The organism is Bacillus sp. GW823-FHT06A11, from assembly GCF_058795355.1.
This window is the reverse complement of the sequence record NZ_JBXAHS010000004.1, coordinates 381,723-558,795: the sequence shown is the minus strand read 5'-3', so window position 1 is coordinate 558,795 and position 177,073 is coordinate 381,723. Positions and strand designations below refer to the sequence as shown.

Below are 177,073 nucleotides of genomic sequence, written 5' to 3'. Positions count from 1 at the left end.
TAGTCCGGTTTCACTTCTGGTTCTTTCGGTTCTTTCGGATCCTCCGGTTTCACTTCTGGTTCTTTCGGTTCTTTCGGATCCTCCGGTTTCACTTCTGGCTCCTTCGGTTCTTTCGGATCCTCTGGTTTCACTTCTGGGTCCTTCGGTTCTTTCGGATCCTCTGGTTTCACTTCTGGCTCCTTCGGTTCTTTCGGATCCTCCGGTTTCACTTCTGGTTCCTTCGGTTCTTTCGGTTCTTCCGGTTTCACTTCTGGTTCCTTCGGTTCTTTCGGTTCTTCCGGTTTCACTTCTGGTTCTTTCGGTTCTTTCGGATCCTCCGGTTTCACTTCTGGTTCTTTCGGTTCTTTCGGATCTTCTGGTTTTGCTTCTGGTTCTTTCGGTTCTTTCAGATCCTCCGGTTTCACTTCTGGCTCCTTCGGTTCTTTCGGATCTTCCGGTTTCACTTCTGGTTCTTTCGGATCTTCCGGTTTCACTTCTGGTTCTTTCGGATCTTCCGGTATCTTAAAATCTTCTTTTGTTTTCGGTAAAATTGTAACTGTAGGCTCAAGTGGTGGATTTATTCTATCGTCCACTATCGCTCTATTTGTTATCCCTTTACTTGGTGCTGCTTTTACCTTCGCTTTAAAAATAATACTACGTTCTTTTGTATCTGTAATTTCTAAATACTTCGCTATTACTTTTCCAAACTCCATTTTTAACTCTACTGGATTTGGTTCAGCCCCTTCAAATCGAATACTATCTTGCACGTACTCTAAACCGGCTGGAATTTCATCTTCTATCTTTACCTCTGCTATTTTTCCGTTTTCTACCGTATTTTCAAAGCTAATTCGGTATTCGATTTCTTCTCCTAGCTTCGGTTCTTTATTACTTACTGTCTTCGTTGCTTTTACCTTACCATCTTTATATTCTGGCTTTATTGTCGCTGTCGGTTCCATAACTGGATGATTTGGATCATCTACGTGAATAATCGCTTTATTTGTTATTTCCTCTCCAACTTTTACTGATTCTTTTACCTTTACTTTAAAGATGATACTTCTTTCTTTCGTATCTGTAATTTCTGGATACTTCACTGTTACTTTTCCATTCTCAACTTTAAGTTCTGTTGGTACAGGCTTATCACCTACGGCCTTCAGACTATCTTTCACATACTCTAAAACAGACGGAATTTCATCTTCAATCTTTACATCAACTAACTTCCCGCCATCTACTATGCCGTTAAAAGTAATTCGATATTCGATTTCTTCCCCTAGCTTTGGTTCATGATTACTTACTTCTTTCCTTGCCTCTAGTTTCCCATCTTTATATTGCGGTGTAATTGGTACAAGTGACTCAACCGGTGGATTTGTCGGATTATTATCATCCACAACCGCCTTGTTTATAATTTCTTTTCCTACTTGTACCGTTTCTTGTACTTTCGCTTTAAAGATGATACTTCTTTTTTTCGTATCCGTAATTTCTGGATACTTTGCTGTTACTTTTCCATTCTCAACTTTAAGTTCTACTGGATTTGGTTCCGGCCCATCAGACTTTATACTATCCTGTACGTATTCTAAACCGGCTGGAATTTTATCTTCTACTTTTACCTCAGTTAGTTTTCCGTTTTCTACCGTATTTTCAAAGCTAATTCGATATTCTACTTCTTCTCCTAACTTCGGTTCATGATTGCTTACTGTTTTTTCTGCTTGTAATGCACCATCTTTATGTTGAGGCTGTATAGCGACATTTGGTTTCTCTGGTGGATTTATAGTATCTTCCACAACCGCCGTATTCACAATCGCTTCGCCAATTTTAGCTTTTTCTTTCACTTTTCCTTTAAAGACGATGCTTCTTTCTTTCGTATCCGTAATTTCTGGATATTCTGCGAGTACTGTGCCGTTTTTCACTTTCACATGCAACGGTTTTGGACTATCCCCCTCAGCTCTTTCGCTACCTTCTACAAACTCTAAACTGTTTGGTAATTCATCCTTAATTTTCACCTTCGCTACTTTTCCGTGCTCAACTACGTTACGGAACGTAATTCGATACTCTACTTCTTCTCCTAATTTTGGAGCTGGGTTATTTACTGTTTTCTCAGCTTTTATTTTTCCATTCTTATACTCCGGTGTAATAATCGCTTCTGGTTTTTGCGGAGGATTCTTCGGATTATCATCATCCACAATTGCCGTATTCACGATTTTCTTCCCGACTTTTACTGCTTCTGTTACTTTTACCTTAAAGATAATGCTACGCTCAGCTGTATCAGTAATATTTTCATACTTCGCTGTGATTTTTCCAGCTTCTTCTTTTAGCTCTACTGGATTTGGTTCATTACCTTCTGCTTTTAAACTATCCTTCACATACTCTAATCCATTTGGTAGTTGATCCTCAATTTTCACTTCTGCTAGTTTTCCGTTTTCTACCGTATTATTAAAACTAATTCGGTACTCTACTTCTTCTCCTAGCTTTGGATCTTTTTTACTTACCTTTTTATTAGCTTTAAATTTACCATCTTTATGCTGCGGTGTAATATCTACTTCCGGTCGCTCTGGTGGATTTTTTGTATCATCAACAATTGCTTTATTTACAATTGCCTTGTCCACTTCAACGGAATCTTTCACCTTCACTTTAAAGATAATGCTTCTTTCTTTCATGTCAGTGATATTTTCATACTTCGCACTAACCTTACCAGCTTCTTCTTTCAACTCTACTGGGGCCGGCTTATCACCTTCTGCTTTTAGACTATCTTTCACATACTCTAAACCAAACGGAATTTCATCCTCAATTTTGACCTCTGCCAGTTTTCCATCTTTCACCGTATTATTAAATGAAATTCGATATTCGATTTCTTCACCTAGCTTCGGTTTATGATTATTCACCTTTTTATGAGCAGCAATTTTACCGTCTTTATATTGCGGTGTAATTTTTGCTGTTGGATCAATTACTGGATGGTTCGGATCATCAACATGGATAATCGCTTTATTTGTAATGTCCTTACCTATTGTAACCGAATCTTTCACCTTCACTTTAAAGACGATACTTCTTTCTTTCGTATCCATAATCTCTGAATACTTTGCCATTACCTTACCATTTTCTACTTTCAACTCCACTGGTTTTGGCTCTTCACCTTCAGCCTTTTCGCTTCCTTCTACAAACTCTAATCCAGCTGGAATTTTATCTTCTATCTTTACCTCTACTAGTTTTCCATCTTTCACCGTATTATTAAAAATAATTCGATATTCGATTTCCTCACCTAACTTCGGTTCACGATTACTTACTTCTTTTCTTGCCTCAATTTTTCCATCTTTATATTGTGGTGTAATCGGTACATAAGGCTCTTCTGGTAGATTCTTTGTATCATCTACAATTGCCTCATTTACGATTTCTTCTCCCACTTTTGCGCTTTCTTTTACCTTCGCTTTAAAGACAATACTTCTTTCCTCTGTATCTGTAATTTCTGGATACTTTGCCATTACTTTATTATTTTTCACCTGTAGCTCTATTGGTTTCGGTTTAGAACCTTCTGCTGTGATGCTGCCTTCTACATACTCTAAACCATTTGGTAAGGCATCCTTTATATTTACCTCTGCTAGTTTCCCGTTTTCTATCGTATTTTTAAAACTAATTCGATATTCTACTTCTTCTCCTAGTTTCGGTTTATGATTATTGGCTACTTTCTGCGCAGCAATTTTACCATCTTTATATTGCGGAGTAATTTCCACACGAGGCTCTTCTGGCTCATTTTTTGTATCTACTACGATTGCTTTATTAACAATCTCCTTGCCTATTTCTGCCTCTTCTTTTACTTTCACTTTAAAAATAATACTTCTTTCTTTTGTATCCGCAATTTCTAGATACTTTGCCATTACCTTGCCGTTTTCAAATTTTAATTCTACCGGACTAGGCTTAAATCCTTCTGCTTGTAAACTGTTCTCTACAAACTCTAATCCAGCTGGAATTTCATCTTCTACTTTAACCTCTACTAGTTTTCCGTTTTCTACCGTGTTTTTAAAACTAATTCGGTATTCTACTTCTTCTCCTAATTTCGGTTTTTTATTGTTTACAAATTTCTCTGCTTTAAGCTTACCGTCTTTATATTCTGGCGTAATTGTTACTTCTGAAGTTGTTGGATCTTTTGTATCATCAACAACTACTTTATTGACAATGCCTTCACCAACCTTAAATTCTTCTTTTACTTTCGCTTTAAAGACGATACTTCTTTCTTCTATATCCGTAATTTCTGGATATTTTGCGATTACTTTTCCATCTTTCACTTTCAGTTCTACCGGATCTGGCTTAGAACCTTCTGCTCGTAAACTATCTTTCACATACTCTAATCCATTTGGTAAATCGTCTTCTATTTTTAACTCTGCTAGCTTTCCGTTTTCTACCGTATTTTTAAAGCTAATTCGGTATTCCACTTCTTCTCCTAACTTCGGCGTTTCATTATTTACCGTCTTCTTCGCTTCCACTTTTCCGTCTTTATGCTGTGGAGTAATTTCTGCCGTCGGTGTTTCTGGCTCATTTTTCGTATCATCAATAATTGCTTTATTGACGATTTTTTTACCGACTTTCACTTCTTCTTTTACTTTCACTTTAAAAGTGATACTTCTTTCTTCTGTATCCGTAATCTCTGGATACTTCGCCATTACCTTACCATTTTCCACTTTCAATTCTACTGGATCCGGCTTAGAACCTTCTGCTTTCACACTGTTTTCTACGTACTCTAAACCTTCGGGTAAAGTATCTTCTATTTTCACCTCTGCTAGTTTTCCGTCTTCTACCGTGTTTTTAAAACTAATTCGGTATTCTACTTCTTCTCCTAACTTCGGCGTTTCATTATTTACCGTCTTCTTCGCTTTCACTTTTCCGTCTTTATGTTGCGGAATAATTTCTGCTGTCGGTGTTTCTGGCGGATGTTTCGTATCGCTCACAATCGCTTCATTAACAATCCAATCGCTCACTTTACCTTTTACTTTCACTTTAAAGGTAATACTTCTCTCTTTTGTATCTGTAATCTCAGGATACTTCGCCATTACCTTACCGTTTTCAAATTTCAATTCCACTGGAGCTGGCTTAGCACCTACTGCTTTTACACTATCTTTCACATACTCTAATCCATTTGGTAAATCATCTTCTATCTTTACCTCTGTTAGCTTTCCATGTTCTACCGTATTTTTAAAGCTGATTCGGTATTCCACTTCTTCTCCTAACTTCAGCGTTTCATTATTTACCATCTTTTTCGCTTCAAGTTTTCCATCTTTATACTGAGGAATAATTTCCGCAGTCGGATTAACTGGCTTATTTTGCGAATCATCAATAGTTGCTTTATTAATGATTTTTTTACCGACTGTTACTTCTTCTTTTACTTTCACTTTAAAAACGATACTTCTTTCTTCTGTATCCATAATTTCTGGATATTTTGCCATTACCTTACCATTTTCAAATTTCAGCTCTACTGAATCTGTTCCGGCACCTTCTGCTTTCAAACTATTTTCTACATACTCTAAACCTTCTGGTAGAGTATCCTCTATTATCACGTCTGTTAGCTTTCCGTACTTAACCGTATTTTTCATACTAATTCGGTATTCTACTTCTTCTCCTAACTTCGGTGTTTCATTATTTACGATTTTCTTCGCTTTAATTTTTCCATCTTTGTGTAATGGTGTGATTTTTGCTTCTGGTTCTTTCGGATGTTTCATATCATCAACAATTGCCTTATTAATGATTTCCTTACCTACTTCCGCTTCTTCCTTCACCTTTACCTTAAAGACAATACTTCTTTCTTTCATATCTGTAATATTTTCGTATTCAGCAATGACTTTTCCATCTTTCACACTTAACTTTAATGGAGCTGGTTTTTCACCTTCAGCCTTTTCACTGCCTTTTACATACTCTAAACCGTTAGGAATTATATCCTCTATCGTTACCTTTTCTAGTTTTCCGTTTTCTACCGTATTTTTAAAGCTAATTCGGTATTCTACTTCTTCTCCTAGTTTTGGTGATGGATTATCTACTGTCTTCTTCGAATCAATTATTCCATCCTTATATTGCGGAGTAATTCTTTCTTCCGGCTCAATCGGTGGATTTTTCGTATCATCAACAATTGCTTTATTGACAATCTCTTTATCTACTTTTGCTTCTTCCTTCACCTTTACTTTAAAGACGATACTTCTTTCTTTCATATCCATAATATCGATATACTTAGCTTTGACTATTCCATTTTCAACAGCTAATTCTACTGGTCCAGGTGCTTCTCCTTCGGCCTTGATACTATTTTCTACATATTCAAGACCTTTTGGAATTGTATCTTCCACTCGCACCTCTTCTAGTTTTCCGTTCTCAACCGTATTATGAAAACTAATGCGGTACTCGATTTCCTCGCCTAGCTTCGGTTTCTTATTATTAACTACCTTTGTAGCAGCAATTTCACCTTTTTTACTTTGTGGTGTAATAACAACCTTCGATTCAGCAGGCTCATTTTTCGGATCTTTTGCAATTGCTTTATTTACAATTGCCTCCCCTACTTTTGCCGAATCTTTTACTTTCACTTTAAATACAATACTTCTTTTTTCTGTATCCGTAATTTCTGGATACTTTGCCATTACTTTGCCGTCTTCCACTTTTAGTTCTACTGGCTCTGGTTTTATACCTTCAGCTTTCAAACTATCTTTCACGTATTCAACACCTTTAGGTAGTGTATCTTCTACTAGCACCTTTTCTAGTTTTCCGTTTTCTACCGTATTATAAAATGTAATTCGGTATTCCACTTCTTCTCCTAGTTTTGGTGTTTGATTCGTTACGCTTTTTTCAACATCCACTTTACCGTATTTATAATCCGGCGTAATCTTTTCTTCTGGATGCTCAGACTGTCCATTTGGCTCACTCACAACCGCTTTATTAACAATCGTTTCTCCGGCTTTTGCCTCTTCTTTTACTTTCACTTTAAAGGAAATGCTTCGCTCTTTTGTATCCGTAATCTCTGGATATTTTGCGATTACCTTACCATTTTCTACTTTTAACTCTACTGGATTTGGTTCAGCACCTTCAGCTCTCTCACTACCTTGAACAAATTCTAAGTTAGCTGGAATTTCATCTTCTATTGTAACTGCATCTAGCTTTCCGTTTTCCACCGTATTTTTGAAGCTAATTTGATATTCAACTTCTTCTCCTAGCTTCGGCTTTTTATTTGTTGCTTTTTTCTTTGCAGCAATTTTACCGGCCTTATGCTGTGGTGTAATCTTCTCCTCTAAATCCTTTGGTGGATTTGTTTTATCACTAACGGTTGCTTTATTAACAATTTCTTCACCAATTTTTGCAGTTTCTTTTACTTTTGTTTTAAAGACGATACTTCTTTCTTCCATATCCATAATTTCTGGATACTTTGCCATTACTTTGCCATTTTCAAACTTCAGCTCTACTGGCTCTGGTTTTGCACCTTCTGCTTTCAAGCTATCTTTCACGTATTCAAGATTACTTGGTAATTCGTCTTCAATTGTCAATACATCTAGACGTCCATCTTTTGTCTTATTTTTAAATGTAATACGATACTCTACCTCGTCACCTAGCTTCGGTGTTTTATTAGAAGCTATTTTTCTTGCTTCTATTTCTCCCGGAACTTCTTTCGGAAGCGTAACCGTAACATTTGCATCATCTGTAGTTTCATAATTTACCTCGGTACTATCTTTTCCCTTTACAGCAACGATATTTTTTATTGTTGTATCTGATTGTACAGAAGCTTTCACTTTTACTTTGAATGTAATAATGGCACTTTCACCAGGCTTTAAAACACCGCCGTCTTTAGCATTAGCACCTTCACCAACACGGAAATCAATTTGATTATTTACAAACTCCGCTTCATCATCGCTTGCATTATCTGTTTTATTTCCTTTATTACTTCCAGAAATATATTGTATAGATCCCGGAACATACTCTAAACGATTATCTAATTTATCAAAACCTTTTACATTAGATACAGGTGCTTGGTTATTTTTCGTATCATTCTTCACTTCAATTTGATACGTAAACTCTTCACCAGCTTTAATTTCCTTAACTTCTTTACCGGCACTATCTAATGCCTTTTTATCAACTTGTAAGTTTGGAGCATTATGTTCTGTAACGAATGTAGCGTTATTTAATACGTAAATATCACCACCGCCACCATTTGCTCTAAAACGCATTTTTGCTTCTTTTAAATCATTTTTTACTTGAGTAGGTCCTTCAAGATGATACGTATGAATGTCAGTACTGAATGAATTTGTCCAATCCGGGTTATATCCTGGATATTTTTTTGTAACAAACTCGTTAGTACCGTCTACTTGTACTTCTGTCATAGACGAATCATTCGCATCATTGTCTTTACCGTTAATATTTTTTATCTTTATATATCCAGCACCAAAATCATATTCTCCATAATCATATGCATATCCATCTTTCTCAGCTGGGTCACCTTGCGATGAAAAATAACTAAATTTCGCCTTAAAAGCACCTTCTTTTGGTGTGTTTATTTTATTAACACTAATATCTGTCCAGGCTGTACTTTTTTGAGAGACTAGCCCTTCCCAAATCTTCATGTCTTTTACTGTTTCTTTATAGTTTTCATAAACTAATATAAGATTCCAGTTACCCCAGTAATAGCCGCCACCTGTTACATCTTTAATTTGTGGCACATTTGCAACTGTCAACGTTTGTGAAATCCCTTGCTGTGCAATTACATTTGTTACATCTGCATACGCAACATATCCTGCGCCACTACCTGAGTAATTAGAAATATAAGGTAGGTAATCCGCTTTTCGTATGCTATCAGCAGTTACATCTGCATATTCTTTATTTCCCATTTTCATTTTGACTGGTTGCCTTACTTGATCCTCGGTAACCTTTCTATCAGCAATATTTCCTGGTAACCCCATTGCTGCTGTCCAGAATAAGTAAGCCTTTTTCACTTTACTTCCGGCAGGAATGTTAGGAAATGCACCTGTTGACGAATTAAAAGTACTATCATCGTTATCAACGTCCACAGTCATTTTATTCGTTTTATAACCCATACTTTGTCTGCCATAATGATCAGTCGTCAAACCAAGTGTTACATTACCAGTCTGTACTAAATTACCAGCAGTAATTGTAGAATACAGTGGATCTCCAAATCCTTGCTTATCCCCTGTTTGCATTTGAACCTTCGAAGCATTCTCTGATGCAGCTTGTACTTTTGCATCGCTCTGATTTTCCGCTTCTTTTTCTAGTTTCTTCTCATCTTTATCTACTGGCTGCTTCACTAGTTCCGTGTTCGCTGTAGGTTTATTTTTATCTCCTGCAGATACTTTTAATTTTCCATCCACTTCTTTTGATTTAGCATCAGCTGGTGATCCGATTTCTTTCTTACTACTGTCAGCCTCATCATCGGTATTAGCTTCAACCTTGTCTTCAGAAGGAATCCCTTCAACATCTACAGACATGTTTCCTATTTGTAGTTGATCCTTTTGCACACTAATTTTTTGCTTATACTCTTTATTAAAATGTTGTGCACGACGAGCTTTTATTAACACAGTCATTTTTTCATGTGATTTTAAATCTTTAATTTTAAGATTAGAAGAAAGAACCTTTCCTCCCTTATCTTTTTCCTCTACATAGAAATCCGCTACCTTATTTTCAGGTAACTTCTCTCCGTTTACTTTCACAGATTGCGAAGGGAACGTAATTTCATTTTCATTATTTTGTTTAAGCACCAATTCTTGAATTGGTGTAGCTCCCGTATTTTCAATCGTATATTGAAATACGTGCTCCCTCTCCGCTACTTCTCCCTTATATATTTCAGCATTTACTTGCTCTGCCTTAATTTTCACATCATTTCCTTGTAACTCATCCCAGCTTTTTTTATTTATCTCTGTAGCAAAAGCACTGGGTGAAGGCAATATGATGGATAGGAGAAGTGTGATCATCGTTACGACATTAAAACACTTCAATACTTGCTTCATATTTTCTACCTTTCTCCTTTCTATATACTTGCTATCCGTCTACTTAATTTCGTAGCCGTATACATAGCAATATATATCCACTCGCAACAATCCGACCTATGAAAATGTATCGTTGAAATCCCAATTTCAACAATATAAATCTCATAGAATATTACTATTTTAATTTATCAAAAATAGCGTATATATCGGACACTTATACAAACCTTTACCATTTTTAATATAGTAAAAACGTTCTACTGTATAGGCTTATATAACAGTTAAAGGATACATAAAAATCTTAACATACTCCCTAACCTATTCATACATACAATAGAATTTTTACCATTTTTTAGTTATTTCAGTTTGTTGTTTATGATTAAAATTTTCAAAAAACAATAACCGTTACATGTAAAAATATGTTATATTATTAAAGAACGTATGTTCTTATTTTAAAGGAGGAATTTGTAATGATAAACGAACCCATTATCGTAAAAAAAGAAGCTTTCCAAGCAATCGGCGTTTCGGTTACGACAACTAATGAAATAGAGGCATCTCCTGAAGGAAAAATCCCCGGGCTTTGGAACAAATACTTTCAAGAACAAATGATGCATCACATCCCAAATCAACAAACGAAAGAAACATTCGCTTTCTACTCCAACTACGAATCAGATGAAACTGGTACATATACATTTACAATCGGTATGCCCGTTTCTTCATTAGAAGATGTTCCTGAAAATATGACAACTTTAACAATACCTGCCGCTACGTATGCGGTATTTACAACGAGAAAGGGACCAGTTGCTGAAGTCGTTTGCGAAGCTTGGGAATATATTTGGAAATGGTCGAAAGAAAATAAACGTGCCTTCACAACAGACTTTGAACTTTACGCCGAAAGAGCATTAGACCCAAATCATGCACAATTGGATATTTATATTGCGTTAGCCTAAAAAAAGATGCCCATTCGGCATCTTTTTTTGTCGTTAAATAGCTACTGGGCAAATCCATTATTATTGTCTACAATGAGAAAGTGCAGTATAGAAATATTAGAAACTGTATAAAGTGAAACTATACTCAGCGGAGGGCATCTCCCATTGAGTATTAGCCCTCACCAATCGGGCGTTTACTGGTTTTTTAGTTTAAATTTGTCACATAGAAAGGAAGCAATATGGAGGAACTACAACAAAATAAAACTGCTTTAGAAGGAAGCGGAAAACCGTTATTAAAAAATACGAATTTCCTTTTTCTTTGGGCAGCTACTCTTTTTTCAAGCTTTGCTTTAGCCTTTTTTACTTTTTCACAAACGTGGTACATAGCAAAAACATTAAACCTTGAAGCTTCACTCGGTGTTGTTTTCGTAGCTCTTAGTGTTCCAAGGCTTATTTTTATGATTATCGGCGGCGCTGTAGCTGATAAATTCCCGAAAAAAAACATTATGTTTTACTCCAATATTATTCGAGCGATTCTTGTCGCAACCATTCTCACATGGTTTATCGTTGGTGATGTAACACTATATACATTTGCTTTATTCGCTTTATTCTTTGGACTTGCTGATGCTTTCTTCTGGTCAGCAGATGGATCTATCTTACCTGAATTGGTAGAAAAAAGCCGGTTAACACAAGCGAATTCACTTACACAAATGACGAACCAAGCATCGGTCATCTTAGGCCCTGTACTTGGCGGAATTCTGATCAAATTTACAAACTACGAGACAATATTTTCTATTACAATTTTATTACTGATTGTCGCAGCCATACTCGTTCAAAAAATACAATTTACGATGCCAGAACTAAAAGATACAGATAAAGGTATGTTCACTTCCATTAAAGAAGGAATCTTATATGTAAAGGAATCGCCATTCCTTTCAACTTTCCTTCTTTGTAGCGCCTTTTTAAATTTATTTTTAATTGGTCCGATGCAAGTCGGTTTCCCGCTTTTCGTTAAAAATGTTCTGCACGGTGACTCGCTCCATTTCAGTTACTTAGAAGCATCTGTAGGCGGCGGAATGGCAATAGGCGCTGTCATTGTCGGTTTAAAAAATATTAATCGTAGACGCGGACTATTTTGCATTATCATGATGCTACTGTCTGGTGTATTCTTCTTATCCATCAACTTTAGCACCGTACTTTGGCAAGCATTATTAGCCGGCATGTTTTATGGTATTACAATTGCAATGGCTATCGTTCCGCTTATGGCGATGATTCAATCGACAGTAAAAGAGGAAATGATGGGACGCGTAATGAGCTTACTTATGCTATCATCAATGGGCTTTATCCCGCTCTCTTATGCATTCACATCAATCGCACTTGCAATGGGAATTCCAATCGTAACCGTTATGAAAAGCGGTGCAATTGCTGTTATCGTCTTCGTACTATTTGTAGCGATTCGTGTTCCAGTTGTAAGAAAGTTCGACTAGCTACTTGGAGTCATGTATTATACGCATGGCTCCTTTTTAAATGGATCAAATAACGCTATCCCCTTACTTCTTCTCACAGCTGCTCCCCATTCTAATCCAACCTCTAAAAATAAATCTCGCACTGTACTATATAAAAGTGCCTTCACATTTTTACGGATTTCCCCATATTTATAAGCTCTCACAACACTCTTCACTCGCCAAATGAAATTTCCATACACTTCTTCATCAGCTAATATCTGCTCTAGTAAAACACCTTGCTCTAGTAACCCGCTCTTTTTATACGCAAGCTCGACCTTACTCCAAAATATATTAATTTTCTTCGGATTACTCGTCATCGGTACCAGTGCGTATATAAAAGGCTTCGGTATATCATGACGGCAATACGTCTCATCAAGCTCGTACGTTATTTTTCTTTTCTCTTTTATTTGTGGAATGTTTTTAGAAAGAGTTGTTTCCCTCTCGCTTTTTTGCTCCTTTCCGCTACAGCCAGCTGTATAATCCTCACTTTCACATGCGGACATTTTCATACGGTCATCCATGCGGTCAATTGCAGATATAAGAAAAATATATAAGTTCGCACTATACCCGCCGCGCTTATGTCTTTCTTTTGTTGCAACACGCTTTATAATTCCTAGTTCCTCTAACTTTGCAATTGAACGGCGTACTGTACGAATACTCTTTCCAACATTCTTCGCAATCGTCTCCATTAACGGACAGGCGACTCCTACTGTTTTTTGTTTCTCATTCACCGCATACTTTCCTAAAAAAATGAATAATGGTAGCATCCGTTTTATTCAATTGAAATCGATAGCACTTCAAAACTTGTTTTTGATATGCATTAAACTCTTCTTTACTTCGAAATTCACTGTATGGTTTCATTAAATTATATAAGCTTCCCATTTATATCACCTCATTTATAAGTAAGAGGCAGGAAGAGAATTTGGCGTGGAATTTAATATTTTTTTAATGGAGATGAAAATATGATCGTAATTAGCGCTTGTTTAGGTGGTATAGCTTGTCGATATGACGGAAATGACAATCTCGTTTCAAAAATAGAGAAGCTACTACAAAAAGAAGATACAGTCCTCATTTGTCCTGAAGTATTAGGAGGACTGCCAACACCTCGTCCTTCTGCTGAAATTATTGGCGGGAATGGCGACGACGTTTTGGACGGAAAAGCGAAAGTGATGACAAAAGATGGTGAAGATGTCACAGAAGCTTTCGTAAATGGTGCTTATAAAGCATTAGAACAAATTAAAAATTTACATCCAGAATATATTATTTTAAAGGAACGTAGTCCATCTTGTGGCAGTTCTACGATTTACACTGGTGAATTTAATGGCAATAAGCAAACTGGTTACGGGGTAACTACTGCTTTATTTAAAAGACACGGATTTAAAGTCATTTCAGAAGAAGAATTTGAAAGCAAAAAAAGGAATTGACCCTGTTCGTCAATTCCTTTTCTATCTGTCTTATTTCACGCCTAATTTTTCTTTCACTTTCGCTGGAAGCTCGTCTTTCTTCACTTCTTCCCAAGCTGTTACACCTTTTTTATCTGAGTGGTATACGCGTAGGAATGCTTCTTTACGAAGATTTTTTTGAGCTATGAATTCTAATTCTTTCTCTTTACCGTCTTTATCAAAGCCAGTCAGCTTATATTCATAATCTTTAAATTTCTGCCCATCACTAGCTTTACTATCAAATTCTTTTCCATCTACTGTAATTTGAACATAATACTCATCTTTACCCATACGGTTTAAATCACAACCAACTAACAAACTTGCAAATACAACTAAAATACTAAATAGTGCAATGTATCTTTTCATTTCCTTCACCTCATATGTTTTTTCTTATATTCTTATCTTAAAGCCCGGAGCTTAAAGAAGAAATTCAAAAACATGACATGAACATTACATTTTTGTAAGATAATAATTATTTCTTCACTTTAGAAATTGTCATTCCATCACCAATTGGAACGAGTACAGATTCTAAATGCGGATGGTTTGCTATCATTTCATTAAACTTCTTCATAACTTCTGTATAACGTTTTTGTTTTGCACTCTCATCAACTACACTACCGCCAATAACGTCTTTCACGCCAATTTCGCCACTTATCACGTAATTTCCTTATACCGTTTATTACGCCTTCTATTATCCCCTCAATTATAATCTCTATTACAAGATATCTCACTAAACTAATAATAGGTTTAATTACGTATCTCCCTATGAATTCAAGAATATCCTCCATCATATTTTCCTCCTTCTTTTAAAAGGAAGCTGCTACTCCTCCGCTTCCTTTTACGTCCAGTTACAATTGCTGCCATACTGCGGTATATACCAACAAGAATAATACGACAACAACATGCACAATAACGCTATTGAATTGGGAAGAAACTTCGGTAAATACTAATACTATAATCAACATGGCTAATAGAATTATTTTTCCACCTATATTCGGGGATGCTCCAAAAACTTTATAAAATCAAAGACAACTTTACTACAACTCTTCCCGTAACTAATTTATTATCGTGGTAAACCGTCTTCCACTACATCCGTAACAGTTCCATTCGGTTCAAAGATTACACGTAATGATCCTTCTCCACCATAACCAGTATAGTCATATACTGAATAAGATTTATATTTCTCAATCACATGTGGCTGTCCAATTGCAGCTTTTACTTGATTCGCAGGCATACCTTTTTTGATTTTCAAATAGTGATTGTAACTTACTGCTGCCGAATTGTTATTTACATCTTTATACCACGGTACACGATCGTTTTTTTCTTCATATTCCTTTACAGGCTCTTCAATACGTTTCGTAGATACCCGATTCTCCTTACCTTTATCTTTATCTGTATCCTTTATAGCAGTACGTTCAATATTCACAACGTAACCATATGTATTTAATTCAACCATAATTTCATATGTACCATCCGTATCTTTTTCAGTATAAAATACGCGTTTTTCATTGTTATTATAATATTTTATGGTCTCACCACCGTAGTCAATCGTATTAAGAATATCCGTATACGTCATACCTTCCTCAATTTTTTGAGATTCATCATGAGAAATATAACGCTTCTGTGATGATGAAGCGTCCTCATTTTTAATACTTTCACGTTTACTCGTAGTCATAGGTGTTTTCTTCTGATCTTTTAGTACGTCACCTTCCGCCTTCGCTGGTTGCTTTGCTCCTACTTTTGTTAATACGTCTGTATCGCTAGAACAAGCTCCCAAAATCGATACTGTAGTCAACGCCATCCCTACTATAAGTACTTTCTTAAATGACTTCACTCTAATCCCCCCGGTATTTTTTAATATTTAGTAATCAACGTATTTAAATTAATACGGAACTATTCAGTTCTATACAATTTGCTATAGCCTTCTCCCTCATGCACCTTTTTTATATAAAATGAAACTTTAATCAGCCCTCACCAATCATCTTCGTTACAAATATTAACATTAAATATAACTAATAAATAGTATATTTCTGCTATTCATTTACATTTCTGTTGCATAATCTTGTCTTAAACGAACAATATGAAAGTCGAATTCACAATAATTATCATATATTCTATATATAATAACATTCAAATTAAATTCTAAAGTAACTTTACATGCATTTTCTGTTTTAACGCCAAAAGAAAAGACCTTTCTAACGATTTTATTCTATCGCTAAAAAGGTCTTTTCTATTTTGGCTAAAAACTTAGCACTCTTCTGGCTTACCAGCATTCGTCGCTGTACGGAAAAATGATCCAAATCTGCATGATGCGATTGCGTTTAGATAATCAATCGTGAATTATGCGTTCAATTTAAAGCAGGTTAAAAAATAATAACTCCTTATTCAATTAACATATGCATTAGTTTAACAACCTAATGCTGCTGTACCAACTGATAGTTTAGTTTTCAATATGTGAAAAGGGATTTCTAAATGATGAATTGAATATATATTTATTGTTTACTCGTTTTTGAGAGGTTCCTTTATGGGAGATAAGCTTTACTATATTCCTGTACTTCGCACAGTTCTATAATAACTAATAGTGATGCTGTGACGTGATTTTCTATTAGTGAGATAAAGTATTTTTCAATTCATTTATTATAAATTGCAACTCTCGTCCTCCAGAATTATTTCTTTTGGGTGAAAGTTTTTTTATGATATAAGTTTCATTCTGTCCTAATTTAAAGGTTTCGAGAGGAGAAATGATATGAACCCTATTTTATTAGATGTTCCGTTACAAATAGAAACAGACAGACTCATTCTTCGAGCACCACTTCAAGCTGGTGAAGGGGATATAGTACAACAAGCTATTAAAGATTCCATTAATGAATTAAAGCAATGGTTGTCTTTATTTCAGTCCATTCCTACTGTTGAAGAAACGGAAATTCTTCTGAGAAATGCACATATAGATTTTTTGAAAAGAGAAAGCTTTCGCTATCTTATCTATCATAAAGAGACGAATGATTTTGTTGGAACAGCTAGCCTTCATCGAATTGATTGGAAGGTTTCTAAATGTGAAATTGGATACTGGATTAACACGCAATTTAGTGGCAGTGGATATATGACAGAAACAGTAAGTGCGTTAACAAACCTTGGATTTCAGTTATTCAAATTTAGAAGGATTGAAATACGATGTGAATGTAATAACACGAAAAGTCGTGCACTCCCTGAAAAACTAGGCTTTGAACTTGAAGGGATATTACGTAATGAAGATTTTTCAGCTGACGGCAAACAACTAACTGATACTTGCATCTATGCAAAAATAAAGTGAAATATTGATTAGCCTTGGTAATCGGGCTTTTACGGCAAAAGAAAAGACCTCCTTAACGATTTTATTCCATCGCTAAAAAGGTCTTTTTCTATTTCGGCTAAAAACTTAGCACTCTTCTGGCTTACCAGCATTCGTCGCTGTACGGAAAGATGATCCGCATCCGCATGATGCGATTGCGTTTGGATTGTCGATTGTGAATCCGCCGCCAAGCATAGATTGTTTATAATCAATTTTTACTCCTTTAACAATTGGAGCACTTTCTGTATCGATAACAAATTCAACACCGAAAAACTCAAGAACTGTGTCGTCTTCTTTTGGTTCTACTTCAAATCCTAAGCCGTAAGAAAGGCCAGTACATCCGCCGCCATGTACAGCAAGGCGCACGTACTTCTCTCCATCTTCAGCATCTTTTAACATATCTTTAATTTGAAAAGCTGCTTGTTCTGTTACTTCAATCATGAAATACACCATCCTTTCTGTTCTCATTCTATTATACATCTTTACGCTTCTATCTTGTACTCATACACTCCGCGGCAAATTGCTTCCGCAGGTCCTTTCATTAACACGTTTCCTTCTTCTGTCCACGCAATCATTAAATCGCCGCCAGCTAAATGGACTGTAATTTCTTTACCACGTTCCATCTTGCCATTCAAAATAGCAGCTACAACGGCAGCACATGCCCCTGTTCCGCAAGCTTGCGTTACACCAGAACCACGTTCCCAAACGCGGAAATTCATTTCTTCATCGTTTAAAATCTCGATAAATTCAACATTCACTCGCTCTGGGAACATTTCATGTGTCTCAAGAACTGGACCAAGTGTTGTAAGAGGTGCCTTCTCTACATCCTCAACAAAAATAACCGCGTGCGGGTTCCCCATTGAAACAGCCGTAAATGCATAACGATGATTATTGTATAAGAAGTTTTCACGAATAAATGGTGTTTCACCTTCACCGAGCATCGGTATCTCTTCGCGTGTTAAGCGTGGTGCACCCATATCAATTTTCGCTAATATAACTTTTCCATCTTCTACCGTTACTTCTGCCGTTACAATGCCAGCTAACGTTTCAATTGTGAAAACTGTTTCCTCTACTAGTTTATGCTCATACGCATATTTCGCTACGCAGCGCAAACCATTACCACAGCTCTTTCCTTCTGATCCATCATTATTAAACATACGCATTTTCACCGGAGCTACATCAGACGGACAAATTAAAATCATTCCGTCTGCTCCAATACCAGTATTAATATTTGAAACCTTTTCCGCCACAAGAGCTAAATCTTCTTCAGGAATTTGCTCTTCAAACATATTTACATATATATAACTATTGCCAAGACCATGCATTTTTGTAAAAGAAAATTGGCTCATTTGTATTCACTCCAAAAATAATTTGTTATTTTAAGTATAGAATGCATGCTTTTAGAACACAATATGAATGTCCCCCGTTTCTCATATTTGACAACGTTTGGCGATGAGCCACTCTTACACACATTGTGTAAGAAAAAAGCCCTTCTAAAAAGGGCCTTTTTTTATTTATCTATAGTATTAAACTACCCTCCAAAATAACGTTTTATCTAAAATAAAATGAAAAAGGCGTTGCTCATTCGCAACACCTTAAAACATTGGATTTTCATCCAAATACTCATATACATTATTAACAAGCTCTTCTACTGTTGCACCTTGTACAACTTCACCATTTACAAGTGCAAACGGTCCTTCAAAACAAATACCACAATACCCTAGACAACCATACTCCATTACATCTAAATTTGGATCTTTTTCTAATTTTTCTAGAGCTGCTTGTGAACCACTTGCAAGGTTACCTACACAAAATTCAATTAATGGTTTAATCAAAATTCTCCCCCCTGTACTACAAAACAAATTACCTTCTGACTTCATCTATAAGAAGAAAACTAAGCTGTCTCTTGTTGTTTTCGTTATACATCCTAAACTATTTAGTTACTTCACTATTTCACTTCAAAGTAGATGATTTTATTTTATATAACATGCTACTTGCAATGAAATAGTAACTAAAAAGGCAAAACAGTTTACTTTACTTTTCTTCTTATTGTACAACAGAGTATTCATTCATGCATTGTTATTTGTTCACAAATTCGATATAATTTGATTGAGTAAAGTCAAAATATTTTATTAATATAAAATTTTATGATTAGGGGATATTTCAACAGAAAAGGGGTAATCCATCATGAAACACCTCGTAATACTAGGTGGCGGCTACGGTGGAATGAGAATTCTACAAAGGCTACTTCCAAGCAACCAACTTCCAGATGATGTACAAGTGACATTAATCGACAAAGTACCATATCATTGCTTCAAAACTGAATATTATGCATTAGTTGCGGGTACTATTTCAGAAACGCATATTCGTATACCGTTTCCTGAGCACCCACGCCTCAATATTCAATACGGCACAATAACAAATATTGACCTCGAAGAAAAAGCGGTTCATCTCGATGGCGGCGAAGCAATCCAATATGATGATTTAATTATCGGACTTGGCTGTGAAGATAAATATCATAACGTTCCTGGGGCGAAGGAATATACACATAGTCTACAATCAATTGAACAAACACGTAAAACATATGAACAATTAAATAGTCTAGAACCAAATGCAACAGTAGCTGTCGTTGGTGCTGGCTTAAGTGGTGTGGAAGTTGCAAGTGAACTTCGCGAAAGCCGTTCTGATTTAAAAATCTATTTATTTGATCGAAAAGATAGAATTTTATTCCCGTATCCAGAGAAATTAAGTAGATACGTAGAAGAATGGTTCGTAAAACATAAAGTTAATATTATAAGAAACTCTAACATTACAAAAGTGGAACCAAATATTGTGTATAATCACGATGAACCACTTGAATGTGATGCAATTGTCTGGACAGCTGGTATTCAAGCAAATGAAGTTGTTCGAAACCTTCCAGTTGAACAAGACGGTAGCGGACGGGTTGTCTTAACGAAATATCACAATATTCCAAACAACGAGCACGTTTACGTTGTAGGAGATTGCGCAGCACTTCCACATGCACCATCTGCCCAACTTGCTGAAGGTCAAGGAGAACAAATTGTCCAAATATTATTAAAACGTTGGAATAATGAACCACTCCCTGATGAACTACCTGTTATTAAATTAAAAGGTGTTCTAGGATCTCTTGGTAAGAAGCATGGATTCGGTTTACTCGCAAATCAACCGTTAATGGGACGTGTACCAAGATTATTAAAATCCGGCCTTCTTTGGATGTACAAATATCATAAAGGTTAATACTTTACAGGCTGTCTACTATGTAGGCAGCTTCTTTGCATCAGTTTTTAAAAATTATCAGACACATCTTTCTCAATATGTATAATGATTTATTTTTCATTTTTATATTAAAAACTATTGATAAACAGTGTATGCTATTTGTAAGTTGTTTTATTATTTCCTTGAAGACCGAATTCATTCGGTCTTATTTTTTATGTTATAAATACTTTTGTAGGAGGCATTACATTCCACTTATGAACTTATCGAAACTAAACAATCGAATAGAAGCGAAAAAGAAAGAGTTAATCTATCTCGTTGAACGATACGGATTCACTCATGATAAAGTGATTTCTTTCAGCCAAGAATTAGATCGTTTACTTAACTTATTAATAAAACTCAAGACGCAGAAAAAACGTTGTTCGTTATAACCATTTCCCCCTCTTTTTTGATACGATATAACTAGAATCAGAAAGGAGCGATTTATGTTTATATTAAAAGACGTTATATATAAAGATATACTACACATTCCTTATTTACAGATTCAAAAAGAAAAGATCACTTGCATTATCGGTGAAAGCGGAAGCGGAAAAAGCACATTGCTTCGCATGTTAAACGATTTACAATCTCCAACATCCGGCACAATTGAATATAACGGAAAGTTAATTTCTGATTATCCGCCTATTCAATTACGTCGTGACGTAGTTATGCTTGGGCAAACTCCACCTCTTTTTGATGGAACCGTTAAAGAAAATCTATTAATGGGACTTCGTCTTTCTGAAAAACCATTTCCAAATGATGATGCCCTGCGGAGCGCACTACAAACCGTTAGCTTAGACAAGCAATTAGAAGATAGCGCCTCCTCATTATCCGGCGGTGAAAAACAAAGACTTGCCTTTGCACGTATCGTACTTATGGATCCGCCTGTCTATTTATTAGATGAACCAACTTCAGCATTAGACAGTGATACAGAACGCCGCGTTATGAAACAATTTACTGAACTAGCACGAAAAAAGAAAAAAACAATTATCTTCATCACACACTCACAACAACTTCCAGAAGAAATTGCAGACGACATTATTGAGATTAGTAAAGCAAACGGTGCAACTAGAAAGGAAGTGCTCTCTGTTGAAGGGCGTTATTGAACTCCAAATTTGGCAACTTGCAGCTGCCTATATTTTTATTCTTATTTTAATTGGACTTGTAAAATTAAAAGGAATACCTCGCGAAAAACAAATCGCGCTCGCAACATTCCGTATGACCATTCAGCTCGTACTTGTTGCATATGTCCTTACATACGTATTTGAAAACAGTAATCCATTTTATACAATTGCTCTTATTACTTCTATTACTACCTTTGCAATTTTTAATATTTATAAACGAGTTAACATCCCGATGTCTAAAGAATTAAAACGAGTAGCCGCCCTTTCCATGGTCGCCGGATCAATTGGGCCACTTCTACTATTTATCTTCGTTATTATCGGTCATGACCCTTGGTATGCTCCGCAATATATCGTCCCTATTACAGGAATGTTAGTTGGGAATGCCATGACTGGTGTTTCTCTCGGCGCAAATACGTTCTTAAACAATATGAAGTCGCAAAGAGGTCAAATTGAAGGTGCACTTATGCTCGGAGCAACACCGAAAGAAGCAGCTGCTCCGCTCATTCGAGACGCTTTTGATTCTGCTATTTTACCGACAATCAATTCTATGGTCGGAATGGGGATTATAAGCTTACCAGGCATGATGACTGGTCAAATATTATCCGGTGTATCACCGTTCACAGCCATTCAATATCAAATCGCCATTATACTCGGTATTTCTGGAAGCACTGCCTTTGCTGTCATTATCTTTTTACAGCTTGGATATAAAACGTTCTTTAATAAGCGATGTCAATTGAAAGAGGTTGACTATGATGCGAGGTAAACCGTAACTTTCGCTCAGTAAATGATGCATCGTTCTCGGTGAGTGAAATTATATTAACGATTTTTTCAATATATCTATCATAACTTGCAATATATCAACGATTTTTCAAATATATCTATCATAACTCAGAATATATCAACGATTTTGTACGAAATATCGATTTACCGACAAAAAGTGACATAATAAAAAGAGGAGGCTATTCGCCTCCTCTTTTATTTACTTACGCCTTCTTAACGAACTGTGATTTTAACTTCATAGCTCCGAAACCGTCGATTTTGCAATCGATATCGTGATCGCCATCAACTAGACGGATACTTTTTACTTTCGTACCGATCTTCACAACTGAAGAAGTTCCTTTTACTTTTAAGTCTTTAATAACAGTAACTGCATCGCCATCTTGAAGAACGTTTCCGTTCGCATCTTTTACAACTTTTGCACCATCATTATTTTCAGCTTCTGCGTCTTGGCCCCACTCATGAGCACATTCTGGACATACGAAAAGAACGCCATCCTCATACGTATATTCTGAATTACATTTTGGACAATTTGGTAAAGTAGCCATAAATTCATTTCCTCCGTTCATTATTTATACGTAAAAATCAAAATTGATGTTTACATCTCGATAAATAAAATTTGTATAGCATTTCTTTATAGTGCCATAGTCTCACGTTATTGACAAGCCTACCTCAAATTCTCATTTTTTATTGTATTTTACAAAATTTCAATTCGTATGCCTTTTTTCTATTTGTTCTTCTACTAATTTTAAAAATCTTCGTTGTGCATTTTTATTTTTTACGAGCAATCGAACTCTTAACTTACTTTGTAAATATGAGCGAACTTTGTAGTTCGTAATAAATAACTTTCGATACTTCTCGTCTTCATATATGATTCGAAACCATTCATACTGCTGCAAGTAAAGTATGTTAGCATCAATCTTTTTCGTGTGTAAACCCGTACTTAAACTAATAGATCCTATTAGAGCTTCTATTAATGCTGAAATTATTTCTCTCCCCCTAATAAATAAAAGAAGAACCTTCACAAGATTCTTCTTTTCAAAATGAACGAGTTCCCTCTAGAAACCCCAATTATTTTCTTCAATATAAATTTGATATTCTTCTACTTCTTCTTCACTTAACTTCTTATTATTTTCATATACCTCTTGCCACTCGAAATAATCTTCATCGAAATAAACAGCAAATTTAATTTTCACGTTTTTCTTCTCTGTATAATCATAGCCAGTAAACTCTACTACATCATAATCTTTTTCTTTCTTCACAAACTTCCAGGTTGGATTATCAGTCATAATCTCTAAAGTAACCCCTTCACCAGTTGAACGAACAACGTTTTTAATATTCGGCTCAGTTGGTAAAAGAGAAAGTCCGAGCATAGCTCCGCCAAACACAATCCCGACTATAACTTGTAAACCAATCATACCAGCTACACTAGCGCCACCCTTAGATTGTAAGAAATACGCCTTCTCATGATCAGACGCATCTTCTCCCTTACGAAAAACACGAACAGCCTGCTTATAATATAAACGGTTTCCTTGCCATCCAGTAAATATCATCATTCCTAATTGAAGAGCTAAACTAAATGTTACATAAATCCCCTCTGGAATATCTATAAAAGGGGTTATAACTATACTAGGTATAGCCAATAACGCAAATATAATAAATAACTTATACATTTTGCGATAAGCTAACCAAAAGGTTGGGAAGAAAAAGGCTACCCAATTCCATGTATTCCCTTGCGCAGGGTTTTCTACTTTACCCCACTTAAAATCATAATAAGCTGTATTCTTTTGAACAACTTTATGTAATTCTTGTGGAGAAATCGTTTCTTGTAAAACAGTGTCCTTCACGTACATCATCCTTTTCTTATTTCTATATACATTTATTGTATATGGACAAAATGAAGGAATCTAACAAAAAGTACACATATTTCATAAAAATGAACGGAAATCGAATATATTCCGACAATTATCCGTTTCTTATTTCATTTTACTTTTAAATATATTAGAATACTTATGAATGATACGTTTAATACACTAAGTTAATCATTTTGTATATTTGATAATAAAAATGTTTCACATGAAACTATTTATATTTTGTATTACCTTGCCTCTACACAATGCGTATAAAGCCCTTTCTACTTACTACAAAATACGAAAGACGCCCTTTTCAAAAAGGCGCCTTTTTATGGTTGAAAATTCAATAATAAATAAAACGAATTATTTAATAAATGAATCCCAATTGGAACGAGTAAATTCTTCGTTTTCTTATATGTGTATGCTAAACATATACCCATACCAAAAATATATAAAATACTACCTACTGTAAGGGGATGGCCAAAAGTAAATATGAAAGCACTTATAACGGCACTAGTAAGTGCAGAAAAGCGCTGGGATAATTTCGTAAAAAACATCCCCCGAAATAAAAGTTCTTCCCAAATCGGTGCAAAAATGGTGAGCACAACTACATATAAAATGATTTCACTTTTAGTAGGCTTTATTACTATACTAGACTCGTCCACACCAATCCCATGTGGTAAAACTAAATTTAATATTGCAAGATATATAAGCATTACAATCGCTGTCATTACTATCGTTACATAGTGTTTAAAATTATTGAATTGTAATGATTTTATTAAATGTAAGCAGCAATTTCTTGCCGGTGCATACATTACGATAATCATACAAAACGTGAAAGGTGGAATAAGATGATCTACATACCATGGATATAAGGAAGAATCATATAAAAGGTTCAAAAAACCAATTCCATGCATGACCCCAAAAATAATTAATAGAATGCTAATTACTTGGCGCATACTCATTTGTTCATTCTTTTCTTCATATGTAGCTAATTCTATATTCATCCTATCCCCTCCAGTATAATTAAACCTTTTAAACCATTATATACCAAATTAAACATAAAAAAAAAAGACAATACACCCCACTGTATTGTCCATTTTCTTCCCTACCATTTCTCTCTACACGTCTCAATTAAATGCAGTAAGTACCTCTTCGTCATATCTGCTCTTCTCCACCTTGAGAGCATTCGCTTTTCTTTTGGATTGTGCCGTATTCTCGCTACTTCTTTTAATAAGAGCTCCCATTCTTCCGCTGAACGTTCTGACAAGTATTGCAATCCTCTATCTTTTGAAACGATTGTTTTATAATCTAGTGTATATAAAATACGTCCCATCGTAACGACAGCTGATTCTACCCACTCTTCTATAAAAAATAAATATGGCTTCTTCGCCTTTTCACTCCAGTACTGTTCTACGTTGTATTTCATCGTATTTACTACATCATTCCATTGTATTTGCAGCGGAAGATCTTCTGCTTCTTTTCCTGTAACTGTAATGCCTTGATTTTTCAACGTCCACCATGTGACCGCATTAATGTCCCAATGACCAACATTAGCTTTACCATCTGCACAATACACGTACTCGTTCATTTCATCATTGTATTTCCCTAAGTCAGCAAGCGGAATATACATACCGTCCATTCTTTTACCTAGCGTATTATCACTAAGTTTATTATGTAGTTCCACAAGCTGCTGTTTTTCAGCTTCATTCACGGAATCATTTATCACTGTAACAAAATCAACATCGCTCGTTTCTGCATAAAATGCACCAAGTGCGATGGAGCCGTAAATATATACCCCGACTATTTTTTCATCCAAAAAAATTTCTTTTAATTCTACTGTATACCGCTCCATTAACTGTTGTACTTCCGTTGGTAACGCATGCTTCACTCCATTTTTCATATCTATCCCTCCAATAAAAAAAGCCTTTGCAAATTCGCAAAGACTTCTTGTTTTATAAATATTTCTCGATTTCTTCGTAAACATCCTTCAAACGAGGATTTCCTTCTCCAACAATTTCTCCATTTACAAGAACGACCGGATAAAATAAATCTTCTTCCACTACGCGCTCTGCGAATGCTTTTTTATCTGCATCTTCTTGTTCTTCTTGGAAATCGATATACTCGAAATTAAATTTATTTTCTTGTCCTTCATATTTACGACCAATTGCCGCTTGTAACCATTCAAACGTTTCTGTTGAAGATGGCATTCCGACGCAGCTCGCACAAATTACTTTCGTCCCATACACTTGAACATTAACCATTTCTTCTCCCCCACTTCTTGTTCCAACAGTATATTCAGATGTCTTATTACATAAGCACATCATTTTACAATCTTATCCCATACCCCTATACTGAAAAAACACGATACAATATTTCGACAATAAAACAAGAAGAGAAAAAATAGATTTTCCCCTCTATCTTGATTATAATAAAACTGATGAAAGGAGTCGATAAAAATGGAAAACCCACATATGCAAGAACAAGTATTAGAAGTATTAGATAAATTACGTCCATTCTTACTTCGCGATGGCGGAGACGTTGAATTAGTAGACATTGAAGAAGGTATCGTAAAACTACGCCTTATGGGTGCATGCGGAAGCTGCCCAAGTTCTACAATCACACTAAAAGCTGGTATCGAGCGCGCGTTACTTGAAGAAGTACCAGGCGTTATCGAAGTAGAACAAGTATTTTAATCTAAAAGCGGAAGCGGCTCGTTCAGAATCGCCTTCTAAAAGGAGACCAAATTTGGTCTCCTTTTTTTATTCAAATCACATTTATCCGTTAACATCATAAAACAAAATTGGAAATCCTTCTCAAAAAATGCGATAATTAATACTATATAGTGAATCGTTCACACATATACAGTAAAAAAACATAGGGGGACGACAGATGCCAAAAATGGGGAACACTTTTGTAACAATTCAAGAACTAGAAAAGAAAAAAGAGTATTTATTAGGCCTTTCATCCGTTATACCAACATGGAATACAAGCTATCAATTTTTATTTAAAGAAATCCAGCAAGAATTATTGGGTAAAGTAAATGAAAAGCTCGAAAGGCATCAATTCGTTTTAAATATATGTACAGATCAGCAGGTAGGGGCATAATGTATTACATAAAATTGTGGTATATAAAAAAGAGACCTCACTCGGTCTCTTTTTTATATTTTTAAGATAACCAATCTAATTTTCTAATCCCAAGCTTATCTACTGGTAAACGAAGTGAACCATAAAAATGCTTCATAAATTGCTCTGAGCGGTTCACATCGTGTAAAATGGCTTCTAAGCGATCTCTATATATGCTTTTTTGTTCTTCGTTTCCAGTTTGGTAATATCGTTCGACCGTTTCAAAATAGTGAAGCGGGAACAGGAGCCTTGCAAATAATAAGCGCCAACCAAATGAGGACAGCGAGTAATTTCGTTCATAATCTGTAACAAATTGAACGATTGTTTGATCCCAGTCTTTCTTTTTTTCAATCATCATATAGCGAATCCATTCTGCTATATCTCGAGTTGGGTGATCATACACCCAATCAAAAGGGAGTTTGAGACGCTTCGTTTGATGCCATAATAAAGGTGTGAATCTTTCTTGGCAAATTGTCGCTGCATCCGTTAGTTGCGGCGTATCATCCATTTCTGTATCAACAACATATTGAATGGCATTTTCTGCAACTCCTAAGTAATACGGGAAGGATTCAATAAACAATTGATCGAATACGTCTGTAGGGTGGTTCATCACTTGCGATTGCCAAAACTTTTCTAACTGATCGAGTCTCTTTTCCCATAACGCTTTCCATTCACCAATGCGGCTTAATTGCTCGATTTCTTCTGGAAAGAATGCACCTCGTTTATGGAATATAGAAAGTTCATTTCCTAATGACATAGCATGTCGTTCTAACGTGCGCATACCTTTTAATAAGCAATAATTTTGTTCTTCTATCTCACTTACATAGTAGCCGTGTATAGTCGGAACGAAAGTCGCTACAGTTATATCCCCTTGCTGGTTCATATAATCACTGAGCTTTTTCATCTCTACAAGTACTTCTTCCTCCATTTCTCCAATTGGAACAAGTACATAAATTTTGTTGCGAATCCAAAAGCTTTTATAGGGGCCAAGGGGGATTAATTCTTTAACATGCATGTGATAATGCTCATAAATATGCTGAATCATCGCAGTCGCCACCTATGGTTTTTCTTTATATATATGAGCTTGTGCTCGCCTTTCATTCCTATGCACATGATAAAGCAACGAAACGTATACAAATACTAAAAAGAAAAAAAGGTGATAAACATGAAAGAATCAAATCAACTACAAGAAAGAGCATTACAACTATTACAAGAACGCGGTGTAACAATTGACGATATTGCTGAACTTGTTCATTTTCTTCAAAAAAAATACCATCCAAATTTAGAGATGTCAGAATGCCGTTACAATGTAGAACGTGTACTATCAAAACGTGAAGTACAAAACGCACTGATTACAGGTATCGAACTTGATGTCCTTGCTGAAAAGGGAATGCTAAGTGAACCGTTACAAGATATTGTAAAACGTGATGAAGGCTTATACGGAATTGATGAAGTTATCGCACTTTCTATCGTGAACGTGTACGGCTCTATCGGTTTCACAAACTTTGGATATATTGATAAATTAAAACCTGGTATTTTAGAATACTTAAATGATAAATCAACTGGAAAGGTGCACACGTTCCTTGATGATATCGTTGGCGGAATCGCTGCCGCTGCATCAAGTCGTTTAGCGCACCGAGCTGAGCACTCAGAATAATAATGTTTTCTAGGCCGTCAGTTTCATGCTGACGGTCTTTCGTATTCCATAAGCATAAATTCTCTTCCGCGGCTCAAAAAAATAAGCCCTTGCTTAAATCCGATATTTTTATATAACGTAATCGCTCTTGTATTAAATGTTGCTACACTTAATCGAAACATTTTCGAATTAAATTCCTTAGCAGCAAACGCTATTCCAGCTTGGAAAAATTCTTTCCCCATTCCTTTCCCAGTTAACGCCGGCTTCATACCAAGTCCGATATCAATCACATCTTCTCCACCATATAAATTAGCATCTCTTCCACCTGGTACTTGTGCATTTTCTCCAAAACAAAAATAGCCGATGAACTCTCCTTGATCGTCACAACAGCCATAATAAGTTCCATCTAATAATTCTTTTATTACTTCTTTCTCGCCTGAAAAACTATATAAATTATATGGTTCCTCGTACGCCCACATATTTATCTCATTTGCTTCTTCCTCTGTTAACTTATGTATATCCACTTTCTCTTTCCCCCTATTATATTTCTATTAACAATATTCGATATTCATCTTATAATTCATCTTTCTCAATATGTTTTTTTAATTTATCGCTTCATTTTAATGGAAGATTTTTCTTATTATGTTACGATTAAACAGAATCATTATAAATAAGGTGGTGACAATTTGAATTACTTTTCTTATCTCTCCTCAGAAGAACGGCAAAATTTTTTCTATAAAGAACCTCTTAGTTTTTCAAAAAATATAGAAAAAGAACAACTAGCTTACGCACTAGGCGCTACACTATATACTCCTGGCACGAAAGAAACGATTGCGGAAGATATAATTAGAAGGAAACATGTGGATGCTATCTCAATTATTCTTTGTCTAGAGGATGCTATCAGCGATGAGGAAGTAAAACTTGCAGAGCAAAACATCGTCGTTCAAATACAGCAAATCGCTAACTTAGTCAGTGCCAAAATACTAAATCAAGCAGACATCCCACTTCTTTTTATTAGAGTTCGACAACCAAGTCAAATGAAGACAATTGTTACTGAATTAGGTAGTGCTGTTCATTGTTTATGTGGTTTTGTCTTTCCAAAATTCACACCGATTAACGGAAAGACTTATATCGATCAGCTTGCATATATAAACGAGTTATACTCATTATCGCTATATGGCATGCCGATTTTAGAATCACCCGAAATTATGTATAAGGAAACACGGGCAGAATCATTATTACAAATAAAGGATTTACTAGATTCTTATCACGATTACATCTTAAATGTACGTATTGGTGCTACTGATTTTTCAAGTATATTTAGTATTCGGCGCAATAAATACACACCTATCTATCATATTACTGTTGTCCGTGATTGTATTTCAGACATTATTAACGTTTTCTCAAGGGCAACAAATGAATATATTATTTCAGGATGTGTATGGGAATATTTTTCTAATGATCATGAAGAAGGGCTTATTCAAGAGGTATCACTTGACCATGCAAATGGCTTAATCGGAAAGACAGTTATTCACCCATCTCATATTAAAGTTGTACAGGCAATGCATATCGTCACAATGGAAGATTATTTAGATGCGAGATTAATTTTACAAAATGCAGATACGTATAATGGAGTGCTAAAAAGCAGTTTTTCTAACAAAATGAATGAAGTAAAACCTCATTATGGCTGGGCTCGCAAAACCATTTTAAAATCTAATATTTACGGGGTGCTACATGAAAACAAACAATTCACCGATCTCCTTATTGCAAAAGCAAAGCAACACGTATAACGTTTTAAATAATATACAAGTTCATGTAGAAGTACGTGATAATCCATATAATTTAGCGCTAGACAATCTTTTTCAAATGGCTGCGAGAATAAATAAGAAACGTAGTTTTTTATTTGTGAGTACAATCCTTGGAAAGCATCTTCCTATTAAACCTGCAGTCTCTCTATCAAGTGGAGTTGCTCTCGCTGCAAGATATATGGAAATACTACATAATATTTCTCATCCATTTCAAAAAGAAATTTTAAATCTCATTTCATTAGAAATTGATGAAATCCCAGAGGAAGTATTTCGTTATCAATATCCTCTGCAAGAAGAAGTTTTGTTCATCGGATTCGCTGAAACAGCGACATCACTTGGTCATTCTATGTTTCAATGCTTTCAAAATGCAAAGTATGTACATACAACTAGGGAATCGATACCCCACCTAGAATCTGTCATTACATTTGAGGAAGAACATTCTCATGCAACATCGCACCGTTGTTATGTAGATGAAAGCTTTTTTCAAAACAACAATCCAATTGTTCTCGTAGATGATGAGATGACAACAGGAAAAACAGCATTAAATATTATTAGATCTATTCAAAATAAATTCCCACGAGAAGAATATATAATTGCTTCTTTATTAGACTGGCGTTCTCATACTAATAGAAAACAATTTAAACAATTAGAAGAAGAACTTCAAATTAAGATTCATGTTATTTCTTTATTAAAAGGCAGTATTCATACAACTGGCCAACCATTAAATATTACAAAAACAGAGATTCAAATTGAAGAAACAAAACCTGATTTCAAAAAACATACCCTTACCTGCCCAAAATCACCCTATACATCAAATTATATAAAATATACTGGGCGATTTGGCATTTCAGCATATGAACAAAAGCACATTCATTCTTTCGCCCAAGAAGCAGGAAAAACTTTAAAAAGAGAAAGAATGGGAAAACGAACACTCTGTCTCGGAACGGGTGAATTTATGTATATCCCAATGAAAATTGCTGCTGAAATGGGTGAAAATATTTTATATCAATCTACAACAAGAAGCCCTATCCATCCTGTTTCAAATGATGTGAACTATGCCATTCATAATCATTTCTCATATCCAAGTCCTGAAGATTCTACTATTACAAATTACTTTTATAATATTTCACCTCATGATTACGATGAAGTATTTGTTTTTATTGAGCGTGATTTAGGAGAAGAAGCCCTGTTTCCTCTTCTACAGCAGTTACAAACAGTTATTCCTTTTATTCATATCGTCTCATTTTCAAATAGCATAGAAAAGGAAGGTTGATAATTATGGTAAAAGTAAATTCTCATATTAGTAGTTATGATCCAAATGATGCTATTTTTCTATTAAAAGATATTAGTAATTTAATGAAAGAAAGTTCCACAGAAACTAGAGAACAAGCAATTCAAGCTGGCACACATTATTCTGAAATGTTACCAATGGAATATAAACCATCTAAAGCGTATATGGATTTATTCTTTTCTTCCCTGCAACAATACAAACACAAACTAGCCATCGCTGTTGGAGTTGTCGCCGAACAAATTATACGGACTAAAGGAACTAACCTTGTCCTCGTTTCATTAGCTCGTGCTGGTACACCTATTGGCATTCTTATTAAACGCTACATACGCTATCAATACAACCTTGATGTACCTCACTATTGTATTTCTATTGTTCGCGGACGCGGTATTGATGAAAATGCACTCCATTATATTTTGGAACATCACCCTAAAGAAACAATTCAATTCATTGATGGATGGACTGGGAAAGGTGCAATAAAAAAAGAATTAGAATATGCCGTACACACATTTAACGAACGAAATAATACACACATTTCTCATTGTATGGCTGTGCTTGCTGATCCCGGTTACTGTACTTCAATTTACGGTACACGTGAAGATTTTCTTATTCCTAGCGCTTGCTTAAATGCAACTGTCTCTGGACTAATTAGCCGCACTGTACTAAATGATACCTATATCGGTCCAAATGATTTTCATGGTGTTAAATATTATAAAGAGCTAGAGCAAGAAGACTTATCAAATTTCTTCGTTGATGAGGTAACAAATTTATTCCCTTCTGTTCATTCTCATATAGATAATCAATTACGTTATATTACTTCAACTTACACTGATCCCTCTTGGCAAGGATTAAAAGATATACAGTCTATCCAAAATCACTTTGAAATTGACGATATTAACTTAATTAAACCAGGAGTCGGTGAAACAACTCGCGTATTACTCCGGAGAATACCGTGGAAAATTTTAATACGTAAGCAAAACAATCCCGATTTAAAGCATATTTTACTTCTTGCTAAAGAAAAGAATGTCCCTATTGAAATCTATGAGAATATGGCTTATTCATGTTGCGGGCTCATTAAGCCTCTTAGGAAGGAAACAATATGATTTTCGCCAGTGATCTTGATCAAACGCTTATTTATTCCCGGAAATCGTTTCGTGCCCCTATAGAAGATGAATCAATTCAACTCATTGAAACTTTAGATGGAAAAGAAATTTCTTTCATATCACATAAAACCATTTCACTACTAAAAAAATTACAACTGCACTCACATTTCATCCCAGTTACAACAAGAACTATTGAGCAGTTTCAGCGTATTGCTTTATTCCAAAACGAAATCATTCCCGAATACGCCATTACAAGTAACGGCGGTAATATCCTTCATAACGGGAAACAAGATGGGACTTGGAACAGGACAGTAAAAGAAAGACTATCGGTTGAATGTATAGAGAGAAACGACATACTAAAGGAATTTGGACAAATAGCTCATAAAGATTGGGTTATATCACAAAAAACAGCTGATGATCTATTCCATTATTGCATTATTAAACGGGAGAACATTCCTTATGATGAATTATCATCCTTCACTTCCTGGTTAGACAAACACGGCTGGAATCATTCACTTCAAGGTAGAAAGCTATACTTTGTACCAAAACCAATTAATAAATGGGACGCCGTGCAATATATAAAAGAAATTTTGCAAATAGATACGATTATTACAGCTGGGGATTCTTTACTTGATTTATGTATGCTTGAAAAGGCGAACCATGCCTTCGCACCACTTCATGGTGAGTTAGGGGCAATGCATGATAACTTACAACCCCATATTTTAAAAACAGACGCAATCGGCATATATGCCGCAGAAGAAATCGTAAATAAATCACTTCAAATTATTCACAGTTCATTACCTACCTCATGATCATAATATGCACAATTGCATACGCACCGCGATTAAACAGATGGTACAATTTATTTGAATCGCTGTTGCTACACTTCTTGATTAAAGAAAAGGCGTTAACACGGAAATTAGCGTCTTATCAACCTCAAGCAATTGGCACATTTTGTCATCTTAAAAGACACTCGAACGAGTGTCTTTTTTCTATATCTAACAAGGACTTACTCATTTCAAAGTATAAATACATAAAATAATGTAAATCATTACACGCATGAATCACTCTCTAAAAGTTATAAAGTAGATTCAAAATAAAAAAAGCACTCTTAACTAGAGTGCTTTTTACTTTCAAACAAGGAGGCTACATATATGGATAGTACTCTCGTATTTAACTTTGGCATTGGTATTGTTATCATTTTATTCGTCTTCTTTGTACTTTGTATGAGCGGGGTATAAAAAGGCGATTTTCGAGCGTCTTTTTATACATATGTATTACTTGACTTCTATAAAAGTAGTAACCATAATAGTTACAGATATACAAATAGCTATTCACATATCCACAAATAGGAGGAAGAACAATGAAACATGTAATCGTTTATGCACACCCAAATACAGAAAGCTTCAACCATGCGATTTTAGAAACGGTAAAACGTGAATTAGAAGAAAAAGGTCATGAAGTACGCGTTCGCGATCTATACGAATTAAACTTCAATCCAGTATTAGGCGCTTCCGATTTCATCTCATTTTCTCAAGGAAATACACCCGAAGATATTAAAGAAGAACAAGAGCATATCTCTTGGGCTGATAGCATTACATTTATTTATCCAGTTTGGTGGGCGGGACTTCCTGCTATTTTAAAAGGATACGTTGACCGTGTGTTTAGCCATGGATTTGCTTATGCTTACGGTGAAAACGGCATTGAAAAGTTATTAAGCGGTAAAAAAGGATTGTTATTATCTACAATGGGTAATACGAAAGAGGCATACACAGCAGGCGGCATGTTTGATGCAATGAAGAAAACAGCGGATGTTGGTATTTTTGAATTCACAGGTATTGAAACACTTGAGCATACATTCTATACAAGTGTCCCTTCTGTGGATAATGATGTGCGTAAACAATATCTTGAAGAAGTAAAAGACGTTGTGAATCGTGCATTCTAATAAAATTATATCAGCGATTTTTTTAATATATCAGCGCAACTCAGATTATATCAGCGATTTTCTAAATATATCGGCGTAACTCAGATTATATCGGCGATTTTTCAAATATATCGACTTACCGACAAAAATCGACACTAGTCACAACGAAATAAAAAAAGCTGTTCCAAAGTTTGGAACAGCTTTTTTCATTACATCTTCTCAATCCACTCCGTCAAGTTATGCACAACTTGCGTCGGTTGAACTTCGTATTCTGTTAACTTCTCCACAGTTGTGACTCCAGTGTGGACAAGAAGCGTATGCATACCAGCATTTACTCCTGCTAAAATGTCTGTATCATAGTTATCCCCAACCATTAATGCTTCATCTTTTCCTATACCAAGAACTTTTAACGCTTGTTCCATAATGATTGATTCTGGTTTGCCGATAAAGATTGGATCCACACCTGTTGATACTGCTACAACCGATGTTAATGAACCGTTACCTGGTAATAATCCTCGCTCAGTTGGGATGGCAATGTCCCCATTTGTGGAAATAAACGTTGCGCCATTACGCACAGCAAGACACGCTTTTGCTAACTTTTCATATGTGATGTCACGATCTAAACCAACAACAACGAAATCAGGATTTTCATCCACAAGTTCAAATCCTTTTTCCACAAGTGCATCGTGTAAGCCTTCTTCACCAATCATATATACAGTTGCATCTTGTTTACGTTCATAAATGAAGTTCGCAGTCGCCATACTCGTTGTGAATACTTGCTCTGCTTTCGCTGGAATATCGAAACGAACAAGTTTTTCTGCCACTTGTTCTGGTTTACGCGTTGAGTTATTCGTAACGAATAAATAAGGAATGCCGCGCTCTCCTAAAGCTTTTACGAAGTCGCTCGCTTCTTCAATTTGTTCTTCTCCGCGATACATCGTACCGTCTAAGTCAATTAAGTAACCTTTATACATCATTATGTCTCTCCTTCTATGCTAACGTTCTCACCTATCATACCACTCTTATATTACCCGCTTTTTCCAAAGAAAAAAACGCTTTACCTTAAAGCGCCCCATAACGTTCATTTTTTCTCTTTTATTTGGTAAGAACAACTACAATCGCCCTCGCACATGTTTGCTAGTGTTTTCACTTCTGCGTTCGTAAATAAACGATTATACATCTCTTTTTCATCTTCACATACTTGCGGGAATCTCTCTGCAATTTCTTTTAATGGACAGTTTTGTTTTTCAATTACGAAAGAGTTCTCTCCATCTCTCTTTATTTGAACCATATAACCATTTTTCTCTTGCATAGCTGCTATCTCTTGCACTTTATATGCTAAATTCTTTTGATTACTTACTCTCTTTTGCAACTGTTCTTCCATTCGCTTCGTTCTCTCTTTTAAAACGTAACGAAGTATTTTTTCATCGCCCATTCGAGCTAAATCTTCTAACATATCAATCGCAAATTGCTTATACTCTTTCGGGAATGTATCTTCTCCCTTTTCACTTAATCCATACAAATAAGTTGGTCTTCCGACATGTTGCCTTACCATCTTAGAATAAATGAGTCCGTCTTTCTCAAGATTACTTAAATGTCTTCTGATTGCCATTTCTGTAATCTCTAAAACGTCAGCTAGTTCAGCTACTGTGTGCTCTCCCTTTACTTTCAACAATTGTACAATCTCGTCTTTCGTAGTACGTGCTTCCCCCATACTTCACCCTTCTCCCTTTTCTTTCTCACATACAATATAAGATCCCCAAAAGGCATTCTCTGGGGATCTTATAAGCATAATTATTCTGGTACAAATGCAGATACAGGTCCTAATTCCTTTTCTAAATAACTGCGAATATTTGCTGGGTATTTTTCTACCACTGCAATATGTTTTTGAATCGTCTTATATAATTCGTCATGATTCATTTGAATATAATCTTGCGTAAGCATCTTTCGAAGAAGGATAATTTCTTTCATCCCTTGTCCATCTTCTTCACTTATCACTCGCTCGTCCATTAAAATATCAATAATATCTTCATAGCTTCCTGGATCGCGCATAATAAATCCATCAATCATCGCATTTCCTACATCTAATACAGTATCAATAATCAGATGGGCTATGCGCTCTAATGCGTAAAATTCAAACTCGGTTTCATATATCTTTTTCTCTTGAAATGTACTTGTTGCTCGTTCTAAACATACTAGCATTTGTTCTATTTTCTTTCTGTCTACAAAATACATGAATGTCACCTACCTGGAAATTAAAGCATTTACATTTTAATTGTAACGCTTTCTTCTGAAAAAATCGACAATTTTTCGAATTCACCTTTTCTCCGTTATTTGTTATAGTTATATTTGTATGATTTTTGAAATTGGAGGAATGGAATCTTGGAACGTGAACTCGCACTAGAAATTGTCCGTGTAACAGAAGCAGCAGCCTTAGCATCCGCACAGTGGATGGGCCGCGGAAAGAAAAATGAAGCAGATGATGCAGCAACTACAGCAATGCGTGATATGTTCGATTCAGTAAACATGGCAGGTACAGTTGTAATTGGTGAGGGAGAACTTGATGAAGCACCGATGTTGTATATTGGTGAAGAACTAGGAACAGGTAACGGTCCGGAAGTAGACATCGCCGTTGATCCATTAGAAGGTACAAACATCGTTGCAAAAGGTCTTGCAAATGCAATGGCAGTTATTGCAATCGCAGACAAAGGGAACCTTCTTCATGCTCCTGATATGTACATGGAAAAAATCGCGGTTGGTCCAAAAGCAGCTGGTAAAATTAGCTTAGATGATCCAATTGAAAAAACAATTGAAATTGTAGCAGAAGCTAACAATAAAAAGATTCGTGACCTAACGGTTATCGTTCAAGAACGTGAACGTCATCAAGATATTATTGACCGTGTTCGTGCAAAAGGTGCACGCGTAAAATTATTTGGTGACGGTGATGTTGGTGCGTCAATCGCAACAGCACTACCTGGAACGGGTATCGACTTATTCGTAGGTATTGGCGGAGCTCCAGAAGGTGTTATTTCTGCAGCAGCATTAAAGTGCCTTGAAGGTGAAATGCAAGCTCGCTTAGTTCCAATGAACGAAGAAGAAGAAGCTCGTTGTCGTGAAATGGGATTAGAAGACCCTCGTCAACTTCTTATGTTAGATGACTTAGTATCTGGGGATGATGCAATCTTCTCAGCAACTGGTGTATCTGCTGGTGAGTTATTAGACGGTGTTAAATTCCTTGGCGGAGATTTAGCTGAAACATACTCTATCGTAATGCGTTACAAAACAAGAACAGTACGATTCATTAAAACACATCACCATTTAGATCATAAACCACACTTAAACTTAGATATTTAATAAAGGAGCCATGTGTATGGAAGAACGTTTCTTTCTGTACGACGACACTGTCGCTACAAAAACTCGTTTCGTTAGCTTTATGGGAGAAAATGAGCGTCACGATTTAGCGCTTTTATACTCCGATCGTCATTACGGTAAAACAATTGTACTTGATATGCAAAGTAATAAATTTGCAATTATCGGTGCTGACGATTTAAACGAACCAGGCTACTTAGAGCACGCATTTTCTATGACTGAAGAAATTGCAGAAGAATTACGCTCATTTTTATTTGAACTTATATAATTTATCGTATGCACCAGCTATTTTAGCTGGTGTTTTTCCGCCTTCATTATTTCGAATTTTCAGTATTATATGTTATAATGAAGAATAAATCTATTTGGATAGAAAGGACGTTATCTACGTATGCCAACATTTACTTTGTAATGGACCAGCAATTGGATAGCATTACTCTCAAAAAAGCACCACGCTTTTTCAAGGGAGTAGTCTGCCCATTCCCATTACAAAGGAACGTATTGCATCTGTAGTATGATGTTTACGGAGGTTCCTCTTTTGGGAACCTCCTTTTATTTTTGTCTTTTTCTCATGTCTTCATACTACAAGACATCCAAATAGCTGTATTACGTTTCTTTGCCACTACTATAAGAGGTGAAGGAAAATGCAGAAAGTACAACTTTCTTGGAGTTTATATGAAAATCAGCAACACACAATCGAAAAATATTGTAAAAATTGCGGACGTACTACCCTATTTACTGATACGAATATTCGTAGGCATAACGCTAATGGAAAAAACATATACCGCTTTGCCATTTATAAATGTTCGAAAGATCATACGTGGAATCAAAAACTGCGTATTTATAAATCATTTACTGATCACGTTGAAACGATTGATATGACTCAGCAAGATCAAACAGAAACAAGTACTACTATTTCTATTACGCAACATAAAGAAAGTGGCGTAGCTGAAATCACGATCGTATTAGATATCGTTTTCGGTTCCCACCGCATTGATAAAGCCTTATCCACATATATTTCCGACTGGAGCCGTACACGCATTGTGGATAAAATTAAAAATGGGGATATTCAATTAAATGGACAACAAATGAAACCAAATGCAATACTTTCTGAAGGCGATCATATCTCGATTTGTTTATAAGCGAGAATATGTAAAAAATCCTCTTACAATTGTAAGAGGATTTTTTTATTTCTTCACTTTTCGTAATACGAAGTGTGCACAACCGAAGTTACAGTACTCGTATAAATACTCCGTTAACGTACTAATTTTCGTATCATATGTCGCACGTTGGTTACTATCATCAAAGAATCCTCGCAGTCTAAGTTGCTCATATCCCCAGTCTCCAACGATATAATCATATTTATTTAAAATTTCTGCATAGCGCTCTTTAAATGCTTCTTCACTAAAACCGTCACGAAAGTTTTTAATTACTTCGTACTGAACATTATTAATGCTCACCGTAGCATGAATCTCTTGCTCTTGCTTTTGCTCCATCATTAACTTCCTCTCTAAGCATTCTTCTTTTTATCGTATCACAAAGCATAACAACCAACAATTTCAAATACAAAAAATTGCAAATTAGTACATGCTATGGAGAAGGAGGTGATACATCGTGAAAAAACAAATTTTACTTTCCCTTCTCACTCTTTCCTTATTTGCAGGCTGCCAATCAGCGAACAAAGCTGAAATGGAACGTGAAGAAGGAAGCCGTGTTCTTGTTTCCAATAAAAACGACATGTATCATACGGAAAATACAAATACAAGACTCACAAGAGTCGGTTATTCTTCTAAACAAAAGCATGAAGTATCTAACAAACAAGTAGGGGCCATTAATCGCGAGAAAGTCGCTGAAATGATTACAAGCATGACAGTCAAACTTCCTGACGTTACAAACGCTGCTACACTCGTTACCGATGATGAAGTATTTGTTGTATACCGTGCAAACACAACGGATCCAAAACTCGTAGCAGATCAAGTATATAAAACCGCTTTGTCCATCGTCCCTCGCTATTATAAAGCATATGTATCAACAGACCAAAAGTTGATTTCTCAAATTCAAGGGCTTCAATCTGGCGCATTAAATGATACAGAATATACGCAAAGCCTCGATATGCTAAAACGTGAAATGAGTAAAAATCCTCATTTGAACAATACGGGGGATCAGACTTTAAATAATATGATTAAAAAGTAAAACAGGTGGAGAGAACCTCCACCTGTTTTACTTTTTATTTTTTATTACGATCCGCATAAATCTCCATCGCATCACACATAAACTGCGCTAACCCCTCGCCAAACTTATCGATATTTTTCGTAAAGCGCTCATCAGCGACGTACATTTGACCGAGTCCCTTAAAAGCGTCTAATGAATAGTGACTAAAGTTTTGCAAGTAATCGTACCATACTTTGATAGCTGCCTGCGCCTCTTTAGAATCTGGTGCATCGTGTCTAAGCGTTGCTAAATTTCTATAAATAGCATTAAACTCCTCTTGGTTCTCTTTTGACATACCTTTTGCATATTCGTTCGCTTTATCTACAGCTGCATCTCCCCATTTTTCACGTGCTTCTTCTTCATATGGGTTATGGCTGAAATCGAATCCTTCAAATTTCTCTTTATTCGTCATTTCAATCTCTCCTTTTGTATGCTGAATTGTTTTATCAATCGTCGCAATCACCTTATCTAATCTGGCACGCTTTTCAAGAAGCATCTTCTTATGAAGCTGTAGTGCCTCTTCGCGATCAAATGATGGACTCATGATAATCTCTTTAATTTTCTTCAAAGGGAAGCCAAGCTCTTTAAAAAACAAAATTTGCTGCAATGTCTCTAAATTTTCATTGGAATACAGACGATATCCAGACTCTGTCGTCTCGTCTGGGGTTAACAACCCAATTTCATCGTAATGATGCAGTGTGCGCACACTAATTCCAACTAAATCAGCTACTTCTTTTACTCTCATTGTCATTTGTATCTCCCCCTTAGTACATACGATAAAGTATGACGCAACGTTAGAGTCAATAAGTAAATTCATTTTCTTTCTAAAAGTTTCATCTCTCCCCTATTTCATGCATAATAGATATGTACATATATTAGAAAGCGGTGAAAGTATGGTTTCAAATACTGTAATTGCCAGCATCATTTTTCAACTCATTGTCTCGATTCTGGTCCCAATTATCGTACTCGTTTATTTCCGTAAAAAATATAATATTAATTGGAAAGTAGTCGGCGTTGGTGTTCTTATCTTTATCGGATTCACCCAAATTCTTGAAACACCATTCCACCTATTTATGCGCGGTAATCCAACAATCGCTCCATTTTTAGAAAATCCGTTTGTCTTCGCAATTTATGGCGGATTGACTGCTGGTATTTTTGAAGAATTAGGACGCTTCGTTGCCTTCTTCTTCTTACTAAAAAAATATCTAGAATATAAAGATGGCTTCGCTTATGGAATTGGTCACGGCGGAATTGAATCTATTTTAATTGGCGGTTTTTCTGCATTACAAGCATTAATTTTTGCTAATTCTATTAACGATGGTAGCTTCTCTCGACTGATTGAACAAAAACCCGAGCTCAGTATTTTACAGGACATGTTAATTCAGCAACCTGCCTACTTATACTTCCTTGGTAGCTTAGAAAGAATTATGGCACTCGTGCTTCAAATCGCCTTTACAATGCTTGTTTTATACGCAGTAAAACAGAAGAAATACATCTTCCTAGTATACGCTATACTATTCCACGCATTTGTAGACTTTTTCGCGGCACTTTACCAAACAAAAACAATCAACATCTTCGTTGCCGAAGGAATTACACTTCTGTGTACAATTGGCGCTGTCGTTCTTATTCGCAAAATGAAAGAGAAATTAATGAGTGTACCGGAGTAAAAAATAAACCACCAAAATTGGTGGTTTATTTTTTATATGGATGATAACTTTTGCCCTCTTGCAGCTCCCTCTTTGTTTCTGCATCTATAACGATGTACTTATGAAACGCTTCTACTTCATTTTGAGTAAAAGAAGCGAAAAAATAAACTTGGCGATCAGGGTGAACAAAAAAATCTTGAAGCACCACTCTACTTCGACAACCGACAGCTGTTTTTTGCAGGAAAGAAAATTCCTCATCAGCCACTTCTTTAAATGAAATTTTTTTACGAACACTATATGCTGCATTTTTGTACTCTTTATAAATTTTCTTATCTAACTGTTTATAAAAAACATCCCCACTCACAAATGACTTATTTTGATTGCTTGGATAATTTAGTTTTCGGTTGGATTCTGCATATGTTGTGGACAATTGCGCAAGAAAACAAATAATGAATACGATACATATCATTTTTTTCATCATTGCACCTCAATTTTTTATTATCCACATTACTTTTCCACATATTTAAATCCATATGCTGTTTCCAATAAAAAGGAATTATTTCCACATTTGTCGAAGTATATAGCGTCAACTTGAAAGATGGGGATGAATTATGAAGAAAATTATTTTAATACGACATTGTTCAGCAACTGGGCAAGAATGTGATGCTGAATTAACGACCGATGGAAAAGACCAAGCAAATACCCTTGCTACATTCCTCTTAGAAAATACTCTACAAATCGATCATATTATTTCAAGCCCATTTGTCCGAGCTATCGATTCCATTCGGCCCTATGCACTCCAAGCTAACTTATCTATCCAAGAAGATGAACGATTAACTGAACGCATATTGAGCAACGTTCCAATGGATGATTGGATGCAAAAACTAGAATCCACTTTTACGAATATAGATATTGCCTTTTCAGGCGGAGAGTCAACAAAACAAGCAACAGACCGTGCCATATCGCTTATTCAAGACGTTTTACAATTAAACCATACGACAACACTGCTTGTTACACATGGCAATTTACTTACGCTCATTTTAAAGCATTTTGATCATACGATTGGCTTTAATGAATGGAGAACTTTAACGAATCCTGATATTTACGAAATTACAATCGACGAACAATGTATCATAACACGCTTATGGGAAGCATCGTCCAAGTAATATCCCTTTCCAAAACATTCAGTTGACGCCACGAGAAGAGACTGTTCTAACAATAGAAAGGGGTATCATTTCATATGTACGAAGACGTACTTGCTTTACTACATAAAACAAATGTTTCTTATGAAAAATTCGAACACGAACCAGTACTCGATTATGAGACGGATCGGATTGTACGTGAAAGACTTGGCTTACAAGGTACTCCAAGTAAAAGCTTATTTTTAAAATCAACATCTGGAAATTTTTATGTGTTTTTTACGTTAGAAGGAAATCGGCTTAACCGCGGAGAGATGAAAGAAATAACGGGAGAACGCTTATCGCTCTGTTCTCCTGATGAACTAAGAATGGAAACTGGCTGTACTCCAGGATGTGTAGCTCCTTTTGGTTATTCACAAGAAGTAACAATTATTGTGGACAGTTCCGTTTATACGTACGATAAAATTTTAATTACACCTGGTGTACCTGAATTTACAATTGAATTATCCACAGAAGAATTAAAAAAGATTTTATTAACATGTACAAATACCGTTTTAGAGTACAAACAAAAAGAGAGCTGATCGTTAGCTCTCTTTTTTCATTATTTAGCTTCTGCTGTTTTTTCTTTTGCAGAACGTACTTGCTCGTCCGCATGGTAAGAAGAACGCACAAGTGGGCCAGCTTCACAGTGGCTAAATCCTTTGCTAAGTGCAATTTCTTTAAGCTCTGCAAATTCTGCTGGTGGATAATATTTAATAACTGGTAAATGCTTCTTAGATGGTTGTAGATATTGTCCAAGAGTTAAAATATCCACATTGTTTGCACGTAAGTCATCCATTGCTTCAATTAAATCTTCTCTTGTTTCACCTAAGCCGACCATAATGCTCGATTTAGTTGGAATATCAGGCTGCATTTCTTTTGCTCGACGTAAAAACTCTAATGAACGGTCATACTTTGCTCTAGCGCGAACTCGGTTAGATAATCGACGTACTGTTTCAATGTTATGGTTTAAAATATCTGGTTTTGCATCCATTAACATTTTTAAGTTTTCTTCTACCCCAGCCATATCAGATGGTAATACTTCGATAGACGTGAATGGGTTTTTACGACGTACTGCTCGTACTGTTTCAGCAAAAACAGCTGCTCCGCCGTCCTTTAAATCATCACGTGCAACCGCTGTTATAACAACGTGCTTTAAGCCCATTTGTACTACTGAATCTGCTACGCGTTCTGGTTCTTGTAAATCAAGCTCAGTTGGTAAGCCTGTTTTAACCGCACAAAAACGACAAGCACGTGTACAAACCGCACCTAAAATCATAAATGTTGCTGTTTTTCTTACAGCCCAGCATTCATGAATATTCGGACATTTTGCCTCTTCACAAACGGTATGAAGATTCTTAGAACGCATCATTTTCTTTAAGCCTGTATAGTTTTCATTCGTGTTTAACTTAATTTTCAACCATTCGGGCTTGCGCTTATATTCTGTTTGTTTTGTCATGGTTATCAACTCCGCACAATATGAAATAGTTTACCGTGTTCGCTTCTTTCAATGTAACATATCTATTCTAACGTATGAAAGCGATTTGCTCAAATGAAGATTCTAAGATTTTTTCCAATCGTTCCCTATAATGAAATACTCCGTATATCCCACACTAAAAAGAGTGATGTTGTGAAAGGAGTCTATTTCATGCTTCGAAAAATTTCTCTTTTGCTTTCTATTTGTTTTCTTCTCCACCAAAACATCGCTTACGGTGAAGATAATCAGCAAAGCATATACGAAAAGCGCATGGCACTATATAAAGAAACCGAGCAGTCTTCAGGCATTCCATGGTATTACTTAGCTGCAATGGATCAATATGAAAGAAATATACGGAGCGTAAGAAAAGATATTCCAAAAAAACCAGATGCCATCATTTCCCTTTATTTCAAACCAGAAATATGGGCTGGACCTGTTAATAGTAACGATACTCTCCCCCATACAATTTCTCTATTTGGCGGAATAGGTTTAGATGGTGACAAAGATGGATTTGCAAATGCAAATAGCGACCGTGATCTTCTGCATACCGCAGCGACTATTTTAAGGAAACAAGGAACGTCAGAAGACCGTATTAAAATTATGCTTTGGGAATATTATAGACGTGCAAAAACAGTTGATTTAATTAGCGAGTACGCCCAAATTTATAAACATTATGGACGTATTAATTTAGAAGGAAATGCTTTTCCTCTTCCGATTCGTAGTGACCATAGCTACCGTAGTACTTTCGGCGCTGGAAGAAGTTTTGGCGGAAGACGAATTCATGAAGGCACCGATATTTTCGCTGGATATGGCGTGCCAGTAAGATCGACTTGCTATGGCATTATTGAAACAAAAGGCTGGAACCGCCTTGGTGGATGGCGCATTGGTATTCGAGACCTTCATAACAATTACCATTATTACGCTCATTTAGGCGGGTTCTCAAAAGAAATACAGCTTGGACAAATTGTTGAGCCAGGAAAAGTAATTGGATTTGTTGGTAGCACTGGTTATGGACCTCCTGGTACAGCCGGAAAATTCCCACCCCACTTACATTTTGGCATATATAAAGACAATGGCTATACAGAATGGGCCTTCGATCCATACATGCATTTAAGCCTTTGGGAACGCAAAGAACGAGCAAATACAAAAAGATAACCGTAGCTGCATTGCTACGGTTATTTTTTATCCAGTAAAAGCCCGGCTCAGCCGAGTATCACTTTATATGCAACTAACTATCTGTTTTCTTTTTATCAGGTACAGCAACACTTCCGCTTCCATAATACGTAGGCACTTCCCCTTGAACGATACGCGTCGCAATCGGAACATTTTGTTTCACAGTTATCTCTTTCGTATGAAATGGAATAATTACTTGCAATGTTACTTCCATTTCCATAACAATTTGAATCGCTGTAGTATTAATTCCATGCGGCTCAATTTTTTGTTTAATATCTGTATTCACATGCCCAATTGGCGTGAAATGAATCGGAATATCTGGTCCTATATTACCAAGGAGTGCATTATCAGTTACACGTCCAAAAGGAACTGCCATAGTCGCCCCGTTTTTTTCAGAAATACCTAGCTCCTTCAACTTCCCTTGTTCTACTTGTTGCAAATATTTTTCTATGTACGTGGTCGTTGACGTTACGATTTCATTTACTTGCTTCGTATTTAAATTAATTGTGGATACTTTTCCGTTTTTATCATTCTGTACTTTCATTAATGAATCGACATCAAATCCTTCATTAATTCTATCCTTTACCGCCTTCGTCATAATTGCTGTCGCCATTTTATGTGTCTCTACTTCCCCATATTTAATTAAGGTCGGCTGAATACTATTATTCACAATCCACAACCCTTGCGTAAGTAATATAACAAAAAGAATAAACGACATAAGCAGTATATACCGAAAGGCAATAGGTCCCCTTCGAAACCGCGAGTTTTTCGAGCGAAATATACTCATAAAAAAACCTCCTTCTTATATCATTTCTATGCAAGAAGGAGGGACGATATATGCTTATCTCATTTTTAATAATGCTTCTTTTCCAATCGTTCCTACTGGAATTCCTAACGCTTCAGCTCCAGTCGTTACCGATTCTAGTGGCGCTTCAAGAAGTTGTTCAATCGTTCTTACACCAACCGCACGGCCAGCAATAATTCCTCGATCACCTAATTTCTCATTTAAAAGACCTACATCTAATGCACCACACATAATATATCCTTTATCGCTCATTACAGCTAGCAAATTCGTCTTTGGAAGTTTCACGCTAACCGCAATAAACGTATAATTATCAATTATAATTGGCTCCACATTAACCATAGTTCACACTCCTCTCTTTCTTATCTGTATGACAAGAGAAAAATGAGTGTTACAAGTTAACTAGCCTATAGTTTAACGGAAGTTGTATGAGTTATTAACATATCCGTTAACACATCTCTAAGGAGTTCTGGCATATAATATTGTTTGCCAGAAAGTGTGGATAGCTCTGGGTATAAGTATCCAAACGTAAACATATCGATTGTTCCTACCGTATATATACGGTCTAACTCCAGCGATTCGCCGTTAATCAATACATCTTCTAATAAAATTTTATTGCCAGGAATCGTATCTGGAATGACTTCTACACCAGCGTAAATCATTTTCCCCATCACTTTCCCCCGAAATCCGAATCCTTTCACCTCAAGATTCTCCATGTTCGGTTTACGTGCTTTCAAAATAACTTCTCTTAATATCTTTCCTGGAACTTTCAAAGCACACGGATTAATTGGATGTGGACAAATTCTGTGAATATCTCCGCGCGTTACAACACCCTCTTCTAGCCCTTCAAGAAGTACACCGGCGTTCACCATGCCAATCTCTGCATCGCACCATGTTTTCAGCGCACTTGCTAACATATGAGAAAACGGCGTCTCCTGAAACCAATCAACCGGTAATGACTCTTTTAAATGAACGACAGGCTCTGCCATTATATGCTTACTTTCTTCCTGCAGTATTTCAATTGTGGATAACGGCTCGCTATAAGCACCTAACCGTTCCGTCTTAATCGCTCTACCGTCTTTTTTCAACAGCTTCTTCGTCTCTTTATCCACAGTAAGCTGAACGTGGCCAACGTAACGTCCCCACTTTTCACAACAGCAAAGTAAAGTATTGTTCAGTAGAACACCACGCTCAAATAAATGATGCGTATGTGCACCTAAAATAACATCTATATCATAATGCTCTGCCATATACTCATCCATACTTTTTCCAAGGTGAGATAGGACAACGGTAATATGCGCCTCATCTTTCACTTCTTCTAAAATAGACTCTAAATGGATAAGCGGATCTTCAATATGCCAATCGAGCATATGATAAAACTCTGGATAAGCTACCGTTAATCCGATAAAAGCAATGATAATCCCATCTGTCGTCGTATGTAATTTATAAGGCTTCGCCCACGCTGGACGTACCCCTTCTTTTTTAAATAAATTCGCAACGAGCACCTCAAATCCAGCATCATCATATAGACGATTCAAATGCTCCTTCGCTAACGTAATGCCTTCATTATTTCCGATCGTTACATAATCATATAACGCCTCATTTAAAAGCTTCGTATTCCCAAGGCCATTTGTCGCTTCCGAAATACTATGAAAACGATCCACATGATCACCAATATCAACCGTCAAAACAGTCTCTCCCGCTTCCTGTCTTCGCTTTTTCTCCCCTAGAACAAACCGAGAAATTTGCGGCCAATTTTCAAAATGACTATGTATATCGTTTGTATGATAAAGGTGGATGATTGTTTCTTTATTTGTATTCAGAGAAAAAACCTCCTCTCAGTTCCTTACTGCCATTTACGCTATGCGCACACAATAATCCTGTAAATACTTTTCGTCTTTTCTTGCTATTTTACATTGTACTCGCATTGTGAGAAAAAGCAAAAGATTGTCCTTTTCATATGAGAAACTTTTGCTAATGCAGGAAAGAATTCCAGATAGTGGAGGGAGGGGTGGATTTGTCAAAAAGTTTAATAGAGAATTCAGTGGGTGGTTGTTCAAGTGGATTTGTCAGTATCTTTGTCTTAAACCTAGTCGTTCTCTGTTCTTATAAAATGTTTAGGGTATGTGAGGATTTTCTTTTGTCTTATCTTGTCGACAAATCGATATTCCTTGTCGAAACGTTGATATATTGAAATAATCGTTGATATATTCCCGTTTATGATCGATATATTTGAAAAATCGTTGATATATTTAACTGAACACCCACCCGGGTATCATCTCCCAAGCCAAGACAAATCCGCAAAACAAAAAAGCGCCCTGCACAGCAGGGCGCTTCTACTTTATCTATTAACCAATAGAACCTTCCATCTCAAACTTGATTAGGCGGTTCATTTCAACTGCGTATTCCATTGGAAGTTCGCGAGTGAATGGCTCGATGAAGCCCATTACGATCATTTCTGTAGCTTCTTGCTCAGAAATACCACGGCTCATTAGGTAGAATAATTGTTCTTCTGATACTTTCGATACTTTCGCTTCGTGCTCAAGTGAAACGTAATCGTTTTTGATTTCGTTGTAAGGAATTGTATCAGATGTAGATTGGTTATCCATGATTAACGTGTCACACTCGATGTTAGAGCGAGAGTTTTTCGCTTTTGGTCCGAAGTGTACGATACCACGGTAAGTTACTTTACCACCATGCTTCGCAATCGATTTAGAAACGATTGTTGAAGACGTGTTTGGTGCTAAGTGAATCATTTTCGCACCAGCATCTTGGTGTTGGCCTTTACCAGCAATCGCGATTGATAATGTTAAACCGCGAGCGCCTTCGCCTTTTAAGATAACTGCTGGGTATTTCATCGTTAATTTAGAACCGATGTTACCATCAATCCATTCCATCGTTGCGTTTTCTTCACAAACCGCACGTTTTGTAACTAGGTTGTATACGTTGTTCGCCCAGTTTTGGATTGTTGTATAACGGCAATACGCATCTTTTTTAATGATGATTTCTACTACCGCACTGTGAAGTGAGTTAGTAGTGTAAACAGGTGCTGTACAACCTTCTACGTAGTGTACGTGTGCGCCTTCGTCTACGATGATAAGCGTACGCTCGAATTGTCCCATATTTTCAGAGTTAATACGGAAATACGCTTGAAGTGGTGTATCAACTTTAATACCTTTTGGAACGTAGATGAATGATCCACCAGACCAAACTGCAGAGTTTAATGCAGAGAATTTGTTGTCTGTTGGTGGAATTACTTTTCCGAAATGCTCACGGAAAATATCTTCGTTCTCTTTTAATGCGCTATCTGTATCTTTGAAGACGATTCCTAGAGCTTCTAGGTCTTCTTTCATGTTGTGGTATACAACTTCAGATTCGTACTGTGCAGATACACCAGCTAAATATTTTTGCTCAGCTTCTGGAATACCTAATTTATCAAATGTTGCTTTAATTTCATCAGGTACTTCATCCCAAGACTTCTCAGATTTCTCAGATGGTTTTACGTAGTACGTAATTTCATCGAAATCTAAGTCGTTTAAGTCGCCGCCCCATTGTGGCATTGGCATTTCATAGAACTTATCCAGTGATTTTAAACGGAAGTCTAACATCCACTGTGGTTCTTCTTTCATACGTGAAATCTCTTCAACGATCTCTTTTGTTAAACCGCGTCCAGCACGGAAAATCGAAACGTCTTTGTCTTTGAAACCATATTTGTAATCGCCGATATCTGGCAGTTGCTTCGCCATGTTGGTGTGTCCCTCCTTAGATAACCTCATTTTTAGGAACCTTTAACATTACTTATCTTCGTTTAAGCCCTTTTCTAACGCTTTCCACGCTAATGTTGCACATTTAATACGTGCAGGGAACTTGCATACGCCTTGTAATGCTTCAATATCTCCTAAATCGATGCTGTCATCGTACTCTTTTCCTAGCATCATGTCAGAGAAAATTTTCGAAAGCTGAAGTGCTTCTTCAATTTTCTTACCTTTTACTGCTTGTGTCATCATTGAAGCTGAAGACATTGAGATTGAACATCCTTCGCCTTCAAACTTCGCCTCTTGCACAATACCTTCTTCTACTTTCATCGTAAGTTGAATACGATCGCCGCAAGTTGGATTGTTCAAGTTAACGGTAACACTATCTTCTAACACGCCATGGTTACGAGGATTTTTGTAATGATCCATAATAACTTGACGATATAACGTATCTAAATTATTAAATGACATTTGTGAAATACTCCTTTGTCTTGATTAGCGATTCAACAAATGTATCAATTTCTTCTTTTGTATTATATAAATAGAAGCTCGCACGTGCTGTTGAAGAAGCTTTTAGCCACTTCATAAGCGGTTGTGCACAGTGATGTCCTGCGCGAACTGCAATGCCTTCTACATCTAATACAGTCGCTACATCGTGAGGATGTACGTCTTCAATATTAAATGTAACAAGACCAGCGCGATGCTTTGGACCATAAATTGTAACGCCATCTACTTCTGATAGTCTTTCTAAAGCGTATTGCGCTAATTCATGCTCATGCTTTTCAATATTATCAAGACCGATTTCTTCTAGGAAATCAATTGCCGCACCAAGTCCGATTGCATTACCGATAATCGGTGTACCCGCTTCAAACTTCCACGGAAGCTCTTTCCAAGTAGATTCTTGTAAATCTACGAAATCAATCATTTCACCACCAAATTCAATTGGCTCCATATTGTTTAGCAATTCTTTCTTACCATATAATACGCCGATACCTGTAGGTCCGCACATCTTATGAGCAGATAATGCGTAGAAATCACAGTTTAAATCTTGCACATCCACTTTCATGTGAGGTGTACTTTGTGCACCATCAACGACCATAATTGCTCCGTTTTCGTGTGCGATTGCTCCGATTTCTTTTACAGGGTTAATCGTTCCAAGTACGTTTGATACTTGCATAATAGAAACGATTTTTGTATTCGGTGTAACAGTTTGACGAACATCTTCTAAAGAAATTGTACCGTCTGGTTGAAGCGGAAGGTATTTCAAAGTTGCGCCAGTTTTCTTCGCAACTTGTTGCCACGGAATGATGTTACTATGGTGTTCCATGTAAGAAATAACGATTTCATCGCCTTCTTTTACATTTTCAAGGCCATAGCTAGCCGCTACTGTATTTAATGCAGTTGTCGTTCCGCGCGTGAAAATAATCTCTTCCATTGATTTCGCGTTAATAAACTTGCGAACTTTCTCACGTGCACCTTCATACGCGTCGGTAGCTTTCGTACCGAGCGTATGAACACCGCGATGCACGTTAGAATTATATTCTTTATAGTAACGTTCTAACGTTTCAATGACTTGAATTGGTTTTTGAGAAGTTGCTGCACTATCGAAATAAACAAGTTGTTTGCCGTTCACTTTTTGATCAAGAATTGGAAACTGTTTGCGTATTTCATGAATATTCATTAGCGAACTTTCCTTTCAATTACCTCAACAAGCTGTGCTTTTACTCCTTCAATTGGAAGCTCATTTACTACAGGTGCTAAGAATCCATGGATGACTAAACGTTCTGCTTCGCGTTTTGGAATACCACGGCTCATCAAGTAGTATAATTGGTACGGATCTACGCGGCCTACTGAAGCTGCGTGACCTGCCATAACATCATCTTCATCAATTAAAAGAATTGGGTTCGCATCACCGCGAGCTTTTTCGTCTAGCATAAGAACGCGAGAAGATTGTTGTGCATTTGATTTAGATGCACCGTGTTCAATCTTACCAATTCCATTAAAGATAGATGTTGCACTATCTTTTTGTACACCGTGTTTTAAAATCCAACCTTCAGAGTGTTTACCGAAGTGAACAACTTTAGTTGTAAAGTTTTGTGTTTGGTTACCACGGCCAATTGTTACTGTTTTCGTATCAGCATATGAACCGTCGCCCATTAAGTTCGTAACGTTCTCTGAAATTGTGTTTCCATCATTCATAAGGCCTAGAGCCCAATCAATGCGGCCGTCGCGTCCAACAACACCGCGGCGGTTAACGTAAGTTGTTACGTCTTTTGCTAATAGATCAACCGCACCGAATTTCACTTGTGCGCCTTGTTCCACAATTACTTCTGCTACGATATTTGCAATACCTTTAGCATTTTCATTTGCAACATAGTTTTCTACATAAGTTGCAGTACTGTTCGCATCAGCTACGAATAATACGTGGTTATATACGTTAGCTTCTTCGCCGTCTACTAAGAATACAGCTTGAAGTGGAGTTTCAAGAACAACGTTTTTCGGAACATATACGAATGCACCGCCGTTGATTAATGCAGCATGAAGTGCAGTTAGACGATGCTCGTCTACTTTCACTCCGTCTTTCATTAAATACTTTTGTAGTAATTCAGCATGCTCTGTTGCAGCTGTTACGATATCTGTGAAAATAACACCTTTGTCTTTTGCTTCGTCTGCTAAAGAAACGAACGCAGTTGTACCAGTACGTTGCACTAATACGCTGTTATTTTCATCGATTAAGTTTTTCACTGCTTCTGGAAGCTCTGTTAAAGAACTTACAGGCTCTTGCTTAGCAGCGTCGCCTTTTCCGATAAAGTCCCATTTTTCAATTTTCGTTTTATCAGGCGTTGGCATTGGAAGTTCTGTTGCTTGTGCAAGAGCTTGTAAGCGGAACTCAGTCAACCAAGCAGCTTCGTTTACTTCGCTTGCGCGTTGACGGATTGTTTCTTGATCGAAAGGTAATGTACCGATTGTCATGTTTATGCTCCTCTCTTACGCTTCTTGCTCTGTTGTTTCGTCTTCAATACCTAATTCTTTTTTAATCCAGTCGTAACCTTCAGCTTCTAGACGTTGTGCAAGCTCAGGGCCACCAGATTTAACGATACGACCGTTCATCATAACGTGAACGAAGTCTGGAGTGATGTAGTTTAATAAGCGTTGGTAATGCGTAATCATTAGGCAACCGAACTCTTCGCCGCGCATTTGGTTAATACCTTTAGATACAACTTTTAATGCATCGATATCAAGACCTGAGTCGATTTCATCTAAGATTGCGATTTTTGGCTCAATCATCATTAATTGAAGAATTTCGTTACGCTTTTTCTCTCCACCAGAGAAACCTTCGTTTAAGTAACGTTGTGCCATTTCTGGATCCATTTCTAGGAATTCCATGTTTTTATCTAATGTACGGATAAATTTCATAAGAGAAATTTCATCGCCTTCTTCACGACGTGCGTTAATTGCAGAACGTAAGAAGTCAGCGTTTGTTACTCCGCTAATTTCACTTGGATATTGCATTGCTAGGAATAGACCCGCTTGTGCGCGCTCGTCTACTTCCATTTCTAATACATCTTCACCGTCAATGATGATGCTACCTTCTGTTACTTCATACTTTGGGTGACCCATAATTGCAGAAGATAAAGTTGATTTACCTGTTCCGTTAGGTCCCATAATTGCGTGGATTTCTCCACCTTTTACTTCAAGGTTTACACCCTTTAAAATTTCTTTGCCGTCAATTGATACGTGTAAGTCTTTAACCGTTAATGTAGAACCAGCCATCTCAATACCTCCATTAATCCTATATATACATTTTAAAAATTCCTAAAACGTTCATATTCTCATTTTATTCTCATTCTAATTTTATATCAAATAAAATGATATCGCAAACGACGAAAAAAAGTAACCGTTTTTTCACAAATGTATATAAGTATTTCCTTTACATCTTTCTATGATACACCTTTCTTCTTATTTATATAAAGAAAAAAGGACTGGTAATTTCCCAGTCCTTTCCTTATATTTATTCACTTACCGGAAGTACAGCACCTTTATATTCTTTATTAATAAAATCTTGAATTTCTTTTGAATGTAACACTTCTACTAGCTCTTTAATTTCTTTTTTCTTCTCATCACCTTTACGAACTGCAATGATGTTTGCATACGGAGAGTCTGCTCCTTCAATCGCAATTGCATCCTTCGTTGGATTTAATTTTGCATCAATTGCGTAGTTCGAATTAATGAATAAAGCATCTCCCTCATTATTTTCATACAACTTCGGTGAAAGTCCAGGTTCAACATCTGTTTTAAATTTTAAGTTTTTCGGATTTTCGACTACATCTTTTACTGTCGCCTTAACCACATCTACACCATCTTTAAGCTTAATCACGCCGCCTTTTTGTAACAATGCTAACATACGGCCTCGCTCCGCTACGTTATTACTCATAATCACTGTCCCGCCATCTGGTAAGTCTTTTAAGCTTTTATATTTCTTAGAATAAATACCCATTGGCTCTAAATGAATTTTTCCTGCGTTTACAATTTTATATCCCTTTTCTTGGATCTCCTTATCTAAATACGGAATATGCTGGAAGTAGTTCGCATCAATCTCTTTATCCGCTAACGCTTTATTTGGCAGTACATAATCCTGGAACTTTTTAATCTCTAACTTAATGCCTTTTTTCTCTAAGATTGGCTGTGCTTTCTCTAAAATAACAGCATGCGGCACGTTAGAAGCTCCAACAACAAGCTTATTCTCTTCTTTTCCTCCGCAAGCAGCTAATGTAAATACAGACAGCGCTGTAACAACTGACAATAGAATCTTTTTCATATGATGTCCCCTTCTCCCCTATAGTTATGTAGTTATAAAAAAGGCTGGCATACACCAGCCTTTTCAGCAATTATTCTTTTACAGGAACAACCGCTCCTTTATATTCTTTATTAATAAAGTCTTCGATTTCTTTAGAATGCAATACTTCTACAAGCTCTTTAATCTCTTTTTTATCTTTATCACCTTTACGAACAGCTACTATGTTTGCGTACGGTGAATCATCACCTTCAATTGCAATTGCATCTTTTTCTGGGTTTAATTTCGCATCAATTGCATAGTTAGAGTTAATTAAAACAGCATCGCCTTCCTTATTGTTATACACTTGTGGTAGTAAACCCGGCTCGATATCTGTTTTAAATTTTAAGTTTTTCGGATTATCTGCAATATCTTTTGGAGTTGCATTAACTGGCTCTACTCCGTCTTTAATTTTTAAAATGCCTTCTTTTTGTAAAATTGCTAAACCACGTCCATGGTCAGTAACGGAATTACTCATAATGATTGTCGCCCCGTCTGGAAGTTCTTTTAGGCTCTTATACTTTTGAGAGTATACACCAATTGGTTCTAAATGAATTTTCCCCGCTATTTCAAAATCATATTTTTTATCTTTAATTTCTTTTTCTAAATACGGAATGTGCTGAAAGTAGTTTGCATCTAAATCTTTATCCGCTAACGATTTATTTGGTAATACGTAGTCTTGGAATTTTTTAATTTCTAACTCGATTCCTTTTTTCTCAAGTAACGGTTTTGCCTTTTCTAAAATTTCAGCGTGCGGTACGTTAGAAGCACCAACAACGAGTTTCTTTTCATCTTTATCTTTCCCGCCACAAGCAGCTAAACCAAAAATTGAAGTTGAAATAAGTGCCGTAAGTAATAATTTTTTCATTTGAAACATCCTCCCGTTTTTATTATCGTTTATCTATTCGAGTCGTTAAACTATCACCAATCCACTGAATTAAAAATACAACTAGTAATACACAAATTGTCGCAACGATTGTTACATCGTTATTTCCCCTTTGGAATCCTTCTAAGTAAGCAAGTGTTCCAAGGCCACCAGCACCAACAACTCCCGCCATTGCTGTATAGCCTACTAAAGCAATTGTCGTAACCGTAATACCAGATACTAATGCTGGTAACGATTCTGGAATCAATACTTTTAAAATAATTGTGCTTGTTTTTGCTCCCATTGCTTTGGAAGCTTCAATTACACCTTTATCAATTTCGCGAAGTGCGATTTCAACCATTCTCGCGTAGAATGGTGCCGCCCCAATAATTAAAGCTGGCAGCGCTGCACTTGCTCCAAGAATTGTTCCAAGAAGAATCTTTGTGAATGGGATTAATAAAATAATTAAAATGATGAACGGTATAGAACGGAATATATTTACGAATGCTCCAATCACCGTATTAATTGATTTGTTTTCCCATAAATTATCTTTCGCTGTCATGAAGAGTAACAATCCTAAAATTAATCCTAAAACAAATGTCGCAAGAGCTGCGATTGCCGTCATATATAACGTTTCACCAGTTGCTTCTAACATTTGATTCCAATCAACATTTGCGAGTAACTTATCCATGTGCAATCACCTCCAGCTCTACTTGATCTTGATGAATTCCTTCTATCGCTTGCTGGATCGCTGTTTCCTCACCATTTAAATGAACAACTAAACTACCGTAAGAACCGTTATTCGTTTGTGCGATATTTCCTTGCAAAATGCTAACTTCTATATCACTGCGTTGCATCAATCGTTGAAGGACTGGTCTTTCTACAGCCTCACCAATAAACTGCAAACGAATTACTTTTCCATCTGGATATTTTTCAATTAAACTTTCAATCGTTTCATTTGTATCTTCAGAATCTGTTAACTGCTGTACAAATCGTTTCGTAATATCTTGCTTCGGATTACGGAATACATCAAGTACTGGACCCGTTTCCACAATCTTTCCTCTCTCCATTACCGCCACTCGATTACAAATCTTTCGAATTACGTGCATCTCATGTGTAATGAGTACAATTGTTAAACCAAGGCGCTTATTAATGTCTAATAGTAAATCCAAAATTTGATCTGTCGTTTCTGGATCAAGAGCCGACGTTGCTTCATCACATAAAAGTACTTGTGGGTTGTTAGCTAATGCTCTTGCAATCCCAACGCGTTGTTTTTGTCCCCCGCTCAGCTGAGATGGGTACGCGTCTCCTCTTCCTTCTAATCCAACAAGATGAATTAATTCATCAACACGTTTTCTTCTCTTCGTTTTATCAACACCTGCAATTTCAAGTGGAAACTCTATATTTTCACGTACAGTTCGTGACCAAAGTAAGTTAAAGTGCTGAAAAATCATTCCGATTTCTTGCCTTGCCTTACGAAGTTCACTTCCTGTAATTGCTGATATGACACGATTCGCAATTGTAATTTGGCCAGAAGTCGGTTTCTCTAACTGATTAAACAATCTGATTAAAGAACTTTTCCCAGCGCCGCTATATCCGATAACACCAAATATTTCGCCTTTTTCTATTTTTAAATTGGCGTTATCTACAGCAGTGACATCACCGCTTTTCGCCTTATATATTTTCCTTACATTCTCTAATAGAATCATGATGTTCACCCCTTTTTTGTTTAGGTCGACTCCGCAATTTTTTATTTTTAATGCGTGTAGTCCACTGTTATCATTACTTTTATTATTTGAATGTCCTCCACATTCAAACAATAAAAAAACCTTTCTGCTTTAGAGAAGCAGAAAGGTTTATATGCGTATATAACAACATTATCCCTCTCTCTCATCTCTCAAAGCATTCGCTTTGCAGGAATTGGCACCATTTCAACATAAGTTGACGGTTGCCGGGCTTCACAGGGCACAGTCCCTCCACCTCTCTTGATAAGAGAAATCAGATTCAATTTTCGTCTGATTTGAAATTTATGAAATTGTCTATATTTTATGACTTGAATTGTATCAATATACGCTCACCATGTCAACAGAAATTTTCGCAAAAAATGAAACTTCAGAATTTTAAGCACCTACTGACATCGGTTTACATATATGAAACATCGATTCCACTAATAACATCGTTCGGTACGTTCCTGAATATTGTACACGTCCATCATTCATTAACATTTGCAATCGTACATTTCCATTCACCAATTGTTCTATATCCTTTTCGTCTAAGCAAATGATTTGTTCCGTTCCTCTTTCCTCATGTACCAGCTCTATATAATCTCTTGAAATTTGTAACGAACAACTTTCATCTCTAAAGCGGAAATTAACAGTTTTTTCTTCTTGTCTTAAAAGTGGTTCTAAATGATATTGACCATTAGCGTAATTTACAAATGATTGAAGCAAAGAATATAATCTCACCCTAAATCACATCCTTCATATCACTTTCTATTACATACCATTCCCTCTCACTAAAGAGCAATCCTGTTATTTTCGCTCGACAAATACTGTATCCACCCTGCATCTCGACATATTTCCCAAGAAATATGTCGAGGCGGCAAAAATTTTGCCGCCTACTTTAATTCCGTATATAAATATTCAACCGAATGAAATGCGTATATCTTCTTCATCAGTGTCCCATTTTCAAAAACAAGTAAACAAGGTACACTTTCAATCCCATACTCTTTCGCTAAATGCGGAGCATAATTTAAATCTAACATCCCAATTTTGAGGCCTTCAATTGTCATCTCAACGACTGTTAACATCTTTTTTGCTAATTGGCATGTTCCACACATTGGAGTATATACATATAACACTGTTTTTTCTTCATTCTCTATTAGGGCTGTAGCTTCGGCTCCTGTCCAATCGATCACTTCTATCATTCCTTACCGTAAATATTCTGTATAAACGTCAATATCGGCTCCCCATAATACATTTGCTAAGTGTGTAGATGGCGCAGTTGCCACTTCTCGGTACGAGCGATCAATATAGATATGCTCGGCTTGCGGAAATTCTTTTCGAAATTGTTTCCTTAACTTTTCTCCAGCATCATCAGCATCCACTAGCACATACACTTCCTTATCAAAAAACTGATCAACGAGCTCATCCATTTTCGACAAACCAATTGTACCATTTGTACAAACAATTTCCACCGGTTCACGAATAATAGATTCAATCTTTCTTCTATCTGATGTACCTTCTACAATAATGACTTTTTCTACATAAATCATATGTCATCACCCGATCACCATATACTATACAACCTTTAACTTAGTATATAGTATATTCGTTATTTTCATGTTGTTTCCTGTTTATTTTTGCAAAAGAAAAGCGGAAGCGGCTCGTTTAGAACAAGAATGTACCCGAACTCCTTCACTCAAGGCTCTTTTCGCCTCAAGTAAAGGAGTGAAATGCCCAACTTTTTAGTTCTTTTGGCTAAAGTTCTTTCGCACAGAAAACGCTTTTTTGTCTTCTTGTGCAGAAAATTCTTAGACGTGAAAAGCTAGACAACGAAAAGCAAAAGCGGCTAGACCTGCATAAAGGTTATACGAAAAAGTTTTTTTCAAAAAACGTTCTCCTACACGATAATTAGTATATGATTCTACATTCATTATTTTACACAAAATAAAAAAGGACAGCACAAAGGCTGTCCTTTAGTCGACTATAATTAGTCTTGGTTTGTCATTTCTGCATATTTTTCTGCAGTTAATAACTTCTCAACTTGGCTTGCATCAGAAAGTTCAACTTTAACCATCCATGCACCCTCGTATGGAGATTCGTTAACAAGTTCTGGTTGGTCACTTAATTCTTCGTTTACTGCTACAACTTTACCACTTACAGGTGCGTATAGCTCAGAAACTGTTTTAACAGATTCTACGCTTCCGAATGGCTCGTCAGCTTCGATTGTTGCACCTACTTCAGGAAGTTCAACGAATACGATATCGCCTAGCTCACCTTGTGCAAAGTGAGTGATACCGATAACAACTTCATTACCTTCAGTTTTTACCCATTCGTGTTCTTCAGAGTAACGTAAATTATTTGGAATGCTCATGACTGTACCTCCAGTGAATGTATTAATTATGTAAAAATACCTTATTGGTACTTTTTCCACACACTTTCAAACTGCTCTTCGTTAAAACCAAGTGTTACATTCGTTCCATCTGTTACAATTGGACGTTTGATCAACATGCCATCAGATGCTAAAAGCTCATACATTTCGTCTTCGCTTGCATCTTTCAACTTATCTTTCAGACCAAGTTCACGGTAACGCATTCCACTTGTATTAAAGAATTTTTTTAATGGTAATTCACTTTTTTCATGTAAATTACGTAAATCTTCTTTTGATGGTGGATTTTCAACAATATGAATCATCTCATATGCTACATCGTTTGCCTCAAACCATTTCTTTGCCTTTTGACATGTGCCACACTTTGGATATGAATAAAATGTTACTGTCATAAATTCACCTACTTTTTTACTAACCTTTACCTTTATCATATAGAAAACGTTTTATTATTTCAAACCATTATTCGCTAAACTTTTACTTATTTCGTGATAATTTTTAATAATCCTGCGAATTTTTCTTATTTTTCCGCCATTTGTTAAGAAAAAAATAAATATATAAATTTTTTTAGATTCTGCACCAAACATATATCTTAAACAAGCGTTTGATTAATTTCTTATTTTTCTTTGTTAGCCTTTGAACTACATGAGTTTCTTTCTACCGAACATACAGCTTAAACAAACGTTTGATTAATTCTCCATTTTTCTTTCTTAACCTTTGAGCTGCATCGGTTTCTTCCTACCGAACATACAGCTTAAACAAACGTTTGATTAACTCCCTATTTTTCTTTACTAACCCTTGGGCTGCATCGGTTTCTTCCTATAGTCACAAAACCTGGAAACAATTCACATGACAAAGGCGTACAGATAAAAGGAACTAACGATTTTGGCCGTAATAGTGAGAGAATTCCATGATGATTAAGAAATTACTACAAAGAAAAAGCCATGCATACACATGACTTTCATAGCATACTCACTTCTATATTCAATAGAAATTAAAGTGAATTATATTTCTTTACTTTTAAAGGAATATAATTCACATATAAATCTATAGCATAAGTAATAATCAAAATTCCTTTTCCTTCATCAGCAAATTTCGCTTACAGAAACTGTTCTGAAATTTTCCTTTTTCCCCATCTCTTTGGAAGCCATTCAACTCCTAAGAACATAATAATAATCCTCTACTTATTAACTAGCTACTTTTCTTTTTTCCATGATATTTCAAATTCCCCACCATGTTCTTCTGTTATAATTTTAACTTTATATGTATCATCTTTAGACACTTTAATATTATTTTCGCCTTTTCCACTATTAACTTCCAGTATTGTATTATCATTTGAATCTAAAACATAAGCTTTTATGGTTCCTTGCTTAGTTTTATCATCAAAGGAGAATATCCAGCTTTCACCTTTTTTCACATCCATATCTTGAGTTGCAAAACCTGTGAAACTTTTATACTTCCCAGATATACTATCTGAAGCACCATGAACTTTACCACCAACAATCGTTCCCTCTCTTGTAAAACAACCACTAAGAACTACCAAACATAGAACAAATAATAATGTGTTTTTAATAGTTTTCAATATCATTCCCCCTTATCCCCACAATAAATATCCTTCTATTTACATTCAAAAAAACTATAATAATTATAATATACCCTAGTGAATATATTATAGTTATTATAGTTGTAAAATCAATAATGCTAGTTTAAATCTTCACGCAACTTTATTTCATCTTCATTTACATATCCAGTAAAAATAACTTCTGATATATGTTCATGATTAAAAAACATATTATATTCAGTTGAAATATTTCCGATAGGATAATAACAAGCTACATAATCCCAAGTTTTCTTAGTTTTTGAATCTTCTTGTTTTCTACCATATATCATCAATGGTTGTTCCCATGTTTTAAATCTCACAACTGAACCAATCGGAAGTAATGTATCTTTCTCTACCTTCTCCATTTTAATTCACCTCTTTATTTAATGAAAAATTTACCTATTTTATATAAAATTAAAAAACTAATAGGAACTGTAATTAAATATATCAATGAAAAAATTATTTTTTCTTTTAAATTATATGTAGCATCGAACATTGTAAAAATAATAGTACCAAAAAAACAAATAACAAAAAGAATTGTTAAAATTTTTTTCAAACTTTCTAAAGTCATAAAAGATACCCCTTTTTACTTTATCTCTACTTCAACACCTGTACCCACAGGACTAGCTCCAGGTCCCCAAGGGAAATTTACTTTAAATCCACTTGAACTTACCTTAAAAGAACCACCCGTTTGTCCAAGTGAGGGTGAACCCCGATATGTAAATCATGATTTGTAAATGGTATAGGTATATCTATACCCACTTCATATTTTGCTAAAGAGGCCTCCTCCCCAAGTTCAAAACCATTTTTATCTATTTTATCAGCAACTTCTGTATTCCCCATACTTAAACTAGCTTCTACATAAAAAAATAAGAAGCCTCGTTTACAGGCTCCTTCATCATCGACTTAAGTAATCCGAAATGGTTTGAAATACTACTATATACATATTATGAATATTTCGATCGGAAACAGTATCATTATATAATCCCATACCCCAATATTGCCCTTCAGGGTTCCCCATATTTACAAACCCTTGCGTATAAGTCATCGTTTTATCCTTTGGGGTATTATCATAATCTAAATCCTTGTTAGTAAAAATTAAATACGGTCTATCTTGCAAACCAATAAAAAATACCGGCTTCTTTAACGATAAAAATAAGTCCGTATACTGCTCCTTTGATGCCTCTTTAAAGTATTCTTTCATAACGAAAAAACCATCAACTTTTGCTGATTTCTCCTGCATTTCTTCTAACTTTATACTTTCAAACTTTACATTCCTAAACGTATCTTTCGGCTTTTCTCCAACAACTCCAATTACGAGTGCTCTTCCGTTATATTCTAATTTTTCTCCTTCGTTATTCTTTGCACACCCAGCACCTACTAGGCATAACAATATAAAAACTAAAAAATATGATAAACGCTTCATTTAGCACCCTCCCCCTTCTTTTTAGTCAAGTGACAAAAACGTAAGGTTAATTCAAGAAAATGTAAGTAAAATCGATAGCCCAATTCACGTTTCTATATTATAATCAATTGAATTTACTTACATTACTAAACATAGGAGATCAACATGAAGAAATTTAAACTTTCATCTTTTCTTCCGTTAAGTTATATACTTCTACTCGTACTCGTAAGTCCCCTTTACGACGTATTAAATAAATCGACTGTTCACGCAGTAGACGTTACAACTGTAGTAGATGATTGGATTCCATTTGTAAAAGCATTTATTATTCCTTATTTACTTTGGTTTCCATACTTATACGGCGCACTTATTTATTACTGCTTCGCTGACCGAAAGCAATATTATGTCACTTTAAGTAGTGTTATTTTTGGAAAGCTTGCTTGTTTTTCTATTTATTATTTTTGGCAAACAACTGTACCGCGTCCGACTGTCGTTGGAACAGATGTATTTTCTGAACTAGTTCGCTATATTTATAGTATCGACCAGCCAGTAAACTGTTTCCCTAGCATTCACGTTCTTACTACATTTGTAATTATGTTAGCTGCCTTTAAGCGTAGAGAACAACATGCTTTTGAATATTACATCCTTACTTTCTTCGGTACACTTATTATTTTATCAACGCTATTTACGAAGCAACATGCCTTTGTAGATGCCGTTTCTGGAATGACACTTGCAAGCATACTTTACTTCGGCGTTCAACTCTTATTGGCCAAAGAACCAATAAGAGTTCCAGTAAAACAAAATCATAGAATGTAACATGACAAAAAAGCAGACTGTGGCTTCTCAGTCTGCTTTTATCTATTATTAAGGAGATTTTCAATTTAAGATTGCGGTACAGTCATATCACCAGAATGAATACGACCTGCTTTTTTAAGAGCAATGTAAAGTATATAAGAAACAGCTACTGGAATGACGATATAAGTAATTACCATCGCCGGGAGAACTTCCCATCCTTCGCTGGAAATTAAATTAATTGGTGCGATAAGAGAACTTAATCCAAGACCTGCAATTTCTTTTCCTGCTTCCAGTTGGAAAATTAATGCGGATACCGGACCGACTATAGCACTGGCGACGACAGTTGGGACGAGAATCATTGGATTTTTAGTGATATTTGGCAACTGTACTTTCGGAGTACAAAGAGCTTGAGCTAATATGCCACCTAAATTGTTTTCTTTTGCTGAGATGACAGAGAATCCGATAAACTGAGCGACGCATCCGGCAAGAGCTGCACCACCTGCAACACCGTCTAAGCTAAGTGCGATCGCTAACGCAGCTGATGAAGCTGGAGAGATAAGTAATAGTCCCCAAACTACTGCAATGACGATAGAAGCGATAAACGGGCTACCAGCTGAGCTATCTTTAATGAACGCTCCAACTGCATTTAAAACAGGAGTAATATTATGAGATAACCAAATACCAACTAAACCAGAACCTAATATGGCCGCAAATGGAACGAGCATCATATCTAAAGCAGTTTTTCCGCTTAAACGTTTACCAATATATACAGCTAAAGTTGCTGTTAATAAAGCACCGATTGGCTCACCTGTTTTAATAATTAGACCAGCTTCAGTAATTGAAATGGATCCGGCACCAATTGCTCCAGCCACCATAGCCGAGAAGATTACAAGACCATTTGCACCGATCATAAAAGCAATTCCAGCACCAATGGCTGGTGCCATAAGTGATTTTGCAACAACTCCAATTGTAATAAGCAACGGAATATCAACAATTCTTCCTATATTTTCGATTAGTAAACCAATTCCGAGGGATACGAAAATACCTTGTGCGATTCCAGCAGATGCTTTAAATACACGAGACATTATATATTCCTTCATTTGTTTCACCTTCTTCTATAAGTTAGTAACCAATTGTTTTCATATAATCACGTAAAATATCGTTTGATTTTGCGAATCGAGATTCTTCATCCTCTGTTAAATTGAGTTCTACAACTTCTCTTATACCGTCTCTAGTAATAATAGCTGGTACTCCTGTACAAATATCGTATTCACCGTACTCACCATCTAAAATGGCTGATACAGCAATGACACGGTGATCATCGTTAAAGATTGAACTCGCAATATACGCTAGAGAGTTTCCGATTCCGTAATAAGTAGTTCCTTTACGTTTATAAATTTCCCAGCCAGCTTTTGCAGTTTTCTCAACAATTTCATCTAAATTTATTTCTCCAAATCGTTCTTTTTGTTCTTCTAAAATTTGCAGAATTGGCTTTCCACCAACAGTTACATGAGACCAAGCAACCATTTGAGAATCACCATGTTCTCCTAATGAATACCCATGAATACTACGAGGGTCTACATGTAGCATTTCAGATAAAATTGTTCTTAAGCGAGAAGAATCTAGTGATGTACCAGTACCGATTACGCGATTTCTAGGTAATCCAGATAATTTCCAAACTTGATATGTAATAATATCAACTGGGTTCGATGCAAGTAAGAAAATACCATCAAATCCACTTTCCATTACGCCACCAACAACACTTTCCATAATCTTCGCACTCGCTCCTAAAGTATCTAAGCGACTTTGCCCTGGTTTTGGTGCTGGTCCTGCTGTAATAATGACAATGTCCATATCTATGCAGTCTTCATAGTTTCCTGCATATACTTTTGTTCTTGTATTTGTAAAGTTAATGCAATGTGATAAATCCATTGCTTCCCCAACTGCACGTTCATGATTTATATCAATTAATAATAGCTCTTCGCAAATACCTTGATTCACAATAGAATACGCACAACTTGATCCAACTAATCCAGTACCGATAATTGCAATTTTTCTTGTATGTCTTTTCATAGCAATCTCTCCTAATTGATCATATAATCTATTTCTTTTGCTCTTTACACTCCTAATTATAGAGGTTCTCACGATAGAAACCATGGATACTTTGTGAAATATTGAACAAAGTTTTTGTCCTTTTTGTGAATTGTTATATTCCATTTTCGTCATATTTGTTACAACTGGAAAAATATTTATTATGTATTTATTGACATATACAAAAAGAAAACGAGCGAATAAATTCGCTCGTTTTCTTTTCACTATTGTTCCGCACTTAATTGACTTTTTAATTGCTGTACAATCATTGGATTAGCAGGTGCTGCCGGTTTGTAATAACTCTTTTGCTTTGCGTACTCATACATATTACGTTGGCGCGCCTCGTCTTGATTACGAATTTGAATTAACGTTTGATGTAACTGTTCATTATCAGACTGAGCAATATAATTTGCATAGCTCGTTAAACTTGCATTCAATCCTGCTAAATAATCATTTACCATATCTTTTTCATTCATCTTTCTCTTCCTCCTATCCTAGGAAAGTCAGTAATTGCTGTTTTGTATTTCGTGCATCTTGCGCATCTTTTTGTAGCATTTGTTTCAGTTGTGGATCTGTACACGTCTGTGCATACTGCTCCAACTTGTTAATAATTGTTGCGTGTCCACCAATTAAATGACGTAAGTTTTCTACTTCAAGCTCTGTTAAGTTTTGCATATAACATACCCGCCTTTCTTTGTTCATTCATCATTAGTATTTGGTTCTTTTTGGATTGTATTCATCAACTTTTCGCACATATAAACAAAATAAAAGATGAATAGCTAGGCCATTCATCTTTTATGCTAAATATTCATTCAATTTTATAAAGAAACAATCATACTTATACTCACAAGTAGGTTCCATACAATATGTAAAATAATGCTAGGTAAAATAGATTGTGTTTTCTTATATAACATAGCAAATACAATCCCCATAATCATTGCCGTAACTGGAAAACCACCATGAAGAATCCCAAAGATAAAGGAAGAAATAATGATACCAACTAGAAAACTATATTTCTTTTCAAAAAATCGATACAAAATACCTCTATATAAAATTTCTTCTTTAATTGGTGTAATTATAGCAACACTTAACACATATATAATACTTTGTAGACTATTTTGAAGTCCTAAGCTCCCTAATTGATCTCGTTGCTGCTCTGCACTTTCAAAGCTAAACAACTCTAACATTACATACTGAGTTAATGCAATGATGATAAAACCTATTAATAAATACAAGTAGGTTTTCCCATTTTTTAAAATAGATACATCCCATATGTTCTTAATAAAATGAAGCACTGGTTTATACGCAAATAAAACAATAGTAACAACAGCTGCATCAAATAGAAGTAAATAATATCCCTCTAAATTAGCACGTAATACCTCTTCTCCAAAAATCCCAAGGGCTAAAGCAAGGAATAATCCCCCTAAGAGTGAGAACCCTAGAATGCTTGCAATCGTCACAACTAGATTTTTATATGTTATGTTATCTACTTCTCTTTCTGCATTATACGCGTCTAATACTGTTTTTCTCATACTATTCCTCCATTTGTTTTCATTACCTTAACAAAAACCCTTTAATACAAATATATAGATAATATAACAAATTTTTCAAAAAGAATAATATGCAATTTTACATATCATGAAAGCTTTGTATTATATAGTTTTTGGAATTAGATTACTATAGAATAATTATTAGATGAAATTCCAAAAATTTCTTATCTATCCACCATAACCCTCGCATCATATAAAACTTATTAGTTAAAGGAGCAATGAACATGAAAACACATGACTTCCTTACAGAAATCCAGAAGGGCTCTGAGCCTAGTCCATATCAAGATCCTATTGCTTTTATTTTCGTTTGCCTTTCCGTAGCTATATACACATTTTTCAAACCTGCTAAATAATATCATGTAATGAGAAAAAGCCTACCGCTCTTTTCGAATTATATGCACTAAAAAACCTTAGAATCACTTCTAAGGTTTTTGTTTGCCTCGCTTCTTATTCACGTAACCCTTTAATAAACGTTTCCAACAATACATGTAAACTTATATCTAAATCTAACGGCAAACCAAATCCGCCCTGCTGTTCAATCGAAGCAAATCCATGACAAATACTTCTGAATCCGCGTGTCGCATGAAGTGCATTCTCTCCTTCTAAGCCATACTGTTGTAAAACCTGAAGACAAAGCTTTACAATTCCGTCACCTGCTTTTCTTACTTCTTCATCTCGTAAAAAAGTTGCTTCATATAGTCCAGGATGTTTTCGGACAAATGCTACATATGCTTCTCCTAATGCATGAATTGCTTCATCCATCTGTTTATCCTCGGCTACTTCTTCCAGTTTGTTATGCAGCTGTTGTATTCCGTAAATACCAAGATTTTTCCGTACATCTTGTAACCCTTTTACATGATTATATAGTGAGGGCGAACGTATCCCTAATCTTTGCGCTAATGAAGCTAACGTTACTTCTTGTATTCCATTTGTATCTGCAATTTCTGCAGCTGTTTCTACAATTTTCTGTAATGTAAGTCCGATTCTAGGTGACATAAATTAACCCTCTTTCTTACTTTCTATATTCCGCTTCGCTTCCTGAATAGCAAGCTCTATGACAGCCCCTGGATCCTTTATCATTTTTCCGTGCCCTGCCGCAAGCAAGGAAGGTTCATATTCGCTTAGCTTCTGTGCACTTTGTAATGATATTTCTTTGCTCCACGTTGCCATCGCTGGAAACGGAAACCAAAATTTCATTTGTCCCGAAACAGCCATACCTCCTCTTGTTTGAAATGCATCCCCAACAATAAGAGCTTTATTTCGTACATCAAGAAACGACATGGAGCCCGGCGTATGTCCCGGTGTCATAATCGCAAGAAGCGATCCAACTCGGTCGCCATCTTCCAATAAAACATCAGGTACCGTTTTTATCTTTTTAGGTACACCGCCTTTTATTGGCGTATTTGGTTCATCCTTTTGTAACGTCGTATCTCCTTCTAACAGCTTTGCGTCCCGCTTAGAAATGTAGACTGGAACATGAGGAAGTACTTCCTTTAATGCGTCTAATGCACCGATGTGATCATCATGCGCATGTGTTAATACAATATTCGTAATTGGTTTTCCTATTTTCTCAGCCGCCTGTAAAATTCCTTTTGCGCTATATGGCAAAGCAGCATCAATTAAAGTTAAACCATCCTCTTCCTCCACAAAGTAACAATTCACAGGAAACGCTCTTGGCAAAAATGACAATTGATATACCGTTTTTTCATGCATCATTCTCATATTCCCATCTCCCTCTCCACGAAAACTAATACCATTAGTTTTATTATACTAATGGTATTAGTTTTATACCACTAAAAATTTCATTTTTTCAGAAAAAAGAACAGTAGCCGTATAAACGACTACTGTTCTTTAAAGATATTAAACTGTGTAACGCTCATCTTCTAAAATTTTCGCAGCGATTTCACGTTTCTTCGGAATTACGTTAAGTGGTGTGTGGCGAGTTAATTTACGTAATGATGATAACATCATGCGCAGCATGTCGCCGTTTTCAACTGCGATAAGTGTTTCTTTCGCATCTGCTTCGATTTCGTTAAATGCTTCTTGGCAGAATACTTCAGTGTATAACACTTTTTGTTTATTCTTTTCAAGACCAGTTGTTTTGATTGCTTTTTCTGTACGAAGAACAGCTGATTCCATTGCGTATAGATTGCTTACAATGTCAGCGATATTCACAAGAATTTCTTGCTCTTTATCTAATGCTTTACCGTATTTTTGAGCAGCTAATCCAGCTACCATTAAGCCGATTTTCTTCGCGTTAGTTACTAAATATTTTTGAAGTGCTAATGGCTCATCGCCTACTTCTTCTGGCATCATCATCATTAACTCTTCTTGTAATTTTTGTGCTTTTTGAAGAAGTGGTAATTCACCTTTCATCGCTTTACGTAAGAACGTACCTGGTACGATTAGGCGATTAATTTCGTTCGTTCCTTCGAAAATACGGTTAATACGAGAATCACGGTACATTCTTTCAATCTCGTACTCTGCCATAAACCCGTAACCACCGTGAATTTGAACACCTTCATCTACTGTATAGTCTAATACTTCAGAACCGAATACTTTGTTTAAAGAGCACTCGATTGCATATTCAGCGATAGAAGCTGCTACTGCTTTACCGTCTTTTACTTCTTCTTCAGATAATGTGCTCATGCGGCTTTCGAATAAACCTACTGTACGATATACAGAACTTTCAGCTGCATATGTTTTTGCTGCCATATTCGCAAGTTTCTCTTGAATTAATGGGAAGCGAGCGATTGGTTGCTTGAACTGTTGACGTTGGTTTGCATATTGTGCTGAAATTTCTACTGCACGTTTTGCAGATCCAACTGTACCAACACCTAATTTATAACGACCGATATTTAAAATGTTGAATGCGATAATATGACCTTTACCGATTTCACCAAGTAGGTTTTCTTTCGGTACTAACGCATCTTCTAAAATTAACGTACGAGTTGAAGAACATTTAATACCCATTTTCTTCTCTTCAGGGCTTGTAGATACACCAGCGTATTCTTTCTCTACGATAAATGCTGAGAAATGCTCTCCATCAATTTTTGCATATACAACGAATACGTCAGCGAATGCAGAGTTTGTAATCCACTGTTTTTCACCGTTTAATACATAATGTGTACCTTCTGCATTTAAACGTGCAGTTGTTTTTGCGCCTAATGCGTCAGATCCTGAACCTGGCTCAGTTAATGCGTATGCAGCTAATTTTTCACCAGTTGCAAGTAATGGTAAATACTTTTTCTTTTGCTCTTCGTTACCGAATAATACGATTGGTAAAGATCCGATACCTACGTGAGCACCGTGAGTGATTGCAAAGCCGCCAGCGCGAGAGAATTTCTCTGCGATTAACGCTGAGCTTACTTTATCAAGACCAATCCCACCGTACTCTTCTGGTACGTCAGCGCCTAATAAACCAAGCTCCCCAGCTTCTTTTAAAAGACGAACTGAACGATCAAATTCATGTTGCTCTAAATATTCAAGCTCTGGAAGAACTTCATTTACGATAAAGTCCTCTGTCGTTTTTGCAATCATTTTATGCTCAGATGAAAAATCTTCTGGCGTAAACACTTGATCAATCGTAATCTCATCAACTAAAAAGCTACCGCCTTTAACCGCATTTCCTACTGTTTTTTCCATGAAAATTTCCTCCTTCATATTTTCATGAGCAGCTTCTCTCTTTTTGAAAGAAGCTGGCTCTCCCGTTTATTTTTTATAAACCTTTGTTGCTTCCATTCTTTGCTTTAGCGTCGTCTCGTTCTGAGCGAACTGCTTGCACTTTTTTTATAATCCAGTTCCAGCGGCTAGAATGTTCGGTGGCTTCGCTTCTTCCTACGAGGTAAAGAGCGCCTCTACGTCTGAAGCTCCATCCCCCTCACATTCTGAACAAGCCGCTTCCACTTTTTTTATAGTAATTCAAACACTCCCGCTGCTCCCATTCCGCCGCCAATACACATTGTTACGATACCGAATTGTTCGTTGCGGCGTTTCATTTCGTGAATAAGAGATAGTGTTAGTTTTGCTCCTGTACAGCCAAGTGGATGTCCAAGTGCGATTGCACCACCGTTTACGTTTACTTTTTCTTCATCTAAACCAAGTTCACGAATAACTTGGATCGATTGAGAAGCAAATGCTTCGTTTAGTTCGAATAAGCCAATATCAGATAGCTCTAAGCCAGCTAGTTTTAACGCTTTTGGAATTGCAGCGATTGGGCCGATTCCCATTACTTCTGGTGGTACGCCAGCTACTGCAAATGAACGGAATTTCGCAAGTGGCTTCATGCCATCGCTCACTGCTTTTTCACGATCCATTAATAGTACAGATGCTGCACCGTCACTCATTTGTGAAGAGTTACCAGCTGTTACAGAACCGCGAACGTTAAATGCTGGACGTAATTTCCCTAAAATGTCTAGCGTCGTCTCTGCTCTTACACCTTCATCTTGTGCGAAAATGATTGTTTCTTCTTGCAGTTTATTGTTTGAGCCAACCGAGCGTAACGTCACATCTACAGATACTGTTTCATCAGCAAAGTTTCCTGCCGCTAATGCTTTGGCAGCACGTTGATGACTTCTTACTGCAAATGCATCTTGCTCTTCACGAGAAATTCCATATTTCACAGCAACTTGCTCTGCTGTATGTCCCATACCCATATAATATTCCGGAGCCGCTTCTACAAGGCGACTATTCGGACGAACAACGTGTCCCATCATTGGAACTAAACTCATTGATTCCGCTCCGCCTGATAATACAGCTTCAGAGTGACCAAGCATAATGCGCTCTGCTCCGTAAGCGATACTTTGTAAACCAGAAGAACAGTAACGGTTAATTGTAATAGCTGGAACATCGTAAGAAAGTCCTGCTAGTCCGCCGATATTACGAGCCATATTTAAACCTTGTTCTGCTTCTGGCATCGCACAACCGAAAATTAAATCATCGATTGGTCCTTCATAATTTGCACGCTTTAACGTTTCCTTTACTACTAACGCCCCTAGATCGTCAGGACGAACTGTTTTTAATGAACCCCTCTTTGCTTTTCCAATTGGTGTTCTTGCTCCCGCAACAATGACAGCTTCTCTCATGAACGATATCTCCCCTCGTTATTAGTTACGTAATGGCTTTCCTTTTACAAGCATGTGCTGCATTCTTGCTTGTGATTTCATCTCACTTACTAAGCTAATAAATGCTTCACGTTCTACATCTAATAAATACTGCTCATCAACTTCTGTTCCGTACGGCACTTTTCCGCCCGCAATGACATATGCAAGTTTCTTCGCAATGTGAAGATCATGTTCAGAAATGTAACCTGATAAATGCATTGCTTCTGCACCAAGTACAAGAGTTGCATATCCTGTTTCACCAACAACTGGTATCTTTTTACGAATCGGTGCTTTATAGCCCGCTTCATATAAAGCAAGTGCTTTCTGTTTCGCATCATATAGTAAGTGATCACCATTCACACTAATACCGTCTTTATCGCCTAAGAAGTTGTTCGATACAGCTTCTTGTGCTGATGTAGAAACTTTCGCCATCGCTACAGATTCAAACACTTTATTCGCAACTTTTTGCAGATCAAACTCTACACCGTTTGGCATTTTATTTAAGTGTTTAATGTATAGCTCTTTATTACCGCCTCCGCCAGGGATTAAGCCAACACCAACTTCTACTAAGCCCATATACGTTTCACTAGAAGCTTGAATGCTAGCTGCTGGTAAGCAAACTTCTGTACCTCCGCCAAGCGTCATACCGTATGGTGCTGCTACAACTGGCTTAGAAGAGTACTTAATTTTCGTCATTGCATCTTGGAAGTTTTTCACAACCAACTCAATTTCAAAGTAATTGTCGTCTTGTGCTTCCATTAAGATCATTGCTAGGTTCGCACCAACGCAGAAGTTCTTCGATTGGTTACCGATAACAAGACCTTTATAATTCTTTTCTACTTCATCAACAGCGTAGTTAATCATTTGCGTAATATCCATACCGATTGCATTGCTCTTCGAATGGAACTCTAAGCAAAGGATGCCGTCGCCTAAATCAATTAAGCTCGCTCCGCTATTTTTCTTTAATACACCATTTTTCGCTTTTAATTGCTTAAGAGAAATTGCTTTTTTATTACGCTCGATTAGCTTATATTCGCCATTATCGTAATAGTAGCTATCGCCGTTATCATGTTTATAGAAAGTAGTGAAACCTTTCTCTAACATTTCTTTCACCCAAGTAGGAACGACTACGCCGTTTTCTTCCATCTTTTGAACAGATTTTTCAACGCCGATTGCATCCCAAACTTCAAACGGTCCTTGCTCCCAGCCGAAGCCCCACTTCATCGCTTGGTCAATTGCAACGATATCGTCAGCAATTTCTTTATGAAGTTTTGCAGAGTATAAAAGAGTTGGTGTAATGATGTTCCATAATAACTCTCCTGCGCGGTCTTTTGCGTATACAAGCGCTTTCAATTTATTCGCTAATCCTTTTTCTTGTTTACTTAACTCTACGGATGCAGCTTTTAATTTTTTACGCGCTTCATATTCCATCGTTTCAGGATTTAGTTCTAAAATTTCTTTTCCTTGTTTTAAGAAGAAGCCTTGACCTGTTTTGCTTCCAAGCCATTTTTTATCAAGCATGTCATGCATGAAAGCTGGTACTTTAAATACATCACGCTCTTCTTCTTGTACGTTTTCATATACGTTATTTGCAACGTGTACGAATGTATCTAAACCAACAACATCTAATGTACGGAACGTTGCACTCTTCGGACGACCAATTAATGGACCTGTTACAGAATCAACTTCCCCAATGCTGTAGCCCCGTTTTATCATCTCTTGAAGAGTTACTAATAAACCGTACGTACCGATGCGGTTTCCAATAAAGTTTGGTGTGTCTTTTGCGATAACAACGCCTTTTCCAAGAACGTCTTCGCCAAATAGTTTCATGAAGCTTAATACTTGTGGATCTGTTTCTTTCGTCGGTATTACCTCTAGAAGTTTTAAATATCGTGGTGGGTTAAAAAAGTGTGTGCCTAAGAAGTGTTTCTGGAAGTCGTCTGAACGACCTTCTGCCATTTTTTCAACTGAAATACCTGACGTATTCGAGCTTACAATAGAACCTGGTTTACGAACAGCGTCTACTTTTTCAAATAATTTCTTTTTAATATCTAAGTTTTCAACTACTACTTCAATAATCCAATCTACATCAGCAAGAAGCTCAAGATCATCTTCTAAGTTACCTGCTTCAATCAGTGCTAGATTTCCTTTCACTGTCAGAGGAGCTGGTTTTTGCTTCAATAGTTTCTGTACAGCCGTATTACTAAAACGATTTCTCACACTTTTATGTTCTAATGTAAGTCCCTTCGCTTCCTCTTCTTTCGTAAGCGCAGGTGGTACAATATCAAGCAATAATGTCGGAATACCAATATTAGCTAAGTGTGCCGCAATTCCCGAACCCATTACGCCTGAACCTAGAACAGCAGCCTTTTTAATTTGGAACATCCAATTCTCCCCCTATTCTTGAATGAATGCTCATTCAATTTTTCGACATAAGTCGCAATCAATGAGTGAGCCTCTACTAATAAATATATGATACTGTTTAAATTTTCGCAATATATTTATTGATAAAATTTTCTGAAATAAATATTTTTCTTTCATTTGGCTATGCTATACATGTGTATTTTCTTTGTTTAAATGCACTTTTCCTTTTTATAATCTGACGAAACTGGAGGAATATATATGGCAAAACTTAAGAAGAACCCTTCAAAGGCTGGAATTAGTGCAGCTAGTGTAACTGGAAACGCAGGTCCACATAATCACGGTGTTGAAAAAGGACGCCAAGGTAATAACCAACAATATAAGAAGCATAATATGGGCGAAAAATAACGCTATATTTTTGGGCAGAGAACGTGGCATAATGATTAATGGCTGCTTTTTCTGCCCAATTTATTTGTACATATGGAAAACAAAAGAGGGAACGATGATGAAACGAACAATAGTTATGATTGTAATGATTGCTACACTATTTACAGGGATGATTTTCTTCTCTTATGCACAAAGGCAACAAGCTGTAAGAGCTGATCAACCTAACATTACTGGGCAATATGGGGTTACAATCGATGCAAACACAGGTGAAATTTTATATGGGAAACGCGAAGACGAACGTTCTTATCCGGCTAGTATAGCCAAAATGATGACAACCCTTCTTTTACTAGAGAATGTAAAAGAAGATGAAGAAATTACGGTTACAGAAAATGCAATTAAAACAGAAAGTCAAAGCAAGAAAATTAAACTTCGTGCTGGAGAAAAATTAAAGCGTGATGAGGCATTAAAACTTATGCTTATCATTAGTGCAGATCCAATAGCTGAATCAATTGCAGAACATATCGCAGGATCAAAAAATGAATTTGTGAAAATGATGAATGCTAGAGCAAAGGAACTTGGTACAAAGCATGCAACTTTCAAGAACGCAAGTGGTGCTGATGCAATTGGGAATAAAGTATCACCATATGACATTGCTATTATTACGAAAGAAGCATTAAAGTATCCAGTTGTTTTAGAATATATGAATTCAACACGTACAACTCTACATACTTCAGAACGCTCTCCAAACATCGCAAACTATGGACGAGAAGAACTATATGACGATCCATATGCGATTGGAAGTAAAAGCGGTCTATCAGCACTTGGCAAATATACAGTCGTAACAGTGGATGAAAAAGACGGTAAACGCGTCATTAATGTTGTATTATCTTCTACCCGCAAGCAACTGTATCCTGATACGAAGAAAATGGCACATTACGCATTTCAGCAATTAAAATAACCAAGGAGTATTTACTCCTTGGTTATTTTTTAACCATACCTTTTAATACGAACGCAACGTTTGCTGGACGCTCTGCTAGACGACGCATGAAGTAGCCATACCAGTCGTTTCCATAAGGTACGTAAACACGCATTTTGTAACCTTCTTTTACTAGCTCAAGTTGACGCTCATTACGAATACCATATAACATTTGGAATTCAAATTGATCCCTTGGAATGTTGTGTTCTTCGGCAAGTTTTTTTGTATATTCAATAATCGCTTCGTCATGTGAAGCAATTGCAGTATAATTCCCATTTAATAAGTGCATTTTAATAATTTTTTTATAATTGTCATCTACATCTTTCTTGTCTGGGAATGCCACTTCTTCAGGTTCTTTATAAGCACCTTTTACAAGACGTAAATTAGGATTATAAGCATTTAAATCTTCAATATCTTTTTCTGTACGATATAGGTAAGCTTGAATAACAGTACCAATATTATCGTATTCAGATTTTAATTGTTTAAAGATATCAATTGTTTTCCCGCAGCGTGTATAGTCTTCCATATCAATTGTAACGAACACACCATTTTCTTTTGCCGCTTCTAAAATACGGCGCATATTGTTCATTACGATTTCATCAGAGATATCTAATCCCATAGAAGTCATCTTTAAAGAAAGCTGCGAATCAAGACCTTCTCTTCCAATTGCACGGATCGCTTCAATCGATTGGTTAGCCATTTCATTTGCTTCCGCTTCATTATCAACGAATTCACCTAAATAATCGATTGTTACACAAAGTCCTTGCTTATTTAATGCCTGAATGGCAGCTGTCGCTAATTCAATCGTCTCCCCTGCGACGAAGCGACCTGCACCAAAGCGTAAACCGTACTTTTTAGCCAGTTTTGTTAGCGCTTTATTTTTAGATAAGAAAAGAAACGAATTTCGCATTAATTGTTCCATGTAATTCACCCCTATGACTGTAATTTATCTGTTTTTTACCCCTCTTCAAAATTATATCATTGTTTAAAATTATTGGATACAAATAATTATTTAGATAATTTATAAAATACTATAAAAACATTTAAAAACCTATATTCTCGCATGTAAATATGAAGGGAATATTTTTCGACATTTAGAAAAAACGGGTTTACTAGGGCAAAAATAGGCATACCGAAAATATTCGACATGCCTATAAAACCCTTAATATTCCATGTAAATTATATAAGGATATTAATAAAGAAAACTTGAGGTAACATTCACCTCAAGTTTTCTCACTGCTCATTTCGCTTCTCTTCATTCAGCCTTTTAATATCCGTAATTAACTGCACCATCTCTTCTTTCGCATCTGGATATGTCTCATTCCAATGCTTCACTAAAGCTGGCATCGTCTTCGCTATGTAAGAATAAAGTGCCCACTTCTGCACCTGTTCTTTTCGCTCTTCACTACTCTCTCCAAGTAACAGCTCAGTGTATTTCTCTAGTAACCCGTCAAACTGCTCGTTAAACTTTTCACTCATTTCATTTACCTCCTATATGAAAAAAGCAGCGAAGATCGCTGCTTTTTCTTATAATTTTGATCGAACAGAGTTTAATTTCTTCTCCATTGTGCTTACTTTATCACGACGATCATCAATACGAATTGTTGTTGCAACACGCTGTGCACCTTTCGTATAAGGCACTTCATGCATTTGTTGAATTACTTCTAGAATGACAGGAAGATCTCCTTCAATAATTGTATTCATCGGTGTTAATTGATACTTCACGCGATCCGCATTTTTCTCTAGCACCTTTTGTACTTCTGCTACATATTCACTAACACTTGGATTACCTGTTCCTACTGGAATAATCGATACATCAACAATTGCCATAGTAGTCTTCCTCCTATAATCGTTTCTTATATATCCATTGTCTATTTTACCGAAATCCTCATCATTTTACTAATATGTTACTCTTCCACTTTAAACTGCTCGACTAATCTTTCTAAATCTCTCATATGTTCTGTCAAACTTTCCATCGTGTGAGCTACCTTTTCTAAATGATTCACCTGTGATTCCGTTGCAGCATGTACCTCTTCGGAAACAGCTGCACTTTCTTGACTCGTACCAGCAATTGTGTGCATTACCGCTGTAATCTCTCCTTGCTCGTAACCTATGTTATGTACCTCTTCTACAATTTTTTCAACTGAAGTACTAATCGTATTTACAACTGACATAATTGTGCGGAACTCCATTTCTGCCTCTGTCGTCACTTTATTTTGCACATCTGCAATGTCTTTCAATTTACTTACAACTTCTACAACTCTTTTTACTTCTACTTGCACATCACCAATCATCGTTGTAATTTCTCCTGTTGCCTCTTTTGATTGTTCCGCTAATTTCCGAACCTCTTCAGCAACAACCGCAAATCCCTTACCTTGCTCACCTGCACGGGCAGCTTCAATCGAAGCATTTAAAGCAAGTAAATTTGTTTGATCCGAAATACCTTTTATAAGCTCAACAACATTTTGAATCGATCCAACTCTTTGTTCTAACTTATCCGATGCTTCTTCTGTATGAACAACAATCGAAGATGATTGTCCCCTCGTACGGATTAAATTCCTCATTGTATTTAATCCTTGCTTAGATGCCTCTTCCGCTTTGCCAGCCACTCCTTTTATTTCACCAACGGAGCTATTCATTTGTTCCACTGACTCCGCCATATTCTCGAGCTGAGCTGAAACTTCATCCACACTATTCGCAAGAGTAGAAGCTCCTCCGCTCACATCATCCATCGCTCCTGAAACTTCTCTACTAGCCGCTACTGTTTCGTTCGTTAAATAATGTAAACTATTCGTTGATTGTTGCACCGTTGATACGCTGTTTTTAATTTTACTTACCATTTCATTCATTTGTTCAACCATATCATTAAAGTGCTTAGTCAACTCTCCAACTTCATCTTTACTTGTCACTTTCATTCGCAGCGTTAAATCGCCTTCTGCTACTTTTTGCACGTGATTCTTTAATAGTTGCAGTGGTCTTGCTAATCTTCTTGAGAACAAGTAGGAAGCTACGATTCCAACTAATAAACTAATACATGCCATTATAATAACTGTATTCCTCGTACTATTTAATAACCCATCGATCGTTTCTTTCGGATAAAAGATTCCTATCGTCCATTTCATCGTATCAAATGATTGACTATAAACTACTACATCTTCACCTTTTATTGTACTGCCCGCATATTTTGTTACCTCTTTATTCAAGCTCTTTATAAGTGGCTCTTTAGAAACATCTTTTCCTATCTTTTCTGGATAAACAAGAGCCATATTTTTATCATTTATAATAAACATTTCTCCGTCATTATTGTATTGAATATTGTGAAGCAACTTCTGAATCGTCCCAAGCGATACATCCATCGCAACAACGCCTAATACAGATCCATCTTGAGCTGTAATTGCTTTAGAAACACCTACACTTAACTTTCCTGTTGCAATTTCATAAGAAGGTTGTCCCCAATGGACCTTTTTTACATCAGCCTCTGAATCTTTATACCATGGTCTTGTCGTTGGATCATATCCTTCTGGCACTTGCCCACCTTCAGCAAGATTGGCACTTAATGTTTTTTTATCTTTCGTACCAATATATAAATCTAAAATACCAGGATGATTCTTTTTATACTCTGCAAACTCTTTCGTTAAAAACGCTTCCTCTTCCGGAGTAACCCCACCTTGAAGCATATTACGAATCATCTCACTGTTCGCGTAATACCCCATATCTTCATCCGTTCTTTGAACAAATGTCATAAGTTGCTCTGTCACAAGATCCATCGCATTTTGAGAATACTCGTCTAAGGAACGCACTTCCTTTTCTTTCTGTAATTGATACACAGCTGTACCCAATATTACGAACATCATAGAAATAAGTACTGAAAACACTACCGCAATTTTTAAACGTAGACTTCTTAACATCTTCCCCCCAGCATCCCCTTCGCATTAAATTGAAATCTTATTAATCATTATATTAAGTATAATAGATAAAATTAAAAAATTGAAATTAATTCTCACCTTAATACAATTAGAAAACGGACTACCACTTGTGCAAAAACAAATAGTTCATTATCCTTAAAATATAATCTCATTCGTTCGGAGGGAACTATGTTACAAAAATTCGGTTTCTCACAATATGAAAGCCAAGCTTATGAAGTTGTCGTATCAAGCAATGAACCATTAGATGCTACAACAATTGTGAAGCATTCAGGTGTTCCAAAAGCAAAAATATATGAAGTACTAGCACGCCTAATCGATAAAGGAATGGTAATGGATTCTGTTTCAGAAAAGAAAAAATTGTATACAGCATTACCACTAAAACTAGCAATTGAAAAATTAACGACAGAATTCCAATCAAATATTAAAGAACTGGAAACAAACATATCAAAAAAATCATTTACAGATGACCGTGTGTGGAGCTTAAAAATGCAATCTTCTATTCGAGTTCAAAGTAAAGAACTCATTGAAAGTGCACAAGAATCAATCCGTATTTCAGCTTGGAATGATACTCTTTTAGAATATCTCCCTTTACTAGAACAAAAAGCAAAACAAGGTGTTCAAATTGAATCTCTTATTGTTGGAGAAGTAGAAACAGACTTAGAAAACATGCATTTTCTAATCCCAGCTGAAGAGCCTAATGCATTAGAGCGCTACTTGCTACTCATCGTTGACGATCGTGAAATTTTATTTGCTGGCGTAGAACAAGAATCATGGCAAGCGATGAAAACAATGTCACAACCTTTCGTAAAGTTCTTTACAGAATTTTTCTATCACGACGTTGCACTTGCAAAGATTACTCAGAAACATCATGATCTCTTTATGGAAGATGAGGAAATTAAGAGTTTGTTAATGAAATTAAGATACTAATTAAATAATAAAAAGGAGTCTAGTTTTTCACTTAGACTCCTTTTTATTTTGTTCCTTTATCTCCATCAACAGCTCAATGATTTTCTCATTTTGCTCTATCTGTTTCTCTGAATTTTTATAGATGAAACGAACCCATCTAAGTGCAAGAATAATAAGAAACAACGGGATCACTGAAATTAGAAAACCAATAATTGAAAAATTCGTATACATATATCTCACCTCGCTATATACCCTTTTCTCCATTTACCTACTAAAACCTGCAATATTTTACAAATAAAAAAGAACCTATCAAACGATAGATTCTTCTTTCACGAACTGAGTAGAGCGTCCTCTCGTAATCGAGAAAATCGCGCAAAGCAGTGCTAATATAATAAAGCCACCACCTACCCAAGCATTATATATAACAGATGATTTTTCAATAACAACTCCACCTACTGTTGAACCAAGTGCAATTCCTAAATGAAGCGCAGAGTTATTTAAACCTTGTTGAATACCAGCTGATTCCGGTGCAATTTCAATTAAATAATTTTGCTGCGCTGGTGAAATCGCCCAGCTCAGCATACTCCAAAGTCCCATCATAATGATGAAGAGCGGGAATGAGAATGTCATTAATGGCAACATGAAGATTGCACATGCAAATACGATAATAATCGAGATAATACTTTTCTTCGATCCCCATTTATCAGCAAGCCATCCACCGAATCCGCCGCCAATTACTGCTGCGATTCCGAAAATGAAGTAAAACACACTAATCCAATTTGCTTCAACATGCATGACATCTTTTAAAAACGGTGTTAAATATGCATACAATGTTAAATGCCCCGTTAAAAACAAAAATGATGTTAACTGTGCACTTACAATTTTTTTATCTTTTAAAGTAGCAAGTTGTTCTTTTATTGATAATACCGATGTCGGTGGTACTTTCGTTAAGAACAATGAAATACAAGCTATTGCCATAACTGTTAATACAGAAATTAATACAAATGGTGCACGCCATCCGTATGCATTTCCGAGTACAAGACCAAGCGGTACTCCAAGTACAAGTGATCCACTAATTCCCATAAAAATGATTCCAATTGCACGCGCACGAAAATGCGGTTCTACTACACTAGAAGCAAGTGTTACCGATAGTGCAATAATTAATGAACCACTGGCCGCACAAATAACCCTTGAGAACATCAGCATTCCGTAATTCACACTAAATGCCGAAATAATATTTCCGATTAAGAAAATCGATAATGCTCCAACATACAATGTTTTTCTTTCAAACTTCCCTGTCAAAGCTAATAAAACTGGACCTGACAAAGCAAATACTACCGAAAATATTGTTATAAGCTGACCAGCTGCACTAATAGATACTCCTAAATCATTGGCAACTAAATCGAGCGTTCCTCCTATAATTAGCTCAACCGTTCCGACTACAAAAGCCGCGATAGCTAAAATATAAACACGAAAATTCAAGTCTTTCCCCACGCTTTCTATTTTGGTTACTACCATCATAGTAACCAAAATAGAAAGTGGAAGCAAGTACAATTTTTTTACAGTAAAAAAGGTAGGCGTATAATACGCCTACCTTTTCATCATTCTGTTTCTTTCTTCTTATTCAAGTACCAATACACCGGCAGCCCCGTAAATACAATTCCAATCGATAAGAAACAACTTACTGGATTGTTAATAATCGCACTACCAATTACAAATAACGAACCTAAAATCGCTACGATTGGTACGATTGGGAATAACGGTACACTATATGCACGCTCTTTATTCTTATTACGTTTTCTTAAAATGAAGACACCAATAAACGTCATTACATAGAAAATATAAATAATGAATACGGAAATCTCAGATAGCTTATTTGGATCACTAATAATCATTAAAATAATTCCTAAAATGATTTCAACAGTAATCGCATTTGCTGGTGTTTTAAATCTCGGACTTTCCTTTGCAATAAACTTAGAAAATGGAAGTTGTCCACGCTCTGCCATAGACATTGGGATACGTGGAAACGTTAAAATCTTTCCATTTAAACAGCCGAAAATAGAAACGATAATACCGATACTAATAATTTTCCCGCCATATTCTCCAAGTAACATACCCGCAGCTGTCGCTGTCGCATTTTCTCCAAGGTCTACAATTTTCGCTGCTGGTAATACATTTAATAACGCCAAGTTAATTAATACGTAAGCAGCAGTTACGATTAAAATCCCCACTGTCATTGCTTTCGGTAATAACTTTGTTGGATTCTTCATTTCTCCGCCAATCGAAGCAAGTAAAATCCATCCGTCATAAGCAAATAACGTTGCTAAAATTGCCATACCGATACTTTGATTTTCTGATATCGGCACTACTACGTTAAAGATATCGCTATTCCCTTTCCAAAAACCTAGCACGACAATTAATATGATCGGAATCATCTTCCCGATTGTCGTGATTGTTTGGACGATACCTCCGTATTTTGTTCCCATACTATTTATAACGCCAAGGAACAAAACCGTTCCAATTGCAATTGGTAAATTCCACACTTTATCTAAATAGAAAAAATTAATCATTAAAGAACTAAAGTATAAACCTAATGTTCCGATAATAGCAGGTCCATAAACAATTGTTTGCATCCAACCTGATAAATATCCCCAAAAACTCCCGTAAATCTCCTCTAAATACGTATACAACCCACCATTTTTCGGGATTTGCGCTCCAATTTCAGCTACTGTTAAACCACTTGCTAGCGTCAACAGACCACCAATTACCCAAGCAAGAATGGCCATATTAGAACTCCCCGAGTAATCTAATACGCTCCCTGGTTTCATAAACACACCAGATCCAATAATCGTTCCTACTACGATAGAAAGTGCTACTGTTAAACCAATTTTGTTCTTCTCATCATGATGCATGCTGCGTATCCTCCTTCCAATCCTAGTGTGATGCAAAAATGAAATAAAAAAACACTCCTCCCTAAAAAAGGGACGAGTGTTGTATTCGTGGTTCCACCCTTGTTTCAATTCGTAAAGTAACACACTTCACCAATTTCTCAAGTCTAAATAACGGTTTTTGCCGGCAAGCAATTACTAGATGTCCGTTCACTGCTGCAGTTCAGAGGTGGTAATCCATTTTTCCGTATTAGGAAGCTCACAGCCAAAGGCTTCCCTCTCTGAGAATCGTAAAAAATTGATCGTGTCCTCATCATCACTTCTTGATGTCGAATTTTGTAGTTATTGTTCATTATATTGAATTGTTAGAAAAAATCAATATATTTTTTTATATAACATAGGAAATATTTCTCTTCTTATATTATAACAGAAGGTACGACACTTCTCCATTTCCCTAAAAATGGTATAATCTATTTAGGAGGTGCACCAATAATGATTGCTGTCTTTTGTATCATCGCTACGTTTCTCTCTGTTCTATTCGCTATCATGCATCGGCACAAGTATCCTGGTTATAGCATTTTAGCGGTAGCTATTATACCAGCTGTTTCCTTCTACGTATTGGGTAAATATCAATATACGGAAGTGTTTATCGGTTTTGCAATCTTCTACTGCATCTTCGGATACATACTAACAATGAAAAGAATTTTATTGAATCATTAAAAGGGACCGATTTCTGCTGACAGAAATCGGTCCTCGCACGTACCTTCCGGTTGCCCGCACGAAAGATACGACTTCATTCAATTATTTATCTTCTTTTTTCATAAAAAACTTATGGTGCGGTAAATCAACATTCAATGCCTCTAATTGTTTCTTTTCATTGTCTAAAATCGCTTTTGCTTTTATTTTTGTTGCTTCATCTAATCCCGCAAAGATATCTTCACGCTTCTCTTTCTCTGGAAGTTTCACACCTAATTTTGTTAATTCTTCTTTTGCTTGCTCATGCGTTAATTTTCCAGATTTCTTTTGCTCTAAAATTGACTTTGCTTTCTCTTTTGCCTGTTCATCTAAGTTAGCAAACATGTCTCCATGTTTATCTTTCTCCGGCATTTTCACGCCTAGCTTTGTTAATTCCTCTTTTGCTTGCTCATGCGTTAATTTTCCAGATTTCTTTTGCTCTAAAATCGCCTTCGCTTTCTCCTTCGCCTGTTCATCTAAGTTAGCAAACATGTCTCCACGCTTACCTTTCTCCGGCATTTTCACGCCTAGCTTTGTTAATTCCTCTTTTGCTTGTTCACGTGTTAGTTTTCCGGATTTCTCTTGCTCTAAAATGGACTTCGCTTTTTCTTTCGCCTGTTCATCTAATCCTGCAAACATATCTTTACGCTTCTCTTTCTCTGGAAGCTTTACACCTAGTTCCTCTAACTGTTTCTTTGTATCGTCCATAATTGTTTTTAATTTTTGTTTTGTAGCGTCATCCAAATCCTTTTTCGCCGTTTTTGCAGGCTGATCCACTGCTGGAGTATTCGTTGCCGCGAATGCCGGAATGCCGACTCCTCCAATGATTCCGAATGATAACGCACCTGCAATCGCTAAATACCCAACTGTTTTCTTCTTCATAGGAAATTTCCTCCTTCATATTTCTAATGCATGTACACTTTCGTATACAATGCCTATAGTAATGCCGGTTTCTTAACATTTCCTTAACGACTTAACAAAAAAACACCGCTCGTAATGAGCGGTGTTTCTCTATGCTTTTTGTAATTGTAACTCTTCACGTTCCATTATTTTTCTTAATACAATTGTTTGTGTCATTGTAAATAAGTTACCTGTTATCCAGTACAACACAAGTCCTGATGGCGCCGCAAACCCCATAAATAGAATCATTGCCGGCATCATAATTTGCTGCATCTTTAGCATCTGTACTTGTTCTCCAGATGTAATATTCGATTGGAAAACTTTCATCTGAATAAATGTCGTTAACGCTGCAATAATCGGTAATATATGATATGGATCTGCATGTCCTAGGTTCACCCATAAAAACGAAGATGTGCGAATCTCTTCCGTTCTGCTAATCGCATAATACAAAGCAGAGAAAATCGGCATTTGTATTAATAATGGCCAGCAACCAGCAAGTGGATTCCAACCGCCTGATTTCATTAGTTCTGACATTTCTTTTTGATACTGCTTTTGTTTTTCAAGGTCTTTGCTTACATCACCGTACTTTTTCTTTAGCTTCTGCAGTTCAGGTTGCATTTTCTTCATTTTCGCTTGACTGCGATATTGCGAAACAGCTAATGGAATCATTGCTGAACGAATAACGAGCGTCATAATAATGATGGCAATCCCAAAGCTAGCTCCAGGTATATGATGAGCGACAAATTGAATCATAAACGAGATTGGATATACAAAATAATGATCCCAAATCCCAGTACTATGTGCATCAATTGGGGCTGCATTACTGCAACCAGATAAAACAAAAACAAATAATAATGATAAACTAACGAGCACAGCTCGGTATGATTTTAACATGTTCATTCCTCCAATGTTTCGTAATTATTTAGCGAAACATTGGTGTATACGGACCGACCTCGTCATTCTCTTCACTTGATTCTTGTCTGCGTACAGAACGAATCATTCCATATTTATAAAAAATAGAAAATAGCGGTACATTTCCCGCACTATCTTCACATGTATCAACTAGCGCAAAAGCTCTTTGTCTACCGCTTGATGCTTGTTGACGCACAAAGCGAGAAACATTAGCAAGGAAGAAAACTTCTAATAAACAAAGTGCCGTCGTTACAAACGATATATATAGAATTGCATCCTGCAATAAAAATTCCATCGCTTCACATCCTTAATAAGGTCATTTTAGCACATTAGGCAAACATTCTCTATTTCCTTTTATTTTCAAAAAAAGTATTTTGCATATTTTCTCAAGAAAATAATAATTAAGAAACGTTGTATTCGCTTTCTTTAGTATATTCACGCACCTCAATGAATAGGCTTGATTTATTAGAAATTTATAAAATTTTTGCATTATAATAAAACTATTGCCAGTTTTTGAAAAAACCTTTATTCTCTTCTTGTAATCAAAAATGAATATGGAGATGAAACATACTATGGGTCAACTAGGAGACGCCGATTACGTTCCCGACACCGCCTTTTTATCCTTCCCAGCAGCTAAAACATTTCACTTAGAATTTATGATACAGTTGGTTGTTATTTTTATAGCTTCTATTTTGTATGCAATTTCTATGAATATGTTTTTTATCCCGCATAACATGATTAGCGGTGGATTCGCTGGTGTAGGGATGATTATCGGTTATTTAATGCACTACAATATCGGTGCACTTATCTTTTTACTAAACATTCCTCTTCTTATTTTAAGTCACTTTTACTTAGGCAAGAAGACAACCTTTTTAACAGCTTACTTTGTAGCTGTATCATCGTTAGCGATGAACATTATCCCTGTACACCAGGTTTCAGACGATATTTTACTATCTTCTGTATTCGGTGGTGTAATCTGCGGAGCAGCTTCCGGAATCATATTCCGATTTGCTTCTTCAACAGGTGGCTTTGATGTTGTTGGATTGATTGTAGCGAAACATCGAGATATTTCAATTGGAGCAATCATCTTTGTATTCAACTTAGTCTTACTTGTTGCAGCAGGTTTTATTTTCGGATGGGATATTACACTTTATACGTTAATTAGCCGGTTTGTAGTCAGCAAAGTTATCGATGCTGTGCATACGAAACATATTAAATTAACGATAATGACAGTTACAGAAAAAGGTGAGGAAATAAAAAGCGCACTACTACATCACGGCATACGCGGGGTGACAATGGTAGACGCTGTCGGCGGCTATACAAACCATAAGAAAAAAATGATTTACACTGTCGTGACTCGCTATGAGTTAGGCGAAATGAAACGTATTATCCGTCAAGTGGATAACAAAGCATTTATGAACATTACTGAAACAGTTGAAATTGTCGGCCGTTTCAAACGCATATAAAAAAGGTTAATAAATTAAAGGGCATAACATATTAGTCATATATAATATGTTATGCCCTTTGTTATTCAACTCACGTACCTTTTAGCATAATAAAATCACTAAGTTTATTACTACAAATCGGAGGATAGCATCCCATATACAATACTATCTGTCCATTCATCTTTATTCCAAAAATCTTGTATGAAATGGGCTTCCTTTCTCATGCCTATTCGTTCACACAATTTTTGTGAAGCTGTATTACGTGCATCAAGATTAGCCTGTATACGATGTACATTAAATTCATTAAATAATTTCAATACCAAACTACTTACTGCTTCTGTCGCCAAACCTTTCCCAGCTACTTCATTTGAAAAACTATAACCAATCTCAACAGTGTCTTTCATATTTGTGTACCATACGGATAAATCACCAACTACTTTAGTTTTGTATATAACTGCCAAACTTAATATTGATTCTTTAGTAAGTACATTATTTGCTAACTTCTTATTAAATCTTTTCTGCATGTCTTCATGAGTCCACTTATTATGTAATAGGAACTTACATGTATCATCACTATTATAAATAACAAATACATCCTGTAAATCAGTACTCTTAAAAGGTCTAATTATTAATCTTTCTGTTGTGAACTCCAAGTTAGCTCTCCTCCCTTACATTCATACTATAAAACATTTTTTATAGTATTTAAGCCTCCTTCTTAGATCTCACCTTTATTACATATTTCATCATAATAAATTAAAATCCTTCTTCCACTAAACTGCACCGCTAATGGTATTTCCTTGCGCTTTTTATTTTTTACACTTATTACAAAATCAGATAATTCTATTATTATGTCTCTAAATGTGTTATAATGAAAGCAGACTCACAAAAAAAGAGTATATAGACTTGGAAGTTTCTCTTATTTTACAAGCAAAAAGAAACGAGCAGTCGGGTATATTTCAGACACCATACACGTAACGGTTTAAACAACCGATCATCTTAGTTACTCTTCAATGATCTTTTTATAAAAAGATACGTACAATTAAAACTCACTTCAATATACTATACCTACCTTTTTGACTTCCAAATCATCTTATTACATAAGGAGATGAACATATGAATCAATATATACGATATACAATAGCTGTCCTGTTTGCTATTATCGGCGGAACAATCTGCTTCTGGACAAACACACAGCTTGGAGAGAATATCATTTTTAATGGAATCGAAACACTTGTAAGCGCTTCAATTTTAGGTGGATACATTTACTTCCTCTTCAATCCAGAAGAAAATGCTCAAAAAACAATGTTATTAACAATGATCGGAATCGTTGGTGGATGTATTTCCTACTCAATGACAAACTATACATTACCACTTCAATTAAGCTCAGCTTTCTTCCACGGTCTATGGACTTGGTTCATTGCATTCTGCCTAGCAGACGTATTCAACCTATTACAAGACAATGAAGAAGATAGCGGTCGCCAAATCGAAAGTAACTCTTAAGCTGGAAGATACTCTTCCAGCTTTTTTATGTTGGTTTGCATATCCCCGCATCACGATAAAAAGAAGTTACCCTCACGGCAACTTCTTTTCCATATACCCCACTTCGTATTCACTAAAATATATCAACGATTTTTCAAATATATCGATCGTTTCTCCACTTATATCAACGATTTTTTCATTATATCGACGCTTCGACACAAGATATCGATTTACCGACAACCTTCGACACTCAAAACGCACAACATACCCTATCCCCCAAGCAACTTACTGCCGAACTCTACGATTAAAAAGATAATTAATAGGATCGCGAGTATCTTTAATGCTACATATGCTACTTTAAAAACAACATAAATGAGCAAGACTATCAAAATAATTGATAAGATTTCCATATTTACTTCCTCCAAGCTTTGCTCTTCTTATCTCATTTTACTCGCCCTAGGCTGTTTATGGAACGGCATAAGATGACATATAAAAAAGAGGATACCTCACCCATCGTAAGATACCCTCTCTTTCAGCTGCTTAAACCATTCTCTTTCTAATTGTAAATATCCCATCTCACTCTTCTCGGCGCTCTTTAATTCTTGATCAGCTTTCTTCATATAAGTACGGGACGCTTCCATATTGCCCTCTACATATTTAATAATTCCTTGTGTACGGTAATATCCACTTAGGTCCATTTTTGTAATAGCCTTTGCATGTTCCTTTGCTTCTTGCAAAGAAAGACTATCCATCTGATAAAGGGCTTTATATAAAAGATACCAACTATGAAAACTACTAACGAAAAACTTATTTTCTTTCGTTACAGGTAGTTGAACAATTCGTTCTATATACGGTATCGCTCTTTCCATTCCCTCTTGATCTGCACGAGCAAAAAAGACGAGCATAAGTCTACTCATTATCTCTCTTATCCCTTTATTCTCTTTTATTTTCTCCTCACTCAATTCTACTAATCTTTCATCCCAATCTTTCGGTCTTTTATAACTAAATAACTCACTCGATATTTGAATCTCATATAAGTGATTTCTAGCTCTTTCATCATCTTTAATTAAAATAAGAAATTGCATCCCATCACTCATAAGCATTCCTTTTATTGGCACAATTGTAACCGCAAAGATTGCAAAATGGAAAAAGGAAAAATATAAAAGATATTGATAATAACTCACCATGTATATGTAACCGGAAGTAATACCAAATAGTAAACTCGTAATCGGTCCACCTAAAGTGAGCCACGCCCACTTTTTCGAAAGATTCGGTGTCTCTATAGAAGGTGGTACTAATGTTGCAACACCTCCAAAGTACGCCCATAATTTATTTTCTCGAATGCGTAATTTTCCCTTTTCTTTTTGAATAGTAATGGGTCCTACTGTCATAAATTTAAATGTTAAACCACCTATTACACCAAATACTACATGTCCTAGCTCATGAATGGCTAACACTAACAATGAAATTCCAACTATTGCCCATAGGTTCAAAATTACTTCTAATTTCCCAGTTCGGATTACTCCGTATAAAATGGACAGAATTAGCGCCACTGTCATTGAGCCAGCTGGCCTTCTTAAAATATCCACCTTTTTCTCCCCTTAATAAATCATTTTTCTCTGCATTTCGTACATGAACTTCCCGAGATGCAATATCCAAATAAATGAGATTAAGCCAATTAATACAAAATCGATATCACTAGCAGCTGTATATATAACGGCAGCCCACCATACATATGCCAATATTGTATTCGTAAATTCATACGCTTTATATCCAGCCTCATGCACAATGTGCTTTAATCCTTCATCTGCATTTTTCGTCCACATTTTCATAGATTCCATATACGTTACACCTTGTTCAGGATATAGCTTATTATAACGATTTTTTGTTATGAGTCCGATAGTTACTACAGTAGTTAAACAAACAATAGAAGCTACTAAATTCCACACCGCAAATGAAACATTTGTATCCTGCAACAGTGCACGTCTACATGTAATAACTGCATATACAAACCATGCCTGCGTAACTATATCACCTACACGTAAATATATACTTATAATGCCTAATTTTCTGCCTTGTACGCTCTCTTCTTCATCGCGTGCCTCTGCTAACATACGTGTATTCTTCCAAGTATAGTACATCATTAAGATTCCAAAAATAGTACATATACCTATAAATGTATTAGATGATAATTTTCTCGGTTCATCCGAGAGTAAATTTAAAGCTATATAAGACGTTAAAAAGCCACCCATCATACTTACTGCTATTTTCCCCACAGAATCAAATTGTTTTTTTCGCTTACTCTTCATCGTCCTCTTCCCCCTCTACTAACGTAAATATTTCCTCCACTGGTACATTGAAAATTTGCGCGATTTTTAAAGACAATACAATAGATGGTGCATAATCCCCACGTTCAATTAAACTAATCGTTTGCCGTGATGATCCAATCACTTTTCCTAAATCCCCTTGTGATAAACGATGCTTTGCTCGCAATTCCCTCACTCGATTTTGAAGCTTCATGTCTTCCCTCTTTTTCATTTATTTAATTAAAATTGTAAATAATATCCTTATTTTTGTCAATTATAATTGTCATTACGACTATAATAATTGACAAGATACTTATTTCTTATCCTGTATCAAATTCCTATAAAGAATGTAAAATGTGCATTAAACATAGTCTTAACAATAAAATAAAAAAGGCAGTGCTTTTGCACTGCCTTCCTAAATTCTGACATAGAATGGATTTCATATTAGCTTGCGTTTTGTAGTAATACTCGTTTTAGCTGCTTACGGAAACGAATACCTAACGTAACCGCTACAATCACAATAACTCCAAAAATGATTTTACCGATATGACCTTCTAGCACTCCAAATATATCATGTAAATTTCCACCTAGCCAGTAACCACCGATTAAGAAGAATGATACCCAAAATAGAGCACCTGAATAAATTGTAATGGCAAAACGACGGAATGGTAAATTAATAATTCCTGCAAAGTATCCTGTGAAATGACGTACACCAGGAATAAAGAAACCAATAAAAATTAAGAAGTACCCATACTTATCAAACCACATTCTCGTTAAGTCAATTTTTCTTTGTGTTAAAAATACGTATTTCCCATACTTTTGAATGAAAGGCATACCTAATTTATTTCCTAAAAAGTATTGAATCGTCATTCCTACACTTGTCCCAATAAAGGATAGAATAATTAAAATTGGTAAACTTAAATCACCCTTATGTGCTAAAAATCCCGCATATGCTAACGTTGGCTCTCCCGGAAACGGAAGTGCAATATATTCTAACAGCAAACCTACAAGTACAACATAGTACCCGTATTGCTGAAATAATTCATGAATCCATTCCATGTCATCTCTCCTTTCAATCACGTACAACTTCTTACTATTATTGTATAAAAAAATTGTCGAAATAACTATCACAATAGCTTACATTTTTATTACATTTTTGTAAGGGTCACACTAATGATTTCCGTTATTTATTAAGTAGCTAAAAGCATTTTTCAAGTCGAAATAACAAAAAGACGCATTAATAATATGCAAATTTTATCCATTTTTTAACACTGAAAAACCTTTCTTATTTTGTTCTCAATAAAAAACCACCACAAACTCATGCTAACTTCATATTAGCTTCATATACGTATTGTAAGATTATATCGGAATTTGTTGAAAAATTTAACTAATATATGACTAAGCATTAATTTGAATAAATATAAGTCGTTTTTCGAAATTGAAAAAAGGGTGAATACGAAATGGAAGCATATAAAATGCACGATTTTATTAATACAAATGTTGAATCTCATCAAAATGAAACCGTTTTTAATTTACACATATGTGAAACAAGTGAATTTGACGTAAGTTTAACAAAATCTACAACACTATCTTTTATCGTTTCAAAAAAGAATATTAAAATTGTCACGAAAAAATGGACTAACTCAAACCAAGAAAGCATGATTGGCAAAAGCTACATCATTCCAACGAAAGCTTTTCACTATTTCTTACCAATTATTTCTGAAAATGAAGATGAGCTAAATATTCAAGTTCAAAGTTTTGGACTACGTGGTGAGCTTTTATTGAACGAAAGATTACTTATTGATAAAAACAACAAACACAACAGCAAAATCACTACATTCTTTGAAACATTAGATGAAAATGTAAATAAAGCATTACGAGGATTACAACTTCATTGTATGTAAGACTATTACGATAGTAAAAGGAGAATAACAATGAAAAAATTATTATTAAGCGCACTATTATCATTAGGATTTTTAACTCTTCCATTCGCTAGCGCAGAGGCCGCTACAACGAAAGATCAATTAATTGTAGACACTCAGTTAAATAAAATGGATTATTATCAGGATGGAAAATTTATAAAAAGTTTTACTGTCGCTACTGGAAAAGCTGCAACGCCTACACCTAAAGGCACTTTTCAAATCGTAAATAAAATTAAAAACCGCCCTTATTATACAGGCAAAATTAAAGGCGGGGATCCACGTAATCCACTTGGTGACCGTTGGCTTGGATTAAATATGGCAGGAACTTACGGAACAACTTATGCGATTCACGGAACTAACAATAATCAAGCAATCGGCAAATGGACAACACTTGGTTGTATTCGTATGTATAATAATGATATACACTGGTTATTTGAGCGCGTTCAGCAGCAAGCTACTGTCACTGTCAAATAGCCTAAAAACAAGATTTATGTGTAGCCAAGAATTTTATGTCTTGGCTTATTTTATTTATTCATTTACAGTAGCAAAACAACTGTATTTACATATATAATAGGAATAGATTTGATTAGCTAATATCTAAACATTGATAAACGTAGATATTAAAATTATACAGTTATAATGTTTTATAAATTTTATAATACATACTATAATAGAACTACTGTAATTCTGAACTATTCAGTAACACTAAACTATTCCCCTTGCTACCTTCATGATTATTTTATAGCGGGGGCTTATTATATGTATAAACAATCTGAGTCACTCGAAAAATGATGAATTCGAATATTGCAGTAAAAAGCGTTATTTAGGAGGTGTTACTATGACGCATATACTGGTGATTGAAGACAACCCAGATATACAAGAACTTATTCGTGAATTTCTAATGGCACAAAACTTTACCGTTGATGTAGTTGGTGCTGGAACAGAAGGTATTCTTCTTTTCCAAAAAAATTCATATGACCTTGTCCTCCTCGATGTAATGTTACCAGATATAGATGGCTATAGTATTTGTAAAATTATGCGAGGACAATCTGATGTACCAATCATTATGTTAACAGGCTTACATAATGAAGAAAGTGAAATTAAAGGATTTGAGTTAGGTATTGATGACTATATTACGAAACCGTTCCATTACACTGTATTTATTAAGCGTGTAGAGGCTGTATTAAGAAGGGCAGCAACGAAGGAAGCAGAAGCTGCAACTATACTACAATTCCATGAATTGATGTTAAACTCTACAGCATATGCAGCTTATGTTCATGGTAATCAAATTGAATTGACAACAAAAGAATTTGAAATTATTTATACTTTACTGCAAAATCGAGGAAAAGTATTATCAAGAAGTGATTTGTTGAATAAGGTATGGGGCTATGAACATTATGGTGATGTAAGAGTTATAGATACACATATTAAAAACTTAAGAAAAAAATTAGGAATTACTTATATTAAAACGGTGAAAGGTATTGGCTACAAAATCGAATCGTAGTAAAGACAACATCACCAAAAATATTTTCATCAAAACCTTATTATTTTGTATTCTTTTATCACTTTGTCTTTATCAAATTATTTACTTTCTAGCTTCAAACTACGATAAAGAACGTTTTGCGAAAGAAAATGGAACGCCGACTACAGAACAGGCGGATTCAGATAAGCAAAACGATCAAAGTAAAACGAATCAAAATAAAGCTGCGTCAGAAGGGAACATTTCTAATTTCCAATCTTCTATTGTAGATTATAAATCTCTTTCTGCAGCTATCAATCACCTTTTGCAGCCTAGCCAAACTGCAAAAGCAAAAGAACATACACAAAACCTTTCGGGGAAAAATAGCACTTCTAATCAGCTTACAGAAGCAGAAAAGAAAGCCGCTAATAATGATGCCTTACATACACAAAATGCAGCAAGTAAAACAAATGATACAAATGATAATCCAAAGTTAGCAGATGCGTTGCAGCAGTTAGCTCCACAGGTTGGCGCGACAATGCTTGCATTATCTCTACTCGGATCTTTAATGTACGCAAAACTAATTGCTAAACCTTTTCAATATATGAGCGATGCTTTAAAAGATATTATGAATCTTGATTTCTCAGATAAAAAGCTACTTAACAAAAATACAGATCAAACAGATTTTAATTTGTCAGTAGCCGCTTCACAAGTACCAAATATTGTGAAGAATTTACATGAAAGCAATCAAGATTTAAGAAATGAGCTCAAGAAGGAACAACAATTAGAACAATCTCGTAAAGAATTTATGTCTATGGTATCCCATGAATTAAAAACACCCATCGCAGCCGTTATGGGACAACTAGATGGCATGATTCACGGAATTGGAGCTTATAAAGATAGAGATAAGTATTTGAAACGTTCCTACGAGATGATGCAAGACATTAACATATTAACGGAAAAAATGTCGGAATTATCCAAAATACAAAACCCTCAATTTAAACCGAATTTAGAAGTCATTTCTTTATCTAATATTATTGAGGATGTTATAAAGAAAGTAGATTACTTTGTATCTGTAAAACAATTAAATGTACAATCTAATATTAAACACGACGTACAAATTTTAGCTGATCCTAAATTTATTCAAACTGCTATTTTTAACATTATTTCAAATGCAATTCATTATACAATTGACCATCAGCACGTATATATAAAGCTTTATGAAAAACCAAACGGTTACGCATTAGAAGTATTGAATACAGGTTCACAAATTGATGAAGATAAACTTGCTCATTTATTTGAGCCTTTCTATCGCGCAAACCCTGATAAACACGGTTTAGTACAAGGTAGTGGTCTTGGATTATATATCGTGAAACAAATATTAGATAAACATCAGTTTCCTTACGGGATACAAAACACAGCTCAAGGTGTAAAATGCTCCATTGTATTCCCAAAAGCAATGTAACATTCACTATAATTACATACCCCAAACTCATACTTCATGTGTGAGTGGCGGAATTTTGTAGAGTGTCTTACTCTGTTTCGTTCGCCCGTTATCCTTATTTGGATAGCGGGCGTTTTTTATTACTTAAAAGGAGGATTTTTTATGGATAAGTTTAAATATTCATTGCTCGTTTTATTCGGTGCTTGCAGCTACGGCATACTTTCAACTATTTTCAAACTCGGATTCATAAATGGATTTTCAGCACATCAACTATTAGGGGGACAATATGTCTTCGGATGGATTGGACTATTTCTACTCGTTCTTTTCTTTTCACGTCATAAAGTAACAAAAAAACAATTCTTTTCATTACTAACCGTCGGAACAACAATGAGTATGACTGGGATTTTCTACGCTATTTCTGTAGAAGAACTACCCGCATCTATCGCTGTCGTCCTACTGTTTCAGTTCACTTGGATTGGTGTCATTATCGAAGCGATTGCAAATCGAACCTTTCCAAGCCGCGATAAGATCATATCTATCCTTATTTTATTTGCTGGTACATTGTTTGCAGGTGGTGTATTTGAAGGCCTCGGACAAAGTTTTTCTACGAAAGGGATTATCTTTGGACTATTAGCTGCAGTCTCTTTTTCATTCTATGTTTTTGCAAGCGGACGCGTTGCTACAGATGTTCCCCCTTATACGAAAAGCTTTCTCATGACAACAAGTGCGACTCTTATCGTATGTCTATTCTTCCCACCAACCTTTTTAACAGATGGTGCCCTCCAAGCCGGTCTATGGAAATATGCTTTCTTCCTCGGATTATTCGGCGTTGTTGTACCTGTCATTTGTTTTTCAATCGGTGTACCAAAGGTTGGAACAGGACTCGGTACAATATTAGGTGCAGCTGAATTACCAACTGCTATTATCGCTTCTATTACACTTGTACATGAAGTCGTAACATTCATGCAGTGGATTGGTATTATTTTTATATTGGTTGGGATTTTCACTCCTCAGCTGCTTACGGCTAGGAAAGAAAGGAAACACAATCGCGTGCATAGCGCTTGAAAAAATACAGAATTTATATAAAAGATATAACTGCAATTAAAATAAGTAAATTTATCTGGAGGTATAAATGACTATTTTAAGCATCATATTTTTTGCTATTATGTGTATCTTCTTCCTAATAAGATATATGAAAGAAAAGAAATTTTACGATTTACTTCTCATTCCCGTTTGTATATATGCAGGAGCAGTGAAAACTCCTTTCGTAGAGTACTTAAACTTTAATACTACATTTAAAATAACGTATGATATTGCAGCTATTATTCTTGTAATCCTTGCCGTACTTTTCTTTTTGAAAGATAAGAAAGAGAATCATACTGCATAACAAAAGACCTTTCATTTACTTGAAAGGTCTTTTTCTATATTTCACTTTACCGCTCCATATAGCTTCCCTACCTCATGCTCAATTTGTTTTACATCGATTCGCTCAAATAGTGGCTGCACGCTATCAATTCTACTTGGCAACGTATTTTGCGGTTCCCAATTTCGTTTAATAATCGACAATGTGCTTCTAACTCTTTCACTTGAAAATGGTAAAAACGGTTCAAGGAGATTTGCAAAATTAGCGATAAGATACACACAGTTATAAATCGTTTCTTCACACGAAACTGGATCATCTTCTCTTTGTTTCCAAGGCTGCTTTTCATCAAAATATTTATTTGCAAAACGTACTGCATCAAATATTGTCTCTAACGCCACCTTAAATTTAGTTTGCTCAATCGCCTCTCCTACATTTTTATATAATCCTTCTACTTTATCTTTCAGCTCTATATCAATAGTCCCCTTTGGTACAGTGCCATCATAATATTTTTCAATAAACTTTAATGTGCGGTTCACGAAGTTTCCATATGCTCCTAACAATTCACTATTATGACTGTAAATAAATTCACGCCATGAAAAATCAGTGTCACGATTTTCTGGTGCATTTACTGTTAAGAAGTAACGGATAGAATCTGGATCATAGCGTTCTAATATGTCAGGCACCCATACTGCCCAGTTTTTACTTGTAGATAATTTTCTTTTTTCAACTGTTAAATATTCATTCGAAACGATATGACGCGGGATTGCTTCTTCCCCTATTCCAAGTAATACCGCTGGCCAAATGACGGAGTGAAATGGAATATTATCCTTGCCGTGTACATAATATGTTTGCGCATCGCTATTCCAAAACTCTTGATCATCTTTTCCTGTTTCTTCAGCCCAATGTTTACTCGCTGAATAATATCCTGCCACTGCTTCAATCCATACGTAAATTTTTTTATCTTCATACCCTTTCACTGGAATTGATACCCCGATTGGTAAATCTCTTGATACAGCCCTATCTTGTAACCCTTCCTTTACATATCTTTCCGTTAATTGAATTGCATTATCACGCCATGTTCCTTTTTCTTTTGCGATTTCTACAACTTTTTTAATTTGCTCCTGAAATGTATGCAATGCAAAATAGAAATGCTCTGTTTCCTCTACAGATGGCGTACTACCACATAACTTACATTTCTTTTCTAACAAATCAAGAGGATCTAAAATAGCAGAACAAGCATCGCATTGATCTCCTCTTGCTGCTTCATGGCAATATGGACATATTCCTTCTACATAACGATCCGGTAAAAACTGCGTACACGTTTCACAATACGCTTGTTCCACTGTTTTTTTATAAATATAGCCTTCTTCTAATAAACGTAAAAAAACTTTTTGAACAGTTTCATGATGATGCTCGCTATCGGTACGTGTATAGCAATCATACGTAAAACCGAGATCACGAAAACATCGCTGAAATTCTTCATGATACTTATTAGCAATTTCTTTTGCTGTCACACCTTCTTGTTTTGCTCTAATTGCAATCGGTGTTCCATTGCAGTCACTCCCTGAAACATACAGCACATTCTCACCTTTTGCCCTGTAATAACGCGCTAAAATATCTCCAGGTAATAAACTCGCAATATGGCCAAGGTGTAACGAACCATTTGCATACGGCCAAGCGCCTCCAATAAAAATACTCATCTTATATTCCTCCTTTAAAATATAAAAAGCCCCGCCCCTATCTTAAAAAAGATAAGGGCGGGGCTGTATAAACAGTCGCGGTACCACCTTATTTCGCCAATCACTCACATAATTAGCCTTAACAAGTACGGAGCTCTATGCTCTTATACTGTGGTTTTGATAACGAGTACCAACTCTCGTCGCCGCCTACTATTATCATTTGATAAGTTCAGGACGAAGCTCAAAGGCCATTGTTCAAATGAATATTCTTGCTTCTTCTCAGCTACCGAAGCTCTCTGGAAAGAATGTGTTCATCCTACTTTTCCTTTTCAACGCTTTTACGTATAACAAGTATTTTACGACTTAATCACAGAAAAATCAAACTTTTATCCAGAACGAAAAGGAAATCCCATCCTCCCGCCGAATACCTATACGTTCACAAAAGGAGTGATAACATTGAACCAAAAACAACTAAGCACTATAAATGAAAAAAGCTGGAATACAGCTGCTTATGAAGCTTGGACGAATCGCCACGGGGCACCGGAGAATTATGCGAAAAAAATCATGGAAGATCCCACACGCGAAGTAGCACATTATTTACCTTACATACAATCTCCAAAAGGAAAATGTATTATTAATTTACTCGGCTCAAAAGGAAATAAAGCTGTTGCTCTCGCCCTTTTAGGCTCTGACGTAACAGTTGTTGATATTTCAGCAAGTAATGCAAAATATGCAAATGAACTTGCTGCCGCCGCAGACGTCTCTATTCATTACATCGTTTCTGATGTACTAGATGTAAATCTCTCCGAATCATTTGATATCGTATTACTGGAGCTTGGTGTACTTCATTACTTTCTAGATTTAAAACCACTTTTCAAAAAAATTTCTCAACTACTAAAGCCAGGTGGGATACTTATCCTTCGCGATTACCATCCAATATACACAAAGCTATTAGGAGTAGACCATCCATCATTTCGAGCAAGTGGAAATTATTTCGATGAAGAATTAATTGAAGATGATGTTGCTTATAGCATCCTTCTTACAGAAGCACAGAAAGAATCGCTACCTAAAACAGCCATCCGTCGCTGGACGCTAGGAGAAATCATTACAACACTTGCGGAAGAACGTTTTAAAATTGAAAAACTAGTTGAAGAACATGGATCTCATCAAAGATGGGTCTTCCCTTCTACTGCACCAGAAGGAATCGAAGAACGTATCCCTGGTCTATATACAATAATTGCGACAGCATGCAAAAAAGGATCCCTTCACGGATAGGATCCTTTTTGCATGCTCACGCATATAAGTTGAGGTTGGAGATTACCATAATTCTGTAGAATAGGACACAAGATATTTCAACATTTCGTCTCTGACTTACGTCGTCAAAAAGGGGTATGACCAACATAACGAAGAGTAATGTTTTTAGTTGATACTGATAATCGTTATCAACTAATTAGAAGTATACATGATGTCATTTCAAATTTCAATAGCATTTCTAATATTTATTTATGAATTTTATGATATGCAAATGTATACATTTTAAGAACTTTTTCTAATACCAATCTGACTCCTTCCATTATCTGCTATAATTTTTATTGAACAGATTAATAACTTCATAATAATGTTTTTATTAATTTCGTTTTAAATATCTATAAATCATAATAAACAGTTTAAATGAGGGTAGGGGTAACGATGAAATATGTTAGTATTCGAAAAAAACTACTGTTCACACTCTTAAGCATTTCTTCTTTATTTAGCATTGCTCTTATTGTTATTCTTTCATTCGCCATGAATCAAGCAAGTGAAATCGAAACGTTAAAAAATGATGTATCGAAAAGAGCGACGATTTTAAAAGAACGTGGCGATTGGTTCCAAGGACAAGTTGCTGGTTTACAAGAATATTTGCTATCACATGATCAAAAAGGATTAGATAAGTTCAACCGAGAAGGGAAAAAATTAGCTGATACTAGAGAGAAAGTAACAAGTGACAAAAAGCTCCCAGAAGGAATGAAAGAAGCCATTTTAATGGGAGGAAAATGGCGTAGCGTCATAGATAATGAGGTACTCCCTCTTGCGCGTGAAGGAAAATGGGACGAAGCATCTAGAATTGCTTTAGCACAAACAGATTATGTAAATGATCTTTTAGGTCGTTTTAATAAATATACAAATGAAGAAAATGAGAAACGTGACGCATTAATTGCTGATGTCGAGTCTTCTTCATCACTTATTCAATATATTATTTTCTTCTCACTCATTACATGTACATTAACGTCTATTTTATTAGCATGGTGGTTCTCTGGTAAACTCGTTAAACCAATTCGACAAATTGATGAGAAGTTAAAAGAATTAGCTTCTCAAGATGGAGATTTAACGGCTAGATTACACGTAACGAGTAAAGATGAAATTGGTGACATTGCAAATTCCTTTAATCAAATGCTCACTAACTTACAGCATATAATAAAACAAGTTCAACAAACATCAACAAGTGTAAAAGAAGCTTCCGAAAATGTATTTATTGAAACAACCGCTTCTATGGAAAATACCGCAAGGACCCAAGAAACTATGAATGCTCTTGAACACAATATTCGTTCACAAGTTTCTAGCATTGAAGAAAGTTCAACCGCAATGGATGACATGGCAACGAGTGTTCAGCGTATCGCTGAGTCTGCCTCTTCTGTTACTAGTTTAGCTGCCACAACTTCAGAAAAAGCAGATAATGGGAATAAAGTCATTGAGAAATCTATTACACAAATGCATACAATTAACGAAGCCGTTAACGCTACATCACAAGTAGTTGAGCGACTCATTACACATACAAATCATATCGATACTGCACTTCAATCTATTTCGAATATCGCCGAACAAACAAATTTACTTGCTTTAAATGCTTCTATTGAAGCAGCTCGTGCTGGTGAACACGGAAAAGGATTCGCTGTTGTTGCCGATGAAGTTAGAAAACTTGCTGAACAATCTCAACTAGCCGCAACTGACATTAACCATTTACTGCATCAAATTCAAACTGATACAAAAATAGCAAATGACATGATGACACAAGGTCAAGCAGAGGCTTCTGAAGGAATTACGGTTATTCGTACCGCTGGATCTTCATTCTCAGAAATTGTTAACCACATTAACAAAGTCTCTACGCAAATGCAAGAAATGTCTGCAACTGCTGAAGAGATGGCTGCAAGCTCTGAAGAAATGAACGCAGCTTTAAATAATATCGCTTCTATTTCAAACGAAGTTGCTGCAGAAACATCACAAACAGCACATTCGGCTGGTGATCAAGTAAACAAAATGAGTATCGTGGCTAACAAATCATCTGAAATGAAAACAATCGTACAAGAACTTGAAGTTCTCGTTTCTCATTTCAAAACAAACGCTTAAAGTGAAAATGACACAAGCTCAAAGGTATAAGAAAGAAAGTTTTACAGTCTCTCTTTTTTCACTTTAAAATATCTCTTTCTATCTCTCATTCCGTCTGCTATAATTCCTAAAGGAAATAAGAAAGCTTTATTCCAACTGGAGTAAAGCTTTCTTTCAATTTTTTACATTAATTAATTCTAATACTAAGATTTCACAAAGGAGGCTTTTTATCATATGAATTTTGTAAGTATCAGAAAAAAACTTATGTTCATGATGGGAACGATTTGCGCTTTATTTGGTATCGCCTTAGCTTTTATTTTATTTTTTGCTATCGACCAATCTCGTAAAGCTGAAACATTACAAAAAGAAATTTCTCCACTGGCAACAGAATTGAAAGAACGTGGAGACGCTTATCAAGTACAGCTCTCTGCTTTAAGAGGTTATTTACTACAACATGATCAAGTCGAATTAGACAAGTTTAATGAGATGAGTAAACGTCTTGAGGATTCAAAAGATAAACTTCTTTCTAATCCAAATGCTTCTTCGTCCGTAAAAAGCACAATGGAATTAGGGTCTACTTGGAGAAAGTTCGTTGAAGAAAAAGTATTCACTCTTGCAAAAGAACAAAAATGGGAAGAAGCTTTACAAGTAGCTTCTTCAGAGAACGGAACTGTCTATAAGGTAATTGGTGACTTCACAAATTACAGTAATGAACAAGCTAAATTACGTGAACAATCTATTGAAAAAATTGACCAATCTGCACTCTTAATCGAATATGTTATTTTCTTATCACTTGTTATTTGTATTGTCGCTGCAATTATTCTTGCATGGTGGTTCTCTGGTAAACTTGTGAAACCAATTCAACAAATTGACACGAAGCTAAAAGAATTAGCCTCTCAAGAAGGTGACTTAACGGCACGTCTACAAGTAAATAGCAACGATGAAATCGGTGCTATCGCAACATCATTTAATAAAATGTTAGAAAACCTACAACATATCATTAATCGTGTTCAAAAAACATCAGTGGAAGTACAAACTGCTTCTGAAAATATGCTAGAAAAAACGAATACATCACGTGAGGCGACAGTAAGAGTCCAAAGCTCGATGTCTAACTTAAATGCAAGTATTCAATCACAAACTTCTAGTATGGAAGAAAGTTCAACTGCAATGGACGATATGGCAGTAAGTGTTCAGCGTATTGCTGAATCTGCTTCATCTGTAGCGGAACTTGCTGTTGCCACATCTGAACATGCTAGCGATGGAAGTACCGTTATCCAAAAATCTGTTTCACAAATGACAACGATACACGAAGCTGTAAATGCTACGTCAGAAGTGGTTGAACGTCTAATCACTCATACGAAATATATTGATACTGCTGTACAATCTATTTCTAATATTGCTGAGCAAACAAACTTACTTGCTTTAAATGCTTCTATTGAGGCAGCTCGTGCTGGCGAGCAAGGAAAAGGATTTGCTGTCGTAGCTGACGAAGTTCGAAAACTTGCTGAACAATCTAAAACAGCTGCAACAGACATTAATCAATTACTACATCAAATTCAAAATGATACAGAAACTGCTAGCTCTATGATGTCTCAAGGCCGTTCTGAAGCATTTGAAGGCATTAATGTTATTCGTGAAGCTGGTACTTCTTTCTCAACAATTGTAGAACAAGTAAATAAAGTATCTACTCAAATGCAAGATATATCAGCAACTGCTGAAGAGATGGCTGCAAGTGCTGAAGAAATGAACGCTTCACTTAATAACATCGCTTCTATCTCGACTGAAGTATCCAGCGAAACCGCCGCAACGGCACAATCTGCTGAACAGAAAGTTATCGTTATGAATGAAATGACAGTAACTGCTGGAAAAATGAAACAAACAGTTGAAGAGTTAGATCAACTCGTATCTCATTTTAAAACAGAATAAATTTTCAAAAAAATATCCCTCTTTCAAAGAGGGATATTTTTTTGAGCTCATTTCCTGCACATTATGCTCATTTCCGTTATAATGAGAATCGATATCATTAAAATGTAGGAGGGGCTGCTTATGTCACAAGAAGCATTTGAAAATAAATTATTTGCCAATTTAGAAGCTGTTATTGACCCTGAACTAGGTGTTGATATCGTTAATCTTGGATTAGTGTATGATGTTACAGCAGATGAAAATAATAATGCTGTCATTACGATGACTATGACTTCTATCGGTTGTCCAATGGCTGGGCAAATCGTATCAGACGTTAAAAAAGTATTATCAACGAACGTACCTGAAGTTAATGAAATAGAAGTAAATGTCGTTTGGAATCCACCGTGGTCGAAAGAACGTATGTCACGTATGGCGAAAATCGCATTAGGCATTCGCGACTAGCGGGATAAAGAAAAAAACCTGACACTCTAGTCAGGTTTTTTTCTCTTATTATTTTACGCCTACTGCATCATAAGCTTTCGTTACAGCTTGTACAGCTTTAGAGTTTTTACCATATAAATCTTCAGCTGACTGAAGTGCAGCTTGACGCATCATTTTGAAGTCAGAGTTTGCAGTTAAATATTTCGTAAGCGCACGGTAGTAAATTTTTTCTGTCGCTTCACGGCCCACTCCAGTTACTTTCACGCCGTAATGATCTCCGCCTTCAGATACTAAATAAGCAGCTTTATTATTAATACTACTGTTAATATGAACGCCGCCATTATCAGCTGTTCCAGTATAACGTTTACTATAGTGATCTGGGTAACCTTCACTTGGTTTTAATGGGTTTGGAATAGACGCTGGATCTTTTAATGAACGAAGTGCATCGCCTGGTTTATCAGGTGTATAAATGTCAGCACCTAAATCCCAGCTCTTCTTCTCAACCATAACACCCATAATGTCAGATAACGATTCATTTAACGCCCCTGACTCATTTTTGTAAACAAGGTTTGCTGTATGTTCAGTTACAGCATGCGTTAATTCATGACCGATAACATCAAGTCCCGCAGATAATGGAATGAATGTTTTTCCATCGCCATCACCATACATCATTTGCACACCATTCCAAGCTGCGTTATTCCAGCTCTCCCCTACGTGAACAGTAGAAATAAGCTTCGCACCTTTATCATCGAAAGAGTTACGATTAAATGTCTTTTTGTAGTAATCATATACTTTTCCTGCATTTACATGCGCATCGACTGCAGCTTTATCCTCGAAGAACTTAGATTTACTTTCAACTTCTTCGCCTGTATATCCAAGCCATTGTGAGAATAAATTAAACAAGTTTTCATCCATATTTTCTGCATCAAATGTATGAACACCTTGTCCACGCTTACCATCAAATAAATTGAATGCTCCTGTTTTCTCATCTTGAGCAATTTCAAATGATTGTCTAGCACCTAATACTCCGTAGCCAAACCCTGTAACGTGATCTACAGCATTATATTTCTCAATAACTTTTCCATTTGTTGCATCAACAAAATAATGCCAATACCCTGGAGCTGGTTTTGAAATCGATGCCTTAACTAAGTATGCAAGGTAGTAATTACCGTCCTTTTCATATACAAATAAATCTTTTTTCACACCGTCATAACTCTTTACTTTACCAATTTCTTTCTCAATATCTGCCTTAGCAATTGTTTCTGCTTGTTCCGCAGTAATGCTTGCAGCTGCAGGAATATTTTTATCATCTAAATTCGGAATAACTTGTCCGAAGAATGCTTTTACATTATTCTCTTTATCAAGTGTAACAGTTTGATCAGAACCGTACACAGGAATGTTATTATGTTTCTCAACTAGCTTTACATGTGTCGTATCAGATTCAGCGTCTTTTTCTTCCCCAACGATATTAAAATGCTTTTCAATATTTCCTGCTAATTTAAACATATCTTTCTTACTCTCTAAGTATTGAAAGACCGTCTCTTTTTTATCTAGCCCTTCCGGTGCTTTCCATTCTTCACCTATGTATGCAGGTGTTTTAAATTCTTGATGATATTGAATTTTTTGTTCTTCCGCTTTCGTTGTCGTTGCCCCAAACGCTCCAAATCCCCCGGCGATAACAGTTAACGCTAATGCTGATGAAATGACTTGCTTTTTCACTATAACATTCCCCATTCCCATAAAGATTTTTGACACTTTTATAAAATTCTGATTTTTACAACCGATACCTCTACCAAAAAATTGAGAAACATTTTTCAGACAATTCCAATCAAAAAAGAGGACATCTATCGGATGTCCTCTTTTCTATAAACCTTTTATTGTTTTTTCAATTCAATTGCTAAATAGTGTGATTGCTCTTTCGCTTGAATGTGAATATCTTCTACCGCTTCTGCTGCATCACGCATAACAAGATTTTCACCATTGATTACACTGCTTCCTTCAATTTGTACAAGGTACAATTGACGGCCTTCTTTCACTGGAAAATGAATTTCTTTTCCAGCCTCTAATGATAAGGAGTATAAATTCGCATCTTGGTGAATTTGAATTGGTGCATTTCCTTCTACTGAAGATACCATATGGAACCATTCATTTTCGCGCTTGCTCCAATCAAATTTAAACTCACCATAGTTTGGTTTATGATCCGCACGGTCTGGTAAAATCCAAATTTGTAATAAACGCAGCGTTTCATTGCCTAAATTATGCTCGCTATGAAATACACCCGTGCCAGCACTCATATATTGAACATGTCCACGCTCAATCGTTCCGCGATTTCCCATGCTGTCTTCGTGTGTTAAAGCACCATCTACAACGTAAGAAATAATCTCCATATCACGGTGCGGATGCATATCAAAACCAGTTTGTGCCGCTACTAGATCATCATTAATAACACGTAACGCTCCGAAGTTCATGTTATTTGGGTTATAATAATTAGCAAAAGAGAAATGAAAATGTGTATTTAACCAGCCATGATTTGCTCTGCCCATATTTTTATGATCAACTTTTCTAAACATAGCCTTCACCTCATACTATCTCGAATTCGAGATTTATTTTAAAATTTTTTCTTACTGTAACTTTTTTAGTAGTGTTAATAATTGCTTTTGTTCCTCTATATTTAAATTATGAAACTTCTCTGCTTGGAACGTTTCTTGAGGTGGGACGATTTCCTCATATAAAGCTCTTCCCTTTTCTGTTAAAGAAATATATTTCGTAGTACCCTCTTGTTCACGCGAAATCCACTCAAGCTGCTCCATTTTATTTAAAAGCTGCGTTACATTTCCTTTCGTAACAAATAGCTTATTTCCAAGTTCTTGCTGCGTTAAACGATCATGTCCTCCAACTTGAGCTAACACATCAAACTGGGCGGCAGATACATTCCATTTCTTCAAATGCTGATTCGTCTCACGAATACTCTTATTATAAAAACGTGATAAACGAAACCATAATAGTAGCCCTAGTCTATCTTCTGTTTTCATTTCATCACCTCGCTCGTTTCATACCATTAGTTTAGAACTAAACTTTATAAAAGTCAAATACTTATTTTTAATAAGTAAAAAGAAAGCACAGCGCTATTTCTCCACTATGCTTTACATTAACTTTCTACTCTTATATTCATCCAATTTCCTCTCCGCGAACTTCCTCGCATCTTTTTCAATCCACCGCTCTTCGTACCGTTCACTTCCCACATACAATATATCTCTCTTATGCTGCATCGCATGGCGGAATTCATGCAGTAGCGTTCTGAGAACTTGCTCATACTCTTCCCATATACAAACGAAAATTAATTGCTTTTCTTTATGATAAAAACCACCTACTGGGAATAGGAACTCTTCTTCCTCTTCTCCTAATGATAGAAGCACATCGTTTGCATCACACGTATCACAAAAAATAACGGGCGTTTTACATACTTCAATAAGAGAAAACAAATCCTCTCTCAACTTTTTGACATCCCAAGGAAGCTCCGAATCCAACACATACCAATTCTCTACCTGTTGATATACATTTTCAAACTGGAGTTCCATTTCTCTTTATTCCCCTTTCCAAGCACCCTTTTTCTATATGTATGCCACAATATGGTAAATATTAAACGTATTCTTTCATCCTTGAAAAAATGCCAATAAAAAAGAATCTACGTCGACATAGATTCCTTTTCTGTAATCACTTTTTTTTCATTATTTTTTTTAATACAAAATAACTAATTGCACAAACAATAGCAGCAAGTGCAAAGTATTTCACATATGGCCCCGCAACTTTATTAATACTTTCCCACTCTGTTCCTAATTTAAAACCTAAATATACAAACACAATGGACCACGGAATAACAGCTAATGTAGTTAGCGTAATAAACTTAGCATGTGACATTTTCGCAATACCCGCTGGTATCGAAATAGCATGACGCACAACCGGAATAAAACGTGCGGTAAAGATAACGCCAGTTCCATAACGATTAAACCAATCTTCAGCATAATCAATATGTTTCTTCTGAATTAAAATATATTTTCCATATCGCTCAAGAACAGGTCTTCCTCCATATCGACCAATCCAATAAATGAATAGTTGTGCAATTACACCACCAATTGTACCGAACGCGACAGCGCCCCAAAATGTAATGCTTCCTGTTGATACTAAATAACCCGCATAAGACAATACGATTTCACTTGGAATAACCTCTAGCATTAATCCAAGCATAATTCCCCAATAACCAAGTCCTTCTAAAAAAACTAAAACCGAATGAATCAACTCTCCTAACATCATTTACCTCTCTTTACTGTTTTCATTACAAAAATAAAAGTACAAGCAGGAAATATCTTGTACTTTTATTTTTTTTAATTTAGTTAGTTTTCGTATCCCACTTAAAGATTTTATTTAAGAATTTATATACATTCTTCGACTCTTTTGTCAGAAGTGGGCCTAAAATGGATAGTATAAGCACGTATAGTGCTGAGAATGGTTTTAAGACTGACATTAAACCACCGGCGATACCGATATTAGCCATAATGATGGAGAACTCTCCTCTTGAAACGATTGTTAATCCGATATTTGTTGATGCTTTATGAGATAATCCAGCTTGTCTTCCTGCAATCATCCCTGCTACAAAGTTACCGATTATCGTAAGAAGGACAGCACCTAACGTTAACCATATCGCTCCGCCTAATGAGAATGGATCAATACTTAACCCGAAGCTGAAGAAGAAAATAGCTCCGAAAAAGTCTCTAAATGGAACAACAAGATGTTCAATTCGGTCACTATGCTCCGTCTCAGAGAAAACTAATCCTAGAAGAAGTGCTCCAATTGCTTCTGCAACGTGAATTGTTTCTGAAAAACCAGCAATGAAGAATAACGAAGCAAATACTACAATAATAAAGATTTCATCTGAGCTAATATTGAGCAATTTATTTAATAACGGCGTAGCCTTTCTAGCTACTATAAAGAATAGAAGCATATATCCTAAAGCAATTCCAATTGAAGTAAGGGCACCTAAGAAGGAAGCGTGATCCCCAAGTACTAAACCAGAAACAACTGATAAATATACAGCAAGGAATATATCTTCAAACATAATAATTCCTAAAATTAATTCGGTTTCATTATTACCAGTTCTTCTTAAGTCCACTAACACTTTAGCAACGATAGCGCTAGAAGAAATCGTAATAATACCCGCAATAATTAAGATTTCTAGTAATGGGAATCCCATTATAAATCCGTATAACAAACCAAGTGAAAAGTTAATTAAAATATAAATCGTTCCGCCAATCGCAATAGAGCGTCCAGATTTAATTAGTTTTTTCATTGAAAATTCTAATCCTAGATAGAATAGAAGGAATAGAACCCCAATTCGTCCAAGGAAGGAAATTACACTTGCACTTTCAATAAATTTGAGATCGATAACACCTATTGTCGGTGCATGCGGTCCTACTAACATTCCAAGAACGATTAGAAAAGGAATTACTGAGAATTTAAATTTCCCAGCAATTACTGCTGCAATTGCCACTAAAACTAAAGCTGTACCAACTTCAAAAATTAACGTATCCATATAATCAGTCCCCCCTATTTGAAAGTAATTCATTAATGATTTTTTTTATTTCTTCTCTCTCACCTGAAACTACAAGCATATCTCCTTCTTCAATTACTGTTTCTGGTCCTGGATTAAATAACTTCTTCATGTTCTTCTTCATAACTGCGATGATCGTTACGCTATATGTTTTTCTTATTTCAAGATCGCCAATTGTTTTTCCGATTGCTGGAGCTGTATTCTCCACTTTAAACCACTCAATCGCTAAACCTTCAAAAACCATCTCAACATTTTCTAACGCCCTAGGCTTATATACCATTCCACCTAATATTGCTGCGATTTGTCTTGCCTCTGAGTCACGTAGTGAAATACTTGAGATGCTTTCTTCATGGTCTGAATCAAAATGATACATTTCTCTACGTCCATCATCATGAATGACAATTACCATCTTTTCGTTACCTTTCGTAACGATTTGAAACTTATAACCAATACCCGGAAGTTCACTTTCTCTAATATTCATTTTTAGCTCCTCCATAACTTGTTTATTTTAATTTTCTGTTTTTCTGTCTTTTATTCATCCAATCAACTTTAGAAATTCTAACCACTCAGGATATTTGTGACTTGGAAATCTTTTATTGTAATAATAAGTGGACCCTAAAAAGATACTTAAAGATGTAATGATAAAAAATATATTACTTCTCATTTTCAAACTCTCAAGGCTTACTTTCAATAAAGAATCTTCTTTCAAATTATCCCCACTTTCCCGCTTTAAATTTAGTTTTTTAAAATGTAAATAATTCTAAAAATATTACGATGTAACATAATCATAACACAAAAATGATTTAAGTAACATAATTTTTTAGAAAAATTGATTCTCGTATATTTTTTGCATATAATTTTCTTATTACGAAAAAAAGGAAGTGTATTATATGGTTGATATCTTTAGCAGATTCCTTGAGGTAACGAATAATATTTTATGGTCATATATTCTTATTGCAATGCTAATCGGCTTCGGTCTTTACTTCTCTTTTAAATTAAAATTTGTCCAAATTACTCATTTCAGTGAGATGGTCAGCTTAATTAGTAAAGGGTTTAATCGAAAAGAAAAAAAGAAAGATAGCATCTCTCCATTCCAAGCATTTTGCTTAAGTGCAGCAGCACGTATCGGTATCGGGAACTTAGCCGGTGTGGCATTAGCAATTTCGATGGGTGGACCTGGCGCAATATTTTGGATGTGGTTTATAGCAATTATCGGAGCAGCTACTAGTTTCGTAGAATGTACGCTCGCTCAAATTTATAAAGTAAAAGATGGTAGCAGGTTCCGTGGTGGGCCGGCATATTACATGGAAAAAGGATTAAACAAACGCTGGATGGGTGTTTGGTTCTCACTTCTTATTACAATTGCGTACGGATTAATTTTCAATTCAGTACAAGCGAATACAGTAACAATAGCGTTTGAAAATGCTTTTGGACTAGAGCGAACAATCGTAGGAGCTCTATTAGCCTTATTAGTTGCAGTCATTATTTTTGGTGGTATTAAGAGCATTTCACGTATTACAGAAATGATTGTTCCACCAATGGCAATCGTTTATATCGGCGTGGCTATTTTTGTCGTTATTAACAACTTTAGTATGTTACCAAGCATTTTCATGGAAATCTTTAACGGTGCATTCGGTTTAGACCAAGCCATCGCTGGTGGTATTGGAGCGGCAATCAAGTTCGGAATTCAGCGCGGTTTATTCGCGACAGAAGCAGGAATGGGTAGTTCTCCTAATGCAGCCGCAACATCTGATGTATCTCACCCTGTAAAACAAGGGCTTGTTCAAGCATTAGGCGTTTTCGTAGATACATTCTTAGTATGTACATCAACAGCATTTATCGTATTATGTTCTGGACTTTACAAAGGATCAAATTTAGAAGGCATCGAATTAACACAAAACGCATTAAGTTCACAAATTGGACCGTGGGCAAGCACTTTCTTAGCGATTATTATTTTCCTATTCGCTTTCAGTTCACTTCTAGGAAACTACTATTATGGTGAAACAAATATCGCATTCATTAAAGAAAGCAAAACATGGTTAATGATTTATCGTGTTGCAGTTGTCGGAATGGTATTCTTCGGATCAATCGCTGCTCTTAAAACAGTTTGGAGTTTAGCTGATTTATTCATGGGACTAATGGTATTCACAAACTTAATTGCCATCTCATTCCTTAGCAAATTTGCTTACGCTGCATTAGTAGACTATTTGAAGCAAAAGAAACAAGGCAAAGATCCTGTCTTCGTTGCAAACTCTATCCCTGGCTTAAAGAATACAGAGTGCTGGGATGGACAGGATGTAGAAGAAAAACAAAAGGCTGTTTAATAAATAAAAGCGGAAGCGGCTCGTTTAGAACAAGAGCCATATCTCAAACAAAGGCCCTATTACTTCACCGTAATAGGGCCTTTTATTTATAACAGTTCATAATTTGTTCAAATTAATTCCAGCAAAAGGGTTGATTTATAGACATTACTAGATTATAATAATTATAAATTAGTAATTGATATCACATAACAACTCAAAAGGAGATTGATCATAATGAACAAACAAGTAATCGAAGTATTAAACAAACAAGTAGCAGACTGGAGCGTTTTATTCACAAAACTTCACAACTTCCATTGGTACGTAAAAGGACCTCAATTCTTCACATTACACGAGAAATTCGAAGAACTTTACACAGAATCAGCTACTCACATCGATGAAATTGCAGAACGTATTTTAGCAATTGGCGGCAAACCAGTAGCAACAATGAAAGAATACTTAGAACTATCTTCTATTCAAGAAGCAGCATACGGAGAAACTGCAGAAGGGATGGTCGAAGCAATCATGAAAGACTACGAAATGATGCTAGTCGAACTGAAAAAAGGCATGGAAATCGCTCAAGATTCTGACGATGAAATGACATCTGACCTACTACTAGGTATCTACACAGAACTAGAAAAACACGCTTGGATGCTACGTGCGTTCTTGAATCAATAATAGACTTTAAAGCGGAAGCGGCTCGTTCAGAGTCGCTTTTTTATGTAATGGTCGCACTTAACGGTACACGAAATTATATCAACGATTTTTCAAATATATCGATCATAATCCACAATATATCAACGATTTTTTCATTATATCAATCATTACCCGCAATATATCAACGATTCGACAAGGGATATCAATTTACCGACAAATCAAGACAATATCAGCGCCCCTCTCCTCCACTTTCATCACTATATTACAATCTCATCTATGTTAAAATATAGGAAACACCCTTTAGTATCATAGATCCAAAAAGCTTTTCCAAATTCATCATTTACTACTTAAATGACGGGAGTGGTTCAGTTGAAAGACTACTTAATTAGAGCATTTTTTGCGTTGATAACAGTTGGGATTCTCTTACTTATAGCTAATATTTTCAATATACGTGTCGAGGTTAAAGACTATGCTTTCCTCGTTGTCGTAGCAATTGGTGGCGGCTGGGGTGGCTGGTACCTGTATAAAAAACAAAGCAATCAAAATGATAAAGGCATTCCAAAGTAATATGGAATGCCTCTTTTATTGCCTTCTGTAATAAATAATGAAATTCAGGCCACTAATACAACCAATCGCAATAAACATACAAAACGATTGTGGATCTCCAGCCAAATTATACTCATCAACAATAAAGCCAATCATAAAGAGTGTTATCGCCGAAACACCGATACACAATATCGAAATAAACCAAAGCGAAAATTCATTAATTAGCTCTTTCTTCTGTATTGAAACGATTAGCATAACAAGAATAGACGCTGCTAAAATACTTTTAAAAACCGGACGTAAATATACGAACTCCTCCATCAATTTCTCCTTTTCCAAAAACGTCATATATTAAAATTAACATATTTAACCAAATTAAAAACACATGCCATCTTAAATTAAAACGACATGTGTTTCCGTATTTGCTATGATAGTTGCTTCCACTTCGTTCCCAAAACAGGACGCTCATAATTTTGGATTGCATGAATTAGTTTATCTGCCGTCTCAGCTGAAACGATCAATTCTTTATTTGATGGATTCATAAATCCTTCTTCTGCTGCACGTTCAACCATTTGCAGAATTGGTCCGTAAAAACCTTTTATGTTTAATAAACCAACCGGCTTATTATGTATACCAATTTGTGACCAACATACAACTTCAAATAGTTCTTCAAACGTTCCGTATCCGCCTGGAAGCGCAATAAAAGCATCTGCAAGCTCTGCCATTTTCGCTTTACGTTCATGCATCGTCTCTACTTCAATTAATTCTGTTAATCCTGTATGCACAATTTCTCCTCGGAATAGACCGCGTGGCATAACACCTGTTACACGTCCACCTAAACGAAGAACTTCGTTTGCTACTTCTCCCATTAATCCAACGCATGAACCACCGTATACGAGCTCATACTCGTTCTCAACAAACATTTTACCTAACTGAATTGCCTGCTCTTTGAATTCTGGTCTCTCCCCTAAATTAGAACCTGCAAACACACAAATCTTTCTCATTCCTACACCCCGAAACTATATATTGTTATGATACAATTGACATTGTACAACATATTGAGGAGATGAGGAAGAAATGGATATCGTTGCATTTCAAAGATGGGTTGAGGAATTTTACGAAAAACGAAGCTGGTCACAGTATAATGCCTTTATTCGCTTAAATTTCTTAACCGAGGAAGTTGGGGAAGTTTCACGAGTCGTTCGTGCTATTGAAATCGGCCGCGATCGCCCTGATGAAGATGCGAAAACAGAAGAAGAGCTAAAACAAGAACTAAAAGAAGAACTTGGCGATGTACTATCTAACCTTATTATTCTTTCGCAAAAATATGATTTAGACTTACAAGACATTATGGACGCACACGTCACAAAGCTTTCGAAAAGGTTCGAAGCATCTAAATGAGAATATTATCAATTATGGTATAATATTCTTGTCACAATACTAAGGGGGATTTTATGTTATCAAAAAAATTGCACGACGCATTAAATGAACAAATGAACTTTGAATTTTACTCTGCCCATGCTTATATGGCAATGGCTGCTTACTGTACAGCTGAGAGCTATGATGGATTCGCTAACTTTTTCCTTGTACAAGCTGAAGAAGAACGTTTCCACGCAATGAAGCTTTACAACTATATTAATGACCGCGGAGAGCGCGCTATTATTACTGGATTTGATAATCCGAATAACGAATACGAATCTGTATTAAACGCTTTTGAAGTCGCACTTGAGCACGAGCGTGAAGTAACGAAACGTATTTACAACTTATCTGATATTGCTTGGGATGAGCGTGAACATGCAACAATTACATTCTTAAAATGGTTCGTTGACGAACAAGTCGAAGAAGAAGCTTCATTCGATAGCATCATCCAAAAACTAAAACGTATTACAAGCGATTCAAACGCACTGTTTATGCTAGATGCTGAATTAGAGAAACGTACATTTACGCCTCCAGCTGAGTAATATTTCAATCACCTTAATACATGTATTAAGGTGATTTTTTTGTTTGCTCTCTATCTTAAAATCACCTTAAATTTCCTCATATTTGACATAGTGCCAGATATAAAATGGTATTATTTTCAATATAAAAACGAATATACGAGGAGAGGAAAAGTGAATCAACGTGTAGAAGCTGTTGATGCAATTCGTGGTTTCGCTTTGTTTGGCATTTTACTAGTCAATATGACATTAATTCAATTCGGGTTCTTCACCAGTGAAAAACCAACTTATCTATTTGGCGATCTTGATAAAGGTGCTAATTGGTTTATTCAATTTTTCGGCACACATAACTTTATATCCCTATTTTCTTTTCTATTTGGACTTAGCATTATTTTGTTACAAAAAAGTATTATCGCAAAAGGAAAAAGATTCTTCCCTACATACATAAGACGTATTATCATTCTTTTACTACTTGGCTACATTCACGGTACTTTTGTTTGGGAGGGAGATATTTTATTTGCATACGGAATAATCGGGATTTTTTTAATGATATTCATCAATCGAAAACCGAAAACTTTGCTCATTTGGGCGATTATTCTACTTGCACTTCTTACACTTATGTCTTATCAAACTGACCCATCTACAAATACAAATGATTTCGCACCTTATATTGAAAAAGAACATAAGGTTCATGAAACTGGAAGCTATATGGATCATGTCAACTTTAGATTGACTGAAAATCCTTTTGATTACATGGGAATTGACGGTGCATTCGGATTATTTTTTATATCAGTTTTCGCAATAATTTTTATGTCTCCACTGTTCCTACTCGGAATGTATGTAGGGAAAAAAGGCTGGCTATTTGAGGTCAGTAAACATATACCTGCTGTCAAAAAAATATGGTTTGCCACCGGTCTCTTCTCTTTTACAATTAAAATCTTAGCTATGTTCATAAAACACCCGGTTTTAATTATGTTACAAGATGGCCTTACACCAGTAACTATGACCTTCTTTTACGGAAGCACAATCATTTTATTATTCCATTACAAAAAAGCAACCCGTCTACTAACATACATGGCGAACATGGGGAAAATGTCCGTTAGTAATTACTTAGCGCAATCTATTATCGCAACAACCATTTTTTACGCATATGGATTTGGCTTATACGGGAAAATCGGCTATTTCTTCGGTATTCTTTTAACCATCGGAATTTATACGATTCAATTATTCGTTAGCACCTATTGGCTCCAGAAATACCGAATGGGGCCAGTGGAATATGTCTGGAGACTGGGAACTTATTTAGAGAAACCACGTTTTAAAAGAGACTTGGATAAAGCAAGTTAAACAAAAAAAGCAATGAGCCTACGCTCATTGCTTTTCTTAATTTATTAAAGCATAACCCCAACGATAATCGCTGATAATATACTTACTAACGTTGCACCGTATACAAGTTTTAAACCGAATGATGATACAACGTTTGCTTGTTTGCCATCGATACTCTTCGTTGCACCTGCGATAATTCCGATAGATGAGAAGTTCGCAAATGATACAAGGAAGATAGATAAAATACCTACTGTACGAGCTGATAAATCGCCAGCTACTTTTCCAAGGTCAAGCATTGCAACGAATTCGTTCGTTACTAATTTTGTTGCCATAATTTGTCCTGCTTGTAACATCTCTGATGTTGGAATACCCATTACGAATGCTAATGGTGAGAAGATGTATCCTAAAATGCTTTGGAATGTGATTCCGAAAATTGAATCGAATACACCATTAATTGCTGTAATTAATGCTACGAAACCGATTAACATCGCCGCTACTGTTACAGCGATAGAGAAACCAAGCATAATATATTCGCCTAACATTTCAAAGAATGTTTGTTTCTTGTCTTCTTGTAATTCTAAAATATCGTCTTCTTCTTTTACTTCATATGGATTAATAATATGAACAATAATGAATCCACTAAATAAGTTTAATACAAGTGCTGTTACTACATATTTTGGATCAATCATTTTCATATAAGAACCGACAATTGACATCGATACTGTAGACATTGAAGATGCACAAAGTGTGTATAAACGATTTTTCGGTAATTTGCTTAGTTGATCTTTTACTGTAATGAATACTTCCCCTTGACCAACGATTGCAGCTGCTACCGCATTATATGATTCTAGTTTTCCTAAACCGTTAACTTTACTTAATAGGAAACCGACTGCACGAATGATAATCGGTAAAACTTTAATATGTTGCAGGATCCCGATTAATACTGCTAAGAAAATAATCGGTAATAATACTGTTAAGAAGAATGGTGCTTGTCCATCGTTTGCTAGACCACCAAATACGAAATTAACCCCAGCTTCCGCAAATTTTAAAATAGAACCAAATCCATCTGCGATCCCTTTTACTAATACAAATCCGACCTTTGTATTTAGTAAGAAATACGCAAGTACCAATTGAATAACAAGCATAAGTGCAATTGGTTTATATTTAATCTTCTTACGATCTGAACTGATAAGGAAACCTAGTACAAACACTACAAGTAAACCGACTAGAAACATTACTATTTTCATATGTGAATCCCCCACTTCTCCCACGAATTATTGGTCGTATAACGTATAACGAATGACGTCTGACCATTGTTGTTAAAAAAATTTTAAACCCCTAAAACTATTCAACTGTCATCTAAAATCAGTAAGCGTTTACATAAATTGCAATTTATAAAAGGTAGCTTCTTCTCTCCTACCATACTTGAAAGTCTGAAATTGATACCACCTACAAATCAAATTGTAAGCGTTATCTAGGTGAAATGCAATATAAATTTTAAAAGATTTTTATATGTTAATATATTCCTAATTAATTGGTTTTTTCATGCAAATTTACCATAAAAAAAATAGCCCTAGCTATGAGCTAGAGCTACCCTTTTTTACCCCGCTTTAACGGGCAGTAAGACCCCCATCTCAACATTCAGCGAAAACAAAGAAGTTAGATGGGTGATTAATTGCCCATAAAAGCCCGATTGGTTCAACTAATAATCAGCGGGGGATAAAGCTCCCCCCACTAATTAAAGTTTCACTTTATAACATAACACCAACGATAATCGCTGATAGAATACTTACTAACGTCGCACCGTACACAAGGCGTAAACCGAATGATGATACAACATTTGATTGATTTTCATCGATACCTTTCGTTGCACCTGCGATAATTCCGATAGATGAGAAGTTCGCAAATGATACAAGGAATACAGAAAGAATACCAACCGTACGAGCCGATAAATCACCAGCTACTTTTCCAAGGTCAAGCATCGCAACAAACTCGTTTGATACTAATTTTGTTGCCATAATTTGTCCCGCTGTTACCATTTCTGCTTGCGGGATGCCCATTACGAATGCTAATGGTGAGAAAATATATCCTAAAATAGCTTGGAATGTAATACCGAACATTGTATCAAACAAGCTATTGATTGCTGTAATTAATGCTACGAAACCGAGTAACATAGCTGCTACTGTAATCGCAATCGTGAAACCAAGCATAATGTACTCGCTCAGCATTTCAAAGAATGATTGTTTTTTCTTATTTTCTAATTTCAGTGTATCTTCTTCTTCTGTAATATCGTACGGGTTAATAATATGAATGATAATGAAACCACTAAATAAATTTAATACAAGTGCTGTTACTACATATTTCGGTTCGATCATTTTCATATAAGAACCAACGATTGACATCGACACTGTCGACATTGAAGATGCACATAATGTATATAAACGATGTTTTGGGATTTTACTTAATTGATCTTTTACTGTAATAAATACTTCTGCTTGTCCAACAATGGCAGCTGCTACTGCATTATATGATTCTAGTTTTCCTAGACCATTTACTTTACTTAACAACGTACCAATAGCACGAATAAATATCGGTAAAATTTTAAAGTGTTGCAGAATTCCGATTAAAACCGCAAAGAATACGATTGGTAATAGCGCTGTTAAGAAGAATGAAACCTCTCCTTTATTAACCAGACCACCAAATACGAAAACGATTCCAGCTTCCGCATATCCAAGAAGTGCGCCAAATCCATCTGAAATTCCTTTTACTAAAATATAACCAACTTGTGTATTTAATAAGAAATAAGATAATACTAGCTGAATAATAAGCATAATTGCGATTGGTTTATACTTAATCTTCTTTCGATCGGCACTTATAAGAAAACCGAGTACAAATACAACGAGTAATCCTACAAGGAACATAACAAACTTCATTAATAAAATCCTCCATTTAACTCTTCATTAACGTTGAACGTCTGACCATTCGAAACAAGAAATAATCCGAACTTTCCATTTCTCCTCCAAAACCTTCAATCGGATAGGAAAGATCATAAAACCTCTTATTTCAAAGGCATTTTCCATTCTAACACAAATCACAACTCATATCCGCACTTTTCTTAAAAAAATACATTTTATTATGAAACATTCATTAATGTTCGTCTTTTTCATTATAAAGCGAAACTTTAATGAGCAGGATTTTCACTTCACACAAATAGCTGAACCAACAAAAAATGAGCATCAAGTTTCACTTGATGCTCACCTCATTATACTGCTTTTTCTTTATCAGCTACCGCTGGCTTATCCCAACACTCTGTATTGTTCAAACCTGGAATAGACTCCGCATAAAAGACTGGATCTTTCCCTTGTTTCTTTTGCTTAATATAATCTGATAACGCTGCGAAAGCGTACTTAGAAAGGAATACAATTGCTACTAAGTTAATAACAGCCATAATTCCCATAAATAAATCTGCTAAATCCCAAACGATTTGAATTGTCGCTACAGATCCTAGCATAACCATACCAAGTACAGCAATGCGGTATGCATTTAATAACACTTTACTTCCATTTAAGAACTCAATATTTGTTTCACCATAGTAGTAGTTACCTACTAATGAACTAAATGCAAACAAGAAGATCGCAACTGCCACAAATATAGAAGCCCATGGACCGATATGTTGACTTAACGCCTGCTGCGTTAATTGAATTCCATTTAAATCAGCTGCATTATGCACATCTGATAAAAGAATAATAAATGCTGTACAACTACAAATTAATAATGTATCAGTAAATACCCCTAAAGTTTGAATGAAACCTTGTTTAACTGGGTGCGTTACGTTTGCAGTCGCTGCTGCGTTCGGCGCACTACCCATACCTGCTTCATTTGAGAATAACCCACGTTTTACCCCTAATAAAATCGCAGCTCCTAATCCTCCGCCTACTACTTCTTTAATTCCGAAAGCATGTAAGAAAATTTCTTTAAATACATATGGAATTGCCGTAATGTTTGTTACAACAACGAATAATGCCACTGCTACATAAATAATTGCCATTACTGGAACAATCATTTCAACCGCGCGAGCAATTCGCTTTACCCCACCGAAAATAATAACTGCAAGTAAACCAGCCATAACAAGACCTACCAATCTGCTATCTGTTTTAAATGCACCATCAAAAGCAGCTGCTACAGTATTAGACTGTACAGCGTTAAAAATCAATCCGAAACTTACTGTTATTAGAACAGAGAACACAACACCTAACCAGCGTTTCTTTAAACCCTTTTCCATATAATACGCTGGGCCCCCACGGAATGCATTCCCATCTTTTACTTTATAAATTTGCGCTAATGTGCTCTCTACAAATGCAGAAGCACCCCCAATTACCGCAATTAACCACATCCAAAATACTGCTCCTGGACCACCTGCTGAGATCGCAATAGCTACACCAGCTAAGTTACCAGTACCTACACGAGAAGCTGTACTCATACAAAACGCTTGGAATGACGATACGCCGCTCTTCTCTTTTTGCGCTTTCCTCGTTTTCGAGCTTGCTCCATCCCCAAGCAAACGAATCATTTCACCGAAGTAACGAACTTGGACAAATTTCACACGAAATGAAAAATAGAGCCCTAACCCAATTAACATCGCAATAATGATATATGACCAAAGGATATTATTTACATCCCCAATTACCCTAGCTAAAAAATCCATATTTGTATTGCCCCCTCTTCCTAACAATAAGAAAATTATATTCTAAAAACTTTAAGTAATCAAGAACTTTATGTAAGGTTTTATGACATGAGTATGTTAATTATCTTAACATACGTGTTTTTTTTCATAAAAATATAGCTATTACATGCATTTATCCAATACTCAATCACTTATCCTCTTCGACCAGTCATACTTTTAAAGCAGTACGTTCCCCATAATAACGAGAGAAACAAACAAAAAAAGTTATATTAATAATTACCCCTCACCCTTTTCATTATTTACTACAACAAAAAAGGCGAGCATCGAATTTGCCTCGATGCTCACCTTTTCAATTACACTGCTTTTTCTTTATCTGTTACCGCTGACTTATCCCAACACTCTGTATTCGTTAAACCAGGAATAGAATCTGCACTGAAGACTGGATCTTTCCCTTGTTTCTTTTGCCTTACATAGTCTGCTAATGCTGCATACGCAAATCGGCCAAGAAGTGTAATTGCAATTAAGTTCGTGATTACCATTAGACCCATAAATAAGTCTGCCATATTCCATACAACTTGAAGCGTCGCAACAGAACCGAATAATACCATTCCAACTACCGCAATACGGTAAATTGTTAACCACGTTTTGCTTTGCTTAATAAATTCAATATTTGTTTCACCATAATAGTAGTTTCCTAGAAGTGAACTAAATGCAAATAAGAAAATAATAATCGCTAAGAAACTGCTCGCCCATGGGCCAATTTGTGAACTTAATGCATTTTGTGTTAATTCAATACCTTCTAAATTTGTTGCTTTATATGCACCAGAACATAGTACGATAAACGCTGTTGATGTACATACTAAGAATGTATCTACTAATACTCCAATTGTTTGAATAAAACCTTGTTTCGCTGGATGCGTTACATCAGCTGTTGCCGCCGCGTTCGGCGCACTACCCATACCTGCTTCGTTCGCAAATAATCCGCGCTGAATACCATATTTCATCGCAGCACCGATACCGCCACCTACAGCTGAATCTAAACCGAATGCACCTTTAAAGATTTCCGTAAACACATCTGGTATTAAATAGAAGTTTTTAATGACAACAAAAATAGCTACTGCAATATAAATAAGCGCCATTGGCGGAACAATCATTTCCGACATACGTGCAATACTTTTTACACCACCAAAAATAATAACCCCAACTAATGCAGCTAATACAATACCAACAATATAACGCTCTAAGCCAAATGCATTTTCAAACGCTAATGTTACTGTATTTGCTTGTACTGAGTTGAAAATTAAACCGTAACTAATTGTAATCAGAACAGAGAACCAAATCCCCATCCAACGTTTATTTAAACCTTTTTCCATATAATAAGCAGGACCACCGCGGAAGCCACTGCCATCTTTTATTTTATAAATTTGCGCAAGCGTACTTTCTACGAAACTTGAAGACGCACCGATAATCGCAATAACCCACATCCAAAATACAGCTCCAGGTCCTCCCATAGAAATAGCTAACGCTACACCAGCTAAGTTCCCGATACCAATACGAGCTGCAGAACTCATACAAAATGCTTGGAACGATGATACGCTGCCCTTTTTACGTGTCTTGCCAGTTAGTCCATCACTCATTAAACGAATCATTTCCCCTAAATGAGTAAGTTGTACGAATTTTAATTTAATAGAAAAATAAAGCCCTAAACCAATTAACATTGCAATAAGAATATATGACCAAAGAATCGTATTCGTTGATGAAACGAATTGTTCCAAAATATTCATACAATTAACCCCTCCTTTTCTCCATAAAACGAATTATATTTAAAAAACATTCAAAAATCAACATTTTTCGACAATTTGCAATTTCCAAATATTAGCCAAGCGCGAAGTAACAATATCTTTATGACTCTCCTCCCTCTAACTGTGCATACTAAAACAAAAAATAAATCTACAAACTACCCCATTGACAAAAACACCAACCTGTAACTATAATGATTACAACAGGTTGTAACAAACTTAATTACAATACATTCATTCACTTTCAGATATACAATTTAACAAAACACTTTGGAGGGATTTATTATGAAAATCGGAATTATCGGAGCAACTGGTAAAGCAGGAAGTCGTATTTTAAAAGAAGCATTAGATCGTGGACATGAAGTAACTGCAATCGTAAGAAACGCCGCAAAAATTACAGAAGAAAACGTAAAAGTTTTAGAAAAAGACGTATTTTCTCTTACATCTAACGACTTGCAAGCATTCGATGTAGTTGTAAATGCATTTGGCGCTCCAGCAGGACAAGAACACCTTCACGTAGATGCAGGAAACGTACTAATTGAAGCTATGAAAGGTACACCTAATACAAAATTACTTGTAGTTGGTGGCGCTGGAAGCTTATTTGTAGACGAAGAGAAAACAACACGTGTATTTGAGACACCAGGTTTCCCAGGCGAATACCTTGCAACAGCTCAAAACCAAGGTAAAAACTTAGAAATCTTACAACAAACAAACGATATTACTTGGACATTCATCAGCCCTTCTGCACTATTTGCATTAGGAAAACGTACTGGTTCTTACAAAGCTGGCAAAGACAATCTTCTTGTGAACGCAAAAGGTGATAGCTACGTAAGTTACGAAGACTTCGCAGTTGCAGCACTTGATGAAATCGAAAACCCAAAACATGTAAACGAACGCTTCACAGTAGTTTCTGAAGCTGAATAATAAGAAAAAGCTCGTAAAACATTATGTTTTACGAGCTTTTTCTTATTATTGCACTTGCTCTAATCCATTTTGAGTAATCTTAAAGAATATTTCTTGCCCCTTCATCGCATCCTCTTTTTTAACTAACTCATTCTTTTTGTACCAATTCAAACGACTCGGTTCCGCATGGTATACTTTCAGCACATCTCCATACTCAAATGCCGTTCCATTTACTTGCCCAGCAAAATTCTTTGAAGTCTCTTGTCCTTCTGCCGTTACATGCTTTTTCTCATTTCCATTTTGATCATAAATCGTAAGGCCTATATACTGCTCATTTACAAAGCGATAATGAATCTCCTCATTTGTAAATGTTGCATGTAATTTCTTTTCAGCGTGGTTTAACGTAACAATTGAACGTGTTACATTCGACACACCTTGATATACTATGCTATCTCCATATGTAACTTCCACAGATACTTCTGTCACTTTCTTATTCCCAAAGCGATCTTTCGTTTCCACTTTTACTTTTTGTTCACCGATTTTTGTCGTAATTGGTTTTTCTACAAATCCAATTACTTCTCCATCTTTCACTTGAACAAAATCTTTTGCTTCTAATTTTTCAACGTAAGTTCCAATAACTACTTTTTGTGGTACTGCTGTTACTTCTTGCAACATATCCATTTTCTCGAAACCTTTTTCTGTCACTTTGAAGAATAGTTCTTTTGTTCCTTTTTTCTTACCTTGACCAGTAAGAGTATTATTTTGATACCATTTCAAACGATCTGGTTCTGCATGGAATACTTTCACTACATCTCCATACTCAAACTGCGTACCATTCACTTGTTCTGCAAAGTTTTTTGAAGTTTCTTGTCCTTCTGCTGTTACACGTTTTTTCTCTTTTCCTTCTCCATCATATAACGTGATTCCCATGTATAGCTCTTTATTAAAATACTTATGAATCTGGCTATTCATATCAGTCACATGGAATTTCTTCTCATCATGCTTTAACGTTACCACTGAAGCAATATCATTGTTATATCCTGCATATGCAATGCTATCTCCATAAACCACTTCTAATGGTACTTCTGTTACTTGGTTATTTCCAAAACGATCTTTCGTTTCTACTTTGGCTGTTTGTTTTCCGATTTTCGTTGTAGTTGGCTTTTCTACAAAGCCAATTACCTCTCCGTCTTTCACTTCAACAAAGTTTTTCGCTTCTAGCTTTTCTACTTCTGTTCCGACTACTACTGTTTGTGGCTTTGCTGTTACTTCTTGCAATGTTTTTAATCTCTCAAATCCATTTTCAGTAATTTTGAAGAATAATTCTTTTATTTCTTTATTTTTTCCTTCTCCCACATATAAACCCTTTTGATACCAATGTAAGCGTGAAGATTCTGCATGATATACTTTCACCACATCTCCATATTCAAATGCTAATCCATTTACTTCCTTGGCAAAAGCTTCTGTATTCTCCAACCCTTTTACCGCTATATTTTTCTTCTTTTTTCCCTCTTTATCGTACAGTGTAAATTCAAAATACTTCTCATCTTGAAAATAATCGTGAATTAAATTTTTTGTATCTGTTGCACTAAATTTTTTTGTACCATGGTGTAGAGTTACGGTTGACTTCAAGTCTCCCTCCCCGGTATATTTCAATCCATATACAAGTAGGCTATCCCCATATCCAACATTCACTACAACTGGAATGAAATTCTTATTTCCTTTTCCATCTACAATTTCTACTTTTAAAGTTTTTTCTCCAACTTCAGGCTTATCTTGCATAATCACACCTGTTGTCTTTACACCTTCTCCTAAATTCTGTACAAGTTCCTTTGCTTTTTTCTCATCATGTGTAGTACCGATTACTACATTTTGTATTTTTTCATTATTTGGCTCGCCATATGGAACTTCATATAACTCAGTTTGTTTTTCACGAATTGGATTGCTATCTGTAGATAACCATATTTCTTTTTCTAATTTTGGTAAATTTAATTTTTCAATCTTTTCTCTCGTAGCATCATTTGCAAATAATCCCCATTTATCAAAGAAAGGAATTAAATTTTGTCCTGCCACTTTTGACGTCATATAAATAAACATCTGCTTTTTCTCTTCATCAGATTTAGGCAGTTCTGTGTCATGTAACAAACGATACATTTGATGTAAATTCGGATAGAATTGTTCCCCATAAGCTAAATGTAACTGCCAAAACATAACTAATTTCTCAAATACATCCATCTTTTCTTGTGCATCTGGTTTACCTAAATAAGCAAATGCAGCTTCATAGCGCCCCTCTTGCTCTAACCTTGTTTTATGCCCGAATGTAGTTTGAACTGCCAAAGAATAAATATTAACGGTTACTTCTCCAAGTCCATCCCATAACCAAGTATTCTGTTGATGTTGATGTCCCACTTCATGCCAAGGCCCCCATCCATCATTAGTTAACTCTTCTAGATTTAGTACTGGCCCTAAATTCCCTTTACTATAAGCTGTTCGATAATAAGTCGCATACATATAATTGTCCGTATACCAGTCTTCAACAAAATGAATGGAATGTTTACCTTGATTCGCAACACCCACACCACCTTTTGATAAACCTGATATCTTATGTTCTATATTAATTATTTCATCGTGTTTCTTTAATAACGCAGCTGGATCTTCTTGTTTTAAATGCTCCGCTACAGTCTCAGGATGCATAGTTAATAAACTATTTTCTCCCTTCATTTCTATTGCATATGGATCAGGATTCTCTGCCAACATACGTTTCCAATCTTTTGTCGTATGCTTTCCTAAAATAAATAAAGGATTTGTTGTACCACCTTTTTTCACTTTAGCGACTACTTCTCCTGTGTTGTGATAATTATAAAAGTATAATAGTCCCCCATTTGAAGAAGAAATTTTATTCTCACCAGGATTTAAATTGAATTGTTTAGGTTCTTCTTTTTCATAAGAATATGTACCAATATAAGCTTTAATCTGTTGAGTCCCTTCTACTTGAATAACTACTTCTTCACCCGGCTTTACATAAATGCCCGTTGGTTCATAAGGAGAAAAACTCATTCGACGCTGATGCAACTCACGCATCTCTTCTACATTACCTTTTGGCAGCAATTGATACACTCGCTCTTCTTGCTCTTTCTCCTTATCTTCCATCGTCATCTCTGCATACACCTTAGGTACTTCAAGTCCATATGGCGTTAATAACGTAACTAAACAAGCACCAGCTACTAATACCCTACTCGTCTTTTTCTTCGACATAATCTGTGTCCCCTGTTCCTTTATTTAAAGAAACTACCCTATATATTCGTTTAATAAGAAATCCTATTATTTTTATAAAAACATGTAATGAATAGGCTAACACTTCGCGCACCTATATCAATTGCTACCGCATTTCTTCCTATGTATTCGCTTTCTTATATTATAAAATTTTGATGTACTGTATCCTCCTCACTTCTTTCCTCGTGTGATGAGTTCTCTTTCTACATAAAAAGGGTATAGTAAATGATATATTTTAGTCTTGTCATCTATACATCTAAAAATAAAAACAACAATATTATCTTATATTTTCTTCATATATGACCATCTATAGGTAGTTTTTCCAAATGAATTGTACACGCTTTACACTTTGTTTGATAGACTTTTCAATTAGAATAATGTTACAATTTTGTGAATTAAATCTATTAATCGTTACGTTTAGATTTTATTATATTTTGTTATTTCTAAATAGTTTTCCTATCATTAAAACAGCGTTTTATATAGCAAATAATTATTTTGATATAACTTTAAAACTCATATATAAAAAGCATTGGTTAACACCAATGCTTTCATCCTTACCTTTTATATTGATTCGGTTTATGCGGTTCATTTGGAGTATATGGCTTATTTGGTTTATTTGGAGCCTCAGCCTTTTTCCAACTTACCGCTAACTCTGGACTTGTTTTTTCTTCACTACGCTCAAGTAATACTACTGCATTTTGAATAGTCGGTGTACCTTTATGCGCAATTCCTTGTAGTTTCGTTAAATTTCCTGATACTTTAAAGCTAAATCCACCAGCTGGCGTTTGTTTCGGAATTAAAATGCGGAACTTCTCTCCTACATTAAATTCTGTTTTTGTTTCGCCTTTTTCATTTGCAAATTTCACGCCCGCTGGTGCACCTGTTGCTTGCACTTTATACGTTCCGCTTTTTGCATTTGTTTCTACCGTATATAAACCTGTTTCAAAGAAATCATTTTTTAATACTGCTTCTTGTTCTTCTGTAGGAGTTACACTCATCGTAATTTCTTGTAGCTCTTCGCTAGCATTTGCTTTTGCAACGATATCTTTTGTTACTTTCTCTACATTTTTATTTCGGAAATCTAAATCATTAACATCAATTTGTTTTAACGCATTCCATACTGCAAGCTGCGTTGCGTAATGCGCCTCTCTCCAATCAGATACTCCTAATTCTTGTGGGCTCTTTTGTGGATATCCATTCAACAGTACACGGTACACATTAATATCCACTTTACCCATTTCTGGTAAATCTTGACCACTCGGAGATTTTAAATCTACATTTAAGCAAAATGCAATTTTTCCATCTGCCGTTTTAATAAGTTCTGTTCGAATTGGTTTCTTCTTTGACTTACTATAACTCCAATTCATTTCATACTTTGTATGATCCATAACTTCTGCGAATGCTTTTTGAAGTGGGAATAATACAAATAAGACACTTAAAAACATAGCTAAAAGTTTGAACGATTGCTTTATATTCATGTTTACAGCCCCTTAATAACAAACTTAATACTAAGTAGTATTTAATTAGAAAATATTTTTATGCAAAAAAAAGAGCGCATAAAAGCACTCTTTTTTCTTTCTTACTTTAATCTTAGAAATCGAAGTTATCAGGATCTGGACCAACGCGGTGATTTTGGTTTAACGCATCGATTTTTTCCATGTCTTCTTTTGTTAATTCAAAGTTAAATACATCAGCATTTGCAATAATGCGGTGTTCTTTCGTTGATTTTGGAATTGTAATTACTCCGTTTTGAAGATCCCAACGTAAAATTACTTGTGCTGTTGTTTTACCATGTTTCTCAGCAATTTCTTGTAATGTTTCATTATCTAATAATTGACCTTGCATTAGTGGTGACCATGCTTCCATTTGAATACCTTGTTCTTTACAGAAAGCTTGTAGTTCTTTTTGTGTTAAACGAGGGTGGTATTCTACTTGGTTAATCATTGGCTTAATTTCTGCATCTTTCATTACATCTTGTAAGTGATGAATTTGGAAGTTACTTACACCAATTGCACGTACACGCTCTTCTTTATAAAGTGTTTCTAGCGCTCTCCACGTATCTTTATATTTTCCTTCTACAGGCCAGTGAACAAGATATAGGTCTAAATAATCTAGTTCTAATTTCTTTAAGCTCTCTTCGTATGCAGCAATTGTTTCTTCGTATCCTTGATCTGCGTTCCATACTTTTGAAGTGATGAATAATTCTCCTCTTGAAATACCAGTCGCTTCAATACCTGCACGGATTCCTTCACCTACAGCTTTTTCATTTCCGTAAATTGCAGCTGTATCGATGCTACGGTATCCTGCTTTAATCGCTGATTTTACAGCTTCTACAAGTTCTGGTCCTTCTTCTACTTTAAATACACCTAAACCGAACCAAGGCATTTCTACACCATTATTTAATACTGTTTTACTTTGTAAGTTCTTCATTTTATTTTCTCTCCTTTTATTTTACTTGATCTCTTTTTTCTAATGTCATGCTCCATGCTGTTAAAATCACGGCACCTACTACCATAAGACCGCCTACCCAAGCAGTATGGATTAATCCTAACGAATTCGTTACAAGGCCACCTATATAAGAACCTAAAGCGATCCCTCCGTTAAATGCGGCAATATTAATTGCTGAAGCAACATCAACCGCACTTGGAACAAAGCGCTCTGCCAATATAACTACATATACTTGTAGCCCTGGAACATTCATAAATGCGAATAGTCCCATGAAAATAATTGTGATTAATCCAGCTACTTTAAATGGCGCTGTAAATGTTAAAACAAATAATATGATCGCTTGAATAAAGAACATGTAAAATAGCGCTCGAATCGGATTATGATTCGATAATTTCCCGCCAACCATATTCCCTATCGCAATGGCGATTCCGTACACTAATAAAATGATAGTAACGGTACTTGCTTCAAATCCTGTTACTTCTTGTAATAGGGGTGATAAATACGTAAATGTTACGAATGTACCACCGTATCCAAGTGCAGTAATAATGAAAACAAGTAATAGTCTTCCATTTTTAATTAATTTAAATTGATCACGAAACGATACAGGTACCCCATTTTTTAAATTAGATGGGACGAGTATACTGTTTGCGATGAAAGCAATAATTCCAATTACGACAATCGCCATAAATGACGCTCTCCAGCCAAACTCTTGACCGATAAATGTTCCAATTGGCACACCAGTAATAGTCGCAACTGTTAATCCAGTAAACATAATCGCAATTGCGCTAGCACGTTTATTCTCTGGTACGATTGCAGCTGCAATTGTAGATCCAATTGACATAAACACACCATGTGCAAACGCAGATACAATTCTTGCGATAATTAATACAGTGAAGCTTGTTGCTACCGCCGCAATGCCATTACCAATAATGAAAATAACCATAATCCACATTAATAATGTCTTTCGCGACATACTAGCCGTTAACGCTGTTAAAACAGGAGCTCCTACCGCTGCTCCTAACGCATATAAGGAAACCGTTAAACCGGCTGTTGTAACCGAAACATTTAAATCTTTTGAAATAGATGGTAGTAAACCGACACTAATAAACTCGGTCGTACCAATCCCAAACGCACTAATTGCTAGCGCTAATAAAGCAAACATACTTCTTCGATTCGTCTGAGCTTCCGAAGATGGTACTGTATATGAACTCAATTGAATTCCTCCTTATTACAAGAAATCCAATCATAATAGTATGATAAAAAGGCCCTTTTATCTTCTAAAAAATATATTTCATACTTACAAATGCTATTATGAATGGTTTCATTCCTTTTTTGAAGAACGCACTTTAAAGTACGATAGGCACTAAAAAGTAACATAGTCACTTTTTGGTACCGTACTACTCATTTGCCTCTTACATGTGCTATTATGAAACATATTTAACATAATAAAAAGTACGTACTTTAAAGTGCTATAGGTACTAAAAAGTAACATTTGTATTATTAAACTTACTTTACTCAAAAAGGGAGGGGTTCATATGAAGAAATACAATATTCCTGTAGAGGCGACTTTAGAAGTTATCGGCGGCAAATGGAAAGTTGTTATTCTTTGTCACTTAACGAAAGGTACAAAGAGAACGAGTGAATTAAAACGCTCAATGCCTGGTATTACACAAAAAATGTTAACGCAGCAATTACGTGAATTAGAAGACGACGGGGTCATTCAAAGAAAAGTATACAACCAAGTCCCACCGAAAGTAGAATATTCTCTTACCGACTACGGTTGGTCTTTAGAATCCATTCTTGACTCTCTTTGTTCTTGGGGCGAATGCCATCTTGAAAAAGAAGGTAACACATCGATGCTAATTGCAGAAGGTGAATAATAGGAAAAAGGAAAAAACGAACATGAATTTGTTCGTTTTTTCCTTTTTTTCTATATATATATGTACATTTCTAACTGAAACAAAATATTTTATACGCTTTCATACCTTGTCAGCACTACGTTATACACTCAATATCAAATAATTAGGAATCATTTTTATGTTAACATAGGTGTATATAGTATATAATATAGGATATATATTATATACACTTTCCGGTAACGGAGCTTTTCCATTATGCGGACAAGCCATATATCGGACAGTTCATAAATAATAAGTAAGACGTTATGGTTTTAGATTTATGTTTGCAGCTTACTTGCTGTCATAAATTTAAAGGCATTTTATTGTGTTTTGTGAAACTTTGCATAAAGTTTCGTAAACGTTTACTATCTTACTTATAAAAAATAAGAGTATTGCTATCGTAAAGGAGAATTGGAGATGCCAGAAACTATGACTCAAACAAAGCCAGAACAAGAAACTGTACAAATTTCTGCTAGCCAAGGACAACTTGATGTACTTGATCAGTTGTTAAAACCTGAGGTACAAGAATCATTAACAACACTAGTAGAACAGCTTCCAAAATTAACTGAGCTTGTTAACATTTTAACTAAGTCTTATGACTTCGCTCAAACTGTTGCTACTGATGAAGTATTAAAAAGCGACACTGTTGGTGCAATTACAGAGCTTGTAGAACCTGTAAAAGATACAGTGAAAAGCATGGCTGCAACTGCAATCGAAGCGAAAGATCGTGCTGACGAAAGCAACGAAGTTATCGGCCTATTCGGTCTGTTAAAATTACTAAAAGATCCACAAGCACAAAAAATGTTCCGCTTTGTGAACGCATATCTTCAAATTAGTGCAGAACGTAACAATAAATAATTTAACTTATAACAACAATTAGTAAAGACGGGGGATATCATACTATGTCAAAACAAATTGTCATCTTAGGCGCTGGTTATGGCGGTCTTCTTGCCGCTTTAAACGTACGTAAATATTACAGCAAATCAGAAGCACAAGTTACAGTGATTAACCAATACCCAACACACCAAATCATCACTGAATTACACCGCCTAGCAGCTGGTAACGTGTCTGAGCAAGCAATTGCAATGCCACTTACAAAGCTTTTCAAAGGTAAAGATATCGATCTTAAAATTGCAACAGTTGAGTCATTCTCAGTTGATAGCAAAGAAATCAAACTAGCTGGTGGCACTACTTTATCTTACGATGCACTTGTAGTTGCTTTAGGAAGTAAAACTGCTTACTTCGGTATTCCAGGACTAGAAGAAAACAGCATGGTATTAAAATCTGCTGCTGATGCAAACAAAATCTACAAACACGTTGAAGACCGTATTCGTGAATACGCGAAAACGAAAAACGAAGCTGATGCTACAATCGTAATCGGTGGTGGCGGATTAACTGGCGTTGAGCTAGTTGGTGAGCTTGCTGACATTATGCCTAAACTTGCAAAAAGCCACGGCGTAAATCCAAAAGAAGTTAAACTTCTTCTTGTTGAAGCAGGTCCAAAAATCCTTCCAGTATTACCAGACCACTTAATCGAACGTGCAACTACTAGCCTAGAAGCACGCGGCGTTACATTCTTAACTGGTCTTCCTGTAACAAACGTTGCTGGCAATGAAATCGACTTAAAAGACGGTCAAAAACTTGTTGCTAACACATTCGTTTGGACAGGCGGCGTACAAGGTAACCCATTAATCGGTGAATCAGGTCTTGAAGTTAACCGTGGACGTGCAACAGTTGATGCATACCTACAATCTACTTCTCACAAAGACGTATTCGTTGCTGGAGACAGCGCAGTTGTCTTCGCTCCAGACGGACGTCCATACCCACCAACTGCACAAATCGCTTGGCAAATGGGTGAGTTAATTGGATACAACTTATACGCAGCACTAGAAGGCAAAGCATTCGAAGAGTTCGCACCTGTAAACTCTGGAACACTTGCTAGTCTAGGACGTAAAGATGCGGTTGCTACAATTGGAGCAAGCAATACTCCACTTAAAGGCTTACCAGCATCATTAATGAAAGAAGCAAGTAACGTTCGTTACTTATCACACATTAAAGGTCTATTCAGCTTAGCTTACTAATCTGAATATAAGCCCGAATCATGCCCAGCATGGTTCGGGCTATTTTTATCCGTAATTTTCTCTAACTTATTTATTCGGCAGAAGAATAATATAACCCTTTTAATTATCTAAATTTACTGATTATTTTATGTCCAAATTGTGTATACGAAAAGATGGAAGTATTCTTCCTACTCCCATCCTTTCACACAAACTATTTGCCTAACTTCACAAGGCTGTAGTTCTTCTTCCCTTTACGAATAATAATAAATCTTCCATCAAATGAATTTTCTACAGTAACATCCGTACCCACATCTGTTACTTTCTCACCATTCATAGAAATCGCACCATTATTAATGTCTTCGCGTGCTTGGCGTCTAGATGGTTCAATTCCTAAATCGACTAGCCACTCTACGATGTTTTTCGTCTCTTTTGAAGACTGGAACGTTGGCATTTCTTTAAAGCCTTGTTCAATTTCATCAGCTGTTAACGATTTAATATCCCCGCTAAATAACGCTGCTGTAATCTTCTCAGCTTGTAATAATGCCTCTTCTCCATGAACGAATTTCGTCATTTCTTCCGCTAACACTTTTTGCGCTTCACGTTTATGAGGTTCCGCTTCTACCTTCGCTGCTAATTCATCAATACGCTCTTTCGTTAAGAACGTAAAGTATTTCAAGTATTTAATTACGTCACGGTCATCTGTATTTACCCAGAACTGGTAAAATTCAAACGGTGTCGTTTTTTCGGGATCAAGCCAAACCGCACCACCTGCTGATTTACCAAACTTCGTACCGTCCGATTTTAATAATAACGGAATCGTTAATCCGAATACTTTCGCCTCATGACCTTCTAACTTACGAATTAAATCTAAACCACTCGTAATATTTCCCCATTGGTCACTACCACCAATTTGAAGTTGAACATCCTCTTTCGTGTATAAATGATGGAAATCCATTGCTTGCAAAATTTGGTATGTGAATTCTGTGAAAGAAATACCTGTATCTAAACGGCTTGCTACAATATCCTTCGCTAACATGCTATTGATGCTAAAGTTTTTCCCGTAATCACGTAAAAACTCAATAATATTTATTTCATGTGTCCAATCATAGTTATTTACCATCTTCACTTCGCTATTTCCGCCAAAATCAAATAGCTTTTTCATTTGCGCTGTTAACGCATCTACATTATGCTGAACCACTTCTAACGTTTGAAGTTGACGCTCCGATTGTCGTCCACTCGGATCACCAATTGTTCCTGTTGCCCCGCCAATTAAAATAACAGGATGATGGCCAGCTAATTGGAATCTCTTCATCATCATAAACGGAATCAAATGTCCGATATGCATACTATCACCAGTCGGATCAACTCCGCAGTATAGTGAAATCTTTTTCTCTTCTACTAGCTTACGTAAGCCTTCTTCGTCAGTCTGCTGATTAACGGCGCCACGCCATTCTAATTCATCAATAATATTCATTTTTTGTCATCCCCTTTATTTTTTAAAAACAAAAAAGCCCCTATGTCTACGATAGACATAGGGACGATTATTCACCGTGTTACCACCCAGTTTGCATAAATAGCATAGCTACTCATACCACTCTTAGCAATAATATCGATTGCTAGTCCGCTTAGCATTACCTAAGATACTCCAGAGTGTAATTCGCAAGTTTGTTTGTGCTAGGTTCCAGCAACCCCTAGCTCTCTCGTTAACAGTGACAAACTGCTACTGGGCTCTTTCAACGTATGTTATTTGTTAAATTATTAGCATTATATTGAATTGAAAACAAATTGTCAACAATACCCAAATATTATTTTAAAATAATTCATATCTTCATACGTATTTCGTTATTCCTTATCTTCTCCAATAATCCTTACTTCTCGCTCTAACTTCACGCCAAATTTCTCTTCAACTGTCTTTTGTACGAAGTGAATTAAATCGATGTAATCTTGTGCTGTTCCGTTATCAACATTCACCATAAATCCAGCATGTTTTAAAGAAACTTCTACTCCACCAATTCGCTTACCTTGTAGTCCTGAGTCTTGAATCAACTTACCAGCAAAGTTATTTGGTGGACGCTTAAATACGCTACCACAAGAAGGGTATTCTAGAGGCTGTTTTGACTCACGCTTAAACGTTAAATCATCCATTTTTGCTTTAATTTCTTCACGTACACCTTCTTCAAGTTCAAATCTCGCTTCAAGAATAATGTAATGGTTGTTCGCAAATACACTCTTACGATATCCAAATTCAAATGCTTCTTTCGTCAAAGTACGTAGCTCTCCATCACCTGTCATTACGACAGCTTCTGTTAATACAAACGATACTTCACCGCCATATGCACCAGCATTCATATATAATGCTCCGCCAACTGAACCTGGAATACCACAAGCAAACTCAAGACCCGTTAAGTTATGGTCTAAAGCAATACGTGATACATCAATAATTGCTGCGCCACACTGTGCTACAATCGTCGTTCCTGTTACAGTAACACCTGTAATATGAATTAAACTTACTGTAATCCCGCGAATTCCACCATCTTTAATAATGACATTCGATCCATTTCCTAAAAACGTAACTGGAATATTATATTCGTTCGCATATTTGATAACTTCTTGAATTTCATCATAATTTGTAGGCGCAACGAAAACATCTGCTTTTCCGCCAACTTTAATATGCGTATGATTCTTTAACATTTCATCTTGTTTAACATGTCCTTCAGGCAATACCGTACTTAAATATTTATAAACCTCTTGCATATTCATTTTACGATTCCTCTATTTCTATATTCATTTTATCCCGTTATACGGGCCCATAATATCCCCACGTACATGAAAGAACCTAAAGTGGTGGATACAGTGTACCCAAAATCAATTCGAGACACCTATAAACCTCTTAATTTATAAGAGGTGCCACTCATATTAAAATATATATTGCATAATAAAGCAACCCAAATGGACTACTAAACTTGACATGTCATCAGAAAGACAACAATTTGTAAAATATGTGACTTTTTCAAAACACTATCCCTCAGTATCTTACTATACCATACAAAAAGAAAGTGGTATTTTTTTGTACTTTTTACTTTATTTACATCAATGAAAAAAGAGCACATTCCACAGAATGTGCTCTTTCTATACTCATTAAATTATTTTTCGTTCTCTTCTTTTTCCTTATCAAACCATAATAGCTCATCGTCATCCACTTCACCATTATAATTGATTAAAATTTCTTCTCCCGCTTTTATATCCTTATACGCGAAGAAGTTAAAAGTATGATTCTCGAAGACAATTTCATACGTTGCATTCGGATTATATGCATGATTAAATAACATGCCGTATCCTAACAGGAATGCCGTATGATTTACCCCATACTCAAATGCGTAGTCAGCAAGTAACGTTTTTTCAATGTGTTCATGCTGTTCATTCGGATAAGAGATAACTGGTGCTGAGTGAATCAACTCACCCTTTTTAATATCACGAGTTGCAAATACACCTCTATTAAATTCTCCATCACTAAGTTCAGAAGTCTTAACTTCAATCATATTCGTCACCTATATAATTCTTTCTTTGAAGTATTTTATCCCGCTATTTGCGAGGTTCAACTAATAATCAGTAGGTATTAGTCTCACTTTATCTCCTTAAGCTTGGCAGAAAACGCGCAGAAAAGCAATTAAATTACTATCAAGTATTTATTTAAATGAAAAAAGAGCACACATGGTGTGCCCTTTTCAAGAAATATTACTTTTCTAGAATATCTTCTAGTAACTTCACTTGCTCGCTAACAGTATGTAACGTCTTCACCGATATATCATTTCGATGTTTTTCTTCTTCCACACTCGCTAGCACTTCTTCTGTAGCTGTAGAAGTTTGCTGAATTACGTTAGAAGCATGCGTAACATCCTTTACAATATTCGTCGTTTTAACTTGGAAACTTTCTTGATGAACAACAACCTCTCGCATTACTTTATTAATCGCATCAATAAACTTCCCTAAATCAGTTACGTTTGTTAAAACGCTTGCTAACATTTCGTTACACTCTTCTTGTACTCTTTCTGACTTCTCTACCTGCACTTCTACCTTACTTGCTTGATTACTAAACTCCTTCAAAATCCCTTGAATTCTTCCCGCAGAACGATTTGATTCTTCAGCAAGCTTTAACACTTCACTCGCTACAATAGCAAAACCTTTTCCATGCTCGCCTGCCCTGGCAGCTTCAATATTTGCATTTAAAGCTAGCAAACTCGTCTGACTTGAAATATTCGTTATTACATCTACAATTTCATTAATTTGTTTCGATTGCATCATTAAATCTCTAAATATAATTCCAGACTGTGAAACAACATCATTTAAACTTCTCATGTTAGCTTCAAAATTTCTTAAAGTATGTACGCTACCCTTTGAAATTTCTAAACTTTTATCCACACGAGCCGATGCAGTTCTTACTTGAGATATAATTTGTTCAATATTTCCCTCCATATCATTCAATACTTCTACCGAACGATACATCATTTCTGATTGTGATTGCGTACCAACTGCTACCTCTTCAAAGGCAAAATTAATTTCACTCATCGATTCCATCGACGTGTTCATATTTTGTCTTAAATGATTGAAATTACTATCTAGTTTCACAACTGTTTCTTCAATAAGTCTTTGCGTCTCTTCTAACTCCTGAGCTTTTCTCATTACTTCTTGCTTCTCATCACTTAAACGAAGGAGCAGATTAGAACCGATTTTCGTGACGCCCCACATAGCGATTGTTACAATCGCTAACAAACTTGCGAAATTAGCAGCTTCAGATGAGGCTGTATAAGCAAAAAATTGCTCCGGCCAATAGCTACAAAGGATAAATGTGATTACAACAGCTACCCCGCCAAGAATTAAAATGAGGCGCTCACTTAAGTAAATAAGTGAAACAGCTAATGTAAAATAGACCATTTGAAATACAGCCGGGCTTTCATTAAAAGCTTGTACCATAATGTAAGACATTGTAAGCAACATAAATGTCATGATATATTTATACGCTGATTCCATACTTTTTATAAAAGTAAAAAGCGTTCCAAATACAACGACAGAAATACCACAGATCCAAAACGCCATTGCTCTCTCTGTAAAAATATATCCATAATACCCAATCGCGATTATCCCAAGGAAGAAACTACAAATCGTTATAAACAGTAATAAATGATTTTTCTGTGATTCTTTCTCAAGGTTAGAAAAACAAGTCCTCTTTAACCACTCCATATGAAGCCCCACCTTCTACTTATACATATCAATTACTTCAGTTTAAATACCGCACTTACTGGGTTATGATCGCTATTTTCAAACTTTAAATCTTTCCCTTGTACATTTACAATCTCTACATTCGGTGAAACGATAAAGCCATCAATAATAGTGACGAAATTTTCACCTTCTACATATTTCTTTACATCATCTCTCACAGTCATAACAGACGGATCTACAGCCCACTTAAAGCCACCGTCTGTAAAGTCCTTCGGTAACTCTACTAACCACTCAGGACGCTCTTTCACGAACTTCGGATCACTTAATTGAGCGTTTGAAACTAATTGATTCCAATCTCCGCCCATTATTACGTAATCACCATTTTCATAATGCTTGTTCATATATTCTTTTAAGTACTCTACTTGCTGTTTTCTAATTTTCCCGCCTTCATCATAAGCAGACAAATGTAAATTTACGAGTCTAACATGTTTCCCATTATTAACAGGGATTTTATATTCCACAATTGCTCGATCTAAATCAAACAAACGCTTTGGCCAAGGCTCCATTCCAGGAAGCTGGAACCTCTTCGCTTCTTGAACAGTGTATTTAGAAAACGTACTTAATCCAGCCTCCGCATATCCCATTGGATTTGTTATTGGCACTGGAACCCATTTCGTATCGTAGTTCTTGCCAAATGACGAAACATAATCAGGTAATCCTTTTTTCAAAAATTCATGTTCATTTACATCAAATGAACGAAGTGACTTTATATCAACTTCTTGTAATAGTGCAAAATCACTATTCTCATTTTGTAAAAACGAAAGCATATTCTTTAAATTAGTTTCCGTTTGCTCTTTACTACTTGAACCAGATCCCTTTCCACCATCCATAAAGAAATCTTGATCCTTATCTAACCCAGCATATCCAATATTAAATGTTGTAACTTTAAATTCATTTCCAGTCGCTAATACGCGCTCCTTATTATTCTCCACCTTCAAGCTTGTAACATCAGCAGGCTGTTCTTTAGTAAGTGTCATATACGCTAGAAATCCTCCTACAATGCCCGCTACTACTAAAACACATATAAATACGATTTTAAAAAATTTCTTCAAATAAATGACTCCTTTTCACGCGAATTTATTTTTCTTTATTTTCAGTCAAATAAAACAAAACGACACACATAAGAAACATTTTATCATAATTAAAACCTTATATCACTATATTTAGTTGATAAGTAATCGATCCCATTTTAATTACTTAAAAAGCCTTCAGACATCAAAAAAAGAAAAGTTACACCCTCCTCCTCACTGGAAATTAAACGGTATATTTAGTACACTATATGTAATAATCATAGGCGATGGAGTTCGCCATAAACGCTGCTTAGCTAATGACTCCTACCAGTATGGATACTGGTAGGAGTCTATTTTTTTGAGCAAGCTATTTAAAGAGGTGAGAAAATTGATTTATATTATCGTTGGCATTGCTGGTATATTAGGAGCTCTTTCTCGTTATTATTTAGGTCTTAATATCAACACATTTTGGCATCATTCATTTCCATTGGCAACATTACTCATTAACTTAATCGGTTGCTTTTTCTTAGCGTGGCTAACTACTTATATCGCTCGGCTAAACATCTTACCTTCAGAGGTTATCACAGGCATCGGAACTGGATTCATCGGTTCCTTTACGACTTTTTCAACATTTAGTGTAGAAACAGTGCAATTGATCAATCATTCTGAGTGGAGCATAGCCTTCTTATATGTATCATGCAGCATACTTGGTGGCCTCATTATGTCTGGCCTTGGCTATACACTTGGAGATTTCTTAATTAAGAAATCTCTTACGGAAGGTGATTACTCATGATAGAAGCTTTATTAGTCGCAACAGGAGGATTTTTCGGTGCGATTACACGATTTGCAATTAGCAATTGGTTTAAGAAAAGAAATAAAACACAATTTCCAATTGCTACATTCCTTATTAATATAACAGGGGCATTTTTACTTGGATATATAATTGGCAACGGAGTCACTACAGGCTGGCAACTATTATTAGGTACTGGATTTATGGGCGCATTCACTACATTTTCTACGTTTAAATTAGAATCTGTTCAGCTTCTCAATCTAAAAAAACCGTACATCTTCCTTTTATATTTAAGTGCTACTTACATAATTGGTATCCTCTTCGCATTCCTTGGAATGAAGCTAGGCGGAATATAAAAAAAGCGACTCTATTGAGTCGCTTTTTTTCATAAGAAATATGTCCCGCCATATGGAATGGAAAATAAACCAGCTGGATGTACATCGTAATGTACAATTTGCATCGGAAGTTGTGAATACGGCATATACTGACTTTGCAACATTTGTGCAAAATATGCTTGTTGTTGCATTTGAATAGCTTGATTCACAGCATGAATTGTCCCCTGTGCCCCAGCCAGTGTAATAGCTGCTCCTACTTGTCTTCCATTATAAAAATGATGGTTCATCATGATTCATCTCACTTATTCTTTTTCTTCCATATGGTATGTTTCTATTTCATAGTAAGTGTTTTGTCCCTATAGGTTGCCCCTATCTATTGCCCTTTTTTAGCTTGGAAGTAATAAATCCAAATAATAATACACCAATACCACTAAGGAACAATACATAACTTATCGGTACTAGGAAAAAGAAAGGTTCTTCAAGGAATCCATCCGCTCCTACTTTACTGTTTGAAGCATGTATAGTTAAAGAAATAATCGCTAAAATCATGAAAGAAATAGCTACTACGTATTTATTTTTCATTTCACATTCTCCTCTACTTATGTAATTCTTCTTAAATCGTTAACATCATATTATCTAAAATAAAATTAACAGTCAATAATTATTTATCGTTTAACAATAAATAATTATTGACTAGACTAATAAAAAAAGGTTTGCGAAGCATCTTAAATTCCTTCACAAACCTTCTAAATTATAAATATTTACACTTCAAACCTCTTGCTTAATACAATATACATTGCGCAAAATAGCACGAATATCCCAGCATAAATTAACAAAATCTCTACACTAAACATATCCGACAACGGACCAAATATTATCATTCCTAAAGGAAGCGCGCATGAATTCGCAATTTGTAAAAGGCTGAACATCCGTCCGTGCATCGATGGTTCTACTTTCTCCTGCAATAACACAGTAACTGGTGTATTGAAGCACGGCATTGTTATACCAATTAAAAAATTAAATACTAAATACATAATAAATATCGGTGCTATTCCGAGTCCAATCATAAGCAGTCCATATAATGCACAAGCTAGCGCTGTTGTATACATACGATTATGAAAGCCACCCCACGCCGCAATCAATACGCCACCAGCTGCCGCACCCGCACTAAAGGTCATCTCACTAGCAGTAAGTCTCCACATTTCGGCCCCGAAAGAACGAGTTACCATTAAAGGTGTTAAAAAAGCAGCTGGACTTATTAAAATCATGACGATAATCAATAAAACGATTAGCCTTTTAATAAATTCATTTTCTTTTAAATAAGAGAATCCTTCTTTAATTCCTTGTAGATTAGATTTTTGCTTATTCTCTGCATTCACATGTCCCTCTACTTGAATGATAAGCATAATACTAATTCCAATCATAGCCGTAATAACATCAATAAAAAATGTTGTTTCAATGCTGGCAATAGAAAGAATCGCAGCACTTGCTGCTGGAGAAAGAAACATAATTAAAGATGTAATACTGCTATTTATTCCATTTACTTTCATAAGATACTCTTTCGGAACGATTTGCGGAATTAATGCATTCACAGCTGGCGTTTGTACTCCTGTTCCAGCTGAACGAATGAGTAACACAATAAAAAGTAACCAAATACTTTTATATCCTGTTAAAAATAAAATTGCTAAAACTAACGTCGCAATCGCTATAATCCCGTCCGATAACATAATCATCTTTTTACGGTCATAACGATCAATCCAAACACCTGCAAACAAAGATATCGCAATTTGTGGTAGGAAACCGCAAACAGTTGAAATAGTCAACATCACTCCTGATGATGTTGTAAGGGTGATATACCATATAATCGCGTATTGCACGAGAGAGGAGCCGAACAACGAAATAGTTTGAGCGGTCAAAAATAATATAATTTTCGTTTTCCAATTGTTTTCACTCATATGTTTCACACCCCCTTAACTAATCCTGTCTCTATATGAAAGATGCTATCTGCCCAATCAAGATAAAAACTCGCTTCGTGAGATACGAGGATAATGCTGCCCTTAAACTTAATTAGCGCCTTTTGCAAAGCTTCCTTCGCTTCTGCATCTAAATGATTTGTCGGCTCATCTAAAATTAAGAAGTTACAAGGTGATAGTAATAATCCGCACAGTTTCACCTTCGATTGTTCACCACCACTTAACGTACGAATTTCTTGCGAAACGTGCGTATCCTTCACTCCACACGCAGCTAAATGATGGCGTATTTCCTTCATATTCAGTTTAGGAAACTGTTCTGAAATAATTTGAAGCGGCGTTAAAGAATCGTTGCTCCAATTTAAATCTTGCTCATAATATCCAATCTTTATTTGCTCTGAAAAGTGAAACTCTCCAGAAATACTAGCAATATTTCCAACGATTGTTTTTAATAAAGTAGATTTCCCTACTCCATTGAAACCTGTAATAACAAGTTTTTGCCCACCCATTACTGAAAAATTCAACTTTGGTAAGAGAGCGAAGTCGTAACCAACTTCAAGGTTATTTACTTCAAGAACTGTCTGAACTGAAATGGGAAGTTCCTGAAAATGAATAGACGGTTTATGAGTAAAACTTGGTGGCGCAATTCTTTCCATACGCTCCAATTGTTTTCTACGACCTTGCGCTATTTTTGAATTCACCCCAGCAATATTTCTACGAATATACTCTTCCGTTTTTTCAATTTTCTTTTGCTGTGCATAATATTGGCGAATATAATCTTTTCGTAAATGCTCCTTTTGTCTTACAAAATCTGAGTATTTACCGTAATACTTCTTAACTGTTCCGAACTCTACATCACATATGCAAGAAGTTACTTTTTCCAGAAAATCAAAATCATGTGACACTACAATAAACGCTCCTTCAAAATTCATTAAATAATTAGCAAGCCACTCCACATGCTCCTTATCAAGAAAATTCGTCGGTTCATCTAGTAATAAAATATTAGGCTCTTCTAATAAGAGCTTCGCTAAAATTACCTTTGCACGCTGCCCTCCGCTTAATTCACCAATAACACGATTCATCCCAATCGCATCAATACCTAAACCGGCTGCCACCTTATTCGTAATACTGTCTACTGAATAAAAATCACGAGCTTCAAGCTGCTCTTGCATTTCAGCTGCTTTTAGTAGTTGATTCTCATCTCCAGTCATCGCACTTTCTTCATATAACTTGTTCATTCTCTTTTCCATTTCATACAAATCATAAAAAGCTCTCTTTAAATATTGTGAAATGGTATAACCCTCATCAATTTCAGCGTATTGATCAAGATGCCCAATTTGAATATTAGGTTGCCACTTTATGTCTCCCTTATCAGAAATAATTTCCCCCACCAATATTTTCATTAATGTGCTTTTCCCTGCACCATTCTGCCCAACAATTCCCATATGCTCCCCTTTATGCAAATCAAAAGAAGCATTCTCGTATAATACTTTATCTATAAAACTATGTGATAAACTTTCAACTTTAAGTAAACTCATTTTTATTCCTCTTTTCCTGAAATTAAAAAAAGCAGAGAGATAGCGTCATTCGACACTAGCCCTCTGCTTCGTGGTTTTTCCTATACTACTCCAATTTACGGTAAAGACTCATCGGAATAATATACACAAAGGGCCATAGACAAAGCATTGTCTATGGCCCCTTAATCTATTTTATACACCAGCTGAAAAACCATAACGAAATAAGCATAGATAAACTATACTTTTTTAGAAAAGTTATTCAGCCGATGAATATAGGGGATTTATACCCCTTGATTAAGCTCCGTACAACGCTTCACCGTATACATTTGTGCGGAGCAAAGTTTTCTAATGAGTTTTACAAATTTTATATAAAGCATATTCTGCACCTTCCTTAATACTTAAAAGGGATTTTAGCATACGGTTTTACGAAGCGTCAACATTACTTCCGAATCTTTCAACTACTTGTTTTCAAAATATTGCTTCTGAAACATACACATTCTTATCGCATTATGATAGTTACCATCAACGAAAAACTCATCGATAAGTTCGCCTTCTACCATAAATCCAACCTTTTTATAAACATGTACTGCTTTTTCATTTTCCTTATCCACAACTAAATATATCTTATGCATATTTAATACAGCGAAAGCATAATCCATTGCTAAACGCGTCGCCTCTACTGCATAACCATATCCTTGATAATTCGGATCAATAATAATTTGGAATTCTGTTCTACGATGAATATAATCAATTTCTACTAACTCAACTAATCCAACCATTTCATTGTCTTTCTCAACGATAAATCGGCGTTCGCTTTGATCATGTATATGTTTATCGTATAAGTCTTGCAGCTCCACAAATGCCTCATATGGCTCTTCAAACCAATACGACATAATATGCGCATTATTATTCAGTTCGTGTACGAACTTTAAATCTTCTCGTTCCAATGGACGTAACTTCAATTCCTGATTCATTCCTATAACCTCCAAGTAAAAGAAACCTCTTCACTTAATTTCTCAATTTTTTTCGATTTCAAACGCCCTAATTTCATTGTAAACTTTCAAGCAACTTGAAGGTCAAGATGTAAAAAAGTAGTGCAAACTTACGTCTGCACTACTACTCTTTTCTCAAATCTCTCATATTCGATATGTATAAAGCAATAACTAAAACAAGAATTGCTCCTGCGTATAATAACGTCTCCATCGGTTCCTCATGAGACACAATAATCAATCGAATTAAGGCCGTAATTCCGATATAAATAAAATAACGTAACGGGAAATGATAATTCGATTTAAAATACTTAATAATTAATGCAATGAACTCGAAGTATAAGAAATAAACGATGATACTTTCAACCAATTTATAAGACGTATACTCTTTTGCCGAAAAAATATACTGCACAAATGTAATTGTCTCATTCACTAAGAAAATTGATAACACAATGGATAATATAATTAAAGCTATATTTAATATCCATTGCAAAACACTAGCTATAACATGATCGATATTAAATGACTTCATACTCTCTTTAGACTCCCCTTCGTATAAGTACTTATTTATTATAGCAAAATTACGATTGGAAAGAAGTTAAATCATATATTCGTCCTTTGTTGTTTCCAGTGTAGGGAAGATTTAGTGTGTGGAGAATTCTGTTTACAACCATACCCGACGAAACATTGAGAAACTCTTTCAAATTACCGTTCGTATATGTCGTACTAATGAGCAATGCATAATCTCGTATAGCATCCACATGTGCCACTTTTGAAAAATCTTTACAACTTGTACAACGCCAACCCTTCTTAACTTTAACCATTGGAATAACTAAGCATTTCTCACATTGTACTCCATTTAGCAACTCCTCTTTTTCTATTTTATATTGCTCAAGTATATTTTGTTGAAGTGGAGAATGCTCCGCTATTATTTGATGAATGAGCCTATCTACATTATCTATAACTTTTCTCTTATATTTACTTTCAAACCACTTTATTTTATGAGGTAAATTGGCACTATGAATAATTGTATGAAGAAGATTGTCATCTGAAGATTTTATAATGGTACGAGGCGAGCTAATAACAACGAGGGACTCAATTGGAAGACTAGAGGAAAATCCATGTGAGTTTAACCATTTCTTTAGTTGTATTTCTTGCCTTTTTATTTGTAAAACCGGATCTGGAAATCCCTCTGAATTTCCTTCTGTTATTCGGATAAGTTGATTAAACTTTGCATCAAACATTAATGTACCTGCTATATTTTTTATCTCAAGAAAAAGAAGAAACTTTGTGGAAAGGATAATAGTATCAATTTGAAAGTATTTATCATAATTACATAAGCGAACATCATGTAAGACACTATACTCTTTCTCAGAAATAAAACTAAGCGGATAATCAATCGCTTGCTCTCCTTTATACCCCGCCATGTGTTTTGCCAAGTTTTCTCCAATTAAATTTCGTTTCGGATGATGTACAGGTAACCTTCTAAGAAGTGCTTCTAACTGTCTTATATAAATCGGCATTTTTCTCTCTTTCACAATCACCTCAAACACCCCTTTACAAATATATCAACGATTTTTTCAATATATCTATCACAACTCACAATATATCAACGATTTTCTCAATATATCTATCACAACTCACAATATATCAACGATTTTTCCAATATATCGATTGGTCGACAATATCTGACACTACCTCACTCCAATCACTCACAGCATATCCTAGAAAAACATCTTCAGCAAAAACTTAAAATCGCATTTCCTCATAAAAAAACATAACCCGCTCCTCCAGCAAAGGTATGGTTTTTAACCCTGCGATGCCACTCTATCTATAACCTTGCTGTGAATTCCACAAAATCCATTTGTACTTATACCAACTTTCACTTTTTTCACACTGAAACTATATCCGTTAAAATCGTTTCATAACGTTATTACTTCCGCATAGCTACAATTTATATAATAACGGCACAGTACAAATAACGTGCTGAATCACTAAGTATGGGGGAATAACGATGAACGAAGCGTTACTATTAGTAGACATACAAAATGATTACTTTGAAGGCGGCAATATGGAATTACATCAACCTGAAAAAGCCGCACAAAAAGCGAAAGAAGTCTTGAAAGTATTTCGTGAAAATCATAAAACAGTTATTCACGTACAACATATCGCGAACAATGAAGGAGCTACTTTCTTCTTACCTGATACAGTAGGTGTTCAAATTCATGATGATGTACAACCGATTGTTAACGAAAGAGTCCTACAAAAACATCACCCCAACAGTTTTTTAAGAACAAATTTATTAGAAACATTAAAGACAGAGAAAATAGACCAACTAGTCATTTGCGGTATGATGACTCATGTATGTATTGATGCAACAGTGCGCGCTGCCAGTGACTTCGGATTTCAATGTATTGTAATTGAAGATGCTTGTACAACAAAAGATTTAGAATTCCAAGGAAATCTAATCCCCGCAGTACACGCTCATCAATCGTTCATGAGTGCATTAGAGTTTGGTGATATTTATGCAACAGTCATGTCAGCAAACTGTTTTATAACCAAAAGCAAATAAAGAATTACAGTTCCATATGAAAAAAAGAAAGGATAAGTATCTTATTCTTTCTTTTTTTCCATTGTCTTAATGACAGTATTTATACGATAATCACCATAATGTAAAACATCTGCAAGAGCCTCTTCTAATTGCTGATGCGAAGATGTGTGAAGAGTCATGATATAGCATCCATCGCCGCTTATACGATACATTTCAGTAATTACGTCCGTTTTTTCAAAAAAGTTTTGAATTTGATTATGATAGTGCGGTGCATGCAAAAATAGTGTAACAAAGGTCATAATAGAACCTTCTAGCTTCGCCCTATCGATATTTATCGTATATTTTTGAATGACACCTACCTCTTCTAATTTATTAATTCGTTTCCCAACAGCCTGGCCAGTCAAATGTACTATCTCCCCAATTTCCTTCCAGTTCATTCTAGCGTTTTCTTGTAGTAATTGTATAATCTTAAAATCTGTTGAATCAAACATGGACATCCCCTTCCTATACGAAACGAATTCTATAAAATCTTCATTTCTCCTACAGTTTTTCTCAAAAGTTTTGCACTACAATCGATTAGCTCTATTAGCAATTACATTATTGTTAGTGGCTTTCCTTCTTCTTTACAATGTATTTTTTGGATTACTCGTAGCCACTACAGTAATCTAGCGATTTTTTATAAATATGAACAAATTTTAGGAATTAGTTTATCTTTTTTTAATGTTTTATTTAGAGGCAGTTTATAGTCGGGTATTAACATAAGAAACGTAGCAACTAAGTTCATATATGACGCACTGCTACTATAATCGCTAACCGTACTACTTGAAATCATAAAATAAGGAGACGATAAAACATGAACAAAAAAGCAAAAGCACTATCATCCGTATTGCTCGGATTCACATTAGCATTAACAGGGTGTGCTGGTACTAAAGCTGAAGAAAATCATGGGAAACAAAAACAAGAACAAGTTGCTAAAGAAACAAAAAAGGAAAATAAATTAACTAAAGGGCAAAAAATGACTAATATTCTTAGCGAGACAAATTGGCAAGGTACACGAGTGTATGACAAAGATAAGAATGACTTAACAAAAGAAAATGCAAACTTCATTGGTCTTGCAAAATATGATGCGAAGTCAGGCAGATATGAATTTTTTGATGCTAAAACAGGTGCAAGTCGTGGCGATAAAGGAACTTTCTTTGTCACAAATGATGGGAAGAAAAGAATATTAATTTCAGAATCAATGAAGTATCAAGCTGTCGTTGACATGACAAAACTAAATAAAAATGTATTTACTTATAAACGAATGGGGAAAGACGCTAACGGTAAAGATGTAGAAGTTTTCGTTGAACATGTCCCATATAAAGAAAAAGAACTTTCTTTCACTGATCCGGACAAGCAGCTGAACACGACTACAGGCGATATTGTTAAAAACGTTGATGGAGATAAAATTTTAGGCGGTACCCTTTGGCACGGAACAAAGGTATTAGACGAAGCTGGTAACGATGTAACACAGTTTAATTCGAATTTTATAAGTTTAGCAAAATTTGATGACAAATCTAATAAATATGAGTTCTTCAATAGCGAAACAGGTCAAAGCCGCGGTGATTATGGCTACTTCGATGTTGTACACGAAAATAAAATAAGAGCCCATGTTTCCATTGGAAATAATAAATACGGTGCTGCTCTTGAGCTTACTGAACTAAATAAGAATAAATTTACGTATAAAAGAACTGGTAAAGACCAAGCTGGTAAGGATATAACTATATTCGTTGAACATGAACCTTATAAAGGTGATATGAAACCACAATTTAGTTTTTAAAAACGTTTGATTAAAGATCCTGTACTGAGTTGCAGGATCTTTCTTAAGACAAAATCATTTACGATTCTCTTGAAAGAAATCTTCTCATATCCACCCACAACTCTTCAGCTTAATTGTTGAATATAACAACTTTAAAAAGCCTTACTACACATAAATTGTAGTAAGGCTCTGACTATTTAAGATAAACATTAAACGACTTCATTATCTCTATACAAATAAAGTTTAGCAAATAATGTTACTATCTCCTCCAAAGAAAAGAAACCTTATTTCAACTTTCCTATTGATAAGTTAACACGATAGTTCCCATATTTTAATAGTCGTCCTAGAAAGTTATCTAAGTCTTCGTTGGAAGCAAAATGTGTTTTTAATAAATAACACCCCTCACCACTTATACGGTGTACTTCAGAAATCCCTTCTTCTCCTTGAAAGAAATTCATAAACTCTTGGTGATTAGCTGTTGTTACGAACAAAGTAACAAATGCAGTCACTACTTGTCCTAATTTGATTCGGTTTATTGCAATTGTATACTGTTCAATAATCCCTAAATCCTCTAATCTTCGAATTCGATTTCCTACAGCTTGCCCCGTCATATGTATTTTTTGGCCAAGTTCTTTCCATTGTATTCTTGAGTTTTCTCCTAATAATTTCAGTATCTCAAAATCTGTTTGATCAATGATATAAACCAATCCTTTCACCGTGAAAGTAGAAAGCCCGAAAGTGTTTCGCCAACTTATTCTGCTTATCGATACAATTCACTATACTTAGTTTATCCTCTTACATCACATTATTTATCAGCTATATTTACTTATAACACAGAGGACACAACAAAAAAATACATCTAGATTTAAAGGAGGTTACAAATATGTTATTACAAGAAATTCTATCGTTCAATGAACATTTTGTAGAAAATAAGGAATACGCTCCTCGTGAAGCGACAAAAATGCCTAAAAAACGTATGGTTGTTGTTTCTTGCATGGATGCTCGTTTAATTGAGCTACTTCCAAAAGCTTTAGATATACACGATGGTGATGCAAAAGTTATCAGAAATGCAGGTGGTAAAATTGCTTCTGCTTTCGATAGTGTTATGCAAAGTGTTGTAGCGTCAGTATACGATTTAAATGCAGATGAAATCTTCCTTATTGGACACCATAGATGTGGCGCGAGCCAAACGAATCCAAAAGGAACACTTCAAAAAATATTAGATCGCGGAGTAGCTTCATCAGAAATTTTATCAGCGATTGAATATGCTGGTATTGACCTTGAAAAATGGTTATTCGGATTCGATGATGTTTGCGACTCAACGCAAGCTAATGTTGATTTAGTAAGAAATCATCCACTTATCCCAAAAGATGTTCCTGTACATGGTTTAGTTATTGACCCTCACACAGGTAAATTAGATGTAGTGGTTGATGGATATAAAGCGTTAAATAGTAAAACAAAATAATAATTATCACGTATATGAAGGGAAGTTATGAGATATGAAAAAACAAGTATTAGATATGAATAGACAAGAAGCTACGCAAAAAATTTTAGCAGCAAAAATTAAAAAAGGGTTAACTTGGGAAGAAATTGCAAAAGTAAGTGAACACTCTGAGACTTGGGTTGTAACAGCGTTATTAGGACAAGCTACAATGACACGTCCAGAAGCAGAAGAAATTGGTAAACTATTAGAATTAGATGAAGAAGTAGTTCAAGCATTAACAGTAGTTCCACTTCGCGGCCAAGTAATGGAAATGCCTCCTACGGACCCGATTGCATATCGTTTATATGAAATGATGTTACAATATGCACCAACTATTAGAGAATTAATCTTAGAAAAATCCGGCGAAGGTGTAATGAGTGCAATTAACTTCAACTTGGGTGTGGATACACAAGAAGATCCAAAAGGTGGCGATCCTCGCATCGTAATTACACTTAACGGTAAATTCTTACCATTTCGTGCATGGTAATTAATTAAAAATCTATCTATATCATTAAATTAATTTTATAGATTTACAAAATCCATCCTTTTTAATCTAACTGTGTAGAAAGGATGGATTTTTAATATGAGATTCTTTTTCGGCAAAGGAGAATAATATGAATAAAGAATACTTTGATACGAGCTTTAATATTCTACAATGGTTTGTGTTTCTATTAGCAAATGCAATTGCATTACCTATAATTATTGGTGGCATATTCCATTTACCAATAGAGGATGTCTCAACATTAATGCAGCAAACTTTTTTAGTGGTAGGAATAAGTTCATTTATACAAGTATGGTTTGGGCATCGCTATCCCATCGCGGATGGGCCAGCCGGTTCATGGGTAAGTATATTTGTCATATCGGGACAAATCGCTATGCATCAGGGACAAAGTGCAAAAGACGTGTTGCAACTTTTAGAAGGCGGGTTAATTATTGCAGGTATATTACTCTTCATACTTGGTATAACAGGGCTTGTACATCGAATCTTACGTTTATTTACCCCTTTAGTTACAGGAACTTTTCTTTTAATCTTAGCACTTCAGCTTAGTGGTGTGTTAGTAAAAGGAATGATAGGATTACAAGGATCTGCAACCCATCCTGACTATACAACAGCTACTATTGCTCTCTTTGTTTTTGCCCTTATTACTTTCTTATCAATTAAAGGGAAAGGATGGATGAAAAGTTACGCTGTATTACTTGGAATTTCATGCGGTTGGCTTTTGTATGCAGTATTAGGAAAATCATCTCATATGCCTTCGCACACAACACTAGTTAAGTTACCAGAGATATTTGCTTGGGGCACACCTAGATTCGATATTGGAATGACTCTAACTGCAACTTTATTTACATTTCTTTTAGTTGCAAATACAATCGCTGCTATTTCGGCTGTAAAACAAGTGGCTCCATTATCTAAAGAAAATGAAAAGCAAACACTGAACCGTGGTGTATGGGTCGGAGGTATATCACATATTATCTCGTCGTTGTTCTCTACAATTGGAATTGTACCATTACCTGCATCAGCAGGATTTATCAAACTAACAGGACAAAGAAAAGTGAAGTCGTTCCTTATAGCAAGTCTTATATTAGCAGGAATTTCTTTTATTCCCTCAATTGTAAACTTTATATCCTTGCTACCAGGACCTATTGCTAATGCTGCACTTTTAGCAACATTTGTCCAAGTAATAGGCATTTCATTTCAATCCATTTTACGTGAAGCAGTAAATCAACGCCGATTAACTATATTAGGAATTTCATTATTAATCAGTTTAGGAATATTGTTTCTTCCAGAAAGTGCATTTAGCGGAATTCCTTCTTCCTTACAATATGTTTTAAGTAATGGCTTACTTGTGGGTACCATGCTTGTCATTCTATTAGAACAATTTTGGAAAGAGTAAAAAGCGCCCTACTTATAGGGCGCTTTTTTATACTTAATGACTAATACTAGCTGTTGGGTATAATGTTGTTCCTCCAATTGAAACTTTTATTTCATTTGTTAATGGAACATTTTGTTCATTAATAATTGTTCTCCACCATTCCCATGCAAGACCTGTACATTCTCTTGCTACAATTTTTATATTTTTTGAATTCGGCGGAAGAGGGATAACTGTAGAGTAATGAGCCGTTTTGTCTTTTCCGCTACCATCCCATGTTTTATGTGTTAGTACTTCGTTACCCTTTTGATCAAATGTGAATTCATCCCAAGATACATCAAATTGAGCAACGTAAGCACCGTAATGATCAAGTGTCATTTTAGCACTTGAATATTCTGTAGTTGTCGTCTCAATATAATCTGTATTGTTATGAACAGCAGCAGTTGCATTATCTTTTAAGAAAGTACTTGTATATGAAATTGGGTATGCTGGATTTTTAAGACTTAATTCAGCATTATCTTTAATAATATTTCGGATTTCATTGAAATCTTTAGTAACAACCTTGTTATGCTCTTTCGCATCTCCGCCTAATACTACAGCAGTAAAGGTACTTTCTTCAAAAATATCTTTATACTGTCCACTTGTTTCAACGCTGTTATTCTTAAGTAAGGCTTTAAAAGCAGCTTGTACATCTTTGCTCTTAGATGTTGTTTCTAATTTTACATAAATCGTTCTACCATAAGCTACATTTGAAACCATAACAGGTGGAGCCGAATTACTTACGCCTTTTCGAGTTAACTCGTCAAAAGTAACGCTATTATCAAAAAGGTCGGATGGATTGTTAGGTAGTTCAGCACTTACCGTATAAAATATTTGCTTATACGCCGCTACCATCACTTTTTTCTCTCCATTTGCAACCGCATTAAAATCAATGTTTAGACTGTTATCAAGATATTTAGCGTTAACATTAAGAGCACTTGCTATTTGTGATTTACTATAAACCATAGATTCCGTATACTGCATTCTTGCAGGTAACGTATGTGTTGTAGAATACTTTTCATTCCAAGTAGATACTAAATCGTCTACTGCTCCAGCTACATTACCATATGTCGGATTTTGGACAGTGATTGTATTTTCTTTTCTCATGCCCGGTAAGTCTATACTAATATTCAAAGGCTTTCTCTTAGCCACTAATAAACTTGGTTGATTGTCTGCAAAAGCTTTATTTGCAAGTTGTACAGCTCCTGGATACGTGCGATTCACTACAGAATCAATAATTGAAATATCGACTGGTGACGTTGTAAGTGATTTTTTCTCGCGTTCCACTACTACAAATTTACCATTTGAATTGATACTTTCTTTCGGAACAAAACTTTCTACTTTATCACCATTTACAGCTAAAACCTCTTGATTATTATATTTAAGATTTGCTATACCAGTATTAATGCCACTAGCATTTTTGGTTACATCAGTTACATTACTTGCTTGTGTTTCTGCGAAGGAAATAGATGAATAATTAATAGTGCATAGACTAACTAATAAACATGTAAGGAACTTTCTTCTTTTAGTGTTTTTCTTAATATTCAGAAAAATCACCCCGTTCTTTTTTTAGTAAAATATGATAATGATTGATAAATGATAGCTAACTAATAAACTTACATAAATGCTTTTAAAAGTTCTTGAATTAACGGGATTACGCCACCTACAAATTTTAAAACTGCCATTGCGATTTCCATATTATTTCCTCCTTTTTATTGCTACGAAAATGTGATTTATCTTTATGCCCTCATTATAGTGACCCCTTACACTTTTATCAATACACTCTGATATGCAATATTACATATACAAAAAACAAGCTGAATTCTTTTGAAAAATTATACAGAGATATTTTTTCGTTTGGTACATACTTGAAAAGGTGAAGCATTCTTTTGCATTTTATGAGTAATCACATAAAAAAAAGCTGCTGCCTATAAAATATAGACAACAACTTCAACTAGAGTAGCTTGCATAATCTACGCAAGACATTTTATAACTAATAAACTGCGATCGGCCCATAAGGACCATTAATAATCTCTATTTTTGTTTCAAAAATATCTGTCAAAAGTGTTGGGTCCATAACTTCTTCTACTGTTCCAAAAGCAGCAATTTGTCCATCTTTCATAGCACAAATTTTATCCGAATATTTAGCTGCAAAATTTATGTCATGCATGACAGTCAAAATTGTTCGTCCAAATTCATTAGCTGCACGTCTCAAATGCTCCATCATTTGAACAGAACGAGCAACATCAAGGTTGTTCAAAGGTTCGTCCAAAAGTACATATTCCGTCTCTTGGCACAATACCATCGCTACATATGCCCTTTGTCTTTGACCACCAGAAAGCTCATCTAAATATCTATTCTCTAAACTAGTTAAATCTAAGAAATCGATATATTTAGAGATGATAGCCTCATCTTCTTTAGTCAATCTTCCCTTTGAATAAGGAAAGCGCCCAAATCCAACTAGTTGTCTCACAGTAAGCCTAGTTACAAAATGATTTTCTTGTCGCAATATAGTCAAAACTTTTGCTAAGTCTTTTGATTTGGATTCAGAAACATCCATATTTGCTACCTGAATTTGACCTTCATCCATATCTAAAAGTCTGCCAATCATCAAAAGTGTCGTTGACTTTCCAGCGCCATTTGGTCCAATTAAAGAAGTAAAGCCTGCTTTTGGTATTTCAATATCCAAAGGTCCTATTTTTACCTTATCAGTATAGAACTTTTTAACATTATCAATTTTTATCATAAAGCCCTCTTCCTTAAAACTATAGTTAAGAATATGATTCCACCGAATAATTCAATAATAACTGAAACTACACCTTGAGCATGGAATACATGATACATTAAAAAGTATGCGCTCGTCATTATTAAAAATCCTATAGCAAAAGCCATCGGAAAAATATATCTATGATCATAAGTTGACGCTGCCTGATAACTCAAAGTTGCCACTAAAAAGCCGTAGAAAGTAAGTGGCCCAATTAGAGCTGTTGAAATGGACATTAAAATAGCTACTAATACAAGCGTATAAATTACACTAGGTTGGTATTTAACTCCAAAAGAAGTAGCAACATCTTTTCCTAGTGACAAAACATTCAAATTCTTAGAATGAGCAAAAATTAATAACGCTACAATTATGATCATAGGAATTACAATAGGAAAATATGCAGGATCTGCATGATTAACAGAACCAAATAATCTTGCTTGTAAGATATCAAATTCTGAAGGCGCAAGTAGTTTTCTCATGAAAGTTGACACAGAATTTAGCCCGGTACCAATAATAATTCCAACTAAAAGCATAAGTTGTAAATTCCCGTATTTACCGGAAAGTAACCATCCATAAAGTATCAAACTCATGAAGACCATAACAACAACTTGGAATAAAAATGATCCAATTCCATTAAAATTTATTAACGCACTAGCACCAAAGAAGAATACTGTACTCGTTTGAATTGCTGAATAAAGTGATTCGAAACCTAAAAGCGATGGAGTAATAATTTTATTATTCGTAATAGATTGGAAAGCAACTGTCGACAAGCTATGGCAAACCGCAGCAATAATCATTGCAACAATAGCTACTATCCTTCTCTTAACGACTGGGATAAAAGAAGGTGAATCTATCGGAACTGGATTGTTATAAACTAAAAGTCCATATGAAGAAAGAAGACCTAAAGCAATCAATGTTATCAGTAAAATCCAATAACGTCTTGCTTCCTTCTTAGACCGAAAAGCGCTAGCTGATCTACTTTCATTATGAAGGCTAGAATCGATTTCGACATTTTCTTTTTTTCTATATTCTAATGTGATCATCGTAGCCTCCTTGGTTTTCTTTGTCTCAATAAAATAGTAATAAACACGACTGCTCCCACTGTTGCAAGTATTAAAGAAACAGGTAATTCAAAAGGCTGTATAATTGTTCGAGAAATGATGTCACAGGCAGTTATTGATCCCATTCCGATCACACAAACCCAAGGTAAATTACTCCTAAGATCATCACCTCTAAACATTGAAACGATATTTGGCACAATTAATCCTAAGAAAGGTAAGTGTCCAATAACAGCTGCAACAATTCCAACTGCAACAGAGATAAGAGCAGTCCCAAAAAGAACAATTCTATTGTAATTAACTCCAAGACTTGTTGCGACATCTTCTCCTAGTCCAGCTAAAGTCAATCTATTAGCATACATAAAAATAAGAAAAGTAATGATAACAATCAGCCATAAATATTCATATCTTCCCACCTGAATGTTAGCAAATGAACCTACAAACCAAGTTTCAATACTTTGCGTCTTTTGAAAAAGGAGTCCTAAAAAAGTAGACACTGCAGAAATTACTGCTCCAAGCATCAATCCAATAATCGGAACAATTAAAGACGAACGAAGCTTAACTCTTCTTAAAAATAGAAAGAAAATCATAGTTCCTATAAAAGAAAAAATGATTGCACCAGTCATTCTTTGAACTAAAGTCGGGGCAGGAAATAATAAATACACAAAAAGCAGGCCTAAGCCTGACCATTCAATAGTCCCCGTTGTAGTAGGTTCAACAAAGCGATTCTGTGTAATGAGTTGCATTACGAGCCCTGCCATCGCCATCGCAGCTCCAGTAAGCATTAATGCAGCTGTTCTCGGAACACGAGTTATGAAAAACATCTCTGTCCCGTCCTCTTGTCCACGTATATCATAAACTCCAGTAAACAGTGATATAATCCCTAAAATTATAACAACTATAACTGCTATTATAAAAGGTTTTGTCCATATTTTATTTTGATCATAAAACTGGGGTTGAGAAATATTCTCAACCCTAGAAATCATATTTTTTGACACTGTTTCGTACCCCTTTACACTACTTAGCTAAAGTTTTTGCCATATTTCCAAATAACTCTATATAAGTTTGAATTGATTCATTTGTGTAAGTATCTTCTGGTGCATAAATAACTTGTTTTTTAGAAACAGCAGTTGTGTTTTGAAGAGCAGGTGATTTAGAAATAACATCCTTAGCAGGTGTTGACTTAGCTGCATCAGATGTTGCAGCATCACGATCTAATACGAAAATCCAATCAGGATTTGTTTGTGCAATAGCTTCAACAGAAACGTCATCACCTTTATGACCTGCAGTAGAATTTGAAACTTCTAACGCTGGAGTCCAACCAAAAATTTCATACATTGGTCCCCAAACGCGACCAGAATGTGGAGCAGCAAAACCAATATTACCACCAGTAACGATAACACTCATAACTTTATCTTTTCCGTTATAAGCAGATTTTGCTTTTTCAATAGATTTATCAAAATCAGCTACTAATTGTTTAGCTTCTTTATCTTTATTAAAGATTTTTCCTAAAGTAATTGTAGAATCTTTAAGTCCTTTTACTAAGTTTTCGCCAGGCTTAGTAGCTTTCTCAGAAACATCAAAATTAAGATCAATAACTGCTGCATTTGGTACTAATTTTTTGATTTCTTCGTAATGGTCAGCAAATCTTTGACCAACGATTACAAGGTCAGGGTTTGCCGCTGCAATAATTTCAAGATTTGGTTCACGGTGATTCCCAATATTTTGAACTTTTTCATCCTTTTTATATGCTGAATCAGCAGGCATGATATCCTTTGGAGCAGCCGCTAATTTAATTCCCCAATCAGATAAAGTTTCAAAAGTTCTGTTATCCAAAGCAACTACATTCTTTGGGTTTACAGGGACTTTAACAGTTCCATGAGCATCAGTGATTTCAACCGTTTTTGGCTTATCACTACCATTATCTTTATTATTAGCCTTCGAAGTTTCTTTACTTGAATCTGAGCAAGCTACTAACATTAAAGTGAAAATTGCTAGAATACTCACTAATTTTAAAAGCATAGATTTTTTCATATGTATACTCCTTATAGTGTGATTTATTTCGAAAATGATGACATCCATAGATTGAATTAGAAGGTAACTTTTATTCAATTGAATCGCTATTGATAATCATTTTCATTTGAACATCCTGTTAATTAGTATAGTCATTAATTCTGTGAAAATCTTGTGAATGGTGTGAATTCATAAAATCAGGCAAACAAAGTAATATATGAAGTCGGGCGTGTTGATTAACCTTTATTCTTCAGAGCGTGTCGATTTTTTTCGAGTAGACACTTTCATTAGATCCGGTCTCAACTAATGCGCGCTAGAATCGTCCCCTACACAATACCCAAAAGATGAGCACCTTATAAACCATAATTTCCCCTGCAAAAAATGCTCATTAATAGCTAATGTTTTCATAATCCATTACCTGATAGAAATATTTTTTTACATCTTTTAATACTTCTCAGAAACTATTTGATTATCACATTTAATAAAAAAACGAGTAAAACTGAATGAAATAGTTTTACTCATTTTTTTATTATCTTATTTTTATCAGTCAATCATTGAATAGCCTCTGCCATGTATCGTTTGAATATATCTGTCTTTCTTCTCGCACTTTAACTTTTTTCTTACATACCCAATATATAAGTCTACTACATTTGGATTTACTACTACGTTATATCCCCATACTTGATTCAAAAGCATTTCACGGCTCAATATTGTGTTTTTGTTTTTGATTAAAAATACAAGCAAATCATACTCGCGCTTAGTAAGGGAGAGGTTCTCGCCACCTTTTTTCACAATATTGCTAGATGCATCAACAAAGAGATCTTTAAACTGAAAAAATTTCATCTCATTTTGCTGGATATAGTCACTTCTCCTTAAAATTGCTTGAACCCTTGCTACTAATTCTTCTTTCACAAATGGTTTTCTTATATAATCATCTGCTCCTGCTTGTAGCCCTGCTATGCAATCCTTACTAGAAATATTGTCGGTCACAATAATGATCGGTGTGGTTTTAACAAGTCGTATTTGTCTGCAAATTTCTGGTCCCGATATACTTAATGAGTCCCAATCCAATATGATAATATCCCAATCTTGTTCATATATTATATTTAAACCTTGGTTTTCATTGTGAAGTTTTAAAATGAAATAGCCTTCTTGCGTTAGACCGCTTACAATTTTCTTTGCTGAAGACCATTCATTTTTAATCACCAACACCTGCTTCACCGATGGTTCACCTCTACTTCAATATAACTTATTTAGATAAAAAATTATCCTGAAAAAACAATTTAAGATTTATAAATTAAAAATCCCTAAATAATCCATTAAAACAGCTTATTAGGAGAACTCTATATAATCTTACAATAGGTATGGTTAAAAACACAAAACATATGAAGATTCGAATAAAACGAATTTATAATTAAATAAGCGGAGATGTTCATCCCCCACTGAATATCAGTCCTCACCAATCGAGCTTTGACTGGATAAAATTGTGATATTTAAGGGATAACACACAAGGTACATTGAGGATGCAATTGAAAGAACCAAGAAATTAGATACATTCTATTTTTAGAACCATAACTTTTCCATAAACAAAAAAAACCATAAGCTTGCCGTGTGTTTTATTAATGTAGCTTTGGAATAATGTTTGGCCAAATTGATACTAATAACCTTAATAAACGAGCAAGTGGAAGTGACGCTTTCGTTAGTTAATAGGTCACTTTGCTCTCTTGATATGCTTTCTTTACCCGTTCAATTTGAGCAAGGTGTCCTTGTATATATTGAAGATCTTTCAAGGGCTAGAAGGGGCACCTGTGCTGGGAAGTGCAAAGTAGATTCCAGTAAAAGGATAAAAAGTGTACGGTGCACTTTTTAAAAAGGTTTTTGGTAATCATTTTGCAGTACGTTAAGGTATTCATAGTGTTGCAAATATCTATTTTCTATTTCGCTACGAATATCACCGTATTATCGAAAATTAATTTGCAACACAATATATGCAACGTTATGGCGCCATAAAAATCAAGCCCAAGTGGAGTGTTGCATAAATGTTAATTTTTGCAACTGTCGACGCATCGTGTATTACATTTTCTGTAAGTTACTTTACACTTCACGGCACGGTTGCTCCCTCTACCCCTTCAAATGAAAATAACCTAAATCTCTGATACATAAATTATTTATTGTTAAAGTTGTTCTTTGGCAGGTTTATCCAAACATATATAGAAATATGAAAAAGTAAATTTTAATCTGACCAAAGGAGATGAAGAAATTGTTAAAAAAAGTCGGTATAGGAGTCTTTTCTACAGCAATTGTATTAAGTGCCAGTATAGGTTTTTCAGGTATTGTATCAGCAGATAGTTCATCTGCAAATGAACAAGTTAAGAATGGAGATTTTGAGGATGGGCTAAATAACTGGATTTTATCTAATCCTAATTCTTCTACCGAGAATATCGGCACTTCTGAACCAGCCAATCATTATCTCAAATTAATACATGCAGACACAGCCTATCAGCCTGTTACTGTAAAGCCGAATACAGAATATACATTAACATTTGATATAGCGGGAAGTATAGGTTCTCCATCAGAAGTAACAGTAGGTAATCTGAATGCCCATCAAGAAATCGTTCCATTAACAAAAAAGCAATATTCAGGATTTAAGCCGGAACATCATGAGATGAAGTTTAAAACAGGGGAAGATGTGTCAAACTTTGCTGTCAAACTTGCTTCTACAGCAAATGGGAGGGTTAAGTTTGATAATGTACAATTAAAGGAGAAGGAGAACCCTTATATTTTAAATATTGATTTTGACCACAATTCAAGTTTAGAACCTTTTAAACCAGCATATGGCTCTTTAATTTACAATATTGAAGAGCATGCAGGAGTAAATAATTCTAAAGGACTTCATTTTAGTTCAGGAGCTGGTCATCTTAAGGGAGACGTAACTTTGAAGCCTAATACTACATACATCATGTCCGCATCTGGAAAAGTATCGGGTCCTGAAAAAACCTTATTTGTAGGAGCACAGTCTCCTGGGGGAGAAAACACATTTGTTATGACGTTTACTTCCACACAGTATGAACAAAAATCGGTTGAATTTACTACTCTAAATACTAATAATCCATATAAGGTCATCTTACAAATTAATGGATATGTTAACATCGGTGATGCCTATCTTGATGATATCGTACTAGTTGAAAAGTAGCCATAATTAAAAATATATTTCTATCATTGACACATGAAAACAATTCTAGAAATGAGTCGCCATATGCCCATCAACTTAAGGATTTTATAACGCCCCAAAACGAAAAAAATGTACATTTTTTTCGTTTTGGGGTATTTGCTATTCTTAGATTGATGATGATGTGATGCTATCCCTAAAAGTCGCGACTTTATTTAAAGGCGACATTAAAAATATTCTTCAAATCCTGGAAGCATAAGTTGGCCGTAAACTAAAAGAAGCATAAGTTGGCCAAAACGGCCATCTTATGCTTCTTGTTATACAAAATAAAAAAACCACCAAATATGTATTGGTGGAGACGGTGGGAGTCGAACCCACGTCCAAAAATATCGGCACTTAAGCTTCTACGAGTGTAGTCGATATATTAGCATTTCGCGAACTCTTCGGCCTATCGACAGGCTTCCAAGTTGCTAGTCTGGTTGTTCTCTTCCTTTGTCCTCAGACGGCGAACTCCGGCGTAGTCCACTTAGTTTGAGTCCCTTACCCTACCACATGGACGATGGAGGGAGGAACCTTTAGTGCAATTAAGCAGCTAAAGAAAGATTGTTTTGTTTGCCAATTATAGGCTTTGACGTTTTAACGAGGCCGATCCCCTCGACTCGCAACCTAAGCTCGAACTATCCCTGTCGAATCCGTAACGTCCCCATGATAAAAATGGAGCATACGAAGAAAATATCGTGATAGCTACTAAGAGCTGTTTTTCAATGTGCAACAACCTTACATAAGTTATTATATCATACGCGCGCCGTTTTACAAATGTAAATATCTGTATTACATCTTTTGGCGATCACGGAACACGCGTGCAATTTCACGTTTCGCTTCTTTCTCTTTTAAATCGTGACGTTTATCGTATTGTTTCTTACCTTTTGCTAAACCAAGTGCCATTTTTGCAAATCCATTTTTCAAATAGATTCTAAGTGGAACTAATGCGTAACCTGTTTCTTTTGCAGCGCCTGCTAGCTTATCAATTTCTTTTTTATGAAGAAGTAATTTTCTCGTACGAAGTGGATCATGGTTGAAACGATTCCCTTGTTCGTACGTATTAATGTGCATATTATGAACCCATACTTCACCATTATGTACACGTGCAAACGCATCTTTCAAGTTCACGCGACCAGCGCGAATCGACTTAATTTCCGTTCCTTGAAGGACAAGCCCTGCTTCGTATGTTTCTTCAATGAAATAATCATGAAACGCTTTTTTATTTTGTGCAATAACCTTACCTGTACCTTTTGGCATATAACGTCCCTCCTCTATTTTTACTATTGTAACAAATGTAAACAAAAAGCGAAAGTGGCTCGCTTAGAATCTTTGGACATTGGAACTCCCGACAGAGAAGCGCTTTTTGCTTCGTCCGAGGGAGTGAAATGGCCAACAGATTCTAGCCACTGTAGCTGGATTATACAAAAAGCGAAAGTGGCTCGTTCAGAATGTGAGGTGGATGGAGCTTCTGACCTTGAGGCGCTCTTTGCCTCTCGGGAAGAAGTGAAGCCGCCGAACATTCTAGCCACTGTAGCTGGATTCCATAAAAACCGAAAGTGGCTCGCTCTCAAGCCACCAAGAAAAAAGAAAAAGCCCCGCTTTTCATCAAAGCGAAGCCATCCTTTTCTTACTTACGCTTTTTCTTTTTCTTCTTGAATCCTGGTACGTTTTCGAAAAATCCTTTTTTCTTCTTGCCGTTACCATCTTTTTTCCCTGGCTGACTTGCGGATGTGGATGTGGATGCAGATGCGGATCCTCTTCCTTTTCCTTTGCCACCACGGTCAAATTTTCTACCTGTGCCACGTTCACCGCCGCGCTCATTACTGCGCTCGCTACGTCCACCGCGTTTCTTTCTGCCTGTTCTTGGCTGCTCGATAACGACTGGACGATCTTTGAACTTACGGCGAGGTGTACCTTTCATGCCAACGATTTCAAAGTCGATTGCACGCTCGTCTTTGTTTACGTTAATAACGCGAATTGTAATTTCGTCACCGATGCGGAATACGTTTCCTGTACGTTCTCCGATCATAGCGAAATGTTGCTCGTCATAACGGTAGTAATCATCCGTTAAATAACTAACATGTACAAGACCTTCAATTGTATTTGGAAGCTCTACGAATAAACCGAAGTTTGTTACAGAGCTAATCATACCGTCATACTCTTCACCGATCTTATCAACCATATACTCTGCTTTTTTCATCTCATCTGTTTCACGCTCTGCTTCAACAGCACGGCGTTCCATATTAGAAGAGTGCTCTGCAATCTCAGGTAATTTTTCACGCCATTTTGCTTGCGTTTCATTGTCGACTTTACCATTAATAATGTATTCACGAATTAATCTATGAACAATTGTATCTGGGTAACGACGAATTGGTGATGTGAAATGTGTGTAGAACTCAGTTGATAAACCGAAATGTCCTAAACTATCCGCATCGTAACGAGCTTGCTTCATAGAACGAAGCATAACTGTTGAAATAACTACTTCTTCTGGCTGTCCTTGAACCATTTCAAGAATTTGTTGCAGCGCACGAGGGTGCACTTCATTCGCACGTCCTTTTACCGCATATCCGAAGTTCGTTACAAACTCGAAGAAACGCTCAAGCTTATCTTCTTTCGGATCTTCATGGACACGGTACATAAACGGTACGTTCATCCAGTGGAAGTGCTCTGCTACTGTTTCATTCGCAACAAGCATAAATTCTTCAATTAACTTCTCTGATACAGAGCGATCGCGCATGACAACATCAGTCGGTTTTCCTTCTTCATCTACTAATACTTTCGCTTCTTTAAAGTCAAAGTCAATTGCACCACGGCGCATACGTTTTTCACGTAGAATTTGTGCCAATTGCCCCATCTCTTTAAACATCGGTACTAATGGCTCATAACGCTTAATTAACTCTTCGTCCTCATCTTCTAAAATGCTTCTTACGTCAGCATACGTCATACGCTCTGTCGTTTTAATCACACTTTGGAAAATCTCGTGTTTAACAACATCACCTAAGTTGTTGATTTCCATTTCACAAGATAATGTCAGACGGTCTACTTTCGGATTTAATGAGCAAATACCGTTAGATAGACGATGTGGAATCATCGGAATTACACGGTCAACAAGATACACACTTGTCGCTCTTTCCGCTGCTTCTACATCAATTGGAGAACCTTCTTGAACGTAATGACTTACATCCGCAATGTGAACGCCTAGCTTGTAATTGCCGTTCTCAAGCTTCGTTACTGTAACAGCGTCATCTAAATCTTTCGCATCTGCACCATCAATCGTTACGATCATTTGATTACGTAAATCACGGCGATCTTTTAAATCTTCTTCTGAAATCGTTTCTGGTACACTGTTTGCATGCTCCATCACTTCTTCAGGGAATGCTAAAGGTAAATGATGTTTATGAATGACAGATAAAATATCTACTCCTGGATCATTTTTATGACCTAGAATTTGAATAACTTCACCTTCTGCACTTAAACGGTTTTCTGGGTAGCTCGTAATTTTCACAACTACTTTATGACCTTCTACAGCACCCATTGATGCACTTTTCAAGATAAAGATATCACTCGTCCAGCGCTTATTGTCAGGTATAACAAAGCCAAAGTTTTTCGATTCTGTATATGTACCAACAAGTTCTTTCGTTCCACGCTCTAAAATGCGTACAATTGAACCTTCTTGACGTGAACCGCTCGATTGAGAACTAAGTCGTGCTAATACTGTATCGCCATGAAGTGCACCATTTAATTCTGTAGGAGGGATGAAAAGATCATCGTCTCCCGTTTTCTTCTCGTCTGGTACAACGAATGCAAAACCACGTGCATGTCCAATTAACTTACCTCTTACTAAATTCATCTTTTCAGGAAGACCGTAACGGTTGCTACGTGTACGAATAACAAGTCCCTTCTCTTCCATCATTACAAGTGCCTTTACAAAATCTTTAAAGCCCTCAGAACCTTCAATTCCAAATGCCTCTTCTAACTCTTGTATCGTTAGCGGTTTATACGCTTCTTCTCTCATAAATAATAACAACTTATCAATATGTTCTTGTGTAATTTCTTCCAAGCAAAAATACCTCCTTTAAAACCTTATATTATTTAGTGTATCCGAAAGATAGGGGATGTATAAAGCGAAACTTCAATACTCCCCTTATGATTTTTACAGTTTTCACAAAAAATTCCTTATGAAAAAAAGAGGCAACTAGATCTTACCAATCTAGTTGCTCCAAGAAGTTATATACATCCTCATGTAGCTCGTCACGTTGTTTATCAAGTGTAATGACATGCGTAGAGTCTTCATACCATTTAATGTCTTTTAATGTAGATTCTACACCGTTATAAATAATGTTAGCACTATCTGTATTAATCATTTCGTCATGACGTGCTTGTACAACAAATGTTGGTGCATAAATCATATCCACATTGTTACGTACGTCAGCAATTAATTGTTGTAATGCTTTTAATGTATTCATCGGTGTCTTTTGGAATTCCAACATTTCTTGTTCAATTTGTTCTGGTGATTTTTGCTCACGTTTTTTATATTCGCGGGCATATGCCAATATACCTTGGTACATCGTTTCTTCGCTCTTAATATACATCGGTGCACACATTGGTACTACACCTAAAACCGGTACTGTATAACCTAATTTTAAAGAAAATACGCCGCCAAGTGACAATCCAACAACAGCAATTTTCTCAAAACCTTTATCTTTTAAAAGCTGATATGCCTCCGTTACATCTTGCCACCAATCTGTAGGGCCTGTATGAACAAGCTCTTCTGGTGGTACACCGTGCCCTTTATAAATTGGCGCATGACAAGTATAGCCTTTCTTTTCTAAGAAACGCCCTAACATACGTACATCAGCTGAGTTCCCTGTGAATCCATGTAGTAATAAAACAGCGCGGTCTCCACCCTCAAATGTAAATGGTTTCGGAGATGCTAATTTCATCATGTACTTCTCCTCTTTCTCTTCTGTAATCTAGTCGTATTCTTTCTATATCTAGTGTACCATATTTACATTTCTATAATCTAATTAGAAACATCTTTCAAATGGCAAAACAAAAAAGAAGAACCATTAGTACATCTTACTAACGCTTCTTCTTTCAATTCTATAAGTTTAAGTACGTAACAGCAATTGTTAATACAAAGAACAATACAGCTAAAACAATTGTAATACGGTTTAATACTGCTTCAATTCCACGTGCTTTTTGCTTACCAAATAATTGCTCTGCACCGCCTGAAATTGCACCTGAAAGGCCTGAGCTATTACTAGACTGCATAAGTACCATAACAATCATTAAAATCGATACAGTAATAAGTAAAACGGATAATAACGTATGCACTTGGCGTACCTCCTACAAAGATTCAGTTATTGTAACTGTAGCATAAATCCTATAGAAAAGCGAGAGCTATAGAGTCGCTCTCGCTTTTCTTCTATTACATAAACATCATTGCAAATAACGGTCCAAGTAAACATGTCAAAATTGCTGTTAATGTCATTGTTACCGATCCAATAACACCTTCATGTTCGTTATTTTTCATCGCTCTCATAACACCCATAATATGAGAAGCACATCCAAATCCGATACCTTTACCAACTGAGTTTGTAACACGGCTCCATTTTAATAAGAGAGGTCCTGTAATTGTTCCAGTAATACCTGCGATAACAACGAAAGCTGCTGTTAAGGAAGGTACACCACCAACTTGTTCAGAAACGCTCATCGCAACTGGCATTGTCACCGATTTTGGTAAAGACGATAAGATTAAGCTTTTATCTGTTCCCATAAGTGAAGCAATGGCAAAATCACTAGCGATTGCGACTGTTGTACCTACTAATACCCCGCCAGCAATCGGTACAACATATTTTTGCAGAACATGACGTTGTTTATAAAGAGGAATTGCAAATGCTACAACACCGGGTCCAAGTAGCTTTGCAATCCAGCCACCACCACTTTCCATATAATGTTGATATGGTATATCAAGCACGATAAATAAGAAAGCCATTAATCCAGTTGCTACAAGCATTGGAATGGTGAATGGTGTTGGAAATAATTTATAGATTTTTTTAGATAATTGATATAATAGCACCGTAAAAAGAACCCAACCGACTCCGATTAATATTTGGCTCATCGCGACTCTCTTTCCTTCCTATTCGCAAGATATTGTCCTGTATGTCCTGCGACAATAATAATTAAAAACGTACTCGCTACAACTGTAATGAAAAGAGAAATTCCTTTACTCATAAAAAAAGCACCGTAATTCATTAGGCCAAGCGTTGGCGGAATTAATAAAAACGGCATAATAGCAACGAGTGTTTCTGCTCCTAAATCGAACCATTTCACTGGAAGAACTTTTAGGCTAAGTAAAACAAGTAAGAGGAACATCCCAATCAAACTTCCTGGAATCGGAATGTTTAACATTTCTTGCACCCAAGTTCCAACCATATAAAACACGTAAAGAGCAGCAATTTGGACAAGAATCTTTGTAAATTTCATGTTCATCATCCCTCATGTTTATACGATCTTCTGTTAATATCTTTATCATAGTATAAATTGTAAAAAGCTGCAATTTATCAACTTGACAGCAAAAACAGCCTATGTTATACGCTTACAACCTTGATATGACTGCATTTTCAAATGAAAATTACGTCAAAAACCTTGACCTAATATAAAAAGTTTTTATTTTCTGAATTTAAAAGACTATTATTTCAATAAAATAATCTTTTTATCCTTAAACTTACATATATATAAAGTGAAACTTTAATCATTGAGGGTTTCCTCATCCCCATTGATCATTCCTCACCAAGCGGGTTTGTACGGGATAAACAAGATAGGTGGTGAACATATGCCCAAAAAAGTTCTCATTTTTTGTGATCCTGGGATTGATGATACGATGGCTCTCCTCTTAGCATTCTTTATCAATGAAATAGAAATCGTCGGTATCGTTGCTGATTACGGCAATGTTCCAAAAAAAATGGCCGTAGAAAATGCTCATTTTCTTACAAGCGAAGTAAAAGATAGGAATATCAAAATATTTGGTGGGTCAGAACGTCCCCTTACTGGTGCCCCTCCTACTTTTTTTACAGATGTACATGGGAAACAGGGGCTCGGGCCAATTATTCCAAAGGTGAATGTAACTAACGGAGAAATGGAGAATTTTTTTGAAGTTATTCCTCTTATTGAACAGTATAAAGATGAATTAATTATTGTGAGTTTAGGAAGACTTACCTCCCTAGCAATTTTATTCATCGTATGTAAACAGTTAATGAAGCAAGTTAAATCTTACTACGTAATGGGCGGTGCCTTTTTACATCCTGGTAATGTTACCCCTATTTCCGAAGCAAACTTTTATGGCGATCCTACTGCTGCTAATATAGTCCTTCAATCTACAGCTAACATGTACATATACCCATTAAACGTTACCCAATATTCCGTCATTACACCAGAAATGGCAGAGTATATTGAAGCAAAAGGAAAAGCCCCACTTCTCAAACCTTTATTCGATCATTATTACTACGGATATTATAAAGACGCCCTACCACATTTAAAAGGCAGCCCCTTCCATGACACAATGCCAATACTCGCTTTACTTGATAACTCTATGTTTACCTATCACAAATCACCTATCGTTGTCATGACAGAATCTTATGCGCAGGGGGCAAGCATTGGAGAATTTCGCTCTTTAGGAGAACCTAAACCATTTATTGATTGGCCGAGTCATCAAATAGCAATTGATTTTGATTATAACCGCTTCTTCAAACATTTCATGTCACTTATGACAGGTGAACAATTTTAACATAAAAAAACAGACCGTGATTTCTCACGGTCTGTCGCTTATTTTCTACAATTATCGTTTGATGTTATAGAAAGATTTGATACCATCGTAAACAGCGATTTCGCCTAGTTCGTCTTCGATGCGTAATAATTGGTTGTACTTAGCAATACGGTCAGTACGGCTCATAGAACCAGTTTTGATTTGGCCAGCGTTAGTTGCAACTGCGATGTCAGCGATTGTAGCATCTTCAGTTTCACCAGAACGGTGAGATACAACTGCTGTGTAACCAGCACGTTTAGCCATTTCGATAGCTTCGAAAGTCTCAGTTAAAGTACCGATTTGGTTAACTTTAATTAAGATTGAGTTAGAAATACCTTTTTCGATACCTTCAGCAAGTTTTTGAGTGTTAGTTACGAATAAATCGTCACCAACTAATTGTACTTTATCACCGATACGCTCAGTTAATAATTTGTGACCATCCCAGTCGTTTTCGTCTAAACCATCTTCGATAGAGATGATTGGGAAGTCTTTGCAAAGCTCTTCGTAGAAATCAACCATTTCTGCAGAAGTTAAGCCAGTACGGCCTTCGCCTGCAAGGTCATATTTACCAGTTTCTTTGTTGTAGAACTCAGAAGAAGCAACGTCCATTCCTAAGAATACGTTCTCGCCAGCTTTGTAACCAGCTTTTTCGATAGCTTCGATGATTACTTCTAGAGCTTCACGGTTAGAACCAAGGTTTGGAGCGAATCCACCTTCGTCACCTACTGCAGTGTTAAGACCTTTGTCATGTAATACAGCTTTAAGTGCATGGAATACTTCAGCACCCATACGGATTGATTCTTTGAATGTTGGAGCACCAACTGGTAAGATCATGAACTCTTGGAAGTCAACGTTGTTATCAGCGTGAGAACCACCGTTGATGATGTTCATCATTGGAGTTGGTAATTGTTTTGCATTGAATCCACCAAGGTAACGGTATAATGGAAGACCTACGAAGTCAGCTGCTGCGTGAGCTACTGCCATAGATACACCAAGGATAGCGTTAGCGCCTAGTTTACCTTTGTTTGGAGTGCCATCTAATTCGATCATAGCACGGTCGATACCAGCTTGGTCAGTTACATCGAAACCAGCGATTTCTGGAGCGATAATTTCGTTAACGTTGTTTACTGCGTTAACAACACCTTTACCAAGGTAACGAGATTTGTCACCGTCACGTAATTCTACTGCTTCGTGCTCACCAGTAGATGCACCACTTGGTACGATAGCGCGTCCGAAAGCGCCGCTTTCTGTGTAAACTTCTACTTCTACAGTTGGGTTACCACGAGAGTCAAGGACTTCGCGAGCATAAACATCAATAATTGTTGACATAATAAATTCTCTCCTTTTTATATAAGCAAATTATTTAATAATTGTTTTACCTGTCATTTCTTTCGGTTGTTCCACATTTAAAAGTGTAAGCATTGTTGGAGCGATATCTCCTAAAATACCACCTTCACGAAGCTCTACATCATTTTTTGTAACGATGAAAGGAACCGGGTTAGTTGTATGAGCTGTCATAGGACCGCCATCAGCAGTTAACTCCTGATCAGCATTACCATGGTCAGCAGTAATAAGTGCTACACCATCTTTTGCAAGAATCGCTTCTACAACTTTTCCTAAACATTCGTCAGTTGCTTCTACTGCTTTAATTGTTGGTTCCATCATCCCAGAATGGCCAACCATATCACAGTTCGCAAAGTTAAGAATGATAACATCATGTTTATCATTTTCGATTTCATTTACTAAAGCGTCCGTTACTTCGTAAATGCTCATTTCAGGTTTCAAGTCATACGTTGCAACCTTTGGTGAGTTAATTAAGATACGCTCTTCTCCTGGGAATTCAGCCTCACGACCACCGCTAAAGAAGAATGTAACGTGCGGATACTTTTCAGTTTCCGCGATGCGAAGTTGCTTTAATCCCGCTTGCGCAACAACTTCACCTAAAGTGTTATCAAGGTTCATTGGCTTGAATGCCACGTAACCATCTACAGTTTCACTGAAGTGTGTCATACATACGAATTCTGGAATGTGAGGTACTTTTTCACCACGATCGAACTCACGGAAGTCTTCGTTTGTAAATACACGAGCAATTTGAATTGCACGGTCTGGACGGAAGTTATAGAAGATAACTGCATCATCATCATTGATTGTTGCAACTGGCGTATTATCTTCGTTAACAATTACAGACGGCAATACGAATTCATCATAGATACCGTTCGCATAAGAGTCTTCTACACACTCTTCTGCTGATTTATAAGTAGGGCCTTCACCATTCACCATAGCACTGTAACATTTTTCTACGCGATCCCAACGCTTGTCACGGTCCATAGAGTAATAACGACCAGAGATAGTCGCGAATTGTCCTACTCCTGTTTCTTTAATTACTTCATTCGTTGCATCGATATAACCTTTTGCTGTTTGTGGTCCAACATCGCGGCCGTCTAAGAATGCATGGATATAAACTTTCTCCACGCCTTCTTTTGCTGCTAAGCGAAGAAGAGCAAACATATGGTTCATGTGACTGTGCACACCACCGTCAGAAAGTAAACCGAATAAATGAAGTGCAGTACCTTTTTCTTTTACGCTTTTAATTGCATTTTGGAAAGTTTCGTTCTTATCGAACTCACCTTCACGAATTGCAACGTTAACGCGTGTTAAGCTTTGATATACTACGCGGCCAGCACCGATATTTAAGTGACCAACCTCAGAGTTACCCATTTGACCTTCTGGAAGACCTACCGCCTCGCCACAAGCTGTAAGCGTTGTATGAGGGAATTTGTTCCAGTAACCATCAAAATTAGGTTTCTTAGCTTGTGCTACAGCATTCCCGTAAGTTTCTTCACGAAGTCCGAAACCGTCAAGAATGATTAAAGCTGTTGGCTTTCTCATTTTACCGCCCCCAGAAGACCTAAGAACGAAGCAGGCTCTAAGCTAGCACCGCCAACTAAAGCGCCGTCGATGTCAGATTGTGCCATATACTCTTTAATGTTTTCTGGTTTTACGCTACCGCCGTATTGGATACGAACAGCTTCTGCAGCTTCTGGAGAAACAGCTTCTGCAACAACTTTACGGATGTGCGCACATACTTCGTTTGCATCTGCAGAAGAAGAAGATTTACCTGTACCGATAGCCCAGATTGGCTCATAAGCGATAACAGTTGCTCTAACTTGCTCTTCTGTTAAACCTGCAAGTGCTTTTGTCACTTGACCTGCTACTAGATCAAATGTTTTTCCGCTTTCGCGCTCTTCTAAAGTCTCACCACAACATACGATTGGTGTTAAACCATGTTCAAATGCTGCGATAGTCTTTTTGTTTACTGATTCGTCTGTTTCAGCAAACATTTCACGACGCTCAGAGTGGCCAAGTACTACATAGCCAACTTTTAAGTCGCTAAGTGCTACTGGGCTAATTTCGCCAGTGAATGCACCATTTTTTTCGAAGTGCATGTTTTGTGCACCTACTTGTAAGTCAGTTCCTTCAGTTGCTGCTACAAGGCGCTCTAAGAATAGAGCTGGAGAGCAAACTACTGCATCAACAGCTGAAGCTGCTGGGATTTGACCTTTAACTTCCTCTACGAAGCTAACTGCTTCAGATAGAGTTTTATTCATTTTCCAGTTACCTGCGATAATTGGTTTACGCATGCTTTGCACCGTCCTTTTTCTTTGGCTGCTACTTATTTGTCGTTAAGACAAACTACACCTGGAAGCTCTTTACCTTCCATGAATTCTAATGACGCACCGCCGCCAGTAGAAATGTGGCTCATTTTATCAGCCATACCGAATTTTTCAACAGCTGCTGCAGAGTCACCACCGCCGATAACAGAGTATGTATCTTCTGCATCTGCTAATGCTTGTCCTACTGCTTTTGTACCTTCTGCGAATGGAGTCATTTCGAATACACCCATTGGTCCATTCCATACAACAAGCTTAGAATTTTTAATTACATCTGCATAAATTTCACGTGTTTTAGGACCGATGTCCACGCCTTCCCAGTTAGAAGGGATAGAGTCGATACCAACAATTTTAGTTGTTGCAGTTTCAGAGAATTCCTCAGTGATTACAACATCAACTGGCATGTAGAAGTTTACGCCTTTTTCTTTTGCAAGTTGCATAAATTCTTTAGCTAGTTCAATCTTGTCGTCTTCACATAGAGATAGACCAATTTCATGACCTAAAGCTTTAACAAATGTGTAAGCAAGTCCGCCACCGATGATTAAGTTATCTACTTTGTCTAATAGATGACGAATTACACCGATTTTATCTTTTACTTTCGCACCACCGATGATAGCTGTAAATGGACGTTCTGGGTTAGAAAGTGCTTTACCAAGTACATCTAACTCTTTTTCCATTAATAGACCAGATACTGCTGGTAGGTAGTCTGCGATACCTGCTGTAGAAGCATGAGCACGGTGAGCTGCACCGAATGCATCGTTTACGAAGATGTCAGCAAGTGCTGCAAATTCTTTCGCAAGTTCTGCATCGTTCTTTTCTTCGCCCGCATAGAAACGTACGTTTTCAAGAACTAATACGTCGCCTTCGTTCATTGCTGCAACCATTTCTTGTGCAACTGGTCCGAATGCTTCGTCCGCTTTTTTAACATCTTTACCAAGAAGCTCGCCTAAACGTGCTGCTACTGGAGTAAGACGTAATTCTTCTACTGCTTGACCTTTTGGACGGCCTAAGTGGCTTGCTAAAATAACTTTCGCACCTTGCTCTACTAAATATTGAATTGTAGGAAGAGCTGCACGGATACGAGTTTCATCTGTAATTTTGCCTTCTTTCATAGGTACGTTGAAATCAACGCGGCAAAATACACGCTTACCTTTTAAATCTACGTCACGAATTGATTTTTTGTTCATTGGATTTCCCTCCGACTACTAGTTAGGATTGACAAAACCCATTCAAAAGCTTAACACATTTGCTTTTAAAACGAAAGAAGAGAGAGAGGGAACAAACCCTCTCCCTCGTTTTGTCATTGATAACTTATATAATTAAGAATTAAAGACCTTTTGAAGTCATGTAAGCTGCTAAGTCTACTACGCGGTTAGAGTAACCAGTTTCGTTATCGTACCAAGAAAGTACTTTAACCATGTTACCTTCCATTACCATTGTAGATAATGCATCGATTGTAGAAGAAGCTGTACATCCGTTATAGTCGATAGATACTAATGGCTCTTCGCTGTATCCAAGGATACCTTTTAATTCGCCTTCAGCTGCTGCTTTGAATGCTGCGTTTACATCTTCAACTGTTACTTCTTTGTCAAGTTCAACAACTAAGTCAACAAGAGAAACGTTAGCAGTTGGAACACGTACAGCGCCACCGTTTAATTTACCTTTAAGTTCTGGTAATACTAATGCTACAGCTTTAGCTGCA

178 protein-coding genes, 1 other RNA gene, 4 pseudogenes, 2 riboswitches and 3 other annotated features (1 of these 188 running past the window's edge) are annotated in these 177,073 nt (G+C 35.9%); of the genes and pseudogenes, 60 read left to right on the top strand and 123 right to left on the bottom strand.

From position 1 onward, the window contains the following. Positions 1 to 9,947: isopeptide-forming domain-containing fimbrial protein (locus AC1Q8L_RS22060; protein ID WP_492339489.1), on the bottom strand; the 9,947-nt coding region annotated here is incomplete at its 3' end. A gap of 446 nt (positions 9,948 to 10,393) precedes the next feature. Between AC1Q8L_RS22060 and AC1Q8L_RS22055 the strand changes: the two genes are divergently transcribed. Beyond that, positions 10,394 to 10,873 carry a GyrI-like domain-containing protein gene (locus tag AC1Q8L_RS22055; protein WP_000606667.1) on the top strand — a complete coding sequence of 160 codons (480 nt, stop codon included), beginning with the start codon at positions 10,394 to 10,396 and terminating at the stop codon, positions 10,871 to 10,873. Between the two features lie 218 nt (positions 10,874 to 11,091). Continuing rightward, a complete protein-coding gene (locus AC1Q8L_RS22050) occupies positions 11,092 to 12,339 on the top strand; it encodes an MFS transporter (RefSeq protein WP_000391931.1) in 1,248 nt (415 codons plus the stop codon). 17 nt (positions 12,340 to 12,356) lie between these two features. On the opposite strand, the pseudogene AC1Q8L_RS22045 reads toward AC1Q8L_RS22050, so the two are convergent. Beyond that, a pseudogene (locus AC1Q8L_RS22045) lies at positions 12,357 to 13,239 on the bottom strand (helix-turn-helix domain-containing protein). An 80-nt stretch (positions 13,240 to 13,319) separates the two neighbouring features. Here AC1Q8L_RS22045 and AC1Q8L_RS22040 point away from each other — a divergent pair. Further along, positions 13,320 to 13,781 (top strand): 2-thiouracil desulfurase family protein, encoded by a 462-nt coding sequence (locus tag AC1Q8L_RS22040; RefSeq protein WP_000635511.1) that lies wholly within the window; start codon positions 13,320 to 13,322, stop codon positions 13,779 to 13,781. A gap of 30 nt (positions 13,782 to 13,811) precedes the next feature. On the opposite strand, the gene AC1Q8L_RS22035 is transcribed toward AC1Q8L_RS22040, so the two are convergent. The 4 genes and pseudogenes from AC1Q8L_RS22035 to AC1Q8L_RS22020 form a co-directional block, all read right to left on the bottom strand. Continuing rightward, positions 13,812 to 14,165: a YxeA family protein gene (locus AC1Q8L_RS22035; protein WP_000833143.1), complete on the bottom strand. Its 354-nt coding sequence runs from the start codon at positions 14,163 to 14,165 to the stop codon at positions 13,812 to 13,814. A 106-nt stretch (positions 14,166 to 14,271) separates the two neighbouring features. Then, positions 14,272 to 14,457: an O-methyltransferase gene (locus AC1Q8L_RS22030; protein ID WP_002152187.1), complete on the bottom strand. Its 186-nt coding sequence runs from the start codon at positions 14,455 to 14,457 to the stop codon at positions 14,272 to 14,274. A gap of 405 nt (positions 14,458 to 14,862) precedes the next feature. Beyond that, positions 14,863 to 15,633: a hypothetical protein gene (locus AC1Q8L_RS22025; RefSeq protein ID WP_000834577.1), complete on the bottom strand. Its 771-nt coding sequence runs from the start codon at positions 15,631 to 15,633 to the stop codon at positions 14,863 to 14,865. Between the two features lie 413 nt (positions 15,634 to 16,046). Further along, positions 16,047 to 16,139, bottom strand: a pseudogene (locus AC1Q8L_RS22020) (iron-sulfur cluster assembly accessory protein); the annotation flags it as partial. Between the two features lie 406 nt (positions 16,140 to 16,545). On the opposite strand from AC1Q8L_RS22020, the gene AC1Q8L_RS22015 reads away from it, so the two are divergent. Next, positions 16,546 to 17,109 carry a GNAT family N-acetyltransferase gene (locus tag AC1Q8L_RS22015; RefSeq protein ID WP_001068190.1) on the top strand — a complete coding sequence of 188 codons (564 nt, stop codon included), beginning with the start codon at positions 16,546 to 16,548 and terminating at the stop codon, positions 17,107 to 17,109. Positions 17,110 to 17,214: 105 nt separating this feature from the next. On the opposite strand, the gene AC1Q8L_RS22010 is transcribed toward AC1Q8L_RS22015, so the two are convergent. The 3 genes from AC1Q8L_RS22010 to AC1Q8L_RS22000 all read right to left on the bottom strand — a co-directional run bounded on the left by AC1Q8L_RS22010 (position 17,215) and on the right by AC1Q8L_RS22000 (position 18,962). Further along, complete coding sequence (locus AC1Q8L_RS22010) at positions 17,215 to 17,568, bottom strand: HesB/IscA family protein (RefSeq protein WP_000573830.1); 354 nt, start codon at positions 17,566 to 17,568, stop codon at positions 17,215 to 17,217. Between the two features lie 41 nt (positions 17,569 to 17,609). Beyond that, positions 17,610 to 18,476, bottom strand: coding sequence for a diaminopimelate epimerase (dapF, locus tag AC1Q8L_RS22005; protein ID WP_000077393.1), 867 nt, complete (start codon positions 18,474 to 18,476; stop codon positions 17,610 to 17,612). Between the two features lie 246 nt (positions 18,477 to 18,722). Beyond that, on the bottom strand, positions 18,723 to 18,962 hold the full coding sequence (locus AC1Q8L_RS22000) for a YuzB family protein (protein WP_000595026.1): 240 nt from the start codon (positions 18,960 to 18,962) through the stop codon (positions 18,723 to 18,725). A 352-nt stretch (positions 18,963 to 19,314) separates the two neighbouring features. On the opposite strand from AC1Q8L_RS22000, the gene AC1Q8L_RS21995 reads away from it, so the two are divergent. From AC1Q8L_RS21995 to AC1Q8L_RS21980, 4 genes are all read left to right on the top strand, one after another. Then, a complete protein-coding gene (locus AC1Q8L_RS21995) occupies positions 19,315 to 20,385 on the top strand; it encodes an NAD(P)/FAD-dependent oxidoreductase (protein ID WP_000682065.1) in 1,071 nt (356 codons plus the stop codon). Between the two features lie 233 nt (positions 20,386 to 20,618). Then, positions 20,619 to 20,792 carry an aspartyl-phosphate phosphatase Spo0E family protein gene (locus tag AC1Q8L_RS21990; protein ID WP_001054090.1) on the top strand — a complete coding sequence of 58 codons (174 nt, stop codon included), beginning with the start codon at positions 20,619 to 20,621 and terminating at the stop codon, positions 20,790 to 20,792. 54 nt (positions 20,793 to 20,846) lie between these two features. After that, complete coding sequence (locus AC1Q8L_RS21985; RefSeq protein WP_000470263.1) at positions 20,847 to 21,506, top strand: ABC transporter ATP-binding protein; 660 nt, start codon at positions 20,847 to 20,849, stop codon at positions 21,504 to 21,506. Next, positions 21,490 to 22,287: an ABC transporter permease gene (locus tag AC1Q8L_RS21980; RefSeq protein WP_000679260.1), complete on the top strand. Its 798-nt coding sequence runs from the start codon at positions 21,490 to 21,492 to the stop codon at positions 22,285 to 22,287. The genes AC1Q8L_RS21985 and AC1Q8L_RS21980 overlap by 17 nt, the downstream gene beginning before the upstream one ends. A gap of 220 nt (positions 22,288 to 22,507) precedes the next feature. On the opposite strand, the gene phnA is transcribed toward AC1Q8L_RS21980, so the two are convergent. The 6 genes from phnA to AC1Q8L_RS21950 all read right to left on the bottom strand — a co-directional run bounded on the left by phnA (position 22,508) and on the right by AC1Q8L_RS21950 (position 26,418). After that, positions 22,508 to 22,849 carry an alkylphosphonate utilization operon protein PhnA gene (gene phnA, locus AC1Q8L_RS21975; RefSeq protein ID WP_000212735.1) on the bottom strand — a complete coding sequence of 114 codons (342 nt, stop codon included), beginning with the start codon at positions 22,847 to 22,849 and terminating at the stop codon, positions 22,508 to 22,510. A 159-nt stretch (positions 22,850 to 23,008) separates the two neighbouring features. After that, a complete protein-coding gene (locus AC1Q8L_RS21970) occupies positions 23,009 to 23,290 on the bottom strand; it encodes a hypothetical protein (protein WP_033657549.1) in 282 nt (93 codons plus the stop codon). Between the two features lie 69 nt (positions 23,291 to 23,359). Next, positions 23,360 to 24,157: a DUF2628 domain-containing protein gene (locus AC1Q8L_RS21965; protein ID WP_072940842.1), complete on the bottom strand. Its 798-nt coding sequence runs from the start codon at positions 24,155 to 24,157 to the stop codon at positions 23,360 to 23,362. A 326-nt stretch (positions 24,158 to 24,483) separates the two neighbouring features. Next, positions 24,484 to 25,161: a CPBP family intramembrane glutamic endopeptidase gene (locus AC1Q8L_RS21960; protein ID WP_001019400.1), complete on the bottom strand. Its 678-nt coding sequence runs from the start codon at positions 25,159 to 25,161 to the stop codon at positions 24,484 to 24,486. Between the two features lie 101 nt (positions 25,162 to 25,262). Then, positions 25,263 to 26,057 carry a nucleotidyltransferase domain-containing protein gene (locus AC1Q8L_RS21955; protein ID WP_002094185.1) on the bottom strand — a complete coding sequence of 265 codons (795 nt, stop codon included), beginning with the start codon at positions 26,055 to 26,057 and terminating at the stop codon, positions 25,263 to 25,265. Between the two features lie 52 nt (positions 26,058 to 26,109). After that, on the bottom strand, positions 26,110 to 26,418 hold the full coding sequence (locus AC1Q8L_RS21950) for a YuzD family protein (RefSeq protein ID WP_000248588.1): 309 nt from the start codon (positions 26,416 to 26,418) through the stop codon (positions 26,110 to 26,112). A gap of 195 nt (positions 26,419 to 26,613) precedes the next feature. Between AC1Q8L_RS21950 and AC1Q8L_RS21945 the strand changes: the two genes are divergently transcribed. Beyond that, the gene (locus tag AC1Q8L_RS21945) at positions 26,614 to 26,850 is read left to right on the top strand and encodes a NifU family protein (RefSeq protein ID WP_000431159.1); all 237 of its coding nucleotides are present in this window, start codon (positions 26,614 to 26,616) and stop codon (positions 26,848 to 26,850) included. 196 nt (positions 26,851 to 27,046) lie between these two features. Further along, positions 27,047 to 27,262 carry a hypothetical protein gene (locus tag AC1Q8L_RS21940; protein WP_001125507.1) on the top strand — a complete coding sequence of 72 codons (216 nt, stop codon included), beginning with the start codon at positions 27,047 to 27,049 and terminating at the stop codon, positions 27,260 to 27,262. Positions 27,263 to 27,323: 61 nt separating this feature from the next. Here AC1Q8L_RS21940 and yutH read toward each other — a convergent pair whose 3' ends face one another. Then, positions 27,324 to 28,325 (bottom strand): spore coat putative kinase YutH, encoded by a 1,002-nt coding sequence (gene yutH, locus AC1Q8L_RS21935; RefSeq protein ID WP_000614216.1) that lies wholly within the window; start codon positions 28,323 to 28,325, stop codon positions 27,324 to 27,326. A 120-nt stretch (positions 28,326 to 28,445) separates the two neighbouring features. Here yutH and AC1Q8L_RS21930 point away from each other — a divergent pair, with 120 nt between their 5' ends. Then, the gene (locus AC1Q8L_RS21930; protein WP_000665103.1) at positions 28,446 to 28,937 is read left to right on the top strand and encodes a phosphatidylglycerophosphatase A family protein; all 492 of its coding nucleotides are present in this window, start codon (positions 28,446 to 28,448) and stop codon (positions 28,935 to 28,937) included. 23 nt (positions 28,938 to 28,960) lie between these two features. Here the strand turns inward: AC1Q8L_RS21930 and AC1Q8L_RS21925 are convergent, their stop codons facing one another. Then, positions 28,961 to 29,440 (bottom strand): GNAT family N-acetyltransferase, encoded by a 480-nt coding sequence (locus AC1Q8L_RS21925; RefSeq protein WP_000351141.1) that lies wholly within the window; start codon positions 29,438 to 29,440, stop codon positions 28,961 to 28,963. 162 nt (positions 29,441 to 29,602) lie between these two features. Here AC1Q8L_RS21925 and AC1Q8L_RS21920 point away from each other — a divergent pair, with 162 nt between their 5' ends. The 5 genes from AC1Q8L_RS21920 to AC1Q8L_RS21900 all read left to right on the top strand — a co-directional run bounded on the left by AC1Q8L_RS21920 (position 29,603) and on the right by AC1Q8L_RS21900 (position 35,060). Next, complete coding sequence (locus AC1Q8L_RS21920; protein WP_001106079.1) at positions 29,603 to 30,706, top strand: HpcH/HpaI aldolase/citrate lyase family protein; 1,104 nt, start codon at positions 29,603 to 29,605, stop codon at positions 30,704 to 30,706. Next, on the top strand, positions 30,651 to 31,997 hold the full coding sequence (locus AC1Q8L_RS21915) for a phosphoribosyltransferase family protein (protein ID WP_492339488.1): 1,347 nt from the start codon (positions 30,651 to 30,653) through the stop codon (positions 31,995 to 31,997). Before AC1Q8L_RS21920 ends, AC1Q8L_RS21915 begins: the two co-directional genes overlap by 56 nt. Positions 31,998 to 32,002: 5 nt before the next feature. Next, positions 32,003 to 33,115 (top strand): cysteine protease StiP family protein, encoded by a 1,113-nt coding sequence (locus AC1Q8L_RS21910; protein ID WP_098837926.1) that lies wholly within the window; start codon positions 32,003 to 32,005, stop codon positions 33,113 to 33,115. After that, entirely contained in the window at positions 33,112 to 33,927 is an 816-nt protein-coding gene (locus AC1Q8L_RS21905) for an HAD family hydrolase (protein WP_000575379.1), read from the top strand. Before AC1Q8L_RS21910 ends, AC1Q8L_RS21905 begins: the two co-directional genes overlap by 4 nt. 551 nt (positions 33,928 to 34,478) lie before the next feature. After that, positions 34,479 to 35,060 carry an NAD(P)H-dependent oxidoreductase gene (locus AC1Q8L_RS21900; RefSeq protein ID WP_000683411.1) on the top strand — a complete coding sequence of 194 codons (582 nt, stop codon included), beginning with the start codon at positions 34,479 to 34,481 and terminating at the stop codon, positions 35,058 to 35,060. A 188-nt stretch (positions 35,061 to 35,248) separates the two neighbouring features. On the opposite strand, the gene AC1Q8L_RS21895 is transcribed toward AC1Q8L_RS21900, so the two are convergent. The 3 genes from AC1Q8L_RS21895 to AC1Q8L_RS21885 form a co-directional block, all read right to left on the bottom strand. After that, positions 35,249 to 36,013 (bottom strand): TIGR01457 family HAD-type hydrolase, encoded by a 765-nt coding sequence (locus AC1Q8L_RS21895; RefSeq protein WP_000276470.1) that lies wholly within the window; start codon positions 36,011 to 36,013, stop codon positions 35,249 to 35,251. Between the two features lie 107 nt (positions 36,014 to 36,120). Further along, positions 36,121 to 36,753 (bottom strand): helix-turn-helix transcriptional regulator, encoded by a 633-nt coding sequence (locus AC1Q8L_RS21890; RefSeq protein WP_000503349.1) that lies wholly within the window; start codon positions 36,751 to 36,753, stop codon positions 36,121 to 36,123. Between the two features lie 80 nt (positions 36,754 to 36,833). Then, positions 36,834 to 37,274 carry a DUF86 domain-containing protein gene (locus AC1Q8L_RS21885; protein ID WP_000274010.1) on the bottom strand — a complete coding sequence of 147 codons (441 nt, stop codon included), beginning with the start codon at positions 37,272 to 37,274 and terminating at the stop codon, positions 36,834 to 36,836. Positions 37,275 to 37,421: 147 nt separating this feature from the next. Here AC1Q8L_RS21885 and glpX point away from each other — a divergent pair, with 147 nt between their 5' ends. The 3 genes from glpX to AC1Q8L_RS21870 all read left to right on the top strand — a co-directional run bounded on the left by glpX (position 37,422) and on the right by AC1Q8L_RS21870 (position 39,547). After that, positions 37,422 to 38,393 carry a class II fructose-bisphosphatase gene (gene glpX / locus AC1Q8L_RS21880; protein ID WP_000439090.1) on the top strand — a complete coding sequence of 324 codons (972 nt, stop codon included), beginning with the start codon at positions 37,422 to 37,424 and terminating at the stop codon, positions 38,391 to 38,393. 16 nt (positions 38,394 to 38,409) lie between these two features. After that, positions 38,410 to 38,676 (top strand): DUF3055 domain-containing protein, encoded by a 267-nt coding sequence (locus AC1Q8L_RS21875; RefSeq protein ID WP_000392611.1) that lies wholly within the window; start codon positions 38,410 to 38,412, stop codon positions 38,674 to 38,676. Positions 38,677 to 39,049: 373 nt separating this feature from the next. Further along, complete coding sequence (locus AC1Q8L_RS21870; protein WP_001174588.1) at positions 39,050 to 39,547, top strand: hypothetical protein; 498 nt, start codon at positions 39,050 to 39,052, stop codon at positions 39,545 to 39,547. Between the two features lie 45 nt (positions 39,548 to 39,592). Here the strand turns inward: AC1Q8L_RS21870 and AC1Q8L_RS21865 are convergent, their stop codons facing one another. Then, positions 39,593 to 39,904 carry a YutD family protein gene (locus AC1Q8L_RS21865; RefSeq protein WP_000970508.1) on the bottom strand — a complete coding sequence of 104 codons (312 nt, stop codon included), beginning with the start codon at positions 39,902 to 39,904 and terminating at the stop codon, positions 39,593 to 39,595. A gap of 115 nt (positions 39,905 to 40,019) precedes the next feature. Between AC1Q8L_RS21865 and AC1Q8L_RS21860 the strand changes: the two genes are divergently transcribed. Beyond that, on the top strand, positions 40,020 to 40,598 hold the full coding sequence (locus tag AC1Q8L_RS21860) for a YhcN/YlaJ family sporulation lipoprotein (RefSeq protein WP_000744131.1): 579 nt from the start codon (positions 40,020 to 40,022) through the stop codon (positions 40,596 to 40,598). Between the two features lie 34 nt (positions 40,599 to 40,632). Here AC1Q8L_RS21860 and AC1Q8L_RS21855 read toward each other — a convergent pair whose 3' ends face one another. Beyond that, entirely contained in the window at positions 40,633 to 41,367 is a 735-nt protein-coding gene (locus AC1Q8L_RS21855) for a MerR family transcriptional regulator (RefSeq protein ID WP_000178777.1), read from the bottom strand. Positions 41,368 to 41,467: 100 nt separating this feature from the next. On the opposite strand from AC1Q8L_RS21855, the gene AC1Q8L_RS21850 reads away from it, so the two are divergent. Then, positions 41,468 to 42,283 (top strand): YhfC family intramembrane metalloprotease, encoded by an 816-nt coding sequence (locus AC1Q8L_RS21850; protein WP_002094186.1) that lies wholly within the window; start codon positions 41,468 to 41,470, stop codon positions 42,281 to 42,283. A 25-nt stretch (positions 42,284 to 42,308) separates the two neighbouring features. Here AC1Q8L_RS21850 and AC1Q8L_RS21845 read toward each other — a convergent pair whose 3' ends face one another. Continuing rightward, positions 42,309 to 42,740, bottom strand: a complete 432-nt coding sequence (locus tag AC1Q8L_RS21845) for a hypothetical protein (protein WP_000738182.1) — start codon at positions 42,738 to 42,740, stop codon at positions 42,309 to 42,311. Between the two features lie 133 nt (positions 42,741 to 42,873). Here AC1Q8L_RS21845 and AC1Q8L_RS21840 point away from each other — a divergent pair, with 133 nt between their 5' ends. Further along, a complete protein-coding gene (locus tag AC1Q8L_RS21840) occupies positions 42,874 to 43,428 on the top strand; it encodes a histidine phosphatase family protein (RefSeq protein WP_000720575.1) in 555 nt (184 codons plus the stop codon). A gap of 74 nt (positions 43,429 to 43,502) precedes the next feature. After that, positions 43,503 to 43,982: a YbaK/EbsC family protein gene (locus tag AC1Q8L_RS21835; RefSeq protein WP_000272751.1), complete on the top strand. Its 480-nt coding sequence runs from the start codon at positions 43,503 to 43,505 to the stop codon at positions 43,980 to 43,982. A gap of 20 nt (positions 43,983 to 44,002) precedes the next feature. Here the strand turns inward: AC1Q8L_RS21835 and lipA are convergent, their stop codons facing one another. Further along, positions 44,003 to 44,899, bottom strand: coding sequence for a lipoyl synthase (gene lipA, locus AC1Q8L_RS21830; RefSeq protein ID WP_000166367.1), 897 nt, complete (start codon positions 44,897 to 44,899; stop codon positions 44,003 to 44,005). A 189-nt stretch (positions 44,900 to 45,088) separates the two neighbouring features. On the opposite strand from lipA, the gene AC1Q8L_RS21825 reads away from it, so the two are divergent. Then, complete coding sequence (locus AC1Q8L_RS21825) at positions 45,089 to 46,072, top strand: M23 family metallopeptidase (RefSeq protein ID WP_000944681.1); 984 nt, start codon at positions 45,089 to 45,091, stop codon at positions 46,070 to 46,072. A 73-nt stretch (positions 46,073 to 46,145) separates the two neighbouring features. Here the strand turns inward: AC1Q8L_RS21825 and yunB are convergent, their stop codons facing one another. From yunB to AC1Q8L_RS21715, 22 genes and pseudogenes are all read right to left on the bottom strand, one after another. After that, positions 46,146 to 46,877: a sporulation protein YunB gene (yunB, locus tag AC1Q8L_RS21820; protein WP_000021807.1), complete on the bottom strand. Its 732-nt coding sequence runs from the start codon at positions 46,875 to 46,877 to the stop codon at positions 46,146 to 46,148. Positions 46,878 to 46,931: 54 nt separating this feature from the next. Further along, positions 46,932 to 47,234 (bottom strand): YunC family protein, encoded by a 303-nt coding sequence (locus AC1Q8L_RS21815; protein WP_000248467.1) that lies wholly within the window; start codon positions 47,232 to 47,234, stop codon positions 46,932 to 46,934. Positions 47,235 to 47,299: 65 nt separating this feature from the next. Continuing rightward, positions 47,300 to 48,691 (bottom strand): bifunctional metallophosphatase/5'-nucleotidase, encoded by a 1,392-nt coding sequence (locus AC1Q8L_RS21810; protein WP_075719458.1) that lies wholly within the window; start codon positions 48,689 to 48,691, stop codon positions 47,300 to 47,302. Positions 48,692 to 49,240: 549 nt separating this feature from the next. Further along, the gene (sufB, locus tag AC1Q8L_RS21805; protein ID WP_001118824.1) at positions 49,241 to 50,638 is read right to left on the bottom strand and encodes a Fe-S cluster assembly protein SufB; all 1,398 of its coding nucleotides are present in this window, start codon (positions 50,636 to 50,638) and stop codon (positions 49,241 to 49,243) included. 48 nt (positions 50,639 to 50,686) lie between these two features. After that, positions 50,687 to 51,118: a Fe-S cluster assembly sulfur transfer protein SufU gene (sufU, locus tag AC1Q8L_RS21800; protein ID WP_000009523.1), complete on the bottom strand. Its 432-nt coding sequence runs from the start codon at positions 51,116 to 51,118 to the stop codon at positions 50,687 to 50,689. Then, on the bottom strand, positions 51,108 to 52,328 hold the full coding sequence (gene sufS / locus AC1Q8L_RS21795; RefSeq protein ID WP_001020767.1) for a cysteine desulfurase SufS: 1,221 nt from the start codon (positions 52,326 to 52,328) through the stop codon (positions 51,108 to 51,110). Before sufS ends, sufU begins: the two co-directional genes overlap by 11 nt. Next, complete coding sequence (sufD, locus tag AC1Q8L_RS21790) at positions 52,328 to 53,620, bottom strand: Fe-S cluster assembly protein SufD (RefSeq protein ID WP_000152173.1); 1,293 nt, start codon at positions 53,618 to 53,620, stop codon at positions 52,328 to 52,330. Before sufD ends, sufS begins: the two co-directional genes overlap by 1 nt. Before the next feature lie 15 nt (positions 53,621 to 53,635). Beyond that, on the bottom strand, positions 53,636 to 54,421 hold the full coding sequence (sufC, locus tag AC1Q8L_RS21785; RefSeq protein ID WP_000929163.1) for a Fe-S cluster assembly ATPase SufC: 786 nt from the start codon (positions 54,419 to 54,421) through the stop codon (positions 53,636 to 53,638). Between the two features lie 238 nt (positions 54,422 to 54,659). Further along, on the bottom strand, positions 54,660 to 55,466 hold the full coding sequence (gene metQ / locus AC1Q8L_RS21780) for a methionine ABC transporter substrate-binding lipoprotein MetQ (RefSeq protein WP_000722399.1): 807 nt from the start codon (positions 55,464 to 55,466) through the stop codon (positions 54,660 to 54,662). A gap of 70 nt (positions 55,467 to 55,536) precedes the next feature. Continuing rightward, on the bottom strand, positions 55,537 to 56,349 hold the full coding sequence (metQ, locus tag AC1Q8L_RS21775; RefSeq protein WP_000735080.1) for a methionine ABC transporter substrate-binding lipoprotein MetQ: 813 nt from the start codon (positions 56,347 to 56,349) through the stop codon (positions 55,537 to 55,539). Positions 56,350 to 56,371: 22 nt separating this feature from the next. Continuing rightward, positions 56,372 to 57,037, bottom strand: a complete 666-nt coding sequence (locus AC1Q8L_RS21770) for a methionine ABC transporter permease (protein WP_000359401.1) — start codon at positions 57,035 to 57,037, stop codon at positions 56,372 to 56,374. Further along, on the bottom strand, positions 57,030 to 58,055 hold the full coding sequence (locus tag AC1Q8L_RS21765) for a methionine ABC transporter ATP-binding protein (RefSeq protein WP_000601791.1): 1,026 nt from the start codon (positions 58,053 to 58,055) through the stop codon (positions 57,030 to 57,032). Before AC1Q8L_RS21765 ends, AC1Q8L_RS21770 begins: the two co-directional genes overlap by 8 nt. Positions 58,056 to 58,233: 178 nt before the next feature. Beyond that, positions 58,234 to 58,341: riboswitch (SAM riboswitch) on the bottom strand. Positions 58,342 to 58,466: 125 nt separating this feature from the next. Then, the gene (locus AC1Q8L_RS21760) at positions 58,467 to 58,811 is read right to left on the bottom strand and encodes a hypothetical protein (RefSeq protein WP_001242140.1); all 345 of its coding nucleotides are present in this window, start codon (positions 58,809 to 58,811) and stop codon (positions 58,467 to 58,469) included. Between the two features lie 152 nt (positions 58,812 to 58,963). After that, the gene (locus AC1Q8L_RS21755; protein ID WP_002025020.1) at positions 58,964 to 59,272 is read right to left on the bottom strand and encodes a thioredoxin family protein; all 309 of its coding nucleotides are present in this window, start codon (positions 59,270 to 59,272) and stop codon (positions 58,964 to 58,966) included. A gap of 3 nt (positions 59,273 to 59,275) precedes the next feature. Next, on the bottom strand, positions 59,276 to 59,620 hold the full coding sequence (locus AC1Q8L_RS21750) for a toprim domain-containing protein (RefSeq protein ID WP_000640870.1): 345 nt from the start codon (positions 59,618 to 59,620) through the stop codon (positions 59,276 to 59,278). Positions 59,621 to 60,057: 437 nt separating this feature from the next. Continuing rightward, the gene (gcvH, locus tag AC1Q8L_RS21745) at positions 60,058 to 60,441 is read right to left on the bottom strand and encodes a glycine cleavage system protein GcvH (protein ID WP_000026896.1); all 384 of its coding nucleotides are present in this window, start codon (positions 60,439 to 60,441) and stop codon (positions 60,058 to 60,060) included. Positions 60,442 to 60,482: 41 nt separating this feature from the next. Beyond that, complete coding sequence (locus AC1Q8L_RS21740) at positions 60,483 to 60,848, bottom strand: arsenate reductase family protein (RefSeq protein WP_000218968.1); 366 nt, start codon at positions 60,846 to 60,848, stop codon at positions 60,483 to 60,485. Positions 60,849 to 61,648: 800 nt separating this feature from the next. Next, a complete protein-coding gene (locus AC1Q8L_RS21735) occupies positions 61,649 to 62,041 on the bottom strand; it encodes a hypothetical protein (RefSeq protein ID WP_029948387.1) in 393 nt (130 codons plus the stop codon). 113 nt (positions 62,042 to 62,154) lie between these two features. Further along, positions 62,155 to 62,418 carry a DUF4176 domain-containing protein gene (locus AC1Q8L_RS21730; RefSeq protein WP_000416551.1) on the bottom strand — a complete coding sequence of 88 codons (264 nt, stop codon included), beginning with the start codon at positions 62,416 to 62,418 and terminating at the stop codon, positions 62,155 to 62,157. A gap of 14 nt (positions 62,419 to 62,432) precedes the next feature. Next, a complete protein-coding gene (locus AC1Q8L_RS21725) occupies positions 62,433 to 62,624 on the bottom strand; it encodes a hypothetical protein (RefSeq protein ID WP_000171579.1) in 192 nt (63 codons plus the stop codon). A gap of 15 nt (positions 62,625 to 62,639) precedes the next feature. Then, positions 62,640 to 62,896: pseudogene (locus tag AC1Q8L_RS21720) on the bottom strand (hypothetical protein). A gap of 55 nt (positions 62,897 to 62,951) precedes the next feature. After that, positions 62,952 to 63,479 carry a hypothetical protein gene (locus AC1Q8L_RS21715; protein ID WP_000826910.1) on the bottom strand — a complete coding sequence of 176 codons (528 nt, stop codon included), beginning with the start codon at positions 63,477 to 63,479 and terminating at the stop codon, positions 62,952 to 62,954. 144 nt (positions 63,480 to 63,623) lie between these two features. Between AC1Q8L_RS21715 and AC1Q8L_RS21710 the strand changes: the two genes are divergently transcribed. Continuing rightward, entirely contained in the window at positions 63,624 to 64,271 is a 648-nt protein-coding gene (locus tag AC1Q8L_RS21710) for a phosphatase PAP2 family protein (RefSeq protein ID WP_000713772.1), read from the top strand. A 65-nt stretch (positions 64,272 to 64,336) separates the two neighbouring features. Here AC1Q8L_RS21710 and AC1Q8L_RS21705 read toward each other — a convergent pair whose 3' ends face one another. From AC1Q8L_RS21705 to AC1Q8L_RS21660, 10 genes are all read right to left on the bottom strand, one after another. Next, positions 64,337 to 65,350: a PTS sugar transporter subunit IIC gene (locus AC1Q8L_RS21705; protein WP_000666159.1), complete on the bottom strand. Its 1,014-nt coding sequence runs from the start codon at positions 65,348 to 65,350 to the stop codon at positions 64,337 to 64,339. A 22-nt stretch (positions 65,351 to 65,372) separates the two neighbouring features. Next, on the bottom strand, positions 65,373 to 66,323 hold the full coding sequence (locus AC1Q8L_RS21700) for an L-lactate dehydrogenase (protein ID WP_098311951.1): 951 nt from the start codon (positions 66,321 to 66,323) through the stop codon (positions 65,373 to 65,375). Positions 66,324 to 66,565: 242 nt separating this feature from the next. Then, a complete protein-coding gene (locus AC1Q8L_RS21695; RefSeq protein ID WP_001002982.1) occupies positions 66,566 to 66,817 on the bottom strand; it encodes a spore coat protein in 252 nt (83 codons plus the stop codon). 13 nt (positions 66,818 to 66,830) lie between these two features. Continuing rightward, on the bottom strand, positions 66,831 to 67,016 hold the full coding sequence (locus AC1Q8L_RS21690; RefSeq protein ID WP_001180554.1) for a hypothetical protein: 186 nt from the start codon (positions 67,014 to 67,016) through the stop codon (positions 66,831 to 66,833). A gap of 143 nt (positions 67,017 to 67,159) precedes the next feature. Continuing rightward, on the bottom strand, positions 67,160 to 67,873 hold the full coding sequence (locus tag AC1Q8L_RS21685) for a CPBP family intramembrane glutamic endopeptidase (RefSeq protein WP_001232991.1): 714 nt from the start codon (positions 67,871 to 67,873) through the stop codon (positions 67,160 to 67,162). 465 nt (positions 67,874 to 68,338) lie between these two features. After that, a complete protein-coding gene (locus tag AC1Q8L_RS21680; protein ID WP_000074941.1) occupies positions 68,339 to 68,887 on the bottom strand; it encodes a TetR/AcrR family transcriptional regulator in 549 nt (182 codons plus the stop codon). Positions 68,888 to 68,890: 3 nt separating this feature from the next. Continuing rightward, a complete protein-coding gene (locus AC1Q8L_RS21675; protein ID WP_001242581.1) occupies positions 68,891 to 69,613 on the bottom strand; it encodes an MBL fold metallo-hydrolase in 723 nt (240 codons plus the stop codon). Between the two features lie 138 nt (positions 69,614 to 69,751). Next, complete coding sequence (locus tag AC1Q8L_RS21670) at positions 69,752 to 71,536, bottom strand: acyl-CoA dehydrogenase FadE (protein ID WP_000416293.1); 1,785 nt, start codon at positions 71,534 to 71,536, stop codon at positions 69,752 to 69,754. Between the two features lie 266 nt (positions 71,537 to 71,802). Further along, positions 71,803 to 72,975, bottom strand: coding sequence for an acetyl-CoA C-acetyltransferase (locus AC1Q8L_RS21665; protein ID WP_001206331.1), 1,173 nt, complete (start codon positions 72,973 to 72,975; stop codon positions 71,803 to 71,805). Between the two features lie 21 nt (positions 72,976 to 72,996). Beyond that, positions 72,997 to 75,378 carry a 3-hydroxyacyl-CoA dehydrogenase/enoyl-CoA hydratase family protein gene (locus AC1Q8L_RS21660; protein ID WP_000486359.1) on the bottom strand — a complete coding sequence of 794 codons (2,382 nt, stop codon included), beginning with the start codon at positions 75,376 to 75,378 and terminating at the stop codon, positions 72,997 to 72,999. 237 nt (positions 75,379 to 75,615) lie between these two features. Between AC1Q8L_RS21660 and AC1Q8L_RS21655 the strand changes: the two genes are divergently transcribed. Next, on the top strand, positions 75,616 to 75,762 hold the full coding sequence (locus AC1Q8L_RS21655) for a YuzL family protein (protein WP_001096344.1): 147 nt from the start codon (positions 75,616 to 75,618) through the stop codon (positions 75,760 to 75,762). A 97-nt stretch (positions 75,763 to 75,859) separates the two neighbouring features. Continuing rightward, a complete protein-coding gene (locus AC1Q8L_RS21650) occupies positions 75,860 to 76,699 on the top strand; it encodes a D-alanyl-D-alanine carboxypeptidase family protein (RefSeq protein ID WP_000831466.1) in 840 nt (279 codons plus the stop codon). A 22-nt stretch (positions 76,700 to 76,721) separates the two neighbouring features. Here AC1Q8L_RS21650 and AC1Q8L_RS21645 read toward each other — a convergent pair whose 3' ends face one another. The 5 genes and pseudogenes from AC1Q8L_RS21645 to AC1Q8L_RS21625 form a co-directional block, all read right to left on the bottom strand. Further along, the gene (locus AC1Q8L_RS21645) at positions 76,722 to 77,639 is read right to left on the bottom strand and encodes a proline dehydrogenase family protein (RefSeq protein ID WP_000436780.1); all 918 of its coding nucleotides are present in this window, start codon (positions 77,637 to 77,639) and stop codon (positions 76,722 to 76,724) included. 311 nt (positions 77,640 to 77,950) lie between these two features. After that, positions 77,951 to 78,196, bottom strand: a complete 246-nt coding sequence (locus tag AC1Q8L_RS21640; RefSeq protein ID WP_001290600.1) for a YusU family protein — start codon at positions 78,194 to 78,196, stop codon at positions 77,951 to 77,953. A gap of 48 nt (positions 78,197 to 78,244) precedes the next feature. Then, entirely contained in the window at positions 78,245 to 78,547 is a 303-nt protein-coding gene (locus AC1Q8L_RS21635; protein ID WP_001018860.1) for an MTH1187 family thiamine-binding protein, read from the bottom strand. Between the two features lie 77 nt (positions 78,548 to 78,624). Further along, on the bottom strand, positions 78,625 to 79,449 hold the full coding sequence (locus tag AC1Q8L_RS21630) for a methyl-accepting chemotaxis protein (protein ID WP_404978270.1): 825 nt from the start codon (positions 79,447 to 79,449) through the stop codon (positions 78,625 to 78,627). Between the two features lie 123 nt (positions 79,450 to 79,572). Next, a pseudogene (locus AC1Q8L_RS21625) lies at positions 79,573 to 80,484 on the bottom strand (cache domain-containing protein); the annotation flags it as partial. 327 nt (positions 80,485 to 80,811) lie between these two features. On the opposite strand from AC1Q8L_RS21625, the gene AC1Q8L_RS21620 reads away from it, so the two are divergent. Further along, positions 80,812 to 81,570 carry a TrmB family transcriptional regulator gene (locus tag AC1Q8L_RS21620; RefSeq protein ID WP_000939481.1) on the top strand — a complete coding sequence of 253 codons (759 nt, stop codon included), beginning with the start codon at positions 80,812 to 80,814 and terminating at the stop codon, positions 81,568 to 81,570. Positions 81,571 to 81,597: 27 nt separating this feature from the next. Here AC1Q8L_RS21620 and AC1Q8L_RS21615 read toward each other — a convergent pair whose 3' ends face one another. The 3 genes from AC1Q8L_RS21615 to AC1Q8L_RS21605 all read right to left on the bottom strand — a co-directional run bounded on the left by AC1Q8L_RS21615 (position 81,598) and on the right by AC1Q8L_RS21605 (position 84,461). Then, positions 81,598 to 81,780 carry a hypothetical protein gene (locus AC1Q8L_RS21615; protein ID WP_000288468.1) on the bottom strand — a complete coding sequence of 61 codons (183 nt, stop codon included), beginning with the start codon at positions 81,778 to 81,780 and terminating at the stop codon, positions 81,598 to 81,600. A 78-nt stretch (positions 81,781 to 81,858) separates the two neighbouring features. After that, on the bottom strand, positions 81,859 to 83,043 hold the full coding sequence (locus AC1Q8L_RS21610; RefSeq protein ID WP_025118115.1) for an MFS transporter: 1,185 nt from the start codon (positions 83,041 to 83,043) through the stop codon (positions 81,859 to 81,861). Between the two features lie 107 nt (positions 83,044 to 83,150). After that, positions 83,151 to 84,461, bottom strand: a complete 1,311-nt coding sequence (locus tag AC1Q8L_RS21605; protein WP_098311954.1) for an APC family permease — start codon at positions 84,459 to 84,461, stop codon at positions 83,151 to 83,153. A 65-nt stretch (positions 84,462 to 84,526) separates the two neighbouring features. Next, positions 84,527 to 84,763 (bottom strand) — a binding site (T-box leader). A gap of 166 nt (positions 84,764 to 84,929) precedes the next feature. Here AC1Q8L_RS21605 and AC1Q8L_RS21600 point away from each other — a divergent pair. Beyond that, positions 84,930 to 85,157 (top strand): hypothetical protein, encoded by a 228-nt coding sequence (locus AC1Q8L_RS21600; protein ID WP_000562237.1) that lies wholly within the window; start codon positions 84,930 to 84,932, stop codon positions 85,155 to 85,157. A gap of 81 nt (positions 85,158 to 85,238) precedes the next feature. Here AC1Q8L_RS21600 and AC1Q8L_RS21595 read toward each other — a convergent pair whose 3' ends face one another. The 3 genes from AC1Q8L_RS21595 to AC1Q8L_RS21585 all read right to left on the bottom strand — a co-directional run bounded on the left by AC1Q8L_RS21595 (position 85,239) and on the right by AC1Q8L_RS21585 (position 87,279). Next, entirely contained in the window at positions 85,239 to 86,054 is an 816-nt protein-coding gene (locus tag AC1Q8L_RS21595) for a hypothetical protein (protein ID WP_000730847.1), read from the bottom strand. Positions 86,055 to 86,183: 129 nt separating this feature from the next. Continuing rightward, positions 86,184 to 86,966, bottom strand: a complete 783-nt coding sequence (yidC, locus tag AC1Q8L_RS21590; protein WP_000920525.1) for a membrane protein insertase YidC — start codon at positions 86,964 to 86,966, stop codon at positions 86,184 to 86,186. Positions 86,967 to 86,994: 28 nt separating this feature from the next. Then, positions 86,995 to 87,279 (bottom strand): hypothetical protein, encoded by a 285-nt coding sequence (locus AC1Q8L_RS21585; protein WP_000394930.1) that lies wholly within the window; start codon positions 87,277 to 87,279, stop codon positions 86,995 to 86,997. 277 nt (positions 87,280 to 87,556) lie between these two features. Between AC1Q8L_RS21585 and AC1Q8L_RS21580 the strand changes: the two genes are divergently transcribed. Beyond that, positions 87,557 to 88,450 (top strand): YitT family protein, encoded by an 894-nt coding sequence (locus tag AC1Q8L_RS21580; protein WP_000530043.1) that lies wholly within the window; start codon positions 87,557 to 87,559, stop codon positions 88,448 to 88,450. Positions 88,451 to 88,560: 110 nt separating this feature from the next. Here the strand turns inward: AC1Q8L_RS21580 and AC1Q8L_RS21575 are convergent, their stop codons facing one another. Beyond that, the gene (locus tag AC1Q8L_RS21575; RefSeq protein WP_000397314.1) at positions 88,561 to 89,082 is read right to left on the bottom strand and encodes a GNAT family N-acetyltransferase; all 522 of its coding nucleotides are present in this window, start codon (positions 89,080 to 89,082) and stop codon (positions 88,561 to 88,563) included. Positions 89,083 to 89,542: 460 nt separating this feature from the next. On the opposite strand from AC1Q8L_RS21575, the gene AC1Q8L_RS21570 reads away from it, so the two are divergent. Next, positions 89,543 to 89,929 carry a DUF3938 domain-containing protein gene (locus AC1Q8L_RS21570; RefSeq protein WP_001077773.1) on the top strand — a complete coding sequence of 129 codons (387 nt, stop codon included), beginning with the start codon at positions 89,543 to 89,545 and terminating at the stop codon, positions 89,927 to 89,929. A 248-nt stretch (positions 89,930 to 90,177) separates the two neighbouring features. On the opposite strand, the gene AC1Q8L_RS21565 is transcribed toward AC1Q8L_RS21570, so the two are convergent. From AC1Q8L_RS21565 to AC1Q8L_RS21545, 5 genes are all read right to left on the bottom strand, one after another. Beyond that, positions 90,178 to 90,318, bottom strand: a complete 141-nt coding sequence (locus AC1Q8L_RS21565) for a DUF3985 family protein (protein WP_000404758.1) — start codon at positions 90,316 to 90,318, stop codon at positions 90,178 to 90,180. A 96-nt stretch (positions 90,319 to 90,414) separates the two neighbouring features. Further along, the gene (locus tag AC1Q8L_RS21560; protein ID WP_002083694.1) at positions 90,415 to 91,467 is read right to left on the bottom strand and encodes a zinc metalloprotease; all 1,053 of its coding nucleotides are present in this window, start codon (positions 91,465 to 91,467) and stop codon (positions 90,415 to 90,417) included. A gap of 42 nt (positions 91,468 to 91,509) precedes the next feature. Next, positions 91,510 to 92,217 carry a DUF3169 family protein gene (locus tag AC1Q8L_RS21555; RefSeq protein ID WP_000837721.1) on the bottom strand — a complete coding sequence of 236 codons (708 nt, stop codon included), beginning with the start codon at positions 92,215 to 92,217 and terminating at the stop codon, positions 91,510 to 91,512. After that, positions 92,207 to 92,428, bottom strand: a complete 222-nt coding sequence (locus AC1Q8L_RS21550; protein ID WP_000776173.1) for a helix-turn-helix transcriptional regulator — start codon at positions 92,426 to 92,428, stop codon at positions 92,207 to 92,209. The genes AC1Q8L_RS21555 and AC1Q8L_RS21550 overlap by 11 nt, the downstream gene beginning before the upstream one ends. 230 nt (positions 92,429 to 92,658) lie before the next feature. Next, positions 92,659 to 93,273 carry a DedA family protein gene (locus AC1Q8L_RS21545; protein ID WP_000454754.1) on the bottom strand — a complete coding sequence of 205 codons (615 nt, stop codon included), beginning with the start codon at positions 93,271 to 93,273 and terminating at the stop codon, positions 92,659 to 92,661. Between the two features lie 401 nt (positions 93,274 to 93,674). Here AC1Q8L_RS21545 and AC1Q8L_RS21540 point away from each other — a divergent pair, with 401 nt between their 5' ends. The 6 genes from AC1Q8L_RS21540 to AC1Q8L_RS21515 all read left to right on the top strand — a co-directional run bounded on the left by AC1Q8L_RS21540 (position 93,675) and on the right by AC1Q8L_RS21515 (position 98,426). Further along, entirely contained in the window at positions 93,675 to 94,118 is a 444-nt protein-coding gene (locus AC1Q8L_RS21540) for a DUF3978 family protein (RefSeq protein WP_000388762.1), read from the top strand. 30 nt (positions 94,119 to 94,148) lie between these two features. After that, positions 94,149 to 94,610 (top strand): L,D-transpeptidase, encoded by a 462-nt coding sequence (locus AC1Q8L_RS21535; RefSeq protein ID WP_000735058.1) that lies wholly within the window; start codon positions 94,149 to 94,151, stop codon positions 94,608 to 94,610. Positions 94,611 to 94,974: 364 nt separating this feature from the next. Further along, positions 94,975 to 95,640, top strand: a complete 666-nt coding sequence (locus AC1Q8L_RS21530) for a response regulator transcription factor (protein WP_000148834.1) — start codon at positions 94,975 to 94,977, stop codon at positions 95,638 to 95,640. Further along, on the top strand, positions 95,618 to 97,060 hold the full coding sequence (locus AC1Q8L_RS21525) for a sensor histidine kinase (RefSeq protein WP_025118114.1): 1,443 nt from the start codon (positions 95,618 to 95,620) through the stop codon (positions 97,058 to 97,060). Before AC1Q8L_RS21530 ends, AC1Q8L_RS21525 begins: the two co-directional genes overlap by 23 nt. A gap of 141 nt (positions 97,061 to 97,201) precedes the next feature. Continuing rightward, positions 97,202 to 98,104: an EamA family transporter gene (locus AC1Q8L_RS21520; protein WP_000357148.1), complete on the top strand. Its 903-nt coding sequence runs from the start codon at positions 97,202 to 97,204 to the stop codon at positions 98,102 to 98,104. 67 nt (positions 98,105 to 98,171) lie between these two features. Beyond that, entirely contained in the window at positions 98,172 to 98,426 is a 255-nt protein-coding gene (locus AC1Q8L_RS21515) for a hypothetical protein (protein ID WP_000154123.1), read from the top strand. A gap of 41 nt (positions 98,427 to 98,467) precedes the next feature. Here AC1Q8L_RS21515 and metG read toward each other — a convergent pair whose 3' ends face one another. Next, entirely contained in the window at positions 98,468 to 100,102 is a 1,635-nt protein-coding gene (gene metG, locus AC1Q8L_RS21510; protein ID WP_000021585.1) for a methionine--tRNA ligase, read from the bottom strand. A 50-nt stretch (positions 100,103 to 100,152) separates the two neighbouring features. After that, positions 100,153 to 100,423, bottom strand: a binding site (T-box leader). Between the two features lie 114 nt (positions 100,424 to 100,537). Between metG and AC1Q8L_RS21505 the strand changes: the two genes are divergently transcribed. From AC1Q8L_RS21505 to AC1Q8L_RS21490, 4 genes are all read left to right on the top strand, one after another. Then, positions 100,538 to 101,356, top strand: coding sequence for a class I SAM-dependent methyltransferase (locus AC1Q8L_RS21505; RefSeq protein WP_098311955.1), 819 nt, complete (start codon positions 100,538 to 100,540; stop codon positions 101,354 to 101,356). A 414-nt stretch (positions 101,357 to 101,770) separates the two neighbouring features. After that, positions 101,771 to 103,465 carry a methyl-accepting chemotaxis protein gene (locus AC1Q8L_RS21500; protein ID WP_492339487.1) on the top strand — a complete coding sequence of 565 codons (1,695 nt, stop codon included), beginning with the start codon at positions 101,771 to 101,773 and terminating at the stop codon, positions 103,463 to 103,465. 213 nt (positions 103,466 to 103,678) lie between these two features. Next, positions 103,679 to 105,370 carry a methyl-accepting chemotaxis protein gene (locus tag AC1Q8L_RS21495; protein ID WP_098311956.1) on the top strand — a complete coding sequence of 564 codons (1,692 nt, stop codon included), beginning with the start codon at positions 103,679 to 103,681 and terminating at the stop codon, positions 105,368 to 105,370. 120 nt (positions 105,371 to 105,490) lie between these two features. Beyond that, entirely contained in the window at positions 105,491 to 105,808 is a 318-nt protein-coding gene (locus AC1Q8L_RS21490; protein WP_000076418.1) for a metal-sulfur cluster assembly factor, read from the top strand. A gap of 48 nt (positions 105,809 to 105,856) precedes the next feature. Here AC1Q8L_RS21490 and nprB read toward each other — a convergent pair whose 3' ends face one another. From nprB to AC1Q8L_RS21455, 7 genes are all read right to left on the bottom strand, one after another. Then, entirely contained in the window at positions 105,857 to 107,506 is a 1,650-nt protein-coding gene (nprB, locus tag AC1Q8L_RS21485; RefSeq protein ID WP_000745120.1) for a neutral protease NprB, read from the bottom strand. 155 nt (positions 107,507 to 107,661) lie between these two features. Beyond that, positions 107,662 to 108,357, bottom strand: a complete 696-nt coding sequence (locus AC1Q8L_RS21480) for a pirin family protein (RefSeq protein ID WP_000488934.1) — start codon at positions 108,355 to 108,357, stop codon at positions 107,662 to 107,664. Between the two features lie 51 nt (positions 108,358 to 108,408). Continuing rightward, positions 108,409 to 108,819, bottom strand: a complete 411-nt coding sequence (locus AC1Q8L_RS21475; RefSeq protein WP_000845480.1) for a MarR family winged helix-turn-helix transcriptional regulator — start codon at positions 108,817 to 108,819, stop codon at positions 108,409 to 108,411. Positions 108,820 to 108,930: 111 nt separating this feature from the next. Beyond that, positions 108,931 to 109,365 carry a DUF3920 family protein gene (locus tag AC1Q8L_RS21470; protein WP_000422785.1) on the bottom strand — a complete coding sequence of 145 codons (435 nt, stop codon included), beginning with the start codon at positions 109,363 to 109,365 and terminating at the stop codon, positions 108,931 to 108,933. A 136-nt stretch (positions 109,366 to 109,501) separates the two neighbouring features. Continuing rightward, the gene (gene uptA / locus AC1Q8L_RS21465) at positions 109,502 to 110,095 is read right to left on the bottom strand and encodes an undecaprenyl phosphate transporter UptA (RefSeq protein ID WP_000900217.1); all 594 of its coding nucleotides are present in this window, start codon (positions 110,093 to 110,095) and stop codon (positions 109,502 to 109,504) included. Positions 110,096 to 110,174: 79 nt separating this feature from the next. Beyond that, positions 110,175 to 111,374 carry a cation:proton antiporter gene (locus AC1Q8L_RS21460; RefSeq protein WP_000380223.1) on the bottom strand — a complete coding sequence of 400 codons (1,200 nt, stop codon included), beginning with the start codon at positions 111,372 to 111,374 and terminating at the stop codon, positions 110,175 to 110,177. A gap of 4 nt (positions 111,375 to 111,378) precedes the next feature. Further along, a complete protein-coding gene (locus tag AC1Q8L_RS21455; protein WP_001026075.1) occupies positions 111,379 to 111,873 on the bottom strand; it encodes a cation:proton antiporter regulatory subunit in 495 nt (164 codons plus the stop codon). Positions 111,874 to 112,282: 409 nt separating this feature from the next. Between AC1Q8L_RS21455 and AC1Q8L_RS21450 the strand changes: the two genes are divergently transcribed. The 3 genes from AC1Q8L_RS21450 (at position 112,283) to AC1Q8L_RS21440 (ending at position 114,916) form a co-directional block, all read left to right on the top strand. Next, positions 112,283 to 113,716 (top strand): alanine/glycine:cation symporter family protein, encoded by a 1,434-nt coding sequence (locus AC1Q8L_RS21450; protein ID WP_000227586.1) that lies wholly within the window; start codon positions 112,283 to 112,285, stop codon positions 113,714 to 113,716. Positions 113,717 to 113,929: 213 nt separating this feature from the next. Then, entirely contained in the window at positions 113,930 to 114,370 is a 441-nt protein-coding gene (locus AC1Q8L_RS21445; protein WP_001041895.1) for a Dps family protein, read from the top strand. A 348-nt stretch (positions 114,371 to 114,718) separates the two neighbouring features. After that, positions 114,719 to 114,916, top strand: coding sequence for a hypothetical protein (locus AC1Q8L_RS21440; protein ID WP_000656312.1), 198 nt, complete (start codon positions 114,719 to 114,721; stop codon positions 114,914 to 114,916). Between the two features lie 15 nt (positions 114,917 to 114,931). Here the strand turns inward: AC1Q8L_RS21440 and AC1Q8L_RS21435 are convergent, their stop codons facing one another. Next, on the bottom strand, positions 114,932 to 115,213 hold the full coding sequence (locus AC1Q8L_RS21435; RefSeq protein ID WP_016513205.1) for a hypothetical protein: 282 nt from the start codon (positions 115,211 to 115,213) through the stop codon (positions 114,932 to 114,934). A 104-nt stretch (positions 115,214 to 115,317) separates the two neighbouring features. Continuing rightward, positions 115,318 to 115,896 carry an LOG family protein gene (locus tag AC1Q8L_RS21430; protein WP_001225756.1) on the bottom strand — a complete coding sequence of 193 codons (579 nt, stop codon included), beginning with the start codon at positions 115,894 to 115,896 and terminating at the stop codon, positions 115,318 to 115,320. A gap of 73 nt (positions 115,897 to 115,969) precedes the next feature. On the opposite strand from AC1Q8L_RS21430, the gene AC1Q8L_RS21425 reads away from it, so the two are divergent. The 3 genes from AC1Q8L_RS21425 (at position 115,970) to AC1Q8L_RS21415 (ending at position 118,173) form a co-directional block, all read left to right on the top strand. Further along, positions 115,970 to 116,293: a MazG nucleotide pyrophosphohydrolase domain-containing protein gene (locus tag AC1Q8L_RS21425; RefSeq protein WP_000355746.1), complete on the top strand. Its 324-nt coding sequence runs from the start codon at positions 115,970 to 115,972 to the stop codon at positions 116,291 to 116,293. Positions 116,294 to 116,346: 53 nt separating this feature from the next. Beyond that, complete coding sequence (locus AC1Q8L_RS21420) at positions 116,347 to 116,853, top strand: ferritin (protein WP_000949403.1); 507 nt, start codon at positions 116,347 to 116,349, stop codon at positions 116,851 to 116,853. Between the two features lie 150 nt (positions 116,854 to 117,003). After that, on the top strand, positions 117,004 to 118,173 hold the full coding sequence (locus AC1Q8L_RS21415) for a DUF418 domain-containing protein (RefSeq protein ID WP_001076360.1): 1,170 nt from the start codon (positions 117,004 to 117,006) through the stop codon (positions 118,171 to 118,173). 44 nt (positions 118,174 to 118,217) lie between these two features. On the opposite strand, the gene AC1Q8L_RS21410 is transcribed toward AC1Q8L_RS21415, so the two are convergent. The 4 genes from AC1Q8L_RS21410 to AC1Q8L_RS21395 form a co-directional block, all read right to left on the bottom strand. Then, positions 118,218 to 119,399: a NupC/NupG family nucleoside CNT transporter gene (locus AC1Q8L_RS21410; protein WP_000706853.1), complete on the bottom strand. Its 1,182-nt coding sequence runs from the start codon at positions 119,397 to 119,399 to the stop codon at positions 118,218 to 118,220. Between the two features lie 504 nt (positions 119,400 to 119,903). Further along, entirely contained in the window at positions 119,904 to 121,085 is a 1,182-nt protein-coding gene (locus tag AC1Q8L_RS21405; protein ID WP_000673847.1) for a NupC/NupG family nucleoside CNT transporter, read from the bottom strand. A 329-nt stretch (positions 121,086 to 121,414) separates the two neighbouring features. Continuing rightward, positions 121,415 to 122,857 (bottom strand): alanine/glycine:cation symporter family protein, encoded by a 1,443-nt coding sequence (locus tag AC1Q8L_RS21400; RefSeq protein WP_000346407.1) that lies wholly within the window; start codon positions 122,855 to 122,857, stop codon positions 121,415 to 121,417. Between the two features lie 332 nt (positions 122,858 to 123,189). Then, positions 123,190 to 124,620: an alanine/glycine:cation symporter family protein gene (locus AC1Q8L_RS21395; protein WP_001022954.1), complete on the bottom strand. Its 1,431-nt coding sequence runs from the start codon at positions 124,618 to 124,620 to the stop codon at positions 123,190 to 123,192. A 300-nt stretch (positions 124,621 to 124,920) separates the two neighbouring features. Here AC1Q8L_RS21395 and AC1Q8L_RS21390 point away from each other — a divergent pair, with 300 nt between their 5' ends. Beyond that, complete coding sequence (locus tag AC1Q8L_RS21390) at positions 124,921 to 125,559, top strand: NAD(P)-dependent oxidoreductase (RefSeq protein ID WP_000689909.1); 639 nt, start codon at positions 124,921 to 124,923, stop codon at positions 125,557 to 125,559. A gap of 45 nt (positions 125,560 to 125,604) precedes the next feature. Here AC1Q8L_RS21390 and AC1Q8L_RS21385 read toward each other — a convergent pair whose 3' ends face one another. The 4 genes from AC1Q8L_RS21385 to AC1Q8L_RS21370 all read right to left on the bottom strand — a co-directional run bounded on the left by AC1Q8L_RS21385 (position 125,605) and on the right by AC1Q8L_RS21370 (position 132,421). Further along, positions 125,605 to 128,793 carry a putative mucin/carbohydrate-binding domain-containing protein gene (locus tag AC1Q8L_RS21385; protein ID WP_000038373.1) on the bottom strand — a complete coding sequence of 1,063 codons (3,189 nt, stop codon included), beginning with the start codon at positions 128,791 to 128,793 and terminating at the stop codon, positions 125,605 to 125,607. Positions 128,794 to 129,365: 572 nt separating this feature from the next. After that, positions 129,366 to 130,289: a thioester domain-containing protein gene (locus AC1Q8L_RS21380; RefSeq protein WP_001022533.1), complete on the bottom strand. Its 924-nt coding sequence runs from the start codon at positions 130,287 to 130,289 to the stop codon at positions 129,366 to 129,368. A gap of 112 nt (positions 130,290 to 130,401) precedes the next feature. Next, positions 130,402 to 131,241 (bottom strand): aldo/keto reductase, encoded by an 840-nt coding sequence (locus AC1Q8L_RS21375; protein WP_000793562.1) that lies wholly within the window; start codon positions 131,239 to 131,241, stop codon positions 130,402 to 130,404. A gap of 16 nt (positions 131,242 to 131,257) precedes the next feature. Then, entirely contained in the window at positions 131,258 to 132,421 is a 1,164-nt protein-coding gene (locus AC1Q8L_RS21370) for an MFS transporter (protein WP_168410432.1), read from the bottom strand. Positions 132,422 to 132,794: 373 nt separating this feature from the next. Between AC1Q8L_RS21370 and AC1Q8L_RS21365 the strand changes: the two genes are divergently transcribed. From AC1Q8L_RS21365 to AC1Q8L_RS21355, 3 genes are all read left to right on the top strand, one after another. Next, positions 132,795 to 133,139, top strand: coding sequence for a winged helix-turn-helix transcriptional regulator (locus tag AC1Q8L_RS21365; protein ID WP_000760481.1), 345 nt, complete (start codon positions 132,795 to 132,797; stop codon positions 133,137 to 133,139). Between the two features lie 435 nt (positions 133,140 to 133,574). Then, complete coding sequence (locus tag AC1Q8L_RS21360) at positions 133,575 to 134,015, top strand: DUF1641 domain-containing protein (RefSeq protein WP_001115309.1); 441 nt, start codon at positions 133,575 to 133,577, stop codon at positions 134,013 to 134,015. A 44-nt stretch (positions 134,016 to 134,059) separates the two neighbouring features. Next, positions 134,060 to 135,238 (top strand): NAD(P)/FAD-dependent oxidoreductase, encoded by a 1,179-nt coding sequence (locus AC1Q8L_RS21355; RefSeq protein ID WP_000043198.1) that lies wholly within the window; start codon positions 134,060 to 134,062, stop codon positions 135,236 to 135,238. Positions 135,239 to 135,428: 190 nt separating this feature from the next. Here the strand turns inward: AC1Q8L_RS21355 and tyrS are convergent, their stop codons facing one another. The 5 genes from tyrS to AC1Q8L_RS21330 all read right to left on the bottom strand — a co-directional run bounded on the left by tyrS (position 135,429) and on the right by AC1Q8L_RS21330 (position 141,546). After that, a complete protein-coding gene (tyrS, locus tag AC1Q8L_RS21350; RefSeq protein ID WP_001021091.1) occupies positions 135,429 to 136,691 on the bottom strand; it encodes a tyrosine--tRNA ligase in 1,263 nt (420 codons plus the stop codon). 56 nt (positions 136,692 to 136,747) lie between these two features. Then, positions 136,748 to 136,963: a binding site (T-box leader), on the bottom strand. Between the two features lie 96 nt (positions 136,964 to 137,059). Further along, positions 137,060 to 137,977, bottom strand: coding sequence for a UDP-N-acetylmuramate dehydrogenase (gene murB, locus AC1Q8L_RS21345; protein ID WP_001057106.1), 918 nt, complete (start codon positions 137,975 to 137,977; stop codon positions 137,060 to 137,062). Positions 137,978 to 138,360: 383 nt separating this feature from the next. After that, the gene (locus AC1Q8L_RS21340) at positions 138,361 to 138,756 is read right to left on the bottom strand and encodes an SET domain-containing protein (protein WP_000573651.1); all 396 of its coding nucleotides are present in this window, start codon (positions 138,754 to 138,756) and stop codon (positions 138,361 to 138,363) included. A 196-nt stretch (positions 138,757 to 138,952) separates the two neighbouring features. Beyond that, positions 138,953 to 140,455, bottom strand: a complete 1,503-nt coding sequence (locus AC1Q8L_RS21335; protein WP_000455093.1) for a DUF4077 domain-containing protein — start codon at positions 140,453 to 140,455, stop codon at positions 138,953 to 138,955. Between the two features lie 32 nt (positions 140,456 to 140,487). Beyond that, the gene (locus AC1Q8L_RS21330) at positions 140,488 to 141,546 is read right to left on the bottom strand and encodes an endonuclease/exonuclease/phosphatase family protein (protein WP_000713106.1); all 1,059 of its coding nucleotides are present in this window, start codon (positions 141,544 to 141,546) and stop codon (positions 140,488 to 140,490) included. 232 nt (positions 141,547 to 141,778) lie between these two features. Continuing rightward, positions 141,779 to 141,838: riboswitch (Fluoride riboswitch) on the top strand. Positions 141,839 to 141,892: 54 nt separating this feature from the next. Between AC1Q8L_RS21330 and crcB (AC1Q8L_RS21325) the strand changes: the two genes are divergently transcribed. Then, the gene (gene crcB, locus AC1Q8L_RS21325; RefSeq protein WP_000639312.1) at positions 141,893 to 142,297 is read left to right on the top strand and encodes a fluoride efflux transporter CrcB; all 405 of its coding nucleotides are present in this window, start codon (positions 141,893 to 141,895) and stop codon (positions 142,295 to 142,297) included. After that, positions 142,294 to 142,650 carry a fluoride efflux transporter CrcB gene (gene crcB, locus AC1Q8L_RS21320; RefSeq protein ID WP_000568579.1) on the top strand — a complete coding sequence of 119 codons (357 nt, stop codon included), beginning with the start codon at positions 142,294 to 142,296 and terminating at the stop codon, positions 142,648 to 142,650. The genes crcB (AC1Q8L_RS21325) and crcB (AC1Q8L_RS21320) overlap by 4 nt, the downstream gene beginning before the upstream one ends. A 29-nt stretch (positions 142,651 to 142,679) precedes the next feature. On the opposite strand, the gene AC1Q8L_RS21315 is transcribed toward crcB (AC1Q8L_RS21320), so the two are convergent. From AC1Q8L_RS21315 to AC1Q8L_RS21285, 7 genes are all read right to left on the bottom strand, one after another. Continuing rightward, positions 142,680 to 142,919, bottom strand: a complete 240-nt coding sequence (locus AC1Q8L_RS21315; protein WP_000980931.1) for a DUF3947 family protein — start codon at positions 142,917 to 142,919, stop codon at positions 142,680 to 142,682. A 79-nt stretch (positions 142,920 to 142,998) separates the two neighbouring features. Beyond that, complete coding sequence (locus tag AC1Q8L_RS21310; protein WP_000792612.1) at positions 142,999 to 143,211, bottom strand: DUF3955 domain-containing protein; 213 nt, start codon at positions 143,209 to 143,211, stop codon at positions 142,999 to 143,001. A gap of 179 nt (positions 143,212 to 143,390) precedes the next feature. After that, the gene (locus AC1Q8L_RS21305; RefSeq protein WP_142317984.1) at positions 143,391 to 144,584 is read right to left on the bottom strand and encodes an MFS transporter; all 1,194 of its coding nucleotides are present in this window, start codon (positions 144,582 to 144,584) and stop codon (positions 143,391 to 143,393) included. 5 nt (positions 144,585 to 144,589) lie between these two features. After that, positions 144,590 to 146,137: an ABC-F family ATP-binding cassette domain-containing protein gene (locus tag AC1Q8L_RS21300; protein ID WP_000054875.1), complete on the bottom strand. Its 1,548-nt coding sequence runs from the start codon at positions 146,135 to 146,137 to the stop codon at positions 144,590 to 144,592. Between the two features lie 437 nt (positions 146,138 to 146,574). Further along, positions 146,575 to 147,090: a spermidine N1-acetyltransferase gene (gene speG / locus AC1Q8L_RS21295; protein WP_001071095.1), complete on the bottom strand. Its 516-nt coding sequence runs from the start codon at positions 147,088 to 147,090 to the stop codon at positions 146,575 to 146,577. Positions 147,091 to 147,232: 142 nt separating this feature from the next. After that, positions 147,233 to 147,637 carry a phosphate-starvation-inducible protein PsiE gene (gene psiE, locus AC1Q8L_RS21290; protein ID WP_000834708.1) on the bottom strand — a complete coding sequence of 135 codons (405 nt, stop codon included), beginning with the start codon at positions 147,635 to 147,637 and terminating at the stop codon, positions 147,233 to 147,235. 49 nt (positions 147,638 to 147,686) lie between these two features. Next, a complete protein-coding gene (locus AC1Q8L_RS21285; protein WP_098311970.1) occupies positions 147,687 to 148,643 on the bottom strand; it encodes a nuclease-related domain-containing protein in 957 nt (318 codons plus the stop codon). Positions 148,644 to 149,119: 476 nt separating this feature from the next. Here AC1Q8L_RS21285 and AC1Q8L_RS21280 point away from each other — a divergent pair, with 476 nt between their 5' ends. Further along, positions 149,120 to 149,677 carry a cysteine hydrolase family protein gene (locus tag AC1Q8L_RS21280; protein ID WP_001001092.1) on the top strand — a complete coding sequence of 186 codons (558 nt, stop codon included), beginning with the start codon at positions 149,120 to 149,122 and terminating at the stop codon, positions 149,675 to 149,677. 41 nt (positions 149,678 to 149,718) lie between these two features. On the opposite strand, the gene AC1Q8L_RS21275 is transcribed toward AC1Q8L_RS21280, so the two are convergent. Next, positions 149,719 to 150,147, bottom strand: coding sequence for an Lrp/AsnC family transcriptional regulator (locus tag AC1Q8L_RS21275; protein WP_000460479.1), 429 nt, complete (start codon positions 150,145 to 150,147; stop codon positions 149,719 to 149,721). 362 nt (positions 150,148 to 150,509) lie between these two features. On the opposite strand from AC1Q8L_RS21275, the gene AC1Q8L_RS21270 reads away from it, so the two are divergent. Beyond that, on the top strand, positions 150,510 to 151,475 hold the full coding sequence (locus AC1Q8L_RS21270; RefSeq protein WP_001034146.1) for a DUF4822 domain-containing protein: 966 nt from the start codon (positions 150,510 to 150,512) through the stop codon (positions 151,473 to 151,475). Between the two features lie 263 nt (positions 151,476 to 151,738). Here the strand turns inward: AC1Q8L_RS21270 and AC1Q8L_RS21265 are convergent, their stop codons facing one another. Next, positions 151,739 to 152,170, bottom strand: coding sequence for an Lrp/AsnC family transcriptional regulator (locus tag AC1Q8L_RS21265; RefSeq protein ID WP_002008929.1), 432 nt, complete (start codon positions 152,168 to 152,170; stop codon positions 151,739 to 151,741). 167 nt (positions 152,171 to 152,337) lie between these two features. Here AC1Q8L_RS21265 and AC1Q8L_RS21260 point away from each other — a divergent pair, with 167 nt between their 5' ends. The 3 genes from AC1Q8L_RS21260 (at position 152,338) to AC1Q8L_RS21250 (ending at position 154,832) form a co-directional block, all read left to right on the top strand. Continuing rightward, a complete protein-coding gene (locus AC1Q8L_RS21260) occupies positions 152,338 to 152,919 on the top strand; it encodes a beta-class carbonic anhydrase (RefSeq protein ID WP_000926482.1) in 582 nt (193 codons plus the stop codon). A gap of 55 nt (positions 152,920 to 152,974) precedes the next feature. Continuing rightward, positions 152,975 to 153,424, top strand: a complete 450-nt coding sequence (gene cynS / locus AC1Q8L_RS21255; protein ID WP_025118105.1) for a cyanase — start codon at positions 152,975 to 152,977, stop codon at positions 153,422 to 153,424. Positions 153,425 to 153,551: 127 nt separating this feature from the next. After that, positions 153,552 to 154,832 (top strand): purine/pyrimidine permease, encoded by a 1,281-nt coding sequence (locus AC1Q8L_RS21250; RefSeq protein WP_001031669.1) that lies wholly within the window; start codon positions 153,552 to 153,554, stop codon positions 154,830 to 154,832. A gap of 33 nt (positions 154,833 to 154,865) precedes the next feature. Here AC1Q8L_RS21250 and alo read toward each other — a convergent pair whose 3' ends face one another. The 6 genes from alo to AC1Q8L_RS21220 form a co-directional block, all read right to left on the bottom strand. Next, the gene (gene alo, locus AC1Q8L_RS21245; protein WP_000576745.1) at positions 154,866 to 156,404 is read right to left on the bottom strand and encodes an anthrolysin O/cereolysin O family cholesterol-dependent cytolysin Alo; all 1,539 of its coding nucleotides are present in this window, start codon (positions 156,402 to 156,404) and stop codon (positions 154,866 to 154,868) included. Positions 156,405 to 156,840: 436 nt separating this feature from the next. Continuing rightward, the gene (locus AC1Q8L_RS21240) at positions 156,841 to 157,593 is read right to left on the bottom strand and encodes an iron ABC transporter ATP-binding protein (RefSeq protein ID WP_000590061.1); all 753 of its coding nucleotides are present in this window, start codon (positions 157,591 to 157,593) and stop codon (positions 156,841 to 156,843) included. Beyond that, entirely contained in the window at positions 157,590 to 158,654 is a 1,065-nt protein-coding gene (locus tag AC1Q8L_RS21235) for an iron chelate uptake ABC transporter family permease subunit (RefSeq protein WP_098311960.1), read from the bottom strand. The genes AC1Q8L_RS21240 and AC1Q8L_RS21235 overlap by 4 nt, the downstream gene beginning before the upstream one ends. Further along, positions 158,651 to 159,667, bottom strand: a complete 1,017-nt coding sequence (locus AC1Q8L_RS21230) for an ABC transporter permease (RefSeq protein WP_000042055.1) — start codon at positions 159,665 to 159,667, stop codon at positions 158,651 to 158,653. Before AC1Q8L_RS21230 ends, AC1Q8L_RS21235 begins: the two co-directional genes overlap by 4 nt. Positions 159,668 to 159,686: 19 nt before the next feature. Beyond that, the gene (locus AC1Q8L_RS21225) at positions 159,687 to 160,703 is read right to left on the bottom strand and encodes a siderophore ABC transporter substrate-binding protein (protein ID WP_000749433.1); all 1,017 of its coding nucleotides are present in this window, start codon (positions 160,701 to 160,703) and stop codon (positions 159,687 to 159,689) included. A 522-nt stretch (positions 160,704 to 161,225) separates the two neighbouring features. Next, on the bottom strand, positions 161,226 to 161,903 hold the full coding sequence (locus AC1Q8L_RS21220) for a response regulator transcription factor (RefSeq protein WP_000815824.1): 678 nt from the start codon (positions 161,901 to 161,903) through the stop codon (positions 161,226 to 161,228). A 1,039-nt stretch (positions 161,904 to 162,942) separates the two neighbouring features. On the opposite strand from AC1Q8L_RS21220, the gene AC1Q8L_RS21215 reads away from it, so the two are divergent. After that, positions 162,943 to 163,875, top strand: a complete 933-nt coding sequence (locus tag AC1Q8L_RS21215; protein WP_000915083.1) for a carbohydrate binding domain-containing protein — start codon at positions 162,943 to 162,945, stop codon at positions 163,873 to 163,875. A 326-nt stretch (positions 163,876 to 164,201) separates the two neighbouring features. On the opposite strand, the gene ssrA is transcribed toward AC1Q8L_RS21215, so the two are convergent. The 7 genes from ssrA to AC1Q8L_RS21180 all read right to left on the bottom strand — a co-directional run bounded on the left by ssrA (position 164,202) and on the right by AC1Q8L_RS21180 (position 170,382). Further along, positions 164,202 to 164,556, bottom strand: a transfer-messenger RNA (tmRNA) gene (gene ssrA / locus AC1Q8L_RS21210). Between the two features lie 126 nt (positions 164,557 to 164,682). Then, a complete protein-coding gene (smpB, locus tag AC1Q8L_RS21205; protein WP_001123920.1) occupies positions 164,683 to 165,150 on the bottom strand; it encodes an SsrA-binding protein in 468 nt (155 codons plus the stop codon). Positions 165,151 to 165,520: 370 nt separating this feature from the next. Then, a complete protein-coding gene (rnr, locus tag AC1Q8L_RS21200; RefSeq protein WP_000391341.1) occupies positions 165,521 to 167,953 on the bottom strand; it encodes a ribonuclease R in 2,433 nt (810 codons plus the stop codon). 142 nt (positions 167,954 to 168,095) lie between these two features. Continuing rightward, on the bottom strand, positions 168,096 to 168,836 hold the full coding sequence (gene estA, locus AC1Q8L_RS21195; protein ID WP_000761986.1) for a carboxylesterase: 741 nt from the start codon (positions 168,834 to 168,836) through the stop codon (positions 168,096 to 168,098). 160 nt (positions 168,837 to 168,996) lie between these two features. Continuing rightward, positions 168,997 to 169,230 (bottom strand): preprotein translocase subunit SecG, encoded by a 234-nt coding sequence (secG, locus tag AC1Q8L_RS21190; protein ID WP_000557266.1) that lies wholly within the window; start codon positions 169,228 to 169,230, stop codon positions 168,997 to 168,999. Between the two features lie 94 nt (positions 169,231 to 169,324). Further along, entirely contained in the window at positions 169,325 to 170,017 is a 693-nt protein-coding gene (locus AC1Q8L_RS21185) for an LrgB family protein (protein WP_000078309.1), read from the bottom strand. Further along, positions 170,014 to 170,382 carry a CidA/LrgA family holin-like protein gene (locus AC1Q8L_RS21180; RefSeq protein WP_000673222.1) on the bottom strand — a complete coding sequence of 123 codons (369 nt, stop codon included), beginning with the start codon at positions 170,380 to 170,382 and terminating at the stop codon, positions 170,014 to 170,016. Before AC1Q8L_RS21180 ends, AC1Q8L_RS21185 begins: the two co-directional genes overlap by 4 nt. Before the next feature lie 349 nt (positions 170,383 to 170,731). On the opposite strand from AC1Q8L_RS21180, the gene AC1Q8L_RS21175 reads away from it, so the two are divergent. Further along, positions 170,732 to 171,682, top strand: coding sequence for a nucleoside hydrolase (locus AC1Q8L_RS21175; RefSeq protein ID WP_001125070.1), 951 nt, complete (start codon positions 170,732 to 170,734; stop codon positions 171,680 to 171,682). Between the two features lie 51 nt (positions 171,683 to 171,733). On the opposite strand, the gene eno is transcribed toward AC1Q8L_RS21175, so the two are convergent. From eno to gap, 5 genes are all read right to left on the bottom strand, one after another. Beyond that, positions 171,734 to 173,029 (bottom strand): phosphopyruvate hydratase, encoded by a 1,296-nt coding sequence (eno, locus tag AC1Q8L_RS21170; protein WP_000103951.1) that lies wholly within the window; start codon positions 173,027 to 173,029, stop codon positions 171,734 to 171,736. Between the two features lie 30 nt (positions 173,030 to 173,059). Beyond that, entirely contained in the window at positions 173,060 to 174,589 is a 1,530-nt protein-coding gene (gene gpmI, locus AC1Q8L_RS21165) for a 2,3-bisphosphoglycerate-independent phosphoglycerate mutase (protein ID WP_001231158.1), read from the bottom strand. Continuing rightward, positions 174,586 to 175,341: a triose-phosphate isomerase gene (gene tpiA / locus AC1Q8L_RS21160; protein WP_001231040.1), complete on the bottom strand. Its 756-nt coding sequence runs from the start codon at positions 175,339 to 175,341 to the stop codon at positions 174,586 to 174,588. The genes gpmI and tpiA overlap by 4 nt, the downstream gene beginning before the upstream one ends. A gap of 32 nt (positions 175,342 to 175,373) precedes the next feature. Further along, positions 175,374 to 176,558 carry a phosphoglycerate kinase gene (locus tag AC1Q8L_RS21155; protein WP_001036331.1) on the bottom strand — a complete coding sequence of 395 codons (1,185 nt, stop codon included), beginning with the start codon at positions 176,556 to 176,558 and terminating at the stop codon, positions 175,374 to 175,376. A 139-nt stretch (positions 176,559 to 176,697) separates the two neighbouring features. Beyond that, on the bottom strand, positions 176,698 to 177,073 hold the 3' portion of the coding sequence (gene gap / locus AC1Q8L_RS21150) for a type I glyceraldehyde-3-phosphate dehydrogenase (RefSeq protein ID WP_000161234.1). The gene runs 629 nt beyond the window's last position; 376 of the gene's 1,005 nt are visible here — the last part of the coding sequence; its start codon lies off the right edge, out of view; it ends in the stop codon at positions 176,698 to 176,700.

Coding starts and splice junctions, on each gene's coding strand:
- AC1Q8L_RS22055 (WP_000606667.1), top strand. CDS start 10,394: ATGATAAACGAACCCATTATCGTAAAAAAAGAAGCTTTCCAAGCAATC.
- AC1Q8L_RS22050 (WP_000391931.1), top strand. CDS start 11,092: ATGGAGGAACTACAACAAAATAAAACTGCTTTAGAAGGAAGCGGAAAA.
- AC1Q8L_RS22040 (WP_000635511.1), top strand. CDS start 13,320: ATGATCGTAATTAGCGCTTGTTTAGGTGGTATAGCTTGTCGATATGAC.
- AC1Q8L_RS22035 (WP_000833143.1), bottom strand. CDS start 14,165: ATGAAAAGATACATTGCACTATTTAGTATTTTAGTTGTATTTGCAAGT.
- AC1Q8L_RS22015 (WP_001068190.1), top strand. CDS start 16,546: ATGAACCCTATTTTATTAGATGTTCCGTTACAAATAGAAACAGACAGA.
- AC1Q8L_RS22010 (WP_000573830.1), bottom strand. CDS start 17,568: ATGATTGAAGTAACAGAACAAGCAGCTTTTCAAATTAAAGATATGTTA.
- dapF (WP_000077393.1), bottom strand. CDS start 18,476: ATGAGCCAATTTTCTTTTACAAAAATGCATGGTCTTGGCAATAGTTAT.
- AC1Q8L_RS21995 (WP_000682065.1), top strand. CDS start 19,315: ATGAAACACCTCGTAATACTAGGTGGCGGCTACGGTGGAATGAGAATT.
- AC1Q8L_RS21990 (WP_001054090.1), top strand. CDS start 20,619: ATGAACTTATCGAAACTAAACAATCGAATAGAAGCGAAAAAGAAAGAG.
- AC1Q8L_RS21985 (WP_000470263.1), top strand. CDS start 20,847: ATGTTTATATTAAAAGACGTTATATATAAAGATATACTACACATTCCT.
- phnA (WP_000212735.1), bottom strand. CDS start 22,849: ATGGCTACTTTACCAAATTGTCCAAAATGTAATTCAGAATATACGTAT.
- AC1Q8L_RS21965 (WP_072940842.1), bottom strand. CDS start 24,157: ATGATGTACGTGAAGGACACTGTTTTACAAGAAACGATTTCTCCACAA.
- AC1Q8L_RS21960 (WP_001019400.1), bottom strand. CDS start 25,161: ATGAATATAGAATTAGCTACATATGAAGAAAAGAATGAACAAATGAGT.
- AC1Q8L_RS21955 (WP_002094185.1), bottom strand. CDS start 26,057: ATGAAAAATGGAGTGAAGCATGCGTTACCAACGGAAGTACAACAGTTA.
- AC1Q8L_RS21950 (WP_000248588.1), bottom strand. CDS start 26,418: ATGGTTAATGTTCAAGTGTATGGGACGAAAGTAATTTGTGCGAGCTGC.
- AC1Q8L_RS21945 (WP_000431159.1), top strand. CDS start 26,614: ATGGAAAACCCACATATGCAAGAACAAGTATTAGAAGTATTAGATAAA.
- AC1Q8L_RS21940 (WP_001125507.1), top strand. CDS start 27,047: ATGCCAAAAATGGGGAACACTTTTGTAACAATTCAAGAACTAGAAAAG.
- yutH (WP_000614216.1), bottom strand. CDS start 28,325: ATGATTCAGCATATTTATGAGCATTATCACATGCATGTTAAAGAATTA.
- AC1Q8L_RS21930 (WP_000665103.1), top strand. CDS start 28,446: ATGAAAGAATCAAATCAACTACAAGAAAGAGCATTACAACTATTACAA.
- AC1Q8L_RS21915 (WP_492339488.1), top strand. CDS start 30,651: ATGAAAACAAACAATTCACCGATCTCCTTATTGCAAAAGCAAAGCAAC.
- AC1Q8L_RS21910 (WP_098837926.1), top strand. CDS start 32,003: ATGGTAAAAGTAAATTCTCATATTAGTAGTTATGATCCAAATGATGCT.
- AC1Q8L_RS21905 (WP_000575379.1), top strand. CDS start 33,112: ATGATTTTCGCCAGTGATCTTGATCAAACGCTTATTTATTCCCGGAAA.
- AC1Q8L_RS21900 (WP_000683411.1), top strand. CDS start 34,479: ATGAAACATGTAATCGTTTATGCACACCCAAATACAGAAAGCTTCAAC.
- AC1Q8L_RS21895 (WP_000276470.1), bottom strand. CDS start 36,013: ATGTATAAAGGTTACTTAATTGACTTAGACGGTACGATGTATCGCGGA.
- AC1Q8L_RS21890 (WP_000503349.1), bottom strand. CDS start 36,753: ATGGGGGAAGCACGTACTACGAAAGACGAGATTGTACAATTGTTGAAA.
- AC1Q8L_RS21885 (WP_000274010.1), bottom strand. CDS start 37,274: ATGTATTTTGTAGACAGAAAGAAAATAGAACAAATGCTAGTATGTTTA.
- AC1Q8L_RS21875 (WP_000392611.1), top strand. CDS start 38,410: ATGGAAGAACGTTTCTTTCTGTACGACGACACTGTCGCTACAAAAACT.
- AC1Q8L_RS21870 (WP_001174588.1), top strand. CDS start 39,050: ATGCAGAAAGTACAACTTTCTTGGAGTTTATATGAAAATCAGCAACAC.
- AC1Q8L_RS21865 (WP_000970508.1), bottom strand. CDS start 39,904: ATGATGGAGCAAAAGCAAGAGCAAGAGATTCATGCTACGGTGAGCATT.
- AC1Q8L_RS21855 (WP_000178777.1), bottom strand. CDS start 41,367: ATGACAATGAGAGTAAAAGAAGTAGCTGATTTAGTTGGAATTAGTGTG.
- AC1Q8L_RS21850 (WP_002094186.1), top strand. CDS start 41,468: ATGCATAATAGATATGTACATATATTAGAAAGCGGTGAAAGTATGGTT.
- AC1Q8L_RS21845 (WP_000738182.1), bottom strand. CDS start 42,740: ATGAAAAAAATGATATGTATCGTATTCATTATTTGTTTTCTTGCGCAA.
- AC1Q8L_RS21840 (WP_000720575.1), top strand. CDS start 42,874: ATGAAGAAAATTATTTTAATACGACATTGTTCAGCAACTGGGCAAGAA.
- AC1Q8L_RS21835 (WP_000272751.1), top strand. CDS start 43,503: ATGTACGAAGACGTACTTGCTTTACTACATAAAACAAATGTTTCTTAT.
- lipA (WP_000166367.1), bottom strand. CDS start 44,899: ATGACAAAACAAACAGAATATAAGCGCAAGCCCGAATGGTTGAAAATT.
- AC1Q8L_RS21825 (WP_000944681.1), top strand. CDS start 45,089: ATGCTTCGAAAAATTTCTCTTTTGCTTTCTATTTGTTTTCTTCTCCAC.
- yunB (WP_000021807.1), bottom strand. CDS start 46,877: ATGAGTATATTTCGCTCGAAAAACTCGCGGTTTCGAAGGGGACCTATT.
- AC1Q8L_RS21815 (WP_000248467.1), bottom strand. CDS start 47,234: ATGGTTAATGTGGAGCCAATTATAATTGATAATTATACGTTTATTGCG.
- sufB (WP_001118824.1), bottom strand. CDS start 50,638: ATGGCGAAGCAACTGCCAGATATCGGCGATTACAAATATGGTTTCAAA.
- sufU (WP_000009523.1), bottom strand. CDS start 51,118: ATGTCATTTAATAATTTAGATACGTTATATCGTCAAGTTATTATGGAT.
- sufS (WP_001020767.1), bottom strand. CDS start 52,328: ATGAATATTCATGAAATACGCAAACAGTTTCCAATTCTTGATCAAAAA.
- sufD (WP_000152173.1), bottom strand. CDS start 53,620: ATGACAATCGGTACATTACCTTTCGATCAAGAAACAATCCGTCAACGC.
- sufC (WP_000929163.1), bottom strand. CDS start 54,421: ATGGCTGGTTCTACATTAACGGTTAAAGACTTACACGTATCAATTGAC.
- metQ (WP_000722399.1), bottom strand. CDS start 55,466: ATGAAAAAGATTCTATTGTCAGTTGTTACAGCGCTGTCTGTATTTACA.
- metQ (WP_000735080.1), bottom strand. CDS start 56,349: ATGAAAAAATTATTACTTACGGCACTTATTTCAACTTCAATTTTTGGT.
- AC1Q8L_RS21770 (WP_000359401.1), bottom strand. CDS start 57,037: ATGGATAAGTTACTCGCAAATGTTGATTGGAATCAAATGTTAGAAGCA.
- AC1Q8L_RS21765 (WP_000601791.1), bottom strand. CDS start 58,055: ATGATTCTATTAGAGAATGTAAGGAAAATATATAAGGCGAAAAGCGGT.
- AC1Q8L_RS21755 (WP_002025020.1), bottom strand. CDS start 59,272: ATGATAGAAGTGATCGATTGGACAGGAGCCGAAGCTACAGCCCTAATA.
- AC1Q8L_RS21750 (WP_000640870.1), bottom strand. CDS start 59,620: ATGATTTATGTAGAAAAAGTCATTATTGTAGAAGGTACATCAGATAGA.
- gcvH (WP_000026896.1), bottom strand. CDS start 60,441: ATGAGCATTCCAAATAATTTACGTTACTCTGAAGAACACGAATGGGTA.
- AC1Q8L_RS21740 (WP_000218968.1), bottom strand. CDS start 60,848: ATGACAGTAACATTTTATTCATATCCAAAGTGTGGCACATGTCAAAAG.
- AC1Q8L_RS21735 (WP_029948387.1), bottom strand. CDS start 62,041: ATGATATTGAAAACTATTAAAAACACATTATTATTTGTTCTATGTTTG.
- AC1Q8L_RS21730 (WP_000416551.1), bottom strand. CDS start 62,418: ATGGAGAAGGTAGAGAAAGATACATTACTTCCGATTGGTTCAGTTGTG.
- AC1Q8L_RS21725 (WP_000171579.1), bottom strand. CDS start 62,624: ATGACTTTAGAAAGTTTGAAAAAAATTTTAACAATTCTTTTTGTTATT.
- AC1Q8L_RS21715 (WP_000826910.1), bottom strand. CDS start 63,479: ATGAAGCGTTTATCATATTTTTTAGTTTTTATATTGTTATGCCTAGTA.
- AC1Q8L_RS21710 (WP_000713772.1), top strand. CDS start 63,624: ATGAAGAAATTTAAACTTTCATCTTTTCTTCCGTTAAGTTATATACTT.
- AC1Q8L_RS21705 (WP_000666159.1), bottom strand. CDS start 65,350: ATGAAGGAATATATAATGTCTCGTGTATTTAAAGCATCTGCTGGAATC.
- AC1Q8L_RS21700 (WP_098311951.1), bottom strand. CDS start 66,323: ATGAAAAGACATACAAGAAAAATTGCAATTATCGGTACTGGATTAGTT.
- AC1Q8L_RS21695 (WP_001002982.1), bottom strand. CDS start 66,817: ATGAATGAAAAAGATATGGTAAATGATTATTTAGCAGGATTGAATGCA.
- AC1Q8L_RS21690 (WP_001180554.1), bottom strand. CDS start 67,016: ATGCAAAACTTAACAGAGCTTGAAGTAGAAAACTTACGTCATTTAATT.
- AC1Q8L_RS21685 (WP_001232991.1), bottom strand. CDS start 67,873: ATGAGAAAAACAGTATTAGACGCGTATAATGCAGAAAGAGAAGTAGAT.
- AC1Q8L_RS21680 (WP_000074941.1), bottom strand. CDS start 68,887: ATGTCACCTAGAATCGGACTTACATTACAGAAAATTGTAGAAACAGCT.
- AC1Q8L_RS21675 (WP_001242581.1), bottom strand. CDS start 69,613: ATGAGAATGATGCATGAAAAAACGGTATATCAATTGTCATTTTTGCCA.
- AC1Q8L_RS21670 (WP_000416293.1), bottom strand. CDS start 71,536: ATGGAAAAAACAGTAGGAAATGCGGTTAAAGGCGGTAGCTTTTTAGTT.
- AC1Q8L_RS21665 (WP_001206331.1), bottom strand. CDS start 72,975: ATGAGAGAAGCTGTCATTGTTGCGGGAGCAAGAACACCAATTGGAAAA.
- AC1Q8L_RS21660 (WP_000486359.1), bottom strand. CDS start 75,378: ATGTTCCAAATTAAAAAGGCTGCTGTTCTAGGTTCAGGCGTAATGGGT.
- AC1Q8L_RS21655 (WP_001096344.1), top strand. CDS start 75,616: ATGGCAAAACTTAAGAAGAACCCTTCAAAGGCTGGAATTAGTGCAGCT.
- AC1Q8L_RS21650 (WP_000831466.1), top strand. CDS start 75,860: ATGAAACGAACAATAGTTATGATTGTAATGATTGCTACACTATTTACA.
- AC1Q8L_RS21645 (WP_000436780.1), bottom strand. CDS start 77,639: ATGGAACAATTAATGCGAAATTCGTTTCTTTTCTTATCTAAAAATAAA.
- AC1Q8L_RS21640 (WP_001290600.1), bottom strand. CDS start 78,196: ATGAGTGAAAAGTTTAACGAGCAGTTTGACGGGTTACTAGAGAAATAC.
- AC1Q8L_RS21635 (WP_001018860.1), bottom strand. CDS start 78,547: ATGGCAATTGTTGATGTATCGATTATTCCAGTAGGAACAGGTAATCCA.
- AC1Q8L_RS21630 (WP_404978270.1), bottom strand. CDS start 79,449: ATGGATGATGTGAGCGGAGGAGCTTCTACTCTTGCGAATAGTGTGGAT.
- AC1Q8L_RS21620 (WP_000939481.1), top strand. CDS start 80,812: ATGTTACAAAAATTCGGTTTCTCACAATATGAAAGCCAAGCTTATGAA.
- AC1Q8L_RS21615 (WP_000288468.1), bottom strand. CDS start 81,780: ATGTATACGAATTTTTCAATTATTGGTTTTCTAATTTCAGTGATCCCG.
- AC1Q8L_RS21605 (WP_098311954.1), bottom strand. CDS start 84,461: ATGCATCATGATGAGAAGAACAAAATTGGTTTAACAGTAGCACTTTCT.
- AC1Q8L_RS21600 (WP_000562237.1), top strand. CDS start 84,930: ATGATTGCTGTCTTTTGTATCATCGCTACGTTTCTCTCTGTTCTATTC.
- AC1Q8L_RS21595 (WP_000730847.1), bottom strand. CDS start 86,054: ATGAAGAAGAAAACAGTTGGGTATTTAGCGATTGCAGGTGCGTTATCA.
- yidC (WP_000920525.1), bottom strand. CDS start 86,966: ATGTTAAAATCATACCGAGCTGTGCTCGTTAGTTTATCATTATTATTT.
- AC1Q8L_RS21585 (WP_000394930.1), bottom strand. CDS start 87,279: ATGGAATTTTTATTGCAGGATGCAATTCTATATATATCGTTTGTAACG.
- AC1Q8L_RS21580 (WP_000530043.1), top strand. CDS start 87,557: ATGGGTCAACTAGGAGACGCCGATTACGTTCCCGACACCGCCTTTTTA.
- AC1Q8L_RS21570 (WP_001077773.1), top strand. CDS start 89,543: ATGAATCAATATATACGATATACAATAGCTGTCCTGTTTGCTATTATC.
- AC1Q8L_RS21565 (WP_000404758.1), bottom strand. CDS start 90,318: ATGGAAATCTTATCAATTATTTTGATAGTCTTGCTCATTTATGTTGTT.
- AC1Q8L_RS21560 (WP_002083694.1), bottom strand. CDS start 91,467: ATGACAGTGGCGCTAATTCTGTCCATTTTATACGGAGTAATCCGAACT.
- AC1Q8L_RS21555 (WP_000837721.1), bottom strand. CDS start 92,217: ATGAAGAGTAAGCGAAAAAAACAATTTGATTCTGTGGGGAAAATAGCA.
- AC1Q8L_RS21550 (WP_000776173.1), bottom strand. CDS start 92,428: ATGAAGCTTCAAAATCGAGTGAGGGAATTGCGAGCAAAGCATCGTTTA.
- AC1Q8L_RS21545 (WP_000454754.1), bottom strand. CDS start 93,273: ATGGAATGGATTCATGAATTATTTCAGCAATACGGGTACTATGTTGTA.
- AC1Q8L_RS21540 (WP_000388762.1), top strand. CDS start 93,675: ATGGAAGCATATAAAATGCACGATTTTATTAATACAAATGTTGAATCT.
- AC1Q8L_RS21535 (WP_000735058.1), top strand. CDS start 94,149: ATGAAAAAATTATTATTAAGCGCACTATTATCATTAGGATTTTTAACT.
- AC1Q8L_RS21530 (WP_000148834.1), top strand. CDS start 94,975: ATGACGCATATACTGGTGATTGAAGACAACCCAGATATACAAGAACTT.
- AC1Q8L_RS21520 (WP_000357148.1), top strand. CDS start 97,202: ATGGATAAGTTTAAATATTCATTGCTCGTTTTATTCGGTGCTTGCAGC.
- AC1Q8L_RS21515 (WP_000154123.1), top strand. CDS start 98,172: ATGACTATTTTAAGCATCATATTTTTTGCTATTATGTGTATCTTCTTC.
- metG (WP_000021585.1), bottom strand. CDS start 100,102: ATGAGTATTTTTATTGGAGGCGCTTGGCCGTATGCAAATGGTTCGTTA.
- AC1Q8L_RS21500 (WP_492339487.1), top strand. CDS start 101,771: ATGAAATATGTTAGTATTCGAAAAAAACTACTGTTCACACTCTTAAGC.
- AC1Q8L_RS21495 (WP_098311956.1), top strand. CDS start 103,679: ATGAATTTTGTAAGTATCAGAAAAAAACTTATGTTCATGATGGGAACG.
- AC1Q8L_RS21490 (WP_000076418.1), top strand. CDS start 105,491: ATGTCACAAGAAGCATTTGAAAATAAATTATTTGCCAATTTAGAAGCT.
- AC1Q8L_RS21480 (WP_000488934.1), bottom strand. CDS start 108,357: ATGTTTAGAAAAGTTGATCATAAAAATATGGGCAGAGCAAATCATGGC.
- AC1Q8L_RS21475 (WP_000845480.1), bottom strand. CDS start 108,819: ATGAAAACAGAAGATAGACTAGGGCTACTATTATGGTTTCGTTTATCA.
- AC1Q8L_RS21470 (WP_000422785.1), bottom strand. CDS start 109,365: ATGGAACTCCAGTTTGAAAATGTATATCAACAGGTAGAGAATTGGTAT.
- uptA (WP_000900217.1), bottom strand. CDS start 110,095: ATGTTAGGAGAGTTGATTCATTCGGTTTTAGTTTTTTTAGAAGGACTT.
- AC1Q8L_RS21460 (WP_000380223.1), bottom strand. CDS start 111,374: ATGGATACGTTAATTTTTGAAGTTGGTACAGCTTTAGTTTTAGTGGCA.
- AC1Q8L_RS21455 (WP_001026075.1), bottom strand. CDS start 111,873: ATGAATATTAGAGAAAGTGAACTTCCGGGTATTGGTTATAAGTTTCAA.
- AC1Q8L_RS21450 (WP_000227586.1), top strand. CDS start 112,283: ATGGTTGATATCTTTAGCAGATTCCTTGAGGTAACGAATAATATTTTA.
- AC1Q8L_RS21445 (WP_001041895.1), top strand. CDS start 113,930: ATGAACAAACAAGTAATCGAAGTATTAAACAAACAAGTAGCAGACTGG.
- AC1Q8L_RS21435 (WP_016513205.1), bottom strand. CDS start 115,213: ATGGAGGAGTTCGTATATTTACGTCCGGTTTTTAAAAGTATTTTAGCA.
- AC1Q8L_RS21430 (WP_001225756.1), bottom strand. CDS start 115,896: ATGAGAAAGATTTGTGTGTTTGCAGGTTCTAATTTAGGGGAGAGACCA.
- AC1Q8L_RS21425 (WP_000355746.1), top strand. CDS start 115,970: ATGGATATCGTTGCATTTCAAAGATGGGTTGAGGAATTTTACGAAAAA.
- AC1Q8L_RS21420 (WP_000949403.1), top strand. CDS start 116,347: ATGTTATCAAAAAAATTGCACGACGCATTAAATGAACAAATGAACTTT.
- AC1Q8L_RS21410 (WP_000706853.1), bottom strand. CDS start 119,399: ATGAAAATAGTAATGTTTCTAGTCGGTTTACTTGTAGTGTTTGTACTA.
- AC1Q8L_RS21405 (WP_000673847.1), bottom strand. CDS start 121,085: ATGAAGTTTGTTATGTTCCTTGTAGGATTACTCGTTGTATTTGTACTC.
- AC1Q8L_RS21400 (WP_000346407.1), bottom strand. CDS start 122,857: ATGGATTTTTTAGCTAGGGTAATTGGGGATGTAAATAATATCCTTTGG.
- AC1Q8L_RS21395 (WP_001022954.1), bottom strand. CDS start 124,620: ATGAATATTTTGGAACAATTCGTTTCATCAACGAATACGATTCTTTGG.
- AC1Q8L_RS21390 (WP_000689909.1), top strand. CDS start 124,921: ATGAAAATCGGAATTATCGGAGCAACTGGTAAAGCAGGAAGTCGTATT.
- AC1Q8L_RS21385 (WP_000038373.1), bottom strand. CDS start 128,793: ATGTCGAAGAAAAAGACGAGTAGGGTATTAGTAGCTGGTGCTTGTTTA.
- AC1Q8L_RS21380 (WP_001022533.1), bottom strand. CDS start 130,289: ATGAATATAAAGCAATCGTTCAAACTTTTAGCTATGTTTTTAAGTGTC.
- AC1Q8L_RS21375 (WP_000793562.1), bottom strand. CDS start 131,241: ATGAAGAACTTACAAAGTAAAACAGTATTAAATAATGGTGTAGAAATG.
- AC1Q8L_RS21370 (WP_168410432.1), bottom strand. CDS start 132,421: ATGTTTGCTTTATTAGCGCTAGCAATTAGTGCGTTTGGGATTGGTACG.
- AC1Q8L_RS21365 (WP_000760481.1), top strand. CDS start 132,795: ATGAAGAAATACAATATTCCTGTAGAGGCGACTTTAGAAGTTATCGGC.
- AC1Q8L_RS21360 (WP_001115309.1), top strand. CDS start 133,575: ATGCCAGAAACTATGACTCAAACAAAGCCAGAACAAGAAACTGTACAA.
- AC1Q8L_RS21355 (WP_000043198.1), top strand. CDS start 134,060: ATGTCAAAACAAATTGTCATCTTAGGCGCTGGTTATGGCGGTCTTCTT.
- tyrS (WP_001021091.1), bottom strand. CDS start 136,691: ATGAATATTATTGATGAATTAGAATGGCGTGGCGCCGTTAATCAGCAG.
- murB (WP_001057106.1), bottom strand. CDS start 137,977: ATGAATATGCAAGAGGTTTATAAATATTTAAGTACGGTATTGCCTGAA.
- AC1Q8L_RS21340 (WP_000573651.1), bottom strand. CDS start 138,756: ATGATTGAAGTTAAGACTTCTGAACTTAGTGATGGAGAATTTAATAGA.
- AC1Q8L_RS21335 (WP_000455093.1), bottom strand. CDS start 140,455: ATGGAGTGGTTAAAGAGGACTTGTTTTTCTAACCTTGAGAAAGAATCA.
- crcB (WP_000568579.1), top strand. CDS start 142,294: ATGATAGAAGCTTTATTAGTCGCAACAGGAGGATTTTTCGGTGCGATT.
- AC1Q8L_RS21315 (WP_000980931.1), bottom strand. CDS start 142,919: ATGATGAACCATCATTTTTATAATGGAAGACAAGTAGGAGCAGCTATT.
- AC1Q8L_RS21310 (WP_000792612.1), bottom strand. CDS start 143,211: ATGAAAAATAAATACGTAGTAGCTATTTCTTTCATGATTTTAGCGATT.
- AC1Q8L_RS21305 (WP_142317984.1), bottom strand. CDS start 144,584: ATGAGTGAAAACAATTGGAAAACGAAAATTATATTATTTTTGACCGCT.
- AC1Q8L_RS21300 (WP_000054875.1), bottom strand. CDS start 146,137: ATGAGTTTACTTAAAGTTGAAAGTTTATCACATAGTTTTATAGATAAA.
- speG (WP_001071095.1), bottom strand. CDS start 147,090: ATGAATCAGGAATTGAAGTTACGTCCATTGGAACGAGAAGATTTAAAG.
- psiE (WP_000834708.1), bottom strand. CDS start 147,637: ATGAAGTCATTTAATATCGATCATGTTATAGCTAGTGTTTTGCAATGG.
- AC1Q8L_RS21280 (WP_001001092.1), top strand. CDS start 149,120: ATGAACGAAGCGTTACTATTAGTAGACATACAAAATGATTACTTTGAA.
- AC1Q8L_RS21275 (WP_000460479.1), bottom strand. CDS start 150,147: ATGTTTGATTCAACAGATTTTAAGATTATACAATTACTACAAGAAAAC.
- AC1Q8L_RS21270 (WP_001034146.1), top strand. CDS start 150,510: ATGAACAAAAAAGCAAAAGCACTATCATCCGTATTGCTCGGATTCACA.
- AC1Q8L_RS21260 (WP_000926482.1), top strand. CDS start 152,338: ATGTTATTACAAGAAATTCTATCGTTCAATGAACATTTTGTAGAAAAT.
- cynS (WP_025118105.1), top strand. CDS start 152,975: ATGAATAGACAAGAAGCTACGCAAAAAATTTTAGCAGCAAAAATTAAA.
- AC1Q8L_RS21250 (WP_001031669.1), top strand. CDS start 153,552: ATGAATAAAGAATACTTTGATACGAGCTTTAATATTCTACAATGGTTT.
- AC1Q8L_RS21240 (WP_000590061.1), bottom strand. CDS start 157,593: ATGATAAAAATTGATAATGTTAAAAAGTTCTATACTGATAAGGTAAAA.
- AC1Q8L_RS21235 (WP_098311960.1), bottom strand. CDS start 158,654: ATGATCACATTAGAATATAGAAAAAAAGAAAATGTCGAAATCGATTCT.
- AC1Q8L_RS21225 (WP_000749433.1), bottom strand. CDS start 160,703: ATGAAAAAATCTATGCTTTTAAAATTAGTGAGTATTCTAGCAATTTTC.
- smpB (WP_001123920.1), bottom strand. CDS start 165,150: ATGCCAAAAGGTACAGGTAAGGTTATTGCACAAAATAAAAAAGCGTTT.
- estA (WP_000761986.1), bottom strand. CDS start 168,836: ATGAAATTAGCATCTCCGAAACCATTTACATTTGAGGGTGGAGACCGC.
- AC1Q8L_RS21185 (WP_000078309.1), bottom strand. CDS start 170,017: ATGAGCCAAATATTAATCGGAGTCGGTTGGGTTCTTTTTACGGTGCTA.
- AC1Q8L_RS21180 (WP_000673222.1), bottom strand. CDS start 170,382: ATGAAATTTACAAAGATTCTTGTCCAAATTGCTGCTCTTTACGTGTTT.
- AC1Q8L_RS21175 (WP_001125070.1), top strand. CDS start 170,732: ATGCCCAAAAAAGTTCTCATTTTTTGTGATCCTGGGATTGATGATACG.
- eno (WP_000103951.1), bottom strand. CDS start 173,029: ATGTCAACAATTATTGATGTTTATGCTCGCGAAGTCCTTGACTCTCGT.
- gpmI (WP_001231158.1), bottom strand. CDS start 174,589: ATGAGAAAGCCAACAGCTTTAATCATTCTTGACGGTTTCGGACTTCGT.
- tpiA (WP_001231040.1), bottom strand. CDS start 175,341: ATGCGTAAACCAATTATCGCAGGTAACTGGAAAATGAATAAAACTCTA.
- AC1Q8L_RS21155 (WP_001036331.1), bottom strand. CDS start 176,558: ATGAACAAAAAATCAATTCGTGACGTAGATTTAAAAGGTAAGCGTGTA.